The sequence below is a fragment of the Serratia sp. NFX21 genome, from assembly GCF_048517035.1.
In the GTDB taxonomy this organism is placed as follows: domain Bacteria; phylum Pseudomonadota; class Gammaproteobacteria; order Enterobacterales; family Enterobacteriaceae; genus Serratia; species Serratia quinivorans.
Genome location: NZ_CP183196.1, coordinates 2,460,698 through 2,685,650, shown reverse-complemented (window position 1 = coordinate 2,685,650; position 224,953 = coordinate 2,460,698). Strand labels below are relative to the sequence as shown.

Sequence of the window (224,953 nt, the reverse complement as noted above, 5' to 3'; positions counted from 1 at the left end):
CTTGCCCACCAGCAGCCCGGTCACCACCGCCGTCACCGTGCCGACCACCAAAGGCACGAACATGCGGATCATGCCCTGGATCAGGATCACCCGGTTCATGCCGAGAATGCTGCCGACCACCAGGCTGGCGATAACAAAATACAGCAGGTTGGCGTCTTTCATCAGCAGATGAACGGTACCCATCACGTTCGGCTGGAAGAAATTAAAATAGACCAGCACCGAAGGCACCATCAGGCACAGAATCGCCGGCCCACCGATATCACGCAGCACCGGAATACTTTTGCCCAAATGCGCCAATGCGAAGCCCAGCGTCATAATTACCGCCAGGCCACCAATCATATTCTTGGGTAAAAAATTGGCATAAGCCGACACGGTGACAATGGCACAAATGGTGATAAACAACGCCACCGGCACGGCACCGATATTCATTTGTCGGATTTGATTAATCAGCCCTGATGTATCAGGCGACAACGCCTGTTTATCACAGGCCATTTCTGCATTTATCTGTTTCATTGTTCACCCTGCTGACAAGTGTTCAGTATGGAGCGGATCATCCAACCATTTATGAAATAATTTAAACGGTTAAAAAGTTCACCATCATAAATACGGCTGGATATTTTATTATTTATATTTAATGAAAATAGTAGGCAGCCATGACGATATGATAAAAAATAAAAACACCAAACTAAATTCCGCCTTATTAATCCAATATTGTGAACTTCCACCGATGTTGGTTTTAATTAATTATCGTCAGCGTTTTGTAATTAAAATAATCAGGCTTGAATTCGCTGCTATGCTATAGATGGAAGTAAAAATCCGTGCGTTTATTAATGAGAACCGGAGCGGTAATTAGCTGAATCCGGTCAGCTGTACCCGAGCCTGCCCATGCACGCGGCACCGTGCAGAAAACAGGCAATAATATATGCCCCATGGCTTTCAGATTGTCGCCGACAGCGCGGCAGCCCGAAAGTCTGCAGGCATAGAACTAATAAGGAAGTAGGATATGTCTTCAATCGCGATTACCCCACAAACACTGGCCCGTTACGGCATCCATCAGGCTACCGAAATCGTCCATAACCCAAGCTACGAGCAACTGTTTACCGAGGAAACCCGTGCCGACCTGCCGGCACTGGAACGCGGTACGGTAACAACGCTGGGCGCGGTCAACGTCGATACTGGTGAATTCACCGGCCGTTCACCGAAAGATAAATACATCGTGCGTGACGACACCACGCGCGATACCGTCTGGTGGTCCGATAACGGCACCGGCAAAAACGACAACCAACCGCTATCGCCAGAAGTCTGGCAGCATCTGAAAACGCTGGTGGGTAACCAACTTTCCGGCAAGCGTCTGTTTGTGGTGGACGCCTTCTGCGGCGCCAATGCCGACACCCGCCTGAAGGTGCGTTTCATCACCGAGGTGGCCTGGCAGGCGCACTTTGTCAAAAACATGTTTATCCGCCCGACGGATGAAGAACTGCAGAATTTCGAACCGGACTTCGTGGTGATGAACGGAGCCAAGTGCACCAACCCGGACTGGCAACAGCAGGGGCTGCATTCAGAGAACTTCGTTGCCTTTAACCTGACCGAGCGTATCCAGCTGATCGGCGGCACCTGGTACGGCGGCGAAATGAAGAAGGGCCTGTTCTCAATCATGAACTACCTGCTGCCGTTGCAGGGTATCGCCTCAATGCACTGTTCGGCCAACGTCGGCGAACAGGGTGACGTGGCGGTGTTCTTTGGCCTGTCCGGTACCGGTAAAACCACCCTCTCCACCGATCCCAAGCGTCAGTTGATCGGCGATGACGAACACGGCTGGGATCATGACGGCGTGTTCAACTTTGAAGGCGGCTGCTACGCCAAGACCATCAAACTGTCGCCGCAGGCCGAACCTGAGATCTATCAGGCTATCCGTCGCAACGCACTGTTGGAAAACGTACAGGTGCTGGCCGATGGCAGCATTGATTTTGATGACGCCGGCAAGACTGAAAACACCCGCGTTTCCTACCCGATTGACCACATTGAAAACATCGTCAAGCCGGTGTCCAAGGCCGGTCATGCGAAGAAAATCATCTTCCTGACGGCGGATGCCTTCGGGGTATTGCCGCCGGTATCACGCCTGACGCCGGAACAGACTCAGTACCACTTCCTGTCTGGTTTTACCGCCAAGCTGGCCGGTACCGAGCGCGGCATCACCACGCCAACCCCAACCTTCTCCGCCTGTTTCGGCGCCGCGTTCCTGACGCTGCACCCGACGCAGTACGCCGAAGTGCTGGTGAAACGTATGGAAGCGGCCGGAGCGCAGGCCTATCTGGTGAATACCGGTTGGAACGGCAGCGGCAAGCGTATTTCCATTAAGGACACGCGCGGCATCATCGACGCCATTTTGAACGGGGAGATTGAACACGCCGAAACCTTCACCTTGCCGATCTTTGGCCTGGAAGTCCCGACCGCGCTGCCGGGAGTTGACCCTTCCATTCTCGACCCGCGTAAAACTTACGCGGACGAATCGCTGTGGCAAGAGAAAGCTCAGGATCTGGCGCAGCGCTTTATCGATAACTTTGCCAAATACACCGTGACACCGGCGGGTGAAAAACTGGTCAGCGCCGGCCCTAAACTCTAACTAGCCTGCAGGACGCGCCAATGCCCTGCAGACCATCAAACTGAATTTACCGCATTATTGATCTATACCTCCATTCTCAGGGTGCCCCATGGCACCCTGTTTTTTTATCCAAATAAACAAAACTCATACCTCGTTAATCATTTTCCGGCAGACACCGGCAGCCACAGTCCCTAACGTGGTAACTGAGTCGTCAGTCAGGAATCGCACAATTAGCTGTTTTTTATAAAATAAATGATATAAATATTCTGACAATGCCCACTGACGCTCATTCAATACGTTTCCGGCCTGCAACCAAAGTTTTAATCCGATCACATATTAATAAAAAAAACAGAGAGCGTACCCGATGAGCAACCGCAACATTGTCGACGTCAAAGCGTGGATAGACTCCCGCCCGATTTCCCGCTATCAGTGGCTGGTATTAATTCTGTGTTTCGTGATCATCATGTTTGATGGTTATGACGCCGCGGTGATGGGTTTTATCGCCCCCGCACTGATTGAAGACTGGGGTATTTCGCGCGCCGAAATGGGCCCGATCCTCGGTGCTGCGATGTTTGGCGTCGCTTTGGGAGCGCTGATCGCCGGCCCCTATTCCGATCGTTTTGGCCGCAAGAAGGTGCTGCTGCTGTCCATTCTGTGCTTTGCGTTGTTCAGCCTGCTGAGCACCTTCGCCCGCACCCCGCTGGAAATGGCCTTGCTGCGTTTTCTTACCGGCCTGGGCTTGGGCGCGGTGATGCCCAACTGTGTCACGCTGGTGTCAGAGTATATGCCCGAACGCCGCCGCGGCCTGATGATCACCCTGATGTACAGCGGCTTTAATATTGGTTCCGGTGCCGGCGGGTTTATCGCCGCCGCCATGTTGCCGCACTATGGCTGGAAGGCGGTGCTGTTCCTGGGCGGCATCATGCCGCTGCTGATGTTGCCGCTGCTGATTTGGATCCTGCCGGAATCGACGCTGTATATGGTGGTGCGCAACCATCACAAAGAAAAAATTGCCCAAATCCTGCGCCGCGCCGGTGGCGTGTTCAGCGCCGGTACCACCTTCATGCTGAAAACCCCGGTGATCCCAAAGAAAGCCCGCGTGCTGCAACTGTTCAGTAATGGTTACGCCAGGGGCACCCTGGTGCTGTGGCTGACCTATTTTATGGGGCTGTTCGTGATTTACCTGCTCAACGGCTGGCTGCCGACCATCGTGCGCGGCGCCGGTTTCTCACTGGAGCGCGCCGCGATAATCGCCGGTCTGTTCCAACTGGGCGGTACCCTGGGAGGCCTGCTGGTGGGTTACCTGATGGACCGCTTCGTCGCCAAACGGGTGATCGGACTGTTTTATCTGATGGGCATGTTCTGCCTGCTGTCACAGGGTATCTGGGGCTTTGGCCCGACGCTGTTGGCGGTGTTGGTCTTTGTTAGCGGCATGTGTATCAACGGGGCGCAGACCGGTCTGCAGGCATTCTCACCGGCATTCTACCCCACTGAAATGCGCGCGACCGGCGTCAGCTGGATGCACGGCATCGGCCGCAGCGGCGCCATTATCAGCTCGTCAATGGGTGGCGTATTGCTGGGTATTTTCCCCGGCGCCACCAGCATTTTTATCATTCTGGCGATCCCGGCGTTGCTGGCGGCGATCACTATCATTAATCATCAAAAGGCACATCCGGCAGAAATGGTTAAGGGCATCGACATCACCGATCTGCCCGCGTTGTCACGCACCATGAATAACCGGTAATTCTTATTAATACAGAGGTAGACGATGGCTAAGATCATTGGCGGATTGGCGGTGTCACACACCCCAACCATCGGTTTTGCAGTGGATCACAACAAGCAGAACGAAACGGCCTGGGCGCCCATTTTTGACGGTTTCGCCCCGATGCAGCAATGGCTGGAAGAGAAAAAGCCGGACGTGTTGCTGTATGTCTTCAACGACCACGTGACCTCGTTTTTCTTCGATCACTATTCCGCATTCGTGCTCGGCATTGACGACAGCTACGCGGTGGCCGACGAAGGTGGCGGCCCGCGTGATTTGCCGCCGATTCGCGGCCATGCGGCGCTGTCACAGCACATCGGTGCCAGCCTGATGGCCGACGAGTTTGATATGTCGTTCTTCCAGGATAAGCCGCTCGATCACGGGCTGTTCTCTCCGCTCTCCGCCCTGCTGCCGTGGCAGAACGGCTGGCCGATGCAGGTGGTGCCGCTGCAGGTCGGGGTGCTGCAGTTCCCGATCCCTTCGGCTCGCCGCTGCTACAAGCTCGGTCAGGCGCTGCGCCGGGCAATTGAAAGCTTCCCGGAAGACTTGCGCGTCGCGGTGGTGGCCACCGGCGGCGTCTCGCATCAGGTGCATGGCGAACGTTGCGGTTTCAATAACCCGCAGTGGGATGAACAGTTTATCGACCTGCTGGTTAACGATCCGGAGCGCCTGACTGAAATCACACTGGCGGAGTACGCCACCCTGGGTGGGCTGGAGGGCGCGGAGGTGATCATGTGGCTGATTATGCGCGGCGCCCTGTCGGCCAACGTCGAAAAACTGCATCAGGCCTATTACCTGCCGTCCATGACCGGTATCGCCACGCTGATCCTGGAAAACCAGGCGCGCGAGGCACCGGTAGATGTCCATCAGCGCCAGCGCGACAAAATCAACCTGCAACTGGCGGGGGTTGAGAAACTGCCGGGCACCTATCCCTTTACCCATGCGCGCAGCCTGAAAGCCATCCGTATCAACCGTTTCCTGCACAAACTGATCCAGCCGGCCTGGCGCGAACGCTTCAATAACGCCCAGCAGGCGCTGTTCGACGAAGCGCAGCTCACCACGGAGGAACAACAGCTGCTGCGCGAGCTGGACTGGCGCGGACTGATCCATTACGGCGTCAGTTTCTTCCTGTTGGAAAAGCTCGGAGCGGTGGTCGGGGTATCCAACCTGCATATCTACTCGGCGATGCGTGGCCAGACGCTGGATGAGTTCCAGCAAACCCGCAATCAGCAAGTGTTGTATTCCGTTGCGGGGAAAGCGCCAAAATGAATATTTTTGACCAGCCGAAAATAGACTGTCACCACCATATTTTCGACCCACAGCGCTTTCCCTACGTGGCGGACAGTGGTTACAACCCGGAAGGCCACGAACTGGCAACCCTGGAACATTATCGCGCGGTGATGCAGGCCTACGGCATTCGCCACTCGTTGATTGTCGGCCCGACGTCGGCTTACAACACCGATAACCGCTACCTGCTGGCGGCACTGGCCGGTGGCGAAGGCCGTCACAAAGGCATCGCCGTGGTGCCGCGTGATGTGGACAGCCAAACTCTTGCCGGATTGCAGTCACAGGGCGTGGTCGGCATCGCGCTGAATGTGGCGATGCTCGGCGTCGAACCTTTCTTGCAGTTGGATCGGCTAATGGGGCAACTGGCAGAACTGGAAATGTTTGCGCAAATCCAGGTGCAGGACGACCAGTTACCGGCGCTAATGCCGCTGCTGGCACGCACCCGCACCCGGCTGCTGTTCGACCATTCGGGTCGGCCGGACGTCAGCGCGGGTCTTCAGCAACCGGCGTTTCAGGCTTTGCTGTCGTTGGCACAGCGTGAGCACACCTACGTCAAGCTTTCCGGTCTGGCCAAGTTTTCACGCCAACAGTATCCGTTCCGCGACGGTCAGCCTTACCTGCTGGCGCTGCTGGCGGCCTACGGCGGTGAGAAATGCATGTGGGGATCGGACTGGCCTTTCCTGCGTGCCACCGAACGCATGGATATGGGCACGCTACTGATGCTGGCCGAACAGATGTTCCCCGACGCACCAACGCGTCGGCAAATTTTATGGCAGACGCCGCAGCGGCTGTTTGGTTTTAGCGAGTTATCGGAGTAAAGATGAAAACCATTTACGTGCTCAATGGCCCGAACCTGAACCTGTTAGGCACCCGCGAGCCTGAGACCTACGGCACAGATACGCTGGCGACCATCGAACAACTGTGTCGCAGCACCGCCGCCGAGCTGGAGTGCCGGCTGGAGTTTCGCCAGACCAACCATGAAGGTGAAATGATTGACTGGATCCAGCAAACGCGCGGCAAGGCCCATGCGCTGGTGATCAATCCGGCAGCCTGGACGCACACCTCGGTGGCAATACGTGACGCTGTCACGGCAGTAGCCTTGCCACTGTTCGAGGTGCATATCACCAACGTGCACAAGCGCGAACCGTTTCGCCATCACTCTTATCTGTCCGACGTGGCCAACGGCGTGATTTGCGGCTTTGGCATTCAGGGATACCGGTACGCGCTGATGCAGGCGGCACGGTTATAATCGCTACAGGTTAATCGCACAGACTTCCCGCAGGCAGGCGATCAGTGCCTGCGCCGCCGGAGAGTGCAGGCTGCCGGTGCGGCAACTCAGACCGATGGCGCGTCCGGTATTGGGCAGCGCTATCGGTAACTGAACCAGTTCACCGGAGGCCAGCTCATATTCCAACTGGTGGGCTGACACCGCCGCCAGCATGTCTGAATTCAGCAGCAAACCCCTCACCAATGCCAAATCGCCGGTTTCCACCACCGGATTGGGTACCGGAATATTCATCGCCAGGAAGCAATCGTCCAGCAAGCGCCGCGCCGGCGTGGCGGAGCGTGGTAAGACCCAGCGCGCCGCTCTCAGCTGTTCAGGCCTTAAGCCTGGTGTCGCCAGTGGGTGATCGCGGCGCGCCAGCAGCACCATATCCTCGGTAAACAGCGTTTCACTGTACACATCGGCGGCATAATCGCTGGCGCGCAGAGCACCAAAAATAAAATCGATATCCCCGGAACGCAGCTCGGTGGCCAGGGCGGCAAAGGCGCTTTCGTTGGTCACCACGCTGACGCCCGGATAGCGGGAGGTCAGTTGGATGATGGCCTGCGGCAACAGCCGGGTACGTCCCAACGGTAATGCCCCCACCCGCACTCGCCCCTCCAGCACCCCGCGGCGGGCAGCGATATCCGCGGGAATATGTTGCAGTTCATTCAGCGCACGGCGAACGTTAGCCTCGATTTCACGGCCGGCCAGCGACGGTACCATCCCCTGTGGGGTGCGCTCCAGCAACGGCACCCCGGCACCGTTTTCCAGCACCTTGAGCGCGGCACTGATCGCCGGCTGGCTTAGTCCGAGCAGCGTGGCGACTGTTTGCATATGCCGGGTTTCACACAGGCAGACGAAAATCTGCAGTCGTCGCACATTGAACAGGTACAAGGGTTCGGGATCGCCGCGCGTCTGCCCCCCCTTGCCCTGTAAGCGCTTTAGCAGCGCCGGTATCTGGTGCAATTCATCAATCGCCCGCCGGGCGCGCGGCAGCACGCATTTGCCAAAGTCGGTCAGCAGCATGCCGCTGGCATGGCGTTCAAACAAGGGTGCCGCCAGCTGCTGCTCCAAATCGCGGATTGAGCGGGTGACTGCTGACTGGGTTCGGAATAGCTCATCGGCTGCACGTGAGACGCTCCCCTGGGTCACCACCTGACTGAATGCCCTGATTTGCATCAGGTTTGTCAGCATATTCTCATCATAGTCCATCGCGTCATCTCCTTTTCCCGTGGCTGGCAATATAAATAAAACGCATACCTGCTGCAATCAAATGAATTATCCGTCCTCCGCCTGAGCTGACAGCATGAAGTCATTACACCGACCCAAGGAATCCGATGATGACGAATACAGCCTCAAACAAAACCGCCCTGGTAGTCAGCGCCCATTCCGCCGATTTTGTCTGGCGTGCCGGCGGCGCGATCGCCCTGCATACCCAGCTCGGCTATCAGGTCCACGTGGTTTGCCTGTCGTTTGGCGAGCGGGGAGAATCCGCCAAGCTGTGGCGTAAAGGCCAGATGACCGAGGACAAAGTGAAAGCCTCCCGGCGCGAGGAGGCCCACGCCGCCGCCGAGATCCTGGGCGCCAGCATCGAATTCTTTGATATGGGTGACTATCCGCTACGGGCCGATAAAGAGGCGCTGTTCCGCCTGGCCGACGTATTCCGAAAAGTACAGCCGCACTTTGTGCTGACCCATTCGCAAAAAGATCCGTACAACTACGATCACCCGCTGGCCAGCCACCTGACTCAGGAGGCCCGCATTATCGCCCAGGCAGAAGGCTATCGCCCAGGTGAAACCATCGTCGGTGCGCCGCCGGTGTACCTGTTCGAACCGCATCAGCCGGAACAGTGCGAATGGAAGCCGGACGTGCTGCTGGATATCACCGAAGTATGGGACAAAAAATACCAGGCGATCCAGTGTATGGCCGGTCAGGAACACCTGTGGGAATACTACACCCGCGTCGCCCAGCAGCGCGGCGTGCAGGCCAAACGCAACGTCGGCATCACCAGTAGCAAAAACATCGTTTACGGCGAAGGCTACCAAAGCATCTTCCCGCGCGTGACGGGAGAACTGGCATGAGCCTGATCGGTAAAAAAGGCGTGGTGATCCGCAATATCCCACGGGCAAACGCCAACACTCTGGATGCCCTGGCCGAATTTGGTGTAGCCACGGTGCATGAAGCGCAAGGCCGCAAAGGCCTGCTGGACCCGGCAATCCGCCCGATCCAACAGGACCACGGCATCGCCGGCAGCGCAGTGACGGTGTTGGTCGCACCCGGTGATAACTGGATGTTTCACGTGGCGGTTGAGCAGTGTCGGCCCGGCGACATTTTGGTGGTCGCCCCCACTTCCCCCTGCAGCGACGGCTACTTCGGCGATTTGCTGGCCACCTCACTGAAAGCACGCGGTGTGCGCGGCCTGATCGCCGACCTCGGCGTGCGTGATACTCGCACCCTGCGGGAAATGGGCTTTCCGGTCTGGTCACGGGCGGTGTATGCCCAGGGCACGGTGAAAGAGACGCTCGGTTCAGTCAACGTACCGCTGGTCTGCGCCGGGCAACTGATTTACCCCGGCGATGTGATGATCGCCGATGACGACGGCGTGGTGGTGGTGCGACAAACCGAGGCCGAACAGGTGCTGGCAGCCAGCCGTCAGCGTGCCGAACTGGAAGAGAGCAAGCGTCTGCGTATGGCCAACGGCGAACTGGGGCTGGATATCTACCAGATGCGCCCACGGCTGGCGGAAAAAGGCCTGAAATATTACGACTCACTGGATCTGCTGGAGGATTAACATGCGCCAACGCCGGATCCCCTGTTTACTGATGCGCGGCGGCACCTCCAAAGGGGCCTTCTTTCTCGCCGGGGATTTACCCGCCGACCCGAACCAACGCGATCGGGTGCTGCTGGCGGTGATGGGTTCCCCCGATCTGCGGCAGATTGACGGCCTCGGCGGCGCCGATCCGCTGACCAGCAAGGTGGCAATCGTCAGCCGTTCACCGCGTGACGACGCCGATGTCGACTACCTGTTCGCCCAGGTCAGCGTTGACCAACCGCAGGTGGACTACGGCCAGAACTGCGGCAATATCCTGGCGGCGGTGGCTCCGTTCGCCATTGAGCGCGGGTTGGTTAACCCCGGCCCAGTCTCGACCGAAGTCCGGATCTTTATGCAGAACACCGGCCAGATTGCCCTGGCGCGCATCGCCACCCCCAATGGAGAAGTGCAATACGACGGGGACCTGGCCATTGATGGAGTACCTGGCCGCGCAGCGGAAATCGTACTGACCTTCAGCGATATTGCCGGTTCCAGCTGCGGCTCGTTGCTGCCGACAGGCAATCCGCAGGACAGTTTTGACGGCGTGGCGGTGACCTGTATCGACAACGGTATGCCGGTGGTGTTGCTGCGTGCGGCGGAGGTCGGCCGCAGTGGCTATGAAACCCGCGAACAACTGGATGCCGATCAAGAACTGAAAGCCCGCCTGGAGAGCATCCGCCTGCAGGCCGGGCCAAAAATGAACCTCGGTGACGTCAGCCAACGTAGCGTGCCCAAAATGACCCTGATTGCCGAAGCGCGTCACGGTGGCACCCTCAGCAGCCGTACCTTCATTCCGCACCGCTGCCATGCCTCGATCGGCGTACTGGGCGCGGTCAGCGTCGCCACCGCCTGCCTGATCCCCGGTAGCGTCACCCAGGGGCTGGCCCAGATCGGCGACGGCGCGGAACTGCGTCTGAGCGTTGAACACCCCAGCGGCGAATTCAGCGTGTTGTTGCAGCGCGATCCAAACCACAGCGGCGCAGCCTCGCTGCTCGGTGCTGGTTTACTGCGCAGTGCCCGGCTGATTTTTAGCGGTGAAGTCTGTATTCCCGGCGCAGTATGGCCCCACTAATCAAGGAGATACCATGAGCTTAGCTCTCCCCTCGGTAGCGTTAATCGGCTTTGGCGAAGTCGGCGGCATTCTGGCGCAGGAGCTACGTGCGCAAAACATTACCGTCTGTGCCTTTGACCCACAGGCTTCGCTGGCAATGGCAGAGAAAGCGGCCGCCTGCGGCGCCCACTTCGCCTCTACGCTGGTGCAGGCGCTGGAAGGCGCAACGCTGGTGTTTTCCGCCGTCACCGCCGCCAATACGCTGGCGGTTGCACAACAGTGCGCACCGTTGCTGCGTCCGGGCCAAACCTTTCTCGACCTCAACTCTGCGGCCCCCAATACCAAGCGCGCCGCCGCCGAGGCAATCAGCGCCAGCGGCGCGGTCTACGTGGAAGTGGCGGTAATGGCGCCGGTGCCGCCCAAGCGCTTGAAAACGCCCCTGCTGCTGGGCGGTGAGGGTGCGGTGACGATCGCAGCGCAGCTCAATGCCCTGGGTTTCAACAGCCAGGTCTACAGCCCTCACATCGGGGAGGCCTCGGCCATCAAAATGTGCCGCAGCGTGATGATTAAGGGGCTGGAAGCCCTGACCGCCGAGTGCCTGCTCGCCGCCCAGCGTTACGGTGTCGAACAGCCGGTACTGGATTCCCTGCATGCCAGCTTCCCGTCACTGGGTTGGGACCAGCAGTTGCCCCACTACCTGATCAGCCGGATCGCGGAGCACGGCAAACGCCGGGCCGAGGAGATGCGTGAAGTGGTGCAAACGCTGCGAGACGTTGGCATTGAGCCACACCAAAGCCTGGCGACCGTCGCCAGTCAGCAGGGGCTGGTTGACGCCATGAGCGCCCAAAGGCTGGCCTATTCGGAACTGACGCCTTTCGTTTGGCAAACCGCATTGAGCAAAATTTATCCGGCCGGTGATTAACATCAAAAAAACCAAAATATTTCACACGCCGAACATTGTTAACAACCTGATAACGGCGTATTTTGTACCAAATGATTCATAGCAAGCTAACCATATATCTCTTCGCGGGCTACGCCGCCCCCTTTGCACTGGACAACACTGTGATGAAACGTCTCTCTGCCCCCCTCTGCGCCCTGGCCTTACTGGCATTAGCCAACACCGCCACGGCAGCCCAAGCTCCGCAACTCAATAACTCCCAGGCAAATCAGGTGATCGCCAGCGTGCAGTCAACGCTGAAAACGCAAAACAGCTTCGGCTGCGTGGCAGTGGTCGACAGCAGTGGCACGTTGCTGGCCTTCCAGCGTTTCGACGGTTCCCCGTTGGGTTGCGTCGATGCCTCCATCGGTAAAGCGCGGGCCTCCGCGCTGTATCGTGCACCCACGTTGAAATTTATGCAGCGCCTGCAAAACGGTGAAATCACCGTACTGAGCATTCCGCACGTGGTGGCGCTGGGCGGCGGTTATCCACTGACGCTGAACGGCGAAGTGGTTGGTGCTGTCGGTGTCAGCACGCCAAAACAGGAAATCGACAACCAGGCATCGCAAACCGCCGCCGGCGCGTTGAAATAACCGCGGCCTGATCTTCCCGTTCGAGGAACTCATCATGATTTCAATTTCACGCCGCCGGCTGGTGCTGGCTTCGGCGAGTCTGTGGGCGGTTGGCGTTGTCGGTCAAAACCTGCTGGGCCGCGCCGCATTTGCTCAGTCGCAACCTGGCACGATGCCGGACAACTTTCTGGCTATTTCGCGCCTGCTGACCGACATTCCACTACCGGATCCGCACCTGGCGCTACGCCTTTATGTCGCGTTGCAGCCCCTGTTCCCACAGCTTGAGCAGCAGGTTGACACGCTGGCTACTTTGATGGCGCAGCATACCGATCTGGCCGGCGAAGACTTTCATACGCTGATCCAACGCCAACCTGAACCCCTCGCTGCGCTGTACCAGTCACTCATCAGCGGCTGGTATCTCGGCGTGATCGGTGATCCTGCCAGGCCAATCTGTATCGCCTTTGAAAATATCGTCAGCTACCAACAGGTGCGCGACGCGTTGCTGCCGCCGAGTTATTGCCCCGGCGAACCCAATTTCTGGACTCATCCCCCGCGTAAGGAGACGGCGCATGTCTGATTCATTAAATGCCGATGTTGTGGTAATTGGCGCCGGTATCGCCGGTTCGTTGGCGGCATTGAAAATGGTGCAGGCCGGCGCTTCGGTGCTGATGCTGGAGTCCGGCCCGGAAATCAAACGCGATAAGGCAGTCGAATTGTTTCGCAACTCGCCGTTCAAAGGTGATTTCACCGAGCCCTTCCCGCCCGAACCCTGGGCACCGCAGCCGAAATTTATTCCGACGGACAACAACTATCTGATCCAGAAAGGCCCGGATCCGTACCGCGCCCAATATCTGCGCGGCGTTGGCGGCACCACCTGGCACTGGGCCGGACAGGCTTTTCGCCTGCTGCCAAACGACATGCGGATGAAAACCCTGTACGGCGTCGGCCGCGACTGGCCAATCGGTTATGAACAGTTGGAGCCTTATTATTGCGAGGCGGAGTACCAGATGGGGGTGTCCGGCGACAGCGAACTGGACTCGCCGCGCTCCCGCCCCTACCCGCTGCCCGGCATCCCTCTGCCTTACGGTTTTGAACGCCTTAAGCAACGCATAGCCGGGTTGGGTTACGAGGTAGGTATCGGCCCGCAGGCGCGTAACAGCGTGCCCTATGACGGCCGCCCGGCCTGCTGCGGCAATAACAACTGCATGCCGGTCTGCCCGATCGACGCGCAGTATCACGGCGGCATTTCGGCGAATAAAGCCCTGGCGGCCGGGGCGCGTATTATCGCCAATGCGGTCGTGCACCGCATCGAGGCCAATGACCAGGGACAGATCGTGGCGGTGCATTATCTCGACCGCAACAAGGTCAGCCACCGCGTCACCGGCAAACGCTTCGTGCTCACCGCCAACGGTATCGAAAGCCCAAAAATTCTGCTGATTTCCACCAGTGAACGCTACCCGAACGGCATCGCCAACGGCTCCGGTATGGTGGGCCGCAACCTGATGGATCACCCCGGTAGCTCGGTGGAATTCTACGCCGACGAGCCGGTCTGGTTCGGCCGCGGCCCGATGCGTCCCGGCAGCATCAACAACCTGCGCGACGGCGCCTTCCGGGCCGAACGTTCAGCGCTGCGCGTTGACGTGTCCAATACCTCGCCGGTGCGTTACCTCACCGAGAGGCTGATCCGCCAGGGTTACTACGGCAAAGCGCTGAACGACAAACTGGCATTCCAGTCCGAACGCTACGTGCAGCTGAAATGCCTGCTGGAAATGCTGCCGGAACCGGAAAACCGCGTCCAGCTGAGTCAAACCGAGAAGGACGCCTGGGGCATTCCCAAACTGGAGGTGTACTACAAATTCCCGGAGTATGTTCACCGCGGCTACGACCAGTCGATGCTCGACTTTCAGCGGATCGTCAAGCAGATGGGCGGCAGCGAAGCGATTTACAGCAAACGTGGCCTGTATGACAACAACCAACATATTACCGGCACCATGATCATGGGCCGTGACGGCAGCGACTCGGTAGTGGACGGCGACTGCCGCAGCCACGATCACCCTAATTTGTTTATCGCCGGTACCGGCGTGATGCCCTCGGCCTCAACCGTTAACTCCACCCTGACCGGCGTAGCGCTGGCGCTGCATATGGCCGATCGGGTGTTGGACAGCCTGAAAGGAGGCATGGCGTGAACAAAATCTTAACGGCCCTGCTGCCGCTGCTGGTCAGCGGCAATCTGTGGGCGCAATCCAATGGTGCTGACCTGATCAAGCGCGGCGAATATCTGGCGCGCGCCGCCGACTGTACCGCCTGCCATACCGCGCCGGGCGGACCGACGTTTGGCGGTGGCTATCCGGTGAATACCCCGTTCGGCGTGATTTATGGCACCAATATTTCCGCCGATAAACAGTTTGGTATCGGCAACTGGAGTGACGATGAATTCGTCGCGGCGGTGCGTGACGGCATCGGCAAAGACGGTGGCCAGCTGTACCCGGCAATGCCTTACGATGCCTTCACCAAAATGACCCGCGACGACGTGCTGGCGATCAAGGCTTATCTGCTGTCACTGCCAGCGGTAAAACAGGCCACGCCGAAAACCGATCTCTCCTTCCCGTTCAACCAGCGCTGGGGAATGCGTTTCTGGAAATGGTTCAACTTCGACCAGGGTGAGCTAAAGCCAGACCCAGCCCAGAGCGCCCAGTGGAATCAGGGCCGTTATCTGGTCGAAGCCCTGGCCCACTGCGGCACCTGCCATACCCCACGGAACCTCACCATGGGCATGGACAGCGACAAAGCCTTCGCCGGTGGCGATCTCGGAGCCTGGACCGCCTATAACATCACCCCGGACAAAAACGCCGGCATCGGCAACTGGTCGCAGCAGGAACTGGTCAGCTACCTGAAAACCGGCTATGCACCGGGCCGTGCGTCGGCGTCCGGCCCAATGGCCGAGGCGGTCGAACACAGTTTGCAGTACCTGCCGGAGACGGATCTGCAGGCGATGGCGGTTTATCTGCGCAGCGTACCGGCCATCGCCGATGCGCAACAAAGCAAGCCGCGTGATAGTTGGGGCACGGCGTCACAGGATTATCTCGACCGACGCGGTCGCAATAACAACCCACAGGACGGTGCCGCGCTGTTTAACGGCAACTGCGCTGCCTGTCATGGTGCGGATGGCGGCGGCATCGGGAAAGGGTTCCACGCCTATCCATCGTTGTTTAACCATGGCAGCACCGGCGCGGCCGCAGGGAATAACCTGGTTTCGGTGATCCTGGGCGGCGTACACCGCAACATGCAACAGGGGGAAATCCTGATGCCGTCATTCGCCAGCGAACTCAGCGACTCGCAGATTGCCCAGTTGAGCAACTACGTCAGCAAACAGTTTGGCAACCCGGCGGCGGCCAACGTCAGCGCCAAACAGGTGCAAAAACTGCGCGCTGACGCCGGACTGCCCCAGCCACCGGTGGTTTTACAGGGCAACAAACCCTGATTCCAACCCCACCAGGGTAATGACGTTCTTACCCTGGTGATCCCCCCTCACAGTTCCCGCTGAAAATAATTGATTGTTTTGCCATAAGAATTTAGAACGGAGTAACAATAATTCAAATACCGGGGAATGGGGATGAGTACACCAACGACAGTGATTGACGCACGTCAGTCGCGGCAGGCATTACTGGCCGGATCGGTCGGCAACTTTATCGAGTGGTATGAATTTGGCGTTTACGGTTTTCTCGCCACCGTGATCGCCGCCAACTTTTTCAGCCTGCAGGGCGAAAGCGAAATCACCAGCCTGATCCTCACCTACGCCGCCTTTGCACTGGCCTTTTTCTGTCGGCCGATCGGTGCGGTGATTTTCGGCCGCATCGGCGATCGCATTGGTCGCCGACCGACGCTGATTGCCGTATTGCTGCTGATGACGGTAGCCACGGCGCTGATCGGCGTGATGCCCACCTATGCCTCTATTGGCGTCGCCGCCCCGCTGCTGCTGACCCTGTTGCGCATGTTCCAGGGGCTGTTTGCCGGCGGTGAGTTCGGCGGCGCAGTGTCGCTGATGACCGAGTTCGCGCCCAAGGGCAAGCGCGGCCTGTTCGGTGCCTGGCAATCGCTGACCGTTGCGTTCGGGCTGCTGGCCGGTGCCGGGTTGGTGGCGCTGTTGGCCGCGTTATTGACGCCGGAACAGCTGCACGACTGGGGCTGGCGCATTCCCTTCCTGCTGGCACTGCCGATGGGCGCGGTAGCATTGTGGCTGCGGTTGAAACTGCAGGAAACGCCAACCTTTACCCAGGCACAGCAAACCCGTAGCTCTACGACGCAGCCACCAGCGGTAAAACTGAGCGGCGTAGCAAAAACCATTGCTCTGGGCATTGGCCGCATGATGGGCTGGTCCGCCGCCGGTTACACTTTTTTGGTCGTCATGCCCTCCTATCTGCAAACCTCGCTGCACGCCACCTTCCAGCAGGCACTGGTCGCCACGGTGCTGGCCAACATCGGCTTCGCGCTGACCATTTTGCCCGCCGGTATCCTTAGCGATAAGCTGGGACGCAAAACGGTGATGCTGACGGCTGTGGTGGCGGTTATCCTGTTTACCTTCCCGCTGCTGCACCTGTTGCAGGACCCGCAAAGTTCACTGCTGACCAAAGGCATCGCGGTGATGATTGCCGGTGCGGTGGTCGGCTTGCTGGCCGGCCCCGGCCCGGCGATGCTGGCAGAAATGTTCCCCACCCAGGTTCGTTATACCGGTTTGGGGCTGGCCTACTCGCTGTCCAATGCGGTGTTCTCAGGCTCCGCTGGGCTAATTATCACCGGGCTTATCAAGCAGACCGGCAACCTCGATATCCCGGCCTACTACGTGGTAGCCACCTCAGTGGTCAGCCTGTTCGCGCTGATGACCCTGCGCCGCGACGATCATCTGCGTTCACTTAACGAATCTTGATCCCTTTGGGGCGCCCAGCGCGCCCTGTTTCCCCTTCGGTGATTTCGATCACACTCGCAAAATGTTAACGTTAACTTTTGTGATTAACATCGCAATACCTTACTTTGATGGCTTTATCTGGTTTAAAGTTAACGTTAACAATAGTACCAATTTCATCCATCAGGGCATTCCACATGAACCGCGAAACAAAAAAATATTATGTGCTTCTCAGCGGCCTGTTGTTTTTCTTCTTCTTTACCTGGTCATCCAGCTTTTCACTGATCTCAATCTGGCTGAACCAGAAAATCGGCCTGAAAGGGACTGAAACCGGGCTGATCTTCGCGGCAATGTCGATCATGGCGTTGTGCGCCCAACCCTTGTACGGTTTTATTCAGGACAAGCTTGGGCTGCGTAAGCACCTGCTGCTGTTTGTCGGCGTGCTGCTGTTACTCACCGGCCCGTTCTTTATCTATGTCTACGCCCCGCTGCTGCAGAGCAACCTGGTGGTCGGCGCACTGGTGGGCGGCGTGTTTGTCAGCCTGGCGTTCAATGCCGGTATTGGCGCGCTGGAATCCTATACCGAACGAGTCAGCCGCATCGTCGGTTTCGAATTCGGCCGGGCGCGCATGTGGGGGTCATTGGGCTGGGCCAGCGCCACCTTCTTTGCCGGCTTTAACTACAATATCGACCCCAATATCAACTTCTGGATCGCTTCGGCCTCGGCGGCAGTGTTTCTGCTGTTGCTGTGGCAAGTGCGTGAGCTGAAACCCAACGCCATGGCCGGTCTGGAATACGGCAAGCCGGAAAACCTGAAGCTGCAGGACGCACTGGCCCTGCTGCGCCTGCCGGGGTTCTGGGCGCTGGTGGTGTTTGTGCTGGGCACCAGCATCTACGGCGTGTTTGACCAGCAGTTCCCGGTGTATTTCGCCTCGCAGTTCCCCACCCACGAAGAAGGCAACCGCATGTACGGTTTCCTTAATTCGCTGCAGGTGTTTCTGGAGGCCGGTGGCATGTTCCTGGCCCCGCTGCTGGTTAACCGCATTGGCATAAAGCAAAGCCTGTTGCTGGCCAGCAGCGTGATGGCGCTGCGCATGGTCGGTTCCGGCTTTGCCAGCGGCGCCCTGATGATTTCCGCCATGAAACTGCTGCACGCCGTAGAATTGCCAATCCTGCTGGTGGCGATGTTCAAGTACATCACCACCCGTTTCGACAGCCGCCTGTCCTCCACGCTGTACCTGGTGGGCTTCCAGTTTATCAGCCAAATCGTCGCCGGTTTTCTGGCACCGCTGGCCGGTTATGGTTACGACCGCATCGGCTTTGCCGACACCTATTTGCTGATGGGTTGCGCGGTGGCTGGAACCACGCTGATTTCTTGCTTCCTGCTGCGCGGCGAGACCGTCGCCAGTGCGCCTCAATTTCAATCCACGTTAAAATCAAGTGAGCCAACCCAATGAAAAATGCCTTAGCTCAAGCCGATCATGCGGTCGAAGCCCTGCGCGCTCAGCGTCAGGATCTCTACTACCCGCGCTTTCATCTGGCCCCGGCCGCCGGCTGGATCAACGATCCCAACGGCCTGGTGTGTATTAACGGCGTTTATCACGCTTTCTACCAGCACCACCCTTACGACCAGAACTGGGGGCCGATGCACTGGGGCCATGCCACCAGCCGGGATCTGGCGCACTGGCAGCACCAGCCGATCGCTCTGGCCCCCGGTGACGACTATGACAAGGACGGCTGTTTCTCCGGCTGCGCAGTAGATGATAACGGCGTACTGACGCTGCTCTATACCGGCCACGTCTGGCTGGGTAAAGCAGGCGATGACGATCAGGTGCGCGAGGTTCAGTGCCTGGCCACCAGCGAGGATGGGATCCATTTTGTTAAACACGGGCCGGTGCTGTTGCCGCCGGAAGGCATTCAACACTTTCGCGATCCGAAAGTCTGGCGCGCCGGTGACTGCTGGTGGATGGTGGTCGGAGCCAAAGAGAACGGGCTGGGACAGGCGCGCCTTTATCGCTCCAGCGACCTGCGCGACTGGCAGTTTGACCGCGTGCTGAGCGGAGCGCAAACGCTGAGTCAGGGCTTTATGTGGGAGTGCCCGGACTTCTTCCCGCTGGGCGAAAAACAGGTTCTGTTGTTTTCACCACAGGGGCTGGCGGCCCAGGGTTACCGGAATCGCAACCGCTTCCAGAGTGGCTATTTGCTCGGCCACTGGCAGCCGGGTGAGGATTTTGGCGTCACACAGCCCTTCTGTGAGCTGGACAGCGGGCACGATTTCTATGCGCCGCAAAGCTTCACCGCCGCCGATGGCCGTCGCATGCTGTTCGCCTGGATGGACATGTGGGAATCTCCGATGCCGAGTAAAGCGCACGGCTGGGCCGGCGCACTGACCCTGCCGCGTGAATTGACGCTGGCAACCGATGGTAATGTACTGATGAACCCGTCGCGGGAACTGACGGCGTTGCGCGGTCAGCAACATTCGTATGCTGCGGTCACATTGAGCAACCAACGGCAAGCTCTGGACGGCGAAGTGCAAGAATTGGCGCTGACGCTGAACCTGGCCAATAGCAATGCCGAGCGCTATGGCATCACTATCGGCAAAGCGGCAAGGCTGTACGTCGACAATCAGGCCCATCGCCTGGTGTTAGAGCGGTTTAGTGAGGAGCCAGGGCTGTGCGGTTGTCGCAGCGTTCCCCTACCGGAGGGGGACGAACTGTCGTTGCGAGTCTTTATTGATCGTTCATCGCTGGAGGTGTTCGTCAATCAGGGAGTGGCCTGTCTGACCAGCCGCATCTACCCGGCCGACGGTCAGCGCGGCGTTAGCCTGTTTGCCGAAGGCGGACAGGCGCAGTTTGCTGCATCACAGGGCTGGGAACTGGAAAGTATCTGGGACTGACCTTTTTTTACAGGCTATTGGGAATGTCCGCTATTAGGGAGAGCGTGCCGATGGGGTCGTAGCGGCTTGTCCGCCGACCAATTTGCCGGGAGCAAATTGGAACGACTTCCAGTCGGCCCGTAGGGTGGGACACATGGATGTGTCCCATAATGGCCCCTCGGTGCGCTAGGCCCGGGTATCTCAGCCTTAAAGGCAACTTAGAATCTGACAAGGCACATATAGCGCGCCCTGATTGATTAAAGTGATTCGCGCAGCAGCAGCGGGCAAGCCACTTTTCGCGTCTCTCGGTGATCCAGCTGATTAATCAGGTGCAGCGCCGCCTGGCGGCCCAATTCGTAGTGCGGCAGTTGTACCGTGGTCAGCGGCGGCAGGAACAGTTGACCAATGCCGACCATATTGTCATAGCCCAGCACCCCGACCTGCTGGGGGATTTTCCAGCCCTGTGCCAACAGCACCTGGTAGACCATAAACGCCACCCGATCGTTGCCGCACACCACCACATCGCAATCGCGCTGCCCCGGCGAGAAATGTCGTTGCAGCAGTTCCACGCTGTCGCGGTAGTGCTCGTCGCCGTCGGTCAGATCAAGATGATATTGCCGCAACTGCTCAACGTCGCCACCGGCCTCACGCCAGGCTCGCTCCAGCCCACGACGGCGCAACCCGGCCGCCAGGGTATTTTCCGGCAGGTGAATGCACAGCGGCGCACGATACCCTTTGGCGATCAGTGTACGCATGGCATCGTACTGCCCCTGCTCATCATCGGGGATGTAGCTGGCAACCGCATGTTCCGGGCAGACGCAATTGGCCAGCACCAGTTTTTTATCCAGCAATTTGGCAGGCAAACTCACCTGGCGCAGCCCCATGGTGGTGAAGATCACCCCGTCCGGCCGATGCGCCAGCAGCAAATCGATGGTGTGCTCCGCGCTGTCATCGGCGAACAGGTTGACGACAAAACTGTTCCAACCGTGTTCACGCGCGGTTTTTTCAATCGACAGGATCATGTCAACCGAGAAAGGGGTGGTCGCGGTATCCAGCGCCAGCACGCCGAGGGTTTGCACCCGGCTGCTGTCACCGCGAATACGCCGCGCCGCGAGATCGGGCACGTAATCGAGTTGGTCAATTGCCAGCTTAACGCGTTGGTAGGTGTCCGGCCGCAGCTTGTCTGGCTCGTTGATGGCGCGGGATACCGTCATTAACGATACCCCGGCAAGTTTGGCAACGTCTTTCAGCGAGGCCATGCGCCCTTCTCTGTGTCGGATAGAAAACCAGATGATCCCACAACTTAGCGCCGGACTCTAGCCCACTTTAGCCGGGTGTGATGTCGGCCCACAGAATAACGCTATCCTCCACCAGCGGCGTCAGTGAACCGGAGTGCTCACCTGCCGCCCACCAGCACCCTTCACGCACTGCCAAAGTGACACCGTCACCCAGCATCCAATTGCCCTGCAACACGTACAACACGCCCGCATGTTGCGCCGGTAACCTGGTTGCCGCTGTTACGCGCTGCACCCTGGCAGCCCAGCGCCCACGCCGGGTCATGATATTGAAATCCTGACTGCTGCCCCCCAGCAAGGTCGCCTGCAGTGCCACATCGCCAGAGAAAGAGAACGGCTCGCCGACCTGTGACAGGTGATGATCAATCTGCCCTTCGCTGAACAGGTGAACACCGTCACCTTCCAGCAGCGTGATAGAACGATCTATGCCGCTGAACGCCGAAAACGGGCCGTCCTGCGCGATGGTGGCGATACTGGCGCGCCAGTCAAAGTCCTGAGCCCCCGGCGGCCAGCAGGCAATCTCGCGGGTTTCTCCGCCGCCATTGCGCCACGGCGTGACCGGCAGTGCAGCAAAATCAAAACGCGTCAGGCTCATCATGCCTCCTGCAGGAAGGTTTTCAGCACCTGCAAGAACTCCGTGCTGCTCTGTTGCTGTAACGCGTGACGCCCCTGGTCGATCACCTGACGACCGCCGACAAAGACGTCGCGAATTTGTTCTTTACCCCCGGCAAACAACCAGCGATTCAGAATGGAGGTATCCGGTGCGGCGGCCAGGTAAGGATCGTCACCGTCCAGCACCAGCCAGTCGGCACGGTAGCCGCTTTGCAAACGACCGATCGGCGCGCCACAGGCCTGTGCCCCACCCTGCAGGGCCTGCTGGTAAAGCACGTCAGCCACCGCAGGCTGCTCCGGTGTGGTCAGGCGGTTGCGCCGCTGGTCACGCAGACGCTGGCCGTATTCAAACCAGCGCAGCTCCTCAACCACGTTGAGCGATACATGGCTGTCGGAACCAATGCCCCAACGGCCCTGATGTTGCAGATAGGCGTCACCGGGGAAAATACCGTCGCCCAGATTGGCTTCGGTGGTCAGGCACAGGCCCGCTACCGCCTTGCTGCGCGCCAACTGCTCGAGTTCGTCGCGATCAAGGTGGGTAGCGTGCACCAGACACCAGCGGCTATCCACCGGCAGATGTTCATACAGCCAGGCTACCGGACGACGACCGCTCCAGGCCAGGCAGTCGTTAACTTCTTTTTGCTGCTCGGCGATATGGATATGCACCGGCAGCGTGCTGTCCGACGCCGCCAGGATCTGCTGCATCTGGCCCAGTTCCACCGCACGCAGCGAGTGGAAACACAAGCCCTGGTTCTGCAGGGGCTGATCAGCCAATTGACGTGCGATCACCTGCTGCTGTTCCAGATAGCCGTCCGCATCCTGAATAAAACGTCTTTGCCCAGGCTGGGCGGGCTGGCCGCCAAACCCGGCGTAGCTGTACAGCACCGGCAACAGCGTCATACCGATCCCCGCCTGCGCTGCCGCCTGGCTGAGCCGACCGGTCATTTCGCCACGATCGGCATAAGGATTGCCGTCGGCACCATGATGCAGATAGTGGAACTCTGCCACCTGGGTGTATCCGCCTTTCAGCATTTCGATATACAGTTGGCGAGCAATGACCTCGACCTGCTCCGGCGTCAACCGTTGTACCAGGCGGTACATCAGATCGCGCCAGGTCCAGAAACTGTCCTGCGGATTGCCCGCCACCTCCGCCAACCCGGCCATCGCACGCTGAAAGGCGTGAGAATGAAGATTTGGCATACCCGGCACTACGTCGCCGTGCAGTCGGGTACAGCCCTCAGGATCGGCATCGGCAGTCACCTGGGTCAGGTGACCTTGCGCATTAACGTCCAACCGAACGTTATGCGCCCAGCCTTCAGGAAGCAGAGCGCGTGAGGCAAAATAAGCAGGCATGGCAGAATTCCACTGTTAGTGTAAAGACTAATAACGCGCGATAATCGCGCATCCGAAAAATGCACTGGCCCATCGCATTGCTGTGGCGAACCGGCCCTTAGTTGTATATACATATACATACGCCGACACCAACAGTAAACTGGTGTTATTATTTTTTTATTTGACGAGGTTAACGTCTTGGTTGATCAACAGACCGTGCTGCAACTGGCTGCTGCCATGAGCGATACCCCCGCCCCGATCTATCAACGGGTCAAGCAGGCGATCGTAAACCAAATCCGTGCCGGCCACTGGTTACCGCACCAACGCGTCCCCTCGGAAAGTGAACTGGTGGCCGAGCTTGGCGTCAGTCGCATGACCATCAACCGTGCGCTGCGCGAACTGACCACCGAAGGTTTCCTGATCCGCATGCAGGGCGTGGGGACCTTTGTCGCCGAAGCCAAAGCGCACACCGCCCTGCTGGAAGTGCATAACATCGCCGACGAAATCGCCGCCCGTGGCCACCGCCACAGCAGCAAGATCCTGCAGCTAAAGGCCCGTCCGGCCAGTGAAGAAGAAGCGCTGGCGCTAGGCATTCAACCCGGCCAGCAGCTGTTCTATTCGCAAATCGTGCATTATGAAAACGACCTGCCGGTGCAGGTGGAAGACCGCTGCGTCAATCCTCTGATCGCCCCCGACTACATGCTGCAGGATTTCGATCGCGTCACGCCTTATATCTACCTGACGCAGGCCGCCCCGCTGACCGCAGGCGAGCACATCGTGGAAGCCGTGGTGCCAACCCACCAGGAGCGCGAACTGCTGCAACTGGAGGACCACGAACCCGGCCTGCTGATCCATCGCCGCACCTGGTCCGGCAAAACCGTCGTGACCTCGGCGCGCCTGCTGTACCCCGGCAGCCGCTATCAACTGTTTGGCCGTTTCACCAGCGAAGTCTGAGCCCGGCGGGTGCTGCTTTGGCACCCGTCCTTCCACAACGATCACATCCCGATAACAAATTTTTATCCCGCCTCTTGTGACAACTCAATGAATGCGCTAGGTTGTTTTTAATTGTATATACAACCATGTGGGAGCCAAGGCTCCGGCGGAGAAAAGCCATGACTTCTGAGATTCACTGCGACAGCCTGTGGTACGGGGCCGATATCGTCACCATGCGCGACGGCAAGTATCACACCCTCAGCAACGGCGCGATCGCCACGCGTGACGGCAAAATTGTCTGGCTGGGCGAATATGACGCGCTGCCGGCGACGCTGACCGCAGATGAAAGGGTAAAATTCGACGGCGGCATCATCACGCCAGGCTTTATCGATTGCCACACCCACCTGGTATTCGGCGGCAACCGCAGCGCAGAGTTCGAACAGCGCCTGAACGGCGTGAGCTATGCCGAGATCGCCGCTCAGGGCGGCGGCATCATTTCCACGGTCAAGGCCACCCGCGATGCCGACGAAGAACGGTTACTGGAACAGGCTCTGTTCCGACTACGCCCTCTGCTGGCGGAAGGCGTGACCTGCGTCGAGATCAAATCCGGTTATGGACTGACGCCGGAAAGCGAACTGAAAATGCTGCGCGTGGCGCGTCGACTGGGCGAACTGCTGCCGGTAGAGGTGAAAACCACCTGCCTGGCGGCGCACGCCCTGCCGCCGGAATATGCCAACCGTGCCGACGACTATATCGATTTGGTGTGCAACACCATTATTCCTCAGGCCACCGCCGCCGGGCTGGCTGACGCGGTTGACGCCTTCTGTGAACATCTGGCGTTCTCACCGGCCCAGGTGGCACGGGTGTTTGCCGCCGCAGAAGCCGCCGGACTGCCGGTGAAACTGCATGCCGAACAGCTTTCCGCGCTGGGTGGCAGCGAATTGGCGGCGCAGCACCATGCGCTTTCCGCCGATCACCTTGAATATGCCACCGAACAGGATGCCCGGGCGATGGGCGACGCCGGTACCGTTGCGGTGCTGTTGCCGGGCGCTTACTACCTGCTGCGCGAAACCCAATGCCCTCCGGTTGATTTATTCCGTAAACACAACGTGGCGATGGCGATTGCCAGCGACGCCAACCCTGGTACCTCTCCGGCACTGTCGCTGCGCCTGATGATCAACATGGCCTGTACGCTGTTCCGTCTGACACCGGAAGAAGCTCTGGCAGGCGTAACGACCCACGCGGCGAAAGCGCTGGGCCTGCAGGCGAGCCACGGCACGCTGGAAACTGGCAAGGTGGCCGACTTTATACACTGGCCGCTGTCGCGACCGGCTGAACTGGCTTATTGGTTGGGTGGACAACTGCCCTGCACGGTGATTTTCCGAGGAGAAATACGTCAATGACCATTCGCGATCCTTTTGATTTCCACGCCGGCAGCCTGCCGCTGCTGATCAGCATTCCCCACGCCGGAACCCGGCTCACTCCGGCGGTTGAGGCCGGTTTGACCGAGGATGCACGACCGCTGCCCGACACTGACTGGCATATCCCTCAGTTATATGATTTTGCCCGTGCGATGGGTGCCAGCGTGCTGGTCGGCAATTACTCGCGCTTTGTCATTGACCTGAACCGCCCGGCGGACGATAAACCGCTGTATACCACCGCCACCACCGGCCTGTACCCTGACGTGCTGTTTGACGGCCGTCCGAGTTTTCTGCCGGGCAAGGCACCTTCTGATCAGGAACGGGCCGGCTATCTGCAGCAGATCTGGCAGCCGTATCACCAGCAGTTGCAAGACGAACTGGCGCGGTTAAAGGCTAAACACGGCTACGCGCTGCTGTTTGATGCGCACTCTATCGCCTCGGTGATCCCACGTTTATTCGACGGTAAACTGCCGGATCTCAATCTGGGTACCAACGGCGGCGAAAGTTGCGCCCCGGCGCTGAGCGACCTTCTGGTTGCCTGTTGTGAACAACAACAGCAATTCACCCACGTGCTTAACGGCCGCTTCAAGGGTGGGTATATCACTCGCGCTTATGGACAACCGCACCAGCAGCAGCATGCGATCCAACTGGAGTTGGCGCAGGTGAACTACATGTCCGAACAGTATCCCTTTGCCTTTGACCCACAGCGCGCCGCTTCCCTGCAACGCCTGCTGAAACAAATGATCGACAGCCTGCTGTCCTGGGGTGGCCAGCCGCGCTAACCCTTTTCGTCCCTGCTGCGGGGCCAGGTTATGGCCCCGCAGCCAGCACGCCCTCTGAACGGCATTTCTTAGCCGGCTAACTTTCTGGCGCACTTCTTGCTTCTCTCCCTCCACCGTTTCGATTTGCGTACTGCATCGCAGTTTTGATCGAAAATCTGCCTATCTGGTCGGAACAGCGCACAAAACAGCGGCACAGGGATTTCGCGGTACGCGACAATCTGGCGAAAAGCCCGCTGAGGCACAAATCAGGAACTCACTCTGGAGGCGATGTATGTCCGAAGTCCCACTAAACTGGCGCGCCGCACAGGCATGCGCCGAGCAGTTGCTGGCTGATTGGCAGCACGACGGCGAGCCCGGCGGTGCCATTACCCTGTTCGACGCCGCACAGGTCCAGGCGTGCGCCAGCGCCGGTCTGGCTGACCTGGCACAAGAAACCCCTTTTACCGCCGACAGCGTGGTGCGTTATGCGTCGGTGACCAAACATATTTTTGCCGCGCTGGCGCTAAACGCCACCGACAACGCCCTGAACCTGGATGACCGGCTTGGCGACTTGCTGCCGGAGCTGCAGGCCCCACTGGCGGACGTTACCGTCGGGCAGGCGCTGGACATGACCAGTGGGCTGCCTGACGTGCGTGAAACCCTCGGGCTGCTGGGCATCTCGGTACATACCCGCAGCGAAGCGCAACCGGTGATGCAGTTCCTTCAGGAGCTTGGCGGGCTGAACTATCCGGCCGGCAGCGAAATCACCTATACCAATACCGGCTATCGCCTGGTTGAGGCGGCGCTGCAAGCCAAGGGGTATGACTTTAACCATCTGGTGCAGCAACACATCGCCCAGCCGCTAAAAGTGCAGCTACGGGCGCCAGAGAGCTGGTTTGACGTGGTGCCAGGGCTAACCCCCGGTTACTGGCGTTCAAAACAGGGTTGGCAACTGGCCAGTGCCGGCCTGCATCTCTCCGCCTCCGGCAGTCTGACCGGCAGCGCCAATGCCCTCACCCGCTGGTTGCAAACGCTGCTGGCCGATCAGGGGCCGGGGCGCGGCGTGCTGGCGCAACTGAGCGCTCCGCGACACCTCAATCAGGGTCAACTCAGCGCTTACGGGTTGGGGCTGGCGCAAACCCCGCTCGGCAAACATCGTCTGCTGGGACACGGCGGCTCCCACGCCGGTTACAAAACCTACTTCCTGCTGGCACCCGATAGGCAAGTCGGTGTCGCACTGGTGGCTAACCGCGAGGACTGCGACAGTTTCGGCATGGCATTGCAGGTGATGGCCGCCTTACTGGGCGCAACACTACCGCAACGCAGCAGCGCCATTCCCGATGGCATTTACACCACGGTGGCCGATCCCTATTGGCTGGAAGTGAAGGACGGTAATGTCGCCTATATGGGGAGCGATGAACCGCTGTATCAGGCCGATGACGGCTACGCGGTCTCGCTTTCCGCCCATATGCCGATGCGGCTGAAATGGACCGGCGAAGCGGTTGAGGGAGAAGTCTGCCACGTGGAACGCCGTTTCCTGCCGGTCACGGCCAACCGCGAGTGTCTGAAACACGTGCAGGGTTTGTGGTATCACCCGCAATACCGCACCGCCTTTGAAATTTGCGGTGACCAGGTACACATTGGCGTTGGCCCCGCAGCGCAGTACGGCACTATCAGCTCACTGGGTCAGGGCCGCATGCTGGTCGAAAGCAGCGACGGCCCGTGGCAGAAGCGTTTTTGCCTGTACTTTCGTGGTTATAGCGTGAACTTGATTGCCAACCGCAGCCGGGTTCTGACCTTTCAGCGTAGCGGTGCCGGTGGCGATTAATCCTGCCGATCACCCCGGTTTGCCGGCCCGAATGGCCAGTAAGGCGGTAAACAGCCGCTGCTTGTCGGCCTCACTGAGGTTAGTCTGCGTTAGAGTATGAATGAAACTGTTACGGGCGGCTTCGGTCAGCGGAGCGGTTTTCAACTGCTGCGCCAGCCGCTGTAAAATGCGGCTGCTGAGTTCGGCAATTTGTGGCCGCACGCTATCCAGCGGGCGCGGCTGCCAGTCATTTTCCGGTTGTGCCAGCCAGTCGGCGCGGAAACGGTACTGAATTGCCTTGGCGGCATCCATTTGCGCCAGGATAAATGGCCGCACCGTCAGCGGATCCAATCCCAGGCGCTCTGCCTCTGCTTGCGCGCCAGCCAACACTTTAGATTCCTGCGCCAAATCCTCGATCGGCAAATGCTGCTGCGCCTTGTAACCGGCAACGTCCTTCATATAAGCCAGCCGCTGATTAACCAGTTCGCCGAGCGCTGCACCGCCGTCCGCCAGCGCTGAAAAACTGACCAGACAGCAGGCAATCAATAACGTCCTGAACATGACCATTCCTTATCTTCTCGAAAATAATCAGGAAAAGAGTTCACCACGTTCCCCTACCCCAGGCAAATAAAAAAGCCTCGCCGAAGCGAGGCTTTAAAACGGAGTGTGTAATCTTAGTTAAATACGCCGTTGATCACCGAGGCCACCAGGGCGGTACTCAGCGCCACCAGCACCAGATCGTCACCGGCAATACGCCATTCATAGCCCGGGTAGTAAGGCAGATCGCGCAACATGGATGACGGCACCATTTTCTTGGCGATGCCCGGAGGCAGCGGCTTGCCGCGCGCCAGGTTTTTTGCAATCCCCGGCGGCAATGAGCTGTAGCCGGTCAAACCATAGTTTCGTGCCAGTGAACGTGCACGATCGCGGGTAATACTGACGGAAACCAGCCCCTGGTCACTCTCGTTGCCTTTGGCTTTATTCCCATGATTGCCGTTATTACCATGATTACCGCTGTTGCCATGATTGCCACTGTTGCCATGACCGTTACCGTTACCGTTGCCCCCTTTATCGGCAAATGCCGGGGCGGATGACAGGCCCATCGAAACAATCAGCGCCAGCACTGTGAGAGTAGTACGACGTTTGCTCATGATTTCACTTCCTGCATGGGTTATTAACGTCACTATAAGCCTAATTCCCCACATAAAGCATGCGGAAAACTCTGAGAGTATGATCCCCTTTAGAGACCTGTGGCAGGCAATGTTGAGAAATATTATTCCAGCGCAAAACAATTCGATAAAACCGAATTTTAAGCCCAGATTTTTCTTGCAGCAAAATAAGTCTTGCCGTAGTTTGGCAGTGTCACAAAAAAGAGTTAGCTTGCTCTTTTTCGTCGCACCTCAAATCATTTATTATCATCCAGAATGATAATTCTGACGATTTCCCGCCGCTCAGTGCGGGATTCTTTTTACCAATAATTAGACATCAGATGCACCAATACAGTGCTTTTTGTTGAGATTTGGTTGCCAATACTTTAAATTCAGCGTCTGAGAAACCTTAACCTCCCGCGGTAGCCAGTTGGCGACGGGTGGGCGTTCAGGAGCAAAAGACATGCAAATGACCCTCATGGAATATATCACGCAGCACTTTAATGGCGATCTTCACCGCTACGCGCAATCCGAAGGCGTGAGCCGTGAACAAATCATCAGTTGGATTGATAATGAATGCCACGTAATCAAAGGACGATTATTTATGCCGGTGCGACATTTACCCGCTGAACAAGTGCAGTGATGACGAAAAAAAACCCCGCCAAAGCGGGGTTTTCTGTTTCTGATACCACGGAAAATCAGAAGTTATAACCGGCGACCAGGTAGTAGCCCCAGCCGGTGGATTTGATTGGGCCTTGTGGAGTACCGATATCCACGCCATCCTGCCACTGGCCGCCGTTATGGAAGTAACGGGCCACGAAGGAGTAGTGCCAGTGATCGTAGTTCAACGCCAGAATATGGCTGGAAGCGATCGAGTTACTGGTGCGTGCCTGACGTCCATTAACCGTGAAGTCGTCTTTGCCCAGATCGGAACCAAAGTCAAAGTTGGTAAAGCCGATGTAGCTCAGATTGCCGCCCCACACCTGGGTCAACGGCACAAAGTATTTCACCTTGAAACGGTAACCATCCCAGCTGTTTTCGTTGGCAGCCTGGTAGTTTTCCCACTGGTATTTGGCATAGATGTTCATCGACAGGCTCATCGGCAGGCCGGTTTCGATATCGGTGCCCAGACCCATGTACCAGGTGTTCTGACGGCCGTCGGTGTCGTGGCCTAGGTCATAGATGTAGTTGTTGGCGAAGTACCATTCTTTGAATGGACCAAAGCTCAGATCGGTGCCGGTCAGTTTGTCGATGGAGAAACGAGGTTCGATCTCCATAAACATCGGTGAGCCCTTGTCCCAGATACCACGGTCCGGGGTGTTACCAACGCCGAAGAATTTAGGCACATCGACGTAGCCATAGAAATCAAACCAATCTTTTTTAGCGAAGGCTTCGTACTCCAGGTAGACGTCGTTGTTCAACTGAGGTCCGAAACGGGTGTGGTAGCTGCCCACCACGTTAACGCTCTGGTGCCACCAATCCGAGACGTATTGGCTGTCTTTGCTATCAGCCATTGATGATGCACTGTAAGACGCTGCGAGCAGGATACCTGCTGCGAGAGCTATTTTTTTCATTTTATTACCACATGCTTAAAGGGCCATTTCCTGCCCGTTAGAAAAGATGACAATGAGTCTGACGACACCTGGCGTTGCCTCCGCTTACAAACTTCTTGGGCGACGCGCGCATTATAGAAATCACCGGGTGTAAGAATCTGTGATCCAGTTATGCATTTCGCGAATAGGTAATCGATTGCGTTCACATTTGTCAAATTATGTTTCATGAAAATTCACGTTCGCTGTGATTTTTGTCATGCACGGTGATTTTTAAAGCAGTTTCTGTGCCAATTGTGCGCAACACAAAAAGTTACCGGATCTTTTCGCAGAAATGAAAAAGCCGGTGTTTTTAGCACCGGCATTTCTTGGGAATGCTACTGAGGAAAACGGAGGATACGGCGGAACACTTGCCAGGATTCAGCTAATTGAAGGTATTGCCTTGGCGATATTTTCCTTACGGAATACCACCTCTTGCCCCGGCTGGATCTCCCACTCCCTGGGCGGGATATCCACCTTCGGCGCGGCGGCGATCACTGAGCCATAAATCAGTTTGTCTTCCCGGCGCAGAATGCTGACATCAAGCTGATATTCATGGCGCAGATTGGCGGTAGTCAGGCGCACGGTATCACCGCGCATATAACTTCCACCGTCAATCTCTGGCTGCTGAATGAATTGGATATCGTCTCTCATTTTTATGTTCCTTCATGTTTGTCTGCTAGTTAGATTCTAGTTCAACATTGGGCAACCGGCGGAGCATTTCCGTTAGTTTCCTCGGGTTGCCCGCCAACAAATTAACGATCCCAGAGTCACCATTACCACGCCCTGCCAGAAACTGGCGGTCAGTGCGGTATTCAATACCAGTGCGGCAAATACCGCCGACAGCACCGGGGTAAAATAGGATACCGTCGCCAACAGCGTCATATTGCCGTGCAGAATACCCACATTCCACGCCGCGTACCCCGCCCCCATCGCCATGCCGGCACAGAGTAACGTCAGGGTCACCGGCAGGGTGAACTGCATGCCGCTTTCGTGGCTAAAGGCGTATTTCACCCACAGCGCAACGGCGGTCAGGGTAATAAACAGCACCACGCCGTTATGGCCCTGGGCAATTCTCTTGGTCAGGTTGCAATATAACGCCCAAATTATCGCGCCGCCGAAGGCCAGCGAATAACTCAATGGATTGCTGCGTACGTTAGCCAGCATTTGCGCCGGCGACCAGCCGCCCTCACCGCTCATGATCCAACCGATACCGAACAATGACAGCAGTAATCCGGGCAGTAGCCACCACTTGGCCTTTTGTCCGTTAAACACCAGCGCCATCAGTACGGTGAAACAGGGCCAAAGGTAGTTGATCATCCCGACCTCGATGGCCTGCAGGCGGGTGTTGGCATAGCCCAGCGACAGCGACAGACAGATCTCATAGCTGACAAACAGCAGGCTGCCGAGGATCAGGTAGGCGCGCGGGAAATGGCGAAGATTGGGTAGCCGTAGCGCCAACAGCAGAAAAACTGCGCTGACGCTGTAGATCATCGCGGCACCGCCAATGGGCCCCAACCCTTCGCTGACGCTGCGGATCAGGCCAACCACGCTGCTCCACAGCAGGATCGCCAGCAGACCGAGCAAAGTGGCTTTATACGAAACGGGGAGTGAAGACATGGAGGTGATCCAATCGGTTATTTTTTATCAGTATTTTCACTCTACTGTCCGACGGACAAAAAAGAAAGGCGGGAAACCCCGCCTGACTCAGTTATTGCTGCGGTTGTCGTTCCAGCTGCGGTGGCGGCTGGCGGAAACGCCGGGTGAGATACGCCAGGTAACCAAAGCCCATAACCGCCCAGATCAGTCCCATGGTCAGCGAGCTTTTTTCCAGGTTTAACCACAACACGCCGACCGTTAAAGCCCCGACCAATGGCAGGAACAGATAGTTGAAGCGATCCTTCCAGCTCTTGTTACGCCCCTCGCGAATATAGAAATGACTGATCACCGACAGATTAACGAAGGTAAAAGCCACCAGCGCACCGAAGTTGATCAATGCGGTCGCCGTGACCAGATCGAAAGACAGCGCGGACAGTGCGACCAGCCCCACCAGCAACACGTTGAGTGATGGCGTGCGCCATTTCGGGTGGATATAGCCGAAATATTTTTCCGGGAACACGTTATCGCGCCCCATCACATACAACAGCCGTGAAACGCTGGCATGCGATGCCAGGCCCGAGGCCAGGGTGTTGATAAAGGTGACACACAGGAAAATCGACTGGAACAGCTTGCCGCCCACGTACAGCGCAATTTCCGGCAGTGCCGCATCCGGCTGATGGAACCGCTGAATCGAAGGGAAAAACAGTTGGATAAAGAATGACACGCTGATGAAGATCACCCCACCATACAGCGCGGTCAGAAAGATAGCGCGCGGGATCACCCTGGCGGCATCGGGCGTTTCTTCACATAGCGTGGTCACCGCATCAAAGCCGAGGAAAGAGAAACACAAGATGGTGGCGCCGGTGATGATCGGCAGTAAATGCGCATTTTCGCTGACGAAGGGTTGCAGGCTCCATACCGTCCCCAGTCCTTCACCGTTGTGCAGGCCACGTACCACCAGGAAGATAAACACCACAATGATTGCCACCTGGGCCAGTACGAACAGAGTATTGAAGTTGGCCACCAGATTGACGCTTTTCAGGTTGATGGCGGTAATGATAATCACAAAGCCCACCACCCATATCCACGGCGGCACTTCCGGGAATAACGCCGTCAGGTAAATTTTCGCCAACAGGGTATTGATCATCGGCAGGAACAGATAATCGAGCAGTGAAGACCAACCCACCAAAAAACCGACGTGCGGATTTATGGCTTTCTGCGCATAGGTGTAGGCTGAACCGGCGGTCGGGAACTGGCGCACCAGCTTGCCGTAGCTGATGGCGGTAAACAGCACGCCGGCCAGCGCCAGTAAATAGGAGGCCGGTACGTGACCGTCGGTAAGGCCGGAGACGATGCCGAAAGTGTCGAATACCGTCATTGGCGTCAGATAGGCCAGGCCCATCATCACCACTTGCCACAGCTTCAGGCTTTTACGCAGTTGCGGCTTTGCTGCCTCATTGATGTCAGTCACATTAGTCGTCATGGCTCTTCCCCTCGTTGTCCTCTGCTGGTAACCGTTTAACGTCATTCAGAGAGGCCGCGGGGAAACTGCTGCTCAGGCGGCGGGAAGTGCGGTTTAAAGACAATAAAACTCGGCCAGCGGCTGGCCCGTATTCACTGCGGCACAGGCAGATGCCTGCGCAGACGGATGAAACAGTTATGGCTGTCATGGTTATTTCCTCGCCGGCGTCCTGTACGCCAAAGTGGAAGCAATGCTTTACCGCAGCGCGCAGCATCGCAGGCCACAGGATAGCCGGCGGAATGCGCCATACGCGCGCGGTAGGATTGGCGTCGAGCGGGTCAGGCGTTTTTCAGCATCCACTCGATTTCGGTTTCGGTGATCAGGCGCTCAAACTGCACCAGCTCATCCGTTTTACAAGCCAGGTAAACATGGCTGAACCTTTCGCCCAGCAGGGCATTCAGTACCGGCTGATGCTCAAACTCATACAGCGCATCGCTTTGGCGGATCGGGAACGGTAGCCCCTCCTGCTCCAGCCCGTTGCCGGTCACCGGCTCTTGCAGCGGCAGGCTGGTTTCCAGGCCGTAGACAATGCCGGCCAGAATGGTCGCCATAACCAGATAAGGGTTGGCATCCGCACCGGCTACGCGATACTCCACGCGATGACTGTCGCGATCGCCGCAGGGAATGCGCAGCGCCACGGTGCGGTTGTTATGGCCCCAGGACGCCTGGGTCGGCACGTACATGCCCGGCTGGAAACGACGATAGGCGTTAACGTTCGGTGCCAGCAACGCAATAGAAGAAGGCATCAGGGCAATCATCCCGGCCAGCGCCTGTTTCAGCAGCGCGGAGTCTTCACCGTCGTCGTCTGCCAGTACGTTGTTGCCCTGCCGGTCCAGCATGCTGATATGCACGTGCATGCCGCTACCGGCGTGTTCTTCGTAGGGTTTGGCCATAAAGGTGGCCTGCATGTTGTGGTTTTCCGCCACCATGCGGATCAGGCGTTTTAATGCCAGCGCGTGGTCACAGGCCTGCAGGACGTTGTCGGTATGATGCAGATTGACTTCAAACTGGCCGGGTGAAGCCTCCGCCACCGCACCGTCTGCCGGCAGGCCCTGCATACGCGCCAATTCGTCAATCTCGCTCAGCACGTCGGCAAAGTGGTTAAGATTATCGACCGAGTACACCTGGCTTTGGGTATTGCGCTCCTGAGTGCCCGGCGCACACGGCGGCTGCAGATAGCCTTCCGAATCGCGCTGGCGATCGATGAGATAGAACTCCAACTCTACCGCTACTACGGGGGATAGCCCGCGCTGACGCAAACGCTGCCACACTCGGTTCAGCACATTGCGCGGTTCAACGTCAAAGGGAGTACCATCTTCATCGAGCATGGTGAGCAACACCTGGCCGATATATTGCGGATCCGCCGCCGACGGTGTCAGGGTGCCCAGCACCGGCACGCAGATATGATCCGGCTCACCCAGCTCCTGCCCCAGCCCGGCCTCCTCAACCACATTGCCGAGAATATCCATCGCAAACACCGACGCCGGGAAGTAACACCCCTTCTCCAGTTTGCTCAACCCAGCGACCGGAATACGTTTGCCGCGGAAGCTGCCGTTAAGGTCGGTCAGCAGAACGTCAACGTGCTGAGTTAATGGATAACGCTCCAGGTAGTTCTTCACTTCACGCTGGAACGCGCTACTTCGCTTTTCTTCATGATGCTGAACAAAGTTTTCCACTTCTACTATGTTGGTCTGCATGATTCACCCGCCATGTATGTTTTTGTCTGTGGTTCTCACACTTATTGCCATCGATGTTTTTTGACCATCTTGCTCAATATAATGTCCACCAATGAAACATAGATGCAACAAAATTGTTTTGCAAGTGTTACTTTGAGTTTGAATATTGCCCATTTGACTGCTAGATTTATAAAATATTGAACGAAAACGGCAGTGGAGAAGCTTATCGTTCATAATTTCGAACATACCAAGGGGACAGCATGGGCAATATATTTAACAGACCGGTGGTCGGCGTAGTGATGTGCAGGTATAGGTTAAACGGGCACCTCACTCAGACCTTGCAAGAAAAGTACCTAAATGCCGTAGTCGCTGCCGGAGGGCTGCCAATCGCCCTGCCACACGCGCTGGCTGAGCCGAAACTGCTGGAAGAATTGCTGGAGCACCTCGACGGTATTGTGCTGCCAGGCAGCCCCAGTAATGTGCAGCCGCACCTTTATGGTGAAAACGGCGATGAGCCTGACGCCGATCCTGGGCGAGATGAATTGAGCCTGGCGCTGATCCGCCACTCGCTCGACAGGCGCATTCCCCTTTTCGCCATTTGCCGCGGCATGCAAGAAATGGTGGTCGCCAGCCAGGGCACCCTGCACCGCCGGCTGTTTGAATTACCCGAACTGCTCGAGCACCGTGAAGATCACGACCTGCCGCTGGAACAACAATACGCCCCCGCCCACGAAGTCATCGTTCAGGAAGGTGGCCTGCTCTCGCAACTGATACCGGATTGCAACAGATTCTGGGTGAACTCACTGCATGGCCAGGGGGCAAAAACCCTTGGCCCCGGCGTACGTATTGAGGCCCACGCCGCCGATGGGTTGGTGGAGGCCATCAGCCTGCGCGACCAGCCTTTCGCGCTGGGTGTGCAATGGCACCCGGAATGGAACAGTGAGGAGTACGCTCTGTCACGCCTGCTGTTTGAGGGTTTCATTAGCGCCTGCCGGAACTATCAAAAGGAAAAACGCCCATGAGCGATGTCAGCTTGGCACCGGGAAAACGCCTGTCGCAAATCCGCCAGCAATTGGGATTGTCGCAGCGCCGCGCGGCCGAACTGTCTGGATTAACCCACAGCGCCATCAGCACCATCGAGCAGGACAAGGTCAGCCCGGCCATCAGTACCTTGCAAAAGCTGCTGACGGTGTATGGGCTGTCACTGTCGGCGTTTTTCGCCGAACCGGAAATACCGGATGAACCACAGATTGTGATCGATAGCCAGGATCTGATTGAGATTGGCAGCCAGGGGGTATCGATGAAGTTGATCCACAACGGCGACCCCAATCGCACCCTGGCGATGATGATCGAAACCTATGAACCGGGTACCACCACCGGCGAACGCATCAAGCATCAGGGGGAAGAGATTGGCACCCTGCTGGAAGGCGAAGTGGTTTTGCAGGTCAACGGGCAGGCCTATCACCTGTCGGCCGGGCAGAGCTACGCCATCAACACCGGCATTCCCCACAGTTTCAGCAACACGTCGGCGCGGATTTGCCGGATTATCAGCGCCCATACGCCGACGACATTCTGATCAACGGAGCAAGGTATGGACTTCCACCATTTGCAGTATTGGCAACACCGGGCGCAGGCCCTGAAAATTGAGAACCGACTGTTTATCAATGGCCGCTATCAGCAGGCCGCCGAAGGCCAAACCTTTGCCGTGGAGGATCCTGCCGGGCAACGTGAGTTGACCCAGGTTGCCCGGGGCACCAGCGTCGATATCGATCTGGCGGTCAGCGCAGCGCGTGAAGTATTTGAGCGCGGTGACTGGTCCAGGGCGGCTCCGGCACAACGCAAAACCACTTTGTTGCAGTTGGCGAACCTGATGGAACAGCATCAGGAGGAACTGGCGCTGCTGGAAACGCTGGATACCGGCAAACCGATCCGCCACAGCCTGCGCGATGACGTTCCGGGAGCCATCCGCTGCCTGCGCTGGTATGCCGAAGCGGTCGACAAGGTTTATGGCGAAATCGCCCCCACCGGCGGTGATGCGCTGGCGTTGATTGAACGCGAGCCTATCGGCGTGGTCGGCGCCATCGTGCCGTGGAACTTTCCGCTGTTATTAGCCTGTTGGAAACTCGGCCCGGCGCTGGCCACCGGCAACAGCGTGATCCTTAAACCCTCTGAAAAATCCCCGTTGACCGCCATCTATCTGGGCAAGCTGGCCCAACTGGCCGGATTGCCGGACGGCGTGCTGAATATTGTTCCAGGCTACGGTCACGATGCCGGCAAGGCATTGGCGCTGCACAACGACGTCGACGCCCTGACCTTCACCGGATCCACCCAGGTCGCCAAACAACTGATGATTTACGCCGGCCAATCCAATATGAAACGAGTCTGGCTGGAGGCCGGCGGCAAGAGCGCCAATATCATCTTTGCCGACTGCCCGGATCTGGACAAGGCCGCGCAGAGTGCCGCCGCCGGCATCTTCTATAATCAGGGACAGGTGTGCATTGCCGGCACCCGACTGTTGGTGGAAGAGAGTATTCAGCAAGAGTTCTTACAGGCGCTGCGACGACATGCGGCAGCCTTCACCCCAGGCGATCCACTCGATCCGGCGACGGTGATGGGCACGCTGATCGATCAGGGCCACTGCGAGAAAGTGGCCGACTACATCGAACAGGGCCTGAGCCAGGGTGCCGACCTGTTCCTCGACGGCCGCGAACACCCACAGAGCGGCCATGTCGGCTACCTCGGCCCGACCATTCTTACCCAGGTGGATAACACTATGAGCGTGGCGCGTGACGAGATTTTTGGCCCGGTATTGGCCGTCACCAGTTTTAGCGGTGAACAGCAGGCCATGCAGTTGGCCAACGACAGCGACTACGGTCTGGGCGCCGCCATCTGGACGCGTGACCTGTCCCGCGCCCACCGACTGGCACGCCAGTTAAAAGCCGGTACGGTGTTCGTCAATAACTACAATGACGGCGATATGACAGTGCCCTTCGGCGGCTACAAGCAAAGCGGCAACGGTCGCGACAAATCGCTGCACGCGCTGGAAAAATTCACCGAACTGAAAACCACCTGGATTTCGCTGGAATAAGGGCAAATATCATGACTGAACATGTAAAAAGCTATTATGCGGCCTCGGCCAACAGCCACGCGCCCTACCCGCAGTTGGATGACTCTATTGAATGCGACGTCTGCATCGTCGGCGGTGGCTATACCGGTCTGTCTTCCGCACTGTTTCTGGTAGAAGCCGGCTATAACGTGGTGCTGCTGGAATCTGCGCGCATCGGTTTCGGCGCCAGCGGCCGTAACGGCGGCCAATTGGTCAACTCTTACAGCCGCGATATTGACGTGATTGAACAACGCTATGGGGCAGAAAGCGCCCGCGTTCTCGGCAGTATGATGTTTGAGGGCGCAGAGATCATTCGCAGCCGTATCCAAAGGTACGCCATCGAATGTGACTATCGCCCCGGCGGCATCTTCGCCGCACTGAACAACCGGCAATACCATGCGTTGGTCGAGCAGAAACAGAACTGGGAACGCTACGGCAATACTCAACTTGAGCTGCTGGACGCCGGGCGTATCCGTCAAGAGGTCAATAGCGAGCGCTACGTCGGCGCGCTGCTGGATCATAGCGGTGGTCATATTCATCCATTGAATCTGGCACTCGGGGAAGCCGAAGCCATTCGCCTGCAGGGTGGGCGGATCTTCGAACAATCGGCCGTGACCAACATTCGCCACGGCGAACCGGCGATGGTCAGTACCGCTAATGGGCAGGTGAAGGCGCGTTATGTGATCGTGGCCGGTAACGCTTATCTGGGCGATAAGCTGGAGCCAAGACTGGCCAAATGCAGCATGCCGTGCGGCACACAGGTGGTTGCCACCGAGCCGCTGGCACCGGAAGTGGCGCAGTCGCTGATCCCACAAAATTACTGCGTCGAGGACTGCAACTATCTGCTGGATTATTACCGTATTACCGGTGATAACCGCCTGCTGTACGGCGGTGGTGTGGTGTACGGTGCCCGCGATCCGGACGATATCGACAATCTGATCCGCCCGAAACTGCTGAAAACCTTCCCACAGTTGAAAGGGGTAAATATCGACTACCGCTGGACCGGCAATTTCCTGCTGACGCTGTCGCGTATGCCACAGTTCGGCCGACTGGAAAACAACGTCTATTACATGCAGGGCTACAGCGGCCACGGCGTGACCTGTACCCATCTGGCGGGTAAATTGATTGCCGAGTTAATGCAAGGCGATGCGGAACGCTTCGATGCCTTTGCCAAACTGCCGCACCTGCCGTTCTTCGGTGGCCGCAACCTGCAAATCCCGTTTACCGCCATCGGCGCGGCCTACTACACACTGCGCGATCGGATCGGGGTGTAAAGCACGCAGGCCCGGCGTTTAGCCTTGCCGGGCCTGATGATTAACGCTTAAACAATCTTCGGTTGGCCGTCTGAGGCGGTCGCCCCACCGTCAACCGGGATATTGGCACCGTTGATAAAGCTGGCGTCGTCACTGGCCAGGAATGCCATCACCGCAGCCACTTCTTCCGGCTCTGCCGCTCGGCCCAAAGCAATGCGTTCGTTGAATTTGTCGCGGATCTCCTGCGGCCAGCCGTTGGTCATATTGGTTTTTACCAGGCTCGGGCACACCGAGTTCACCCGCACGCCATCACCACCGTGATCGAGCGCCATGGCACGCGTCAGGTTTACCACTGCCCCTTTGGCCGCGCAGTAATATGCCGCGCCCCAGTCGCCGCCCAGGCCAGAGACCGATGCGGTGTTAACGATGCAGCCTTTGGTTTTCAGCAGATACGGCATGGCAAACTTGGAACAGAACACCACGCCGTCAATATCGACCCCGGCGATGCGACGCCAGTCAGCTACGCTGGTTTCCAGCACGCTACCCGCAACGTGCACACCGGCATTGTTTAACAGCACGTCGATGCGGCCCAATTTCTCCGCGACTTCGTTCATCATTTTTTCAACCGCGACGTGGTCAGAAACGTCGACATGCACCGCCAGTGCCTTGCCTTTCGGCAGCGAGGCCGCCACTTTATCTACCGCTTCCTTTGCCCAGTCAGCCAGCACCACGGTTGCGCCCTCAGCGGAAAACCGGCGTGCTGCCGCTTCCCCCATCCCGTTGCCTGCCCCGGTGATGATGACCACTTTATTGTCGAAACGCATAAGAACTCCTCCATGTGAATGTATTTTTATAAATCATACAAATACTGATTGAGTCCGAGGATAAAACTCATGGGCGGAGAGGGACAGTCAAAACGTGCGGTTTACTAATCACAAAGAGGTATCTGGTGCAAATTCAATGCGCTAAGTCAGGCATTATCGGAATTAAGCCAAGTATTTGATAGGGTTAATAAAATTCATTTCAGTGACTATTCCCTCTGTGCATTATCACCTATCAATAAGTCCCGTACCGGTGCGATAACGCAGTTGGCGTGCACAAAAAACCATCGCCTTCACCTGCCTTTATCGTTCCTTAAATAGAACGATGCATCCTGAGTTAACCCTCTAGCGGAATTTTCCCCTGCCCCTACACTGTTTCCAAACACTGAGATTACATCTTGGTTAGGCAGCATTAATTGTTTTCAACGTCCCGATTACAGAGGAATAAAAGATGAGCACTCCAGCAAACTTTAATGGCCAGCGTCCTGTTATTGATGCTAATGACGCGGTCATGTTGTTGATTGACCACCAGAGTGGCCTGTTCCAAACCGTCGGCGATATGCCAATGACGGAACTGCGCGCTCGCGCTGGTGCCCTGGCCAGTATCGCTACGCTTAGCAAGTTGCCGGTCATTACCACTGCATCAGTACCGCAAGGTCCGAATGGCCCTTTGATCCCTGAGATCCACCAAAATGCCCCGCATGCGCAATATGTGGCGCGCAAAGGTGAGATCAACGCCTGGGATAACCCGGACTTTGTTGCAGCCGTTAAAGCGACCGGCCGCAAAACTCTGATTATCGCCGGTACCATCACCAGTGTTTGCATGGCCTTCCCGTCGATCAGCGCCGTTGCCGAAGGCTATAAAGTCTTTGCCGTTATCGACGCCTCGGGTACCTATTCGAAAATGGCGCAGGAAATTACCCTGGCGCGTGTGGTGCAGGCAGGTGTGGTACCGATCGATACCGCCGGCGTGGCCTCTGAACTTCAGGGCAGCTGGAATCGCGAGGATGCACAACAATGGGCCGAGGTTTACACCAAAATCTTCCCTGCGTATCAACTGCTGATTGAAAGCTACGTTAAAGCCCAGGACGTAGTGAAAAATAACGAAGTGCTGGATTCCCAGCGCGACTAACGCTCCTGCTCTGGCTGGTCTGCTTCCCCCTGGGCCAGCCCTGTTCACCTGAGCAATATGCATAAAAAAACCCCGGCTTTCGGCCAGGGTCATCAATGTTTGTCGGTCACTTTCCCGACTGTCATGTTATGGCGTAAGCGTCCGTCCAACACTCCAACCTTACGCAGCCTAAGCACAACTTTTTCACAACAGCAAAATAGACTCAATCGCGGCCGCTATTATTATTACGACGCCAATCTTTTTTGCTGTTGCCAATAACTATTGCTATTGGAATATTCTGAATATAAATATTTTAGATAAACTCCGGGTAATCCCGGAGTTTATTCAGGTAATTCTTTTATTTCTTAGCTGCTCCGGTTTACACCTTCTTCGCTATCGTAAGAAATAAAACACTACCTATAAATTATAAAACTACTACGTTGCCGGCAGAAGGACCCTTCTGACCGTTTTCGATAGTGAATTCAACGCGCTGACCTTCATCAAGCGTTTTGAAATCATTGCTCTGGATAGCGGAGAAGTGCACGAACACGTCTTTGCTGCCGTCTGCCGGGGAGATAAAGCCAAAACCTTTACCTGCATCAAACCATTTTACCAAACCAGTCATTTTAGTAGACATAGATATTTCCTTTATATTTTTGAGACGCCATAAGGCGATTGAGGTCTGTTTTTATTGGAAACTTACTTGGGCACTAGAGAAGGAAATTCGCGGAAGAAGAGGTATCTATGGGATATCACTAATACTGAGAACTGCTTTACTAAAACTGCTTTCATAAGGTCTGTACTACAAACCGATGACGCTATTTATACACGAGGTATTTATTTAAGCAAGGAATATTTATTATAATATTTATACACACCATTTATTATTCAACCACTGCTACCCCCTTAGCCGTGCCCCGTAAGGGCCTGACGGCCCCAGAGTGCTAAAAGGCTTAGCCAATAACCGCAATACCCAGCCGCTCCATTATCTGAAACACCTGATAGCTGTCCAGCTTCACGCCCTGCAGATCGGTGCTGCGCAGATCCAGCTCACCCAATTCCGAGTTGGTCAAATCACAATGGGTAAAGTTGGCGGCACGCCAATCAAACGACGCAAACTCGCCACCGGAAAGATCCGAACCGCTAAAAGTCGCTCCCAGGATCTGTGCACTGTTCCAGCGGTTTTCCCATAGCTCGCACTTCTCCAGTACCACTTTCGAAAAATTGGCGTAGCTCAGGTTGCTTTTGGTGATGTATGCGCTGCAAAACCAGGTGCGTGGGGTGATCATATTCATAAAGCTGGTGCCGCGAAAGTCTGCGCCCTGTGCCCGACACTCACGGATTTCAATACCTAACGCGCTGGCATTTCTGAAGTCCGCCATCGACAGGTCACAGTTTTTGAAGCTGGCATCTTTCAATAAGGCGCGGCTGAAATTACCGCCCTGTTGGCTCTCGCGGTCATAAAACTGACAGTCGATAAATTCGGTCCCCGTCAGGTCGGTGCCCGAAAAATCGCAGTTGATAAAGCTGCCGTTTTCAATTTTTTCGCCGGTAAACCGGTTACGAGCAATCTTTTCACCATCCAACTTCAGCGCCATCGCACCACACCTGTTTATTTATACAGTCAGTGAGGCATTATAAGCAGATCTGCTGGCCAGTGAAAAACGTTTTGCCCGGTTTTTCCGCTGCACAGCACAAAAAACACAGCGAGAGGATACTGGGGCTTAAACCTGCCGCACCTGAAGGCGATTCATGTTTACCCCGCCAGTCTGCGCCTGCAACACGCCCTGTTCAATTAACGCGTATAGCCGGAAATTCAAAAAGGTGTCGCCCACCGAATAGGGAGTATTCACCATGGCGTTTCCCACCACCCTGGAGCCCTGGGTATACTCGCTCGGGCAATGTTCCAGCAGCAGCGGATCGTAGTAATCCAACGCTTTCCCCTGCACTTCTCCCTGGGTAAAAATCCTCACGGGTGCAGTGTCCGCCAACAACCGCCGCCAGTCTTCAATGAGCGCCGCTTTATCTTCTTGAGTCAATTCACGCCGACGGATCCACAGCGGCTCCAACATTTCAGCCGGACACCAGTTGGTGCTCATCCGCCCGGTGTGTTCGGTGACGTTAACCACAAAGACCTGCCGCTCGCCGATCAGCGGCAACAGTGCGCGCAACATCAGTTGCTCATCGGGGTTATCGCCAATCCACAGAGTCACCTGACCGGTGACGGCGGCTAGCTGTATTTTCAGGCTTTCCATCGCCGTCAGGCGCTGTGAAGAAGTGTCCCACTCCGGCGCGTAAACCGATTGGTGCAGATCGCGAAACCAGCAGGATCTCGCCTGCTGTCCCTGATCATCATCCAGCGCACACAGAGGTCCGAATGACAAGGTATCGGTGAAATCCAGAACGTTTTCTCCCGGGTAGGCCAACCGCACGCAGCCCCCCGACAGTGCGATATGCACATCCTTCATCAATGCTCTCCTCCGTCTGTTCCCTAAAATAATCCTGAAGGAATTCTGCCAACATTTCTGCGCCGTCACTAGATAAAAAATCCGAATTTGCCTGCCCGAATGACACAAAAAAACTGCACCTTACTCAGTTGGTATCCAACTTTTTGGGTGCAGTTCACTTGGGCGGTTCAGACTACTGACAAAGCCCGTTGTTAGGGAGAGCGTGCCGAAGGGGTCGTAGCGGCTTGCCCGCCGGAGCGCCCCTCGGTGCGCTAGGCCCGGGTATCTCGGATTCAAAGACAACTTTGTTATCACACTCAACCGCCCTCGGGCGGTTAATTACCGCTGGCGGAATTTATTTCAGCGCTTCCTGGATCGCATCAGCCATCGGGCCAATGTGCTTTTCAGCGGCCTTCAACTGAAAATCTACACCGTTGCCGTCGTTGGTATCAGACAGCGTGGCCTTGATCAACTCCAGCGCCGCTTGCACCGCCACCAGTCTTTTATGTTGCTCATCCGTGATCGGTTTGGAGCTCATCGTGGTCGGATAGTATTGCTCTAACATCGTTCTCTCCTTGTGATTAGGCTAGTGGCCAACTTAACAGAATTTAAAGATATTTCTAATGGATCGAGCCACAGAATCCATATTCTCTGCGGTAATGTATTCCATGATCAAATCAACATGGTGAATAAGTGAACTATAATTGGCCGAACTGAGGTTTTCAGCAGGTAGTCGATTATGTCATTTCAAGGTAGCTGTCACTGCGGCGCCGTCACCTTCACGGTGAATGCCGAACTGCCCCATGAGGCTCTAAGTTGCAACTGTTCAATCTGCCGCCGTAAAGGCATGTTGCTGGCGTTTTTCCCGATCGGCAGCTTTGTGCTGAACAGCGGTGAAGGGCTACTTCGCGGTTATACCTTTAACAAACACATCATTCAGCACCAGTTCTGCCAGACCTGCGGTACAGAGGCTTTTGCCTACGGAAAAGGCCCGGACGGTGCCGTAATGTGCGCCGTCAATCTTCGCTGCGTGCCGGAATTGGCGCTAGATTCGTTGAAAATCCATCCGTTTGACGGCGCCAGCGCCTGAAAGGCCCAGACAGGAAACAGGCGTGAATCAGCGGAACTCCACCCAGCTGGCACCGGCATCGGCGGAGCGCACACAGTTTTCGACCCAACGCACCCCCATCGTCCCGGCAGCAACGTCGGGGTACCAAAAATCGGCCAGAAAATCCCGATCCCGCCGATCGGTAGCATCCATCGCCAGGGCAAAGCGTCGGTACAGATTTGACCAGGCTTCAAATAACCCCTCCGAATGACCACCACCAATCCGATCGTCCGCCAGGGCTATAGGATCCAGATAGGACATACCGCGTTCCAGAATGCGTACCGGTTCGCCCTGCACCTCAAATCGCAGTTGGTTCGGCTGCTCGTCCCACCACTCCAGGCTGGCCTTCTCACCGACAACTCGAACCTTCTGCCCGTGCATCGAACCACTGTTAACCGCAGAGCACCACAGGGAGCCAACGGCACCATTGTCATACTCCATCAGCACATAGGCATTGTCCTCCAGCGGTGCCCGCGTTTTGACAAAACTCTGGCGGCTGCACATCAGGCGTTTGACCTTTAGCTGCGGCACCATAGTTTCCGCCAGGAACAAAGGATGGGTAGCCAAATCACCCAATACGTAGCTGGGGCCGACAAAACGGGGATCCACCCGCCAGCGGGTGCTGGGGTTATCCAGCTCCACCGCCGCCGCATGGAACCCGTGCGCAAATTGCATGTTGATAATGCGGATCTCACCCAGCAGGCCGTCGGCGATCATCTGCCGGGCCTGAAGGATCAACTGGTGTCCGGCGTAGCCGTAGGTAACCCCGATAATTTTATGCTGTTTTTGGCTCAGTTCGACCAGCGCCTGCGCTTCTTCAACGGTGAAACACAGCGGTTTCTCGCACACGACATGCAGGCCGGCTGCCAGTGCCGCCTGGCAGATGGCAAAGTGGGTATTATTGGGGGTGGCAATGGAAACCGCCTCGATGCCATCCACTCTGGCAGCCTCTTCGCGAAATAGCGTAGCGTAATCCGGATAACAGCGCTCCGCTGCGATCCCCAGGCTCTGTCCAAAAAGACGCCCTCGCTGCGCGTCAATATCAAACGCCCCGGCCAACAGGGAGAAAGTGCCATCGCGCAGTGCCGCAGAACGATGAATATAACCAATCTGACTGGTTCCGCCGCCGCCAACCATCCCCCAGCGCAAGGATCGTTCCAAAGGTTTAATGCCGTTGATCATCACGTTTCTCCTGATTAAAAACCGAGGGTTCGTAAATAGTTGAGGCTTTCTGTTACATCACTCAGGCTGCCATGCGCATGACGGGGGTCGCGCTCCTGCTCAATGGTGATCCAACCCTGATAACCCCGCGTCATTAATAATTCTCGCACCGCCGGGTAATCGATCGCCCCCTTGCCCAATGGACACATCACTCCCTGCGCACAGGCAGTGAAGAAATCCAGCCCACTCGCCAACACCTGGTGGAATACCTGCGGGTTAACGTCCTTGAAGTGCAGGTAATCGATGCGCGCAAAATAGCGGTCAATCCAGGTGGCCGGGTCCATGCCTGAGTAATACAAATGGCCGGTGTCCAGGCACAGCCCGGCGATTTGGTGAGGAATTTGCTCGACCAGTTGCTCAATTTCATCGGCGAATTCGATACAACCACCGGCATGCGGATGCACTACCGGCCGCACGCCATATTCCTGCCAGGCAATTTTGCCAAGCGTCATGATATGGCCGATCATCCGCTGCCAGTCCGCCTGGGTAAGTCGCGGTGCCAGTAACGACTGCCCGGCAAATTTGGCTCGCTGAGGATTACCGAAATCAATAATCACCAGATATGGCGGTGAGAAATTACCAGCATTTATAGACTGCGCCCTGGCAGTCTGTGACAAATTTCGGCAAATGTTATGTGTCAGTTCAAGGAGATAGCTAAAATTTTGTTCGCTGACCAGATCGTCGAAAATGGTGCCGGCCACCAGCGACAGTCCGTGCCGCTGTAATTCGGCGCTCAGGATATCGGCATCGGTGGGCAGATAGCCCCAGGGCCCCAGCTCGATGCTGCGATAGCCGGCAGCGTTAGCCTCCTGCAGCACTTTGCTGTAAGGCGGAAGATGCGGGTTTTTAGGGTCATCCACACCCCAACTACAGGGCGCATTGGCAATCGGCAAACTCATCATTTTTATTCCGGGTCGAAGTCGAAGTGACCTCAGTATTAAATAAACGTTTCGAAATCAGCAATGATGAAACTTTCATTTTTTGATGGCGATCGCGTTAATTTTGATAGTTTAAATGATAGTTTTTTATCAAAACCAGACAGACCGAAGCTCTTGGGAGATTGGGAGATTTATAATGGAAAACGGCTCCACCAGAGGGAGCCGACTATCAGAGGTTTTCTTTGGTGATCAGATCAAAGCGGTTAATAGTGTGACTAAAACCGGAGGAGCCGCCACCGGTGGCGGCGACAAAAGTGCTGATGACTGACGCCGCAAACTCGGCAATACGATGTCTGAGCATCAGATCCAGCGTGCCGTCGATCAGCGCCATTTCGCCGCCTGCAACCGGGCCATGGCAAATCAGCATCACCTGATGCTGCCTGCCGCTTTCCCGCAGCGCAGCAATAATCCCTTCCACACCCCCGCAGGGTGCATACAGAGCCACCAGATTGGGATGCTGCTCCAGCAAGGTTTGAGTGACTTGTCTTGCGCTTTCGGCCTGTTCATGACTGCGTACCGGCTCAAGCACCCGCTGACCACTCAGGTGTTCGCGCAGGTAAGATCGAAAGCTGATTTCGCAGGTTTCCTGACACAGAAAACGGTTATCGCCGATAATGACCCCGACATCGCCCTGCCGATGGCACAAGCGCTCCACCGCCCAGCCGGCGGTACGACCTGCCTGCTGGTTATCCCAGCCGATATAACCGGCACGGCTGTGTACCGATAAATCAGACAGCAACGTGAATACCTTTACCCCCTGCCTGCTAGCCTCTTCCACCGCAAAACGGATCATCGGGTTATCCAGCGCCAGCACGCCGATCACATCCACACTTTGGCTTAACTGTGTGATGGCGGCAGCGGTGTCGCTGACCGCACTGATATCATGAAACATGAACTGTGGCGGGTGCTCAGCGTCGTAATAGGGTGCGGCCTGTTCCAGCAGGCTATCCGCCAATTGTGCGTAGAACGAATGTTCCTTGCGCAGCAGGATAAAGCCCATTTTAATCCGTGCGGCTGGTTGGCCCATCGTCTCAAACAGTTGATGCGATTTCTCTAGTGCGAAGCCTAATTTGTGCGCCGCCGCAATGACCCTGCGTGCCGTTTCAGGCCGTACTGTTGCGCGCTGGTTTATTACCCGATCAACCGTAGCGATACCAACATGTGCCTCTCTGGCAATGGCGGCCAGGGTGGTTTTCTTGCCTGCCATAATCGTCTCCCTCATGATTTTGATAAAAACTATCATGTCCCAGCCGCCCATAGAAATCAGGCTGCCGTTTTTGTGTGATCGGGCGCGTTAATGCGTAATACGCTCAGCAATAAGGCTCGAAATCCGTTCTGGTGTTAGCCGCTGCGGTACTGGGAAGTGCGCTGGCGTTGGCGCTGGTAGCCAAACCCAAAATCTAGCCAGCCCGTCGTGACTCATTACACCATGTATAAAATCAAATGACTCTGACCCCATTTTTCTCTTTATCCATAAGCATTATCGTTTCAGCCACGCAAATAATGACTATGCAGAGAACGGATAATGGACAGAGTAAAAACAGTAATTGTTACCGGCGCATCCAGCGGATTGGGCTTCGCTATTGCACGGGCTTACCTGGCGCGTGGCTACAATGTCGTGGGCAACGCACGCTCACTGGAACGTTTGCAGGCAGCTGCCAAGCAACTCGGTAATCCTGAGAACCTGCTGCTGGTTCCCGGTGATATCGCCCTGCCGGAAACCGCGACCCGCCTGTTCGAACAGGCAGAAGAAAACTTTGGTCAGGTCGATATTCTGATCAATAACGCGGGGATCTTCATGTCCAAACCGGTGGCAGAGTATTCGGAGGAAGATGTCGACGCGATGCTGGCGACCAATCTGAAAGGTTTCTTCTATCCCTCACAGGCCGCTGCCCGTCACATGGTGCCCAATGGCACTGGCCACATCGTCACCATCACTGCCGCCATCGCCATGCAGCCCATCAGCAAAGTCCCGGCCCTGCTGCCGATTATGGTCAAGGGCGGGCTGAACCAGGCCACCCGTGGGCTGGCGCTGGAACTGGCACCGCATAATGTGATGGTCAACGCCGTTGCTCCCGGCATCATTGCCACTCCACTGACCATGAGCAACCCGGATGAACAAAGCCTGGCGTTTATGAAACAGATGGCCCCGACCCAACGCATCGGTCAGCCGCAGGATATTGTCGATGCGGTGCTGTACCTGACTGACTCAAGCTTTGTCACCGGCACCCTCGTTGCCGTAGACGGCGGCACTACCGCCGGCGTCTGGTAATTAAGGAGAACCTGCACATGCCCTATGTCAATATTAAAGTCACCGATGAAGGCGTCACCGCCGAGCAGAAGCGCCAATTGATTGAAGGCGTCACCGAGTTACTGGAGCGCGTGCTGAACAAGCCACGATACGCCACCTCGGTAGTGATTGACGAAGTCGCTACCGATAACTGGGGCGTAGGCGGTGAAAGCGTCACGGCCCTGCGCAACAAAGAACGTAACTCGGGCCAGCGATAGCCTCCAACTCCCCTGGTCTGTTGTTAACCCGACGTTCATCCGCAAAGGGTGACGGGTTAGTCAGGCTGGGGGATTTTGTTGTAACAAGCCCGCATCTCCCACTCAAATACCCCCACTGAATAGATGATGACTAATAAGTTTCATTAATCGTTCATCTATAAAATCCACTACCTGTTACGCGTTTGTGATGATAGGGTTTAATCTTCAAGAAGTGTCAATGCCATTCAATACCGGCATTGGCGGAGAAATCTATCATCAGAGGGACGGGTATGATGTCTAAGGGTATTTCAAAGGGATTCTTTATTCTGATCCTTTTCATAGTTACCGCTGCTTTTCTGGACGTTTTGGGTCCCTATTATTCGTCCGTTCTGTGGGCGATCATCCTGGCGGTGATTTTCCACCCGGTGAAACAAAAACTTAAGCAGTATTTGGGCGAACGAAACGGCCTGGTGTCGCTTTTGACGGTCGCAGTGATCTGTCTGATCGTATTTACTCCCCTGGCGATTATTGCGTCTTCATTGGCGATTGAGCTTAACGTGGTCTACACCAAATTACAGGGTAATAACGCGCAATTCCCGGTGGTTCTGGCCGATACCCTGCGGGTGCTGCCTGGCTGGGCACGCCATTTCCTTACCGAGCATAACCTCGACAACGCAGCAGAAATACAAAAGAAACTTTCACAGGTGGCGCTGCAAGGTGGGCAATATCTTGCCGGTAGCGTGTTCCTGATCGGTAAAGGCACCTTCAACTTTGCCGTGGGTTTTGGCGTAATGCTCTATCTGCTGTTCTTCCTGCTGAAGGACGGCCCTTATCTGGTTAACCTGACGCTGCAGGCGCTGCCATTATCCGAGCACGTTAAACATCATCTGTTTGTGAAATTCGCCGCGGTTTCCCGCGCGACGGTGAAAGGCACGGTAGTGGTTGCCGCAGTGCAAGGTGCACTCGGCGGCCTGGCGTTTTACATCACCGGTATCGAAGGCAGCCTGCTGTGGGCCGCATTGATGGCGTTCCTGTCCATCATCCCCGCAGTGGGCTCCGCCATCATCTGGGTACCCGCTGCCATCTATTTCTTCGCCACCGGTATGTTGTGGAAAGGCCTGTTCCTGGTGGGCTTCTTCGTGGTGATCATCGGTTTGGTCGACAACATCCTTCGCCCGCTGCTGGTGGGTAAAGACACCAAGATGCCGGATTACCTGATCCTGATTTCAACCCTGGGCGGTATGGAGATTTACGGTATCAATGGTTTCGTCATCGGCCCACTTATCGCCGCCCTGTTCATCGCCTGCTGGAATATTCTTTCTGGTCGCGACAGTGCCGAAACCACCGATGAGATTGATGAGGACTTTATCGAGGAAGGCAAGAATCACCCTGATGCCACCAAGGCGGATTGAAACATTGCCCCTGTCGGGGTATCTGTAAAACGGCAGTAAACAACGGGAGCCCTACGGCTCCCGTTGTTGTTCAAATGCTTAAACACAATTACAGACGTTTAACGATAGTTATGTCATTCAGCCGCTTAGGGGCGAAATTCCAGTACGGAATCTTTAAAAGCACCGTAAACCGCTTGTGACGGCGGCTTGGGGAAACGGGTATTTGTGATTGCCTTTATAGCAGCCCGGCAAAGCGCAGGATCACCACTTTCAGAGCGGACAGCCAAAAGCATCCCATCCGGGGCAAACTTCATTCTGATAGTACATTGCTTGCCGGCATAAGCGTTGGCATCATAAAAATGGTTCTGAATCGCAGCGCGTACCTGCCCGGCATAGTGGCTGACCTCATCCCCTGCAGCGGGAGTTGCTTTGCCTTCAAGAGGAGCAAAAAGATCGTCGACACCCTCCGCAGACGGCCCAGCTTTAGCCACAGCGTTCGTCTTGGTACAGCCTGTCAGCCATAGTGAGACGATAATAAGCATTAATGCCGGCAGGTTTTTTTTAAACCCTAAATGAACTCTATTCATGATTCCCTTCTTTTAGAATAGTCACTGGAAAGAACAATAAAAAACGGGAACCATCAGGCTCCCGTTATCATTTAACGCTTAAACACGCTTACATGTGTTTAACGATAGCGTCGCCAAACTCTGAACATTTCAGCAGCTTAGCGCCTTCCATCAGGCGCTCGAAGTCATAGGTCACGGTCTTGGCAGCGATTGCGCCTTCGGTGCCTTTAACAATCAGGTCAGCCGCTTCGAACCAGCCCATGTGACGTAACATCATTTCTGCAGACAGGATGATGGAACCTGGGTTCACTTTATCCTGACCGGCATACTTAGGTGCGGTGCCGTGGGTCGCTTCGAACAGTGCGCAATCGGAACCGATGTTGGCACCCGGTGCGATACCGATACCGCCAACCTGTGCGGCCAGGGCGTCGGAGATGTAGTCACCGTTCAGGTTCATACAGGCAATGACGTCGTATTCAGCCGGACGCAGCAGGATTTGCTGCAGGAAGGCGTCGGCGATCACGTCTTTAACCACGATCTCTTTACCGGTGTTCGGGTTCTTGATTTTCAGCCATGGGCCGCCGTCGATCAGTTCGCCACCAAACTCTTCACGCGCCAGTTCGTAGCCCCAATCCTTGAAGGCACCTTCGGTGAACTTCATGATGTTGCCTTTGTGAACCAGGGTCACAGAGTCACGGTCGTTGGTGATTGCGTATTCGATCGCTGCACGAACCAGACGTTTGGTCCCTTCTTCAGAGCATGGCTTCACGCCGATACCGCATTGCTCTGGGAAGCGGATTTTCTTCACGCCCATTTCGTCGCGCAGGAACTTGATCACTTTGTCTGCTTCGGCAGAACCGGCTTTCCATTCGATACCCGCATAGATGTCTTCGGCGTTTTCGCGGAAGATCACCATGTCGGTCAGCTCTGGCTGTTTAACCGGGCTTGGAGTGCCCTGGTAGTAACGCACCGGACGCAGACACACGTACAGGTCCAGCTGCTGGCGCAGGGCCACGTTCAGGGAGCGAATACCGCCACCGACTGGGGTAGTCAGCGGGCCTTTAATGGCAACGCGGTAGTCACGGATCAGATCCAGGGTTTCTTCCGGCAGCCACACGTCTTTCCCGTAAACGTGAGTGGATTTTTCACCGGTGTAGATTTCCATCCAGGAGATTTTACGTTCGCCGTGGTAGGCTTTTTTTACTGCTGCATCAACCACGTGAATCATAGCAGGGGTAACGTCGACGCCAATGCCGTCGCCTTCGATAAACGGAATGATCGGGTTATTCGGAACAACCAGTTTACCCTGGGCATCGACCGTAATCTTTTTACCTTCTGCCGGAACAACTACTTTGCTTTCCATCAACCTCTCCTTCAAGCGCAATTTTTGTTAATGCTTTGTAAGATGCGTGTAGATACTACTGGAATTTTCTGTCCGCGCCAATCCGAAACGGATTCGGTTATAATGCGCCTATCATCCGTAATCTCAACTGTTATGAAAAAATTCCCTGTTAGAAATCACAAAGTTAAACGATTCAGCCAGCCTGCCTCCGCCAAACCCGCTGTCGCACAGGGGCCGCGTCGCGTGGTGTTATTCAATAAACCCTTCGATGTCCTGCCGCAATTTACCGATGAGGCCGGCCGCGCCACGCTGAAAGAATTCATTCCGTTTCCTGATGTTTACGCCGCCGGACGTCTGGATCGCGACAGCGAAGGATTATTGGTATTAACCAATGACGGCAAGCTGCAGGCGCAGCTCACGGAGCCAGGTAAACGTACCGGCAAAGTGTATTACGTGCAGGTAGAAGGCGCGCCGCAGGACAACGATTTAGTCTCTTTACGTAACGGGGTTACGCTCAAAGACGGCCCGACGCTGCCGGCCGGTGTGGAGTTGGTGGCCGAACCGCAGTGGCTATGGCCGCGAAATCCGCCGATCCGCGAGCGCAAGTCGATCCCCACCGCCTGGCTGAAAATCACCCTGTATGAGGGACGAAACCGCCAGGTGCGTCGCATGACTGCACATATCGGCTTCCCTACCCTGCGGCTGATTCGCTACAGTATGGGTAATATTTCATTGGGCGAACTGCAACCCGGTGAATGGAAATGCCTTGATTCGCTTTAATCCGCCCGTCAATCCGTCGCTGTAAGGGGCCGCCATGTTTAAACCGCACGTTACCGTTGCCTGCGTGGTTCACGCCGCCGGCAAGTTTTTAATCGTCGAAGAGACCATTAACAGCAAGGCACTCTGGAACCAGCCGGCCGGTCATCTTGAAGCCGACGAAACCCTGATTCAGGCCGCCGAACGCGAGCTGTGGGAAGAAACCGGCATTCGCGCCACGCCGCAGTCGTTCCTCAAACTGCACCAGTGGATCGCGCCGGACAACACGCCGTTCCTGCGCTTTTGCTTTGTCATCGAGCTGGAGCAGCAACTGCCGACCGAGCCGCACGACAGTGATATCGACCGCTGCCTATGGTTGAGCGCCGAAGATATTTTGCATGCGCCCAACCTGCGCTCCGCTCTGGTCGCCGAAAGCATTCGTTGTTACCAGCAGCCGGAACGCTACCCGCTGTCGCTGGTCAGCAGCTATGACTGGCCATTCTGAGATGAATAAGTGCCGTGCGCCGACGAGGGCAACGTGGTAAAATCCTGCGCTTGTTTTTTATCAGCACGGTTAGTGTTCAAGTTCGCGAGATCCCCATGTCAGACAACAGCCAGAAAAAAGTAATCGTCGGTATGTCCGGCGGCGTCGACTCTTCCGTTACTGCCTATCTGTTACAGCAACAGGGCTATCAGGTCGCTGGGCTGTTTATGAAGAACTGGGAAGAAGACGACGATGAAGAGTACTGCTCCGCAGCGACCGATCTGGCCGATGCACAAGCGGTATGCGACAAACTCGGCATCGAACTGCACACGGTGAATTTCGCGGCAGAGTACTGGGACAACGTGTTTGAACTGTTCCTGGAAGAGTACAAGGCCGGCCGCACGCCGAACCCGGACATCCTGTGCAATAAAGAAATCAAATTCAAAGCCTTCCTGGAATTCGCCGCAGAAGATCTGGGGGCGGACTTTATCGCCACCGGCCACTACGTGCGTCGCCAGGACGTGGACGGCAAAAGTCGTCTGCTGCGCGGTGTCGACGGCAACAAAGACCAGAGCTATTTCCTCTACACCCTGAGCCACGAGCAGGTTGCACAAAGCCTGTTCCCGGTCGGTGAGCTGGAAAAACCAGAGGTGCGCCGCATCGCTGAACAGCTGGAACTGGTTACCGCCAAGAAAAAAGATTCCACCGGTATCTGCTTTATCGGCGAACGCAAATTCCGCGATTTCCTCGGCCGTTATCTGCCGGCTCAGCCAGGGCCGATTGTCAGCGTCGACGGCCAGACCGTCGGTGAACACCAGGGCCTGATGTACCACACCCTGGGCCAGCGCAAAGGGCTGGGCATCGGCGGCATGAAAGACAGCAGTGAAGATCCATGGTACGTGGTGGACAAAGACGTCGCCAACAACGTGCTGGTGGTCGCGCAGGGGCATGAGCATCCGCGCCTGATGTCCGTCGGGCTGATCGCGCAGCAACTGCATTGGGTCGATCGCCTGCCGCTGAGCGGGCCATTCCGCTGTACGGTGAAAACCCGTTATCGCCAGCAGGATATTCCTTGCACCGTCACCCCGCTTGACGAACAACGCATTGAAGTGCGTTTCGACGAGCCGGTCGCCGCCGTCACCCCAGGTCAGTCAGCCGTGTTCTATCAGGATGAAATCTGCCTCGGCGGCGGCATTATCGAACAGCGTTTACAGGAGTAATCGTGGCGAAGAACTATTATGACATTACGCTGGCGATGGCCGGGATCAGCCAGACTGCGCGTCTGGTCCAGCAGTTGGCGCACGAAGGCCAATGCGATCGCGAAGCCTTTCATACCTCGCTAAGCAGCCTGCTGCAGATGGATCCCCCTTCCACGCTGGCGGTGTTCGGCGGTGAAGAACGCAATTTGAAAATGGGTCTTGAGACGCTGATGGGCGTGCTCAATGCCAACAATAAAGGCCTGGCCGCCGAGCTGACCCGCTACACCATCAGCCTGATGGTGCTGGAGCGCAAACTCAACGCCAACAAACAGGCGATGAACCAGCTTGGCGAACGTCTCGGCCAGCTTGAACGCCAACTGGCGCATTTTGATCTGGAATCAGACACCATTATCAGCGCGCTGGCCGGCATCTATGTCGACGTCGTCAGCCCACTCGGGCCGCGCATTCAGGTGACAGGTTCACCGGCTATCCTGCAGAACCCGCAGGTGCAGGCCAAGGTTCGCGCCGCACTGCTGGCGGGCATCCGTGCCGCCGTGCTGTGGCAACAGGTTGGCGGTAGCCGCCTGCAGTTAATGTTTTCCCGTAATCGTCTGTTTAAACAGGCGCAAAATATCGTTGCTCATTGTTAATAGATCCCAGGAGTTGCTACCGATGGAATTATCCTCACTGACCGCCGTTTCACCCGTTGATGGACGCTACGGTGATAAAGTCAGCGCACTGCGCACCATTTTCAGCGAGTACGGTCTGCTGAAATTCCGTGTGCAGGTTGAAGTACGTTGGCTGCAAAAACTGGCCGCCTGCGCAGAAATCAAGGAAGTTCCGGCTTTTGACGCCGACGCAAACGCTTTCCTCGACAAGATCGTCGCAGAGTTCAGCGAAGAAGACGCGCAGCGTATCAAGACTATCGAACGCACCACCAACCACGACGTGAAAGCGGTTGAGTATTTCCTGAAGGAAAAAGTGGAAGCGATCCCCGCCCTGCAGGCGGTGTCCGAGTTTATCCACTTTGCCTGTACCTCCGAAGACATCAACAACCTGTCGCACGCGCTGATGCTACAAACGGCACGTCAGGACGTGGTGCTGCCGTACTGGCGTAAAATCATCGATTCGATCAAGGGTCTGGCGCTGGAATACCGCGATATTCCGCTGCTGTCTCGTACCCATGGCCAACCGGCCACCCCGTCCACCGTCGGTAAAGAATTCGCCAACGTCGCCTACCGCATGGAGCGTCAGTTCCGTCAGCTAGATCGCGTGGAAATCATGGGCAAGATCAACGGCGCAGTCGGCAACTATAACGCCCACATCGTCGCTTACCCGGAAGTGGACTGGCATGTGTTCAGCGAAGAGTTTGTTACCTCGCTGGGCATTATCTGGAACCCGTACACCACTCAGATCGAACCGCACGACTATATCGCCGAGCTGTTTGACTGCGTTGCGCGTTTCAACACCATCCTGATCGACTTCGACCGTGATATCTGGGGCTACATCGCCCTGAATCACTTCAAGCAGAAGACCATCGCCGGTGAAATCGGTTCTTCTACCATGCCGCACAAGGTTAACCCAATCGACTTCGAAAACTCAGAAGGCAACCTGGGCCTGTCAAACGCGGTACTGGGCCACCTGGCCAGCAAACTGCCGGTTTCCCGCTGGCAGCGCGACCTGACAGACTCCACCGTGCTGCGCAACCTGGGCGTTGGCCTGGGTTATGCGTTGATCGCCTACCAGGCGACCATGAAAGGCATCAGCAAGCTGGAAGTGAACCAGGCACACCTGCTGGACGAACTGGATCACAACTGGGAAGTGTTGGCCGAGCCGATCCAAACCGTAATGCGCCGTTACGGCATCGAAAAGCCATACGAGAAACTGAAAGAGCTGACTCGCGGCAAGCGCGTGGATGCTGCCGGCATGCAGACGTTTATCGATAGCCTGGCGCTGCCGGAAGAAGAGAAAACTCGTCTGAAAGCCATGACCCCGGCTAATTACATTGGCCGCGCGGCGACCATGGTCGATGAATTGAAGTAATCGCTATACTGCTAAAACAAAGAGGCGGCCAAATGGCCGCCTCTTTGACATCTATCCCATCAACTCCTGCAGCCGTTGTTTCTGCTGCCCTTGCGCATTGAAGTTGTCAGGGTTCAGCCACTGCTCAAACCCCGCCTTGATGGTCGGCCAGCGGTCGGCAGTAATGGCAAACCAGTCGGTATCGCGACTGCGGCCCTTGGTGACCAGCGCATACCTGAAAGTGCCCTCATAATTGAAGCCAAATCTCGCCGCTGCCCGTCTGGAGGGGGCGTTATGGCTGTCGCACTTCCATTCACAGCGGCGATAACCCAAGTCCTCAAACAGGTGTCGCAACATCAGATAAATCGCCTCGGTGGCGCTCGAGTGCTGCTTCATCGCCGGTGACCAACTGACATGGCCAATCTCCGCCACGCCGTTAGCTTCATCGATGCGCATATAGGCAACCGTCCCGACCGGACTCTGGCTTACGCGGTCAAACACCGTCAGGTTCACCAACGTGGGGTTCGCCTGCAGGGTGTTCAGATGCTGCAACATGGCAGCAAGGCTTTCCGGCCGTTCTATCGATAAATAGGTCCAGTCGCGGCCATCGGGTGCCTGCTGGAAAGCACTGAACAACGCGGCATGGTCGCGCTGTGGCTCAAGCCGTTCCAGGCGACAAAAGCGCCCGTCAAGCGTCTCACCGCCGGGCCGTTTCACCGCCTGCCAATCGGCTAATGGCTCACCCACCGGCTGGCCGAATTGATTGATCACCATAAAGCCTCCGCAACCTGCAGTTAACGTTCGTAAATAATAAACGAAGTTCTTTTGCCTATTTTATCGTACAGCGAACGGGCCGGAGAATTATATTCCTGCGTCGCCCAATAAACCCGATCGCAGCCCCTTTCATCTGCCAACCGATAAGCCTGATCAAATAATTTTTCAGACACTTTCTTGCCGCGCGCCGCGGGTGAAACATAGAGATCTTCAATATAACAATAACCGACAGAACTCCAGGTTGAAGGGTGGAATATAAGATTCATCAATCCCAACAACTTGCCGTCTTTATCTTCCGCCACCAGGCCATAAACCTGCGATTCTTCACATAAACGTTCGAAGGTATGGTCGGTAACCTGCGCCGAAATATCCGCCCGATAAAAATGAAGATATCCCTGCCAAAGCTCCAACCATTGTGACTTATCATCGGTTTGTATTCTGCGTACTACTACTTCACTGTTTACTGGATGCATGTTGCCTCACCGGTTTTTCTAAGAAAAAGTAACGTAATACCAACAGGATACACCGGTCAACGCAGCCTGAACACAGACCAATTAATAACAACGAGCAGACCAATTTTAGCGACCTGACTGCCTTTAGCCTGGCACCGGTAACGAATCAAAAATGCAGGATAACTTTTTGATAAATTTTACAATCTCGTCGGGTGTATAGGCAGCAAAGCCAAATACCAACGCCCCTTCACTTGGCGAATGGGTATAAAAATCAATCAGCCCGTAGACCCTCATGTCCTGCGCTGCGGCAGCCTGAATCAACCGCCGCTCGGTAGCCGCGTCCTTCAATGGGCAAACCAATTGCAGCCCGCCCTGCGGTAACCGTGGTTGAGTCCAGGCGGCAAGATACTGATGCACCGCCGCATGCAAAATCTCCAGCCGGGCCTGATATATCTTGCGCATACTCCTTAAATGTTCGGCATAGAAATCTTCATTGATAAATTTAAATAACGTCATTTGCGGCAGGGCCGAAGTATATCCATCCTGGAATTGTTTGGCGGCCACCATGGGTTTAATTAGCTGTGGCGGAACAATAAGAAAACCAATGCGCAATCCTGGAAAAAGGCTTTTGCTGAAAGTACCGATATATAAAGTTCGCTGATATTGATCCAGCCCCTGCAGCGCTGCGGTAGTCAGGCCGTTATAATTGAATTCGGAATCGTAATCATCTTCAAGGATCCAGGCCTTTTCACGCTGCGCCCATGCCAACAGTTTTAATCTTCGTTCAATACTGAGTGAATGCCCCAGCGGATAATGGTGGGACGGCGTAATATAAACGCCCCGTCCGCCCTCTTCGGTGTTTATTAACGCATCAACATCCATACCGCAGGGATCCACCCCTATCGGCTGGGCGATTAATCCCGCCGACTGAACCAGCTTTTTCGCGCCCTGATAGCCGGGTTCTTCCACAAAAACCCGGTCGCCGGGATTAAACAGCACCTGAGTACACAGCGAGAGCGCCTGCTGGGAACTGGTCACCACAATCACCTGTTCCGTGCCGGCTTTAACCCCTCTTTCGCGCCGCAGATACTCGATGATTTCCTCTCTCAACTCCACCAGTCCCTGAGGATCGGCGTAACCCAGCAGGTATTCCGCCCCCTGTCGCACCGCCTGTCTTTCCAGTTGCAGCCAGCTGTCGATGGGGAACAAGCGCAAATCGGGCAATGAGGGGGTCAATGAGCCGCTGCGGCGGGTATGCGGAGCATGGGCGGCAATCAGCAAGGAACGGCCATGCGCACTCAACTCCCGCTCCACCAGCAAGGCCTGGTCGGTGCTGTCAGTGGCCAGCAGTTCACGACCGATCAGAGTATCTTGCTGGTAGCTGACAAAGCTACCGCGCCCAACGGCACGGGCAATATAGCCCTCCGCTTCCAGTTGGGCATAGGTCTGTTCGACGGTATCACGTGAAACCGCCAATCGAGCCGCCAGAACCCGGCTGGGCGGCAGCTTTGCCAGGTAGCTCAGTTCGCCCGCCGTCACCTGCTGTTTGATTGTCAGATGCAGCGCAGCCTTACGCGTCATTCCTTGTCGTAAATGCTGAATAAAGCTTGCCTGTATCGCATCTGGAGAAACGTCCTGCTGGCTGTCACCGCTGTGTTTCATGCTATTCCTGCTCAGAGATCTTCCGTACCGCTGGAGGATAAACCAGCGCTGGAGATGTTGAATAATTGATCTAAATCAATCTAGTTGTGAACAAAATGTTTTGAAACAGATCATCCATTGTTTCATTCAGAGCGCCAGCCCTAAACTAATACAACCATACCAGTAGCTTGCTACTAATGTGGTTATCTACTTTTAATTACCCATCCCCGCCTGTTTGCCGCTGCTGGATAGCAGCGGTGTAGGTCTGTATTGCCTGCGCGGGCATTTATTGTGAAGCATGTTCAAGGTGGAATTATGTCACAACAGCACAACCCTACGCCGCCCCGGCGTAACTTTCTCAAAAAGACCCTGGCGTTAATCCCGCTGGCCGCCGCCGGCAGCAGCATTCTGGCACTGGATGCCAAGGCCGCCCCCGCTGCCGGTGTAGCGGATCACTATGTTCCGGTCTATTTCAACGCCGACGAATGGCGTTTTCTGCTGGCGGCCTGCGATCGGTTGATCCCTACTGACGATAACGGCCCCGGCGCGGTCGATCAGGGCGTACCGGTATTTATCGATCGTCAAATGGAAGCCCCTTACGGCCACGGCGGCTTGTGGTATATGCATCCGCCGTTCGTTCCCTCCCCGCCGCAACTGGGTTATCAGTCCAAGCTGACGCCGCGCGAAACCTATCGAATCGGCATTCGCGAAATCAATGCGCACTGTCAGCAACAGTTTCAAAAGACGTTTGCCGATCTCGAACACGCTGAGCAGGAACAACTGCTGGCGGCGCTGGAGCACGGCCAGTTGGATTCTGAAGACTTGCCCGGCAAGGCATTTTTTGACCAGTTACTCACCAACACCACGGAGGGCTATCTGGCCGATCCGCTGCATGGCGGCAACCAGACGCTGGCGTCATGGAAAATGATCGGTTTCCCCGGCGCGCGTGCGGATTACACCGACTGGGTCAATCGTCCCAATCAGCCTTATCCCCTCGGCCCGGTCAGTATCTCAAGCAAAAGGAATGCATAAATGAGCGCAATTAAAAAGCCACCGGTAGACGTGGTCATCGTCGGATTTGGCTGGACCGGCGCCATCATGGGGATGGAGTTGACCGAAAGCGGTTTGAGCGTGTTGGCGCTGGAGCGTGGCGAGCAACGCGATACCTACCCGGACTTTGCCTATCCGCGCATCGCCGACGAACTGACCTACGGCATTCGCATGAAACTGATGCAGGCAATGGCCAACGAAACGGTCACCGTGCGTCACACTCCGGCGGATTTCGCCGTGCCCTACCGCCAACTAGGCTCATTTTTGCCGGGTAACGGCGTTGGCGGTGCCGGCGTACACTGGAATGGCATGCATTGGCGCGCTTTGCCCTCCGACTTAAAGTTGCACACCACCCTCAACGAAAAATACGGAGCCAAATGGATCCCGGAAGGCATGACGCTGCAGGACTATCCGTTGAGTTATCAGGAGCTGGAACCTTACTTCGACAAGTTCGAAAAGGTCTGCGGCACCGCGGGTAAAGCCGGCAATCTTCGCGGGCAAATCATCAAGGGCGGCAACCCGTTCGAAGGGCCACGCAACAGCGAATACCCCACTCCGGCGCTGAAACGGCTCTATTCCGGTTCGCTGTTTGCCCCCGCGGCGGAATCACTGGGTTATCACCCCTTCAGCGTGCCCGCCGCCAACTGCTCCGAGCCTTACACCAATCCCTATGGCGTACAGCTCGGCCCCTGCAACTACTGCGGTTACTGCGAACGTTTTGGCTGCTTTATGTATTCCAAGGCCTCGCCGCAGAGCACCATCCTGCCGGTGCTGACCCAACGTAAAAACTTTGAGCTACGTACCCGATCGCAGGTGATCAAAGTGAATCTGGACAGCACGGGCAAGAAAGCCACCGGCGTCACCTACATCAACGCTCAGGGGCAAGAGGTGGAGCAACCGGCCGATCTGGTGATCCTCAGCGCCTTCCAGCTACATAACGTCCGCCTGCTGCTGCTGTCCGGCATTGGCAAACCTTATAACCCGGTGACCGGCGAAGGCGTGGTCGGCAAGAATTACGCCTATCAGATGAACAGCAATATTTCGCTGTTCTACGACAAGGATATCCACTTCAATCCCTTTATCGGTGCCGGGGCCGCCGGTACGGTGATCGACGATCTGAACGGTGAGAATTTCGATCATGCCGATTTGGGCTTTATCGGCGGCGCCTATATCTCCGCCACCCGCACCGGCGGCCGACCGCTGCAGCAGATGATGCTGCCGGCGGGCACCCCAACCTGGGGCAGCGGCTGGAAACAAGGCATCAAAGATAACTATCTGCACAGCATGAGCATCAACTCCGAAGGCTCGGTGATGCCGTACCGCGATTGCTATCTGGATTTGGATCCTACTTACAAGGACGGTTACGGCCTGCCGCTGTTGCGCATGACTTTTGACTGGAAGGACAACGAGATCAAAATGACCCAGCACATCACCGGCAAAATGGTGGATATTGCCAAAGTGATGAAACCCAAGCAGATGTCGGTATCGGTGATGAAAGCCGGCGATCATTACGACGTGCGGCCTTACCAGTCGACCCATACCACTGGCGGGGCCATTACCGGCGATAATCCGGCCACCAGCGTGGTGAATAAATACCTGCAATGCTGGGACGTGCCAAACGTGTTTGTCACCGGTGCCTGTGCCTTCCCACAGAATCTGGCCTATAACCCCACCGGCATCGTTGGCGCATTGGCCTACTACTCGGCAGAGGCGATCCGCACCCAGTATTTGAAAAATCCCGGTCCCCTGGTTCAGGCCTGAGAGCATAAGGAGCTTCACATGAAAGGACTTACCCCCTCGCTGCTGGCGCTGTTGATGCTGGGTGCCACCACGGTGCAGGCGAACGACGATCCGCAACTGGCGGCCCGGCTGCAACACGGGGAATACCTGGCGCGCGCCGGTGACTGCGCCGCCTGCCATACCGGCCCCGGCGGCCAGCCCTTTTCCGGCGGTCTGAAAATGACCACCCCGGTCGGCGCTATCTATTCCACCAACATCACGCCGGACAAACAAACCGGCATTGGTGAATACAGTCTGCAGGAATTCAGTGACGCATTACGCAAAGGCGTTGCTCGCGACGGCACCCGGCTCTACCCCGCGATGCCCTATCCTTCGTTCGCCAAAATCAGTGATGGAGACATACGCGACCTCTACCTGTATTTCACCCGACAGGTTAAACCCGTGGTTCAGCAAAATAAGGACAGCGATATCCCCTGGCCGCTGAGTATCCGCTGGCCGCTGGCCCTGTGGAATCTGGCGTTTAGGGAGGACGGTGCCTATCGGCCGGACGTGACAAAAAGCCTCGACTGGAATCGCGGCGCCTATCTGGTTCAGGGGCTGGGCCACTGCGGCTCCTGCCACACGCCGCGCGGTATCGGCTTTCAGGAAAAAGCGCTCAGCCAGAGCGACGACGCCTATCTGAGTGGTGGCACGCTGGAAGGCTGGCATGCTGCCAACCTGCGGGCGGACGCCGTGAGCGGCCTCGGCCGCTGGAGCGCGGAAGATATTACCCGTTTCCTGAAGACCGGCCATAATCGGCGATTTGCCGCTTTCGGCTCAATGATTGACGTGGTACAAGATAGCACTCAGCACCTGAGCGACGCCGATTTACGCGCCATCGCCGGTTATCTGCAATCATTGCCGACCGTCAATAAGGAAAAGCCGCTGGAGCTGGATGGAGGCACGGGCAAAATGCTGCTAAACGGTAACGTCAGTCAGCCGGGTGCCCAGACCTATCTGGATAACTGCGCCGCCTGCCACCGCAGCGACGGTCAGGGATATCGCGATACCTTCCCGCAGTTGGCGCTCAACCCGGCGCTGTTAAGCGACGATCCGTCCTCGCTAATCAGCATTATCCTCAAGGGTTCCCGCACGCCGGTGACCGTCGGCGCACCAACCGGGCTGACCATGCCGGACTTTGGCTGGCGCCTGGACGATGAGCAAATTGCTCAGCTCGCGACCTTTATTCGCCACAGTTGGGGCAATGATGCATCGGCGGTGACCGCCGCTCAGGTGCAGGATATCCGCAAAAGCAGCGTCACCAAACCAGAGCATCCTTAAAATCTGCCAGGGGCCCAGCCGATTGGGCTCCTGTCTTTTTCTCACAGCCCTTCTCGTTTAAGTTTGGTTTAACTTCTCATGGGCATTGTTTATCCAACGTTTATTGGACGTTGCCGATAATGACCACTCACCAAAAATCGATAGCGCTTATTTCCTGCCAAGGCTCTGCGTCCCTTGCGGTAAATGCCGGTTATACCTACCATAACGTCAATATCACGATCAGATGGCCAAGGTTGTTGCACGCTATCCCTCACACGCTGCCGAGCGTGTTACCTTTACAGCGTGGGTGACAGGATGTTCACCCGCAGATTTACAGGAGTCCGCCATGCGAGTACTGGTTGTTGAAGATAATGGTTTACTGCGCCACCACCTCTCCGTACAGATGCGTGAAATGGGTCATCAGGTTGATGCAGCAGAAGATGCCAAGGAAGCCGATTATTTCCTGCAGGAACATGCGCCGGACATCGCGATTGTCGATCTCGGCCTGCCGGGTGAAGACGGCCTGAGCCTGATCCGCCGCTGGCGCGCACACCAAATGAAATTACCGATCCTGGTGCTGACCGCCCGTGAAAGCTGGCAAGACAAGGTAGCGGTGCTGGAAGCCGGTGCCGATGACTACGTCACCAAGCCGTTTCATTTGGAAGAAGTGATTGCCCGCATGCAGGCGTTGATGCGCCGTAACAGCGGCCTGGCTTCCCAGGTGATCGTCTTGCCGCCGTTCCAGATCGACCTTTCGCGCCGTGAGCTGAGCGTCAACGAACAGCAAATCAAACTGACCGCGTTTGAATACACCATTATCGAAACCTTAATCCGCAACGCCGGTAAAGTGGTCAGTAAAGACTCGCTGATGTTGCAGCTGTATCCGGATGCCGAGCTGCGTGAAAGCCACACCATCGACGTACTGATGGGCCGTTTGCGTAAAAAGGTGCAGGCCGAATACCCACAGGAAGTGATCACCACGGTTCGTGGCCAGGGCTATCGTTTTGATGCGAAGTGAACATGATGTTCAACAAAAATAAAAAGCCTTTTTCCCTACGAGCCCGCTTTTTGATGGCTACCGCCGGGGTGATCCTGGCGCTGTCGCTGTCCTATGGTCTGGTCGCGGTCGTGGGTTATATCGTCAGCTTCGACAAAACCGCCTTCCGCCTGCTGCGCGGTGAAAGCAACCTGTTCTTCAGCCTGGCCCAGTGGAAAGACAACAAGCTCACCATCGCCATTCCGCCCGATATCGATCTCAACTTCCCTACCCTGGTGTTTATTTACGACGATAAGGGCAAGCTGCTGTGGAGCCAGCGCCAGGTACCGGAACTGGAAAAACGGATCAACAAAGAGTGGCTGGAAGAGTCCGGTTTCTACGAAATTGACACCGATACCCGCATCAGTAGCGAAGTTCTGGGGAACAACCCCAAGGCGCAAGATCAACTCAAAGACTATGACGACAACGACCAGAATGCGCTGACCCACTCCGTGGCGGTCAACACCTACGCGGCGACCGCAAGATTGCCGGCGCTAAGCATCGTGGTGGTCGACACTATCCCGCAAGAACTTCAGCGTTCAGACGTCGTCTGGGAATGGTTCAGCTATGTGTTGCTGGCTAACCTGCTGTTGGTGGTGCCCCTGCTGTGGCTGGCGGCCTATTGGAGCCTGCGACCGATCCAGGCGTTGGTGAATCAGGTCGGCGAACTGGAAAACGGTGAGCGAGATCAGCTCGATGAGAACCCCCCCAGCGAACTGCGCGGGCTGGTACGCAATCTGAATATTCTGGTTCGCAACGAACGCCAGCGCTATACCAAATACCGCACCACGCTTTCCGATCTGACCCACAGTCTGAAAACCCCGCTGGCGGTACTGCAAACCACATTGCGCTCACTGCGCACCGGCAAGCAAACCACCATTGAGGAAGTCGAGCCGATCATGCTGGATCAGATCGGACGTATCTCTCAGCAAATTGGCTACTACCTGCACCGCGCCAGCATCAACTCCGGGCAAACGGTGCTGACACGCGAGATCCATTCGGTACCGGCCCTGCTGGACAGCCTGACGGTGGCGCTGAACAAGGTATATCAGCGCAAAGGCGTGGTGATCACGCTGGATATCTCGCCGGAAGTGACCTTTATGGGTGAAAAAAACGACTTTATGGAAGTGATGGGCAACGTACTTGAAAATGCCTGTAAGTACTGCCTGGAATTCGTTGAAATCACCTCCCTCCACTCCGATAAATATCTCACCATCGTCATCGATGACGACGGCCCGGGTATTCCGGAAAGCAAACGCGAGTTGATTTTCCAGCGCGGCCAGCGGGTAGACACTTTGCGCCCCGGTCAGGGCTTGGGATTATCGGTAGCGGCGGAGATTATTGAGCAGTACGACGGCTCCATTACCATCAGTGACAGCCCGCTGGGCGGCGCACGTATGCAGGTCACTTTCGCTCGTCAGCACGACTCCCACCATAACGAGTAAATTCTGTTGCTCAGGCCCCGATCCACGGGGCCAAACTTCCGTTATAATCGCACTCAGGCTCACTCCTCTATCCTGGAATAGAACATGGATTATCAATTAGATCTGGACTGGAACGATTTTTTGCAACGTTATTGGCAAAAGCGTCCGGTGATTCTGAAGCGTGGCTTCAAAAACTTTATCGATCCGATCTCCCCGGATGAGCTGGCTGGGCTGGCGATGGAAAACGAAGTGGACAGCCGTTTGGTTAGCCACCAGGACGGCCGCTGGCAGGTCGCTCACGGCCCATTTGAGAGCTTTGACCACCTGAGCGAGAACAACTGGTCGCTGCTGGTGCAGGCAGTCGACCACTGGCATGAGCCTTCCAGCGCGCTGATGCGCCCGTTCCGCCAACTGCCGGACTGGCGGATGGACGATCTGATGATTTCGTTCTCGGTGCCGGGCGGCGGTGTTGGCCCGCATTTCGATCAGTACGACGTGTTTATCATTCAGGGTACCGGTCGCCGTCGCTGGCGCGTGGGCGAAAAAGTGCCGATGAAGCAGCATTGCCCGCACCCGGACCTGCTGCAGGTTGAACCTTTCGACGCCATTATCGATGAAGAAATGGAACCGGGCGATATTCTGTATATTCCGCCGGGCTTCCCGCATGAAGGCTACGCGCTGGAAAACGCGCTGAACTACTCGGTGGGCTTCCGCGCACCGAATGGTCGTGAACTGATTAGCGGCTTTGCCGACCACGTGCTGGCACGCGAACTGGGCAGCAAACGTTACAGCGATCCTGATATTCAACTGCGTGAGCATCCAGCGCAAGTGCTGCCGCAGGAAGTCGACGCCCTGCGCCAGATGATGCTGGATCTGGTTGAGCAACCGGAACACTTCCAACAGTGGTTCGGCGAGTTTATCTCCCAGACGCGCCACGAGCTGGATGCCGCGCCGCCGGAGCCGCCTTACCAGGCAGGCGAAATCTACGAACTGCTACAGCAGGGCGAGCCATTACAACGTCTGGGTGGCCTGCGCGTACTGCGCGTTGGTGATCAGTGCTTTGTGAACGGCGAACTGATGGATACCGAGCATCTGCAGGCTGTCGATGCCATGTGCCAGAACTTCAGCGTTAATGCCGCCCAGTTGGGTGACGCGGTGGACGATCCGTCGTTCCTGGCGCTGCTGACCGCACTGATCAATAACGGCTACTGGTACTTTAAAGACTGAAGCTGAAGTCATTCTGATAAGGCCACCCGCCCCCAGGCGAGTGGCTTTTTTTTATGCTCGCAGCGCCTGTGTCAGGTAAGCATCAAGCTCCTCGTCCGGCATGCCCGCCTGTCTGGCTGCCGCACAAATCTGCTGCCAGGTATTGGCATCTATCGGGATCCCCTGTTGCAAGCGTTGTTCGCGATTCGCCTCTTCCCACTCCCCCGGCACCTCAATCGGCCGACCGTCACTTGGCGGAGAGGCTTTCACCCAGTCAATAAACGCCTCAGCCTCACTTTGCATCTCAGGTGCCGCAAAGGCCTCAGGGTTGAGGATAATGGTGGTCATACAGTTGAAAATGGCGTCGCTGTTGGATTTCAGCGTAGCACTATGGGTAGTTCTCCCGCCCGACAGTGCACCGCCGAGGATCTCGCACAGGGCGGCCAGCGCATAACCTTTATGCGCACCAAAGGGCAGCAGCGAACCAAATGGCTGCTCGTGCATCACCTTGGGTTCGTCTGTGGGTTGTCCATGCTGGTCAATCAGATAGCCCGGCGCGACGGTCAGACCTTTGTTGTAGGCCACGCGGGTTTTACCAAAAGCGATGCCGCTGGTGGCGAAATCCAGCAGCAGCGGCTTTTTACCGGGACGGGGGAAAATAACGCAGAAGGGGTTGGTACCAAAGCGACGATCGCTGCCGCCAAAGGGTGCCACCATAGGGTCGCCCACGACATTGACGAAGTGAATGGAGATAAAACCGGCGCGTGCACACTGTTCAGCCCAGTGGCCAATACGGCCGATGTGATGCGAATTGTTTAATGCCACCGCCGCCAGCCCCAGTTGCCTGGCTCGTTCGATGCCTTTATCCATCGCCTCACTGGCGACCACCTGGCCGAAACCCTGACCACCGTCAATCGTCAGGACCGCACCGGCGTCGCGTACCACCTGGGCATGAACGTTAAGCTGTAAATGCCCCTGCGCCAGCGACGCCATATAGCTCGGGATCATGCCGACGCCGTGGGAGTCGTGGCCGGCCAGATTGGCCTGAACCAGATGTTCGGCCACTAGCCCGGCCTCTCGCTCGGTACTGCCGGCATGGCGCCAAATCGCCTGCACAAACTGCTCAAGACATTGGCGATCGATACGGTGTTCAGTGCTCATGATACGGCTCCTGGTGCGGAAAATATGTTCTACACTAGGAGCAAATCATTGTTACGGCAAGCAATTATAATAATCGCAATCTGGGCTATTTGGCGCGCTCTGCCGTCAGCGCAGCGATGCGCATAATCACGGCCACTGCTTGCTCCATCCCTTCAAGGGAAACAAACTCATGCTTGCAATGATAGTTATAACCGCCGGTAAACAGATTCGGACAAGGCAGACCGCGAAACGATAACTGAGCGCCGTCGGTGCCGCCGCGAATCGGCTTCATCACTGGTTCAATATCGCAATCGCGCATGGCCTGTTGCGCCAACGCAATCACATGGGGATGTTCTGCCACCTGTTCGCGCATGTTGTAGTAGCTGTCTTCAATCGTCACTTCGATATAACAATCCCGCGGCAGACCTTTGCCCACCTGCTTGGCCACCTCAAACATCCGGCGCTTGCGGGCCTCGAAACCCTCACGCTCGAAATCACGCAGAATATAGTGCATTTCGGCGCGCTCAACGCTGCCCTTGAGGCTGCTGAGATGATAAAAACCCTGATAATCGGCGGTGGTTTCCGGGGTTTCATCCGCCGGTAACGCCTGCTGAATACGGGTTGCCAGTGACAGGGCATTCACCATCACCCCTTTAGCGCTCCCAGGGTGAACATTATTGCCGACAATTTTCACCGTCACCGACGCCGCATTGAAGTTCTCGCATTCCAACTCACCGACACCACCGCCATCTACGGTATAGGCCCACTCGGCGTTGAATTGTGCAACGTCAAAAAATCGTGCGCCCTTGCCCACTTCCTCGTCCGGCGTAAAAGCCACGCGAATATCGCCGTGGGGGATATTGCGTTGCTGCAACCGCACCATGGCGGTCAGAATTTCGGCAATGCCTGCCTTGTCATCGGCACCGAGCAGCGTTTTGCCGTCGGTAGTTATTAACGTCTGCCCCAGCATCTGGTGCAGGATCGGGAACATCACCGGCGATAACACCTCATCGCCAATGCCCAATGCAATATCGCCACCGCGGTAACTTTCGACGATCTGCGGGTTAACGTGTTTGCCGGTAAAATCCGGTGAGGTATCCAGGTGAGAAATAAACCCGATGGCCGGTACGGACCAGGCAACATTGCCCGGTAAAGTACCCATCACGCAGCCATGCTCGCTGAGCGACACCCGTTCAAACCCCAGTTCAATCATTTCTTGCTGCAACGCGCGCGCCAGCTTCATTTGCCCGTCGGTACTCGGCACATGTTTGACGTTCGCTTTGGATTGCGTGTCGAATGAGACGTAGTTAAAAAATCGATCTAGTAGTTTATCCATGGTATCCGCCCTCAGAATATCGCGTTTCATTATGCGGAACCGATCAGGATCAAATATTGCGACAGGTCATTTTTAGCCAGATTTAACGGAAATCATTAAACCTTGTGATGATTTCCTTCATTGACCAGGCCGCTACGGCAGAAGTTATCGCCAGCCACGGCTTCTGATGTGTGATCCTCTTCACGAAGGGCACCGGTTGTCAGCCACTGACCACCAGTGCCTATTTCCGCTGACTAATTGCATCACCGGATCTTTCCTCCTATAACTTAGCCAAGGCAGAGTTTGCCTCTTTCTCTTTCGCCATCCCAGGGAGCTTTATCGTCAACGTCGTTATCCATTAAAATATAAAAAAGGAACTGACATGAAAGGTATTATCGATAATATCTTAAGCAAGCTGCAACTTTTTTCCAAAGCTATGATGGGGCCGATATTCTTCTTGCCGGTTATTGGTTTAATCCTGGCATTAAGTTCTATTCTTACCAACGCCACACTGGTAAATGAAAATTCCGGGATTTTCCATGTGGGGAAAATGCTCGGCGATACCTTCTGGCCATTATTTGGTAATCTCGGTTTAATATTCTGTATCGGTATTACCTATGGACTAGCCAGGGATAAAAAGAGCGAGGCCGCATTGGTGGCGGTAATGTGCTTTATCATGTTCCTAGGCGCCAACTCGTCTTATCTGCAGCTTAGTGGCCACGTAGCGCAAAAAATCAACGGCGAATTTTACGGCACCGGGCAAACCGAACTGCTGGGTTTCACCGTGGTGGATATGGGCATATTCCTCGGTCTGATCCTCGGCATCACTATCGCCTGGGTACATAACCGTCTGTGTAACGTCGAACTGAACGGCGTGTTATCGGTTTATGGCGGCTCCAAACTGGTACTGATCGCCATGACGCCGGTGATTGTGCTGTATGCCATCGCCTTCAGCTATCTGTGGCCGGCTATCTCGCACGGTCTGATCTCGCTGACCGGCTTTATGAAAAGCTCCGGTTCGCTTGGCGTATTCGTTTACGGTTTCTTCGAGAAATTCCTTATTCCCACCGGGCTGCATCACTTTATCTGGTCCCCGTTCCAGCTCACCAGCATCGGCGGTTCGATCGTGCAGGATGGCCACACCGTTTCTGGCTCACAGGCGATTTTCCTGGCCTATATGCGCGACCCGAGTATTTCGCCGCTGATGAATGAAGCACTGCGTTTCTCGCAGCAGGGTATGGTGACCATCTTTGGCCTGTCAGGCGCAGCGCTGGCCTTTTACCACACCGCCAAACCGGAAAAGAAAATGCTGGCCAAGGCGATCCTGATCCCGGCCATCACCACCTCGATTCTGGTGGGCATCACCGAACCAATCGAGTTCACCTTCCTGTTTATTTCGCCGCTGCTGTGGGTGATCCATGCGGTGCTGACTGCGCTGTCGCAGGTTGCCTGCAATCTGTTCGAAGTGCGGCCCTGGGGAGCCAGCGGCCTGATTGAGTTCCTGGTGTATAACCTGCCGTTGCCGGTGGCCCTCACTCGCTGGCCGCTATATGTCGTGATTGGCCTGATTCAGTTCGCCGTCTATTACCTGGTATTCAAAACGCTGGTGCTGAAGCTTAATTTAAAAACGCCGGGCCGCGAGGATGACGACGAGGTCAAACTTTATTCAAAACAGGAGTATCAAAATAGTAAAAGCACGCCTAATGAATTGAGTGGAATAATTATTCGCGCGCTTGGCGGTAAAGACAACATTATTTCCGTCGACAACTGTTTCACCCGGCTCAGGGTTGAATTAAAAGACATGCAATTGGTAGATGAAGCGGCATTAAAAAGTACCGGTGCCAAAGGCGTGGTGAAAAATAGGCGTGAGGTTCAGGTTATTTATGGTGTCACCGTTGGCAAGGTCAAAAACCAGGTCGAGAAGTATTTAGCAGCACTCTGACATTTATTAATTTGGGAGATATTAAATGAAATTAACCGTTCTGGGCGGCGGCGGCGTGCGTTCGCCGTTCCTGGCCAAATCTATCGCCTACAACGCCCACCGTATCGGCGTCACTGAAGTGGTGTTTATGGACACCGATCAACATAAACTGGCCATCTACGGTGCCATCGCTCAGGGGGTATTCCAGCGTATTCGCAGCGATATCGCCTTCAACCTGACCAGCGATGCGCATCAGGCACTGAGCGGTGCAGACTATATCATCACCACCCTGCGTATCGGCGGCGAAGAGGGGCGTATTGATGATGAACGCATCGCGCTCAACCATCAGGTTCTGGGGCAGGAAACCACCGGTGCCGGCGGCTTCGCCATGGCAATGCGTTCAATCCCGGCGATTATCGATTACTGCCGACTGATCGAACAGCTGTCGTCACCCGACGCAGTGCTATTCAACTTCACTAACCCTTCCGGCATGGTGACCGAAGCTATCATCAAGTCAGGCTTTAAACGCCAGGTGTACGGTATCTGCGATGCGCCCAGCGAGTTTATCCGCGAACTGGCCGAGCTGTTGGGCTGCCGCGAGAGTGAATTGAGTATCGACTGCTTTGGCCTGAACCACCTGTCCTGGTTCCGCAATGCCAGGGTCAACGGTGAGCCGGTAACCGAACGGCTGCTGGCGGACCCGCGCCTGTACCGCGACACCTGCATGAAATACTTCTCGCCAGAGCTGGTCGAACTCTCCGATAACCTGATGCTCAACGAGTATCTGTATTACTACTACTATCGCGAGCAAGCGATCGCCGCTATCGTCAGCGCCGGTGAAACCCGCGGCGAGCAAATTGCGCAGATCAACCGGCAGATGCTGGCAGACCTGGCCAAGCTGGACATCCCGAACCAGCTGGATCAGGCCTTCAGCCTCTACTTCAGTCATTATCTGACGCGCGAAAACTCGTATATGCAGCGCGAGTCCAGCCAGGGCAAAGTGAAAGAGCGCGCCATGCTGACGCTGCAACAGTTTATCGAACAGCCGGACAGCGGTGGCTACGCCGGGGTGGCGATCGATATTCTGGAGGCAGTGAACAGCGGCCAACAAAAACGCGTGGTGGTGTCGATGCAAAACAACGACACGCTGGACTTCCTGCATCCTGAGGACGTGATCGAAATCAGCTGTGAACTGAGCAGTGCGGGCATTCACCCGGTGAAAATGCGCGATATTCCCGATACGCAAAAAAACCTGATCGCTCGAGTGAAAGAGTACGAACGGTTGGCAGTAGAGGCGATTCTTGAAGGTAACCGTAAAAAAGCCATCAAAGCCTTGATGGTGCACCCGCTAGTGAATTCTTACTCGCTGGCGAAAACGCTGGTGGAGGAGTATCTGCAGGCCCATCGGCAATATGCCGAACACTGGCGTTAATCCCGGCGGCGCGGCCTCAGCGGCTGCGCCGTTCAAACCAGGCCTTGATCAGGTTTTCAAACCCCAGCAGACAGTGACCAAAGAACGGGTTGGGGTAATAGATATCGTGGTCATACTTCTGCCGATCTTCATAGATAAAACTCATATCGGCCTGCTGCGCCAGCGGGCTGTCACCGTCGCCACAAAACGCCGCCAGCCGGATATCGTTACGCTTCACCGCCTCGCTCCAGTTCAATGCCGAACCACTATTGCCCGATTTTGAAATCACGATCACCATATTGAAACGAAAACGCGTCTCCCGATCGAGAATATCGAAGTCAGGCCACAGCGACAGATAGCTGTCGATGCCCAGAGTCATAAACTTGTTGTACATGTACTGCGCCACCAGCTGCGAGAAACCGCTGCCGTGGATCAGAATTTTCCCCTCGTCGAGCAGATCGAGGAACTGCGCCTGCTGCTGCACGCTAACCGCCACGGGTGCCGATTTTTCAGCCAGATAGGCTGGCGCCATGGCCAGGTTGAATTTGATAAAATACACCAGCTCCAGATAGCCGCGAAATCCCAGTTTTTTGGCCAGCCGCACCACCGTTGACGGCGAGCTATAACAACGGGCGGAAAGCGCACGAATGCCCTCGTCGATGCAGGCATCGGGGTTATCGAGAATACAGTTGAGAATAGCCAGATCCGTTTTACTCAGATCCGCCTGGCTGAATACCTGTTTGAAGTTCACCGTCACCCCGTTGGCGCTATTATGACTAAAGAACGTGGGTACTTTCTGGATGGTCAGCCCGTGGAACGGCGGGTGTAACCCCAGGGTGCAAAAACTTGCCCCCTGGGGTCAAACTTATGGCTGGTCCGCTCGTGCTACCTTGCCGACCAGAAATTTATGCACAAACCGTGGCACCACTGCGCTGGCCTGGCCATAGTGTTTTTCATCAAACTGGCTCTCCACCTGGCTGGGTTCCAGATTCAGCTCCATGGTATGCGCCCCGCCCAACCGGGCCTCATGCACAAAACCGGCGGCCGGGTAAACGTGGCCTGAGGTGCCGATAGCCACGAAAAAGTCGGCCTTGGCCAGCGCCTGATAAATTTCATCCATGCCCAGCGGCATTTCGCCGAACCATACTATGTGTGGCCGCAACGGTGCCGGGAACTGGCAGCAATGGCAGCGATCGTCGACGCTGAGATCTTCTGGCCAGTCAAACACCTGCCCGGAACTAGTGCAGCGCACTTTCAGCAGTTCGCCGTGCATATGCAACACTCGGGTGCTACCGGCACGTTCGTGCAGATTATCGATATTCTGCGTCACCAGCAGGAAGTTATCCCCCAGCCAGGCTTCGAGATCTGCCAGGGCACGGTGTGCGGCATTAGGCGCAATCTCCGGCGACTGCAGCTGGCGGCGACGCTCATTGTAAAACGTCTGAACCAGCTGCGGATCGCGCTGGTAACCTTCCGGTGTGGCAACGTCTTCTACCCGGTGCTCTTCCCACAGCCCGTCGGCAGCGCGGAAGGTGCGAATACCCGACTCGGCCGAGATCCCGGCCCCGGTCAACACCACGACAAACGGCTTTTTCAGCTCGGCCGCCGCCATGGTGTCGCGATGAAATATCCGCGAACGAAAGCGCTGATGCAGCACATGCTTACTCTTGCGAAACTGACACAGCCGATGGCGAGTGTGCATTAACTCTCTCCTTACTTTTCCCTGTTGACCAAATTGAGGAACGCAGCTCCGCGGACCCCACCGGCATCGCCGTAGCGCGCCTTTTCAATCCGTGGCAACTTGGCCACCCGCAACAGATGCGCCGGCAAACGCTGCGGTAATTCCTGGTAGATCGCTTCAAAGTTCGACAAACCGCCACCAATCACCACCAGATGAGGGTCGATGATGGTCAGCAGATTACCCAGACATATCGCCAGCACGTCCATAAAACGTTCGACGTGAGCCACGGCCTGCGGCTCCCCCGACTGATAATGCGCAATGATCTGCTGCGCAGGCAAGTGCTGCTGGTAAAAGTGGGCGTACATCCACTCAAAACCGCGGCCGGAAATGTAATTTTCGATGCAACCCTGATGACCGCAACCACAAGGAACGCGAGGAATATCACGCCCCAGCACCTCAAGGGCATCTACCGGCAGGCGGAAGTGGCCGAATTCACCGGCGATATAATTACGCCCGGAGACCACCTTGCCATCGACGATTAGCCCGCCGCCAACCCCGGTGCCGAGAATGATGCCCAACACCGTCGGATAGTGACGGAATTCTTCGTCCCAGGCTTCCGACAGTGCAAAGCAGTTGGCGTCATTATCAATGCGTACTTCGCGGCCAATCAGTTCGGCCAGGTCATGCGGCAGCTTCTGCCCCATCGCCGCCGGCACGTTGGCGGTGAACACCGTGCCGTCGTCATCGTTGGGCAGACCCGGAATGCCAATGCCGACCATGCCCTTCTGGCCGCAAAACGCATCCGCTTCAAAGGTCAGGTCGCGCAACGTCGCCAGCAGTTGCTGATAATCTTCACGCGGCGTCGGCACTCTTTTTTGCCAAATGCGCTGCAGGTCTGCGTCGAATACGCCCAGCTCAATCTTGGTGCCGCCCATATCGAAACCGTAGTACATAACCCACCCTCAGGCTAAAAAAATGGGGCGGCATCTCTGCCTCCCCTGATTTTGATTATTGTCCGCTCAACACTCGCGCCGGATCGATACGGCTGGCACGCCTGGCCGGATACCAGCTAGCCAACAGGCTGAGTACCAGCGCGGTCACCAATACAATCACCACGTCCAGCCAGTGCAGCTCGGAAGGCAGGAAGTCGATGAAGTAAATATCTCCCGACAGGAATGAGTGCCCCATCAGTTTTTCCAACCCTTTGATGATATTGGTCAGCTGCAGCGAGGCGATCACCCCGACCACCACGCCACTGACGCTACCCACCAGCCCGGCCAACAGGCCGTACCAAATAAATATGGCGCGGATAAACCCGTCTTTGGCGCCCAGGGTGCGCAGCACGGCGATATCGCCGCTCTTGTCTTTCACCGCCATCACCAGAGTAGAAACGATATTAAAGCAGGCAACGCCGATCACCAGCACCATCGCCAGATACATGATGGCGCGGATCATCTGGATATCGCGGTACATATAGCCGTAGGTGCCAATCCAACTCTTGATGTAAACGTAGGAGTTGGTGACTTCACCGGCGTCACGCACCAGTTTGTTGGCGGCAAACACGTCGTTCACCTTGATGGCTATGCCGGTCACGCTGTCGCCCATATCCAGATACTGCTGGGCATCAGCCAACGGCACCATCGCCAGGCTGTGATCAAGTTGGCCGCTGAGCTGCAAAATTCCGGTCACGTGCAGACGAATGCGTTTGGGTTGTAACAGCTTCATTTGCGGATCGCTGTTGGGGATCATCACCGTCACATAACTGCCCTGCTTGACGCCAAGGGCGTCGGCGACCCCCTTGCCGAGGATCACCTGTTGCTCACCGCTTTTGAAATTGGCCCAGGCATCGCCCTGCACGTATTTCGGCAGCGCACTGAGCTGGTTTTCCTGCTGAGGATCAACGCCTTTGACACCGACCGCACGCAGCTGCGCGCCATTTTCCATCAGGCCGGTAAAGTTGATATAGGGGGCGGCGGCGAGGATGCCCGGCACCTTCTCCACCCGTTGCAGAATCGACGACCAGTCTTTGAACGGCTGTTTCACCGGTTCGATTTCACCGTGCGGCACCACCGCCAGAATGCGGTTTTTCAGTTCGCGCTCAAAACCGTTCATGGCACTCAGGCCGACGATCAGCACCGCCACGCCCAGCGCAATACCGATAGTTGAAATCACCGAAATCAGTGACACCATACCGCCACGCTTGCGTCCACGGCTGAAACGCAGGGCCGTCAGAAAGGAAAGTGACGCGCCTGCCATTACTCAGCCCCCAACAGGGTCAACTGGGCCTGCAGATGGCCGTCAGCCATTTCCAGCTGGCGACTGAGGCGCTTGGCCAACTGCAGATCATGGGTCACCACCAGGAACGCGGTGCCCTGGCGCACGTTCAGTTCACCGAGCAGATCAAAGATGCTGTCGGCGGTGCGTTTATCCAGGTTGCCGGTGGGCTCATCCGCCAATACCAACGACGGATTATTGACCAGTGCGCGGGCTATCGCCACGCGCTGACGTTCACCGCCGGACAGCTCTGAAGGCCGGTGCTTGCTGCGTTTTTCCAGCCCGACCGCGGTCAGCATTTCCAGCGCCTTTTCCTGCGCCTGCGCCGGTTTCATGCCGCCAATCAACAATGGCATGGCGGCGTTCTCCAGGGCGGTAAAGTCCGGCAACAGGTGGTGGAACTGGTAGATAAAACCAAGCTGGCGGTTGCGCAGTTCGGCCTTGGCCGCCGAGGACAACGTATTCAGCGACTGCCCCTTGTAGACAACCTCGCCGGAGGTCGGTGAATCCAGCCCGCCCAACAGGTGCAGCAGAGTACTTTTACCGGAGCCAGAGCTGCCGACAATCGCCATCATCTCGCCCGGCTGCATGGCAAAACTGACATTACGCAGTACGTCGGTATGCAGGTTGCCTTCCTGATAAGTCTTGCACAGGTTGTCGCACTGCAACAAAAGATGGTTACTCATAACGTAAAGCCTCAGCGGGTTGTACGGCGGCAGCGCGCCATGAAGGGTAAAGCGTGGACAACAGGGAAACCGCCATCGCCGCTACGGCAATGACCGTCACCTGCAGCGGATCCACCGCCACCGGCAGCGATGCGCCGTCAATCAATGCGCCGAGGATCGGCATCAGGTTATTAAGATTGCTGGCCAGTAACACCCCGAGCAGCGTGCCGAGCAGCGAACCGATAATACCGGCGCTGGCACCCTGTACCATAAACACCGACATCACCTGTCGACGCGTCAGGCCCTGGGTCTGCAAAATAGCCACTTCGCCCTGCTTTTCCATTACCAGCAGGCCAAGGGAAGTAATAATGTTAAATGCCGCCACCGCCACGATCAGGCTAAGCAACAGCCCCATCATGTTCTTCTCCATACGCACCGCCTGGAACAGCTCGCCCTTGCGTTCGCGCCAGTCTTTCCATTCGGTACCCTGCGGCAATTTCTGTTGGCTGAGGGTATCCACCGTCAGCGGCTGCTGCAGGAACAGGCGCCAACCGGTGATATTGCCGGCCGGATAGCGCAACAGGCGCGAAGCGTCCTGCTGATTGACCAGCATCTGGGTACCGTCGACTTCACTATTGGCGTGGAAGGTGCCAACCACGGTAAACAGACGCTGGATCGGAATGCGGCCCATCGGCGTGAACTGGCTGGCGCTCGGCACCATCACCCGCAGCGGATCGCCACGTTTAACGCCAAGTTGCCCGGCTAACTGTTCGCCGATGATGATGTTGTATTGGCCCGGCTGCAGCTGTTGCTGTTTGACGTTCACCAAAAACGGCGTCAGCGGATCGGCTTCGTCCGGGTTCACCCCCAGCATCACCCCCACCGCCACGCTGCGGGCGCTTTGAAGCACCACGTCACCGGTAGTCAAGGGCGCCACGCGGCTGACGCCCTGCAGGCTCTGCACCGCCGATGCCGGGATCTGTTGAGGATTGACTGACCCCTGGGGACTGGTAATCAACGCCTGCGGCATCAGGCCGAGGATGTTGTTCTCCAGATCCTTTTCAAAACCGTTCATCACCGACAAGACGGTAACCAACGCCATCACCCCCAGCGTAATGCCGATGGTGGAAAGCCAGGACACAAACCGCCCGAAGCGGTCTGAAGCTCGCCCGCGCATGTAGCGCAGGCCAATGAATAACGCGACAGGTTGATACATGAAATCCGTTTTGTTGCCGTAGCTTAAGCGAAAGTGATCAAGGATAATAAAGGCTATACCCCGTTTAGGGAACCACCCTGACGCCTTTTATTCCGCCGATCGCGCTAACGGCAGCACGTCACCCGGCGTCACGCTTTAACAGGTTGTAAACCGACACCCGCGAAATACCCAAGGCTTCCGCCGCCATGGTGGCTGCCCCGCGCAGTTGCAGATAGCCCTGCTGCTTTAACAGTTGGAGCGCCTGAAAACGTTGCTCGGAAGAGAGCGCACGCGGAGCGGTGGCATGCGAAGCCGCAAAGTTGTTGATCACCGAGGCGATGTCCGACAGCGAGCGCACACCCTCGGCAACCGGCTGCGGCGTGCTCTGCACCACCGCGGTTAACTGCTGCAAAATAGCGGTGGCACTGTTGAAAATCGAAACGTCCAGATTAAGACAAATCGCTGCCACAAAAACGCCCTGACTGTTGCGCAGGCCTATTGAAGTGCTCTTGGCCGGGCGGCCGTCCGGGAAGGCATTGGCATAGTTTTGCACCACGTCTGGAAAATCCGGCGAGGCAATACGTTCCAGCCCCATTTCGCTGGCGGCGTCACCAATGTTGCGGTTAGACAGATTATTGGCGATGGCGACGATAGCATTCTCCGGCTGGGTCAGATCGTGCAGCACCACTTCACAACTGGGGGCAAACATCACGCCCAGCGCCTGGACAATTTTTTCCGCTTCGCGCAGTAACAGCGCATTTTCCTGTCTGAGATCGCTCATTAACTTAACCATTTGACAATAACTTAACAAAGAGTAAATTAAAATTTCCGGGTAATCAATCAACCTTTCATCAGCGCGAGGTCGCCATGAGTTCAACGCCCCACTGTATCACCGCCGCCGATATCTCTACTGCCGCAGAAATCCTGGCCGGACATGCCATCCGCACGCCGGTCATGACCTCGCAGCAGGCCGATCGCCTCACCGGCGCACAACTTTTCTTTAAATGCGAGAATTTCCAGCGCGTCGGCGCCTTCAAGTTTCGCGGCGCATACAATTCGATTGCTCAATTGAGTGATGCACAGCGCAAGGCTGGGGTGATTGCCTTCTCCTCCGGCAACCACGCGCAGGCCATGGCGTTAGCGGCCCGGGAATTAGGGGTTAGCGTAACCATAGTGATGCCGCACGACGCCCCTGCGGCCAAACTGGCGGCAACGCGCGGTTACGGCGCCAAGGTGGTGATTTATCAGCGCCACAGCGAAGACCGCGCCGCCATTACTCAGCGACTGGCGGCCGAACAGGGCCTGACCATAATCCCTCCCTATGATTACCCGCAGGTGATCGCCGGTCAGGGCACGGCCACCAAAGAACTGATTGAGGAAGTCGGTCCTTTGGATGTGTTGCTGGTCTGCACCGGCGGCGGTGGCTTGCTGGCCGGCAGCGCGGTCGCAGCGCACCACTGGTCACCGGGCTGTAGGGTATTTGGCGTGGAGCCACAGGCGGGCAACGACGTACAGCAGGCATTCCGCAGCGGTCATCCGGTACAGATCCCGGTACCGAAGACCATCGCCGACGGCGCACAGACTCAGCAGGTGGGCGCGTTGACCTTCCCAATCATTCAGCAGTACGTCGAGGATATCCTGACGGTCAGCGACCAACAGCTGTGTCGGCAAATGCGCTTCTTTATGGAGCGAATGAAAATGGTGGTCGAACCGACCGGTTGCCTGGCCGCAGCGGCGGCGATGAATTCGCTGCTCGATTTGCGCGGCAAAAAGGTCGGGGTGATCGTCAGCGGTGGCAACGTTGACGTCGATAAAATCGCCGACTATCTCGCCATGGCGGCGCAAGAATAACGCCATCAGGTGGTTAAACATACGCCAATAGACCGCCGCATCGCGCTTTTACCTGTGTCAGTTTACTGCCCAGTGGGCTAGTATTAGCGGGTAAAGGCGCAGCGTGATTTGTGCCAGGGCGAAATTTAACACATTGATTAAAGATACCTTCATGAGCATCTCCGATAACCGTAACCGTTCTGCTTCTTCTTCGTCCTCCCGTTATTCCCTGCCTGAGCGCGCGGGCGATTTGCGCCAGTTGGGGCAACTGACCGGCTCGGCCTGTGCCGTGGAATGCGCCGAGATTGTCGAACGTCACAACGGGCCGGTGATGCTGATCGCCCCGGACATGCAAAATGCCCTGCGTCTGCGCGACGAAATTCAGCAGTTTACCGATCAAATGGTCACCACGCTGTCCGACTGGGAAACCCTGCCCTACGACAGCTTCTCGCCGCATCAGGAAATCATCTCCGCCCGTCTGTCGAGCCTGTACCATCTGCCGACCATGGTGCGCGGCGTGATCATTCTGCCGGTCAATACTCTGATGCAGCGCGTTTGCCCGCACGAATTCCTGCACGGCCACGCGCTGGTGATGAAAAAAGGCCAGCGTCTGTCGCGCGACAAACTGCGCGCTCAACTTGAGCAGGCCGGCTACCGCAGCGTTGATCAGGTGATGGAGCATGGTGAGTTTGCCACCCGCGGTGCACTGCTTGATCTGTTCCCTATGGGCAGCGAAGAACCTTACCGCATCGATTTCTTCGATGACGAGATCGACAGCCTTCGCACCTTTGATGTCGACAACCAGCGCACGCTCAGCGAAGTCGATGCCATCAACCTGCTGCCGGCCCATGAATTTCCAACCGACAAAAATGCCATCGAGCTGTTCCGCAGCCAGTGGCGTGAGCAGTTTGAGGTACGCCGCGACGCCGAACATATTTATCAGCAGGTCAGCAAAGGCACCTGGCCGGCCGGTATCGAATACTGGCAGCCGCTATTCTTCAGCCAGCCACTGCCTTCGTTGTTCAGTTATCTGCCGGACAACACGCTAATCGTCAATACCGGTAATCTGGAGAGCGCCGCCGAACGCTTCTGGCAAGACGTCAACCAACGCTATGAGAGCCGCCGCGTCGATCCTATGCGGCCGCTGTTGGCCCCGGACAGCCTGTGGTTACGGGTTGATGCGCTGTTTGGTGAACTGAAAGCCTGGCCGCGCATGGCGCTGAAAACCGAAGAGCTGCCTGCCAAAGCCGGTAACACCAATCTGGATTACCGCACACTGCCGGATCTGGCGGTACAAGCCCAGCAGAAAGCGCCACTGGACAGCCTGCGTCACTTTATTGAAAGCTTCGACGGCAGCATTATTTTCTCGGTCGAAAGTGAGGGACGCCGCGAAACGCTGCAGGATCTGCTCGGCCGCATCAAGCTCCGTCCTTCACTGATCCAGCACCTCGATCAGGCCGAGGCGGCGGGCCGTTACATGATGGTCGGCGCCTCCGAACGCGGTTTCCTCGACGGCATGCGCAACCGGGCCTTGGTTTGCGAAAGCGATCTGCTCGGTGAACGCGTCAGTCGCCGTCGGCAAGACAATCGTCGCACCATCAATACCGATGTTCTGATCCGCAATCTGGCAGAATTGCACCCCGGCCAACCGGTGGTGCATCTGGAACACGGCGTTGGCCGCTACGTTGGCCTGACTACGCTGGAAGCCGGGGGCATCAAGGCCGAATACCTGATCCTGTCCTACGCCGGTGAAGATAAACTCTACGTGCCGGTCTCGTCGTTGCATCTGATCAGCCGTTACGCCGGCGGAGCGGACGAAAATGCGCCGCTGCACAAACTGGGCGGTGATGCCTGGTCGCGCGCACGGCAAAAAGCCGCCGAGCGGGTGCGCGACGTGGCGGCAGAACTGCTGGATATTTACGCCCAGCGCGCCGCCAAAACCGGCTTTGCCTTTAAACATGACCGCGAACAGTATCAGCTGTTCTGCCAGGCCTTCCCGTTTGAGACCACCCCGGACCAGGAGCAGGCGATTAACGCCGTGCTGAGCGACATGTGCCAGCCACTGGCCATGGACCGCCTGGTGTGTGGTGACGTTGGCTTCGGCAAAACCGAAGTGGCAATGCGCGCCGCCTTCCTGGCGGTGGAAAACGGCAAACAGGTTGCGGTACTGGTGCCAACCACCCTGCTGGCACAGCAGCATTTCGACAACTTCCGCGATCGCTTCGCCACCTGGCCGATCCGCATTGAGATGATGTCGCGCTTCCGCAGTGCCAAGGAACAGCAACAGGTGATGGACGATGCCGTCGACGGCAAAGTAGATATCATCATCGGCACCCACAAACTGTTGCAGAGCGATCTGCGCTGGAAAGATCTGGGGCTGCTGATCGTCGATGAAGAACACCGATTCGGTGTGCGCCACAAAGAACGCATCAAGGCGATGCGTGCCGATGTGGATATCCTGACGCTGACCGCCACGCCGATCCCGCGTACTCTGAATATGGCCATGAGCGGCATGCGCGACCTGTCGATTATTGCCACCCCACCGGCCCGCCGTCTGGCGGTAAAAACCTTTGTACGCGAGTACGACAGCCTGGTGGTACGTGAGGCGATCCTGCGTGAAGTTCTGCGCGGCGGACAGGTTTACTACCTGTATAACGACGTTGAAAACATCGAAAAAGCCGCAGCAAAACTGGCGGAATTAGTGCCGGAAGCGCGTATTGCCATCGGCCACGGCCAAATGCGTGAACGCGATCTGGAACGGGTGATGAATGACTTCCATCACCAGCGCTTTAACGTACTGGTATGCACCACCATTATCGAAACCGGCATCGACATTCCCAGCGCCAATACCATTATCATCGAGCGTGCCGATCGCTTCGGGCTGGCGCAGCTGCACCAGCTACGTGGCCGCGTCGGACGTTCGCACCATCAGGCCTACGCCTATCTGCTGACGCCGCCCCCGAAAGCCATGAGCACCGACGCCCATAAACGCCTGGAAGCCATAGCATCACTGGAAGACCTGGGTGCCGGCTTTGCCCTGGCCACCCACGATCTGGAGATCCGCGGCGCAGGCGAACTGCTCGGTGAAGACCAGAGCGGCCAGATGACCACCGTGGGGTTCTCGCTGTATATGGAACTGCTGGAAAGCGCAGTGGACGCACTTAAAAACGGACGCGAGCCTTCTCTGGAAGATCTCACCAGCAACCAGACCGAAGTGGAGCTGCGCATGCCGGCCCTGCTGCCGGACGATTACATTCCGGACGTCAATACTCGCCTGTCGTTCTATAAACGCATCGCCAGCGCGAAAAACGACGGTGAACTCGAAGAGTTGAAGGTGGAGCTGATTGACCGCTTTGGCCTGCTACCGGATCCGGCGCGCAACCTGCTGCAAAGCGCGGCGCTGCGTCAACATGCGCAGTTACTTGGCATTAAGCGCATCGAAGGTAATGAACGCGGTGGGTTCATTGAGTTTGGCGAAAAAAACAAGGTCGACCCAGGCTATTTAATTGGGCTGTTGCAAAGCAATCCGCAGATCTATCGCCTGGACGGGCCGAGCAAGCTGAAATTTATGCTGGATCTGACCGATCGCCAGAAACGCCTGAAATTTACCGAAGAGCTGTTGACCGCATTCCGCGAACATACGCTGGCCGCCTGAGCCAATAACCCCTTCTGATCCGTCAGGAGGGGTTATTGCTGCCGAAAGCCGGCCCCCAGAGGCGAAAACGGCATCAGCCGGCTGCAGACCACCTGGTTTTTCCCGCCACGCTTGGCCTCATACAGGGCTTCGTCCGTCACCTCTATCGCTTTATCTACCGCCATACCGGGCAAGTACAGTGAGGCACCGATAGAAACGGTGATTTGTGTCTCGTTGCCTTCATCGAGCAAAAATATCGTTGTCTCCACGCTGCGACGAATGCGTTCCGCTACCCCGCCGATAATCTTCGGATCATAGCTGGCGGTGATCACCATAAACTCCTCACCGCCATAGCGACCGACAAAATCTTCGCTACGCACGCTGTTTTGCAACAACTGTCCCATTTGGGTCAGCAACAGATCTCCGGCCAAATGACCGTAGGTGTCGTTGATACGCTTGAAATTATCCAGATCGAGGATCATCAACCCGCAAGGACGCCGTTCCGCCTGTTGCAGCATCAACCGGTAATCGACGCTGGCGCGGTTACTTATGTGGGTCAGGCTGTCGGTGGTGGCTTTATCACGCATCGAGAAATAGGCATGGATATGCCGCTCTTTGAAGTTCAGCGCATGGTAGCAAATCGCCAGACACAGGGCAGCGATGACTTGATACAGCAACACATCCAGCCACAGCGTCCACATATCGACCCAAAACCAAACCACCGCGATACGGTATAACGCAATCACACCGATAGTCAGGTAGAACACCCTATTCGACTTTCTCAGCCAGACCCGCGACAACAGCAACGGAATGATGATCGAACCGATAAACAAGTTATCGACGGTGAAGCCGCCGCTCAAAGCCAACGACGTCAGGTAGCACACCAACCCACTGAGTGCACCACCATAGAAGGTCACCAATATCATCGGGATCATGGCGAAGCTGTAATGCAAGTTGCCAGCCAGCTCCAACCGGTTCTGATTCAGAAACAGCGTCGTCAGCCCGGCCAGCAGGCCGAAAAGCCCGCGTTTCCAGGCTTCTGACTGATAGGAAAAGGGGGCGTTTTTGCTGAGGGCAAAATAGCTGACTGACAGTGTTGCATAGGTAATGCAGGCGTCACTAAACAGGGAGGGGATTGACGCAACGTAAGTCATAAATATTCGCTATGCTCCGCGGAGATTACAGGGTGATTAAGCAATAAATTTTGAGCACCAATCCCTGTCTCATCCATTCCGGCATGGAACATATTACTCGGATTAATAATAGACTAGCAGTTCTATGTTATTTCCAAGGTATCTATCCCACCTGCCCGGTTCAGGATAGTCTGTCAGTCACCTTGAGAGGAGCGACAGCTATGAATATCGATGATGATTTGCAAGCGCTGACCAAACAGGAAGCGACGTTGACCTTCAGTCACTTTGACCATAATACCGCCTGGGAACTGGGATCGGCATTGAAATCCGCTGCAGAACGCGGCCGCCTGTCCATCGCCATCGAAATCCAGCTTGCGGGGCAAACGCTGTTTTATTATGCCATGCCCGGCACCACGCCCGACATTGCGGACTGGGTACGACGTAAACGCAACGTGGTGAATCACTTCCACAAAAGTTCTTACGCTATCGGCCTGCGTCTGCAGCAACGCCAATCGACGCTGGAAGAGCGCTATGGACTCAGCGTACGCGACTACTCGGCGCACGGCGGTGCCTTTCCGATTAATTTAGCCGGGCTCGGCTGCATCGGCACCATCAGCATTTCCGGCTCGCCGCAGCTGGAGGATCATAATCTGCTGGTCAGCACCCTGGCTCACTTTCTCGGCTTATCCCTGCCGGCAGTGCATTAAGCGATAAAACTCACGCTATTCTCTTTAGGCTGGCCGCCAGAGTCGCGACCAGCCTGCCGTCTGATATTTATCGCCGTTTTGAAAGATTCTACTTTCATTTTCCCGCGGCGCATTGATGTATGTCTAGGAAACAGCGCCACAACTGGCGTATGGTGTCTGTCAGCTATTCGAGACGGACCGCAACCGGCCCGCCATTCCGTTCTCTTTTATAGACTTGGTTTACACCCCAGATGAAAACGCATGAAATTAACGGCATTCGGCCGTTTAGCGCACTGATTGATGCCTGTTGGCGAGACCCCTATTCCCTGCAACGTTTGCTAAAAGACGCCATCGCCGGCGTCACCGTCGGCATTATCGCCATTCCCCTGGCGATGGCACTGGCGATTGCCAGCGGCGTTCCTCCTCAATATGGGTTGTACACGTCGGCGGTCGCCGGGATTGTGATCGCCATTAGCGGCGGCTCGCGCTACAGCGTTTCCGGGCCTACCGCCGCCTTCGTGGTGATCTTGTATCCGGTTTCACAGCAGTTCGGCCTCTCTGGCCTGTTGATCGCCACCCTGCTTTCCGGGCTGTTTTTGGTGCTCATGGGGTTGGCACGTTTCGGTCGACTGATTGAATATATTCCCCTTTCGGTGACGCTGGGCTTTACCTCCGGTATTGCCATTACCATCGCCACCATGCAGGTGAAGGACTTCTTCGGTCTGCAACTGACGGAGGTGCCGGAACATTATGTGGGTAAGGTCTACGCCCTGCTGCAGGCGCTGCCCACGCTGGATATCGGCGATACGCTGATCGGCGCAGTGACCCTGTTGATCCTGATATTTTGGCCGAAACTTGGCCTGAGGGTGCCGGGCCATTTACCGGCGTTGCTGGCAGGCACGGCGGTGATGGGCATTCTGGCGCTGTTTGACCACCCGGTGGCAACCATCGGCTCTCGTTTCAGCTACCTGCTGGCCGACGGTACGCAGGGCCAGGGCATTCCGCCCATTTTGCCGCAGTTGATGCTGCCGTGGGATCTGCCGGCCGGGGACGGCAAGCCGATGGCGCTGAGCTGGCAGACAATTTCCGCCCTGCTACCGGCGGCATTCTCCATGGCCATGCTGGGCGCCATTGAATCCCTGCTGTGTGCCGTGGTGTTGGACGGCATGACCGGCAAGAAACACAACTCCAATACCGAGCTTATCGGCCAGGGAGCGGGCAATATTATCGCTCCGTTCTTTGGCGGCATTACCGCCACTGCCGCCATTGCGCGTTCCGCAGCCAACGTGCGCGCCGGGGCCACTTCGCCCGTGTCCGCCATTATCCATGCGTTGCTGGTGCTGTTGGCGCTGCTGGTGCTGGCACCGTGGCTGTCCTGGCTGCCGCTGGCGGCAATGGCGTCGCTGCTGCTGATGGTCGCCTGGAATATGAGTGAGGCCCATAAGGTGGTTTATTTGCTGCGGCGGGCACCGAAGGACGACATTCTGGTGATGCTGCTGTGCCTGTCGCTGACGGTGCTGTTTGATATGGTGATCGCCATTACCGTAGGCATAGTGCTGGCTTCGCTGCTGTTTATGCGTCGCATTGCACGCATGACACGCTTGAGCGAACTGAGCGCCGAAAACGGCCGTCTGGTGCTGCGAGTGAATGGTCCATTATTTTTCGCCGCCGCCGAACGCATTTTTAACGAGTTGCTGGTACGCAGTGAAAGTTATGACGTGATTGTCTTGCAGTGGGATGCGGTACCGGTGCTGGACGCCGGTGGCCTGGATGCCCTGCAGCGCTTTATCGAAGCCCTGCCACCAGGCAAGCAACTGGCGATAACCGATATGCCGTTCCAGCCGTTGAAAACGCTGGCGCGAGCGCGGGTACAGCCGATTGAGGGGAAACTGCATTTCTACGCAACGCTACCCGAAGCCTTGGCCGAGCTAGACGCCTAAAAACCTAAAGCCCGACAAGTCGGGCTTTAAGTTGCTGACAAACCCGTATAAAGGTTGAATCGGTAGGGGTCGAACATGTTCGACCCGATTTAACTCGTTGATTATGCTATAGGGCGCAGCATGCAGCGCCCCTACCACTAAGCAACAGAGCTCTTTATCAACCGTCTGAGAGTTTGCTTATCGTACTTAGTTGCTGGTATCGAGCTCTGGGAAACTCTTCACCAGATCGTCGATGGCTTTCATCTGCACCAGGAACGGCTCCAGTTTGTCCAGCGGCAACGCGGACGGGCCATCACACTTGGCGCTGTTCGGCTCTGGGTGCGCTTCAATAAACAGCCCAGCCAGGCCAACCGCCATACCGGCACGCGCCAGTTCGGCAACCTGCGCACGACGACCGCCGGATGCGGCACCAAACGGGTCACGGGTCTGCAGGGCGTGGGTCACGTCGAAGATCACCGGATGACCACCAGTGGCATTTTTCATCACGTTGATACCCAGCATGTCGACCACCAGATTATCGTAACCAAAGTTGCTGCCGCGATCGCACAAGATCACCTGATCGTTACCGCCTTCCTTGAACTTGTCGACGATATTGCCCATTTGGCCCGGGCTGACGAACTGAGGTTTCTTGACGTTGATCACCGCACCGGTTTTCGCCATCGCTTCTACCAGATCGGTTTGGCGTGCCAGGAATGCCGGCAGCTGGATCACGTCAACCACTTCGGACACCGGCTGCGCCTGTGAAGCTTCATGCACGTCGGTGATAGTTTTCACGCCGAAGGTCTTTTTGATTTCTTCGAAGATCTTCATCCCTTCTTCCAGGCCTGGACCACGGTAAGAGTGGATGGAAGAACGGTTGGCTTTATCAAAAGAAGCTTTAAAAACGTAAGGGATGCCCAGTTTTTGCGTCACGGTGACGTAGTGTTCGCAAATGCGCATCGCCAGATCGCGTGATTCCAGCACGTTCATACCGCCAAACAGCACAAACGGCAGATCGTTCGCTACGTTGATGTCACCAATGCTAACCACTTTCTGTTTCATGCTTTCGCCTTTGTTGATGTTAAATCAAATGAATTAATGCAGCGTGACCTGTTTCGGTTCAATCGAGTGGATCTGTACTTTGATCACTTCGCTGACCGGATCTTCAGGACACTGTTCGACAAAATAATTGAGATCGGAAATAGCAATATGGTTGCATTCCAACTGGGCGTAAATCAGCCCACGGTCGCGGATTTCGTACGGGTCATCCGGATCGAAACACAGCACCGTTTCGCTGGCGCGCAACGCCATTTCCATCTGTTGTTCTTCCATCAGGGCGGCTTTCAGCGTATCGAGCATCTTACGCACCACCATGACGTTTTCTGACTCATCGAGATCATCGTCTTCCAACTCGGCGCCCAGACCCAGGTTGCCCTTGATCCACACTTCCAGTTGATGCTCGTTTAGCGTCTCGCCGTTCAACGGATTGATCAGCCACATCTCTTCATCCAGCCAGTCTGCCCGCAGGATCAGTTGAGTGGGGAAAATCACCGGCAACAGCGGTAAATCCAGATGCGCAGCGATGTGCAGGAAAATGGTGCCAAGGGAAACCGGCGTGCCCTGCCGCCCTTCCAGCACCTTGTCGAGCCAAATCGCGTCGGACAGACGATACACGCCGCCGGCGCCGCCAAAACCCCAGGTTTTGAAGAACAGTTCAATGAGTGCGTCCAGTTGCTGTTCCTGGCTGAGATCCTTTGGCATCGCCGCACGTGCGTCGTCGACCAGCTGTTGCAGCTTGCGTTCGACTTCGGCGGTAGGGAAATCACGCCGCACGGACTGCGAAACCAGGATCACGCCCGCGCTCAGCAGCGCGGTGTTAAATTCAAAATCAGCAATGCTACTCATAAGTATCCCATCAGAAAGGGTATTTTCGTCGTGGCAAGTTTAATTATCAGGTACAGACAGCCCAACGCCAGCACAAACGCCAGGGTGCGCAGGTTCTTACTTTTGGTCTTCTTGCCCAATGCGACGTAGCCAAGCAGGATATAGATAATAACGCCAAACAGCTTCTCGGTCAGCCACGAGTCCATACCCAGCAGCGGATAAAGCTTGAACATCACCACCAACGCGATACCACTGACGAACAACACCGTATCATTTATGTGCGGCGTTATCTTCACCCAGCGCTTGTTCATCATTGCCGAGTCTCGCCATTTCCAGAAAAATCGCAACACAAACAAGATAATACTGATGGTGACTGTCAACAGGTGCAGATGTTTTAACGCTGAGTAGACTGCCATATTGCTTCCTTTTGTTTATTCGCCGTGTGCTTTGTTTTTGTTAGTTCTCAGTTACTGCTGCGGCCATTGGCCAAAAGTCACGCGATCGTTATCACCGTAGTCACGGCGGGTAGCGATCGAAATAAAACCGGCGGCCTGCAGCAATGCGCGCACGCTCTCGCCCTGTTGCCAACCGTGCTCCAGCAGCAGCCAGCCCTGTGGCTGCAGATACTGCGGTGCCTGCTGCACAATAGCGGATAAATCCGCCAACCCGTGCTGCTGCGCGACCAGTGCGCTGCTGGGTTCGAAACGTACGTCGCCCTGCGCCAGGTGCGGATCGGCGGCGTCGATATACGGAGGATTACTGGCGATCAGGGCGAAAGTTTGGCCGGCCAGAGGCGCAAACCAACTGCCCTGAAGAAATTGTGCGTTGCCGATCGCCAGCTTCTGCGCATTATGCTGCGCCAGCGCTACGGCCTCAGGCTGTAAATCAACGCCGGTCACCCTGCAGTCCTGGCGTTCGCTGGCCAGCGCCAACGCAATGGCACCGGTGCCGGTGCCAAGATCGAGGATGTTGCAAGAGGATGACGGCAGGCGCTCCAGCGCCAGTTCCACCAGGCATTCGGTGTCCGGACGTGGGATCAGGGTGGCCGGCGAGACCGATAGCGGCAGCGACCAAAACTCGCGTTCTCCAATCAGATAAGCCACCGGCTCGCCACGTTCGCGGCGCACCAGCAGCCTTTCCAACTGTTCTTGTTGTTGTTGCGTCAGCAAAGTTTCGCCAAATGCCATCAGAAAGGTTCTGGCCCGGCCGGTCACGAAACCCAGCAGGATTTCCGCGTCACGCCGGGCACTGTCACTCTGCGTCAACCGGGCAGCCGCGGCTTTCAGCCAGGATTGATAATCCATTACTCTGGCTCAGCGGACAGCGCGGCGAGCTGGTCGGCCTGATATTCCTGCACAATAGGTTGGATCAGCATGTCCAGCTTGCCCTCCATCACCTCGTCCAGACGGTACAATGTCAGGTTGATGCGGTGGTCGGTCACGCGCCCCTGCGGGAAGTTGTAGGTGCGGTTGCGATCGGAACGGTCGCCGGTGCCCAACAGATTACGACGGGTTGATGCCTCGGCCTGCTGGCGCTTGGCCATTTCGGCAGCGCGGATACGCGCCCCCAGCACTGACATCGCCTTGGCTTTGTTTTTGTGCTGTGAACGTTCGTCCTGACACTCCACCACAATACCGGTTGGCAAGTGGGTAATACGGATAGCCGAGTCGGTGGTGTTAACGTGCTGGCCACCGGCACCGGAGGAACGGAAGGTATCAATTTTCAGATCGCCGGCATTGATCTCCGGCAGCTCGGCTTCCGGCACCGCCGGCATCACCGCCACGGTACAGGCGGAGGTATGAATACGCCCCTGCGACTCGGTTTCCGGCACGCGCTGCACGCGGTGGCCACCAGACTCAAACTTCAGTTGGCCGAAAACGCCGTCGCCAGACACCTTGGCAATCACTTCTTTATAGCCGCCGTGCTCGCCTTCGTTGGCACTCATGATCTCGACGCGCCAGCGACGCGTTTCGGCATAGCGGCTGTACATACGGAACAGATCGCCGGCGAAAATCGCCGCTTCGTCACCGCCGGTACCGGCACGCACTTCCAGGAAGCAATCGCGCTCATCATCCGGATCTTTCGGCAACAGCAGCACTTGTAATTGCTGCTCCAGCTCTTCCGTTGCCGCCTTGGCGTCTTTCAACTCTTCCTGCGCCATTTCGCGCATTTCCGGGTCATCCAGCATCATTTCTGCCGTGGCCAGATCGTCTTGCACCTTACGCCATTCAAGGAAACAGCGGCTGACATCGGTCAACTGTGCGTATTCGCGCGACAGCGCGCGGAACCGATCCTGCTCGGCAATAACGCCGGCATCGCCGAGCAGCGCCTGCACTTCTTCATGGCGCTCTTGTAACGCTTCCAGTTTGGCAACAATAGAAGGCTTCATGCGTGGTATTAAACCCTGTTAATAAAGAGAAAACTAATGCTGATCCAGCCCGAGGCTGTCGCGTAATAATTGCAACCGCTCCACGTCGCCATCGCCGGCGGCCTGTTGGAGGGATTTGGTAGGGGCATGAATAAGACGGTTGGTCAGCCGGTGGGCCAGCTCGTGGATAACCTGCTCCACGTCCGCGCCCTGCGCAATGGCGGCCAGGGCTTTGGCTTCCATTTCCGCACGGATCTGATCGGCCTGCGAACGGTAGTCGCGGATGGTTTCCACTGCGCCCTGCGAGCGCAACCAGGCCATAAAGTTGATGCTTTCCTGCTGGACGATAGACTCAGCCTGCACCGCCGCGGCCTTGCGCTGCGCCAGGTTGCTCTGAATAATGGCGTGCAGATCGTCCACGCTATATAAATAGGCGTTAGCCAGCTTGCCCACTTCCGGTTCGATATCGCGCGGTACGGCAATATCCACCAGCAGCATTGGCTGGTTGCGGCGCGCTTTCAGCGCTCGCTCCACCATCCCTTTACCGATGATCGGCAGTGGGCTGGCGGTAGAACTGATAATAATGTCGGCGTCCGCCAGGCGTTCGTCGATTTCCGGCAAGGTGATCACTTCTGCGCCGACTTCGTCCGCCAGCAACTGGGCGCGCTCGCGGGTACGGTTGGCAATAATCATATGCCGTACTTTATGCTCGCGCAGATGACGCGCTACCAGTTCAATGGTTTCACCGGCCCCCACCAACAGGACGTTCAGTTCGGCAAGGGATTCGAATATCTGGCGTGCCAGGGTACAGGCGGCAAAGGCCACGGATACCGCACTGGCGCCGATTTCGGTTTCGGTACGTACGCGTTTGGCGACGGAGAAGGATTTTTGGAACAGGCGCTCAAGCTCACCAGACAGTGACTGCCCGCGTTGGGACTCGGCAAAGGCTTTCTTCACCTGCCCAAGAATTTGCGGTTCGCCCAGCACCAGTGAATCCAACCCGCTGGCCACGCGCATCAGGTGGCTAACGGCTTCGTTGCCGTGGTGCCAGTACAGGCTTTTACTCACATCTTCCGGGCGCAGGTGGTGGTACTCACACAGCCAGGAGACCAGCTGTTCGTGAATATGTTCCTGTTGCTCCACGCTAAGATACAGTTCGGTGCGGTTGCAGGTAGACAACACGACACCGCCCTGCACCAACGGTTGTTGGAGCAAGCTGGTTAGCGCCTGTTCGATAGACTCTGGGGAGAAGGTCACCCTTTCACGCAGAGAAACCGGAGCGGTTTTGTGATTTATACCTAACGCCAGCAGGGTCATTGCTTCGAGTAATACTTCTTTTGGTACGGGTTCTCGTTGAACGGCATTCTACTTGATGCGCGGGATCAATAAAAGGCACAACCGCATCTTCCGTCCAATCGCTGAAATAGACAGCATCAATGAGTGATCAGTAATAAATACAGCAAGATAAAGAATAATTTGACGACATAACATACTGAATTTTAGTGCAGTATGCGATATTCCGCACAGTATTGAGTAAAACTGACCAACCTGAGCATGGGGATAGCGATCAAATAACCGGCGTTTACCAGCCCAAAGTGCCGCAACGAAAGGTCGGATCCAAAATGAAGGAAACCTGTTGGCAAAAAACATGCTTCGCCTGCAGGTAAAAAAATGCCGAACCCGCAAAACATAACAGCGAAATAACGATTCGAACTGCAAGCTTCATAATCTTCGGATCTCCCCACCGCGATAGACTCTGGCGATATTACAGAACGCTACATCAACTAAACGCCAACGGCAGCAACACCCGGCCCCAGAGATATTCTTGCGTCCAGAGCGCAGGTTGGAACGATTGTGTTAATCTTATCAGCGAAGACCGCACCTGGCCCCGTGCCCGAGAGCGGTGACAAAGCCGGGAAGTTTCAACGCGATGCAGCAAAAAATTGACGAGCCGGCGTTGCCCCGCTAGCGTAAATGCTGATACCAAGGTCTCGCTGTGCGTGCCCGCAAGGACAAAAGGACAAGAGAAAGTTATGCCAATCCGCAAAGTTAGTTTGCTCCGCCTGATCCCGCTGGCCAGCCTGGTGCTGGCCGCCTGTACTACCACCAAGCCGACCGGCCCGGCCACCAGCCCGACGTCGCCGCAGTGGCGTGCCCACGAACAAGCGGTGCAACAGCTGAGTCAGTATCAGACCCGTGGTTCTTTCGCCTACCTGTCAGATCAGAAAAAAGTCTACGCCCGCTTCTTCTGGCAACAGTATTCCCCAGACCGTTATCGCCTGCTGCTGACCAACCCGCTTGGCAGTACCGAGCTTGACCTCAACGTACAGAAAAACGTAGTGCAGTTGACGGATAACCAGGGGAAACGCTATGTCAGCGACAATGCCGAAGAGATGATCCGCAAGCTGACCGGCATGGCCATTCCGCTGGACAACCTGCGCCAGTGGATGCTCGGCCTGCCGGGTGAGGCCAGCGACTTCAAGCTCGATGACCAATATCGCCTGAACTCGCTGACCTACCAACAAGGTAGCCAGACCTGGACCGTGGATTACCAGGACTACAACAACAGCCTCAAACCACAGTTGCCAAGCCGTCTGGAACTGAAACAGGGTGACCAGCGCATCAAACTGAAAATGGACGATTGGACGCTTAAATGATTCGTCAATGGCCATCGCCCGCTAAACTCAATTTGTTTTTGTACATTACCGGCCAACGTGAAGACGGCTACCACCTGCTGCAGACGCTGTTCCAGTTTCTGGATTACGGCGACACGCTGACCATCGACGTGCGCCAGGATGACGCCATTCACCTGCTGACCCCGGTGGCCGGCGTGTCGGATGAGCAAAACCTGATCGTCCGCGCCGCCCGTTTGCTGCAACAGCATTGCGATCGTCATGGGCTAAACACCGCCCCGCGCGGTGCCGACATCAGCATCGAAAAACGTCTGCCGATGGGTGGCGGACTGGGCGGCGGTTCCTCCAATGCCGCCACGGTGTTAGTGGCGCTCAATGATCTGTGGTGCTGCGGCTTGAGCGACGAGCAGTTGGCAGAGCTGGGGCTGGCCCTTGGTGCCGATGTTCCGGTGTTCGTTCGCGGCCATGCCGCCTTTGCCGAAGGTATTGGCGAACGTTTGCAACCTGCCAATCCGCAGGAAAAGTGGTATCTGGTGGCCCATCCGGGTGTCAGCATCCCGACTCCGGTTATTTTTGGCGATGCCGATTTAAAAAGAGACACCCCGGTTCGCCCATTAAATGTGCTGTTACAGGCAACTTACGCAAATGATTGCGAACCAATAGCAAGAAAACGTTTTCGCGAGGTTGAACAGCTTGTTTCTTGGCTGTTAGAATACGCGCCGTCACGCCTGACTGGCACAGGTGCTTGTGTGTTTGCTGAATTCGACACAGAAACCGCCGCCCGTCAGGTGTTAAATCAAGCCCCGGAGTGGATACGTGGTTTTGTAGCGCGTGGCGTTAACGTCTCTCCACTACATCGCATTCGTTCCGGGCAGATTGAACCGTAGTTCTCGTTTCGCTGCGCAGAGTCGCTCACACCTGGCCCTGTCATCCCTGCGCCGCTGCGGTTTCAAATTTTTTTTTACACACCCGTATGATATTGCGCCGGCGTCGCTAACTGCCCCTTAGCGAGGCCGAATGACAATATCTTCTCTGGACGCATGCCTGAGGTTCTTCTCGTGCCTGATATGAAGCTTTTTGCTGGTAACGCCACCCCGGAACTAGCACAACGTATTGCCAACCGTTTGTACACCAGCCTTGGTGACGCCGCAGTAGGTCGTTTTAGCGACGGCGAAGTGAGCGTGCAAATCAACGAAAATGTACGCGGCGGTGATATTTTCATCATCCAGTCCACCTGTGCCCCTACCAACGATAACCTGATGGAACTGGTTGTTATGGTAGATGCTCTGCGTCGCGCCTCCGCAGGTCGTATTACTGCTGTTATCCCTTATTTCGGCTATGCCCGCCAGGATCGCCGCGTGCGTTCTGCTCGTGTGCCAATCACCGCCAAAGTTGTCGCCGACTTCCTCTCCAGCGTTGGGGTTGACCGCGTACTGACGGTGGATCTGCACGCTGAACAGATCCAGGGCTTCTTCGATGTTCCTGTAGATAACGTGTTCGGTAGCCCGATCCTGCTCGAAGACATGCTGCAACAGAATCTGGAGAACCCAATCGTGGTTTCCCCGGACATCGGTGGCGTAGTGCGCGCCCGCGCTATCGCCAAACTGCTGAACGATACCGATATGGCTATCATCGATAAACGCCGCCCACGTGCGAACGTTTCCCAGGTGATGCACATCATTGGTGACGTGGCAGGCCGTGACTGCGTGCTGGTTGACGACATGATCGACACCGGCGGTACCTTGTGTAAAGCAGCTGAAGCGTTGAAAGAACGCGGTGCCAAGCGCGTATTTGCCTACGCGACCCACCCGATCTTCTCCGGTAATGCTGTGGAAAACATCCGCAACTCGGTGATTGATGAAGTGATCGTCTGCGACACCATTCCGTTGTCTGCAGAAATCAAGGCACTGAAAAACGTGCGTACTCTGACACTGTCCGGCATGCTGGCTGAAGCCATCCGTCGTATCAGCAATGAAGAGTCAATTTCTGCGATGTTCGAGCATTAATCAGAATTCTTTTCGGTGCGGCCCCCTGCCGTACCGGATCGATTGATTGCCCGATAGCAGAAAAAGAAAAACCCGTTGGTGCATCAGCAACAACGGGTTTTCTACGGGTAGTCAAACATGACCTTAGGCCTTAATGCGCGGCAGATCTCCTTTGCCGTAACGCGGGTTCCCTTTTATTTTTTTAATCAATGTGACGAACGATGATTGTCGTTTCGGCAGCGTTTATCAAAATGTTTTATCCACCAGTAACGATCCGCCACCTGCTCACGCCCGCCGATACGCGCACCAACCAGCCATAACAGCGCGCCGACGAAGATACTCATGATTGCGCCATGGGCGAAAAACTGCGGCAAATTGAACTGCGATACTTCAGCAAGAATGTTGTATCCAACGCCGAAGATCATGACTACCAGCCCCAGCCCCATAAAAAAGTTGCCCATTTTGTTCACGTTTCTACGTTTCATATGCCACCTCCATAGTGCCATTTGCCAACCAGGGTAACTCAGTAAATGGTTAACCCACTTTGATAAGTTAAGTATAGGCCCTGTTCCGGCAAGGGGATTGCGTAGGCGATCACAAATGGTAAAGAAAGCATGACAAATCTTTACTTAAAGCAAGTAATTAGTTAACAAATTGAATGATTATGCTAATGAATTACTCCCCATTCTGAGGATATCCGCTGACTAACGCCACGCACAGCATCAGGATTTTGTCATTCGCGGCGCAGGCAGGTAGACTAATGCCCTTTCCATTATCTCGATCATAGCGAATCTCCCCGTGAGCAGTATTAAATTGATAGTCGGCCTGGCGAATCCGGGCGCTGAGTATGCCCAGACGCGACACAACGCCGGCGCCTGGTACGTCGATTTACTGGCCCAGCGCCATAACCAGCAGTTGAAGGAAGAGAGCAAATTCTACGGCTACACCGCCCGCCTGAATTTGGCCGGTAATGACGTGCGCCTGCTGGTGCCTACCACCTTTATGAACCTCAGTGGCAAAGCCGTACTGGCGATGGCCAATTTCTACCGTATTGAGCCGGACGAAATTCTGGTCGCGCACGACGAGCTGGATATTCCGCCGGGTGTTGCAAAAATCAAACTGGGTGGCGGCAACGGTGGGCACAACGGGCTGAAGGATATTCAGAGCAAGTTCGGCAATAACCCGAACTTCTATCGCTTGCGCATCGGCATTGGCCATCCGGGCGATAAAAACAAGGTGGTGGGTTTCGTGCTCGGCAAGCCACCGGCCAGCGAGCAAAAAATGATTGATGAAGCGATTGATGAAGCCGCACGTTGCACGGAAATTCTGCTGACCGACGGCCTGGAAAAAACCGTTCGTCGCCTGCACAGCTTCAAAGCGCAGGCCTGATAGTGATTGCAGCGGGCATCACGCCCGCTGCCGATCCGCTTAGGTTCGCAGCTTGAAGGTTTCCTCACCGACGTTGGCATCGTCGGTCTGATAGCCTTCTTCCGCCACATAATATTGCGGATCGTCCAGTTCATGGCTGCAAAACGGTCCGGCCTGCTTTAACAGACGTACGCAGTCGCCGCTCAGGTGGCGTAACCGAATGGTTTTTCCCGCCGCCAGATAACGTGCCGTCAGCTTATCAATCGCTTCTACTCCGCTGGAATCCATCACCCGGGTACCGGCAAAATCCAGCACCACGTTTTGAGGATCGTTTTTCGGTTCAAACAGCTCGGCAAAGGCCGTGGTAGAACCAAAGAACAGCGGCCCGTCCAGTTGATACACCGCAACATCCCCCTCCACCTGATGCTGACGCACGCGAATGCGCGCCTGCTGCCAGGCAAACACCAGCGCCGAGATAATCACCCCGCTGATCACCGCCATCGCCAGATCGGTAAAGATGGTGATCACCGTGACCAGCAGCATCACCAGCGCATCGGCCTTCGGCATCCGCCGCAAGCGGCGCAGCGAACTCCACTCAAAGGTGTTGTAACACACCACCAGCATCACCCCTGCCAGTGCTGCCACCGGCAGCAGGCCGATGTAACCTGACAGGCTGACCACAAACAGGATCAACAGTATCGCGCCGACGACGCCGGAAATACGTCCGCGCCCACCCGAGGTGAAGTTGATAATCGACTGGCCAATCATCGCGCAGCCGGCAAAACAACCAAACAGGCCGCAAATGGCATTGCCCGCGCCCTGAGCGATGCTCTCGCGGTTGCCATTGCCCTTTTTGCCGCCCATTTCGTCAAGCACCGTCATGGTCAGCAACGACTCAATCAACCCCACCAAAGCGATCACTACCGCATACGGCAGCACCACTTTCAGCATTTCCAGGCTGAACGGGGCCATCGGCAGGCTGAAATGCGGCAAGGCGCCGGAGATATCGGCCAGATCGCCGACCCGTAAGGTATGCAGGTTAAACCCGATGGCCAGGGCCGAAACCACAATCAGGGCCGCCAACGAGGCCGGGATCACCCGGGTCAGTCGCGGGAACAGCACCACCACCCCGATCGCCAGCGCCACCAGCCCGTACATCAGCAGCCCCTGCCCGGCAATCATATGCAGCTGCGCCAGCATGATGACGATCGCCAAACCATTCACAAAACCGTGGATCGCCGGCAGCGGCACCAGACGAATAAATTTACCCAGCCGGAAAACGCCAATCAGGATTTGGATCACCCCGGCAAAAATCGTCGCCCATAACACATAGGCCATGCCGTGTTGCGCCGCCAGGCTCATCAGCACCACCACGATCGAACCGGCCGCGCCCGACACCATGCCCGGCTTGCCGCCAAACAGGGCGGTCACCAGACCGATAATAAAAGCCGTGTGTAGCCCAACGATCGGGGAAAGTCCGGCGACCAAAGAAAAGCCGACCGCTTCGGGGATCATGGAAACGGCCACCACAAAGCCCGCCAGCACCTCGTTCTTGACGGTCGACAGCCTGAAATTGTTCAGGTTAAACATGGATTATTCACTTCTGACAGATAAAAAACCTTCCCGCAGGACGAGAAACACAGCCGCATGGCGCGGCAAACCTCAGGAGGGGGGCAACTCAGGGTGGACTGGGCAAGAAGTACATCCGGCGCGTTTCCTGTAGGTTAATCAGAAGTGTCAGTATGTGTAAATGTGATCCAAATCTCAATCAAAAACCGGTTTTGTGGCTGCATTTGCCCGCAGCACACAGCCAGATCGAGAAAAACGGCCATTACGTGTATAATGGCGCCATTATTTCGTCCTTTATGCAGTGGGTTAAACCTAACCGGCTGATAGTTAAGATATTTAAGGTGATAACAACATGGGATTCAAATGCGGTATCGTCGGCCTGCCTAACGTAGGCAAATCCACCCTGTTCAACGCGTTGACCAAAGCGGGTATCGAAGCAGCCAACTTCCCGTTCTGCACCATTGAACCTAATACCGGTGTGGTGCCGATGCCCGATTCGCGTCTGGACCAGTTGGCCGAGATCGTCAAACCCCAACGCATCCTGCCAACCACCATGGAATTCGTCGACATCGCCGGCCTGGTGAAAGGCGCGTCTAAAGGCGAAGGCCTGGGCAACCAGTTCCTGACCAACATCCGTGAAACCGAAGCTATCGGCCACGTAGTGCGCTGCTTCGAGAACGACAACATCATCCACGTAAACAACAAGGTTGACCCGGCTGACGACATCGAAGTCATCAACACCGAGCTGGCACTGTCGGATCTGGACACCTGCGAACGCGCTATCCACCGCGTACAGAAGAAAGCCAAAGGCGGCGATAAAGACGCAAAAGCCGAGCTGGCCGCACTGGAAAAATGCCTGCCACAGCTGGAAAACGCCGGCATGCTGCGTGCGCTTGATCTGTCCGATGAAGACCGTGCAGCCATCCGCTACCTGAGTTTCCTGACGCTGAAGCCAACCATGTACATCGCCAACGTCAACGAAGACGGCTATGAGAACAACCCGTACCTGGACAAAGTGCGCGAAATCGCTGCGGCCGAAGGTTCGGTCGTGGTTGCCGTGTGCGCCGCGGTTGAATCCGACATCGCCGAGCTGGAAGACGAAGACCGCGCCGAGTTTATGGCCGAGCTGGGTCTGGAAGAGCCTGGTCTGAACCGCGTGATCCGCGCCGGTTACGAGCTGCTGAACCTGCAGACTTACTTCACTGCTGGCGTAAAAGAAGTTCGCGCCTGGACCATCCCGGTTGGCGCTACCGCACCGCAGGCAGCCGGCAAGATCCACACCGACTTCGAGAAAGGCTTTATCCGCGCGCAGACCATCGCTTTTGAAGACTTCATCACCTACAAGGGTGAGCAAGGCGCTAAAGAAGCTGGCAAAATGCGTTCAGAAGGTAAGGACTACATCGTCAAAGACGGCGACGTGATGAACTTCTTGTTCAACGTCTAAACCTCGGTTTCTGAACCAGACTCCAAAATCCACGCCTTGGCGTGGATTTTTGTTTTAACGCGTGTTGTTGATTTTGCTCCACCCCAGGACAATAATTTACAGCCTATAGATAAGGAGCCTTCAATGGTCACTACACACGTTTTTATCGCAACCAGTCTGGATGGTTATATCGCGCGGCAAGATGGCGACATCGAGTGGCTTTTGCAACGCGATGACCCGACCGAAGACCATGGTTTCGACGCCTTTATCGCTGATAAAGACATAATCGTGATGGGGCGAGGGACTTATGAAAAAGTTCTCGGCTTTGACTCCTGGCCTTATGACCTTCCTGTTGTGGTGCTGTCCAAACAGCTGGCCAATGAGCCGGTTCCCCTGCCCCTGAAGGGTAAATTACAATTCTCCGACCTCGCGCCAAAGCACCTGATTGCACAATTGGATGAACAGAATATCCATCGGGTCTATCTCGATGGCGGGCAATTGATACAGTCTTTCCTGCGTGAAAACCTGGTCACCGATATGGTGATCACCACGGTGCCAGTGCTACTGGGTTCAGGAAGAGCGTTATTCGGTGATCTGCCCCAAGATGCTGATTTCAAATTACTGTCCAGCCAAAGCTTCCCTTCGGGCCTGGTACAATCCCACTATCTGTTGTCCCAATAAATCACCAGCGTGGACGCCCGGCCCACAACGCGGGATGATATTCCTAACTCTACGCTGAGCCTGTCGGATGAAATGACGATATTTTATCACCGTCCCCGCAGCACCTTATCCACCAGCCCCCACTCCACCGCTTCGTCGGCACTCATAAAATGGTCGCGGTCGAGTGCACGCTCAACCTCTTCATAGCTGCGTCCACAATGTTTGGCATATAGCGTGATGACGCTGTGCTTGGTGCGTTTCATCTCTTCGGCGTGGATCAGAATATCCGACGCCTGGCCCTGAAAGCCGCCCAGCGGCTGATGCACATGCAAACTGGCATTGGGCAGCACCATGCGATGCCCCGCCTCCCCGGCCATCAACAGGAAGGAACCCATCGAACGCGCAGTACCCATACACAGGGTATGCACCGGTGCATTGATGTAATTCATGGTGTCATAGATGGCGAAACCGCTGGTGATCACCCCGCCCGGTGAATTGATATACAGATGGATCGGTTTCTCCGGATTTTCGGCCTCCAGAAACAGCAACTGGGCGCACAGCATTTCGGCAATCTGATCGTTGACCTCTCCATTCAGGAAAACGATGCGGTCACGCAGCAATCTCGAATAAATGTCGAAAGAACGTTCCCCCTGGCTGGTCTGTTCAACCACCATAGGGACGAGCAGCATCGATTCACGCATGGGTGAACTCCTGTTTCAGATGTGGAATGGGAAAGGTTGGCCTTCAGGCGGCGCGCATCAGGTGCCGTCCGCTGTCGTTCGCCGCCGTCAATCGGGCATCGTCCAGCCGGTGGATAACGCGCAACAGGCTGCCGCCAGCGGCGGTGGGCAAAATTTGCAAGGTCACTGTGCTTTCAAGGAACGGCGGCTGATCATCGCGCATCCGGTAACTGATCTCTGCGCCCGGCGTCACCGCAATAGGTTCTGCATCGGCCAATACGCGGGTTGGCAACCATTGTTCGCGCAATGCCGGGATGCCAATCGCCCGCCAGACTTTTTCGGGCGGCGCATCGAGTGAATATTCCAGCACTAGCGGCTGCGGGTTAGCGTCGGTCTGGTTCATTGATCCATGTCCTTTAGCAAAATATTCAGCTTATCAATACGCTCCGGCCAGAAGGCACGGTACTTGTCCAGCCATTGAGCAATCAATGCCAGGCCCTGCGGGTCCACCTGATAATTAACGAAACGCCCTTGTCGCTCCTCGCACACCAGGCCCGCCTGCCGCAACACTGCCAGATGCTGGGACATGGCCGATTGGCTGATCGGCATACCTTCACGCAGCGCACTGGCATTCATGCCGCCAGCCGCCAGTTTCTCGAAGATGGTGCGACGGGTGGGATCCGCCAGTGCCTTGAAGATGTCATTTTCATTCATGACTAAACATTAGTCGTCACTTATCTAATGCGCAAGTTTATCGGGGTAATGAGAATGGCGCTTATCCGAGCCGCCATTAAAACCCCTCAGCGAGCGCCGAGGGGCGAGTTTTATCGATAGTGGATTACAAGGTGGTGCAGCGCAGATCGCCGGCGAGGTTCTTTTTGCCATCCTGCGCTTCCAGCTCGATTCTGGCCAACGGCGTGTCCTCGTCATAACGGGCCTGAGCATCCAGGGTCTTCGAGTATCGGTTGTACTTCCACCAGGCATAACCGAGGAAGATTACCAGCCCGCCAACGTTATAAAACACAATAGTCATAATGCTGGCGCCGGTCGGGAAGGTTGAGGCGACAAAACCCACGGCAAAAATAACGATCAGCGTGCTGACAATGGCGATGCCCTGCAGCCGGGAACCCATCTTGAAGTCGCGCTGTACGCGGTCGTACTTCAAACGCAGGTTCAGGTAGGCCAGCATAATGAACAGCGGCGGCAGCATCGATGCGGCGGCGGTCATATTAATCAGCGTATTCATTAAATCCTGCACGCTGTCAGAGCCCAGCGTCGGGATCAGCATCAGTGGGATGACGATAAAGAACTGCAACCAGGCCGCGCGGGTCGGCACGCCATGCTTGTTCAGGCGGATGGTTTTCTCGCCAAAGATGCCTTTGGGGATCTCGGTGAAGAAGATTTTTACCGGGGCAGCAGTCCACATCAGCAATGAGCCAAACATGGCGGTAAAGGAGATCAGGCCGACGAAACGGTTCATCAGCACCGCCGGCAGGCCAAAGTGCGCCGACAGCCCTTCAAATACCTGAACCGTACCGCCGGTAAAGTGCAGGTCGGCGCGGCTCACGAACACGTTAAGCAGCAGGGATGACACCGAGTACAGCACGCCGATCACCAGTCCGGAAAGGATGATCACTTTCACAAACGAGCGGCTGCCGCCCTTCACGTCATTGACATACACCGCCACCGATTCGGCCCCGCCCGCCGCCTGGAAAATCCATGCGGTGATACCGAGGAAGGCCCAGTTAAAGTTAGGGGTGATGGCTTCCACCGTGATCGGGTTCGCCGGTTCGATGCCGCCAATCACCGCCGCACCGGCCAGGATGATGTAGGAGAACGTCAGCAACAGCATCAACGAAGAGGTGACCGAGGTCATCGGCCCCAACAGCTTGGCGCCGCTGTTGGAGATATAGGTCGAGAACGCGAACAGGAAGATACTGATGATCGCGGTGGTTAACGGCGTGAAGACGTAGTCATAGCCCAAAAACGCGTAAGAGGCGTAAGCGATAACCCTCGGCAACAGCGCGGTGAAGAAGAACAGGTTCACAAACCAATAGGTATAGGCGGTCATAAACGCCCAACGCCCGCCCAGGGCGCTTTTTACCCAGGCATACACCCCGGCTTCTGAGTTTTTGTTTAGCGAAACGAACTCGGCAATGATCAGGCAGAACGGAATAAAATAGATGATGGTCGCCACCAGGAACACCGGGGCGGAGGCAATGCCAAGCTGAATATTATTGTTTATTACATTATTAAAGCTGAACACTGCCGCGAACGTCATCGCCAGCAGGCCGAACTTGCCGATAGTATTTCTATTCGACACAGCCATAGACACTCTCCGAAATATTGTAGGGTACTTAATCGGTTTATTTCCCCTGGTCTTTCAAGCTGCAGCCTTGCCGGCGGCAACCTGAAAGCAATGGGGCTTATTTTTAATTAGGAGTTCGGCTATTTATTAAGGAAATAGCTGTCTTCTACCGTCACTTTTAAAATGACTTTTTTTACCTGGTGACTTTCTTTAAAACGATAGGCCTGGTGATTCTCAAAGATAACGACATTCCCTTGCCCCACCCGGTGTGGCTCGCCCTGCCCGCTGAAAAACTCGCGGTCGGTTTCATCCTGATAGGCCACCACCGAAGTCAGCTCGCACTTATCGGCAATCTCGATGGTTTCCTGGCCGGCAAGGTAATAGTGCAGATCAAAATAGCGGCGATTCCCCTCCAGCCAGCCATGTTGTTGGCCCGGGCCGGACGCCAACCGGTAAACCAGCGAGTCGCCAACCGAATAAAAGACATCGGGCTCGATGCGTTCAATATTATTGATGGCCTCCATGCAGCGTTGCCATTTTTTCCCGGCGCGGTAAATAAGCTGAAACTCCGCTAATGATTCGACAATAATCATAAGTTCGCCTCTTCTGACTGAGCGTTATTAATGGCCGGTGAAAAACGATAGCCGGCAAGCGTAGCCGCCTCGGTTTCCTGCCGGTTAAACGGCACCAGCGTAAAGCCGTAGTTAAACGACGACAGATAAACCCGATAGGAATCCAGCACCTCCGATCCCCAGGAGTTGGAGCCCAGCCCCAGAATTTGATCGTCGAGGTTTAACGTCAGGTAGTCGCTTTCTTCCAGTTCATTAATATGCTGAGCCTGATGCAGCATCTCGGCGCTGTAGGGCCACAGGCTGAAATTGATCGGCCGCCGTGGCTGGATAAAGATGCCGTGGCCATTGGCGTCTTGCAGACTCAGCCAGCGTACCTCTTGGCGATTGCCGTTATCCTGCGGGAACGGATAGTGCTCAAACAGCTCGCCAACCCGCTGCTGATAGTGGCCGATCAGGTTAGCCTGGCAGCTGTCCTGATAGTTTTCCCCCGGTCCACGGCCGTAGTATTCCACCTGCTCAAAGCGGCGGCTGAGGCCGAAATCCAGGCCAATCTTCGGGATCACCTGCTGGAAATCGCCGTAAGGCTCGCCCGACAGATCCAGGCTGACATGGCCCTGCGCAGAGATCTGCCAGCGGTAACGGCAACGCATGCCAAAATCAAATACCGGCGGGGCAATCAGGGTGCGGACTTCAATCACCACGTCATCCCCCTGCCGTTCCCAGTGCAGGCTACGGAAATGCTGCTGCATGATCTGCAGATGGTTCGGCAGCCAAATGCCTTCATACTCCTGCTTGTGGTTGTCGATCACCGGCTTGAAGAAGGTCAGGTGCGGTGCGCGGCCCACCACCTCCTCTCCTGCCACTTTCCACGACTGCAGTTCGCCACTCAGGCGCGAGAAGGTCAGGCTGAAGTTCTCGCCACTGACAATAATTTGATGGTTTTCGTCAGCGCATTGCAGCGCAGAAACAGGGATGGACTCCGGTGGGCTAACTAACGCGGTGGCAGGCTGCAACAGATGTTGATACTGCCCCAGCAGATCTCCGCTTTCGCTGTAACGGGTGGCGCTGTCTTTATACACTTCGACGTCGATGAAGGTTTCTTCCGCGCCCAGCGCCAATGCAGGCAAATGGACCTCTTCTGATTCCCCCGGCTGCAGGTGCGGCAGCTTAATCTCATAGCCGGTCAGTTGCCGCCCGCCGGCCTTAACGCTGACCTTCAGCGTAATATCGGCCAGCGAGCTGAACCAATAGCGGTTTTTGACCCGTAATACCGACGTTTTCTCGCCCACGCCGCTCACCTCGACCGGACACAGCACCTGTTTATATTCACGCAGGCCGGGACCAGGACGTTGATCCGGATAGATCAGGCCATCCATGCAGAAGTTATAGTTATTCGGGTAATCGCCGTAATCGCCGCCGTACTGATAACGTTCCCGCCCCTGCTGGTCATGGCTGAGCAAACCGTGATCGCACCATTCCCAGATGTAATGTCCCTGCAGGCTGGCATGGCGGTTAAACACCGACTGATATTCGAACAGTCCGCCCGGCCCATTGCCCATAGCATGAGCGTATTCACACAGGATCCGGGGTTTGGGGTGAGGATACTCACCGAACGCATTCATCATCGCCACGCGGGAATACATGGTACTGATCACATCGACCACTTCCGCATCCCGGTCTTCTTCATAATGCACCAGTCGGGTGGCATCGAGCGCCTTACAGCGTTTGGCCATGGCGCGAATGTTGCAGCCATAGCCAGACTCGTTGCCCAGTGACCAGATAATGATTGAAGGATGGTTTTTCTGCGCCTTCACATGGCGCTCAATGCGTTCTACGTAGGCATTTTCCCAACGTGGATCGTCGGTAATGCGGCTGATATCGCCAACGTTGGCAAACCCGTGGCTTTCCAGATCGGTTTCCGCCATCACAAACAGGCCGTAGATATCGCACAGCTCGTAAAAACGCGGATCGTTCGGATAATGGGCGGTGCGCACCGAGTTGATGTTGTGCTGTTTCATCAGCACGATGTCGCGCTCAACCCGCGCCATATCAACCGCCCGACCTTTGCGATGATCGTGGTCATGGCGGTTAACGCCGTGCAGTTTCAGGTAGCGCCCGTTAATGTGGAATAGCCCATCGCGCACGCTGATTTCACGGAAACCCACCCGCTGCGGCACTACCGATAACACATAGCCATCGCCGTCGCGCAGGCTGAGCAGCAGTTGATACAGATAGGGATCTTCCGCATTCCACTGCCTGGGCTGGCTGACCGGAATTTCAAACCGGCAGGTGGCACCCGCCCCAATGCTCAGTTCGTTCGCCCACTGCTCACCGACGCAGGCTTCACCGTCAAAGAGCTGCGCCTGCAGACGATAACCGCCAGCCACGCCTTGCCCCAGATGCTGCAACTCGACGTCTATCGCCAGCAGCGCATCGCAATACTGATCGTCAAAGGTGGTAACCACAGTGAGATCATGAATATGCGTGCGTTGCTGACCGATCAGATAAACATCGCGGAAAATACCGGCCATCCACCACATGTCCTGATCTTCGATATAGGTAGAATCGGCCCATTGCAGCACGCGAACGGACAGCAGGTTGTCCCCCGCTTGCAGATAGTCGCTGAGATCAAACTCGGCTGACAGACGGCTGCCTTTACTAAAACCGACGTAGTGACCATTGAGGTAAACCTCAAAATAGGTCTCCACGCCGTCAAATTTGATGATGACCTGCTGATCCAGCCACTCGTTATCGAGAGTAAAAAGGCGCTGATAGGCCCCGGCAGGATTATTGGTTGGCACATAAGGCACGTCGATCGGGAATGGGTAACCTTCGTCGGTATACTGCAGTTGACCATGCCCTTCCATCTGCCACATGCCCGGCACGGTGATTTCGCCCCATTCCGCCATCGGCTGGCGGTAAAACGCCTCCGGCACCAGGTCCGGGTGTTCGAAGTAGCGAAACTGCCAACGCCCGCTCAGCAACTGGAAGCCCAAACTTGCGTTGCGATCAAAACTCAATGCCTGCCTGGCATCCGCATAGCTGAAGAAACTCGCCCGCGCCGGCAAGCGATTCTCCGACTGCTTTTCTATGTTTTCCCAATTGTTCACGTCACGTCTCCCGACAGCTTTCAATGGGAGAACGATAGTAAATATTTAGTAAAATTCACAGAACATATTTACCCAATGCCGACGGGATCACAAAAAATATTAAATATCTTTTTTAATCATGACGTTAATTTTTACTCTGGCGGGCCTCCCTGTGCAGTCGCCATCGGCGTGCCGCACAGGGAAGATTAATCAGGCTAGCGTGGTGTCGCGCAACTGAAGCGAGCTGGGAACAAAGATCGATAAAGGAATGGTTCGCTCATCGCGAATGCGCTCCATCAACAGGTTGACGGCCTGAGCGCCCAGGGTTTCTGATGGAATGCGAACCGTTGATAAGGCAGGGAAAATAAACCGGGCGGTGGGAATATCGTTCACACTGATCAACGCAATCTGCCCAGGGACCTGGATGCCCTTTTCATGTAGTGCACGCAGGACGCCGATGGCAATAGAGTCGGTCGCCACCAATAGCGCCGGCGGATAATCGCTGGTGTCCTCCAGCATTCGTTTGGCGCACTGGTAACCCGCCTGACTGCTGAAATCACCGATGTAAATATCCTGGGGCTGCACCACGTTTTTCAACCGGCCATACTCGACAAATGCCTGCTCGCGCTGATCGGCAAAGGCCGGATCGTCACGCCCGCCGATAAACCCAATACGTGAATAACCGCGCCCGATGAAATAGTCGATTACCTTCTGGCTGATCTTGTACAAATCAACGTTGACGCAGTCGAACTGCGGGTCTTCAACCACACCGTCAAGGAACACCACCGGCACTTTCTGTTGGCCAAGTTGCTCGTGCAACACCGGCTGAGGGCGACCGATAACCAGCAGGCCATCAGCCGCAGGCAGCGCTTTTTCACCGTTGAAGTCGTAACAGGCCACCAGCGAAATACCCAACTTTTCACATTGAGTTTCAATGCCATAGCGCATCGCCAGATAGTAAGGATCGTTAATCTCGATGCCCTGCTTATAGGTGAACAACGCGGCAAACGTCAGCCGATGCCCGCTGTGACGTTTTGAAGGCTGAACCTTGTATTCGAGACGCTCTGCGGCTTCCAGAATTTTTTGTCGGGTTTGCGCTTTCACGCTCAGAGTGGGGTCGTCATTCAGCACTCGCGAAACGGTAGCAACAGACACGTTCGCAGCTTCTGCGATTTCCTTCAGTGTGGCCATAGAGTCTCAATGGATAGACAAAACGCTAGCTTACCGGGACGGCTCAGCAAGGTATACGCCCTGATGCCCCATCCCCCCTTTTTATCCGCCAGAAGCATCCTTATCGCGCCCCGCGCGGCGCTTGCAGACGGTTCGCAATGCTTAATAGCGAAGATACCGATTTCACCCTTTGTGATCAAGTTAACGATTTACTGATGTTACGGTATTTTTTACTAAATATTTTACTAATATAACTGCCGCTTTACCGTCCTGTTTAAGACGGTTTTTTACCTCCTCCCAGGGAAAAGGGGCCGACCTACATGCGGTTAATGGAATGAATTGGCAGGTGTCACACCGTGCCGAACGTCCACTAACCAAAAACAGATACGTGTCCAAATGAAAATAATAGCCAATAATAGATTTTTACCCGTTTTACTCCTGATTTTACCCCTGGAACTGCCGGCGCAAGAGTCCGTGGTGCCGGCGGAACATAACGAGCTGCCGCCCCCCAAACTGACAACCACCGCCGCTACCGCCCTGCGCTTTTACGGTGAGCTGGGCATCGGTGGCAGCGTCTATCTCAACGGTGAACACCAACACAAATACAGTGACGGTACCTATATCGAAGGCGGGCTGGAGATCAAACACGGCCATTGGTTCGGCCTGATCTACGGCGAAGGCTGGACGGTGCAGGCGGATCATCAGGGCAATGCCTGGGTGCCAGACCACAGTTGGGGTGGATTTGAAGGCGGCATCAACCGTTTTTACGGCGGCTATCGCACCGACGATGGCACCGAAATGATGCTTAGCGTACGCAACGACTCTTCGCTGGACGATTTGCAATGGTGGGCCGACTTTACCCCGGAATATGGCTATGTGATCCCCAACACCCGGGATCTCTCCTACGCGGCCAAACTGCAGAATCTGACCGGAAAATTCCGTTACAGCGTCACCGCCGCACCGGAAAGCCGCATCGACGAAAGTAAGGCGTTACTGCACTTCGGTAAATATGACCGCTACTCGGACAAATATACCTACCGTGCCATGGTCAACGGCTATACCCAATACGATCTGCAGGAAGAACTGACGTTATTAAACGGCCTGGAAATTACCGACGGCATGGGGCAACTGTACCTGCTGGGGCTAAAAGGTAAAAACCTGGCCGGCCGCGTCTGGCACCACACCGGCAAGGGCGATGGCAGCCACCCGGGCACCGAGTCGGGCCTGATGTTAAGCGCCATGGTTGAAGCCACCAAAGGGCTGTATTTCTCGACCGCCTACAGCTACGCCCGCCACCGGCTGGACAATGCGCCGGACACCGCCACGTCTTACGCGCAGGCCGGTATCTGGTACGAGTATGGCGGCGGAAAATTCGCCACCGCGCTGGACAGTAAATTCTATATGACCAACGACAGCACCGACGCCAGCAACTCGGTGTTTCTGATGCAGTATTTCTATTGGTAACCGACAGGGCAATCCTAATGAATATGATTAATAAACTGCCGCCTTTGGCCATAGCTATCACGCTGGCAATATCAGGCTGCTCTTCTCACCCGGCGAATGAGAACGCCTTGCGGGCAGCGGCCTATAAAAACGTCATCAATCGCAGCGGCGCGCCACACTACATGCTCGACTACGATTTTGATGAACACCAGCGTTTTAACCCGTTCTTTGATCTGGGGGCCTGGCATGGCCACTTGCTGCCGGACGGCCCGGAAGGTATCGGCGGTTTCCCCGGCCCGGCGCTGCTTACCGAAGAATACATCAACTTTATGGCCGATAACTTCGATCGGCTGAGCCTGTATAAAAATGGGGAGAAAGTAAACTTCAGCATGACGGCCTACAGCATCCCGGGGGCGCTTGTCCAACAACTCAGCGCGCCGGGGATCCAGGTCAATCTGACGCTGCGTTTCGCTACCGCACGCACCTCGCTGCTGGAAACCCAAATCATCACCGATACGCCGCTGGAGCTGGTGTGGGACGGCGCACTGCTGGAAAAATACTACGCCAAACAGCAGAAGCCGCAGTCACCTGAGACCATCGAGCAGGCATTTCCGGGCTACACGCGGCACATTCTGCCGACGGCGGACGGCCTGCGGGTCACCTTTGGCAAAGTGCGAGCCTCTTCGCAACTGATGACCTCCGGCCAGTCTGAATATCAGATTCATAAATCACTGCCGCAGCAAACGACGGTGAACGGCCATCAGTTTATCGCCAAAGCCAATATCAAAGGCACCACCACCCTCTACACCACCTACTCTCACCTGCTCTCCGCCGCTGAGGTACAGCAGGAACAGGGCAAGATTGCCGCTATCCTCGCCAACCCGCAGCAGTATATGAATGCTTCCGCACAACGCTGGGAAAACTATCTCAGCAAGGGGCTTACCAACCCGCATGCCACTCAAGCGCAGGAGCGCGTGGCGGTCAAAGCGATAGAAACGTTGAATGGCAACTGGCGCGGCGCAGCCGGGGCGATGAAGTTTGATTCGGTGACGCCTTCGGTGACCGGGCGCTGGTTCTCCGGCAACCAGACCTGGCCCTGGGATACCTGGAAACAGGCCTACGCCATGGCGCATTTTAATCCTGACGTCGCCAAGGATAATATCCGTGCGGTGTTCGCCTTCCAAATCCAGCCGGATGACCCACTGCGCCCATGGGATGCCGGCTTTATCCCGGATCTGATCGCCTATAACCCCAGCCCGGAACGCGGCGGCGATGGCAGCAACTGGAATGAGCGCAATACCAAACCCAGTCTGGCGGCCTGGGCGGTAATGGAGGTGTATAACACCACCGGCGATAGACAGTGGCTGGCCGAGATGTATCCGAAGCTGGTCGCCTACCACAACTGGTGGCTGCATAACCGCGACCATAACGGCAACGGCGTGCCGGAATATGGCGCGACGCGGGATAAGGCGCACAATACGCCAGATGGTCGGATGCTGTTCACCGTTAAGCGCGGGCAGCAGGAGAAAACGCTCGCCGGACTGAACAACTATGACCGGGTTGTTCGCTCCGGGCACTATGACAACATCGAAATCCCGGCCCAGGTTGCCGCCTCCTGGGAGTCTGGACGTGACGATGCCGCTGCCTTTGGTTTTATCGACCCGGATCAGCTGGCCCGCTACCTGGCACAAGGTGGAAAACGGCAGGACTGGCAGGTAAAATTTGCGGAAAACCGTGCGGCAGACGGCACTCTGCTCGGCTATTCCTTACTGCAGGAGTCGGTGGATCAAGCCAGCTACATGTACAGCGACAACAAATACCTGGCCAAAATGGCCGATATTCTGGGCCACCGCGCCGATGCCGCCGCCTTCCGCAGCAAGGCCGACAAGCTGGCGGATTACATCAATAGCTGCATGTTCGATCCGTCCAGTGGCTTCTTCTACGACATTCGCATTGAAGATAAACCCCTGCCCAATGGCTGTGCCGGCAAACCCATTGTCGAACGCGGCAAAGGTCCGGAAGGCTGGTCCCCCTTATTTAATGGCGCAGCCAGCCAGCAACATGCCGATGCGGTGGTGAAGGTGATGAAGGACTCGCGTGAGTTCAATACCTACGTCCCACTAGGTACGGCGGCACTCACCAACCCGGCGTTTGGCGCAGATATTTACTGGCGTGGACGAGTCTGGGTAGATCAACTGTATTTTGGGCTAAAGGGTATGGAAAGCTATGGCTACCGTGCCGACGCCGTCGCCATGGCACAGGCCTTTTTCAACCACGCCGATGGACTGATCACCGATGGGCCAATCCGCGAAAACTATAATCCGCTGACCGGTATGCAACAGGGCGCACCGAATTTCTCCTGGAGCGCAGCTCACCTCTACATGCTGTATAACGACTTTTTCACCCGATAAACTCGCCGTTACCCTGCCAGAACGCTCAACTGGCAGGGGTTTCGCTCGGGCTAGGATTTAATCGGGACCACCAGTACGTCAACGTTCAACTGGTTGATCGCATGCTGAGTAGAGGAAAACAGCTTGTTCCACAGATCGTGGTGGTGGCCGAAGATCACCAGATCGATGCTTTTATCCACCACCGCATTTTGCAATTGCTCGGTGAAATCACCGCGCCCAATAATCACCTCGTAGATCGGGTAATTCACGTTTTGGGTCAACGGCTCCAGCTCTTTTTTGATCTTGTCTTCAAAAGATCCACCGTCGTAACTCTTCTCAGAGAAACCAATCGCGGCATGATAGGTATCGTAGTAAATATCCACGTAAATCAGGGAAAGTTTAGCCTGCAGCGCAGCGGCCAAGCGCGCGCCTTTTTCCACCAGCCGTTTGCCGTCATCACTCAGGTCGGTGGCGATAACAATATGTTGATAACACATAGCGCCTCCTGTCATTGATTCAGTAGAGACCCCAGCTTCTGCGCTAACATCAGAGTTATAGCATTATGATTAATTTTAGTTCAGAAACGCGACGTTCGGGCGGGGATATCAGGCTGAAATAGCCCCGTTGCCGGGGCCTGATAAGAAGACATTGAATGAAAGCGTTATTCCTTATTCTGGCCGGTAAGGGGTATAGACCCCGCTCAGACTTTCGAGGAAGGCGACAATATCATCGACGTCCTGCTGAGGCAGCTCGCTACCCACCTGATAACGCAACATCAGTTTTACCGCCTGATCCAGCGTAGCGACGTCGCCACGATGAAAATAAGGCGCGGTCTGAGCGACATTGCGCAAGCCTGGCACCTTCTGACGTAACCGGTCACGCACAGCACTGGTGACGTTCATACGCCCAATATCTGCTGTGGTGATCTCGCCAAAATTAAAATCACGCTTCAGCCCCAAAGGCTCAAAAGAGCGGCCGCCTAATATGATCCCTGCATGGCAGGTGGCGCATTTGTTGTCTTTAAATAATTGATAGCCGCGTTTTTGCTGCATCGTCATGGCATTCTCATCACCGCGCAACCAGTTATCGAAGGGGGCATTCGGGGTGATTAAGGTTTTTTCAAATTCGGCGATGGCATCGGTAATATTTTCGCCGCTGAGCCCTTGTGGATAGACCGCAGCAAAGTCGCGAGTCAGCAGCGGATCCTTGTCGAGCTTATTGATAATTTCATCCCAGGATTTGGAGGCCATTTCTATCGGGTTTAATGGTGGCCCACCGGCCTGTGCCTGTAGCGACGGCGCACGGCCATCCCAGAATTGTTCGCTATTGAACACCGAGTTAAACACCGTTGGCGCGTTAATCGGCCCCACCGCGCCACCTACCCCGACTGAGGTTTTTCTTCCGTCGACCCCGCCGGTATTCAACGAGTGACAGTGAGCGCAGGAAAGAGTGTTATCTCCAGACAGGCGGGGATCGTGAAAAAGCCGAAATCCCAATGTCACCTTCTGCCCATCAACCGGCAATGTTTTGGGGATCGGTTGAACCGGCTCATTACGATGGGGCTGTGCAGTATCTGCACTGGCGTAATAGCGCGCGCGTTGCTGCGCTATCCAGGCGAGAATAATTTCCCGTTCATCGGGATTGATCTGCCCAGCCCAGTGCAAAGCCACATAGCGGGCGGGTGGCATGGTTTCGTGCTGCATTACCCACTCAATTTTATTCAGGTCGCTTTGTGCCTGCGGCCTATCTTTAATCAGGGCGCTGCGCACAGGCTCCAGGTTGAAGGAGGAGTAACCCAGGCGAATATCGTATTCCATCAACTGTTTGGCGATGGGGAAAGAGGCATAGAACGGTAGCGAAGCGGACGGGGTATGGCAGTAGTCGCAGCCCTTTTCCCTCAGCAACCCCAGCACCTGGTTATTCTGTTGCACTGCGGAACGCAGTATCGAGCTATTCTCCATTCGCTGGGTATCGAGATGCCAGACATAGCCGGCCAAACCGAAATAAACCAACGCAACAGCTGCAATGGAAATCGCCGCAATACGGGTGACTTTTTTCATTTCACTTTCCTTATGAAACATTGCCGACCAAATAATCGTCGTCAAACAAGACTAAACAGAGGGTAAATAATAATCTTGACGATAATCAATAATTCCCACAGCCATTACCTATAGCTGTAATAGCATTGACCTATCAATTAGGCGTTGCAAACTTTCAGGTAAATCACCGATTAGATTAAATCAGCAAGAATTAACCCTTCAGATATTCACTGAATTAATGAGTATTTAAATTATTATTAAAAATTAAAACGAGCAGCAGAAGATAAAAATGCTATTTGAATGGCAAGATTACTGCAGGCAGCGCTCGCGTGCAATGACGAACGCTGCCGGGGTTTTAACGCACGCGTTGCACTTCAAACCAAACGTTGCACACCGACAGGATCAGCGTGTTGGCGTCTTTTTGCAGCACATTATCTCCAGGTACGCCGTCGGTGCCCTGATCGGTAATGCCTTTGATCTGCGTATCGGCATGCTGGATCATCACGCGTTCTACCGCCGGCGTGCTGATGCCCAGCATCGGGAAGTCGATATAAGAGCTGCTGCCGGAATTGTCTTCGACAAACTCCTGCGCCTCTACCGTGCTGAGAGTGGCACCTTCATTTTTCAACTCAGTGCCATTCCAGCTGAAACCGTCGGCCTTGTAACTGATTTTTCCACCGATCAGGCTTTTGGCCTGTTGTTCGTCCCAGCAACCGACGGTTTGCGTCGGCAAGATCTTGCTGACATGCCAGTTGCCCAGCAGCGTTTTAGGGATAGGTTCCACCACCGCATCCGCCGCCTGCACCTGAGTTGCAGATACACAAGTCAAAACCACCAATGGCAGCAGCGCCTTGCGCCAGATGTTAAATTGCATTTTATTTTCCTTTGACTATTCGCGCCCCTGTCGGGCTTGCCGTCATCATAATAAGCGGGTGGAACCTGCGTCAAAACAAACTGATTATCAGGGCACATATCGCCTGAGCGACCGCCCTTCTTTAACCCACTTTCGGCACCGTCGCCCAGTCTGATTCTGCTCATAGCAAATCGCTATTAATCATAGTGAATCAGTATTTTATTTTAGTCGGACGATTATCTACAGTCACTGCCACTCTTCAGCCTGCAATAACCAGCAGGCTATTTTGACAAGGACTCTGGGAAAATGACATTTACACTAAAAAAACTCGTCACAACGCTGGCAGTAACCGGCACCCTGCTGCTGACCGCCTGCGGGCCGACCGCGCAAGACGCTCACCACATCAAGGTCGGCATCAGTGCCGGTATCGATCAGTCGCTGTGGGCGGTGGTGCAAAAGGTTGCCAAACAGAAGTACGATCTGGATGTGGAAGTGGTGACATTCACGGATTACGTGTTGCCCAACGAAGCACTGAATAACGGCGATCTGGATATCAATGCCTTCCAGCACAAACCTTATCTGGAAAAACAGATCCAGGAACGCGGTTACAAGCTGGTTGCGGTGGGCAATACCTTTGTTTATCCGATTGCCGGTTACTCGAAAAAGATCTCTTCCCTCAGTCAACTGGCCGATGGCGCACAGGTCGCGGTGCCGAATGACCCAACCAACCTGGGTCGTTCACTGCTGCTGTTGCAAAAACAGGGGCTGATCGGGCTGAAGGATGGGGTCGGGCTGCTGCCTACTTCACTGGATATCGTCAGCAACCCAAAGAAATTGAAAATTGTTGAGATTGAAGCGCCACAGTTGCCGCGCGCGCTGGATGACAAACAAATCGCACTGGCGATTATCAACACCAACTACTCCAGCCAAATTGGGCTGACACCGGGCAAAGACGGGCTGTTTGTCGAGGATAAAAACTCGCCATACGTCAATATTTTCGCCAGTCGGGTGGATAACCAAAACAACGAAAACGTAAAAAACCTGGTCAAGGCCTACCAGACCGATGAGGTCGCCGCCAGCGCCGCCGAAATCTACAAGGGCGACGCGGTTAAAGGCTGGTAATTTGCACTTCCCCCCGTGGCGAACGTCGCGGGGTTCCCCCTCTTCTTGCCTCGTTATTTTGTTCACTTTTCACCCACCGAGATCACAAATCAAACAATGCACGCTAGGTGAAAAAAGCTGCAATGTTGTATACAAGTTTGCGTAAATGTTTTCTATTTGTTTCAAAAACCTCGGATGGAAATAATGAAAAATAGAAAAATCAAACTGTTACTCACTGCGGGGGCGATGGTCGCCGTGGCCGCACTGGCGGTAGCCAGCAAAGTGGAAAATGCCGACAAAACCTTCCTTTCGGTGGCCACGGCCTCTACCGGCGGAACCTACTACCCGATGGGCGTCGGGCTGGCCAACGTCTGGAGTAACCGGCTGAAACAAGACGGCATCCAGGTCAGCGGGCAATCCTCCGCCGGATCGATCGAAAATATCGACCTGCTGCAAAAGAACGAGGCTCAGTTGGCGATCCTGCAAAGCCTGATCGCCGTCGAAGCCTATGAAGGAGTCCGAAATTTCGAAGGCCGTGCCTACAGCCACCTGCGTTCAGTCTCCATGTTGTGGCCCAACGTAGAACACTTTGTGATGCTGGAAAACAAGGTGAAAGACGGCACGCTGAACGATATCGCCGGCACCCGCTTCTCGGTAGGCCCCCAGGCCAGCGGTACCGAACAATCGACGTTGATCATTTTGCAAGGGGTTAACCTGAGCAAGAAATCACTGACGGCGGAATACCTGGGTTACGGCGATACCGTGTCGGCCATGCGCGACGGACGACTCGACGGGGGTGCCTTGCCCGCCGGAGTCCCCGCAGCCGCGGTAACCGATATGTATGCCAGCGGCGTGCCTTCACGCATTCTCAACGTCACCGATGAACAACTGGCCAGCATCAACGCCATCGCCAATTCCTGGTTCCGCTTTGATATCAAAGCCGATACCTATCCACGGCAAAGCAAAGCAGTAGCCACCATCGCCCAGCCGAATATTCTGGTGGCGCTGAATGGGCTGGATGAAAAGTTGGTGTATGACCTGACTAAAACCCTGTTTGAAAACCTGCCGGAAGTGCATCAGGTGCATAGCGCTGCCAAATACATTTCGCTGGAGAACGCATTGAAAGGGGTTTCGGTGCCGCTGCATATCGGAGCCTACAAGTATTATCTGGAGGCCGGAGTCAGCGTGCCCGACTATCTGATCCCCCCAGAAGCGGCGACGCTGACCGCCAATCGCTAAGGAGGCCGTATGAACACCAACAACCTGTCACCACAAGATGCCGGCGAACTGGATAAGGAAGCGGGTGCCGGTAGCAGACCGCTAAGCGGTATCTATTTGCAATTGGCCACCGTGCTGGCGATCGCAATTTCCGTCTATGCCATTTACGCCAACGCACTATCGAACACCCAGGAGTTCTACCGCAATACCACCTTCCTCAGTGGCATTTTGATCCTGGGTTTTATTTTGTTCCCGTTTTCACGTCGCTACGCCACCAGCAAGTTCAACCGCTGGGACTACCTGTTTATCATCCTGACGCTGGTCAGCTACGGCTATTTCTACGCCAGTTATCTGGATTTGCACGTGGTACGCAAGAGCATTCCCAATACCACCGACTACGTGATGGCGGTAATTGGCATCGGCGTGCTGTTTGAGGCCGCACGCCGCACCACCGGCTATTTCATTCCCGGGCTGGCGACCTTCGCGATAGTTTATGCCCTGTTCGGACAATACTTTATGGGCATTTTCGGCCATGGCGGCTTTTCGTTTGAGCGCCTGCTATACCGGCTGTTTATGACCAGCGAAGGAATTTTCGGTATCACCCTGTCCACCGCGTCTACCGCCATCGTGGTATTTATCCTGTTTGGCGCGTTTCTCAGCGTCAGCGGTGCCACCGCGCTGTTTAACGATCTGGCGCTGGCGATCGCCGGTCGTCGTCGCGGTGGCCCGGCACAGGTCGCGGTGATCTCTTCGGCATTAACCGGTTCCCTGAGCGGCAGCGCAGTGGCCAACGTCGCCACCACCGGTACCTTCACCATACCGCTGATGAAAAGCATCGGCCTGTCGCCACGCTTTGCCGGTGCGGTCGAAGCCACCGCCTCTACCGGCGGGATGATCATGCCACCGATTATGGGCGCGGCGGCCTTTATCATGGCCGGCTTCCTCGGTATTTCTTACACCACCATCGTAATAGCCGCCATCATCCCGGCACTGCTGTACTACGCGGCGCTGATTATTGCCATCGATCTGGAGGCCAAAAAGCAGGGTCTGAAAGGCATCAGCAAAGAAAACATCCCCAAAGTGAAGGCGGTGCTGAAAGCGCGTGGGTTGCTGTTGCTGCCGCTGATCATTGTTATCGGTACCCTGCTGATGGGTAAAACACCGATCTACGCCGGGTTCCTCGGCATTATTTCGATCATCGTCGCCAGTTGGTTAGCCCCAGATACTTCGGTGCGCATGACGCCGAAGAAAATCGCCGAGGCACTGAATGAAGCCGCACGCGGTTCCATCCAGGTGACGGTGGCCTGCGCCGCCATCGGAGTGATTATCTGCGTAGTCACCATGACCGGTATCGGCTCGACGCTGGCATTCAATATTGTCGCCATGACCAACAACACCCTGTGGATAATCCTGCTGGTGGTGATGCTGGTTTGTATCGTGCTGAGCATGGGTCTGCCTTCAACCGCCCTGTACATTGTGGTGGCGGTTACCGTTTCGCCTATCCTGATCAAGGCCGGCGTGATGCCGTTGGCGGCACACTTCTTTGTGTTCTGGTTTGGGGCCCTGTCCAACATCACCCCGCCGGTCGCGCTAGCCAGTTACACCGCCGCCAGCATTGCCCGCGCCGATCCGATGCAAACTTCCTGGGACGCGGTAAGGCTGGCGCTGCCGGGCTTTATCATCCCGTTTATTCTGGTCTACAACCCAATGCTGTTGATGCAGGGTGACGATCTCAACGCGCTGTCGGTGATCCATATGGTGATCAGCGCGCTGGTAGGGATTTATGCACTGTCGATCGCCAGCGCCAATTTCTGGATGATGAAAACCCACTGGCTGGAACGGATATTGTTCACCATAGCGGCTATCCTGTTGATTAAACCGGGCCTGCTGACCGATCTGGGCGGCGCGGCACTGATTATCACCGCAGCATCGGTACATCTGTTGCGATTCAGACGAAGCACTGCGCAGGGAGCACTGAATGGTCAATAAAGTCACGCGCCAGAAGGCCTCACATCAGGTACTGGCGCAGTTAAAAGCAGGCATCAGCGACGGCACCTTCCCGGTCGGGGAAAAGTTGCCGTCGGAAAATACGCTGGCGGAGGCATTCGGCGTCAGCCGGGTGCCGGTGCGCGAGGCCCTGGGCATACTTGAAGTCAGCGGGATTATCTCTTCGCGTCAGGGAGGCGGCCACCGGGTTGAACAACACTCGTTGCTAAGCCAATACCAGCCGCTGGTGATGGAAATTGCCGACCCCGACGAAGTAGAGGCACTGCTGGAAATGCGTGAGGTGATTGAACAACAGGCAGCACGCATGGCCGCCGAACGCCATACCGACGAGGATTTGCTGGCGATTGAGCAAGCATTTAATGATTTCGAACGCTGTACCCTCGACGACGGCTTGATTGGGCACCGACAGGATTACCTGTTCCACCGGGCCATCATGCAGGCCTCGCACAACCCGTTTTTCGTCCAGATCCTGGATAACATGCACGAGCTGTATCTGGGTGTGCTGGTGTATTCACTCAGCAGGAATCTGGGGCGGCAGGCCGAGCGTCAACGGGTGATCGACGAACATCAACGGGTGTTTCTGGCCATCAAGGCTCGCGACCCGCAGGCAGCCACTGCGGCTATGCAGAATCATCTCAGCAACGTACGCGGTAAATTGCGCCGCCTGGATAATGAGGAGTTAGGGTAACCATGCGAGACGTGATCATTATCGGTGCCGGTCTGGTCGGGCTGGGTGTCGCCAATGCGTTACAGGAGGCCAACCCCGCGCTGAACATTCTGATACTGGAAAAAGAGAGCGGCCCGGCGGCGCACCAAAGCGGTCATAACAGCAACGTGGTCCATTCCGGCATTTACTATACTCCAGGCAGCCTGAAGGCACAGTTGGCGAAACTGGGTAACCAAAGCATGTTCGCCTTCTGCCGCGAGCACGACCTCTATCATGACCAGTGCGGTAAGGTGATCGTCGCCACCCAGTTGAAGGAACTGACCCTGCTGGAAAATATCTATCAGCGCGGACTGCAAAATGGGCTGGCCGTCAGCCGGCTGTCTCAGGCGCAGCTTAGGGAGCGCGAACCCCACGTCAACGGACTTGAGGCTCTGCTGGTGCCGGACGCCGGTATCGTCAATTACAGCCAGGTAGCGGCAAAACTGGCGGAGATTATTGAGCAACGCGGTGGCGAGATCCACTATGGTCAACAGGTCGAAGGCATCAACGAAAGCAATGACGACGTCAGCGTTCGCACGCAGCACACAGAGTACCAGGCTAAATGGCTGGTTAACTGCGCCGGGCTGTTCAGTGACCGTATCGCCGCCCTGGCCGGTTACCAGACCGGCATGAAGATCGTGCCGTTCCGTGGGGAATATTTCGTGCTGAACGACGAGAAAAACTATCTGGTTAATCACCTGATCTACCCGGTGCCCAACCCGGACTTTCCGTTCCTCGGTGTGCATTTTACTCGCATGTACAACGGCAAGCGCGACGTAGGCCCGAATGCGGTACTGGCATTCAAACGCGAAGGTTACCGCAAATGTGACTTCAGCCTGCGGGATCTGGGTGAGGTGCTTGGTTATCGCGGGTTCTGGAAAATTGCCGGCAACTATCTGGGGGAAGGGTTAGCAGAAGTGCGGCGTTCCCTCTCGCGTCAGCGCTTTACCGAAAATGCACGCCGGTTGATCCCTGAACTGCAACCGGAAGATATACAGCCCGGCCCAGCCGGCGTTCGTGCTCAGGCGCTGACCGCCGACGGCAAACTGGTGGATGACTTTCATTTTGTGAAAGGCCGCCGCTCGCTGCATGTTTGCAATGCGCCCTCCCCGGCGGCAACCGCCTCGCTGGAGATCGGCCGTGAGATCGTGCGTCAGCATCTTTCTTCACTTTAAGTTCAAAGGCCCGTCGTAACGGGCCATGGATGGCTATTTCGCCGCGTACTTTTGCATATTGGCCGGGGTCACCAGTTCAAACGGGATCCAGTAATAAGGATCCAGCTTTTCGCCTTTGATCATACGCTGCGCGACATCGACCGAGGCTTTGCCCTGACCAACGGCATCCTGAAATACCGTCACCTGCATCTTGCCGGAAGATAACGCCTTCAGGCCGTCCGGCGTGGCGTCGATACCGCCAACCAGCACCTTGCTGCCCTGCTTACCGGCCTGCTGCAACGCCATGATCGCACCAATCGCCATCTCGTCATTATTGGCGGCGACGATATCAATAGACTCGCCGTTGGTGATCCAGTTCAGCATCAGATCCATACCCTCGCTGCGCGAATAGTTGGCGCTCTGCTTTTGCACCACCTTCATTTTCGGGTACTTCGCCACCACCTGCTCAACATCCTTGGTGCGTTGCAGTGCACCGGCGTCGGTAAGGTTGCCGATCATCACCGCCACGTTGCCCTGATAGTTGGCCAGCCGCGCCAGCTCTTCCATTTGCAAGGTGCCGGATTGCTTCTCGTCGGAGCCAACAAACACCACGCCGGCAGGCAGTTTGCTGTCGCCCGGCGTACGATTCACGTACACCAGCGGAATGCCCGCTTTGGTCACCATTTTGGTGATGGCTGGCGTACCCGCCGAATTGACCGGATCGACAATAATCGCGTCCACCCCGGCGCTGATAAAGTTCTGCACCTGATCGGCCTGGCGACCTACGTCACCGCGTGCGTCTTCGAACTGCACGCTGATTCCGCGCGCCTTGGCCTCTTTGTCGATTGAATGACGAATAATGGTCAGGAAGTTCTGGTCAAAATAGGCCATCGACACGCCGATGGTTTCCGCCAACACTGAGGTGGAGCAGCCGAGCGCCGCCACCAGTACGATTCTTTTTAAGTATTTCATGGTGATTCCCCTGAGATAAAAAAAACCGCCGGGCAAAGTGCACCGGCGGAGATTTACGGCAATCAGTGTTTTTTACGGTTACGGCGCATGTCGATAGACACGGCGGCGACGATAATCACGCCTTTGATAATGTCCTGAATATAGGAGTCTACGCCGATAAAGGTGAAGCCGCTTTTAATCAGCCCGAGGATCACCGCGCCAATCAATGTGCCGGTAATGCGCCCAACGCCGCCCATCAGGCTGCTGCCGCCGATCACCGCCGCGGCGATGGCATCCAGCTCGTAAGACATCCCCATGCTCGACTGGCCGCTGCTGACGCGCGCCGCCAATACCACACCTGCCAGCCCTGCCAGGCCACCGGCGATGGTATAGACCGTCACCAGGTATTTATTGACGTTGATGCCGGAGACTCTGGCCGACGTCATGTTGCCGCCGATGGCGTAGATGTACTTACCGTAACGGGTGTGTTTCAACGCAATGTGGAAGATCACCGCAATCACCAGGAAGATGATCACCGGCATCGCGCCCTGGCCGATAGAGGTAAAGCCGTCGGACAGGAAGCTGACCGGGTTACCCTGGGTGTAATACTGCGCCAGGCCACGCGCCGAAACCATCATGCCCAGAGTTGCGATAAACGGTGGGATGCCGGTGCGGGTAATCAGGAAGCCGTTGATGAAACCGCAGATAATGCCCACCCCGATCCCCGCGCCGATCGGGATCGCCGCCGGCAGGTCGAGCAACGCCGGGTACATCGGTGAAATACTGTCCGAGGTTTGCGCCAGGCTGGCCGCCACCACAGCCGTCAGGGCTATCAGCGAGCCGGAGGAAAGATCGATGCCGGTGGTGATGATGACCTGGGTCACCCCCACCGCGATGATGCCGATAATCGCCACCTGCAGCACAATCAGCAGCAGGCGGTTAGGGTTCATCAGGAAGGACTGGTCGCGGATGTACCAGCCAAGAATTTCAAACACCAACGCGATGCCGATCATCACGATAAAGATGCCGGTGTCTTTCGGCATTTTGCCACTCAGGCCAGCGAACAGCGGCGCTTTACCCGCAAGCGGCTTCTCGATTTTTACATTACTCATGGGGATTCACCTTTGCGTTATTCAGAGGCCAGCGCCAGGATTTTTTCCTGATCCGCTTCTTCTTTATCCAAAATGCCGGTAATACGGCCGCCGTGCATCACCATCACCCGGTCGCTCATGCCGAGGATCTCCGGTAATTCCGATGACACCAAAATAATGGCGACGCCACGGTTCGCCAGTTCGCTGATCAGACGATAGATTTCCGCCTTCGCGCCCACGTCGATGCCGCGAGTTGGCTCATCGAGGATCAATATTTTCGGTTGGGCCAGCAGCCAACGGGCAATCAGCACCTTCTGCTGATTGCCACCGCTCAGGTTATTGATGATTTGATCCATGGTCGGGGTTTTGATGTTGAGCTTTTTGATCTGCTCCATGCAGTCCTTGGCCATTTGCACATGACTGACAAAGCCGTTCTTGCCGATGTACTCCGACAGGTTGACGATGCTCATGTTCTCGACCACCGACAACACCAGGAACAGCCCGGACTTCTTGCGGTCTTCGGTGAGAAACGCCAACCCGAGTTCAATCGCTCGCGAGGGTGAATCGACCTTCGCCGCCTTGCCCTCAATGAAAATGCTGCCGCCGTCCGCCGGGTACATGCCGAACAGGCTTTCCATCACCTCGCTGCGACCGGCCCCCACCAGCCCGGCGACGCCGAGGATCTCGCCGCGCTTGACGCTGAACGAGATATCGTGGAACCAGTCGGCACGTCGCAACCCTTCGACACGCAGCACTTCTTCGCCGATATTGTTGTTGAATTTGGGGAACATCTGGGTCAGTTCACGCCCCACCATCATGGTGATCAGCGACTGTTTGGTTAGGTTTTCGGTTTTATCGCAGGCGATAAAGGTGCCGTCACGGAAGATGCTCACCTCATCGGTAATGGCGAAAATCTCGTCCATCTTGTGGCTGATATAAATAATGCCTTTGCCCTGGTCACGCAGTTCGCGAATGATGGCGAACAGATGCACCACCTCGCCTTCGGTCAGCGCCGAGGTGGGTTCGTCCATGATCAGCACGTCCGCGTTGTAGGAAACCGCCTTGGCGATCTCCACCATTTGCTGATTAGCGATGCTCAGTTCACCGACCAACGTCTCCGGCTTGAGCTTGATGTTCAGCCGCGCCAGCAGCTCACGGGTTTTCTTGTTCAGTTGATCATGATTCACAAAGCCCAGCTTTGCCGGCTCACGCCCCAGCCAAATGTTTTCCGCCACCGTCATATAAGGCACCAGGTTGAGTTCCTGGTGAATCATGGAAATCCCCGAATGCAGCGCCTGCAGCGTGTCGCTGAAGGTCACCGGTTGGCCTTTTATTTTTATGGTGCCTTCATCGGGGTGATAAATACCGATTAAACATTTCATCAGCGTGGATTTACCCGCGCCGTTTTCCCCCATTAATGCGTGTACGCTGCCTGGTTTGATTTTAATTGAGACTTTATCCAGCGCCTTCACGCCGGGAAACTGCTTACTGATGCCTTCAGCCTCAAGAACATAAGGATACATACTGATAACCTCCGCCGTTCGTCAATGCATCCCTGCCGGGTATATACGGCAGGGATATAACCGCGCTGCCTTAACGCTTATTTTCTGTTCTTGTCGGCAAATTCTTGATAGTTGGCCTTGGTGATCAGCTGATACGGGATCAGTACGTTGCTTTCCACCTTCTCGCCTTTCACCAGTTGAATGGCCGTTTGCACCGCGCCTTCACCCTGTCCTTTGGCATCCTGGAATACGCTCAGCGCCAGATCGCCCTTCTTGATGTATTCCAGTGCGTCCGGAGTGCCATCAACGCCGGCCACCAATACGCCACTTTTCTTCGCCTGTTTCAGCGCCAGGATCGCGCCAATCGCCATTTCGTCGTTGTTGGAGGCGATGGCATCAATCTGCTGACCGGTCAACGCCCAGTCGGTAGTAATGTCGACGGCTTCTTTACGGCCCCACTTGGCGGTTTGCTTGTCGAGGATTTTGATGCCGGGATACTTGGCCGCCACTTCTTCCACACCACGGGTGCGGTCGCGGGTCGCTTCATTGGACAGTTCGCCCATCAGGATCATCACGTTGCCCTTGCCGTTCATCAGCTTGGCCAACTCTTCCATCTGCAGCTTGCCGGCCAGTTTGGAGTCTGAGCCTACGTAGGCCATGCCCGCAGGCAGCGTGACCTCAGGGCGGCGGTTGACGAACACCAGCGGGATCTTGGCGCTTTCCGCCAGTTTGATCATCGGCTTCACGCCCTGGGTATCGACCGGGTTGAGGATGATGGCGTCGACGCCCTGGCTGACAAAGTTCTCAATCTGTTGGATCTGCTGGGCGATATCCCCTTTTGCATCTTCAAATTGACCGCTGACGTTGCCGTCCTGTTTCATTTTGCTCTGCATTGACTGGCGCAGGATGGTGAGGAAATTGTCATCGAAATAAGCCATTGAAACGCCGATTTTGATGTCTTTGGCCAATACGCTGGCCGGCAACATGCACATCAATACCGAGGTGACGATCAGTTTCTTCAGCTTCATGTTCTGTACCCTTAATAGTTAGAGTGAAGAGGCCTGTTGATTTGACAGCTAATGAAAAATATTTTTTACATTCAAACAACAATCCGGTCGGTGTTATCCCTTTGATACGGCAGATTTATCGCTTTTATTCCGTATTCAGGCGGTGTGAAAAACTTTGTTCAATGTCTCAAATAAGATTAAAAACAACGCTTTAAAATAAACAACCTATCGAGTCATTGAAGTCACAAAGTCATTATCAAATGTTTATTTCATAATTGAGATTATTGAAACTTTTTAACTCAAACAAGCGAAACATGCGTTTTGGAATGGCCAAGTAACAAAAACATGACACGGATCTAACAAATGACGCAAAAACCACCATCGCGTTCGTGGCATAAGTGCGTTCGGCAAACAAAATGCTCCCGCCTGATGAAAAATGGCGCCGCACGTTCTCAGTAAATGTGCGAGCGAGCACGCAGTTTGTGGATCCGCGGTTTCATCCCCGGCGCTAGTCGACAATACTGAATGGACGTGTATTTTCAGGAGGATCAGACATGCAGCTCAGCAGTAAGGTACGGATGAACCGGCTGTTTAATAACGGCAAATGCCTCGACGTGGCGATTGATCACGGCATCGCCAATGAGCCGGATTTTTTAATCGGTCTGGAAGACATTGAACGGGTGATGGACAGCCTGATCGTTGCCCGCCCCGATGCCATTCAGGTCAACTACGGTCAGGCGGATTTACTGCAACGCTCGGCACAACGCGATAAGCCGGCGCTGGTGATGCGCACCGACGTCGGCAATGCTTATAACGCCGCACGTCACCGTGAAATGTGGGCAGTGCTGCATAATCCAGAAGCGCCCATCCTCGCCGCACTGCAGATGGATGCGGCGGCGGTGGTGGTTAATCTGTATCTGATCCCCGATGAACCGGGCATTTTCCGCCAGTGCGTGGAGAATATTGGTCGTCTGCGTCATGCCTGCGACCGCTACGCCATGCCGCTGATGATCGAACCACTGGTGATGGCGCCGGCCGGCCAGGGCGCGGCCTACGGTTCGCTCGGTGACGTAGAAAAAATGGTGCCGTTAGTCCGGTTGGCGCGTGAACTGGGTGCCGACATCATCAAGGCCGACCCGACGGAGCGAGTAGAGGACTTCCACCGCATTGTGGAAGCGGCGCGCTGCCCAACGCTGGTGCGTGGCGGCGGTAAAGGCGAACTGGGCGCGGTACTGGAAAAATCCGCCGCCCTGATGGCGCAAGGGGCGTCCGGTATGGTCTATGGCCGCAATGTCTATCAACACAGCAACCCATCAAAAGTGGTCAGCGCGCTAATGGCTATCATTCATCAGGGTGCCAGCGGCCAGCAAGGACTGGAAATCTACCATCAGCCCTGATCCCCGCTTTTGTAATTAAAATAATCCCTCCCCCGGCGGCAGCATGTTATAACCTGCTGCCGGTCGCGGCCCCGCGCTCCAATCCCCGCTATTATCCTGACAGGCCCATTCGGAGAATCGCCATGCCAAAACAACGGATACCGCTTAAGCTCAGCACCACGCTCACGCTGATGGTGTCTGCCATCATCGCTTCGGTGCTATTGGTGGTATATGCGCTGTTTTTTGTGCAGATGAATCACCAGGGACAAGATCAGCAACGCCAAAAAGCGATGGCGATTGCCGAAACGCTGGCGCTATCGAGTAATGTTATTGAGGGGTTGCAGCGTGAAGATCACAGTGGCGCGGTGCAGCGCTTTGCCGAGCAGGTGCGCCAGCGGAATGAATTACTGTTTGTCGTCGTGGTGGACATGAAAGGTATCCGCTACTCGCACCCCAAACCCTGGTTAATCGGTCAGCATTTTATCGGGGACGATTTGGAACCGGCGCTACGCGGCGAAACCAACAGCGCCATTAATCGCGGCGCATTAGCCCCTTCGCTGCGGGTTTTTGCCCCGGTTTACGACAGCGAACGGCGGCAGATTGGCGTGGTCGCTCTCGGTATTGCGCTCGACACCGTTCAGCGCGTGGTGGGCGAAAGCCGCTGGATCATCTACTGGACACTGGCCTTCGCCGCGCTGGTCGGCACGCTCGGCATTTTCTTCCTGGTGAAGGCCCTGAAACGCATTATGCTCGGCTTTGAACCCTACGAAATCTCTAATCTGTTCGAGCAACGCAACGCCATGCTGCAATCGATTAAAGAAGGCGTCATTGCGGTCGATAACCAGTCACGCATCACCATTGTCAACGACGAAGCCAAACGTCTGTTGCGCCAAAATGGGCCTTTCGAAAACCTGCTGTTGGAATCCGCCAGCAAATACTGGCCGACGCAGCTGCATCTGGCGGAGGTGCTGGAAAGCGGTCAACCGCTGCGTGACCAACAGATCAGCTTTAACGGCAGCGAACTGCTGACCAATACCGTGCCGGTAATCGTTAAGGGCCAGGTGATTGGTGCTATCGCCACCTTCCGCGATAAAACCGAAATCAGCCAGTTGGTGCAACGCCTGAGCGGCATGGCGCACTATGCCGACGCATTGCGCGTCCAGTCACATGAGTTTATGAACAAGCTGCATGTGATCCTCGGTATGCTGCACATGAAGGCCTACCAGCAGTTGGAAAACTACATCATCAATACCGCCAGCACCTATCAGGAAGAGATCGGTGCGCTGCTGAGGAAAATCCAGTCGCCAGAGGTGGCGGGCTTCTTTATCGGCAAGATCAATCGCGCCCATGAAGCCGGTATTGAGCTGACCATTGACGAAACCAGCCTGCTACCAGAAACCGACGATGCGGAAACTACCCATGTGCTGATCAGCGTGCTGGGCAATTTGATTGAAAATGCCATTGACGCTATCGATGGCGTAGAGGGACACGAGATCAACCTGAGCTTTCATCACAATGAGAATCACTTACACTGTATAGTCAGCGATGACGGCCCCGGTATCGATCCGGCTCTCGGCGCACGTATCTTTGAACAGGGAGTTTCAACCAAAGGGCCGGGGCGCGGTATTGGGCTGGCGTTGATCCGCAGCAGCCTGGAAAAACTGGGCGGCAGCATTGATTTCGAATCTGAACCGGGTGAGCTAACCCAATTTTTTGTACATATCCCCTATCAGGCCAAGGGCTGAACCATGATTAACGTATTGATTATCGACGACGACCCGATGGTGGCGGAGTTAAACAAATACTACCTGAGCCAGGTGAGCGGCTTTCACTGCCTGGCGACGGTCGCCACCCTGGCACAGGCACGCGCACTGCTGGCCGACGCCGAAGTCAGTATCGATCTGGTGCTGCTGGATATCTATATGCAGCAGGAAAACGGACTGGACTTGCTGCCCGGCCTGCGCGAATTGGGTGAAAAAACCGACGTCATCATTATCTCTTCCGCCAGCGACGTGGATACGGTGCAACGCGCCCTGCATTACGGCGTGGTGGATTACCTGATCAAACCTTTCCAGTTTGGGCGTTTCAAAGAGGCGTTGAATAACTATCAGCAACAGTCGCAAATTCTGGCGCAGCGCGAATTCTCGCAGGGGGATGTGGACAGCCTGTTACGTCGCCAACCCGCCAGCACCGAAGGAAAAAAACTGCCGAAGGGGCTGACCAGCATCACGCTGAGTACGGTGTGTGAATGGATTGAGCAACAGCACGACGGGGAGTTTTCGACCGACAATCTGGCGAACGCCATCGGCATTTCGCGCGTTTCCTGCCGAAAATATCTGATTTATTTGGCGGAAAGCGGCATTTTGGGCACCCGTATTCTCTACGGCACCACCGGCAGACCGGTCTATCTTTATCAGTTGAAGCAGGACGCGCTTGCCCTGCTGAAAGAGTATTGCCGCTAGCCGATATCCCCCGGAGCAGACCGGGGGAGTCGCCGAGCATTATTTCGTTTTACGGATCAGACCAAAATCACGCAGTGCGACATACGGGTTCCAATATTCGCGGGCGCTGGCTATCTGCCCCTCATTGATGGTCACAATGGCGATAAACTGCTGATTATAATCGCCGCCGCTTTGTCTAATTTTACCGTCGCTGGTGTATTCAAATACATATACGCCTGGCTCAGCCGTCACGACTTTTTTCCAGCCTTTCCAGTCAGCGTATTTCAGATTACCCAGATATTCACTCATACCGGTAAAGTAGCGGGTCATGTTTTCACGCCCTTTGGAAGCCGTGGCAAAGAAGCCGAAGTCTTCTACCGGCGCATAAGGCAGTTCAAACACCCCCTGCGGCGTAAAGTATTTGGCCACGTTGGCCGGTTTTTCCGACCAGCCGTTCAGGCTGCGCCAGTAAAATTCAGCGACGTCGTTAACGCTGTATCCCGGTTGCAGGTAATACAGCCCCTGCTTTTCGATAATATGATCGTTGGCCTGCGCGGACGCAGCCGCGCCCATCAGCCCCAGCAGGGCCGCTGAAAAGAGTCGTTTCATGTTATTGACCTTATTGAGGGTTACATACGAATAACGGCTTTAATGGTTTCACCGGATTGTGAGTCCGCCATCGCCTGGTTGATCTCATTCATGGCATAAAAACGGATAAGGCGATCGATCGGGAACCGCCCTTGCTGGAACAGCTGCGCCAGCATCGGGATAAACATCACCGGTGCCGCATCGCCCATGATCGAACCCTGCACCGTGCGTCCGCGGATAAAGTGCATAATGTCGAGCGGCAAAGATTCGCCCTCCGGCACCACGCCGGTCAGTACGCATTTGCCATTTTCCGCCAACACCCGCACTGCATCGGCCATGACGCCCGCGTTCCCAGCGGCTTCAACGCTGTAGTCCGCACCGCGTCCCTCGGTCAGTTGATTAAGCACTTCATCCACATTCGCCGTTTTCGGGTTGATCACCTCTGTAGCGCCCAACTCTTTGGCTAACGCCAGACGGTTCTCTTTGATATCCACCGCGACGATGTGGCCGCAACCCACCACCCGGGCTGCCATCACCGCCGCCAGACCCACCGCGCCAAGACCAAAGACCACCAGCGTAGAACCCGCATGCGGCCGCAGAGTGTTCATCACGGCACCCGCGCCGGTCATCAGTCCGCAGGCCAATGGGCCAAGGTATTCCAACGGGATCGCCTTATCGACAGGCACAATGCTGCTGACATTGACCACGGCATACTGCGCAAAAGAGGACTGACCGAAGAAATGGCTGTGCACATCGCCATTTTCATCATGCAGGCTGACCGAACCGTCGGTGCGCTGCGCCAGCCAGTTCAATGGCACATGTTGACGGCAATAGGTCGGCATGCCGATGCTACACTTGTCGCAGACGCCGCATGAGGCCAGCGACAGCACCACATGATCGCCGGGCGCCACCTTACTGACCCCGGCCCCGACCCGCACTACGATCCCGGCGCCTTCATGGCCGAGCACCACCGGCGCAGGCATCGATATAACGCCTTTGTGCGCGGCGATGTCGGTATGGCACAGGCCGGTCGCGACCAGTTTTACCAACACCTCATCGGCGCGGGGTTCTCCAAGCTGTAACTGTTTGAGGGAGAATCCCTCCGTCGCTTTTTCACTGACTGCTGCTGTTATTTCCATGTCATCTCCCACTGGCCCTGGTGCCGTTGTTTCGATGTGGGCAGTATAAGATGGGTTATTGGGTGTAAAAAGATGTCATACTCTGACTCACTGTTCTCAAATTAAGGACAATATGAATGCAGAAAGGCATCTTGAAGGACCTGAATGACCTCTATTATTTTGCCCAGGTCGCCCAATACGGCGGGTTCTCCGCCGCCAGCCGGGCGCTGGATATACCGAAATCCAAACTGAGCGCCCGCGTGCTGGCGCTGGAGAATCGTCTTGGCGTGTTGCTGTTTCAGCGCACTACCCGACGGGTCAAGCTAACGGAGACCGGTTCTTTGTTGCTGCGCCATGCGCAGGCGGCAATCAATGAGGCCGAGATCGCCCAGGAGCTGATCGACCAAAGCCGGGCTGAACCTTCCGGCCTGGTGCGCGTAAGCTGCCCGAAACTGGCCGCCGATGTCCTGCTTTCCCCCTGTCTGCCGGCTTTTATGGCCGCCAACCCCGGTATTCAGGTGCAGCTGCTGGCGAACGATAACCGCTTTGACCCGGTGACCGACAAGATTGATGTGGCCCTACGTCTGCGCCAGCGCAAAGATATGAGTGAAGGCATGATTGCCCGTGAGCTGGGCCAAAGCGTGCGCATCCTGGTCGCCTCGCCGCAGTATCTGGCGCAGCACCCGTCGCTGACCGATCCGCAACAATTGAGCGAGCATGCGCTGTTAACCCTGGTCGACGTCAGCGAACAGCAAACCTGGGATCTGGAAGGCCCCGATGGGGAAAAACGCGCGGTGCGTGTGCGCCCGCGGCTGATGTGCAGCGAATGGGGGATCCTCCGCGGTGCGCTTTATCAGCACCTGGGTATTGCGCTGCTGCCGGATATCACCTGCCATCAGGCATTGATGCAGGGTGAGCTGGTGCGTGTGTTGCCACAATGGGCCTGTGCGCCACTGATCATGCATGCCGTGTTCCCTACACGACGCGGAATGCTGCCTTCGGTTCGTGCACTGGTGGATTTTTTGGCAATACAGGTACCGCCACTGCTGCTGAAAGGCGCGGTTAAATAGCACTTCAACACCAGAATTTCTCTCCGCGTCAGGCCTCAACGATGATGTTTAAAGTCCGGGGAATTCATCCCCCGCCCCGGAGAGTGGCAAAGTTTGCCAGGCTGTTGTTTGTTTTTGCCACAGCGGTATTCGCCATACTGAGTTTTAAGCTGCTGCCGGTTCGCCTGCTCGGCGGCGGCACGCTGCCGTTCCAATTCAAGCGCCTTCTCATTGGCCGACGCCACGCCCTCGGCACTCCATACTTTATGTTTTAACCCGCTGCGCTTTTGCTGATACTCCTCAGAGATTTTGTTATCCAGCGGCTGTGCGGCATGGTATTGCCAGTCAACCGACGCCTGTAATGAGAAGCAAGACCACTGCGCCACGCAGGCAAGAAAAATCCGTTTCACTGATAGACTCCCGATATTAAATTCACCTGTTGACTCAAAAAACTATCTTCTGGCTATGGCACTCTTTCCGACTAAAAACAGCGGCACAGGTGTTGCCCGACATTCACGCGGTAACATGGCGGACTCCAGCGTTTTGCGTTCAAGGCGTATCGCGGCAAGCCGCGCCTGTTCCGAACGTAGTTGCTCTACGTACCACAGATGTTGCAACAGCCCGTTAAACCGTAACCGATAATCCACAGCGCTTTCCCCCGCCTCGAAGCCGGCACGCTGAGCGTGCTTGTCGACAAACGAATAGCAACAAGAAGACGCCAACAGGGCGAGTGCCGCTGTCATCAAAGAGGTCAATTTCAAAAGCAAAAACTCCATTAGTGCCAGAGGTCAGCAACCGTTGATAAGCAGCGGTTGTTCTTCGCGCGGCAATGCCGATGGATGCGGTTCACTCGCGGCGGCAGCCTTGCCCCTCTGCCCTTTGCAGGCTTTACGCTGGGCCAGCGTATTGTCTTCGCTTTGCGTCGATAACAGAGGCCGCTGCTTCTCATTGCCCATCTCGTCCCACAAGCCATGAGCCACCTCTTTCAGTTTTTTGCGAAACAGCACCGAAGAGACGCCTTCATACTCCCGCTCATAACGCGTGGCGGAGGCCTGATGACACCAGGGCAACAATAAAAATATGAAAATGACGGGGATGCCTTTTTCCACAATAAACTCCTGTAATAAGGCCCATAATGGCGCTCACTCCCATTAAATAAAGAAATATATTCAGTGCCGTCAAAACAAACAATGCGAGGAAATAAAAACATTACCCAACAAACAATAAACCCTAATTAAACGAGTGCCATTGGGCTTATAATTCGCAGTCAAAATATATTTAGTGAATTAACGATCCCACAATTTTGACCAGTCGATGGTTCCGCCGATACTCGGCCCACTCTCGTTCAGTACTGCAGAAGCTGACTCTCCGGCGCTGATGCGCTGCCTTTGCTCGCGGGTAGCGGGCTTTGGCTTCTCCCAGCCGGCCCCTGAAGACGACAAACCGGGTTGAATATGGCTGCAACCACTCAGCATAATTAATAGTGCCGGGATCCATTGGCGTAATTTCATATATCCTCCTTTAAAATAAACGTTATCGTTAACCGCAGTAAATAAAAAATTACTTTTTTTAGTTTAATAACCCGTATTGAACCACGGGCAAAGCAAGGGCAACCTCATTTAATATAAATAAGGCCGCTAATAATTTAACGTAAAATAAACCTATCCAGGGTGTCGGTTATAAATATCAATTCGTATATTGACGATATGGCGTGCGGGGCACGCCACCGGGTTAGCCTTCGTTATCCGGTTGCCAGGCCAGAAGATCGCCAGGCTGACAGTCGAGGATCCGGCAGATTTTGTCTAACGTTTCCAGTCTGACGCCCTTCACCTTGCCGTTCTTCAGCAGGGACAGATTTTGCTCGGTGATCCCCACCTGTTCCGCCAGCTCCTTCGAACGCATCTTCCTTTTGGCCAACATGACATCAAGACTTACTATTATCGCCACTCTATTCTCACACGAAAGAAAGCTGTTCTTCATTCAGCCGCAACGCTTCCAGAAATACCCGGCTAAACACCAGGATTGCGCAGCCTACGATCAGCGAGCGTACCGACTCGCTGTTGACGCCATAATAAATTATTAGCAGCATTTTTTCATTGGCCGTCAGTATCATCACTTGCAACATCCCGGCCAGCGAGGGGAAGAGCACGTCGACAATCAGCAGGATGCCGATGATCTGCAACAGCAGCATATTGTTGCGGTGCCACACGTTGCCGCGATAGAACTGGTAAAACAGCCCGGCGCCGCACAGCAGTGCGCTGTAATAAGGCACATAGGCGAACATATCCAACAACAGGGTTGCCACCAGAGCCCAGCGCTGCTTCGGAACGGCATAGGCGTTCAGTTCCGGGTAATAGTCGCGGTAGGACGCCACGATGCTGTTGAATGCCTCGCCCTGCACCCAACCCTGGACAATCATAAACATCTCCACGCCGGTGCTGACAATCAGCATCGTCATGATCAACAAACACAAGCAACGTACATAAAGCGGAAGGTGGATCCGTGGCACTGCGCCCATAACGAGTTCATCCATAAAAACAGCAATAAGTTATCGTAAAACGATAATTTATTGCTGTCAACGATCAACTGGACTGATGAGCTGTTGGGTGACAGGCGTAAAAAAGGCCGGAAGCCCGGCCCTTTTTCAATGCTCGACGGATTTAGACCAGCTCAACCACATCAAACTTAACTTCACCGCTGAGGTCGGCTTCGTAATCAACACCTTGCAGACCAAAACCGAACAGACGCAGGAACTCGGCTTTATAGCCCAGGTAATCGGTCAGTTCGTTGATGTTGTTATCGTTGATCTGTGCCCAGATTTCACGGCAGGTGTTCTGCACGTCGTCGCGCAGTTCCCAGTCGTCCAGACGCAGACGGTGCTTCTCATCGGTATCCGGTGCAGTGCCACTGTACAGCTTGGTGGCGAACAGACGTTGGATCTGCTCGATACAGCCTTCGTGGATCCCCTGCGCTTTCATGATTTTGAAGACGATGGAGATATACAGTGGCATTACCGGGATAGCGGAGGAAGCCTGAGTCACCACCGACTTCAGCACCGCAACGTAAGCCGCGCCGCCTTTGGCCTTCAGTTTCTGATCGATGGCCAGAGCCGCGCGATCCAAATCTTCTTTGGCCTTGCCCAGTGTACCGTGCCAGTAGATTGGCCAGGTCAGATCGGTACCGATGTAGGAGTAAGCCACTGCCTGCACGTTGTCCGCCAGCACGCCGGCTTCTTCCAGTGCGTCCATCCACAGCTGCCAGTCCTGGCCGCCCATCACCTTGACGGTATCAGCAATTTCTTGCTCGTTGGCCGGTTCAACCACGGCTTCAACCAGCACGTCTTTGTTGGTATCGAGCGCCACGGATTTGTACGGTTCGCCGATAGGTTTCAGCGCGGAGCGCACTACTTCACCGGTTTCCGGCATTTTACGCACTGGCGAAGCCAGCGAGTAAACCACCATGTCGATCTGGCCCAGATCCTGTTTAATCAGGTCGATAACCGTTTGGCGGCATTCGTTGGAGAACGCATCGCCGTTAACGCTTTTCGCGTACAGGCCTTCTTCTTTAGCTGCCTTGTCAAAACCAGCAGAGTTGTACCAGCCGGCAGAACCGGTTTTGGCTTCGCTGCCCGGCTTTTCAAAAAATACGCCGATGGTGGCTGCACCGCTGCCGAATGCGGCATTGATACGTGACGCCAGGCCGTAACCGGTGGAAGCACCGATCACCAGCACTTTTTTCGGGCCGTTCTTCAGTTCGCCACGTGACTTGACGTAGGCAATTTGCTCACGGACATTGGCTTCACAACCTGCCGGATGAGCGGTAGTGCAGATAAAACCACGAATTTTAGGTTTGATAATCATAGTAATTTTTTCTTGGTAGCTAAAAACCGAAGGACAATATACCTGATTTTCACAATATACTTAAGCTGGGTGCGTGGCAGAATCGCAACAAGTACAGTGAACAGACCAGTTGTGCCAGTGAAAATCTTGTTACTGCGACAGGAACATGGGGATAGAAGCGAGAAACCCAGGGGAAGTTTTCAAGGCCAGGCGGTTGTGCGCCCAGCCCGATAAAACCACTCAGGCTTTATTCTTTTCCAACTGCTCAATCAGCGTATAACGCAGTGAAGAAGCGTCGGCCGGCGGGTTTTCCACCTGCGTCACCTGCACTTTCAGGCGGTAGTTGTAGCCCGGTTCAAAAGTAAAACCTTCAATCCCGGTATAGAACAATCCCCACGGCTCTTGCGCGGAATGACGCACCTGCATGCACTTCATTGGGGCAACGCCCGTACAATTTACCAGCGCGCTGTTCACCAGCAACACTTCCGTATGGTTTCCGTCTTTATTCACGGGCTGACTCACTGTCGTTCCCTCCTGGCTGCAGCCGGCCAGACCGGCCAGGGCAACAAATAACAACGCTTTGATTTTCAATGTAATGCACCATTAAGTCTTTAGGTCTGGTGATAGTAACAAAGCTACGGCTGCTGGGGCCAGCGGCGTGTTCCGAATTTGGGGTAAATGGACCTGCCAGCAGAAACAATCAAGGCAATAAAGTACAAAATCGGACCCGCTATTGATTGCTCAAGCGGCTCGTTAAGACAAAAATAATGGCAAGCATTACCGTACACTCAACGCCGATTAATGCTGGCGGGTCATAGTGAACACTCCATGTAGCGAACTTTTACTCTCACCATGCCCCGTCAGCATTATCACCAAGATGCTGGGAGACCATCATATTAACTGAAACCTCAAACAATAATTTGATTGCTAATTTTTTTATTAAACCAAAGCAAACTCGGTGTTAATTCACCATTTGCTAACCACAACTTCTGGGTCTAAGTTTATGAAACCAATAATCCTAAAGGGGTTTTCCATGCGTTTACTTTCTTGCCTTTTCATCGCGAGTTCGATGGCTTTATTGTCGGGCTGTGCCAGCCAGCCGCAAGTGACCAGTGATTATGACCACAGCGCCAACTTCAGCCAATACCACACCTACGGTTTTGCTCCAGAGGCTGCAGGGCAATATCAAACCCTGACGGGTAAATACATTCAGACCGCGATTAAACAGCAGATGGAACAGCGCGGTTATAAGCCAAGCGCGACACCAGATCTGTTGGTCTACAGCAGCGCAATGAAACAAAATAAAGTGCAAGTGAACGATTCACCCGCACCGGTTGGCCGCTGGGGCTATGCCGGCTGGGGGGGTTATAATCAAACCGTTTGGAGCTATACCGAAGGCACCCTGACGGTCGACCTGGTGGACAGCAAGAAGAAACAGCTGGTTTGGCGCGGAACCGCCAGTAATACGCTGAATTCAGATGGTACGCCGGCCAGCCAAACCCAAATTCAACAGGCGGTGACCGCGCTGTTTGCCACCTACTCTTTCCAGGCTGGCCCTGCCAGTCGCTGATTGCTTTGCATTGACCAGAGCGGCAGCCCTATTTCGGTAAATAGGGCTTAATGCGGCTTATAAATTCAGGATCTTTACCCATAAAAAGCGCTGTGCTCTCTGGTCGTCTTGCCAGCACATGGATTTACTTCATTCCGCTACTGCTGTTATTTTGAAAAATGCTTCAAGACTGCGCTTTTGAGTTCCACCTTCAGTGAAGTTATCGGGTGAAAGCCAACCTGATAGAGCCCTGTCTACCTTTGGCCATTCTATATCGATAACAGATAACCAGTCCGTATCGCGGTTACGTTGTTTACGAGTCATCGCCTGACGAAAACGCCCTTCAAACGAGAATCCCAGCCTTTCAGCAGCCTTTCTGGATGCCACATTCAGTGAATCACAACGCCATGCAACCCGACGGTAGCCCAAAGAAAAGCTATTTTTAAGCAGCAGGTGAATGGCCTCTGTACCCATGGTGGTTCGTTGCATCAACGGTGACCAGGTAACATGGCCTATTTCTAGTGCGCCGTTAACTGGATCAATGCAGCTATAGCAGACCACACCAACCGGGCGGCCACTTTTCATCTCCGTCACGGCCCAGGCAACCAGACTACTGTCGTTAATTTTATTTTTAATCCAAAGCATCATTTCTTGCAGACAGGCAGGTTTCTCTGCACCAAGCCAGGTCCAGTCTCGATCATCTGTTGCTAATGAAAATGCATCGAAAAGCGCTTCGCAATGACCGATTTCAAGCGGCGAAAGTTTGCAGTGCTGCCCGTTTAACTCGCCCAATTGCGGAAAGGATGCGGGCTGCCATTCAGGCAAGGGAAAGCCTACAGGTTGACCATATTTATTCGTATTCAACGAGCATTCACCTTCAGCAAAAGTCTGTTATGACCAGCATACAGGACGCCGTACAAACCCAACAATAGACTTAAATAAAAGGGGAAGAGAATGCGTGATGCAGTGAGCGGTCGAATATCGAGGTTCTATTTCATCTAATAAATACTTTAAAATCAAACACACAAAAAAAGACCGAATACGATTCCTATATTCGGTCTAGGGAAATGGCTCTTGGGAGAGAGCCGTGCGCTAAAAGTTGGCATTTTGTGCAAGGCTTGTTCAGCCGTGCACTTTAAGAGTAGCCTACCGCGCTATTTTTGCCAGCCAGCCACACGGCAAGTGATAGTTTCGCAATGAAATTAATTCAGCGCAATTTCCATCACCGGTTAACCCCAAACTAAGTCATTGTGTGATAAGCGATTAGTTCGCGCAGAGCTTCTCGGCGCGTTCGCGGTACGGCTCAACACTCATCTTATGACCGGGATTGGCGGCGTCATCGAGCAAGATCACCTCCAGCGGCTGGGCGCGCTGCTGCCCTGCTTTCACCTGCGCCTCTGCGGCTTCGTTGAGCGGGTACTGCATCAGCGTGCTGTTGTTGAGCACGAACAGTGCACCGCCGCTGCGGCATTGCAGCGTCACTTCTTCTTTGGTAAACGCCCACTGTTTGCCGTATTCCAGCTTGGTGATGTTCACCAGTTGATCTGCCGCCAGCGCACCGGTCGCGGTTGCCAGCAGCGTTATGCCAAGTAATGCCGATTTCATGTTGTGGCCTTAAGGTTGCTATTTGATTCAATTTTCCCGCAGTTTGGGGGCATCCGGCAAGCCACAATGTTACACCGGCGCATAAGTTGCAAATAAACTGACCAGCAGCAACACGCCCGCGCCCAACCCCACTTCTATCCAGCAGGCCAGCACCAGCCCGCGCTGTGCCAACTGCGGCATGCTGCTCATCGCCGGGACGATGGCGTAACGGTTGGCCAACGCCACCATCACCATCAGCGCCACCAGTGCGGTTTTGAACAGCAGCAGGCGCTGGTAAGGTGAATCGACATCCAGCGGCCAACGGCCGAGAATAATCAAACTGTTGATCACACCGGTCAACATCACCAGTGCAACCGCCAGGTGGCCCCAACGCGAGAAGCGTATCAGCGTGGTGACCGCATCGCTGCGGCTTTGCGGTTGAGCCAGATAACGCAGGCAAACCAGCAACGGCAACAGGCTGCCAAACCAGTAACCGGCGGCCAACAAGTGCAGTGCGTGGTTAAAACGATGCGCTACGCCGAGCGCTCCATCATGCATTGCTGCATGGCCGATGAATGCCATGCTGACCAGCAACAGTGTGGAAAGTAATGCCAAAAGCTGCGTGCGGCGCGGTTCTGCCAGCCACAGGCTCAGCAACGCCAATAATGAAATGCCCAGGTGCCAGCGCCAGACCTCACCGAAGGTGGTGCCCAGTACCGCCCACCACACGTCCAGCCGCCAGGTATCGGTCCAGCCGTCGCCCATCTGCCCGGCCTGAATAGCCAGCAGCGCCACGGCAGAAAGCCCGGCAAGCCAGGTGCAAGAGACCAACAAAGGACGCACATCACGGGTGAGATACGGGGAAAGGCGCTGCGGCGACAATAAGGCGGTGAACAGGCTGGTGCCAAACATCAGCATCACCGCCGCAAAGTGCACAAAGCGACACAGGACAAACAGGGTCGCCAGACTCATAAGTTAGTTTACGGTGAAGCTGTACTGGCCTTTGGTTTTATGACCGTCGACCGAAACCACATGCCAGCTGACGTTATATTTTCCTGCTGCCAGGTCGCCCTCAATTGGCAGATTGACCTGGGTGTTGTTGTTCGCATCGAGCTGCAACTTGCCGGTTTTCACTTCGGCGTTGTCTGGCCCGGTGATTTTAATGCCGCTAAAGTTAGGCTCGATGCCTTCGGAGAAGTTAAGCGTCAGCACTTTCGGTGCCGGACTAACGCTGGCATCTGCCGCCGGCGTCTCAACTTTCAAATGAGCATGCGCCAGCGCCTGCTGTGAGGACAGCCCGACAAACAGTACGAAAATAGTGGAAAGCAGGCGATAAGAAGAACGAATTTTACCAATCACAGTGATATCCCTTAAAGCAATAATCGAGGGTGATAAGGATTAAGGCCAACCGCCAGGGCGATGTATCAGCAGCCCAACCCACCGCAGATGATTGCGCCACGGGTAAACAGAAGAAGGGATTAACCAGTAACCCACTGTTTTAACTCTCTACCATCCCTGTAGCGTATCGGGTCAAATGATAACGAGTGTCATTATGCAAGTCGAGCAGAACGCTGATATTTTGCGATCTGGTAGCACATATCGCTGCATAACCGCGATAAACTCAGGGCAATAAAAAACCGCGCACCAGGCAAGGCCGGTACGCGGTTTTTTAACAAAGGTAATTAGACCTGGCCGTTAGCGCTTTCGCCGGCCGCACCCATTTTCTTCAGATCTTTATCAATGAAGAACAGGGCATTACCGCTGTTACCCACCAGCGCCAGTTTATCCAGCACGGACTTGAACAGCTTCTCTTCTTCGTGCTGCTCGGCAACGTACCACTGCAGGAAGTTGAAGGTCGAGTAATCGTGGGCGGTCATTGCCGCATGCGCCAGTTCGTTGATCTGACGGGTAATCAGTTGCTCATGTTCGTAAGTCTGTTGGAACACATCCGCCAGGGAGGCAAACTCAACCGGCGGTGCAGCGATGCTGCCCAGCAGCGGCAAGGAACCGGTATCGCTCAGGTATTCGAACAGGCGTTGCATGTGCTGCATCTCTTCCTGAGAATGCTCTTTAAGGAATGAGGCGGCCCCTTCAAAGCCTTTATCGCTACACCATGCGCTCATTTGCAGGTACAGGTTGGCAGAGTAAAACTCCAGGTTCAGTTGCTCATTCAGCTTTTTGGTCATTTCAGGCGTCAGCATAATCATTCCTTTATTTTGCAGGTTTCAACTTAATTTTTCCGCATTATGCCTTGATGAAAACAAAATAAACACACCTGATTTACATCATTGATGATTTAATTTTTAAAACATTAACTATCAATGAGTTATTAAAAACACCAATTATTCATTTAAATAATTATGATAACTATTTTCATCTATATATTTAATCAAAAAGCGAATCATTCTTATTTATGATAATAAATAGATTACATTGCCGTCAGTGTAATAAATAACCCTTCATACCACCTGTCATTCTTTGTACTTAACTCCCCTTCTGCGCTTCAGGCTTGCCAAGCGCCGCCGGGTGCATTACCTTCTGCGCTGATCCAATGCGGTAACTGTAAGGAGAATACGGTGGGTTACAATCTGGCAGAGCTTTCCAAAGAAGAGATGGACAAAGTGAACGTTGATCTCGCGGCTTCCGGCGTGGCATTCAAAGAACGCTACAATATGCCGGTGATCCCGGAAATGGTTGAGCGTGAACAGCCGGCGCACCTGCGTGATTATTTCCGCGAACGCGTAGCGCATTACCGCGTCGAATCACACAAGTTTTCACGCCTGCCGTACGAGCCGAAGTCCAAATAGTAAAAAGCCCGCCGAGATGGCGGGCTTCATGTCACTTGGCGGCAAACCTGTCGGTGGCCAGCATCAGCTGATGCAGGATACCCGGTTCGTCAAACGAGTGTCCGGCCCCCTCGACGATATGCAGTTCCGCCTCCGGCCAGGCCTTGGCCAGATCCCAGGCGTTTTGCACCTGGCAAGCCATATCGTAGCGACCATGGATAATCACCGCCGGAATATGGCGGATCAGCGGGACATTGCGCAGCAGCTGATCGTCGCTCTCCAGGAAGCCCAGATGAGTGAAATAGTGGTTTTCTATGCGGGCGAACGCCAACGCAAAGTCATCTTCACCAAAAGATGCCGACTCGCTGCTTGGCAGCAAGGTCACCGTCTCCCCTTCCCACACGCTCCACAGCTTCGCTGCCTCAAGCTGCACCTGCAGATCCGGTGAGGTCAGGCGCTGGCGATAAGACGCAATCACATCCTTACGCTCTTCCTCTGACAGAATCGACAACACGCGCTCCCATTTCTCCGGGAAGAAACGTGACGCACCGTCCTGATAGTACCAATGCAGTTCCTGCTTACGCAGTGTGAAGATACCGCGCAGCACCATTTCGCTAACGCGCTGCGGGTGGGTCTGTGCGTAGGCCAAGGCTAGCGTCGAGCCCCAGGAGCCGCCAAACACCAACCACTGATCGACACCGGCCATTTCGCGCAGCCGTTCAATGTCCTGCACCAGATGCCAGGTGGTGTTGTTGTCCAGACTGGCGTGCGGTTTGGAACGGCCGCAGCCACGCTGATCGAACAGCAACACCTTATAACGCTGCGGATCGAACAGTTGGCGATGATAAGGGGAAATGCCACCGCCCGGCCCGCCGTGAATAAAGACTGCCGGCTTACCCTGTGGGTTGCCGCTCAGCTCCCAGTAGATCCGGTGGCCATCTCCAGTGTCCAGCCAACCGCTGTCGTATGCTGCTAACGGCGGGTATAAACCTCTTAATTGTTCCATGGCGCTTCCGTCTCTGAGTGGGTCATACCCTCATAAAAGCCGAAGCCACTCATTTGGTCAACGGTAAAACCTGAAAACTCCTACCCTCCCCAACAAGTTAGGGTGCGTTTGCTTAAAATGAATACGAACTGACGGCAAAATACCGGCTGGCCACGCGTAGCCAGCCGCGAACTTAACCCCGTTTACGCAGATGTGGCTCACGCATTTCCTGAGCGGTTTTGGCTTCAATGCTTAGCTCCGCCGTCGGCCGCAGCAACAGGCGCGCCAGCCCGATAGGCTCGCCGCTTTCACGACAATAGCCGTATTCACCGTTATGTAATCGCGTCAGCGCCGCGCTGATTTTCGGCAGCAGGCGGCTTTCACGATCCAACTGGCGGAAAAGCAATCGCAAGTCTTCCTCGCGGGCGGCTTTGTCCGCTTCGTCGCCGGACACCTCGCCGCCGTCGATATCTCTCTTCAGCGCTTCAATGTGCTGCAACAGTTTTTGTTGCTCGTCCTGCAAGCGCTGGCGGAAAAACGCCCGCTGCGCCGGGTTCATGTAATCAGACTCCGGCATGGCCAGGAGCTGCTGTTGGTTTAGTAAGGTCACAACGTTCATAGCGCTCTCCGGTTATCATTTAATTGTTATATTATAACATATCATAATAATTAAACAGCCATGCATAAGAAAACAAAATTGCACCTATAAACAATCGATTAACAAAACTACTCGCTTTCCTGCTTGCATCCGACAGGCGTAAGGGGGTTAATGGCTGAGCAACCCACCCAACCATAGGTAACTGAGAGGCCATCATGAGTAAGGGAATGGATAGCAAAAAAAATGCGAAGAAGAAGCCGTTGAAAACCCCTGCAGAAAAACGTGCAGGCAAGCGCGCTAAGAAAGGCCAAACGACCGGCGAGTAAGCGAACTTCTAACCGTAATTAAACCCGCCAAGGCGGGTTTTTTGTTGCCTGAAATAACGCTCCACCTTTCAGCGGTTGGCAGGAGCCAGGCTGCCGGTTAAGCTAAACCTGTGCAGCCACTCTGAGGAAATCATGAATTTACGCGTAATAGACACTGAAACCTGCGGACTGGAAGGCGGCGTGGTAGAGGTGGCCTCTGTTGATCTGATCGACGGACAGATCGCCAACCCAATGAGCGATTTAATCAGCCCCGACCGCCCAATTGGCATTGAGGCTATGGCCATTCACCATATCACCGAGCAGATGGTCGAAGGGAAACCGCGCATCGCGGTAGCGATTGGTCGCTATCAGGGCAGTCCCTACTATGTCGCGCACAATGCGGCATTCGATCGCGGCGTGTTACCAGAAATGCACGGCGCCTGGATCTGTACCATGAAACTGGCGCGCAACCTGTACCCGGACATCAAATACGGCAACCAATATCTGCGCTATGCGCTGAATCTCGATGTTCAATTGCCGCAGGACACCACGCTTTACCCACATCGGGCGTTATACGACTGCTACGTCACCGCCGCGCTATTGCAACGCATCATCAAGGATTCAGGTTGGACGCCAGAACAGATGGCGCAAATTACTGACCAGCCAGTACTGCTGAAGAAGTTTAAGTTCGGTAAGTATCGTGGACAGGAAATTGATCGCGTCGCGCAGGAAGATCCCGGCTATTTACGCTGGATGCTGAAATCTATCGAAGACCTCAGTCCGGACATGAAGCACACGCTGAAATACTATCTGATTGGTTGAAAAAAGCGGGCAGCGCCAGCCGCCCGCCTGAAGGTTACTCCGCCAGCGCCAGAATAAAGGCGTACTCCAGCGCGATATCTTCATAAGCTTTGAAACGCCCGGACTTGCCGCCGTGGCCGGAATCCATATCGGTATACAGCAACAGCTGGCGATCGTCGGTCTTCAGCTCACGCAGTTTGGCCACCCACTTGGCCGGCTCCCAATACTGTACCTGAGAGTCATGCAAACCGGTGGTGACCAGCATATGCGGGTAATCCTGCGCCTTAACCTGATCGTACGGGCTGTATTGCAAAATGTAGTCGTAGTAGGCCTGCTCGTTCGGGTTGCCCCATTCGTCGTACTCGCCGGTCGTCAGCGGGATGGACTCGTCGAGCATGGTGGTGACCACATCAACAAAAGGCACCTGCGCCACAATGCCGTTGAACAACCTGGGTGCCTGGTTAATCACCGCGCCCATCAAGAGGCCACCGGCGCTGCCACCCATGGCAAATACCCGTTTGGCGTCACCGTAACCCTGGGCGATCAACGCCTCGGTCACGTCGATGAAATCGTTGAAGGTGTTTTGCTTTTTGAACAGTTTGCCGTCTTCATACCACAGTTGCCCCAGCTCACCGCCGCCGCGAATGTGCGCCAGCACAAACACAAAACCGCGATCCAACAGGCTTAAGCGGCTGGCGCTGAAGGCCGGATCCATGCTGCTGCCGTAAGAGCCGTAGCCATACACCATCAGCGGGTTGGTGCCGCGCGTAAATTTATCGTGGCGGTAGACCAGCGAAACCGGGACTTCAACGCCATCACGAGCCTTCACCCATACCCGCTCGCTGCGGTAATTTTCCGGAGTGAAGTTTTTCACTTCCTGCTGTTTGAGCATCACGCGCTCACCGCTGTCGAGATTAAGCTCATACAGCGTGGTCGGCGTGGTCATCGAAGAATAGCCATAGCGCAGCAGCTCGGTTTCCGGTTCCGGGTTGTACGCCAGCCAGGTGGTGTAGGTGGGATCGTCGAAGGCAATGCGCTTCACTTCGCCGCTCTGCCAGTGGATCTGTCGCAGTTGGGTCAGACCTTCGCTGCGCTCTTCCACCACCAGCCAGTCACGGAACAGGCTAAAGCCCTCCAGCATCACTTCGATGCGCGGAGCGATCAGCGTCTGCCACTGCGCTTCATCCGCCTGATCACTTTGATACAGGCCGAAGTTCTTGCCGTCCTTGTTGGAACGGATATAGAAATGCTGGTGATAGTGATCGATACCGTATTCATGATCCTTACGACGCGGCACAAACATCTGCGGCTTGCTGTCGGCGCGATCGGCGTCCAGCAGCAGGATTTCCGAGGTGGTGGTGCTGCTCAGATGGATCAGAATAAAACGATCGGAGGTGGTCTTTTCCAACCCGACGTAGAAGGTGTCATCCTTTTCTTCGTAGATCAGCTCATCGAGCTGCGGATCGGTGCCCACCACGTGGCGATAGACCTGATAAGGCAGCAACGTTTTGGCGTGTTTGCGTACGTAATACACGGTGGCCGAGTCGTTGGCCCATTCAAAGCTGCCGGAGGTGTTTTCCAGCACTTCGTCGGTCCAGCTATCGTCGCTGAGGTTTTTGAAACGAATGTCGTACTGGCGACGAGAGAGAAAATCTTCCGCAACCGCCAGTTTTTGGTTATCGGGACTGACTTCCAGCCCGCCGAGGGTATAAAACTCACGCTGCTCGGCACGTTGATTGCCGTCGATCAGGATATCCCAATGCTCGCTCTCGGCCTGCGGCTGACGGACGTAAATCGCGTATTCATTGCCCGGTTCAAAGCGGGTCTGATAGCGATAGCCGTGCCGGACGTAAGGCACCGAATGTTCCTGCTGAGGAATACGCGCCACCATCTCTTCATACAGAGTTTCGCGCAGCGCCTGTTGCGGTTTCAGTACCGCGTCGGTAAAGGCATTTTCCGCCTGCAGATAGTCCAGCACCTGCGGGTCTGCGCGCTCGTCGTCGCGCAGCCAATAATAGTCATCTACCCGCGTGTCGCCGTGGGTAGTAATGGGATAAGGTCGTTTTTCTGCCTTAGGGGGTGTCATCATTGCTAAATCATCCGCTTACCTTGATTAAGGCAAGAGTGACACGATTCCCCCCGGCTTGCCAAGCGGCGCTATGCCAGCTCGCGTTTTTTCTCGTTGACGTCGTTTTCGATGCCCTGCTTAACGTCCGCCGGGATCTTCAACGACTGCGCCAGCGCGTCAAGATAACCACGCTCCATAAAGTGATCGACGTCGATCACCATGCAGCTCAGGTAATAAACTTCCAACGCTTCGTCTTCATTCTTCACGCTCTGGGCGATCAGATCCGGGTTCAGCGGTTGGTCGATGGCCTCCTGCACCCATTTTTGCGCTTCCTCACCCACCTGCAGCTGTTCCAGGCTGTGATCGATAGCGCGTTTTTCTTCCGCATCGATATGACCATCGCTCTTGGCGGCAAACACCAGCGCCTGCACCAGCCGTTTGGCGCGCAAATCTACCGGCGTGGTTTGCAGACCGAACTGCGGTTCATCCTGATGGGTTTCTTTCACGCGCTGCTTGTACTTATTCCACAACACCGCGCCCACCGCCGCGCTGCCGCCGATAATCAACGCGTTCTTGCCGAATTTGCCTACCAATTTGCGTGATGACTTGTTCGCCAGCAAGACGCCCACCAGGCCACCCAGTGCGGTCGGGGCCAGCAGTTTGCCGATGCCTTCCGACCCGCCGATTGAACCGGCCTTTTGCCCAATCATGGATTGGATCTGCTGCATCCAGTTATTTTTCATACTTAACCCTTTGCCTAAGGAAACGAGGCGCGCAGGCACAAATTGGCCAAACCGCCGGTGAACCGTCAGATTAGGGGATTATTTGTCAATTTACGTATGGGGGATGAAAACCTGTGTAGCGGGGAAAGTGGCCGGCTCCGCCGTTAGGCGTAAACCGGCCGGCAAGGCATTAAGGCTGTTGGCCCTCTTCGCCCGGCTGTTCTTCGTCTTGTTCGTACTCCGCCAGTTCGTCACGCATCGCCTGAATTGACTCGCGAGCCAGTAGCGACAACGTACGGTAAAAACCGGTGGTGGCATGAGCTTCCACTTTGCCGAGGAAACGGCCGCACCAGGGCAGCAGATAGTCGTCAAACAAGGCGATCTGCGCCTGCGTTTCGTCTTCCTGCGCCTGATCTTCCAGCCATGAGGCGGCCAGCAGCAGTGAACCGAAGTGATCGGCCGGCGCTTCGCTTAATGGCATGCCCCGCTGTTGCAGGAAAGTACGCACTTCCGCTTCCGTCGCCCCTTCAACATAGGCAGAGCGGAATGGTGACACGCTGCACTCGCTGCCGACAAACATCGCGTTGAAATCACTGGAGAGCTGGTTGACATCACAACCCTGCTGCAGCCGAACCAACAGTTCGTCCTGCTCCAGCGGCCAGTGTTGCTTCAGTTTGCCTTCTTTGATCAACGTAAACAGCGGCACCAGCAACGGATCTTGCGGCTGACGATAAAACAGCGTGCCCAGCACGCGGCAAACAACAGAAAACTCATTCATGGTAATGCCTTATACAATACGGAAAAATTTGCCGGGACGATGTCACAAATCGGCCAGTTCCGCAATCGCCGGCTTGCCGCGCCGTTCGAGAAAGTCCAGCAGGCGCCGTGGGCTAACGTTAAGGATGCGTTCCTGCGGGAACTCCACTTCGGCAATAATGCGTTCGCAGTGTTCAAAGCCGCCGAGCGAGAAGGCAATGTGGGAATCCGAGCCCAACGCCAGCCAGCCGCCGGCATCACGCACTGCAGCAGCGATCGCACGGCAGTTGTCTTCACTGCCCTTGCGCGAGTGGGTGAACGACGAGTTGTTCAGCTCCAGCGCCACTTCATACCTGGCCGCCGCAGCGGCAACCGCGGCAATATCAATCGGGTATCTTGGGTTACCTGGGTGGCTGATAATGTGCACGTCCCCCTGCGCCATAGCAGCAATCATCGCTTCGGTATTGGCCGCCTTGTCCTGTGGCGCAAACACCGGCTCGTGGAAACCGGCAATAATCACGTCGATTTTATCCAGCATCGGACCGGTGCAGTCGATATCGCCTTGCCGATTTTTGATGTTGGCCTCGATGCCGCGCAGGATGCCCACGCCGTCCACCAGGCGCGGCCACACGTGCATGTTCATAAAGTGCCAATAATGCGGCGCATCGGCCATATCCGGGCCATGGTCGGTGATGGCGAAAAGTTTGATGCCCTTTTGACGGGCTTCTACGATGTAATCATGCAGCGTGCTGTAGGCGTGGGTGCTGGCGACGGTGTGCATATGTAAATCAACGGGGTACATTGCTTCTCCTTCTGAGCGGCCTGCCAGAATGCGGCGGCAGGCGCGGTTTGTTATTTATCGAGTTTAGCAGGTGCATCACCGGAAGGTCAGTAACCGAGCAGCACATCTACCACTCCGGCCGGTGTTTGTCCGGCCTCAAGCGCGAGAATGTTCGCCGCTATCTGATCCATCGCCGCTTGCGGCAAGGTGATGGCAGCAATATGCGGGGTAATGGTGACACGCGGATGACGCCAGAACGGATGCGCCTGCGGCAGCGGCTCGGTGACGAACACATCCAGCGTGGCGGCGGCAAGTTGGCCTTGCTCCAGCGCCTGCAACAGATCGTCCTCAACCAAATGCGCACCCCGTGCCAGGTTGATCAGATAAGCCCCCGGCGCCAAATGCGCGAACAGTTGCTGATTGAGGATCCCGGCGGTTTCCGGCGTATTGGGCAGCAGATTGATCAGCAATTGCACACCATCGAGAAACGCGGCGCGCTGTTCGGCCCCGGCAAAGCTCTGCACGCCGTCGATTTGTTTGGGGCTACGGCTCCAGCAACGCACGTTAAAACCAAACGCCGTCAGCTTCTGCGCCACGCTTTTGCCCAACACCCCGGCACCGAGAATGCCAATAGTGAAGTTATCCTGCTGATGGGGATCGAGCGGCCGCCACTCTTGCTGCTGTTGCAACAGTTGGTATTCATCAAAACGGCGGAAATAGCGCAGTACGTAGCTCAGGGCATATTCCTGCATCTGTTGCGCCATGCCGGTATCTTCAAGGCGCAGCAACGGCACACCTGCCGGCAGGGTACCGGGGTAAGCACGTTCTTGCTCCAGGATGGCATCGACGCCGGCACCGAGGGCAAACACGCCTTTCAACCGACCACGGTTAGCCAACATCTCATGGGGTGGCCGCCACACCAACGCGTAATCTGCCGGACGATCATCGCCCGGTTGCCAGGCACGAACCTGCGCTTGCGGCAGGCGCTGTGACAGGCCTGCCAGCCATTCCTCGGCATTAAAGAAAGGGTGGTAAAAAATGATGTTCATCTTCGCGACTCCGTCTGTTTTTATCTATTTCCATCCAGACTTCCGCGATTCGTCGGCAGATGCAAGCGTTAAAGCCCAAAACGAAAACAGCCCCGACCAGTGGGGCTGTGTTCATACGGCGGGCTCTCAGGCTGCGACCGGGGTGTCGTGCCTGATTAGGCGGCGCAGCAGCGGGATCAAAATCAGCATCACCACGCCGACACCTGCGGCTCCCCAGCCCAGTACGCTAAACACCTCGCTGTAACCGGGGTTGGTCAACACCGGGGTACTGCCGCTGTTTTCCGGCATCAGGCCCGAGACGTAGCCCGCCAATACCGAAGCGACGCCGGTGACCATCATCCAGCAGCCCATCATCACCCCCTGATAGCGCGGGGGAGCCAGTTTGCCGATCATCGCGTAGCCGATCGGGGAAATCATCAGTTCACCGATGCTCTGCAGCACATAACTGATGGCAATCCATTTAAACGCCACCAGCCCGTCACCGCCGGCCAGGCTGATACCCAACGGCAAGACCAGCATACCCAGCCCGATACAAAACAGCGAACCGGAAAACTGCATGGGAATGTCGATTTTGCAGCCACGGGCGCGCAGGCGATTGAACCACCAGGCCATCAGCGGCCCACCGACCACGATCACCAACGTATTGATGTTCTGGATCCATTGCGGTGCCACCTGAATGCCGTAGACATTCAAATTGATGTTGTGCTCGGAGAACAGCATCAGCCCCATTGGCGCCAACTGATACAGCGACCAAAACACCAGTGACCCCAATGCCAGGATCAGATAAGCGGTCATCCGGCGACGTTCATCACGCGGATGATGACGTAACGTGACCACGCACAGCATCAGGAAAATCAGCACGCCGAGGCCAATGACGAAGTGACCGCTAAACTCGGCGTGGGTCAGCATCACGCGGATAATAGGCACCAACACCACCAATACCGCTAACCCGACCAGCATGCGCCAGCGATATTCTCCACGGCTGGCGTCATGCAATGGTGTGTTGAGATCGGCCAGAATGCGCCAACGGCTGACGGCAACGATAATTGCCGCCGCATTGCCCAGAGTGGCGAACAGGAACAACGCGCGGTAGTTTTCGGTCAGTTGGAAATAGCCGGCGACGGTAAAACCGACAAAGAACCCCAGGTTCATCCCGGCATAGTTCCACAGGAAGGCAGATTCACGCCGATCGTCGTCCGGCTTAAAACGCTGGGTCAACATCATATTAATGCAGGTGACGTTCAGCCCACTGCCGGTCAGGAACATCGCCAGGCCCCAGTAAAGTCCCCAGACACCCGCCACGGCGATCAACGCGCAGCCAATCACCTGCAGCACCATACCCAGTACGAACAGGTTGCGGTTGCTGAGGAAGCGCCCACCCAGATAGCCGCCGAACATATGCAAGCCGTAGTTGAACGCCCCGAATACGCCCATCATGGCGTTAGCGTTCGTTTCGCTGAAGCCCAAACGCTTGGTGGCGTACAGTACCAACGTGGAGTACAGCACGGCAAAACCCAGCGTGGCGAAGATTTGGATAAAGAACAGTGCCCCGGCTCCCGGGGGGATGGCATGGCGTTGTGGCGCCGTCGGTGTGGAATCTGACGAAGTCAAAGTGAACCTCTGCTGCATTATTATTTGATAGATCAATCCCTGTCTGCTTATCGCCGGGTCGTTGCCCGGCAACCTGCGCGGCGGTGTGATAATCCTTGCCAAAACCCCGCGCCAGCACCTTTCCATTTAGCGACACATATGACTAATAATCCAGTATTAATGCATATAACAGCACTATGGACTTCACTGTTGCTGATATATTGAGCTAACGCATACTGAAGCGCTCAAATATTAGCCTGCTATATAATTTTACGCCATGTCTCCCCCCTCAATTGATGCGACATGCCGGCCGATCGCTCGGGAAATCAGCAAATTGCTGCAAGTTTAGCTAAACGGTCATGGTTATGTCACAAGAGGGTTGACGCTGGGATCAGATTCTCCTACATTAGCGCCCGTCGACAGCGCAATGCGTTAGCGATGAAGTAAAACGGTGAGGTGTCTGAGTGGCTGAAGGAGCACGCCTGGAAAGTGTGTATACGCGTAAGTGTATCGAGGGTTCGAACCCCTCTCTCACCGCCATATTCCACGAGAAAGCCTGAACGCAAGTTCAGGCTTTTTTGTTGTCTGCGAGACAGGGAATTCTGGTGCCGCCCCTCGCCCCTGCCGTTCGCCGCAGTTTTCAGCAAAGCGAACACGGCTTAAGCGGACGCACCGAAACGCCGAAATTCTGCTTGACCGGATCGCCCTCTCTCCCTATAGTAGCGCCCCGTTGCACCAGTGAGTACGCAACGGAAAAATACGGTGAGGTGTCTGAGTGGCTGAAGGAGCACGCCTGGAAAGTGTGTATACGCGTAAGTGTATCGAGGGTTCGAACCCCTCCCTCACCGCCATATTTAAAGAGAAAGTCTGGATTAACCTCCAGACTTTTTTTTTGCATATCATACCGACCGGGAGGGTGAGCGCAGCGAATCAAGTCCTCCCTCACCGCCATATTTTACGAGAAAGCCTGAACGCAAGTTCAGGCTTTTTTGTTGTCGGCAATCCGCCTCAATGCGTGTGGCCAGCCGCCATGGATGGCTGCATCACGCCACGGCGCCAGTCGCCCGGGGTTTGACCATAGTGGCGTTTAAAACTGCGATTGAAGGACTGCTGCGAGTCAAAGCCGAGTGAGATCGCCACGCTGACGATCGGTTCGCCGCTGTTGGCCAGGCGCTCCGCCGAGACCCTCAGCTTCTGCATGCGAATATACTCTCCCAGCGCGTAACCGGTCTGGCGTTTGAACATTCGCTGCAGGTGCCACTTGGAATACCCCGCCCGGCCCGCGACGGTGTTGATATCCAGCTTCTCTTCCAGATTGTTATCAATCCACTCAATCAAATCAGTAATAAAACCCGTGCTGTTCATGCTGACGCTCCCATGACTTGGCAGGTAGATCCGCTGCCCGATGCCATTACGTTGCAGCAGTTTCGCATTAAATGCAATTTTTATTATTGCATTTAACAGAGAGGCACTTCTATAATCCAGCCAATTAATGTAACCGATATTGATACATTAATGTGACAACAATGTGTTTCAAAACCTAACCGTTGCGCCGATGACCGGTGCAACCGCTCTGCCGCCGGTCACAGGCCAGGGAAGTTACCCGGATAACAGGGCCGGGTGTATCGCCAGATCGTGCTTACTACTGGAAAGAAAAATAATGCCAAGCCAGCCAAACTCATTGTTCCATTCACGCCGTCGCCAAAGCGGCATCGGTATCAGCACTCGCCTCTCTGCCGTCGCGTTGCTGGTCGCTCTGCTGGCCGGGTGTGACAACAGCGTCGCTCACAATGCGGCCCCCCCGCCACCGGCCGTCAGCACCACCGACGTGGTGATAAAACCCATCAGCCAATGGGATGCTTTTAACGGTCGCATCGAGGCGGTGCAAAGCGTCCAGCTACGGCCTCGGGTTTCCGGCTATATCGATAAAGTGAATTACACCGAAGGCGATGAAGTGAAAAAAGGTCAGGTGCTGTTCACCATCGACGATCGTACCTACCGCGCCGCTCGTGAGCAGGCACAGGCCGAACTGGTGCGGGCACGCAATCAGGCAGCGCTGGCCCGCAGCGAATCCGGCCGTACCGAGAAACTGATCGGCAGCCAGGCAATTTCGACCGAGGTGTGGGAACAACGCCGCTCCTCCGCCGCACAGGCACAGAGCAACGTATTGGCGGCTCAGGCCCAATTCGACCTGGCGCAACTGAACCTCGACTTTACCCGAGTGATTGCGCCGATTGACGGGCGCGCCAGCCGCGCGATGATCACCGCCGGCAACCTGGTGACTACCGGCGACAGTGCCAGCGTACTCACCACGCTGGTGTCGCTCGACAAGGTTTACGTCTATTTCGACGTCGATGAAGCCACTTTTCTGCGTTACCAAAACGATGGGCGACGCACGACAAAACTGCCGGTGAAAGTCGGACTGGTCGGCGAAGACGGCTATCCGCATCAGGGCATCGTTGATTTTACCGACAACCAGCTGAATGCCGGTACCGGCACTATTCGCATGCGCGCCCTGCTGGAAAACGCTGAGCGCCGCTTCACTCCAGGGCTATTCGCCCGGGTGCAGATGCCCGGTAGCGCCGAGTTCAATGCCATGTTAATCAACGATAAATCGGTAATGACCGATCAGGATCGCAAGTTTGTTTATATCGTCGATAAGGACGGCAAGGCGCAACGACGCGATATCGAAGTGGGCCGGGTGGCCGGTGGGCTACGTATTGTACAGAAGGGGCTGTCTGCCGGTGACCGGGTGATCGTCGACGGCATGCAAAAAGTGTTTATGCCGGGTATGCCGGTCGCTGCCAAAAACGTGGCGATCAACGCCGACGCTTCCGCGCTTAACTAAGCCCCAGTAAAGGATCCTGATCCATGGACTTTTCCCGTTTTTTCATCGACCGGCCGATATTTGCCGCGGTACTGTCGATTCTGATTTTTGTCGGCGGTGTTATTGCCATCCCGCTGCTGCCGATCAGCGAATATCCGGACGTGGTACCGCCCAGCGTGCAGGTACGTGCTCAATACCCCGGCGCTAACCCGAAAGAGATCGCCGAGACGGTGGCAACGCCGCTGGAAGAGGCGATCAACGGCGTCGAAAACATGATGTACATGAAGTCGGTGGCCGGTTCTGACGGCGTGCTGGTCACCACCGTCACCTTCCGCCCAGGAACAGACCCCGATCAGGCACAGGTGCAGGTACAAAACCGCGTGGCGCAGGCCGAAGCACGCCTGCCTGAGGATGTGCGGCGGCAAGGGGTGACGACCCAGAAGCAATCCCCGGCCCTGACGCTGGTGGTCCATCTGGTCTCCCCTTCCGGCAAATACGATTCGCTCTACCTGCGCAACTACGCCACTTTGAAGGTCAAGGATGAGCTGGCTCGCCTGCCCGGTATCGGCCAGGTACAGATTTTCGGTGCCGGTGAGTACGCCATGCGTATTTGGCTCGATCCGAACAAGGTTGCCTCTCGCGGGCTGACGGCCTCTGACGTGGTCTCTGCCATGCAGGAGCAGAACGTGCAGGTTTCTGCCGGCCAACTGGGTGCGGAACCGATGCCGACCCGCAGTGATTATCTGCTGTCGATCAATGCGCAGGGCCGTCTGCAGACCGAGGAAGAGTTCGGCAATATTATCCTCAAGAGCGGCGACAACGGCGAAGTCGTTCGCCTGCGCGACGTCGCACGCATTGAAATGGGCTCCGGCAGCTACGCGCTGCGTGCCCAGCTCAATAACAAAGACGCGGTGGGGATTGGTATCTTCCAGGCTCCGGGGGCCAATGCTATCGAGCTGTCCAACGCGGTGCGGGCCAAAATGGCCGAGCTGTCGACCCGCTTTCCGGACGGCATGAGCTGGCAAGCCCCGTACGACCCGACGGTATTCGTGCGCGATTCGATCAGCTCGGTGGTGGATACCCTGCTCGAAGCGGTGCTGCTGGTGGTTCTGGTGGTGATCCTGTTTCTGCAAACCTGGCGTGCGTCGATCATCCCGCTGCTGGCGGTCCCCATCTCCATCGTCGGTACCTTTGCAGCGCTCTATTTGTTGGGCTTTTCGCTCAACACCCTGAGCCTGTTCGGACTGGTGCTGGCCATCGGTATCGTGGTCGATGATGCCATTGTGGTGGTGGAAAACGTCGAGCGTAATATCGAGGAAGGTCTGTCACCGCTGGCGGCGGCGCACCAGGCAATGCGTGAAGTGTCCGGCCCGATTATCGCCATCGCCGTCGTGCTGTGCGCAGTGTTCGTGCCGATGGCGTTTCTGTCCGGGGTCACCGGCCAGTTTTATAAGCAGTTCGCCGTGACTATCGCCATTTCGACCGTGATCTCGGCTATCAACTCGCTGACCCTGTCACCGGCGTTGGCGGCGCTGCTGCTGAAGCCGCACGGTGCACCGAAAGACATGCCATCACGCCTGATTGATCGGTTGTTTGGTTGGCTGTTCCGTCCATTTAACCGCTTCTTTGCCAGCAGCTCACAACGTTATCAACGTGGGGTTTCCCGGGCGCTGGGCAAACGCGGCGCGGTATTTGTGGTGTATGTGCTGCTGCTGTGCGCCGCCGGGGTGATGTTTAAAACCGTGCCCGGTGGCTTCATTCCGACTCAGGACAAGCTTTATTTGATTGGCGGCGTGAAAATGCCGGAGGGCGCGTCGCTGGAACGTACCGACGCGGTGATCCGCAAGATGAGCGCCATCGGCCTGAGCGTCGACGGGGTGACGGATGCGGTTTCCTTCCCCGGGCTGAATGCATTGCAATTTACCAATACGCCCAACACCGGCACCGTGTTCTTTGCGCTGGAGTCATTAAGCACCCGCACCCGCAGTGCGGCGCAAATTAATGCCGAGATTAACGCCAAGATCTCGCAGATCCAGGAAGGGTTTGCGTTCTCGATTATGCCGCCACCGATCCTCGGTATCGGCCAGGGTTCCGGTTACTCCCTGTATATTCAGGATCGTGCCGGTCTGGGCTATGGCGCGTTGCAAACCGCAATCAACACCATGTCGGGCGCTATCATGCAAACTCCGGGTATGGGCTTCCCGATCTCGTCTTATCAGGCCAACGTACCGCAGCTGGACGCGAAAATTGACCGCGACAAGGCCAAGGCGCAAGGGGTACCGCTCAACGCGCTGTTCAGCACCTTGCAGACCTATCTCGGTTCGTCTTATATCAATGACTTCAACCGCTATGGCCGCACCTGGAAGGTGATGGCGCAGGCCGACGGTCAATTCCGCGACAGCGTGGAGGACATCGCCAACCTGCGCACCCGTAACGATAAGGGGGAAATGGTGCCGATTGGCAGCATGGTCAGCATCAGCACCACCTACGGCCCGGATCCGGTGATCCGTTACAACGGTTTCCCGGCGGCAGACCTGATTGGTGATGCCGATCCGCGTGTGCTGTCATCGTCACAGGCCATGAGTGAACTGACGGTCATGGCCAGCAAGCTGTTGCCGAACGGCATGAACATTCAGTGGACCGATCTGAGCTATCAGCAGTCCACCCAGGGCAATGCGGCCATTATTGTCTTCCCGGTGGCGGTGCTGCTGGCCTTCCTGGCGCTGGCAGCCTTGTACGAAAGCTGGACGCTGCCATTGGCGGTGATCCTGATCGTGCCGATGACCATGCTGTCGGCACTGTTCGGGGTCTGGCTGACCGGCGGTGACAACAACGTGTTCGTGCAGGTGGGGCTGGTGGTATTGATGGGCCTGGCCTGTAAGAACGCCATTTTGATCGTCGAGTTCGCCCGTGAACTGGAGCTACAGGGCAAAAGCATTATGGAAGCGGCACTGGAAGCCTGTCGTCTGCGACTGCGGCCGATTGTAATGACCTCCATCGCCTTTATCGCCGGGACTATTCCGTTGATCCTCGGGCACGGTGCCGGTGCCGAAGTGCGCGGCGTCACCGGCATCACGGTATTTTCCGGCATGCTGGGCGTCACACTGTTTGGGCTGTTCCTGACCCCAGTGTTCTACGTCACGCTGCGCCGTATGGTGACACGCAAAACGCGGCAACCAGTGGCGGAATAATTCGCCCACTATAGCCACAAAAAAGCCCGGTTTTTTTTAAACCGGGCTTTTCTTTGTCTTATGCTTTATACCGCATCTACCGCAGACTATTTTTCTGCTGTCTCTTCGTCTTTCACGTCTTGCATTGCATATGCCGCGCAGGCACGCTTATCGCCCCGCTCCAGCTCGGCCAGGGAATCCGCCACCGTGTAGCCCGCCAGCACGTTCAGCGATGCCTCTTCCGCTTCGTTCACCACCGACTTGAAATACCAGCAGGCGTTGGCACTGACCAGACAACGCGCCGGCCCTTCCGGTCGGGCGGCCCAAATGCGTTTATCTTCAATAACGGACAGATAGATATCTCGCAGGGTGATCTGCTCCGCCGGGCGGCCCAGGTGAATCGAGCCGTTACGGCCCAGGGTCGAAACGATGATGCCATTTTTGGTCAAGGGCACCATCAGCTTGCGGATAAAACTGGGGTTGGCTTCCAGACCGGCGGCAAGCACCGCGCTGGTCGAACGCACGCCCAGCTTCTCAGCCACGGCCACGCTAAGTACCATTTGCATTGCAGTCGGAAAGCGAAAATCTAACATGTTTTTATCTCTGTCTCCGGGAGACCAAATACCTGGACTGGGCCGGTGCGAGATGACGCCATCACACCCACTCAACTGCACAATAATATAACAAACACTGTTGCACTATTGAAGGTATGCCCGGATAAATCGCACGGATACATTAGGTCGGAAATCACGTCAGAACTGGCCTGGGGATAAAACGGTGGGGATTAAGAATACAGAAACCCGCGTCAATATTAATGCCGCTCGCTTAACTGCGTTAAACGATCAGAACTAACACTGTCCGCGGGTTTAATTCTTGTCTGTTGATTAGGCTTTATTCAGCACCAGTTGGCCGCTTTTATCCAGCGGGATCTGGGTGCCGGGATCGTGATCCATGCGGATCTTGCCCTGCTGAGTGCCAATCTTGTAGGTCACGTCGTAACCCAGCATTTTCTGTGATTTGTCGTAGACCGTTCTGCATCGCTGCTGCGTGCTGGTGGTGCTGTCGTTATTCTGCATCGCACCCTGCACCTGGTTACCGGCGTAACCGCCGCCCAAGGCACCCACCACCGTCGCCACATCACGACCACGACCACCACCGAACTGATGACCAATAACGCCACCGGCTACTGCACCCAGAACCGAACCGGCAATGCGGTTCTCATCCTGCACTGGCGCACGATGAGTGACGGTTACATTGCGGCATTCCTGACGCGGTGTTTTGATGGTTTCTTTGATCGGCGTTGCGGCAAGAACCTGCGCGTATTGCGGACCGGAAGAAAAAACATCAAGACTGGCCACCGCAGCAATACCCAGAGCTGCTGCAATACCAATACCCACACCGGCTAACATTGACTTGTTCACAGGAAATCCTCCTGAAAGTGTTACCACGCATTTGTACCGGGGATTTTACCGACATTGCACCGCGCTTATTATTTTGCGCATTGGCGGCACGTGGTATTCCGGTTTACGGCGTGCGCGACGCGCCGTCTGTAAACAAGATAAAGTCTGCACAATGTTCCAGAACCTCGCAATAAGACAATGTGACCAAAGATGCTGGAAATCGCCCTTACCCCCAGTGTTTAGGAGGAATCTTAAGATTTTTACCCATAATCACGGGACATTGTGCTGAACAATCAGCCCGAAACTGCCCTATCGCACGGGGACCGGCATAAAAAAACCCACGCGGGCGAACCGGCGTGGGTGGGTCGTTCTCAGGAGACTATCAGTGCATTTTCAACCGTGGGCGGATCACCCGGTTGATGCCGCCGACCAGCATCATCAGGCCGGTTTTGATATAGCCGTGTAAAGCGACCTGGTGCATACGGTACAGCGAGATATAGACGAAGCGCGCAATGCGGCCTTCAACCATCATCGAACCGCGCATCAGGTTGCCCATCAGGCTGCCAACGGTGCTGAAACGGGACAGAGACACCAGCGAACCGTGGTCTTTATACACGTACGGCTTCAGCGTCTGGCCGTTCATCAGCGCCAGAATGTTGGTAAAGCAGCGGGATGCCATCTGGTGTGCCGACTGGGCGCGAGGTGGCACAAAGCCACCGCCCTCTTTCGGACAGGAGGCACAGTCACCGATAGCGAAGATATTCGGATCGCGCGTGGTCTGCAGCGTGGGTTCCACCACCAGCTGATTAATGCGGTTGGTTTCCAGCCCGGCGATGTCCTTCATAAAGTCCGGCGCCTTGATACCGGCCGCCCACACCATCAAATCGGCATCGATAAATTCGCCGCCCTTGGTGTTCAGGCCGTTGGCATCCGCACTGGTGACCATGGTGTTGGTCAGCACGCGCACGCCCAGTTTATTCAGTTCCTGATGCGCGGCAGCGGAAATACGCGGCGGCAGTGCAGGCAGAATACGCTCGCCCGCTTCGACCAGGGTCACGTTCAGCGCGCTGTTGTCCAGGCCTTCAAAACCATAGCTGTGCAGTTGCTTCACCGCGTTATGCAGCTCTGCAGACAGTTCCACACCGGTGGCACCACCGCCGACGATGGCGATATTCACCCGCTCTTTTTGCCCTGGCTGTGCCGAGAACTTGAGGAACAGGTTCAGCATTTCGTTGTGGAAACGACGCGCCTGGTGGGGGTTGTCCAGGAAGATACAGTGATCTTTCACGCCGGCAGTACCGAAATCGTTCGAGGTGCTACCCAGCGCCATCACCAGGATGTCGTAAGGCAGTTCGCGTGCTGGAACCAGTTCAGCACCGTGCTCGTCGCAGATTTGCGCCAACTGCAGGGTTTGCGTTTCGCGATTAATGTTGGTCAGCGAACCCAGCTGGAAGTTGAAAGAGTGATTGCGTGCATGTGCCAGGTAGCTCAGCGCGTCGACGCCGTCATCAAGGGAGCCGGTTGCTACTTCATGCAGCAAAGGTTTCCACAGATGGCTGTGATTGCGGTCCACCAGCGTGATTTCTGCTTTGTGCTTACGACCGAGTTTATGGCCCAGGCTGGTCGCCAGTTCCAGACCACCGGCACCACCGCCGACAATGACGATTTTTTTCTTTGGCGTTGTCAAAATAACCCCCTAAATGTGAACCAATTGTTACCTAAGGGTAAAGAAATAATATCCTTAGAATACATAGGGTTCGCTTAAAATAAACCTGCTATCTGAAGTCAGAATAGCATGTGGGGTTATTTGGTCATACCAAAATTGATGTACATCAAACTTTTTTGGTTAAAGCCTGGACGAAGCGAAATTTTGAGGATTGTGATTCAAATAGTTAGCGCGAGATCACAGTTTTAAATTTTGTCCCTCAACGGGAAAAACGGGGCTTTCAGGCAAAGAAATACCGCAATTCTTGTCTGTTCAGAACAATCATTGCGGCGCTTTCAGGGGTTATGAAACTGTTAAGGCAGGGTCTTGAACGCCTTGATACGTTGCAGATGTGGCGACAGGTTTTTAAACTTGTGGGTCTGCTGTTCATCCCAGACAATTTCATAGTATTTGTGCAACAGTTCAGCACTGAGCTGGCTGTCCAGCACCTCGTCGTGGCGGGAAAGCACCACCAGACAGCGATCGCGGTTTTTCTCACGGAAGTCCTCCACGCACTTGGTGGCGATATCGCGATACTCTTCCGGCCGGTCGATTTTGCCTTGCATATGTTGTTCAGGAGACAAATTGGGGTTGAAGATCACCTGGCGGATACCGCACAGAAAGCCGATACGTTCTGCCCAAAAACCCCCGAGGCCCACTCCGCAGATCAGCGAATGTTTGTCGCCTCCCTGCTGAACCGCCTTGTCCACTTCTTTCAACAAATGCTGCATGTCATGGCGTGGGTGCAAGGTGCTGTAACTGATAAAGCGTACGTCAGGATCGATAAACTGTAGCTGTAATACCTTTTCATGATTGCCGGGACTGGTGGAATCAAAGCCATGTAAATAGATAATCATCTGGATCCTCGCAACAAACGGAGGGCCGCGCCGCAGCCCTCATCATTTACGCCGCACTACGACGTCCTGGGTTCACCCGGCATTACGCTGTTTGTGCTCTTCCCAGCGTTCGCTGAGCGCATTCAATTCTTTATGCGCCTGTTGCCAGCGCGCAGAATCACGCAGCTCCTGACGGGTGAACTGACCGCGATGATATAACCGCTTCACCCGCTCTGCTTTGACCGGGGACAGGTTATCCAGCACGCTGACCGCCCCTGCGCGGTTATTACACACCAGGATCATGTCACAACCGGCATCCAGTGCTGCCTGGCCGCGCTCGGCATAACTGCCCATAATCGCCGCCCCTTCCATCGACAGATCGTCCGAGAAGATAACGCCATCAAAGCCCAATTCCTGACGCAGGATCTGTTTTAGCCAGTAAGGCGAGCCGCTGGCGGGACGTGGGTCTGCTTCAGTATAGATGACGTGCGCCGGCATCACGGCGTCGAGCAGCTGACGGTTAATCAATTCACGGAAGATCGCCATATCATGTTCGCGGATCTCAGCGAGCGGACGCGGATCGCGCGGGGTTTCTTTGTGCGAGTCCGCACTGACGGCACCGTGGCCAGGGAAATGCTTGCCGGTGGTTTTCATCCCGGCGCTGTGCATGCCCAGAATAAAGCGCTCGGCCATCACCAGCGCCTGCTGCGGATCGCTGTGGAACGAGCGCTCGCCAATCGCCGCACTGACGTGGCCAATATCCAGTACCGGGGCAAAACTGATATCGATATCCTGCGCAATCATTTCCGCCGCCATCAACCAGCCCGCCTCCTGTGCCAGACGCCCGCCCTCATGCACTTCGTTTAATGCGGCGAATGACTGCGCTGCCGGCAGACGGGTGAAACCCTCGCGGAAGCGCTGCACACGGCCACCTTCCTGATCCACCGCCACCACCAGCCTATCGTGAGAAGCCTCGCGGATTTGGCGTACCAGCTCGCGCAACTGTTGCGCATCGTGGAAATTGCGGGTGAACAAGATCAGGCCGCCCACCATCGGGTGTTTCAGGATCTCACGTTCTTCTGCGTCCAGCTCATAGCTGGCGACATCTAACATTACTGGGCCCACGGCCACCTCACTTCACTATTTATTCAGAACATGGGGATGTTAAACAAAAACGCCGGTGCAACACTGCGCCCCAGCGCAAAAATTCAGGATCGCCGGTTTGTTGCCAGCGCACTTCAAACCATAACAGCATCAGATAATCTACCCACGGCAACCAACGCTGCACCTGTGCGCTCAGCAAGGGTAAATTTGAGTAGCCGATGCGAGCATAATGCCGCAAAAATCGCAGTTGTTCGGCTGGCGGCCAGGCATTGCCGCGAAACAGTGCGGCGATGTCCAGCGCGATATCTCCGTCGGCCGCATACTCCCAGTCAATCAGCCGCAAGCCTTGGCCCTGTGCAATCAGATTGCCCGGATGAATATCCATATGCAGGGGAGCCAGTTTTAACGGCGTTGGGGGCCGACGACGCAGAAAACGCTGATGCAGCTTTAGCCAGGCGGGTGTCAGGCGTCGGGGATCCAGCTGCTGCCAGTAACGAGTAAACTGCCGATGCAGGCTCAGCGGGTAACCACTGGGCGACCGTTGATGCAAACCGGCCATCAACTCAGCCAGATTGCCGTCCTTATTCAAGCGGGTAAAAGTCGCCTCAGTGACAACGTCACCAGTGAGCCATTGCAATATAATCCACTGATTATTCTGCGCTAAAACCTGCGGCCCAATGTCCTTACCGACACGACACAGCACCCGCGCCTCACGCCGGCGACTGACACCCAACGCGCTTTTCTCTGCGCTTTGCTGGCGAGCCAATAGCTGCACGCCCTCACCTTCAATCCGCCAGCTTTCACCGGTCAGTCCCTGCACCGGGCTGAAACGACAACCGGCGGTTTTCACCGCCGGCAGTTCGTGCTCAATCAGTCTTCGCAGTGCGGCTTCAGTGTGTAACGGCGCCATTGCCTGACCAGACGATTTCACCGCTTTGCACCAGCATCAATTGCATATCCAGCGTAGGTGACTTCACATCACCACTGACGTCGCTGTACAGCACATACTGCGCGCTAACGATACGCGCCAGACCAATCGCCTTGCTGCGTGAACCCAGGCTGTCATCCGCCGACAGGCCCAGCGTCTGTTTGGCGGTGGCCAACTGCGCTTCCGGCACGATGGAGAAGGTTTGATTTGAAGCCAAAGCCTTGTGCAGTGCGGAAGTCGCTTTCGCAGTCTGCAATGCACCGTTGGTGTTGTTCTTCACGCTGTCGAGCAGCAACACGCTGCCCGGATTAACGCCATCGGCTTTCAGCATCTGATTCACCAGCGGCTGCACGCTGCTCAGCCAATCGAGCTGCTGGATCTTTGGCGGTTGCGGCACCGGTTCGGTCACCGGCGGCTGTGGTTCTTCGACCACCGGCGGCGTCACCGGCTCAACGGTTACCGGCGGTTGTGGTTGTTCCGGCTCCGGCGGGCGCGACAGACAACCGGTTAACACCAACGCGGCCAGCGCGACAAATAGATACTTTTTCATTAATCCCTCTCTCAATGAACCAAGAGTTTACAAGAATAGATACAGGCGCACGCGCTTGGCATCGAGGTTGCCATTGAGCGAGTAAATGGTGGCGTCTGAATTTGGCGCAATAGTGATGGTGCGCGGCGCTTCAAAAGGCCGTATATCCAGCCCCTGATCGTCATACCAGTAGAAGCGATAGTGCACCGTGACCGGCGTTGGTTGACTGTTGCTGAGTTCCGAAGTCGCCATCACCCGCCCGGAAGCATTCGAAATCGACGGATTGTCTGCCAGAATGCCCGCGGTCAGCACCGGCGAATCCATCACTACCGTCTGGCGGTCATTAACCGCAATGCCACGCGGGCTGCTACAGCCCATCAGTATGATGGCGGGTAACGTCAGCGCCATCAGACAACGCAGGGGTTTGCTATAGCGCATTATTTTCCTCGATTAGCGTGACAGCAGCGGCCCCAGGGAGCGGCCACCGACCAAATGCATATGAATATGATAGACCTCCTGGCCGCCATGGCGATTGCAATTGATAATCAGACGGTAGCCGTCTTCGGCGACGCCTTCCTGCTCGGCAATCCTGGCGGCGGCGGTGATCATGCGGCCCAGAGCGGCCTCGTGCTCAACAGTAACGTCGTTGATGGTGGGGATCAGCACATTGGGTACGATCAGAATATGGGTCGGGGCCTGAGGTGAAATATCACGGAAAGCGGTGACCAGTTCGTCCTGGTAGACCACATCAGCAGGGATTTCGCGGCGGATAATTTTACTGAAAATCGTTTCTTCGGCCATCTGGCGTTCCTTGTAGAGGAAAAAAAGCTGTACGCAGTATGAGTGACAAATTCTACTGCTTTCAACCTGATTGCGCACTTTCCGCGTTGAGTGATGCAGAATCAGACAACCGGTCAGGGAAATCGCGCCGCGGTCAGCGTTGCCCGGTGGCATTCATCTGATTTTTTTCACTTTGGTTATTCACTAATGTTGCTTTACTTGCCTGTTGCCGCCGCCAATAGTAACCCTATGATTAAAAACGGATAGGTAACAACATGCGATGCAAAACCCTGGTACTGAGCGCGCTGCTGCTGTGCGGCCACGTAGCGGCTGAAACCAAAAGCATTATTGACCTGCAGGCTAATCAGCAACATTTGCGTGCAGCGAAAAACCCGGCCGCGGTGGCACTGATCCCGGCGAATTACCCTTTTGCCGTGCCGGGCAAGCTGACCGTAGCGGTGGCGTCTGAAAACTCCCCGCCGCTGGCGCTGTTTGCCGAAGACAATAAAACGCTGATTGGCAGCGACCCGGATATTGCACAACTGGTGGCGGACAGCCTGGGGCTGGAACTGAATCTGGTGCCCACCTCCTGGGAGGACTGGCCGCTCGGGATCAGTTCGGGCAAGTACGATGCCGCCATTTTCAATATTGCCGTCACCAAACTGCGCAAGACCAAGTTTGATTTTGCCACCTACCGCGTGGATACGCTGGGGTTTTATGTGAAATCCACCAGCAAAATCACCTCAATCAACCAACCTGCGGACATTGCCGGGCTGCGGGTTATTGTCGGCTCGGGGACTAATCAGGAAAATATCCTGCTTGGCTGGGATAAACAGAACCGCGCCAACGGCCTGGCGCCGGTGCAACCGATTTATGTCACCGACGATGCCGCCGCCAACCTGAGCATTCAGTCTGGACGCGTCGACGCCTTCTTCGGCCCCCACTCTACCGGCGCCTACAAGGCGGCACTGACCGGCAAAACCAAAATGGTCGGCATTGGCCCGAACGTGGCCTATGTGGCGGTGACCACCAAAAAAGATAACGGTCTGGTTGCGGCCATCAATGCCGCCATCAATGGGGTGATCGCCAGCGGCGAGTACGGCCAGGTGCTGGACCGTTGGGGCGAGCGCGATGAGAAGGTCCCACGCTCTACCATCAACCCGCCGGGCATTGGCGACTAAGCTTCTATCAACTGGGGTGCGTGTGTGCGCATCCAGTTGGCCAACGAGTCGAGCGTCGGGCGCAGCGTTTTGCCCAGCGGCGTAATCTGGTATTCAACACGCGGCGGGACTTCCGGGAACACCTGTCGCGTGACCAGGCCGCGCTGTTCAAACTGCCGCAGTTGGCGTGTCAGCTCTTTCTGGGCGATCGGTGCCACGGCACGCTGCAACTCGCTGAAACGCACCGGGCTGTCGATCAATATCAGTCGGTAAAGGATCGGGATCGCCCATTTCCCCGCCACCAGATTCACAAAACCCACCATTGGGCAAGGTTCGCCCGCGGCCGGTAACACCGCTAAATTTTTTTCCGCTGTCGAACGCCCTGCATCGGTCATTTCATCCCACCTTGTCCCTTAGTATCCAAAAGGTGCCTACTATGCAAAAGGTACTATAGCGCAAATAATGCCTGCATCGACAACAAACGGGAGTGGGCTATGTCACGACTTAAAGGTAAATATGCGTTGATCACCGGCGGCACCAGCGGTATTGGTCTGGAAACTGCGCGTCAGTTTATTGCCGAAGGTGCCACCGTGGCGATCACCGGTCGCAGCCAAAGTGGCCTCGACGAGGCGGGGGCAGCTCTGGGCAAGGTTCTGTTGTTGCGCAGCGATGCCGGGGATATTGCTGATCAGCGTAGTTTGGCACAGCAGTTGGCCAGCCATTGGCCGCGCCTCGATGTGTTGTACATCAACGCCGGCGACGTCACCCACCACCCGTTGCAGGAATGGGATGAGCAGAGCTATCAGCGGCTGATGGATATCAATCTCAAGGGGCCGTTCTTTCTGATCCAGTCATTGTTGCCACTGTTGGCCAATCCGGCGTCGATTATTTTGTGTGGCTCGGTCAGCGCACATATTGGCCTGCCGTTAAGCAACGTTTACGCCGCCAGCAAAGCCGGCCTGCTGTCGCTGGCCAGAACGCTGTCTGGTGAATTGCATCCGCGCGGGATCCGGGTTAACGGCCTCAGCCCCGGCCCGACAGAAACCCCGGCGCTGGGCAAGCTCGGGTTGAAGGATGCCGATGAGCAAGCACTGCGCGACGAGATCCGCGCCCTGGTGCCGATCGGCCGCATGGGCACGGCGCTGGAATTAGCCAAGGCGGCGGTGTTTTTGGCGTCTGACGAGTCCGCCTTTATGGTCGGCAGTGAGTTGTTGATCGACGGCGGCGTGGGGAATTTGTAGCAGTGATGGTTTGGACGTCAAGCCGTGACAGCAACGACTGCACGGCTTGTCAGTTAACCCAGACCGGGGATAGCAACGCCGAAAGTCTGCAGCAGCAACACCATATTGAGCAGGATAATAATCACCGTTCCGATGATTGACACCAGGCTGGTCAGGCGACTGTTGACAAATTCGCCCATAATGTCGCGACGGCGGGTGAACATCACCAGAGCAATCATCGGCGCCGGCAGCGCCAGGCTCAGCACCACCTGGCTGTAAACCAGTGCATCCGTGGCATTAACCCCTAACGCGACCACGATGAACGCCGGGATCATGGTCACCATGCGGCGTACCCATACCGGAATGCGGAAACCGACAAAGCCCTGCATGATCATCTGGCCCGCCATGGTGCCCACCACCGAGCTGGAAATCCCGGAGGCAATCAGCGACATCAGGAAGATACCGGCGGCGGCGGCACCAAACAGTGGCGTCAGCGTATGATAAGCGGTACCAATCTCAGCCACATCGCTATTACCGGCATGGAAGGCGCTGGAGGCCATAATCACCATGGCGATATTCACCATCCCGGCGATAGATAGCGCAATCACCACTTCAATATTGGAAAAACGCAGCAGTTTACGGCGCTCGCCGCTGTCACTGGCCGGCGCACGGTGCTGGGTCAGCCCCGAGTGCAGGAAGATGGCGTGCGGCATCACGGTGGCACCAATGATACCGACGGCAATGGTCAGCGCCTGTGCATCCGGCAACTGCGGCGTGACCATGCCCATACCCGCTGCCGCCCAATCGACCGGCACGATAAACATCTCGACCAGATAACACAGGGCAATCACCGCGACCAAGCCGCCGATCATCAGTTCTACCGGACGGAAACCTTTCTTCTCCACCATCAGCAAGGCATAGGTGATCACCGCCGTCACCCCCATGCCTGGCAGCAGCGGCATATTGAACAGTAACGCCAGCGCTATCGCACCGCCGAGAAACTCAGCCAGATCGGTAGCCATTGCCGCCACCTCACTGAGCAACCACATGCCAATGACCACCGGACGAGAAAATTGATCGCGACACATTTCCGCCAGATTGCGGTTGGTGACGATACCCAGCTTGGCCGACAGCGCCTGAAACAGCATGGCGATCAGGTTAGCCATCACCACCACCCATAACAGGCTGTAGCCGTATTTCGAACCGGCCTGAATATTGGTGGCGAAATTACCGGGGTCCATATAAGCAATAGAGGCAATCACTGCAGGGCCGGCGAACAGTAGCGGCGTGAATGCACCACGCTTACGCCCGGCAAGCGCGTTACCAATTGCCGTATTGGTTCGTTCGGTTAACGATGTGGTGGTTGCCGCATCACGCATGATTTACCCTCAATCTTTTTCTGGTTATTTTTCACCCAACACTCACAGCAATGTAGCATCGGCTACACTTTATGCAAAATGGAAGATTAACTGCCTTTGTGTACAAATATTTCTTATTGTCATCGAATACGCCAGCCGAATTGATAATGCGTCGTCTTTGGACTAACGTATGGCGGAACTGCATTAACCTGCAACTTACTGGTTTATCGTTTAAAGGACGTCTCAGACTATGGCAACAAGCGCACCAGACGACGCAGAACGCCCCGTGGTGGCTGAAATGCCGGACGAGGCTGAACATGCCCTGCGCTTCACCCGCGCTCGTGAGGCGCAATCCAATGCGCTGATCGAGGACTATGTTGAGCTGATTGCCGACCTGCTGGTTACCACCCGCGAAGCCAGAACCACGGATATCGCCAAACGTTTTGGCGTATCGCACCCTACCGCGATCAAAAACATCGCCCGGTTGAAAAGTGCTGGTCTGGTGGAGTCACGCCCTTACCGGGGAGTTTTTCTGACCGAAGAAGGTGAACAACTGGCGCAGAAGGTACGGCGTCGCCACCGGATTGTGGTTGATCTGCTGGTTTGCCTCGGCGTGCCGAATGAAACGGCAGAGCTGGACAGCGAAGGGATTGAACATCACATTTCTAGCGACACCCTGGCGGTGTTTGAACAGTATTTGCAGCGTCATAAATCGACCAGGAATTCCTGATGAATTTAAATTGGGTAAAAACACCAGTATAAAATTAGCAACCAATTTATAGTTTTTTCAACCAGTTACTACTGAGCCATTGTTCTATGTCTCGCAATCTTTTCTCATCTTTTCGTCACGGTATAATCTTTTTTGTTTCTGTCCTTTTATTGAAAATATTTTATGGTCAATAACAACCAGAAAGTAACCGTCAACCCTGTATTGTAGTTTTAAGCAAGCCCTATCACGCCATGCCGCCACTCTTGCTGCTCGTTTATTATCGTATTTGTGGCCTGTTTTGCTGGATTTGGATAGGGCTATTTCAGAAATAGATTATCTTTAGCAGCACTTATCATTCTTTTTTGTCCACAACAGTTTCTATTCTTTCAGACCCAATAGCTCACACTCGACCAGCAGCCCTAGAGCAGCGTTTACTCCCCCAATAACGCGTTAACAATAGGATGGTTATGAGTACAAGCCTACATTCCAGATTATTGTGCGCCTCCATGTCTAATCATTCTATCTGTGGATCGCCCACTATCCACACGTGAGCTCCTACCTTAATTTATAATTTCGTTGTTGCAGAGCAACCAACCTCAACCTTCGCTTTCAACGAGACATTGGGTTACATATAAATCGCCTAATAAAAACCACAAAAAATTTATGTTAACTGTCATTTCTTCTACTCGGTATGTGCTTTGCTGCAAATAGTACAACCGATGGCACTATACTATTTTATTTTTTTACACCACACTTACACATATGATTTCAGCTAATATATTAACTGTCCACACCAACAGGAGAAAAAAAATCAAGACACATTGGAAAACGGGAAAAAAGACAAAATAGCTATAATATATCATTAATAGATTCAATAAGACACTGAGAGGTTAATATGCAACCAGAGGGTTATATAAGTTCCGGCCAAGACGATTTTTTATATATGACACTGCCATTCACTCTTCCCGATGGTGCCATATGCAATAAAATATATGTTACTGAGGATAAAAAAATTACTGAAGCCCATACTCAAGATGGAGGGCACTATATCGCAACCCCTTTAGGATTAAGACGTTCTGACAATACATCAACGATAGAAGGGATGATACATTACGATAGTAGTGTTGCGATTACATGTGGCATAACGACAACGAGAGTCTCTGTCAATAAAGATCCCGATATATGTTACATAATTCCCATTTGGGGACAAAGTCTCGCCCAAGGGTGGAGCGATCAAAGAAATGATACGTTGATAGCAACTGAGCCTCTTTACCCTGAAAGTTGTTGGATGTTTAAATCAGATCGAGGTGAGGGAAAGGAAAATCCAAATAGACCTGATTATTCTGTTATGGAGTTAGAATCGCTGCGAGAAACGATTAATGGAGGCTGGCAAGAAACAGCCGCAAGTAGTACCTCAGCTCATCTCGTACATGAAATTGAAGAAAAAACAGGACACCGTGTCCGAACAATTTCGTATGTAGCTGCCGAAGGCGGTAAAGCTTACATGGACCTAACTAAAGGAACTAGCTCATGGCGTAGATTGATACAAGGATTGCTAGATGCGCGTGACATTTGTGTGCGGAAAGGCTGGAAGCCTATATTACTTGCGATCGATGTCATGGCGGGGGAATCGGACTCAGAGTATGAAAAAGTACCTAACATGAGTGTTGAACGCTACAAACGTCAGTTGCAACAATTTGATCTAAATATTCAAGCAGAGGCACATCGTATATTTAAACAAACAAGTCCTGTATCTATTATTACATCACAAATAAGATACACTCCGATAACACGTGATTTATGGGATCAACCTGTACGACAAGCACAATATGAATCCGATGGCGTAGGAAATATTAGATTAAGTGGGCCGTTATATAGCCTACCATCAGCAGACCCTATACATATAAATTCCCTGGGGCAGAATCGACGTGGTCAAATGGTCGCAAGAACGATTATTTGGGAATGTTTTGCTACTGGATGGCGTGGAATTAAATGTGTTGAACACATATGGGTTTCAGAGAAGGTATTGCAACTAGTTCATGAGGTCCCATGCCCACCACTAATACTAGACACTTCCAATGAAACAATTAAAACAGAAGGTTTAGGGCCAGGCTTAGGGTATATTTTTGATGATTACACCCCCACTCCACCTGAAATCATTAAGGTTACTATAGTCTCGGATACAACTGTTGAAATTGAATTATCCAGCATACCTGCAGGAACATCATGTCGTATAGGATGCGGAATAAAACGAAATGATGATAATACAACTAATCAAGATGGGCCAATTCAAGGGGCACGGAGCGTATTGCGTGACAGTGCCGCACACGTCTCACTTTACGAGAATATAACTCATGCCAATTGGTGCCCATCCTATACTATGCAAGTTAATCGTTGAGGAGATATAAATGTTAGTATATAGAAGTCAATATGAGCCATCGAACAATTACCTCCCTGTTTATGACATAACTTCATCGGAAGAAAATATCTTACGTTTATCTCCATCAACATGGATGGATTCAACTAAAGGGGTAAATTCTAGTGATGGTATTAATGTGACGTCCATTGATGATCGCACAGGGGGTTTTACTTGGCTTCCGCTGAAAGCGGGTTATATGCCACGATTAATAACGTCAAGTAATGGATATAAAATCATTAATTTTGGGTTAGGAAGAGGCCCTTCAATTCCTGGCGCCTTATTTGCAGACAATAATTATGAGATTTTCCCTGCCGATGGGGTTTTTTCTCTTGCCATGGTATATCGTATTCCGTTACGCCAGCAGAATGGTTATGATGGCAGCGGTGGAAATATCATTGGTAATAATGATACAAACCCCAATATTTTCCGGCTACGATTTCGAGACGATGGTTACAGAGGAAGTACACTTTACTTACACCATGGTGTAACATCCCCCATCACACAGAACAATTATCCCATTAACACTTCCTTTACTGATGATGGCGTTTGGCATACCTTATTCATCGAGGTTACAACAGAGTATCATTTAATTGAAATAGATGGTTTACTTAAACAAAGACGCTTGGTTTCACCAATAAAATTCAATACTTCCGCCTCCAGAAAGTTAATTATAGGCGGCGCAGGAAACCCGCTTAGCAATGGTTTTTTTGGTGATATTGCTATGTTAATAGTAATACCAAGAACCATTACAAGTGAAGATAAGTTGTCAATTAACGTACAAATGAACAATACAAAACTAGCCATAGAACAGAGCTAACTTTCTCCCTAATATAAAGTAATGCTGTTAGAAGTAATGAGGGAAGAGGTCTGCATACAATTAATGTTGTTACACAATGACAAACCAAAGAGGCACCATCAGAATGGTTTATTAAAATAAATTTGGATTTTATTTTAAAGCTGGGAGGCAGAAGAATATTAATAAATGGAGTAATATCAGTAAAACGCCACCTCCTAAAGAGGTGGCGTTTTATACGATGTGTTCCAAAAAAAATCATATCCGAGTTAAGCCTGTAATGGCTCCATTTGTTGTCCGAGCGCTTGATTCTTCTTATCCTGATACATCATGTATTACCTGATAATGTCTTCATTCACTCCAACCATATCGACAGTTGAGGCGGGAATATCACTATCCGATGAACATGATCAGGCTGAATATTTAACTCAATAACTTCACAATTTATTAATGTGGTATAGAACATAAATCGTTCGACTTAAAGATTCGTGTTTTTTAGACACTTTTTTTGCCTCATGTGGAGTGCCTAGTTCAGGTAGACACTCACTATCTCCACGATGGGGCCTTTCGTTCGTATCAGATCTGCCCCACCGAGGTGACTGTAGCGCCGGGTACGATTGTAAAACGCCTCACTATATTCGAAGATATCTGCCCGGGTCATGTCCCGAGTTTTATATTTTTGCTCTCTGCTACGTTTCTTTTTTAAAGAAATGAAGAACGATTCTGTCACTGCATTATCCAGCAGCTACCTCAACGGCCCATCCTCGGTGCCATTTTTTTGGAACGGCAGAGTCGCTGCCGTACTGGGTCGTATCAAGTGAACATTGTAACATCACTGGAGAAAGGTGCTATATAGAGAGACTTGAAAGTTGAGTAACCATGTAGTACCGATGAATACACCTAGATGCCAAAGGGTTAATCAGCAACAAACAAAGGTTCAACAACGGTCAGTTCAAAGGATGGAAAGTAATCACGTTTCGTGCGTTTACCATCTTGGTTTATCACATTTTCCTCAGTACGTGAGTAAAATGCATCAACACTATTTATGGACGGGTCAGACCAATAAAAAAGGGAGGCTATCGCCGCCATTTCAGCACTAATAAAAACAAGCGGTTACAGTAATATCAGTGAGTTAGATGTCTGTAACTGCGTGCTTAAAATGGGCATGGCGTGGACGTTTTGGTCAATTTGTGGATCATGCCCTTAGCTGTATTAGCTCAGACTTAAACAGACGTTGCCAAGGGCATAGAATGTGAATCCGTAGAGAGCAGGGCTGGATCTTCTCACCCCTTCAAATCAGAATGGTATCGTATTTTACATAGTTTAATTAAATACCTAAGCGATATCGCTCTTCATCCGATAGTGGATTTTTTATTGCATCTTTATACGCGGCCTCACATTTTAGCCAAAATTCATTATGGGATGTACGTAACTCAGCTCCAATAACTGCATCAAATCTAACCCAAAAAATATATCTTACAGCCCCCAAACTTAACGTGCTTTTGAAACATGTTGGGTTGTATGCTTCGGGATCAAAGGGGACGACAAGTCCTCCATGTCTTGCATAACCATGTTCTCCGTATAAATCTCGATAAGTCTGATAGATTGGATCTACGTCAATTTGTAGAAAGACAATGTTCCTATTCGTCTTCCCTATAGCAAATTCACAAGCTTCTAATGGGCGGGGACCACATGACTCTGCAACATGGCAACATAAAATTTTGGAAAAATATCTAAACACATTGAGATAAGCTTCTGAGCCCAAATCATACTGTGGTGCATTAAACACCTCACTAGGATCCCTGCCTTCTGATAAAAGCGAAGAAACGATAGTATGAAATCGATCAAACTCCTGATCTGCAGGCTGTGTCCGAGAGCCATTGCATAAAGCACACATTCGAGCCGAAAAATGAAATGCCTTAGACTTAGGACCTTGTGCCGTACGAAAAATGCCGCCATCATCGAAATTACCAATAACCATAGCGTTGGCACCAAAAATTTTTCTCAACGCTGAAGCTTTTATTTTGTGTTCTCCGGTAAGGGAGTTACTAGACCCACATAAACAACAGCCTTCGGTCTGATACGACTTGAAGAATGTTCCCATTAAAATCACCAAATGAGTAAGAAATTCTGTAGAGGCGGAGAGTTAGCCAACAAATTCTAGTTTTTCTCTCGCAACATGTTCCCGCCATTCAGTGGAATCGAATTCCCAACTTGGCGCTGACATGTCACCCTCATCGCCTTCATTAACGAATGTTACCAAGAAAAAAATTTCATCCCCTTCTTCATCATCGTCATCCTCTACCACGTTTACATCAACAACAACCAAACGTTCTCCACCCGGAATTGTGGATACATACAAACCTTCTTTAGGTATCAGGCATGGGCAACGCTCTCCTTTACGTTTACAAGTGGGTTAAATCTCACCGCGTCTTCCAGGTAATCCGGCGCAAAGTGTGCATAAACCATTGTTTGTAAAATACTTGAGTGTCCTAAAATTCGTTGCAGTGCCAGAATGTTGCCACCGTTCATCATGAAGTGACTGGCAAAGGTATGGCGCAGAACATGAACGGCCTGCCCTGCTGGCAAGCCAGGAGCAACCTCTTTGATACGCGTCCTCACATAGGGATAATTGAGATCGGTAAATAACGGCCCAGCCTTGATACCAGCGGTGATCTCTTTGCAAAGTTCAATTGAGATCGGAACAGTTCTATTTTTGCTGTTCTTGGTGTTGAGGTAAGTCGCCTTACTGCCGATCACTTCTTCCCGCCGAAGTTTGACCACTTCCCCCCAGCGTGCTCCCGTTGCCAGGCAAAGCTTTACGGCTTTTAGGTGGTCGCCTTCCAACTGGCCTAACAGTTGCTGAATTTCGTCATGGGTCAGAAAACCCATTTCCTGATCCGGCAGCTTAATTTTTTTCATCTCTTTGAGCGGGTGCTCTCCGTGATAAAGCCCCAGCTCAATGAGAACGGAATACACGCCGCCAAGCTTTTCCTGATCGAGATTAACGGTCTTTGCCTTTCTTCCTTCCGCGAGGCGGAGTACACGATAATCGGAAAAGAAAGGCCGGGTGATCTGGCAAGCCTTCGGGTTGCCCATTTTGGCCGCCATCACCTGCAATTTATGCTCTATCTTCACGCCATCTTTTAGGTTCTGGCCGTGATGCTTAAACCAAAGGTCTATCAATTCCGTTAAGGGCCGTTGGTCGGCTGGTTTATCTACCCAATCTTTATTATTTTGCGTCGCAATAACCCAACGTTCATATTGTTGCGCCTCGGACTTAGTTTTAAATTTCTTGCGAACACGCTTACCCGTCCGACCCTGGGGACGCACGTCAACCATATAGCCTTCAGCGCCGAGCGATTTAATACTCATCCCAAAGATTCCTTTCGAAACAAATGCCGCCTTTACCCCAAAAATTCTTTATACGATAGGCAATTAACCAGCCTTCTGGCCTCTTCGGAAGTTGGATGTGCTTTCTGACCCATCAGGGGAGAGAGTAGGTGAAATCTGTCCGATCTCCGGCGCGACATCCCCTGTCATCAACCACATTGCATATTTTTTGAACCGCTGATGCTGAGTGATCATTAAGAGAAATTCACTTCCAACACTCTTGATGCGATCTGTTTCGTACCGCTTCAAATTGCCAGCCGGAACCCCTGTTAATACGGAAAATTCTTCACGGCTTAACCCCTCGGCCTCACGGATCTCACGAATTTTTGAACCTATGTTGGTTGACATGGTAATTATTTGTACCCATAATTCAGTGAATGGTACGTATATGTACCCTGCACAATAGAAAACTGCGTGATCTTAAAGGGTATCACTATGAACAAAAACCGACAAAAAAAGGTGATTGGGGTAAGGGAAAACCAACTACCGGCTGATTATCCATTTGGTGACCTGTTAGAAGAGTCGATCTCCGACTACGCCCTGCGCATCGGCAAAAACAAGCAAACCATCCGAACTCAGGCGGACACTGGTGCCCTGCCAATCTTACAAGCGCGACCAGGCGCAAAGCGGCGGGTAAATCTTTACGCCATCTACCTGAATGCCAAACGTCACGCGGAGAAGTTTGTCGCGCATATGGGCTCTTGAGGAGGTCGCTCATGACGGAGATTCAGCCGCGTGCCCTAATCCAGCTCTCGAAGCACACGTTCGTTTACCGCGGGTTCACTATCCATAAGTGCCCGCGCCATAGCGAAACGAACCGCACGGCCTACCAGCTGATGAGCAACGGGGATTATTTCGGTCGTGATTTCGCACTGGCGGAAGCCATGCGCACAGTAGACAACATGGTCAAAGCTCGGGGAAGAAAATGAAACAGCCTTACAAGATCCTCATTGAGGAGCTCCTGCAGCACTACCACACCAAAACGGCCAACTTGCAGATGGCGACCGCCACCGCACCAGAGGTTCGCCAGGTATCATTGAACGATTACGCTTTCCGCCTGTGCATCGGTCTGACCGGTCTGTTGAGCACCGCAGAAGCCGCTGGCGATGGCCCTGCAGCCGCAGTTATCGATCGCCTGATCATGCGCTGCAACAACGGCGATATTCCGCAACCTGGATTATCTGCATGAGCCGGGTAAACCCGGCCTATCTGAGAGCGCATCCCTTCCATTAACGGTGGGTGATTGGCGTCACGGGGTGTGCTCTCAAATGGGAAAAGATTTAACGCGGTATGCCGCCAGCAAGAGCAGAAACGAGACGTTCAACAATGGAGAGTTTTTCATGGTGCTTCTTTTTACCAAGCGAAATCATAGCTCGATTTCTTGCCGGGTTAAAAAGGCTGGAGAGAGAATTACTGTCAAACTCTTCGAGCATATTAACGCGTGCGTTCATCTCATCAACACTGAGGTTATGCATTTCGTTAATAAGCGAAAGATATCGCTTAGCCTGCTGACGCGCGGCTTCGGATTTCTTTCCATGCTGAAAGGCAACTCGAATGCCACTAATAATTGCGACTATAGCGCCAAACAACTGACTGAGCCCGCTGTTAGCAAAAATACCAGCGCCAAGAATAAGCATCACAGCATTAGCCGTAAGATCAATTCTGCGGTTAATGGTTGCTGTCATCACCTCCAGCCAATAGCCGTACCAAATGCGGAAACGCAAAGTATATTCAGTCGGTTGTTTTGCCATAAAGATTTACTCCTCGTCATCATCCTCCGGTGGCTCAGGTTTATGCAACACGTGGAAGTCATCGGATTTATCGCGAGATTGCGAATTGTCGTTGTCGCCCATAGAGGCTCCTTCTTGTGGTGGGTGGTTGTCATGCCCATGTTCCTGCCAGAACGAGGTGGGCATGGCGAAGATACCACAACGCGGCCGGGCGCGTAATCCCGGAGCATTCAGGGCAATCAAGCACATTCGGTCGCGCCCTAATAAATGAATGGGTTGCAATAGAGCGGATAGATTGTCCTAACCATGGGCCGGCATGGATAAAATCCGGCACATATTTCAGTAAGTATTTATGAGTGCTTACTGAAATATATAAATCACCCGTAATAAAAAATGCTGCCTCTCAGGTGGCGGGTTTCTTACACCCTGAATTTAGGAGGGGGTTATGCAAGACGACGATTTACACGCCGCGTTTATCGAGGCCCGCCGCTCTGAGCGGTTGCAGTTGCTTGAACTATTGGAAAGCAAACTTGATCGCTTGGCTGCTGATAAGACCCAGCGAGATCAGATTTTTTCCACGCTGAAAGACTGGATCAGTGTTCGCCGGTCTGTCGGTGCGCCAGAAGCGAGGAAGCCGTAATGATGGCGTTCTTTCTTACCCTTGCCGCCATCTGGGCGGTTATCGCGTTTGGTCTGGTCGGTTGGTTTGCCTACCGCTACTGCAAGTTCTGCCGTGCATTCAATCGGCAATGCTTGCAGCCAGAACAACGTAATTACGATTAATCACATTAAAGATGAAATTATGAGCGACAAAAACAATACCATTCTCGGTCTGCAGGCTGTCATTGGTTATATTAACGCAACTACGCCTAACGAGTGGATGACCTCAGAGTTAATTCAGGCCATCAGCTTTATTGAAAATACCGCGCAGCATGAAGAATATAAGGCTGCCTGGTTAAATATCGTTAATACCCTCCACTGCATAGATCCAAACTGGCAGGAAAATACCCAGGGCGAGAGCGAGTGGGAAAAGGCAGCGGCATTTATTAGCCAACTGAATCAGGAGTTAAAAAAGGCTACTGACACCATCAACAGCTTGAAGCACACATATGTCGGCGTAGACTTCGCAGCATCAGTCAGTAGCAACATAGACCGTCAGATTTTGGAAGATGGCTTGTTTAAAGCCGGTCAACATACCCTCAACATTTTCTCCCCGTCCCCACGTTCCAAGGCAGTGTATTTCCGCGACCTGCTGCGTAGCGTTGCCATCACTCAGATCAAAGAAGAGTTAGCCGCAGCAGAAAAGAAGCACTCCACCTGGCCGACGGATACCGTTCACGCTACCGCCATTCTCAACGAAGAAGCCGGTGAACTGACCCAGGCCGCGATCGATTACCACTACCACAACGGCTCACTTGAAAAGGTACGCCGCGAGGCCGCCCAGGTCGGCGCAATGGCAATTCGTGTGCTGATCAACCTGCCCTACGCCGAACGCCCAGCATCATCTGAAAAGAAAGTCACCGGAGCCCCACGGTAATGGCTGACCAAATCGATATTGCGCAGGAACAGGTTGAACTGACCCTCGCAGCCCAAATCGCCAACGCCCGCCCGCAGCAATGCGGGCCTTCTGCATTCATCTGTGAAGCCTGCGACGCGCCTATACCTGAAGCGCGCCGCGCCGCCATCCATGGCGTAATGCGCTGCGTTACCTGCCAGGAAATTCACGAAGCCAAATCACGGCATATCAAGAGGTAAACCATGAACAGACCGGCCCTAAAATGGCTCGGCAGCAAAGCCGGCATCATCGACACACTGCGCCAGCACCTACCGGAAGGTAAGCGACTGGTTGAGCCGTTCGTCGGCTCCGGAGCTGTTTTCCTCAATACCGATTACGACAGCTATCTGCTGTGCGATATCAACAGCGATCTGATCAACTTCCATAACGTCGCCAAAACCCTGCCTGATCAGCTTATCCGTGAAGCGCGCAATCTCTTTAATGCGCAAGCTGACGAGGTAGGTTATTACGCTGTACGGGCTGATTTTAACCTGCGCTGTGACAGTAACTTCCTGTACCGGGCGGCGCAGTTCCTGTACCTGAACCGTCACGGCTTTAACGGTGTTTGTCGCTATAACCTGAGCGGCGATTTCAATGTGCCGTTCGGTCATCGTAAAGCGCCCTATTTCCCCGAAGAAGAAATTCACGCATTCGCCGAGAAGGCGCAGGCAAAGAAAGCCATTTTCCTGTGCTGCACTTTCCAAGAGGCGATCAGGATCGCTGCACCAGGTGATGTGATTTATTGCGATCCGCCTTACATCCCGGCAACAGCAACCGCCAATTTCACTAGTTACCACACTGACGGTTTCACCAATGACCAGCAGCGGAAGCTAGCGTGCATGCTGCGCATTGCCGCCCGTCGTGGGCGCCACGTTGTGGCATCTAACAGCGAAACCGCCGCAGCGCTGGAGCTGTACTCCGATTTCGATATCACCACAACCACCGCCCGCCGTTCCGTCAGCGCTAACGCAGCTGGTCGAGCACGCGCCGGCGAGATCATCGCAACCATGAGGGCAACAGCATGAAACGCTGGAGTGAAAATGAAGACAAGACACTGAAAAACAGTGCCAAAAACCTTGCTGTAAAACAGATTGCTCACTTACTCGGCCGGACTCCAAAAGCGGTTAGCAACCGTGCCAACCTCATCGGCGTCGGCCTGAAAAAAAGTGGTGACGCGTATCACGGCCGCAAGTATTCAGAAGCGGATATTGAGCTGGCGCGCAGACTGCATGAATCGGGCATGAAATTGAGGTTGATAGCTGAAAAACTAGAGATCCCAGTAGCCTCACTTAAAAATTATTTTTACTAACGCGGCGTCGGGAAATGAGCAAATCTGATAAAGGTCGTCGCCCCCCATCCCCGCCGCTACCCTATCCGGGCAGCGGCGCTGTTGCTTCTGATCTTCCCTTCATCTGGAGCGCACTGCGCCCAGCAATAAACCCGCGTCAGGAAGAAACCGTCATAGCACCGGAGCCGCGATCACTGGCTGGCATTATCTCGCTGTACGCCAGTGACCGTCGTCACCTGACTGAGCAGGAAGAAGCTTTATCAGAGGCAGTCTGGCGCAAGTATTTCAATACCGAAGAACGTGACCCTGAACTGCGCGACTTCATGCAGGATAAACGCCTAAGCCAGGTCAAACTGGCAAAGGAAATGCAACGTCTGGATCTGACGCTGACCGCTCAGGCTGATCTGAACGCGCAACCAAAATTTATCCGCCAGCCGCTGCAACAGCGAGTTGACTACCTACGCCGAGAACACGGCGACGATCGGGCCAATGCGTTTTTGCGTGATATTGTCAAAAGCGAATTGGCACGGTTGGAGGCAGTACGTAACCGCCAACAAACTATTGGTTATAGGTATATGGCCCGCCATGAAGGCATGGATTCCCTGCTTGATTTGCCGGAGCTACTGCAGGATGACGTTAAAGGGCTGGCCGTGAAGGTCGCCACCCATATGGATATGCGATTCGTTGAGCTGTATGCCGAGATCGTCATTGATGAAGACAATGTTCTGCAGGGCGATTTATTGCATCTCTATCGGCTGGTTGCTAACGAAGCGGCCAGGCTTTCTGTACAGCCGCCGGCATATCATGCCTTGCTGCATGAAGGCACCCGGCGGGCAGAAATCCCCTACCATTTGATCCCCGGCGCGCTGGCCCGTCTGCGGTGCGCTAATTGGTGGTATCGCAAATTATGGCGCCTGCGCTGTGAATGGCGTGAAGCCCAGCTGCGCGCTGTTTGCCTGGTACACAAGCACGCTTCCGTTTACATCAGCCAGGATGCTCTGGTGCACAAACGCGAGCAGCGACGCAAAGCAATCGAATTTTTCAAGGCGCATGAACTGGTCAATGAAGATGGCGTCACCCTATCCATGGAAGACGTGATCACCGCCAGCAACAGCAATCCAAAGCACCGCCGCAACGAGATGATGGCGTGCGCCAAAGGGTTGGAGCAGTTGGCCGAAATACGCGGTGATTGTGCTGTTTTCTATACGATCACGTGCCCATCGAAGTATCACGCTACCCTATCGAGTGGCATGCCCAATCCGAAGTGGAATCACACCACCCCGCGAGAGACCAGTGATTACCTGGTAAATCTTTTTGCCAGTATCCGCAAGGCGCTGCACCGTCAGGGTTTACGCTGGTATGGCCTTCGCGTGGCCGAACCACACCACGACGGCACAGTTCACTGGCACCTGTTGTGCTTCATGCGCAAAAAAGACCGTAAAGCGATCACCACCCTCATGCGAAATTTCGCAATTCGCACAGACCGTGCCGAATTGGGGCCAGGCATGGGTAAAAACATCAAACCGCGCTTTGACGTTGAGTTAATCACAAAAAGCAAAGGCAGCCCGACCAGCTATATAGCCAAATACGTCAGCAAGAATATCGACGGGCGCGGGCTGAAAGATACCGTCAGCAAAGAAACGGGTAAATCCCTCAAGGATACGGTGGAGAACGTCACTGCCTGGGCATCGCTTCACCGCGTGCAGCAGTTCCGCTTCTTTGGCATTCCTTCCCGCCAGGCTTACCGAGAATTGCGGTTGCTTGCCGGGCTGATGTCCCGCAAGGGCGTGAACGGACGCAAGACCCCGCGCATCAACGACAAAGCCGTTGATGATGTGTTATCTGCTGCCGATGCTGGTTGCTTCGCCACGTACATCAGCAAACAAGGTGGTGTACTGATCCCGCGCAAGTACCACGTTGTCCGCACTGCTTACACCTCCTCAGAAACACCGAATGATTACGGCGATCACGGCACGCAAATTTATGGCGTCTGGTCGCCACGCCTGGGCACTGACTCCCGTATCTGTACCCATGTTGGCAATTGGAAAATGGTGCGAAAGACCGACAGCAACGCCACGAATTCGGCGACCGACGCAACCGGCGGCGATCGCTTCGGGGTTGACGTCGGCCGTCAGGGCAGCCCTACCGCCCCTTGGACTCGTGGCAATAACTGTCCCCCTGAACAAGATATGAACAGTTTAGGAGCTGGAATGGCCACACATGAAGAGACGAAAGCTACCAATTTTGAAAGGTTGGGATACAGGGAACGGCACGAGTTACTGAAACGGTTGATAAATCCGGGCCAGAAAACACTACGCGATAGGCCTAAAAACCGGCAGCTCACTCTAGGAGAACGCGCACTATCGCCACAACATAACAAGCAGCTCGAAAAGCTGGACGATTACGCTTACACACTTGGGATCGATATCAGCCGGGCAGCGTTACGGCGCTTAGTTATGGGACAGACGATCAATATTGACGGCAAGCGCTACCGTGCCGGTCAGGATGGTGTGCTGTATCTGGTGAAAAATGCGAATGAGAAAGCATCCAGTGAGCTAATTTCTAGATTTCAGGAAGCACTCCAAAAACTCTAGCTCTACGGGAAAACCATTTGACACTATTGTTTTAGTCAGCATAGGTAAGTTGTGGTGATAATTATCACCTTAATAATTACAATCATACATCATATAAAAAAACATAGACATTGACATTGACATTGTTAATTTTCAAACTTCCATTTATTTATCTTTTCTGCCAGTATATGAATGTGACATGTGTCATCTATATTAACACTGAGATAAAAAATGGAAATTGAAAGATTCGCTATAATATGTAAAAAAACATTAGACCAACATTTTAAAAAAGTAAAACATGCTGATGAACATGGGTACTTGGTTTCACAAGATGGTAGTAATGGTGATATTTTTTACCCGACCACTATTTTATGCGCAAAAACTGATGAGGTATTTTCGGTTGAATTAGTTGGGGCCTCAAAGACACTAAAGCCATTAAAAATAAAGAAATACTCCAATTTAAGCTTTGAGAAACTAATAAGTTATTATGATAAGGTTGAAAACTCCAACTCTAAGTTTGTGTTTTCAGGTGGGAAAAATAGTCTAAGCCATATTTTTTTAGCAAACAACAATGAATATATAGATGAAAACCAAGAAAGATTTCCAATTACAAAGAAATTTGCAACAAAAATATTTGGCGATGATAATGTACAAAATACATTTTCTTTTGACGTTGACTTCTTAACATTAAGCTTAACAAATATGGTGATAGTTACATGTAAAAACAACACATTTAGAGCACGATATATATATGAAATGTTAATATTTAAAAATAAAATAGAGGAAGATGAACTGCAACAACTACTGTTTGAACACTTAGAATTCTCAAAAAAAGGGAGCTTGATTGTTGGCATCCAAAAAATAAAAACAACTTCCGATCTCAAGGATATACAAGTATCATATCTACACAACATGATACTAAGAAATGAAATACATGAAACTACAATTGGTGATTATCTCAATGAAAACATAGATATTATATTAAGCACGCTTGGATATACCAATGCAATATATGAACCAACTTTGTATTGGATAGATAAAACACCCGACAATACAGACAGCTCAATCAATCCAGATTTTCTTCTACAAAGAAAAGATGGCTTTTACGACATATGCGATTTAAAAAAAGGATTAGTCAACAAAAGGAATCTAACAAAAGGAGAACGTCGCAGAAGAAGGTTTATTGATGCAGTGAATGAAGGGATAGCCCAACTCGATAATTACGCCGAATACTTTACGTTTGAAGAAAACGCAGAATATGCTTTAGAAAAATATGGAATAAAAACCAAAAACCCATTGAAAGTACTAATGGTTGGGAATCTAGAAAATACTGTAGATGAAGAAGTGAAACAAGCATTGCGCGGCAGATCCGACCTCTTAGTCATAGATTATGACTCAGTAATATCCATGTTTTTAGCGAATATTACCAACGAAGCAATATCAAATTAATCCAATAATACCGCGCAAAAAACTGCACAATATTGCACAATAATTCGCTCCCCTCTTTTGCTAACCTGCACCAGTACTGGTGCAGGTTAGACACCATTTGATAAGTGCACAATAAAGAGGGTGTAAGGCGCGCAGGCGAGGCGGGGGAGTAAGCGCGCGCGTTGGGTCATGGGAAGGGGGTCATGTGCTTCATGAGCGGGCTGCTGTGAGGCGCGCACCGTGATGGTGCGTAGATTCGTGACAAGCACGCCAGAGGACCGCATAGCGCGGCTGGCGACGGGAAAAGGATTGATGCTGTGAATGCCAGCGTTAGATCGGGTGGGATGAGGTCGAGTAGTGGAGAGATGGCCGCCATAAACAGCGGCGACCATACTGCAGCAGTGGGGGTTAGTCGACGTTCAGCAATGCATAAGGGTTGAAGCGGATCACTTCCTCCCCCATCCAGTCGTTTACGTGCTTCATGGCTTCCATGATCGGTGTCAGCTCATTGATGGCGAACACTCTGGCCGCCTTCTCCACGTCGCCAAACGTGCCGTTACCTTCCGGCATGGCACCCATCAGCTGCGGTGGGACGCGGTGGGCGGCGAGGATATCGTCACGCGTCGCAGACTTCACGCCCAGGAATTCATCCTTGGCTGAGATCTGGCTGAACGGCAGGATCTGCACCGAGTCCTTGCCGCCGTTTGGCGCATGCAACAGGATGTTTTTGAATGCCCCACCGCGCCGCGTGTCGGTCAGCGTCTTCTTCAACTTGTCCAGGCTTTCCTGATCGGCAATGGCGCTGTTGACGTAGACGATGCAGCCGGCATGGCTGCCGTTGTCGTAGTACAGCTTACGGAACGTGTCGGCCGAGTGTGACAGGTTGGCGGATAGTAGGCCGGCGAAATACTCCGGCATACCGTAAATCTCCTGGTGAATGTCCGGGTTGATAACATGGCAGACCGCGCCAGTCGGGAATTGGTAATCATCAAGCCCCGCCTGGATAAACCAGTAGGTATCCAGGTCGGAGCCGCGCCGGGTGTACTTCGCCAGCGTGTGATGCAGTGCCAGCGGCCCACCGAGCACATTACGGCGCAACTCCAGATAGGCATTGCCGAACACCACCCAATCCATGGCAAAGGCAGAGAACGCCTGCCGCGATAGCAGTCTATGCGGGATGAAGCAACCGGCCAGAACGTTACGTTTGAAGATCAGCGCCGACTGGTGCCAACTGGCGTGACCGAACTGGCGAGCCAATCCGTACCAGCTGATCGGTGTGTCATAGTAGCGACCGTTGTCGGCGCAATACATCGAGTCCAGCAGATCATAGGACGACGATACCGGCCAGGGGCCGCCAAACGAAAAGGTACTCAGGCCAGGGAGTTTTTGAAGCTCGGCCGCCAGATCTGTTTGCGTCTCTGCTACCGGCTGTTGGCGCGACCGCTGAAATTTTCTTTTGCTCACGTTAATACTCCATAACCGTCATGTTGCCGCCGCCATCTTGTCCCAGCGGCTCGTTAATGATTGCCAGCATGGTCGCCCAGGCCAGGTCGCCATGGCTCACGCCACGGCTGCGGTCGGTGTCATAGGTGATCATCCCGCCGGGCGTAACCACCTTGCGCACCGCGCTAAATGCCGTGATCAAATCACGCTCTCCCCGGTCGAACTCCCAGCGACCACCGCGAACGATCTGCTGCATCTTCAGTACCAGCATGCGCTTGCTGGCCGGGTTGAACTGGTAACAAACTGCCGCGGGAAACTTCTTCTTAACCAACTGCCACACCGCCTCACCAACCCCCTGCCCATCAATGCCGATGTGCTGCACGTTGTAGCGCGATAGCATGCCGATGATCAGATCGGCCTGAGCCTCGAATTCCATCCCCCGGACGCGTTGTGTCTCGATGGTGCGGAATTTACCGCCGGCGACCAGCGGCACGGCGTTGACCGAAATCGCCCCGCTGTCGCCCTTCCCGCTGGCGCCGTTGGGGTCGTAGCCAATCCAGACCGGACGATCGGCCATGGGACGAGAAGCGTAGGGTTTCCAGTCCGGCCAGTCGTCATAACCATCTGCGCCGCAGGTCAGCAACATGTTGTAGTCAAAGGCCGATTCACCGTTGCGGATAAACTGGCAGCCGTACAGGTTGTCGTACTCTTCCGGGCTGTTTTCATCGCGGATTTCATCGATATCCGTCAAATCCCAGCCGTGATCGATGGCATCCTGCAGCGTGACGATCTGGCGCCAGATTTTATCCGGGCACATCAGGCCACTGTTCAGGGTCTTCCAGGACGTGTCGAACTCTACGCGGTTGCTGCTGGTGCGGCCTTTGTTGAAGGCTTCCCCCGTCCAGAACGGGTACGCCTCATGGCTTTCGGCTGACGGAGTAGAAAAGTAGGTACGCGTCAGCCCTTTCAACGTCGCCATGGCGCCGGCTACCTTCTTCAGGTTGGCAAACTGGCCTACCCAAAAGAACTCATCAAAGAACAGATTGCCGGTGTACGACTGCGCTGTCGCCGCGGACGTGCCGAGAAAATGCAGCTCGGCACCGTTGAACAACTGGATCATATCGCCGCCCTTCAGTTCGACGTCGACTTCCGCCGCAGCAGAGCGGATGAAGCTGCGAAACTGGTACGCCTGCCGGCGGCTGGCTGACAGAAATATCTGGTTGAGCTGGTGCTTGTACTTCACATCATCGGAAAGAGCGCGCACCAGCGCTTCACGGGCAAAGTACCAGGTTGCCCCCACCTGCCGGCTTTTGAGCACCATGCGGTTGCGGTGATGGTGATTGTCATACCAGCCATGCTGATGCCAGTGCAGCGAGCCCAGAATGTTTTCACGCAGTTGCGCAATCTGTGCCTCGGAGAAGAAGTTTTGTTTCTTGCGCACCTTCTTTTTCGGTTGCGTGGCTGGCGTGCCGTTGTCCAGCTTCTTCAACTGGCGCGTCAGCAGGTCAATTTCCTTGAAGTCACCGCCGCTCTTTTTGTCCTTGCCGGTCAGTTGCACCAGTCGCGCATCGATTGAGGTGGTGACGCGTTGGATCGGCGGCGTTTCGTCCCATTCGTCGCGCTTCTTCCACGCATAGACGGTGTTCTGATTGATGCCCATCAGACGTGCGATTTCTGCCGGCGGGTAACCCTGCCAGTAAAGCTGCCTTGCCCGATGCCGGGTAAATGTTTCCTGAACCGTCATAGTCTCCCCCATGTTCTGCCGGGGAGGTTAACCCGCGCACGTGGGGGCTTTCTTGCGGTGCTGGCTGTCAGCGTTCTGCGACAACAACAACGCGTTGAGAGGGGGCCGGGCGCCCTGCCATCATCACCGGGAACTCAGAAACCGAGCGAGTAAACGAACATGGCAGGCACAGCAAAACCACGTAAGAAATTCCGCGTTATGACCTCCGGCGTCACCGTCGACGGACGTAAGGTCACCCGCGAACAGATCCATGCAATGGCGGCATCTTATAACCCGTCGCTCTATGGCGCCCGCGTCAATATCGAGCACTACCTTTCGCCCTTCCCAGGCAGCGATTTTTGCGCCATGGGGGATGTTGCGGCACTTTCTGCCGAAGACATTTCCGAAGGCCCGTTAGCGGGTGAGGCTTCCTTGTTCGCGGAGATCGAACCAACGGCACGTATGAAGGCCATGACCGACGACGGGAAGAAGATTTTCTCTAGTGTCGAAATTCACCCTCAGTTTCCCACGACCAACGGCCCCTATCTGGTTGGCCTGGCGATGACCGACACGCCTGCCAGCCTGGGAACGGACAAACTGAAATTTGCCGCCGAGAAACGCGGTGAGGTCATGCGCTTCAGCGCTGCTGATGCCGAAACGACAATGTTTACTAACGCATTCGAGGCGGAGCTGGTGCAGGCAGACCAGGAGCGCTCCACCTCCGGCAGCGAGTGGTTTTCTCGCGTCATGGGCATCCTCGGCAAGGGTAAGAAAACCGACGACGAGCGTTTCAGCCAGGTGCATCAGGCGGTTGAGGTAGTGGCGCAATCCCAGGCCGATCTGTCCGACCAATTCAGCAACGCCGAGCAAGCAGCAGCCAGCAACAAGCAGGCCATAGAGAAGCTGACCTCTGACCTTGCTGCAATGCAGCAGAAGGTTGAAGGCACGGACGGCAACTACAGCCGACGCCCGCCAGCCAGTGGTGGCAACAACGTGCAGTTGGCTGACTACTGAGCCAACGACTGATATTCACAACGAGAGAAATAGAGCATGGAAAATATTACCCGCGAGCTGTTTGATCAGTATGTTGCCCGGCAGGCCCAGCTAAACCGCGTATCACCAGCAGCCGTCGCCGCAAAGTTTGCTGTTGATCCAACGGTACAGCAAAAACTGGAAGCCGCAGCGCAGGAAAGTGATTCCTTCCTGAGCAAAATTAATATGTTCGGCGTCACCCAGCAAATCGGCCAGAAAGTGCTAATCGGCAGCAAAGGCCCACTGGCTGGGGTGAACAACAGCACCTCCGCACGCCGTAATCCTGTCGCCAACGACAAGATGGAGCCGTTCAACTACATGTGCCGCAAGGTCAACTATGACTACGGTATCAGTTACGAGCAGTTGGACGCCTGGGCACATCAGCCGAACTTCCAGCCGCTGATCAGCTCGGCGATGGCTCGCCAAATGTCACTTGACCGCATCATGATTGGCTTCAATGGCACCAGTTATGTCGACCCGTCAGACCGCGCAGCCAACCCGCTGTTACAGGATTGCGGTATCGGATTCCTTGAAAAGATCCGCAAGGAAGCGCCGCACCGCGTGATTTCCGACATCACCGTAACCTCACGTGATGACGACAACAAAATCATTACCAAAGGCACCTACGGCAACGTGTCTGCCGCGGTCTATGACGCCAAAAATAGCCTGATGGATGAATGGCACAAGCGTAATCCGGATAACGTGGTGATCCTGGCCGGTGACCTGCTGACAACCAGCAACTTCCCGGCAATCAACGCAATGAGCCAGACCAACCCGAACACCGAAATGCTGGCCGGCCAGTTGATCGTGGCGCAAGAGCGTGTCGGGAACATGCCGACCTTTATCGCGCCGTTCTTCCCGGTTAACGGCATCCTGATCACTCCGTTTAAAAACCTGTCGATCTACTACCAGCGCGGTGGCCTACGTCGCACCATCAAGGAAGAACCGGAGTACAACCGCGTCGCGACCTACCAGTCATCGAACGACGATTTCGTCATTGAGGACTACGGTAACGTGGCCTTTATCGACGGCATCACCTTCGCGCAGCCTGCTAGCGGCGGTTAATCACCCGGGCGGGCACCTGCCCGCCCCTCTTCGGGGACAGGATAATGCTGACACCGGCACAAAAACATTTTCAACGCGTTATGGCGGAACGCCACGGCAGAACCGAAGAACATACGGATGCTGCCCGCACCGCGCACGAACAAATTCTTCACCGTCTGCGTATGGATCAGAGTGCACTGAAAAAAGTGCAGTCTGACCAGGCGAAAGCGGCGATGAAAAAACACTTACTGCCGCACTACGAAGGCTGGATCGACGGCACCCTTGAGGGTGACAGCGGCCGCCAGGATGAAGTGATCGTCACCCTCATGATTTGGGCCATTGATACGGCTGATTATCCGCTTGCTGTACGCATTGGCCGCTATGTCATCGCGCACGACCTCGCAATGCCTGACCGTTTCCGCCGTACTGCGGCCACCGCACTGGTAGAAGAGCTTTGCGATCCCATTCTGGTGCAGGTGAAAGCTGACGACACTACCGATATTTCCCCTTACCTGTCAGTGCTGGATGACCTTGCACAGATTGTCTACGGCAAGGATATGCCGGATCAGGTGCTTGCCAAGCTGTTCAAGGTCCGCGGTTTCGCACTGCGTAGCGGCACCGAAGCCGACCAGGCTACCGCGCTGGGCTTACTGCGCCAGGCGATTAAGTTGGACGCCGGCGCCGGTGTGAAAAAAGAGATCGAACGCCTGGCGCGATTGGTTAAAAAAGCCAGTCTGGCGACCGCCGGCGAAGGGGAAATCAATGCTGAAGGTACTGACACAGCTGGCACTGATGCTAATGCAGCAGCAGGCGATGGTAATACCAGCTCCGAGCCAGATGCCGACGCTGCAGCATCGTCAGAAACGACCGCGGTGGCCACGAAACCCAGCAGACAACGCCGCGCCCCGAGCAAAGCGCCAGCTAAGAAGACGACCCGCAAGGCGCCGGTAAAGAAAACCAAGACGCCAACCACTAAATAAAACGACTTGCGCCCCGTGCGCTGGCGGCGCGGGCGGAGATCTGCCGTGCCTGGCACGTGCTTTTCTCCACTCGCTCACCGCCACCTTTTGAGGAGATTGGGCCATGAGCCTTGTTGCCGGGCGTACCGTCACCCCCGCCGCTGACGATGTGCCAGATACCAATGATAACGGCGAGAAGGTCACCGCCGGCCCTTTCTGGCCGGAGATAGCACTTAGCGCCGTACGCATGGAAATGCGCATCAACGGCGCGGTGACCACCACTCGATTGAAGCACGCCGTGATTGAGGGCGTGGCCCATGTGATCGACCAGTTGACCCGCTGGCAAGCCGTCCAGCTAAAAGCCGGTTATGTCTCACTGGCGGCCGTCCCATCCGGTGAAATCAATGGCGAAAGCGTCAAGGTATTCCGTTATCGCCGCGCAGTGTACAGCCTCACCCGCGCGTACCTGATTGAAAATTACCGCGACGTCGACACCACCGGCGACGCCGGCGAGAAACACGCCACCGGACTTACCCTGCAGGCTGCTGACCTGTGGCGCGATGCTCGCTGGGCTATCGCCGATATTCGCGGCGAAGTACGCAATTACGCGGAGGCATTCTAGTGAAAGTCCGAGCCATGCAGGGCGACACGCTGGATTTGCTGTGCCAGCGCCATTACGGCACCACGCAGGGCGTCACCGAAGCCGTACTCGCCGCCAATCCGGGGATTGCCGAACAGATATTTTTGACCGCCGGCCAGGTAGTCGAGCTGCCGGAGATCGACCGGTCAACCCAACAGGAGACAGTGCAGCTATGGACGTAATCGACCGCCTTTGGAGCTGGATGATCTACTCCTACTCCACCGTGCTGATGGGCATCGGCATGATGACACAGCGCGAATGGCTGGCGACCGGCGGGCTGGTAATCGGCTTGATCGCCGCGGCGCTGGGCGAAATCCACCGCCGCCGGGTTGCGCGCAGCCAGGCGACCACCAACGCCCTGCTGGCGCAGCTGGTTGACGCGGTGCGCAGCGATGCCGAGAACCGGCAGGATGTGAAAGCGCTGATCAGCGAGCTGAAAGGGGGCCACCGGTGAGAAGAAAAAGTGTTATCGCCTGCAGTGTGGCCGCCATTGTGGCGCTGGCCGGTGCCCTGTGGCCCGAGAAGGTGCGCACCAGCCATGCGGCACAGTTAAAAATGGCGAAGTACGAGGACTGTCGCAAGACACCCTACTACTGCCCCGCTGGGGTGCTGACCATCGGCATGGGCTCAACGACCCGCGTCGAAGTTCGGGAATACTCGGAAACAGAGATCGCCGAGCGCTGGGTAAACGACCTGGTACGCGCGGAAAAGTGTATCAACAGCAACTTTAACGGCGCTGCCGCTCCGCAATTCGTGTTTGAAGCGCTGACCGACGTCAGTTTCAACGTTGGCTGCACCGGGATCAGTTGGTTCACCGATCGCCAGGGGAAAAAACAACGCACCACGCTGTGGAAGTACGCACAGGGCACGAACTGGCCCGGTGTATGCGACCGGCTGACCGATTTTGTGAATTCCGGCGGCAAGCGCCTTCAGGGGCTGGTGAATCGCCGCGAAGAGTTTCGAGCCTGGTGCTTGTCCGACCCCGAACTAAAGGCCGCCAAATGAAGACGGTAGCGGTATTAATTCTGCTGTTTCTGACGTCGTTGGCCGGTCTGGGCTGGCAAAAGCATCAGCGGGAGTTGGCAGAGCTTGGCCGGGTCGATGCAGAGCGCGCCCTTAATCAAACCGGTGATGTACTGGCCGAGGTTCGCGCCCTGCGCGCGGACGTCAGTGATATCGAAGCGACCATGAAGACGCTGAGCGAGAAGCGAGGCGCAACCGGAGAGCAACGACGTGAAACCATCAAGACCGCGCTGGCCGGCGAGAAATGCGCCACTACTCTTGTGCCTGCTGCTGTCGCTGGCAGCCTGCAAAAGCGCGCCGCCGAAGTCCGCGCCGCAGATTATTCAGGAGCCTTTGCCGGCAAGCCGGACAGCAAACACTGATGTACCTGCAACACCGTCACCCATGACTTACGGCAGCCTCGCGCCGTGGTCTGATGCGCTGTTGGATGCACTGGACAGCTGCAACGCCGATAAGGCCGCCATACGTGAACTGGAATTGAGGCGCATCGCCCGGGGGATCAAGTGAAAAAAGCCGAATTGTTACGTGACGCGCTGATTGCCAGTAACCAATGGTGCAAAGCCAACCCTGAACAATTCACCGTGTGGGTAGAGAAAGGTCACATCGAGATCCAGGCCACCGGAGAAAGCAGTTTCATGTACCTGTATCCCATTCAGGTGCTGGCGATGGACTTCCCCGGCCAGTTAGATGACCTCATGCTGCCGCTGCTGGCTTGGGTGTGGGAAAACCAACCCGACCTGCTGCTGAACCCGGACAGCAACAAAAAAATTGAATTCGACGCCGATATCGTGAGCGACGACAGCGCCGATATTCTGCTGAAAGTACCGGTATGGGAGCGCGTCATGGTGACCATCGAGAACGGCAAGCCCGTTGCACAACACCTGGCTGAAGGTAAGCCCCGCTTCGGTGGCGGCGATTGGCAAATGGTCTTTAACCCAGAGCAAGGCGGGGAGCTGCTGCCATGACGGATGCCGCGTTGTTTCACCAGTTGGATCAGGTGTTCGCCGACATTCTCGGCGGCATGTCACCCGCCGGCCGCCTGCGCACCGCGCGCGAAGTTAGCCGGATGCTGCGCCAAAGCCAGTCACGCCGTATCGCACGACAGGAAAACCCGGACGGATCGAAATTCGAGAAGCGTCGCCGCAAGGTGCTGCGCTCGCAGGCCGGGATCGGCTTCATCTGGAACGGAGAAACCCGCCGACTCAGAAACTGGCGGGCCACCAAAGGCAGCCGGGGGCGCATGTTAACCGGTTTCGATGAGGAGCGCGGCGCCATTCGATCCTTCTATCGTGAGGATATCGAACGTTATCTCGATATCAACTTTATGCAGACCCGCAAGGACACCACCAAGGCCGACCCGATGTTTAGGCGCCTGCGTACCGCCCGGTTCCTGAAGGCGCGTGCCGATGCCAGCGGAGCAACCGTGGGATATACCGGCGTTGCCGCCCGTATTGCCCGCACGCACCAGCGCGGTCTGCGTGACCGGGTGAACAAATCCGGCGCGGTAGCAACCTATCCGCAACGTCAACTGCTGGGGATAACCAAGGCTGACCGCATGGCGATCGCCCGTTCGGTCATTGACTCGCTGGGGGTGAAATAGTGGGTATCGCCGAGTTAATCCGACTGCTGGAAAACGTGATCCGCGTTGGCGTGGTCACTGAGATCGACGAGAACGCCTGGCGGGTGCGAGTTTCCAGTGGTGAGTTGGATACTACTTGGTTGCGGTGGAACGCACAGCGCGCTGGAGCTTTCAATATCTGGGTACCTCCCTCCATCGGCGAGCAAGTCTGGCTAGTGTGCATTGGCGGCAACCCGGAGACGGCCATCATCGGCGGCAGCCTGTATAGCAACGAGCACCCCGCCCCCGGCAGCTCCGGTAACGAGATGGTGATCACCGCCCCGGATGGCGCACATTTTCGTTATGACGCGGACGCCGGTGCGCTGGAGGTCAGCGGCATCAAGTCGGCCAAGGTATCAGCAGAGGTAAAAATCATCCTCGATTCGCCTGTCGTCGAATGCACTGAGCTGCTGAAAACCAAAAAGTTTGACGTTACCGAAGGTGGCGAGATGCGCGGCAGTTTCAACCACAACGGCGGCACCTTCACCTCTAACGGCGTGCAGGTCGACGATCACAGCCATGGCGCCGTTGAGCGTGGCGGCAGTTGGACGGAGGGCACCCAATGACCGAGAAATATCGCGGTATGAACGCCGCCGGCACGGGTACGCTGACCGATGAGGATCACGTCTGGCAGTCAGCGAATGACATATTGCTGACCCCCATCGGCTCACGCGTGATGCGCCGTAACTATGGCTCACTGGTGCCAGACCTGCTCGACGCCCCGCAGAACGATGTCACCCGCCTGCAGTTGATGAGCGCGACCGTAATCGCACTGGCAGCCTGGGAGCCGCGCCTTGCGTTGAACACGGTCAACGTCAGCTATTCGCCGACAGGCGCCGTCACCGCAGAAATGTCCGGCCTGCTGACAGAGAGCATGGAAAAGAGCACCGGCACGGTCACGCTAAGGAGTATCAACGATGCCAACGATTGACCTGTCACAGCTGCCATCGCCTGAAATTATCGAGAAACTCGATTTCGAGACGATCCTCATCGACGTGAAGGCGGTCATGGTTGCCGTCTTCCCTGATGACCAGCAAGCCTCGGTCGCCGCGGCCCTGTCTCTGGAGTCAGAACCCTTGAACGTGATCGCGCAGGCAATGGCCTACCGTGAATTGCTGTTGCGCCGCCGCATCAACGAGGGCGCCGCCGCCTGCATGCTAAGCCATGCAGCAGGTACGGATCTGGACAATCTGGCCGCGAACCTGGACACCAAGCGCCTGACGATCACCCCGGAAACGGACACAGCCGACGCGCAGATGGAGAGTGACGAGGCGCTGCGCCTGCGTGCGCAATCAGCATTCGAGGGGATGAGCGTAGCCGGGCCGTCAGCGGCATATGAATATTTTGCCCGCAGCGCCAGCGGTAAAGTCGCTGATGCCAGGGCAACCAGCCCGGCACCGGCGGAAGTGGTGATCGCCATTTTGTCGACCGAGGGTGACGGCACGGCTTCGCCGAAGTTGCTGGCCGCCGTGACGACCGCCGTCAACGATGAAGAAGTGCGGCCGCTGGGTGACCGCGTGACGGTACGCAGTGCAGATATTGTCGATTATTCGATTGATGCCGAGCTGTTTTTGTACCCGGGCCCAGAGTCAGAACCCATCATTAACGCGGCTATGGCGTCGCTGCAGACATTTCTGGCTGATAACGACAAGAAGATTGGCCGGGATGTTGCGCGTTCGGCGATCTCCGCTTCGCTGCATGTTCAAGGGGTACAGCGAGTGGTATTGCACTTGCCGGCTGCTGACCTGCAGATCTCCGACATACAGGCAGCGCGCAACATCAACTATGCCGTAGAGAACGGTGGAACCGATGAATAACACCCTGCTCCCGCCATCGTCCGGCGACTGGATGCGCCACACCGAAACCGTCACCGCGCGGTTATCGGCGATCACGGTGGCCCTGCGCACATTGTGGACGCCAACAGTGTGCCCGGTAGAGTTACTGCCGTATCTGGCTTGGGCGCTGTCGGTCGACAGATGGGATAAGAACTGGCCGGCTGAGAAAAAGATAGCGGCGATCCAGCAATCCTATTGGCAGCACCGCCGCAAAGGCACCCGCGCCGCCGTGCGGCGGGTGATTGAGAGCATGGGTTTCTCGGCCACCTTCGCCGAATGGTTCGATACCGGCGACCAGCCGGGCACGTTCCGGCTTGAAGTTGACGTTAATGATGTAGGACTTACCGAAAAAACATTGGCGGAGCTCAACCGGTTAATCAGTGACGCCAAACCAGTCAGTCGCCATATTGCACAATTGGACATTACGACGAGGAGTGAGGGAATTATCCATTTCGCCGCATCAGTCTATGACGGTGGCGTAATTACGGTTTACCCGCAGGGGTATAACCCGGATGAAAGTATTAAATACAACGCATTGCCAGATTACAGCGGAAACTATAGATATACCGGGGAATAACATGAGCAAATTAACCGAACAAGTACAATGGGAAGAAGACATTTATCAGATCCAAAGAAAGGATGAAGTCTCCGGTGGTCGCGATGGCATTGCCAATATCCAGGCTGGACAGCTTGCCAACCGAACGCAATTCCTGAAAGGGCTTGTCGAATCACTGTCTGACGCTGAAAACCTGACCTTTGTAAAAACAGACGCTGATCCGGACGGAACAATCGCGGGCATGGAGGGATCTAAACCGGGTCAGTTTTTCCGTGTCGCACAAGGAATCGATAACCCTACGTCATTTATTTATTACCGGAATGCCGGTGATATCGCCGAACCTGCAGCAACCTATCCGAGCACGCAGGCGTTATTGCAGATCATGGCAAAAATGGTATGGGAAGATGACATTCTCAATGCTTTCCTATGGGAGGATACCAGCGGGCATTCAGCGGTAAGAATTAAAAGAACCGGAGAGTTTCAGGCGGCATTCTCGCGTCTATTTAAGGCTGTGCTTGATGATGTTGATATCAGACGACTTCATCTTATGGCAGATACGGATGGCATAATTTTCCGTATTCGCGATAAAAAAGGTCGCGATTGCCTTCTCGTAACGAAGGATGGGCGGGTTTTATTCCGCCCAAATCTGAAAGTTTTTAACGGCAATGCACTGGTTAGCGATAGCGTAGGCAGCATTAAGCTTGGTGACGGCTTGGTCGCGACCAAAACAAAGACCGGAGTAAAAATTAGCGCTACCGGTGCAGGTGGCTCCGGTGGGCCGCTCGGCAAACTCGCGTCACAGTACATCGGCGGCAAACTCAATGACCCTCGCGGGTGGAATGATCGGACGCTGGTCCTCACTGCGGCCCAGGCTGGCAGCCCGTCAGTATTCGGGTTTTGGATCATCAGCACCGAGCGCATTGCCAATCCCATCAACAACGCGAAGCTCTACGCCTATTGGTCTACAGACCACGGCTCAGCGGGGGGCATCTTTATGGCGACTGCCGATGATCCCATGGGGCCATGGGTTAGCCAGGGGCGGATTTATCTGGACCCGTCGTCCGAACAAACAGAAACCCCGGCTGTGCGCTGGTGCGAATTTAGACAGCATTTTGTTATGTATTACCATGTCCAGTCGGCCAAATATGGCCCTAACGACAGTATTGCGGCGAAAGGAATTCAATCAACACTCTGCGCCTATAGCGACGACGCGGTTAATTGGACGAAAGACCCAAATTTCATTCTGGACAAATTTAATCAGAACGTCGGCGACGGGCACTCCGGGTATTTCTACCCCTGCGACACCCCGGATGGACTCATTGCGCGTAGTGCGCTGGGTGGTACGGGGTATGGACTAACAACGATTTGGCGGCATCGCGGCGGGCCGCTGGGTGGCATCAATATTAACGGCCACATCACAAATAACTGGTATTGCGATTACCGCGATGTGGGCAGCAATTATGAAGCGACGTTTGGCACGCAATATCAGGGTTTAAGAACCATTCCTTTCGGACTGTTCGGGTTTACTGTGAATGGCGTGAGAATGGCTGTCGGTCAGCTATGGAATCGCCGAAGCGCAACCGAGGCGGCGACAGTATCAATCGTCGCAGGTCCTGTCACAGCTGACTATAAGCGATTCATCGGCCTGCCAACGGTCATTTGGACACCCCAGGAAAGTTGGGAGTCCATGGACGTGCGTATGAGTAACTACTATGTCGATGATAAATACGTCTATGTATTTTTATCCATGGGTGTAAATGTCGCATCAGGGGCAGGCGCTAACGTTATTGGAGGGTTCCGACATGCTATTTGATTCTTATGGTCGCGGTGAAACTTACGGGAAAGATAAGCATGAGTTTATCTGGGATGTGGCGTTATCTCCTGCCGTACCTGATTTTCTGGAAATCGTCGGGGAGCATACGATTGAATTTTTGGATACCTCCGTATCTAAGGGAATTTGCAGAATAACAGTGCCAAGCGACGATTCGGTCGTTTCTATTCGCACGAAAAAATCAGTGAAAACGGATTTATTTTCCGAGATTGGCTTCTATGTATTTTCCATGACCAGCCAGGCCAGCCAACAGACCCAAAATATTTATATTGGCGATGAGAACGGCGGCGCCGGTATGTATCGAAAATCGACAACGGTGCCGGAACACTTCGCGAAAGTGTTTCCCTCCGGCGATGAGCGACAGCTTGATTATGTATGGTCGCTCAATGATGGGAACTATGCGACCAAGCCTAAGAATTTGGGAATCACGGTCCGGCCTGAAGACAAAGCCGTCTATTTTACCCAGGGCGATCATATGAATGGCGATCCTGGAATTTGGTATGACCGTGGAAACTGGCAGGACGGGTTATATCGGCCCTCCCTGCAGTTAAGTACGAGCAGTACGCAGACGCAGCAACGCTCCGTCTCATTTTCGAAAATCCTTTTCAGACTCTGTTACTGGTGATCACGATGCCTTCAGCAACTAAATTTTTATATGACGATGATTTTAAATACTGGATATCCCCGCCCAGCGATTTCGGCCAAATGTTCGAAGCTGGGCAAAAGGGATTTGCATTTGATTTCACGACACCCGCCGGGCTGTATCAGGATGATGCCATGACAACGGCTGTGGCCGCATCAGGGCAACCTATCGCCGTTGGGGTAGACTTGTCAGGAAACCAGGCAAACTTTTTAAGTCTGTCTGGTCAGCGCGTCTTGTATCAATATTTCAATGTGGCCGATGTTTATGGCGCCTATGGCGACGGCAGCGTCAGAAAAGGCCGCTGCGCGTTGGGCGGGTTCCTGAATACGCCAGCGATTACCCTCATGTTAACCGGCCTGCTGAGTGCAGACTCAACCACTACAGGCCCGCTATTTCGTATCCAAGACGCTACGACATTTGAATCATTTATTAGCCTAAACGCGGATGGCCTGAAGGTTCGCCGTGTGGCGGGTGAAGCTGAAGCGGCAAGCGCCCCCATCGCCGCGCGCGGTGAGCGTTTCCTGTTAACGGTGCGAATCAACTTTGCTGCTGGCGTGATGGAGGTCAGGAAGAATGGCAAATTCGTTGAGAACATATCACTGACGTCACAAGGACTGGCGTCCGTCCAAAACTCAGCCGCTAGCTTTTTCGGGACCTTTAATGCAGGAACTTTCGCCCGGGGTTTCATTCACGAGATCGCTCTTGTCAACGAGTGGCTGCCAAACGAACTTGTTATCGATTACGAAAACAAGATGAAAAACGATGCGGCAATGAACGTGTAAAAAGGGGTGCAGCGTGAGCGGTAGAAAATACATCGTCCTGACAACCGACTACGGCAATGAACGGCTGGCAGCAGCCGCCGTAAGCGGCACGCCTGTCAATATTTCGTCAATGGCCGTCGGCGACGGTGGCGGTACGCTGCCAGTGCCATCGCCATCACAGGTGGGGTTAATCAACGAGAAATACCGGGGGCAGCTCAATAAGTTGTCCATCGCTGACGATGCCGCCAACGTTATAGAAGCCGAAATGATCATGCCGCCGCAGATCGGCGGCTATTGGTTGCGCGAAGTCGCGCTCTTTGACGATGAGGGGAAATGCGTTGCAGCCGGTAACATGCCGGAAACCTATAAGCCGCTGCTGGCAGAAGGTTCAGGCCGCTATCAGGTTATTCGCATGCAAATGCAGGTCAGCAGCACAGCAGACGTTGAGATGCTGATCGACCCATCGGTGGTGCTCGCCACCACGGAGAGCGTAAAGGCCGCAGAGGATGCTGCAAAAGATTATGCGGATGAACAGCTTGGCGAGCATGAGCAATCACGTAACCACCCAGACGCCACGCTAGAGGCCAAAGGCTTTACTCAATTGAGCAGCGCCACGGACAGCGATAGCGAAGAACTCGCAGCCACACCCGCGGCGATCAAAGCGGCAATCAAAGAAGCGGTCGCAGAAGCGGTAAGTCAGGCATGGGAGTTGGATAACCCGGTCGGCACCTCCCGACTGTTCAACCAAAACCTAAACCCCAACAAACGCTGGCCGTGGTCAACATGGGAGTATGCCGGCGAACACCTGACGATCAGAACGGCGAAGGCGGACGGTTCTGACGTGGGAACGCAAGGTGGCAGCGACACTGTGACCATCGGGCGGAACAATCTGCCGGCGGAAAGCCTGGGGGTGGAGGGCTTCACAGATGAAATGGACTTTGGCGTCATGCGTACAGAACTAGGCGGGGCACACGATCATGACGGGGGGATGGGCGCACCAGGCGACGCATGGGACGGCGACTACATTGTGGGTTCGGATAATGATAGCCATCGCACCCGCAACAAAACATCACGGGCAAGCGACCACGATCACACGTTCGTCATCCCAACCCACAACCACAAGCTGCAAGGCAAAACTGATAATTTGGGCCAAGGCCAGGCGATCACCATCGTCGAAAAGCACAAGCTGCAAATGCTGTGGCATCGCGTAGCCTAACCCATCAACAACAAAGCCCCTCTCGGGGCTTTTTCTTTTCCTGCAGTACAGCCGGCGGCATCTATGTCACCAGGTGCCGGGCACCATCATTTCACCCGAACAGACCGCTGACCGAATTCGATACTGAGTTAATCGCCTTGGTCGCACTGGTACGCAGCTCGCCTAGCACGTCGCTGGCAGAGGTCGTTTGCAGCTTCTCCCTGAAATCGCTGTCGACTCGGCTCAGGCTGATAGTGAATTCAATTTTTTTCGCATTCCCATAGCGGTCAAACTCCGACTTCCCCCGCTCCAGTCGCGTCATGACATACATGCCATAGATCCGGCCGTCGCCCTCAATCAGCGGCCAGGGACGTCCGGCATAGCCGATAGTCTCCAGCGTATACAGCGATACGCCACCGCCAGTGACTTCAGGGTACAAAACACCATCAAGCGTGATGTTTTCTTCTCCCGATCCAATGTACTGCCAGGAAGCTGACTGGTTAATGCGCTCGTTCTTTACGTGGCGCCACTCCTGTGAATGGCGTAACTGCTGATACGGGAGCGTGCGCAGCGTAAAAACAAACATCCCGAATACCATCATCATGATTGTGACCTCCGTTAATCTCGATCGCGGAATGACCCGCGGTTACCTCTGGCTGTGCTGGCCATGGCATCACGCACGGCATTACGCACCATCCGTTCCAGCTCCTGATCCGAACGCTTGCCCACATCGTTAAAATTCAACTGGAAGATGGGCGCCCCGCCACCAGGTGCAGATACCGGCGACATAGCGGCCGGCTGCGTTGCAGACGGAACCGAGAGCACACCACTACCAGCCGCAGCAACACGCGGTACAGGCTGCGGCATGACGCGCGCCTCTTGGTACGCGCCACGCAGCGCCAGCGCGCGAGGGAGGTTTTTAAAGATGATATCCCCCGGACCAATACGTTTAGTGACGGCTTTGGTATTGTCCGCGGTGGCCTTGGTACTGCCGGCAATCTCACTCAGCCGGCGCTGCGTGCCGGTGTCGCCGGTAAGCACCGGCGGCGGCGTACCACCCAGCTTAGAATCGACAGTAGCCGACCCCGTTGGCAGTCCGGGGCCTGCCCAATTCCACCCCTTCTTAACCATTTTTTTCTGCTGCGGGTCCCATTCCCACATGGCCGGCTGGTTACGCAGTTCTTCAGCCTTGCGCCGTGCCAGTTCGATGCCATCCGGGATCAGGCCCATTTTCTCCAGCAACCAGCCCACACCATCCATCAGTTTTGACAGTGGGTACAGCAGCACCTGCAACGCGGTACCAAACACGCGACCAAACGTTTCACCGGCGCTGGCGCACTTATCCAGCGTCTCTTTGCTGGTCTGCATCGGTGACAGCAGTTTGGTAAACCAGTCCCACACACGACCAATGGCGTCGCCAATCACGCCGAAAATTGGAGCAATGCGGGCAAACGCATCACGCAGAGGCGCCAGCGCCTGCATAACACCGGCACCGAAGCCGACAAAGAACGCCTTAATCGGCTCCCAATAGCGCCAGATAAGCACGCCGGCCGCGACAAAGGCCGCACCAATCAGCCCGATCGGGCTTAGCAGAAAAGACAATGCCGCAGCCAGCGCCGAGATAGCACCGGTTATGACGCCCCACAGCGTAGACAGCCCCGTCAGCCGTAACGCCAGCCCGACCACCCCACGCACCAACGAGCCCAGGGCAGCCGATGGCGACATGAAAACGCCCATCAACATTCCGCGCAACGGCACCAGCGAACTAAACAGCCCACGGAAACCGCCAGACAGTGACGCCAATATGCGCGACCAGCCGCTCACCCTCGCCATGGCATTGCCACCTACGCCAACAAAACCACGCAACGCGGCAATGGTTCCCACCACCCCGCGCCCACCCGTCAGCAAAGTAAAGCCCAGCCGCAGCTTAGCCAGGGGCCCAATCAACAAGCCGGTGGCGAGGCTGGCGATCCCCAGCGACGCAACCAAGGCAGTGAGAGCGCCAGCAACTAACAGAATTGATTGCGCTAAACGCGGGTTTAATTTCACCCACTCACTCGCAGTATTAATCGTCTCACTCAATCCTTGCGTCAGCTTGCGCAGAGGCCCGTCGGCGGTTTCCTCTACCTGAATACGGAAACCTTCCCACGCTGAGTCCAGTTCTTTCAGGTCACCACCGAGGTTATCAGCCATCACCTTGGCGGCTTTCAATGCTTCCCCCTGAGCCTTCTTCAAATCACTCAGCAGCTTCTGCAATTCGCCACTGCCGGCAGACAGTACCAGCGACTGGAATGCCTTTGCGGCCTCCTCACCGGCAATATCCTTGAAAAAATACAACTGATCGGTGTCGCCGTATTTCTTAATCTTTTTGTAGAGGTCGGAAAGAACAACTTCGGCCGGGCGCATCTTGCCGGTGGCATCGGCCACGGTAACGCCCAGTTCTTTCAGCGCCGCTTTAGCTTTCCCTGTTGGCGCCGCCAGGCGGGAGAACGTAGTTTGCAAACCTGTACCGGCGATACTTCCCCGCAAGCCAACGTTAGCCATCACGCCAATCATCGCCGTCGTTTGTTCAACGCTGACGCCAAGGTTAGACAACCCCGTACCGGCGTACTTCATCGCCTCACCGATGTTCTGCAGGTCGGTGTTGGTACGGGTGAATGCCCCCGTCAACACGTCGCTGACGCGATCCATTTCCTTCGGGTCGAGACGGAACTGAGACAGGATGTTTGAGCTGATATCTGCGGATTCGCCGAGATCCATGCCGCCGGCCAGCGCCATATTGAGCACGCCAGGCAGTGCGGCCTGGATCGCCTGTGGCGTAAAGCCGGCCATTGCAAGGAATGCCTGTCCGCTGGCGGCGTCGCGGGTGGTGAAGGCGGTTTCGGCACCGAGTTTTTTCGCTTGGGCGCGTAGGTCACCCAACTGTGAAGAGTTTTTATCAAGCCGTGTCAGCGCCTGAACGCGCGACATTTCGGCATCGAACCCAACGGCAGGAGCCAGGAAGCGGCCGCCGGCGTACCCAGCCGCTGCGGCGCCTACAGCCATTCCCATGCCAGAACCGCGCAGTTTGCCGGCGGTGTCTTTGGCACGGGTGTAACCGGCTTGCGCCTGGGTGACCGCAGCCAATTGGCGCCGTTCCCGCTCCAGTTGCTGGTTATATTGTGCCGTTCGCCGGATGGCACTTTGCACCGCGCCGCTGCCGGCCGACAGATTGACGCCATGCTGCCGCACAGCCTGGGAGGCTTCGCGCAGTTTTGCGGTCTGTAGGCTATAAGTTTGCGTCAATCGTGAGAGTTTGCCGCGCAGGGTTTCCAGGTGCACCGCTTGGGCGTCGGTCAGTTGCCCCCCCTCACGCACAACTTGATTCAGCCCGTTAAATTCACGTTTCGCACGGTTAATCTTCTGTGCCGTGTCATTGGCCTGCGTGCGTAACCGGTCGAAGCTGGCAGCCTGTTTATCCAGGTCTTTGACGGCGCTTTGGGTTTTCTTGAGAGAGTCAGAAAGGCCGCTAACAGCTTTGCTAGCGGCTTTAACCGGGCGGGTGAGTTTGTCGATCGCGCTGAACGCGACGCGAATACTAAGATCCATGATCGTCCTCTTCGTCTTCATCGTCATGGTTGCCGCTACGGATGGCGGCGCGCTGGCGCCAGGCCATCAGCTCGCGCAGCTCCATGCCGTACATCTCGGAGGGCGGCCAGTGGAAAACAACAGCAATATCAGCAATGAGTTCCTCAACGCTGATAAAAAGGGGCTGCCTTACTTGCTCCCCGTCTCCGCTGAGTTCGGTACGGACGGCGCCGCTTTGGTCAAAAAAGGCGTCAGCTCTTCGATGAACGAAACAAAATCGCCGGTATCCAGCGTGGAAATTTCCAGTGAGGTCAATGCAGGTGAAGTCACCCGGGTGAGCAGCGTAGAAATCGCGTCATAATCGAAGTTGAGCACGTCGACCAGGCGCAGGCCACGCAGTGAGCCCGCCTGCTTGATGGTATCAGTGATGGTGACGCTGCTGATTTCATTACTGCCGCGCTTAATTGGGGTAGTGAGAGTAACTGCCATTGTAAAATTCTCCAGGCGGTAACCAGTACCGCCGTAAACATGAGTTGAGGGTTAAAACAGCGCGATCAGCTGCCCATACCAAGCGCTGAAGTGATGCGGTCCGGGTACAGATTTTTCCCGTTGCGCTTATAGATAAAGTTCAGCAGGTCAATTTCCAGCAGCGCCTTGTCATCCACCGACAGCTTGTAATAGGTGTTTTTGATGGCATAGGTATGGTTGGTGTCGTCGCCCTGCTTGGCTTCACCCGGGTCGATTTCGGTGATACGGCCGCGCATCTCGACTTCCATCAGCGAACTGGTGCCGCCGCTGTAGATTTCGCCCACAAAGCGCAAGCGCATTTCGTCAATATCGCCGCCGTACTTCAGGATCAGTTCCTCAACAACACCACCGACCACCATGGAAGCATCCAGGGCGCCGCCATCCAGGCCGAGATCAACCGCGACCGCCCCCAGCATCCCGCCGCCCTGATAATCTTCAGTTTTGCGGGTGATCTTTGGCAAGGTGACGCTGGGAACTTTGCCGATGTGATTGGCGCCATCGATAAACACCGTAAACAGCCGAAGTTTCTTAGGGATAGCCACTTATGCCCCTCCCAGCGACGCAAAGGCCGCTTCGTAATATTGATCGGTGAAGGTCTGGATCATGGTCAAATCTTCCAGCGGCGGCACCGGGCTGTAGTTGTAACGCACCACCGCCTTACCCTGACGAATGCCCGTTTTTGGGTTATCCACGATATCGAACCAGCACGCGGCGCCAATCAGTTTGCCGGCGGTGACCAATCCTTGCAGCTTGGCGTCAATACCGCTGACCACATCTTTGACGTTGGCCGGCGTTAGCGGGGTATCCACCGTGGTGAACTGCGCTTCCGCAATAGTGTCAGCCAGGATCTGCGCGGTACGGGTGTACACCTCAAAAATGTAATTTTCCGTGTCCGTGGTGCGGTTGCCCCAGAATCGGAAGCCGTCACGCTTAATCAGCGTGGTGACCTCGTTGGCATTCAACTCGTTGGCGTCTGAGTCTTCCGCCTGCAGCGCCCAAAACACATCTTTGGAAATGCCGAGCACATTACTGACTGCCACGTTGGAAAGCGATTTATGCCAGCCCTGTTCGTTGTCGATCTTCGCCCTGAGCCCCAGCGCATAGGCTACGGACGGAAACTCTTCGTTTTCGCCGGACTGCTGGTTATAGGCAATGAAGTTCGGCCAGAGCAGCATGCCTTCACGCTCAGCGAACTGCTCGCGATAAGCTTTTGCCTCGACGATCGTCTCGCAGCTGTCGCAATAGCTGTAAGAGAATGCCCGCAGCTGCTTGGCGATCACACGCAGTTGAGCGGTGACCTCCTGAGTGTCATACATCGGCACGCCGAGAATGCGCGGGCGGTAGCCCACTTTCTGCTCAGCGGTCAACAACGCGAACATGCCGGTATAGCAGCCGTCCGCCTGGGAGCCACCGATAATCAGCTGGGATTGCGTCGGCGCGCCTTCGCCGGTGCCAGCCGCAGCCACGCGCACCACGATCACCCGGGTGCTGACCTGGTCGGAAATGGCCTTCAGTGATTTGTACAGGGAGCCGGTTTTGCCCGCCTTGCCGAGTACGCTGATAACCCGCGTAATCAAAACCGGAGTGTTTAAGGGGAAAGTGGTAGCGTCAGCATCGTCCGCCACCGCAACTAGACCGATGACCGTTGAGTCAACGTCGTTGATCGCGGTTTGCAGGTCGGTGTTCTCCTTGACGCGCGCCCCGTGGAAAAAATTGTCGGTCATACTGTACCGCCATCATGCTTGTGAGTTCATGGTGATATTCGCCGAAAAATACTCGCTCGACACGCAGCGCCGGTTGTCATGCATCAGCGACAACAACGCGCGGTTTTCCCCATCGCGCGCGCATGAAACCATCGGCGCCAGAGGGGTGAACCATGGCACTGATGACAGACTCGATCGACAAGGCAAAATGGCTACTGGATAAAGGAACGGGCGCGATTAAGGATTACCAGGCGGAACTGTCCCGTGTGCCGGCATTCGGCGTATTGCTGGGCGGCAAGGCGTTGGCCGTATTGGATGAACGGATAATGTCACTGGAGATGACAGACAACCGCGGCTTTGAGGCAGATGAATTAACGATCACCGTGGATGACAGCGACGGTCAGCTACAACTGCCGCCCCGGGGTGCAGAACTCTCCGCATCGTTGGGCTGGCGCGGTGAGGCGCTTGTCTACAAAGGCGTTTTCATTGTTGACGAAGTGGCGCACTCCGGACCGCCGGACACAATGACGATCACCGCTCGCAGTGCAGATTTTCGCGATGAGTTTAACGTAAAGCGTGAGGTGTCCTGGCACGACGTTACCGTTGAGCGAGTTGTGTCCGCCATTGCCCGGCGCTACAGCCTGAAGGCTATTATTTCCGAACAGCTGATGGGGCTGGAGATAGACCACGCCGACCAGACGCAAGAAAGTGATATGTCCTTCCTGACGCGCATGGCTGAAATGCTGGGTGCCATCGCCACAGTGAAGAACGGCAGCCTGCTGTTTATCCTGCCCGGCGGCGGCGTCAGCGCATCAGGTGAAGCACTACCCTCGTTCGCCATCACCCGCAGTAGCGGCGATCGACATTCTTTCCGTATCGCAGACCGAGACGCTTATACGGGGGTGCGTGCTTATTGGCTGGATCTGGAGTTTGGGAAGAAGAAAAAAGTCACGGTAAAAAAGCGCAAATCTGAGAAAAAGAAAGTGGAACGCAGCAGCAACCGGGAAGGTGATTATCTTGACGGTGAAGACGGTAATGTTTATGTGCTGCGCAAAACCTACAATAACGAAATGGCCGCGAAACGCGCCGCCGCTGCAAAGTGGCAACAGCTAAAACGCGGCGCTGCTGAGTTTACCCTCACGTTGGCTTATGGCCGCGCCGATTTATACCCGGAAATGCACGGCACCGTTACCGGATTTAAAACGGATATCGATAAGCAGGACTGGATTATAGCCAGGGCAAGCCATTCTATTGATGGAAACGGCTTTACCACCCGGCTTGAATTTGAGGCAAAAATACCCGAATGGATTGCAGAAAGTGGATAGTGACGGCCATAATGTCAGGGAGTTCAACTCCCGCCATGGGAGGCCATCATGTTTGTTTGCCCGATCTGCGGTGCCGTCGCTCGCACGCGTACCAGTCGCCGTCTCAGTGAAATGACGATACGGCAATATCATCAGTGTCAGAATTTCGAATGTAGCATCACATTCACAACGCTAAACAGCGTTGAAAAATTGGTAACCAAGCGCAGTCAGTGCGAAGTGTTGCCCCCCGACTTTATCCCGCAAGACGCCTTCCCAACTTCCCACTATGGGCGCGACCAGCTCAACCTGTCGTTGTGAATACGGCCCCGCCACCGCGCGGGGTTTTTTAATGCCTATTTTCACACTGTTAGAGACATCAACATTAGAACCGCGGCCTTAATGTGGTCACATAAAATAAAAAACACTTATAAATCAATATAAAAACCAATAAAAAAGGGAGGCTATCGCCTCCCTCAAAACTCCCCTGCCTGAATTAATGATTACGGATGTATTCGTCCATATCCGTTTTCAGGTTGTCAGATTTGGTACCAAAGATAGCCTGAACGCCCGAGCCTGCGACAACGACGCCGGCAGCACCCAGTTTTTTCAGGCCAGCCTGGTCAACCTTGCTCACGTCCGCCACGCTAACGCGCAGACGGGTGATGCAGGCATCCAGGTTGGTGATGTTGTCTTTACCGCCAAAGGCCTGTACCAGCGCCGCAGACATTTCAGAACCGCCCTGAGTAACCTGCTCAGAGGCTGTGTCTTCACGCCCTGGGGTTTTCAGATCCAGCTTGGCAATCAGCACGCGGAAGATGGTGTAGTACACCAGACCGTAGATGATACCGACGATTGGGAACAGCCAGATTTTGCTGCTGTTGCCGCTCAGGACGATAAAGTCGATCAGACCGTGTGAGAAGCTGGTGCCGTCACGCATCCCCAACAGGATACAGATCGGGAACGCCAGGCCAGCCAGAATGGCATGGATTGCGTACAGGATCGGCGCAACGAACATGAAGGAGAACTCGATCGGTTCGGTGATACCGGTCAGGAACGAAGTCAGCGCAGCGGAGATCATGATACCGCCGACTTTAGCGCGGTTTTCCGGCTTGGCTGAGTGCCAGATGGCAATCGCAGCAGCAGGCAGACCGTACATTTTGAACAGGAAGCCACCGGACAGTTTACCCGCAGTTGGGTCACCCGCCATATAACGTGGAATATCGCCGTGGAACACCTGACCTGCTGCGTTGGTGTATTCACCAATCTGCATTTGGAACGGCACGTTCCAGATATGGTGCAGACCGAACGGCACCAGCGCACGTTCAACCACGCCGTAGATACCAAACGCCACTACCGGGTTCTGATAAGCCGCCCACTGGGAGAAGGTCTGGATAGCCGTACCGATTGGAGGCCAGATAAAGGAAAGCACTACGCCCAGAACGATTGCCGCCAGGCCGGAGATAATTGGCACAAAGCGCTTACCGGCAAAGAAGCCCAGATATTCCGGCAACTGAATGCGGAAGAAACGGTTAAACATATAGGCAGCGATGGAGCCGGAGATAATCCCCCCGAGTACGCCGGTATCCGCCAGGTGTTTGGCCGCAATTTCTTCAGCCGGCAGGTGCAGCACCAGCGGTGCAACCACCGCCATGGTTTTCACCATGATGCCGTAAGCCACTACCGCAGCTAACGCGGAGACACCGTCGTTATTGGTGAAGCCCAGGGCAACACCGATGGCAAAAATCAGCGGCATGTTGGCGAAAACGGAACCGCCGGCTTCCGCCATCACGTGTGAGACTACCGCGGGTAGCCAGCTAAAGTTGGCGGAACCGACGCCCAGCAGGATACCTGCGATAGGCAATACGGATACCGGCAGCATTAGCGACTTACCTACTTTTTGCAGGTTTGCAAATGCGTTCTTGAACATAGTTGAGTGTGCTCCTGAGTAATAGTGCTTTGCTACTTTTCGCGATTCTTCGCGTTGCAAGGGGGGGAGAAAAACCCCTGCAATTCAGGGTGTCTGAGCACCCCTTGAATTATTACGCAGAGTAAAATAAATAGGCTGCGCAATGTTTGATGACAGTCACGTTTCGATGAACAAAACCGGGTATTTTTCTTACATCGCCCATTTTTTGTTAAAAATGAGCAATAAACGCCCGCACCTCGCCCGAAAAACGGGTGGGAACATTACCCGTTTCGGCGATTAATTACGAGCTTAAAAAGAATTCAGATTTCGTTAACCACAGCTATAGCCTAGGCCAAAGATTAGAGTTCGATGTGAAATAAGCGTGAAAAGTTGGCGGTGGTGGCTTCAGCCAGCGTTTCCAGGCTCACGCCCTTCAATACCGCCATGTATTCAGCCACATCGCGCACATAGGCAGGTTGGTTTTCTTTGCCGCGATGCGGCACCGGAGCCAGATACGGCGAGTCGGTTTCCACCAGAATACGATCCAGTGGCACATAGCGCGCCACTTCACGCAGTTGCTCTGCATTGCGGAAGGTCAGGATGCCTGAGAAAGAAATGTAGAACCCCAGATCCAGCAACGCCTCTGCGGTAGCGCAATCTTCGGTGAAGCAGTGCAATACTCCGCCACAGTCCTGGGCATTTTCTTCACGCAGAATAGCCAGTGTGTCTTCCCGTGCATCTCGGGTATGCACGATCACCGGCTTGTTCAGATCTCGGCCGATATGAATATGTTCACGGAACGACGCTTGCTGCAGCTCAAGATTGTCTTTCTGATAGAAGTAGTCCAGCCCGGTTTCACCCAGTGCCACCACCTGCTCTGCTGCCGCCAAACGGCGCAGCTCAGCGTAGTCGTAGCCCCCCTCCAGATTGAGCGGATGCACCCCGCAGGAGAAGGCCACGTCATCGCGTTGGCCAATCAATTGCGTCATCGCCTGATAGCCCGGCAAAGTGGTGGCCACCGCCAGCACGTAACCGACATCGCGCGCCTTGGCCTTCGCCAAGGCATCATCCACATTTTGATGCAGAGTTTGGTAATCCAGGCCGTCGAGGTGACAATGAGAATCTACTAACAACATAATATTTAACTCTTTTACAGCGAATGAGGGTGGGAATAGCCGGTAGCGCCGAGCAACTGCTCCCAGCCAAGTAACTGTTCGGTCAGCAGCAGTTCGCGGTTAACGCCGACGACGCTAAGCAACTGATGGCGACAATGCAGCCATTGCTGCACGGCTTGCTGCAGCGACGTGCTGCTCAGGCGGCTGGCCAGCTGGTGCACCAGCGGTTGCTGATCCTGGTTCAGAACAAAGCCGGCAGCACCCTGCTGCCACTTCATGGCGTCCATCAACAACGAACATAGCCAGTGTAGCCGCTCAGCGACGTCTTCGTGATTCAATACCGGCAGCAGCGACAACATGTCGTGCTGCGGCAAAGCGGCACTCAGGGCCGCGCACAGCGCGCTACGTTGTTGCCAACGTTCCGGCTGGAGCAATTGCTCTGCGGCCAAGGGTGCGCCGTCATGCAAGCGCAAGGCGGTCAGGAGATCGATCTGATTACCCGGCGTCTGCCGATTCAGCCATTGCAGACTGAGCTGTTCGTCCGGACTGGCGAGATGCCAGTACAAACAACGGCTGCGCAGCGTCGCCAGCAGGCGTGAAGGCTCACGACAGCTCAGCAGGAAATAGGTTTTTTCCGGCGGTTCTTCCAGCGTTTTCAACAGGGCATTGGCGGCAGCCTCGGTCAGCAACTCCGCCTGCGGTAGCCAGATCACCTTGGCACCGCCCTGCTGCGCATGAGAATAAAGGATCTCAATCAGTTGGCGGATGGGTTCCACCCCCAGGCTGCTTTTGCCTTTTTCCGGCGTCAGCACGTGATAATCCGGGTGATTTCCTGCCAGCATCAACCGACAGCTATGGCATTCACCGCAGCTTTTCTCACCGTTGCGACGTTGGCAGATCAGCCACCGACTCAGGCCATAGGCCAGCGCATCCTCACCATGGCCGGCAGCGGCATGCAATAACAGTGCGTGATGACCGCGCCCGGTAGCATATTGCCCGACCAACTGGCGGTAAGGGGTATTCAGCCACGGGTACCAGTTCATTACGCGCCTTCCTGCTGCTGTAACCATTGGCTGACGCAACGACGAATCGCCGCCGTCACCTGATCAAGCGATTGAGAAGCATCCACGGTGATGATGGACGCATCTTGCGCCGCCAACTCCTGATAACGTGCGCGGGTACGTTCAAAGAATGGCAATGCTTCCTGTTCGATACGATCCAGTTCGCCCCGTGCTCGGGCACGCTGCAGACCCACTATCGGCGGCAAATCCAGATAAAGCGTCAGATCGGGACGAAACTCCCCTAATACCGTGTCACGCAGCGAGGCCATAAGTTGTTGATCCACACCCCGACCGCCGCCCTGGTAGGCTTGAGAAGATAGATCGTGCCGATCGCCAACCACCCAGGCACCGCGCGCCAAAGCCGGTTTGATCACCGTTTCCACCAACTGTACACGGGCCGCATACAGCATCAGAACCTCGGCCTTGATGGTCGGCAGTTCGCCCTCCACGCCGCGTTTGAACAGGTCGCGCAGTTTTTCTGCCAACGGCGTGCCGCCGGGTTCACGGGTAAAGGCAATGTCGTTGATGCCATGTTCGCGCAGTACGTCGACTACGGTATCGCGTGCGGTCGTTTTGCCCGCACCTTCAAGCCCTTCGATAACCACGAATTTACTTTTCATTCTTTTCCTTTAACGCCTGGCGATAGGCGCGCACCGCCTGATTATGGCTGGCCAGGTTGGTGGTAAATTGATGCCCGCCCTTACCGTCGGCAACAAAGTACAAATAAGGCGTCTTGGCCGGATTGGCAGCGGCTTCCAGCGAAGCCTGGCTCGGCATGGCAATCGGCGTTGGCGGCAAACCGTTGATCACGTAGGTGTTGTACGGCGTCGGCGTTTCCAAATCCTTGCGTGTAATGTTGCCATTATACGCCTCGCCCATGCCGTAGATCACCGTCGGGTCGGTCTGCAAACGCATGCCAATACGCAGGCGATTAATGAATACCGAGGCCACTTTGGTACGTTCCTCCGGGACCGCAGTCTCTTTCTCAATGATTGAGGCCATGGTCAGCAACTCTTCCGGCGTTTTGTACGGCAAACTGGCCTCACGGCCCTGCCAGGCGCTCTCCAATGCTTTAATCATGCGCAGGTGGGCACGCTTCAACAGCGCCATATCGCTCATGCCTGCGGTATACAGATAGGTATCCGGGTACAGGCGCCCTTCCGGATTGGTGCCTTCTGGCAAGCCTAGCGCCTTGGCAATTTCCGCCTCGCTTTTACCGGCCAGGGTATGTTTGAGGTATTTTGACTGTTGCAGCACCAGCAGCCAGTCCCGCAGGCGGGAACCTTCAATAAAGCGTGCGCTGAATTGGGCTTCTTTACCGCTGGCCAACAGTTTAAGCATTTGACGCACCGTCATACCCGGCGTAAAGCGATAGGTTCCAGCCTTAAACTCGGCCAATTCCGGCTCCAGGCGCAGCAACCAAGGGAACCACTGGCCATTGCGGATCAGTTTGTCCCGCACCAGCAGCCCCTCCAGGGCTACACGACCGGTCCCTGCCGGCAGTTTGAAAATGGCTTCCTGCTGGATCGCCAGTGGCGTATCCGCGAAGCGTTCAACCTTCTGGTAGCCCCAAAACAGCAGGCCCAATACCAGAACAACAATAATAGAAACGAACTTCAGCTTTCTTTTCTTCATCAATCAGCCATCGTTAACAGTGTGGGCGCAAAAAATCATAAAGTTGGCGCGAAGGGTAACACCATGATTGCGCAGTATTGACCGGCAGCAACGGCATTAACGCATTGCTCACCAGCACTTCTTCGGCATCGGCCAGCGTCTCCAGCGGCTCACTGACGCAGTGCAGCGAGTATTCGCTGCCCGCCAGCAGCTCAATAACCCGGCGACGCATCAGCCCAGCCACGCCTGCCTGGCTCAAATCTGGCGTAAATACCGCTTTCCCCTTACGCCAGAACAAATTAGCCGCACAGCATTCCACCAGCATACCGGCAGTGTCAAGCACCAGCGCCTCGTCGGCGGTTGTCTGGTCAAGATGCGTGCGGATCAACACCTGCTCCAAACGATTCAAATGCTTTAGCCCAGCCAACAGGGGATTGCGTCCCAGCGCTACCGGGCTGAGCGTCAGGCTGATGCCCTGCTCTCGCCATGGCAAATAGTGCATGGGATAGGTGCTACGAGAGACTATGCGTGTGGGAGCCTCACACCCTTGCGGGCTGTACCCCCTGCCACCGCTGCCGCGTGTCAGTATCGCTTTGACCACGCCCAATGGGATAGATTCTGCTGCGCGCACCATTTCATCTTCCAAAGCGTTCCAGTCGCAGGACGGCAGCATCAGCCGTTGCGCTGCCAACTGCAGCCGCTCGATATGCCAGGGCAGCAGGTCTATTTTCCCCTCAATCACCCGGGCGGTAGTGAAACAGCCGTCACCAAACTGCAAACCGCGATCGCTTGGCGCTAGCGCATCGTGCTGATGTCCATTAATCCAGTACATAGACTCCCCCTGACCGCGTTGGTATGACTACAGAATAACAGGCGCGGGTGCCGTTAGCAGCAGCTTGCCGTTTGGCCACAGTGTCGACAAGCAGAGCTTTCCGAGTAGCGGGTCAGCGCCATAAAAAAAGCCCGGTTTAAAAAACCGGGCTTTTTTACCGTCTGCCAGCAGAGGCATTACACCTTGCGGAAGATCAGTGAACCATTGGTGCCGCCGAAACCGAAGGAGTTACACAGCGTGTACTGCATATCACTCACCTGGCGAGCTTCATGCGGAACAAAGTCCAAATCGCAACCTTCATCCGGATTATCCAGGTTGATGGTTGGCGGAACGGCCTGGTCACGCAATGCCAATACGGTGAAGATCGACTCGATCGCACCTGCGGCACCCAACAGGTGGCCGGTCATCGATTTGGTCGAGCTGACCATCACGCGCTGTGCATCGCTGCCAAATACCGACTTCACCGCCTGCGTTTCGGCTTTGTCACCGGCCGGCGTTGAAGTGCCATGCGCATTGATATAACCAATTTGTGACGTAGTCACACCAGCATCAAGCAACGCATTTTCCATCGCCAGCGCTGCGCCCGCACCATTCTCAGGGGGTGACGTCATGTGATAAGCATCGCTGCTCATCCCAAAACCGACGACTTCAGCATAAATCTTGGCGCCGCGTTTTTTGGCGTGTTCGTACTCTTCCAGCACCATCATGCCGGCACCGTCACCCAGCACAAAACCGTCACGGTCTTTGTCCCATGGGCGGCTGGCCGCTTGAGGATCTTCGTTACGGGTCGACAACGCGCGTGCTGCGCCGAAGCCGCCGACACCCAACGGAGTACTGGCTTTCTCTGCCCCACCGGCCAGCATGACGTCGGCATCATTGTAAGCAATGATACGCGCAGCATGGCCAATGTTATGCACACCTGAAGTACAGGCGGTGGCGATCGAAATGCTCGGGCCACGCATGCCGTACATGATGGTCAGGTGGCCTGCAATCATGTTTACGATGGTTGACGGCACAAAGAACGGACTGATTTTCCGTGGGCCACCGTTAACCAGTGAACTGTGGTTCTCTTCAATCAAACCCAGGCCGCCGATGCCGGAGCCGATAGCGGCACCAATGCGGCTGGCGTTAGCCTCGGTGATATCCAATTGCGCATCCTGCATGGCTTGCATGCCGGCAGCGATACCGTATTGGATGAAGGCGTCCATCTTGCGCGCATCTTTGCGTGAGATGAAATCCTCTGAATTAAAATTCTTTACCAGGCCAGCAAACTTGGTCGCATAGGCTGCGGTATCGAAATGGTCGATCAGGCTGATGCCACTCTGACCGGCAAGAAGAGCTGTCCATGTGGACTCTACCGTATTGCCGACAGGAGACAACATGCCCAGTCCGGTCACAACTACTCGACGCTTAGACACGTTTGTCCTCCAAGGAGGGAAAATATGACACTAGGGATAGAAAAAACTTAGGCGGTCGAGTGACCGCCTAGATATGTTCTCTTACTGCTGGCTGGCGTTGATGAAATCAATAGCTGCCTGAACAGTAGTGATTTTCTCAGCTTCTTCGTCTGGAATCTCTGTGTCGAACTCTTCTTCCAGAGCCATTACCAGCTCAACGGTGTCAAGAGAATCAGCACCCAGATCTTCAACGAAAGAAGCGTTATTTAAAACTTCTTCCTGTTTAACACCCAACTGCTCAACAATGATTTTCTTAACGCGTTCTTCGATAGTGCTCATACTCTTAAATTTCCTATCAAAACTCGCTTTCGCGATGGTTTTCGTAGTGTATAAAATGTTGAAAAAGATGCAACTAAATCCCGGCTGGTCAAACCACGATTTTACGCTATTCTGCGGTTTTTACCCCAAATAACGCAAATAGTTTTCGCATTTTTTAAATCATGTACATGCCGCCATTGACATGCAACGTTTCACCGGTGATGTAGCCAGCCTCATCAGAGGCTAAAAATGCAACAGCGCTGGCGATTTCTTTAGCATCCCCCAGCCGATTGGCTGGAACTGATGACAAAATGCCTGCACGCTGATCATCTGTCAACGCCCGTGTCATGTCCGTCTCAATAAAGCCAGGTGCCACGACGTTGACCGTAATGCCACGCGAAGCAACTTCGCGTGCCAAAGACTTGCTAAAACCAATCAGACCGGCTTTAGCCGCCGCGTAATTAGCCTGCCCTGCGTTCCCCATGGTACCAACTACGGAACCGATGGTGATGATACGGCCAAACCGCTTTTTCATCATAGCTCGCATTACCGCTTTTGACAGACGGAATACGGAAGTCAGATTGGTGTTCAGGATATCCTGCCACTCGTCGTCCTTCATACGCATCAGGAGGTTATCACGCGTAATACCGGCATTATTCACTAAAATGTCGATTTCGCCAAATTCAGCACGAATAGATGCCAGAACGCTGTCGATAGATTGAGCATCGACCACATTCAACGCAAACCCTTTGCCGCTTGCACCCAGGTAGCTGCTGATAGCCTCAGCGCCGCTTTCACTGGTGGCGGTGCCGATGACTTTGGCGCCACGTGCCACAAACGTTTCTGCAATAGCCCGGCCAATACCCCGGCTGGCGCCGGTGACCAGAACAACTTTACCTTCGAAGCTCATTGTTTTCCTCTTTATTGTTCAAGCGCCGCTGTCAGGCTGGCTGCGTCATTAACCGCCGCCGCCGTCAGGGTGTCAACAATACGTTTAGTCAGACCGGTCAGAACTTTACCCGGACCAACCTCTAGCAGCAAGGTAACGCCCTGTGCTGCCATAAACTCTACGCTTTCGGTCCAACGTACCGGGCTGTACAACTGGCGCACCAGTGCACTGCGGATCGCTTCTGGATCGGTTTCGGTGCTCACGTCGACGTTATTCACCACCGGGACCTGCGGTGCGTTGAAGGTAATCTCCTGCAACGCCACAGCCAGCTTGTCTGCGGCCGGTTTCATCAGTGCGCAGTGCGAAGGCACGCTCACCGGCAACGGCAACGCACGCTTGGCGCCAGCGGCTTTACAGGCCGCACCAGCACGTTCAACCGCTTCTTTATTCCCTGCGATCACCACCTGGCCCGGTGAGTTAAAGTTCACCGGTGAAACAACCTGCCCCTGGGCAGACTCTTCACAAGCCTTGGCGATGGCGGCGTTGTCCAGGCCGATAATGGCGGACATCGCGCCTGTGCCTTCCGGCACCGCTTCCTGCATCAGTTTGCCGCGCAGCTCAACCAGACGGATTGCCGCCTGGAAATCCAGCACGCCCGCACACACCAGCGCCGAGTATTCACCCAGGCTATGGCCAGCCATAATGGCCGGCGTTTTTCCGCCCTGCTGCTGCCAGACGCGGAAAATGGCTACGGAAGCGGCCAGCAATACCGGCTGCGTCTGCCAGGTTTTATTCAGTTCTTCCGCCGGCCCTTGCTGCACCAGCTGCCACAGGTCGTAACCCAGGACGGAAGAGGCTTCGCTGAAGGTCGCTTCAACGATCGGATATTGAGTGGCCAAATCGGCCAGCATGCCCAGAGTCTGTGAACCCTGGCCTGGAAAAACAAAAGCAAATTGCGTCATTTTTTCTTCCTGTTATATCAGAAACGAACCAGCGCCGAGCCCCAGGTAAAGCCGCCGCCAAAGGCTTCCAGCAGCACCAGTTGGCCGCGTTGGATCCGCCCATCACGCACCGCTTCGTCGAGCGCTGCAGGGACCGAGGCGGCAGAGGTGTTACCGTGACGATCGAGCGTCACTACCACTTTATCCATCCCCATACCCAATTTTTTCGCCGTCGCGCTGATAATACGCAAATTGGCCTGGTGCGGCACCAGCCAGTCCAGCGCGCTGCGATCCAGATTATTGGCCTGCAGCGTTTCATCAACGATGTGAGCCAGTTCGGTAACCGCAACCTTGAAGACTTCATTACCCGCCATGGTGACATAGGCCGGCTTGTCCTGATCCTGACGATCCTTGAACGGCAAGGTCAACAAACCGCCGTAGCTGCCGTCGGCGTGCAGATGGGTCGACAAAATGCCCGGCTCTTCAGAAGCCCCCAACAGCACCGCGCCTGCGCCATCACCAAACAGAATGATAGTGCCGCGATCTTCCGGATCCAGCGTGCGTGACAACACGTCTGCGCCGATCACCAGAGCATGCTTCACCGCGCCGTTTTTAACATACTGATCGGCGACGCTCAACGCATAGGTGAAACCGGCACAGGCCGCAGCCAGATCGAATGCCGCACAGTCTTTGATGCCCAGCATCTGCTGCACCTGGCAGGCAGAACTTGGAAATGCGTGGGTCGAGGTGGTGGTAGCCACAACGATCAGCCCGATGTCTTCTTTAGCCACACCTGCCATTTCCAGCGCTTTTTCAGCAGCATGGAAACCCATCGTCGCAACTGTTTCATCAGCGGCGGCAATACGGCGTTCACGGATACCCGTACGTGAGACGATCCACTCGTCAGAGGTATCCACCATTTTTTCAAGGTCAGCGTTGGTGCGCACTTGTACGGGTAAATAACTCCCCGTACCGAGAATCTTTGTATACATGTACGATCAGTCACTCTTAGGTAATACAGCTTCAAGGCGCGCAGCAATCCTGTCAGGGACTTGCCGCTGCACCGCCTGCACAGCCTGTTCGATTGCCACTGCAAACGCGTGTGGGTTTGCAGCGCCGTGGCTCTTGATTACGGTGCTGCGCAATCCTAACAGACATGCGCCATTATACTGGTCGGGGTTCAGGTGGCCGAACCGCTTTACCACCCGTTTTTGCAGCCAACGGCCCAACAATTTTAACCACCACGCCTGCTTGCCACCGTCTCCGGATGATTTCAGCAGCGATAAAAATACTCTTACCACCCCTTCCATGGTCTTCAGGGTGACGTTACCCACAAAGCCGTCGCAGACCAACACATCGGTTTTACCGGTGAGAAGATCGTTGCCTTCCAGGTAACCAATATAGTTGATTGCCGGAGTATTTTTTAGCACGGCGGCCGCTTCGCGGATATTATCCAGGCCTTTGGTTTCTTCTTCACCAATATTCAGCAGCGCCACGCGAGGTTGCGCAATCCCCACCACCTCTTCGGCCATAACCGCGCCCATCACCGCGAACTGCACCAGCATGGTACTGTCGCATTCGACGTTGGCGCCCAGATCCAGCACCACAGTTTTACCACCCAACTGATTCGGGATCACCGTCATCAGCGCCGGCCGTTCAATACCGTCCAGCGGCTTGATCAGCATTTTCGCCAACCCCATCAACGCACCGGTATTACCTGCGCTGACACAACCTTGCGCATCGCCGTTTTTAGTCAGTTCCAGCGCAATGCGCATGGAAGAACCGCGGCTGGCGCGTATCGCTTGTGAGGGTTTGGCGTCGCCGGCTATCACAGATTCAGCGGGCACAACTTGCAAACGTTCCAGAAGAACCGGATCGGCTTTGGCAAGTAAGGGAGAGAGGGTGTCGGGATTGCCGACCAGCAGAAGATGAAGCTGTAAATTAGAGGCCAGTGCCTGCAATGAAGCAGGCACTGTGACGCAGGGACCGAAGTCCCCGCCCATTGCATCTAACGCCAGGGTTAGACGAGTCAAGGTATCGCTACTTAGCCGATAACCTTGCGACCGCGGTAGAAACCGTCGGCAGTGATATGGTGACGCAGGTGAGTCTCGCCAGATGCTTTATCAACAGACAAAGTGGCGGTGGTCAGAGCATCGTGTGAACGACGCATGCCACGCTTGGAACGGGTTGGTTTATTTTGTTGTACGGCCATGGACCTTACTCCTTGATTACTTACGCTTTAAACTGGCTAATACGGCAAATGGATTTGGTTTCTCCGCCTCTTCAGGCAGTTTGCCAAACACCATATCCGCTTCGGACACTTCACAGTGTTCAGATTCATGTACCGGGACGACAGGCAGTGAAAGAATAATTTCGTCTTCAATCATTGCCAGCAGATCGACTTCGCCAAACTCATCGACTTCGATCGGCTCGTACGCTCCCGGTAATGCCTCAGCCTGCTCATCATTGACGACCGGGCTAAAACAATATGTTGTGTGAACATGATGTTCAAACGGAACTCCACAGCGTTGGCACATCAGCATTACCTGGACGTCCGCATGCCCTGTTATCACCGCGAGGCGCTGGTTATCAATATCAAAGGATAACGAGACCTCAACATCACTGTCCACACTGACCACAGAGGCGGCGACACGTGTAACCTGCTCAGGCGCATAGGAACCAACATAGTCCAGGCGTTTCTGAGCGGTACGTACCGCATCAATGGTCAAGGGTAATTTTACCTTTTGCATAGGGCGCGCATATTAACTTTGTAACGACTTAGAGTCAAAGAAAAAGGCCGTAAAACGGCACCTTTCACCAATATTCGCTTCCTCAGCGGCGGACAGTTTAAAATGCCTACTCTATTTACGCTACGGTTTACGAAAAAAATTATGCAAAGACTCCTGCTTGCCTCCACCTCGACCTACCGCAAGATGCTATTGGAAAAACTGCATCTGCCTTTTATTTGTGATGCTCCCCAGGTCGATGAAGCCCCACTGGCCGGGGAAAGCGCCGAAGCGCTGGTGCTGCGATTGGCAACGGCAAAAGCCCAGGCATTGGCCGCCGCCTACCCCGACCACCTGATTATCGGCTCCGATCAGGTCTGCGTGATCGACGGTAAAATCACCGGAAAACCACACACCGCAGAAAATGCCCGCGCGCAATTACGCCAGGCCAGCGGCCAAAGGGTCACCTTTTATACCGGCCTGGCGTTATACAACAGCCATAGCCAACACCTGCAGGTGCTTTGCGAACCCTTCCACGTGCACTTCCGTGCGCTGAGTGACGCTGAAATCGCCGCCTATATCCGCCTTGAGCAACCGCTCAACTGCGCAGGCAGCTTTAAAAGTGAAGGTTTGGGCATCGCGCTGTTCGACAAACTGGAGGGACGGGATCCGAATGCGTTGATCGGCCTGCCGCTGATCGCACTGCTGGAGATGCTGCGGGCTGAAGGCATCAACCCGCTGGGATAAATAGGGTTTACTGCTGTTTGGACTGCTTGCGCAATACCTGCAGGCAGTGGCGCAATTCTGCGTCCATCGGGGCTTCGATACGCATGGTTTCGCCGGTGCCCGGATGTTCAAAACGCAATGCCGCTGCATGCAGGAACAAACGTTTAAGCCCGGTCCCCGCCAATTGGCGATCGAACTCACGATCGCCATAACGATCGTCAAAGGCTATTGGATGCCCGGCGTGCAGCGCGTGAACGCGGATCTGGTGAGTACGCCCGGTGATCGGGCTGGCCTTGACCAGCGTCGCATGCTCAAAACGCTCTTCCACCTTAAAGCGAGTTTCCGACGGCTTGCCTTCGCTGCTGACACGCACGATGCGTTCACCGCTCTGCAGAATGTTTTTCAGCAACGGTGCCTGCACCGCTTTGCAATGCGACTGCCACTCACCGCGCACCAGTGCCAAATAATCCTTCTGCATCCCTTTCAAGCGCAGTTGCTCATGCAAGGAGCGCAGCGCAGAACGC

229 protein-coding genes, 2 tRNA genes and 1 pseudogene (2 of these 232 cut by a window edge) are annotated in these 224,953 nt (G+C 55.1%); 109 read left to right on the top strand and 123 right to left on the bottom strand.

The annotated features are described in order from the left end of the window. Positions 1-513, bottom strand: partial view of a 2-hydroxycarboxylate transporter family protein gene (locus ACNT1W_RS12740; RefSeq protein WP_419245663.1) — the start only. It extends 831 nt beyond the left edge of the window; only the first 513 of its 1,344 coding nucleotides appear in the window; the start codon lies at positions 511-513; its stop codon lies beyond the left edge, outside the window. 490 nt (positions 514-1,003) lie between these two features. On the opposite strand from ACNT1W_RS12740, the gene pckA reads away from it, so the two are divergent. The 5 genes from pckA to aroQ all read left to right on the top strand — a co-directional run bounded on the left by pckA (position 1,004) and on the right by aroQ (position 6,900). Further along, the gene (pckA, locus tag ACNT1W_RS12735) at positions 1,004-2,623 is read left to right on the top strand and encodes a phosphoenolpyruvate carboxykinase (ATP) (RefSeq protein ID WP_012006520.1); all 1,620 of its coding nucleotides are present in this window, start codon (positions 1,004-1,006) and stop codon (positions 2,621-2,623) included. Between the two features lie 343 nt (positions 2,624-2,966). Continuing rightward, positions 2,967-4,346, top strand: a complete 1,380-nt coding sequence (locus tag ACNT1W_RS12730; protein ID WP_261098630.1) for an MFS transporter — start codon at positions 2,967-2,969, stop codon at positions 4,344-4,346. A gap of 24 nt (positions 4,347-4,370) precedes the next feature. Beyond that, positions 4,371-5,633, top strand: coding sequence for a gallate dioxygenase (locus ACNT1W_RS12725; RefSeq protein WP_419245662.1), 1,263 nt, complete (start codon positions 4,371-4,373; stop codon positions 5,631-5,633). After that, positions 5,630-6,469, top strand: coding sequence for an amidohydrolase family protein (locus ACNT1W_RS12720; RefSeq protein ID WP_012006517.1), 840 nt, complete (start codon positions 5,630-5,632; stop codon positions 6,467-6,469). The genes ACNT1W_RS12725 and ACNT1W_RS12720 overlap by 4 nt, the downstream gene beginning before the upstream one ends. A gap of 2 nt (positions 6,470-6,471) precedes the next feature. Further along, positions 6,472-6,900 (top strand): type II 3-dehydroquinate dehydratase, encoded by a 429-nt coding sequence (gene aroQ / locus ACNT1W_RS12715; protein WP_012006516.1) that lies wholly within the window; start codon positions 6,472-6,474, stop codon positions 6,898-6,900. A gap of 3 nt (positions 6,901-6,903) precedes the next feature. Here the strand turns inward: aroQ and ACNT1W_RS12710 are convergent, their stop codons facing one another. Next, on the bottom strand, positions 6,904-8,130 hold the full coding sequence (locus ACNT1W_RS12710; protein WP_261412903.1) for a LysR family transcriptional regulator: 1,227 nt from the start codon (positions 8,128-8,130) through the stop codon (positions 6,904-6,906). 128 nt (positions 8,131-8,258) lie between these two features. Here ACNT1W_RS12710 and galB point away from each other — a divergent pair, with 128 nt between their 5' ends. From galB to ACNT1W_RS12655, 11 genes are all read left to right on the top strand, one after another. Next, a complete protein-coding gene (gene galB, locus ACNT1W_RS12705) occupies positions 8,259-8,999 on the top strand; it encodes a 4-oxalmesaconate hydratase (protein ID WP_017892595.1) in 741 nt (246 codons plus the stop codon). Beyond that, positions 8,996-9,709 (top strand): 4-carboxy-4-hydroxy-2-oxoadipate aldolase/oxaloacetate decarboxylase, encoded by a 714-nt coding sequence (locus tag ACNT1W_RS12700; RefSeq protein ID WP_012006513.1) that lies wholly within the window; start codon positions 8,996-8,998, stop codon positions 9,707-9,709. The genes galB and ACNT1W_RS12700 overlap by 4 nt, the downstream gene beginning before the upstream one ends. A gap of 1 nt (position 9,710) precedes the next feature. Continuing rightward, positions 9,711-10,802 carry a 4-oxalomesaconate tautomerase gene (locus ACNT1W_RS12695; protein WP_112363156.1) on the top strand — a complete coding sequence of 364 codons (1,092 nt, stop codon included), beginning with the start codon at positions 9,711-9,713 and terminating at the stop codon, positions 10,800-10,802. Positions 10,803-10,815: 13 nt separating this feature from the next. Beyond that, a complete protein-coding gene (locus ACNT1W_RS12690) occupies positions 10,816-11,703 on the top strand; it encodes a DUF1932 domain-containing protein (protein WP_419245661.1) in 888 nt (295 codons plus the stop codon). A 143-nt stretch (positions 11,704-11,846) separates the two neighbouring features. Further along, positions 11,847-12,311 carry a GlcG/HbpS family heme-binding protein gene (locus ACNT1W_RS12685; RefSeq protein ID WP_261099095.1) on the top strand — a complete coding sequence of 155 codons (465 nt, stop codon included), beginning with the start codon at positions 11,847-11,849 and terminating at the stop codon, positions 12,309-12,311. A 34-nt stretch (positions 12,312-12,345) separates the two neighbouring features. After that, positions 12,346-12,867: a sugar dehydrogenase complex small subunit gene (locus tag ACNT1W_RS12680; protein WP_419245660.1), complete on the top strand. Its 522-nt coding sequence runs from the start codon at positions 12,346-12,348 to the stop codon at positions 12,865-12,867. After that, positions 12,860-14,476, top strand: coding sequence for a GMC family oxidoreductase (locus tag ACNT1W_RS12675; RefSeq protein ID WP_419245659.1), 1,617 nt, complete (start codon positions 12,860-12,862; stop codon positions 14,474-14,476). Before ACNT1W_RS12680 ends, ACNT1W_RS12675 begins: the two co-directional genes overlap by 8 nt. 17 nt (positions 14,477-14,493) lie before the next feature. Beyond that, complete coding sequence (locus ACNT1W_RS12670) at positions 14,494-15,771, top strand: cytochrome c (RefSeq protein ID WP_419246869.1); 1,278 nt, start codon at positions 14,494-14,496, stop codon at positions 15,769-15,771. Between the two features lie 132 nt (positions 15,772-15,903). Then, entirely contained in the window at positions 15,904-17,214 is a 1,311-nt protein-coding gene (locus tag ACNT1W_RS12665) for an MFS transporter (protein WP_012006506.1), read from the top strand. 173 nt (positions 17,215-17,387) lie between these two features. Beyond that, positions 17,388-18,647, top strand: a complete 1,260-nt coding sequence (locus tag ACNT1W_RS12660; RefSeq protein ID WP_012006505.1) for an MFS transporter — start codon at positions 17,388-17,390, stop codon at positions 18,645-18,647. After that, a complete protein-coding gene (locus ACNT1W_RS12655; RefSeq protein ID WP_329906039.1) occupies positions 18,644-20,086 on the top strand; it encodes a glycoside hydrolase family 32 protein in 1,443 nt (480 codons plus the stop codon). Before ACNT1W_RS12660 ends, ACNT1W_RS12655 begins: the two co-directional genes overlap by 4 nt. Positions 20,087-20,322: 236 nt before the next feature. Here ACNT1W_RS12655 and ACNT1W_RS12650 read toward each other — a convergent pair whose 3' ends face one another. The 3 genes from ACNT1W_RS12650 to ACNT1W_RS12640 all read right to left on the bottom strand — a co-directional run bounded on the left by ACNT1W_RS12650 (position 20,323) and on the right by ACNT1W_RS12640 (position 23,325). After that, positions 20,323-21,324, bottom strand: a complete 1,002-nt coding sequence (locus tag ACNT1W_RS12650) for a LacI family DNA-binding transcriptional regulator (protein WP_115184820.1) — start codon at positions 21,322-21,324, stop codon at positions 20,323-20,325. Between the two features lie 67 nt (positions 21,325-21,391). Next, positions 21,392-21,955 (bottom strand): HutD family protein, encoded by a 564-nt coding sequence (locus ACNT1W_RS12645; protein ID WP_419245658.1) that lies wholly within the window; start codon positions 21,953-21,955, stop codon positions 21,392-21,394. Beyond that, positions 21,955-23,325, bottom strand: coding sequence for a formimidoylglutamate deiminase (locus ACNT1W_RS12640; protein WP_419245657.1), 1,371 nt, complete (start codon positions 23,323-23,325; stop codon positions 21,955-21,957). Before ACNT1W_RS12640 ends, ACNT1W_RS12645 begins: the two co-directional genes overlap by 1 nt. A gap of 177 nt (positions 23,326-23,502) precedes the next feature. Between ACNT1W_RS12640 and hutC the strand changes: the two genes are divergently transcribed. From hutC to ACNT1W_RS12620, 4 genes are all read left to right on the top strand, one after another. Next, a complete protein-coding gene (gene hutC / locus ACNT1W_RS12635; RefSeq protein WP_012006500.1) occupies positions 23,503-24,258 on the top strand; it encodes a histidine utilization repressor in 756 nt (251 codons plus the stop codon). A gap of 158 nt (positions 24,259-24,416) precedes the next feature. After that, the gene (gene hutI / locus ACNT1W_RS12630) at positions 24,417-25,640 is read left to right on the top strand and encodes an imidazolonepropionase (RefSeq protein WP_419245656.1); all 1,224 of its coding nucleotides are present in this window, start codon (positions 24,417-24,419) and stop codon (positions 25,638-25,640) included. Further along, positions 25,637-26,440 (top strand): N-formylglutamate deformylase, encoded by an 804-nt coding sequence (hutG, locus tag ACNT1W_RS12625; protein WP_261423063.1) that lies wholly within the window; start codon positions 25,637-25,639, stop codon positions 26,438-26,440. The genes hutI and hutG overlap by 4 nt, the downstream gene beginning before the upstream one ends. A 271-nt stretch (positions 26,441-26,711) precedes the next feature. Then, a complete protein-coding gene (locus tag ACNT1W_RS12620) occupies positions 26,712-28,247 on the top strand; it encodes a serine hydrolase domain-containing protein (protein ID WP_112363749.1) in 1,536 nt (511 codons plus the stop codon). A 9-nt stretch (positions 28,248-28,256) separates the two neighbouring features. On the opposite strand, the gene ACNT1W_RS12615 is transcribed toward ACNT1W_RS12620, so the two are convergent. Beyond that, positions 28,257-28,787: a chorismate mutase gene (locus ACNT1W_RS12615; protein ID WP_419245655.1), complete on the bottom strand. Its 531-nt coding sequence runs from the start codon at positions 28,785-28,787 to the stop codon at positions 28,257-28,259. Between the two features lie 113 nt (positions 28,788-28,900). Then, on the bottom strand, positions 28,901-29,377 hold the full coding sequence (locus tag ACNT1W_RS12610; RefSeq protein WP_012006495.1) for an anti-virulence regulator CigR family protein: 477 nt from the start codon (positions 29,375-29,377) through the stop codon (positions 28,901-28,903). A 460-nt stretch (positions 29,378-29,837) separates the two neighbouring features. Between ACNT1W_RS12610 and ACNT1W_RS12605 the strand changes: the two genes are divergently transcribed. After that, positions 29,838-30,017 carry a hypothetical protein gene (locus tag ACNT1W_RS12605; RefSeq protein ID WP_041418544.1) on the top strand — a complete coding sequence of 60 codons (180 nt, stop codon included), beginning with the start codon at positions 29,838-29,840 and terminating at the stop codon, positions 30,015-30,017. 55 nt (positions 30,018-30,072) lie between these two features. Here ACNT1W_RS12605 and ACNT1W_RS12600 read toward each other — a convergent pair whose 3' ends face one another. From ACNT1W_RS12600 to ACNT1W_RS12580, 5 genes are all read right to left on the bottom strand, one after another. Then, positions 30,073-30,948, bottom strand: coding sequence for a nucleoside-specific channel-forming protein Tsx (locus ACNT1W_RS12600; RefSeq protein ID WP_218218074.1), 876 nt, complete (start codon positions 30,946-30,948; stop codon positions 30,073-30,075). 396 nt (positions 30,949-31,344) lie between these two features. Further along, the gene (locus ACNT1W_RS12595; RefSeq protein ID WP_012006493.1) at positions 31,345-31,617 is read right to left on the bottom strand and encodes a hypothetical protein; all 273 of its coding nucleotides are present in this window, start codon (positions 31,615-31,617) and stop codon (positions 31,345-31,347) included. Positions 31,618-31,689: 72 nt separating this feature from the next. Continuing rightward, positions 31,690-32,583: an aromatic amino acid DMT transporter YddG gene (gene yddG / locus ACNT1W_RS12590; protein WP_012006492.1), complete on the bottom strand. Its 894-nt coding sequence runs from the start codon at positions 32,581-32,583 to the stop codon at positions 31,690-31,692. 91 nt (positions 32,584-32,674) lie between these two features. Continuing rightward, the gene (locus ACNT1W_RS12585; RefSeq protein WP_012006491.1) at positions 32,675-34,045 is read right to left on the bottom strand and encodes an APC family permease; all 1,371 of its coding nucleotides are present in this window, start codon (positions 34,043-34,045) and stop codon (positions 32,675-32,677) included. A gap of 317 nt (positions 34,046-34,362) precedes the next feature. After that, positions 34,363-35,781, bottom strand: coding sequence for a glutamine synthetase family protein (locus ACNT1W_RS12580; RefSeq protein ID WP_259188901.1), 1,419 nt, complete (start codon positions 35,779-35,781; stop codon positions 34,363-34,365). Positions 35,782-36,020: 239 nt separating this feature from the next. On the opposite strand from ACNT1W_RS12580, the gene puuD reads away from it, so the two are divergent. The 4 genes from puuD to ACNT1W_RS12560 are packed head-to-tail and all read left to right on the top strand — an operon-like array spanning position 36,021 to position 40,140. Further along, complete coding sequence (gene puuD / locus ACNT1W_RS12575) at positions 36,021-36,782, top strand: gamma-glutamyl-gamma-aminobutyrate hydrolase (RefSeq protein ID WP_012006489.1); 762 nt, start codon at positions 36,021-36,023, stop codon at positions 36,780-36,782. Beyond that, complete coding sequence (puuR, locus tag ACNT1W_RS12570; RefSeq protein ID WP_012006488.1) at positions 36,779-37,336, top strand: HTH-type transcriptional regulator PuuR; 558 nt, start codon at positions 36,779-36,781, stop codon at positions 37,334-37,336. Before puuD ends, puuR begins: the two co-directional genes overlap by 4 nt. Before the next feature lie 15 nt (positions 37,337-37,351). Beyond that, positions 37,352-38,848: an aldehyde dehydrogenase PuuC gene (gene puuC / locus ACNT1W_RS12565; protein WP_112363753.1), complete on the top strand. Its 1,497-nt coding sequence runs from the start codon at positions 37,352-37,354 to the stop codon at positions 38,846-38,848. An 11-nt stretch (positions 38,849-38,859) separates the two neighbouring features. Then, positions 38,860-40,140: an NAD(P)/FAD-dependent oxidoreductase gene (locus tag ACNT1W_RS12560; RefSeq protein WP_419245654.1), complete on the top strand. Its 1,281-nt coding sequence runs from the start codon at positions 38,860-38,862 to the stop codon at positions 40,138-40,140. Between the two features lie 47 nt (positions 40,141-40,187). Here the strand turns inward: ACNT1W_RS12560 and ACNT1W_RS12555 are convergent, their stop codons facing one another. After that, positions 40,188-40,943 (bottom strand): SDR family NAD(P)-dependent oxidoreductase, encoded by a 756-nt coding sequence (locus ACNT1W_RS12555; RefSeq protein ID WP_261098643.1) that lies wholly within the window; start codon positions 40,941-40,943, stop codon positions 40,188-40,190. Between the two features lie 448 nt (positions 40,944-41,391). Here ACNT1W_RS12555 and ACNT1W_RS12550 point away from each other — a divergent pair, with 448 nt between their 5' ends. Beyond that, a complete protein-coding gene (locus ACNT1W_RS12550) occupies positions 41,392-42,072 on the top strand; it encodes a hydrolase (RefSeq protein ID WP_012006484.1) in 681 nt (226 codons plus the stop codon). Between the two features lie 403 nt (positions 42,073-42,475). Here the strand turns inward: ACNT1W_RS12550 and cspA are convergent, their stop codons facing one another. The 4 genes from cspA to ACNT1W_RS12530 form a co-directional block, all read right to left on the bottom strand. Beyond that, positions 42,476-42,688, bottom strand: coding sequence for an RNA chaperone/antiterminator CspA (gene cspA, locus ACNT1W_RS12545; RefSeq protein WP_012006483.1), 213 nt, complete (start codon positions 42,686-42,688; stop codon positions 42,476-42,478). A 316-nt stretch (positions 42,689-43,004) separates the two neighbouring features. Beyond that, positions 43,005-43,649 (bottom strand): Qnr family pentapeptide repeat protein, encoded by a 645-nt coding sequence (locus ACNT1W_RS12540; protein ID WP_419245653.1) that lies wholly within the window; start codon positions 43,647-43,649, stop codon positions 43,005-43,007. Positions 43,650-43,775: 126 nt separating this feature from the next. Next, positions 43,776-44,519, bottom strand: a complete 744-nt coding sequence (locus ACNT1W_RS12535) for a DUF3658 domain-containing protein (RefSeq protein ID WP_115184831.1) — start codon at positions 44,517-44,519, stop codon at positions 43,776-43,778. A gap of 334 nt (positions 44,520-44,853) precedes the next feature. Continuing rightward, positions 44,854-45,063, bottom strand: a complete 210-nt coding sequence (locus tag ACNT1W_RS12530) for a hypothetical protein (protein WP_012006479.1) — start codon at positions 45,061-45,063, stop codon at positions 44,854-44,856. Between the two features lie 174 nt (positions 45,064-45,237). Between ACNT1W_RS12530 and ACNT1W_RS12525 the strand changes: the two genes are divergently transcribed. After that, positions 45,238-45,588, top strand: coding sequence for a GFA family protein (locus ACNT1W_RS12525; protein WP_012006478.1), 351 nt, complete (start codon positions 45,238-45,240; stop codon positions 45,586-45,588). Positions 45,589-45,615: 27 nt separating this feature from the next. Here the strand turns inward: ACNT1W_RS12525 and ACNT1W_RS12520 are convergent, their stop codons facing one another. From ACNT1W_RS12520 to ACNT1W_RS12510, 3 genes are all read right to left on the bottom strand, one after another. Further along, positions 45,616-46,788 (bottom strand): Gfo/Idh/MocA family protein, encoded by a 1,173-nt coding sequence (locus ACNT1W_RS12520; RefSeq protein WP_012006477.1) that lies wholly within the window; start codon positions 46,786-46,788, stop codon positions 45,616-45,618. A 14-nt stretch (positions 46,789-46,802) separates the two neighbouring features. After that, the gene (locus tag ACNT1W_RS12515) at positions 46,803-47,726 is read right to left on the bottom strand and encodes a TIM barrel protein (protein WP_419246868.1); all 924 of its coding nucleotides are present in this window, start codon (positions 47,724-47,726) and stop codon (positions 46,803-46,805) included. A 208-nt stretch (positions 47,727-47,934) separates the two neighbouring features. Then, positions 47,935-48,972 (bottom strand): LacI family DNA-binding transcriptional regulator, encoded by a 1,038-nt coding sequence (locus tag ACNT1W_RS12510; protein WP_419245652.1) that lies wholly within the window; start codon positions 48,970-48,972, stop codon positions 47,935-47,937. A gap of 318 nt (positions 48,973-49,290) precedes the next feature. On the opposite strand from ACNT1W_RS12510, the gene ACNT1W_RS12505 reads away from it, so the two are divergent. The 3 genes from ACNT1W_RS12505 (at position 49,291) to ACNT1W_RS12495 (ending at position 51,664) form a co-directional block, all read left to right on the top strand. Then, a complete protein-coding gene (locus tag ACNT1W_RS12505) occupies positions 49,291-50,037 on the top strand; it encodes an SDR family NAD(P)-dependent oxidoreductase (protein WP_419245651.1) in 747 nt (248 codons plus the stop codon). A 17-nt stretch (positions 50,038-50,054) separates the two neighbouring features. Beyond that, on the top strand, positions 50,055-50,273 hold the full coding sequence (locus tag ACNT1W_RS12500; protein ID WP_017892562.1) for a tautomerase family protein: 219 nt from the start codon (positions 50,055-50,057) through the stop codon (positions 50,271-50,273). 269 nt (positions 50,274-50,542) lie between these two features. Next, the gene (locus ACNT1W_RS12495) at positions 50,543-51,664 is read left to right on the top strand and encodes an AI-2E family transporter (protein WP_012006472.1); all 1,122 of its coding nucleotides are present in this window, start codon (positions 50,543-50,545) and stop codon (positions 51,662-51,664) included. A 125-nt stretch (positions 51,665-51,789) separates the two neighbouring features. Here the strand turns inward: ACNT1W_RS12495 and tolA are convergent, their stop codons facing one another. Next, on the bottom strand, positions 51,790-52,230 hold the full coding sequence (gene tolA / locus ACNT1W_RS12490) for a cell envelope integrity protein TolA (protein WP_261129282.1): 441 nt from the start codon (positions 52,228-52,230) through the stop codon (positions 51,790-51,792). An 88-nt stretch (positions 52,231-52,318) separates the two neighbouring features. Then, entirely contained in the window at positions 52,319-53,572 is a 1,254-nt protein-coding gene (icd, locus tag ACNT1W_RS12485) for an NADP-dependent isocitrate dehydrogenase (protein WP_112362581.1), read from the bottom strand. 132 nt (positions 53,573-53,704) lie between these two features. Here icd and rluE point away from each other — a divergent pair, with 132 nt between their 5' ends. The 5 genes from rluE to purB all read left to right on the top strand — a co-directional run bounded on the left by rluE (position 53,705) and on the right by purB (position 58,033). Continuing rightward, the gene (rluE, locus tag ACNT1W_RS12480; RefSeq protein WP_041418534.1) at positions 53,705-54,331 is read left to right on the top strand and encodes a 23S rRNA pseudouridine(2457) synthase RluE; all 627 of its coding nucleotides are present in this window, start codon (positions 53,705-53,707) and stop codon (positions 54,329-54,331) included. Between the two features lie 34 nt (positions 54,332-54,365). After that, positions 54,366-54,812: an NUDIX hydrolase gene (locus tag ACNT1W_RS12475; protein ID WP_012006447.1), complete on the top strand. Its 447-nt coding sequence runs from the start codon at positions 54,366-54,368 to the stop codon at positions 54,810-54,812. Between the two features lie 95 nt (positions 54,813-54,907). Next, complete coding sequence (gene mnmA / locus ACNT1W_RS12470; RefSeq protein ID WP_017892507.1) at positions 54,908-56,011, top strand: tRNA 2-thiouridine(34) synthase MnmA; 1,104 nt, start codon at positions 54,908-54,910, stop codon at positions 56,009-56,011. Positions 56,012-56,013: 2 nt separating this feature from the next. Then, positions 56,014-56,640, top strand: coding sequence for a high frequency lysogenization protein HflD (gene hflD, locus ACNT1W_RS12465; protein WP_012006445.1), 627 nt, complete (start codon positions 56,014-56,016; stop codon positions 56,638-56,640). A 22-nt stretch (positions 56,641-56,662) separates the two neighbouring features. Beyond that, the gene (gene purB / locus ACNT1W_RS12460) at positions 56,663-58,033 is read left to right on the top strand and encodes an adenylosuccinate lyase (protein WP_419245650.1); all 1,371 of its coding nucleotides are present in this window, start codon (positions 56,663-56,665) and stop codon (positions 58,031-58,033) included. Positions 58,034-58,084: 51 nt separating this feature from the next. Here the strand turns inward: purB and ACNT1W_RS12455 are convergent, their stop codons facing one another. From ACNT1W_RS12455 to ACNT1W_RS12445, 3 genes are all read right to left on the bottom strand, one after another. After that, the gene (locus ACNT1W_RS12455; protein WP_419245649.1) at positions 58,085-58,786 is read right to left on the bottom strand and encodes a GNAT family N-acetyltransferase; all 702 of its coding nucleotides are present in this window, start codon (positions 58,784-58,786) and stop codon (positions 58,085-58,087) included. 20 nt (positions 58,787-58,806) lie between these two features. Next, positions 58,807-59,259, bottom strand: coding sequence for a GNAT family N-acetyltransferase (locus tag ACNT1W_RS12450; RefSeq protein ID WP_012006442.1), 453 nt, complete (start codon positions 59,257-59,259; stop codon positions 58,807-58,809). Between the two features lie 123 nt (positions 59,260-59,382). Next, positions 59,383-60,900, bottom strand: a complete 1,518-nt coding sequence (locus ACNT1W_RS12445) for a PLP-dependent aminotransferase family protein (RefSeq protein ID WP_419245648.1) — start codon at positions 60,898-60,900, stop codon at positions 59,383-59,385. A 294-nt stretch (positions 60,901-61,194) separates the two neighbouring features. On the opposite strand from ACNT1W_RS12445, the gene ACNT1W_RS12440 reads away from it, so the two are divergent. The 6 genes from ACNT1W_RS12440 (at position 61,195) to ACNT1W_RS12415 (ending at position 68,655) form a co-directional block, all read left to right on the top strand. After that, positions 61,195-61,911, top strand: coding sequence for a gluconate 2-dehydrogenase subunit 3 family protein (locus tag ACNT1W_RS12440; RefSeq protein WP_375189717.1), 717 nt, complete (start codon positions 61,195-61,197; stop codon positions 61,909-61,911). Continuing rightward, a complete protein-coding gene (locus ACNT1W_RS12435) occupies positions 61,912-63,690 on the top strand; it encodes a GMC family oxidoreductase (protein WP_419245647.1) in 1,779 nt (592 codons plus the stop codon). It begins immediately after the preceding gene. Positions 63,691-63,708: 18 nt separating this feature from the next. Next, on the top strand, positions 63,709-64,989 hold the full coding sequence (locus tag ACNT1W_RS12430) for a c-type cytochrome (RefSeq protein ID WP_419246848.1): 1,281 nt from the start codon (positions 63,709-63,711) through the stop codon (positions 64,987-64,989). A gap of 325 nt (positions 64,990-65,314) precedes the next feature. Continuing rightward, complete coding sequence (gene phoP, locus ACNT1W_RS12425; RefSeq protein WP_012006437.1) at positions 65,315-65,986, top strand: two-component system response regulator PhoP; 672 nt, start codon at positions 65,315-65,317, stop codon at positions 65,984-65,986. 5 nt (positions 65,987-65,991) lie between these two features. Further along, the gene (gene phoQ / locus ACNT1W_RS12420; protein WP_026142322.1) at positions 65,992-67,449 is read left to right on the top strand and encodes a two-component system sensor histidine kinase PhoQ; all 1,458 of its coding nucleotides are present in this window, start codon (positions 65,992-65,994) and stop codon (positions 67,447-67,449) included. 84 nt (positions 67,450-67,533) lie between these two features. Beyond that, the gene (locus ACNT1W_RS12415; protein WP_112362589.1) at positions 67,534-68,655 is read left to right on the top strand and encodes a cupin domain-containing protein; all 1,122 of its coding nucleotides are present in this window, start codon (positions 67,534-67,536) and stop codon (positions 68,653-68,655) included. A gap of 51 nt (positions 68,656-68,706) precedes the next feature. Here ACNT1W_RS12415 and ACNT1W_RS12410 read toward each other — a convergent pair whose 3' ends face one another. Together ACNT1W_RS12410 and pepT are read right to left on the bottom strand one after the other, a co-directional pair. Beyond that, positions 68,707-69,795, bottom strand: coding sequence for a malate/lactate/ureidoglycolate dehydrogenase (locus ACNT1W_RS12410; RefSeq protein ID WP_261423009.1), 1,089 nt, complete (start codon positions 69,793-69,795; stop codon positions 68,707-68,709). Positions 69,796-69,880: 85 nt separating this feature from the next. Continuing rightward, positions 69,881-71,110, bottom strand: coding sequence for a peptidase T (pepT, locus tag ACNT1W_RS12405; protein ID WP_012006433.1), 1,230 nt, complete (start codon positions 71,108-71,110; stop codon positions 69,881-69,883). Positions 71,111-71,471: 361 nt separating this feature from the next. Between pepT and ACNT1W_RS12400 the strand changes: the two genes are divergently transcribed. Together ACNT1W_RS12400 and ACNT1W_RS12395 are read left to right on the top strand one after the other, a co-directional pair. Then, complete coding sequence (locus ACNT1W_RS12400; protein WP_017892497.1) at positions 71,472-73,031, top strand: PTS transporter subunit EIIC; 1,560 nt, start codon at positions 71,472-71,474, stop codon at positions 73,029-73,031. Positions 73,032-73,056: 25 nt separating this feature from the next. Then, positions 73,057-74,442 (top strand): glycoside hydrolase, encoded by a 1,386-nt coding sequence (locus tag ACNT1W_RS12395; protein ID WP_419246847.1) that lies wholly within the window; start codon positions 73,057-73,059, stop codon positions 74,440-74,442. A gap of 16 nt (positions 74,443-74,458) precedes the next feature. Here the strand turns inward: ACNT1W_RS12395 and ACNT1W_RS12390 are convergent, their stop codons facing one another. The 7 genes from ACNT1W_RS12390 to ACNT1W_RS12360 all read right to left on the bottom strand — a co-directional run bounded on the left by ACNT1W_RS12390 (position 74,459) and on the right by ACNT1W_RS12360 (position 81,017). Next, on the bottom strand, positions 74,459-75,172 hold the full coding sequence (locus ACNT1W_RS12390; protein ID WP_017892496.1) for a MurR/RpiR family transcriptional regulator: 714 nt from the start codon (positions 75,170-75,172) through the stop codon (positions 74,459-74,461). Between the two features lie 114 nt (positions 75,173-75,286). Further along, entirely contained in the window at positions 75,287-76,123 is an 837-nt protein-coding gene (gene cobB / locus ACNT1W_RS12385; protein WP_012006429.1) for a Sir2 family NAD+-dependent deacetylase, read from the bottom strand. 11 nt (positions 76,124-76,134) lie between these two features. Next, positions 76,135-77,055 carry an N-acetylglucosamine kinase gene (gene nagK / locus ACNT1W_RS12380; RefSeq protein ID WP_112362595.1) on the bottom strand — a complete coding sequence of 307 codons (921 nt, stop codon included), beginning with the start codon at positions 77,053-77,055 and terminating at the stop codon, positions 76,135-76,137. A gap of 55 nt (positions 77,056-77,110) precedes the next feature. Continuing rightward, positions 77,111-78,358, bottom strand: coding sequence for a lipoprotein-releasing ABC transporter permease subunit LolE (gene lolE, locus ACNT1W_RS12375; RefSeq protein WP_012006427.1), 1,248 nt, complete (start codon positions 78,356-78,358; stop codon positions 77,111-77,113). Beyond that, on the bottom strand, positions 78,358-79,062 hold the full coding sequence (gene lolD, locus ACNT1W_RS12370; protein WP_012006426.1) for a lipoprotein-releasing ABC transporter ATP-binding protein LolD: 705 nt from the start codon (positions 79,060-79,062) through the stop codon (positions 78,358-78,360). Before lolD ends, lolE begins: the two co-directional genes overlap by 1 nt. Beyond that, positions 79,055-80,257, bottom strand: coding sequence for a lipoprotein-releasing ABC transporter permease subunit LolC (lolC, locus tag ACNT1W_RS12365; RefSeq protein WP_012006425.1), 1,203 nt, complete (start codon positions 80,255-80,257; stop codon positions 79,055-79,057). The genes lolD and lolC overlap by 8 nt, the downstream gene beginning before the upstream one ends. A gap of 118 nt (positions 80,258-80,375) precedes the next feature. Then, complete coding sequence (locus ACNT1W_RS12360) at positions 80,376-81,017, bottom strand: helix-turn-helix transcriptional regulator (RefSeq protein ID WP_026142320.1); 642 nt, start codon at positions 81,015-81,017, stop codon at positions 80,376-80,378. An 86-nt stretch (positions 81,018-81,103) separates the two neighbouring features. Here ACNT1W_RS12360 and ACNT1W_RS12355 point away from each other — a divergent pair, with 86 nt between their 5' ends. Together ACNT1W_RS12355 and mfd are read left to right on the top strand one after the other, a co-directional pair. Further along, positions 81,104-82,087 (top strand): threo-3-hydroxy-L-aspartate ammonia-lyase, encoded by a 984-nt coding sequence (locus ACNT1W_RS12355; protein ID WP_012006423.1) that lies wholly within the window; start codon positions 81,104-81,106, stop codon positions 82,085-82,087. A 151-nt stretch (positions 82,088-82,238) separates the two neighbouring features. Next, positions 82,239-85,721 (top strand): transcription-repair coupling factor, encoded by a 3,483-nt coding sequence (gene mfd, locus ACNT1W_RS12350; protein WP_126501597.1) that lies wholly within the window; start codon positions 82,239-82,241, stop codon positions 85,719-85,721. 32 nt (positions 85,722-85,753) lie between these two features. On the opposite strand, the gene ACNT1W_RS12345 is transcribed toward mfd, so the two are convergent. Next, a complete protein-coding gene (locus tag ACNT1W_RS12345; protein WP_419246846.1) occupies positions 85,754-86,854 on the bottom strand; it encodes a GGDEF domain-containing protein in 1,101 nt (366 codons plus the stop codon). Positions 86,855-87,054: 200 nt separating this feature from the next. On the opposite strand from ACNT1W_RS12345, the gene ACNT1W_RS12340 reads away from it, so the two are divergent. Beyond that, positions 87,055-87,540 (top strand): heme-degrading domain-containing protein, encoded by a 486-nt coding sequence (locus ACNT1W_RS12340; protein WP_115184855.1) that lies wholly within the window; start codon positions 87,055-87,057, stop codon positions 87,538-87,540. A 230-nt stretch (positions 87,541-87,770) separates the two neighbouring features. Continuing rightward, positions 87,771-89,459, top strand: coding sequence for a C4-dicarboxylic acid transporter DauA (gene dauA / locus ACNT1W_RS12335; RefSeq protein WP_012006419.1), 1,689 nt, complete (start codon positions 87,771-87,773; stop codon positions 89,457-89,459). Positions 89,460-89,645: 186 nt separating this feature from the next. On the opposite strand, the gene kdsA is transcribed toward dauA, so the two are convergent. From kdsA to hemA, 6 genes are read right to left on the bottom strand one after another with little or no spacing between them, the layout of a single operon-like run. Continuing rightward, positions 89,646-90,500, bottom strand: coding sequence for a 3-deoxy-8-phosphooctulonate synthase (gene kdsA / locus ACNT1W_RS12330; RefSeq protein ID WP_012006418.1), 855 nt, complete (start codon positions 90,498-90,500; stop codon positions 89,646-89,648). Positions 90,501-90,533: 33 nt separating this feature from the next. Then, complete coding sequence (gene sirB1, locus ACNT1W_RS12325; RefSeq protein WP_112363272.1) at positions 90,534-91,343, bottom strand: invasion regulator SirB1; 810 nt, start codon at positions 91,341-91,343, stop codon at positions 90,534-90,536. Next, on the bottom strand, positions 91,340-91,738 hold the full coding sequence (locus ACNT1W_RS12320; protein WP_017892489.1) for a SirB2 family protein: 399 nt from the start codon (positions 91,736-91,738) through the stop codon (positions 91,340-91,342). The genes sirB1 and ACNT1W_RS12320 overlap by 4 nt, the downstream gene beginning before the upstream one ends. A 51-nt stretch (positions 91,739-91,789) precedes the next feature. Continuing rightward, entirely contained in the window at positions 91,790-92,626 is an 837-nt protein-coding gene (gene prmC, locus ACNT1W_RS12315; RefSeq protein WP_017892488.1) for a peptide chain release factor N(5)-glutamine methyltransferase, read from the bottom strand. Continuing rightward, the gene (gene prfA / locus ACNT1W_RS12310; RefSeq protein ID WP_012006414.1) at positions 92,626-93,711 is read right to left on the bottom strand and encodes a peptide chain release factor 1; all 1,086 of its coding nucleotides are present in this window, start codon (positions 93,709-93,711) and stop codon (positions 92,626-92,628) included. Before prfA ends, prmC begins: the two co-directional genes overlap by 1 nt. Before the next feature lie 33 nt (positions 93,712-93,744). Beyond that, positions 93,745-95,007, bottom strand: coding sequence for a glutamyl-tRNA reductase (gene hemA / locus ACNT1W_RS12305; protein ID WP_419246845.1), 1,263 nt, complete (start codon positions 95,005-95,007; stop codon positions 93,745-93,747). A gap of 716 nt (positions 95,008-95,723) precedes the next feature. Between hemA and lolB the strand changes: the two genes are divergently transcribed. From lolB to prs, 3 genes are all read left to right on the top strand, one after another. Next, complete coding sequence (gene lolB / locus ACNT1W_RS12300; protein WP_012006412.1) at positions 95,724-96,347, top strand: lipoprotein insertase outer membrane protein LolB; 624 nt, start codon at positions 95,724-95,726, stop codon at positions 96,345-96,347. Beyond that, positions 96,344-97,210 carry a 4-(cytidine 5'-diphospho)-2-C-methyl-D-erythritol kinase gene (ispE, locus tag ACNT1W_RS12295; protein ID WP_419246844.1) on the top strand — a complete coding sequence of 289 codons (867 nt, stop codon included), beginning with the start codon at positions 96,344-96,346 and terminating at the stop codon, positions 97,208-97,210. The genes lolB and ispE overlap by 4 nt, the downstream gene beginning before the upstream one ends. A 171-nt stretch (positions 97,211-97,381) precedes the next feature. After that, positions 97,382-98,329 carry a ribose-phosphate diphosphokinase gene (gene prs / locus ACNT1W_RS12290; RefSeq protein ID WP_012006410.1) on the top strand — a complete coding sequence of 316 codons (948 nt, stop codon included), beginning with the start codon at positions 97,382-97,384 and terminating at the stop codon, positions 98,327-98,329. A gap of 185 nt (positions 98,330-98,514) precedes the next feature. Here prs and ychH read toward each other — a convergent pair whose 3' ends face one another. Then, positions 98,515-98,793: a stress-induced protein YchH gene (gene ychH / locus ACNT1W_RS12285; protein WP_012006409.1), complete on the bottom strand. Its 279-nt coding sequence runs from the start codon at positions 98,791-98,793 to the stop codon at positions 98,515-98,517. A 313-nt stretch (positions 98,794-99,106) separates the two neighbouring features. Here ychH and pth point away from each other — a divergent pair, with 313 nt between their 5' ends. Then, positions 99,107-99,697, top strand: coding sequence for an aminoacyl-tRNA hydrolase (gene pth / locus ACNT1W_RS12280; protein WP_012006408.1), 591 nt, complete (start codon positions 99,107-99,109; stop codon positions 99,695-99,697). Between the two features lie 39 nt (positions 99,698-99,736). Here pth and ACNT1W_RS12275 read toward each other — a convergent pair whose 3' ends face one another. Further along, complete coding sequence (locus ACNT1W_RS12275) at positions 99,737-101,266, bottom strand: SulP family inorganic anion transporter (RefSeq protein ID WP_012006407.1); 1,530 nt, start codon at positions 101,264-101,266, stop codon at positions 99,737-99,739. A 331-nt stretch (positions 101,267-101,597) separates the two neighbouring features. Between ACNT1W_RS12275 and ychF the strand changes: the two genes are divergently transcribed. Beyond that, a complete protein-coding gene (gene ychF / locus ACNT1W_RS12270; protein ID WP_012006406.1) occupies positions 101,598-102,689 on the top strand; it encodes a redox-regulated ATPase YchF in 1,092 nt (363 codons plus the stop codon). A 123-nt stretch (positions 102,690-102,812) separates the two neighbouring features. Next, positions 102,813-103,349 (top strand): dihydrofolate reductase family protein, encoded by a 537-nt coding sequence (locus tag ACNT1W_RS12265; RefSeq protein WP_419246843.1) that lies wholly within the window; start codon positions 102,813-102,815, stop codon positions 103,347-103,349. 86 nt (positions 103,350-103,435) lie between these two features. Here ACNT1W_RS12265 and ACNT1W_RS12260 read toward each other — a convergent pair whose 3' ends face one another. From ACNT1W_RS12260 to ebgR, 7 genes are all read right to left on the bottom strand, one after another. Further along, positions 103,436-104,029 carry an ATP-dependent Clp protease proteolytic subunit gene (locus tag ACNT1W_RS12260; RefSeq protein WP_261276993.1) on the bottom strand — a complete coding sequence of 198 codons (594 nt, stop codon included), beginning with the start codon at positions 104,027-104,029 and terminating at the stop codon, positions 103,436-103,438. A 43-nt stretch (positions 104,030-104,072) separates the two neighbouring features. Further along, positions 104,073-104,411 carry an SRPBCC family protein gene (locus ACNT1W_RS12255; protein WP_115182606.1) on the bottom strand — a complete coding sequence of 113 codons (339 nt, stop codon included), beginning with the start codon at positions 104,409-104,411 and terminating at the stop codon, positions 104,073-104,075. Next, entirely contained in the window at positions 104,408-104,722 is a 315-nt protein-coding gene (locus ACNT1W_RS12250; protein WP_012006400.1) for an ArsR/SmtB family transcription factor, read from the bottom strand. Before ACNT1W_RS12250 ends, ACNT1W_RS12255 begins: the two co-directional genes overlap by 4 nt. A gap of 124 nt (positions 104,723-104,846) precedes the next feature. Beyond that, positions 104,847-106,337, bottom strand: a complete 1,491-nt coding sequence (locus tag ACNT1W_RS12245) for an amino acid permease (RefSeq protein ID WP_012006399.1) — start codon at positions 106,335-106,337, stop codon at positions 104,847-104,849. A gap of 119 nt (positions 106,338-106,456) precedes the next feature. After that, positions 106,457-106,909 carry a beta-galactosidase subunit beta gene (locus ACNT1W_RS12240; RefSeq protein ID WP_017892475.1) on the bottom strand — a complete coding sequence of 151 codons (453 nt, stop codon included), beginning with the start codon at positions 106,907-106,909 and terminating at the stop codon, positions 106,457-106,459. Continuing rightward, positions 106,906-109,998 carry a beta-galactosidase subunit alpha gene (gene ebgA, locus ACNT1W_RS12235; protein WP_419246842.1) on the bottom strand — a complete coding sequence of 1,031 codons (3,093 nt, stop codon included), beginning with the start codon at positions 109,996-109,998 and terminating at the stop codon, positions 106,906-106,908. The genes ACNT1W_RS12240 and ebgA overlap by 4 nt, the downstream gene beginning before the upstream one ends. 189 nt (positions 109,999-110,187) lie before the next feature. Continuing rightward, positions 110,188-111,168, bottom strand: a complete 981-nt coding sequence (ebgR, locus tag ACNT1W_RS12230; RefSeq protein WP_012006396.1) for a transcriptional regulator EbgR — start codon at positions 111,166-111,168, stop codon at positions 110,188-110,190. Positions 111,169-111,543: 375 nt separating this feature from the next. Here ebgR and ygjJ point away from each other — a divergent pair, with 375 nt between their 5' ends. Together ygjJ and ygjK are read left to right on the top strand one after the other, a co-directional pair. Continuing rightward, a complete protein-coding gene (gene ygjJ / locus ACNT1W_RS12225) occupies positions 111,544-112,611 on the top strand; it encodes a protein YgjJ (protein ID WP_329906102.1) in 1,068 nt (355 codons plus the stop codon). 17 nt (positions 112,612-112,628) lie between these two features. Then, the gene (gene ygjK / locus ACNT1W_RS12220) at positions 112,629-115,001 is read left to right on the top strand and encodes an alpha-glucosidase (RefSeq protein WP_419246841.1); all 2,373 of its coding nucleotides are present in this window, start codon (positions 112,629-112,631) and stop codon (positions 114,999-115,001) included. 50 nt (positions 115,002-115,051) lie between these two features. Here the strand turns inward: ygjK and ACNT1W_RS12215 are convergent, their stop codons facing one another. The 3 genes from ACNT1W_RS12215 to ACNT1W_RS12205 all read right to left on the bottom strand — a co-directional run bounded on the left by ACNT1W_RS12215 (position 115,052) and on the right by ACNT1W_RS12205 (position 117,893). After that, positions 115,052-115,477, bottom strand: coding sequence for a universal stress protein (locus ACNT1W_RS12215; protein ID WP_115182609.1), 426 nt, complete (start codon positions 115,475-115,477; stop codon positions 115,052-115,054). A gap of 171 nt (positions 115,478-115,648) precedes the next feature. Then, positions 115,649-117,040, bottom strand: coding sequence for a cytochrome-c peroxidase (locus ACNT1W_RS12210; RefSeq protein WP_419246840.1), 1,392 nt, complete (start codon positions 117,038-117,040; stop codon positions 115,649-115,651). 334 nt (positions 117,041-117,374) lie between these two features. After that, complete coding sequence (locus tag ACNT1W_RS12205; RefSeq protein ID WP_012006391.1) at positions 117,375-117,893, bottom strand: hypothetical protein; 519 nt, start codon at positions 117,891-117,893, stop codon at positions 117,375-117,377. Between the two features lie 285 nt (positions 117,894-118,178). On the opposite strand from ACNT1W_RS12205, the gene ACNT1W_RS12200 reads away from it, so the two are divergent. The 5 genes from ACNT1W_RS12200 to lhgO all read left to right on the top strand — a co-directional run bounded on the left by ACNT1W_RS12200 (position 118,179) and on the right by lhgO (position 124,079). Then, entirely contained in the window at positions 118,179-118,994 is an 816-nt protein-coding gene (locus ACNT1W_RS12200; protein ID WP_419246839.1) for a MetQ/NlpA family lipoprotein, read from the top strand. Positions 118,995-119,177: 183 nt separating this feature from the next. Then, positions 119,178-120,212 (top strand): TAXI family TRAP transporter solute-binding subunit, encoded by a 1,035-nt coding sequence (locus ACNT1W_RS12195; RefSeq protein WP_419246838.1) that lies wholly within the window; start codon positions 119,178-119,180, stop codon positions 120,210-120,212. Positions 120,213-120,221: 9 nt separating this feature from the next. Next, complete coding sequence (locus tag ACNT1W_RS12190) at positions 120,222-122,180, top strand: TRAP transporter permease (protein ID WP_419246837.1); 1,959 nt, start codon at positions 120,222-120,224, stop codon at positions 122,178-122,180. Next, positions 122,170-122,886: a FadR/GntR family transcriptional regulator gene (locus tag ACNT1W_RS12185; RefSeq protein ID WP_017892465.1), complete on the top strand. Its 717-nt coding sequence runs from the start codon at positions 122,170-122,172 to the stop codon at positions 122,884-122,886. The genes ACNT1W_RS12190 and ACNT1W_RS12185 overlap by 11 nt, the downstream gene beginning before the upstream one ends. A gap of 2 nt (positions 122,887-122,888) precedes the next feature. Beyond that, positions 122,889-124,079 (top strand): L-2-hydroxyglutarate oxidase, encoded by a 1,191-nt coding sequence (lhgO, locus tag ACNT1W_RS12180; protein WP_261129352.1) that lies wholly within the window; start codon positions 122,889-122,891, stop codon positions 124,077-124,079. A gap of 33 nt (positions 124,080-124,112) precedes the next feature. On the opposite strand, the gene ACNT1W_RS12175 is transcribed toward lhgO, so the two are convergent. From ACNT1W_RS12175 to ACNT1W_RS12160, 4 genes are all read right to left on the bottom strand, one after another. Then, positions 124,113-125,030: a sugar ABC transporter substrate-binding protein gene (locus ACNT1W_RS12175; RefSeq protein ID WP_012006388.1), complete on the bottom strand. Its 918-nt coding sequence runs from the start codon at positions 125,028-125,030 to the stop codon at positions 124,113-124,115. Between the two features lie 62 nt (positions 125,031-125,092). Then, complete coding sequence (locus ACNT1W_RS12170) at positions 125,093-126,121, bottom strand: ABC transporter permease (RefSeq protein ID WP_012006387.1); 1,029 nt, start codon at positions 126,119-126,121, stop codon at positions 125,093-125,095. 17 nt (positions 126,122-126,138) lie between these two features. Beyond that, positions 126,139-127,623 carry a sugar ABC transporter ATP-binding protein gene (locus ACNT1W_RS12165; protein WP_012006386.1) on the bottom strand — a complete coding sequence of 495 codons (1,485 nt, stop codon included), beginning with the start codon at positions 127,621-127,623 and terminating at the stop codon, positions 126,139-126,141. A 77-nt stretch (positions 127,624-127,700) separates the two neighbouring features. Then, entirely contained in the window at positions 127,701-128,630 is a 930-nt protein-coding gene (locus ACNT1W_RS12160; RefSeq protein WP_012006385.1) for a sugar ABC transporter substrate-binding protein, read from the bottom strand. Between the two features lie 533 nt (positions 128,631-129,163). Here ACNT1W_RS12160 and ACNT1W_RS12155 point away from each other — a divergent pair. From ACNT1W_RS12155 to dcuR, 3 genes are all read left to right on the top strand, one after another. Then, positions 129,164-130,006 carry a class I fructose-bisphosphate aldolase gene (locus ACNT1W_RS12155; RefSeq protein ID WP_012006384.1) on the top strand — a complete coding sequence of 281 codons (843 nt, stop codon included), beginning with the start codon at positions 129,164-129,166 and terminating at the stop codon, positions 130,004-130,006. 122 nt (positions 130,007-130,128) lie between these two features. Further along, positions 130,129-131,730, top strand: coding sequence for a sensor histidine kinase (locus ACNT1W_RS12150; RefSeq protein ID WP_261129359.1), 1,602 nt, complete (start codon positions 130,129-130,131; stop codon positions 131,728-131,730). Positions 131,731-131,733: 3 nt separating this feature from the next. Continuing rightward, the gene (gene dcuR / locus ACNT1W_RS12145; protein ID WP_112363295.1) at positions 131,734-132,447 is read left to right on the top strand and encodes a two-component system response regulator DcuR; all 714 of its coding nucleotides are present in this window, start codon (positions 131,734-131,736) and stop codon (positions 132,445-132,447) included. Between the two features lie 39 nt (positions 132,448-132,486). Here dcuR and ACNT1W_RS12140 read toward each other — a convergent pair whose 3' ends face one another. Both ACNT1W_RS12140 and ACNT1W_RS12135 read right to left on the bottom strand, forming a co-directional pair. After that, entirely contained in the window at positions 132,487-133,035 is a 549-nt protein-coding gene (locus ACNT1W_RS12140; protein WP_012006381.1) for a nuclear transport factor 2 family protein, read from the bottom strand. Positions 133,036-133,055: 20 nt separating this feature from the next. After that, a complete protein-coding gene (locus ACNT1W_RS12135) occupies positions 133,056-134,153 on the bottom strand; it encodes an NAD(P)-dependent alcohol dehydrogenase (protein WP_261408075.1) in 1,098 nt (365 codons plus the stop codon). 116 nt (positions 134,154-134,269) lie between these two features. Between ACNT1W_RS12135 and ACNT1W_RS12130 the strand changes: the two genes are divergently transcribed. Next, complete coding sequence (locus ACNT1W_RS12130; protein ID WP_112363298.1) at positions 134,270-135,202, top strand: LysR family transcriptional regulator; 933 nt, start codon at positions 134,270-134,272, stop codon at positions 135,200-135,202. A gap of 35 nt (positions 135,203-135,237) precedes the next feature. Here ACNT1W_RS12130 and ACNT1W_RS12125 read toward each other — a convergent pair whose 3' ends face one another. From ACNT1W_RS12125 to ACNT1W_RS12090, 8 genes are all read right to left on the bottom strand, one after another. Beyond that, positions 135,238-135,591 (bottom strand): hypothetical protein, encoded by a 354-nt coding sequence (locus ACNT1W_RS12125; protein WP_012006378.1) that lies wholly within the window; start codon positions 135,589-135,591, stop codon positions 135,238-135,240. Positions 135,592-135,633: 42 nt separating this feature from the next. Continuing rightward, a complete protein-coding gene (locus tag ACNT1W_RS12120) occupies positions 135,634-135,942 on the bottom strand; it encodes a hypothetical protein (RefSeq protein WP_223272851.1) in 309 nt (102 codons plus the stop codon). A gap of 27 nt (positions 135,943-135,969) precedes the next feature. Beyond that, entirely contained in the window at positions 135,970-136,290 is a 321-nt protein-coding gene (locus ACNT1W_RS12115) for a hypothetical protein (RefSeq protein WP_012006376.1), read from the bottom strand. Positions 136,291-136,467: 177 nt separating this feature from the next. Then, the gene (locus ACNT1W_RS12110) at positions 136,468-136,692 is read right to left on the bottom strand and encodes a hypothetical protein (RefSeq protein ID WP_041418531.1); all 225 of its coding nucleotides are present in this window, start codon (positions 136,690-136,692) and stop codon (positions 136,468-136,470) included. Between the two features lie 220 nt (positions 136,693-136,912). Next, positions 136,913-137,128 carry a helix-turn-helix domain-containing protein gene (locus tag ACNT1W_RS12105; protein ID WP_026142313.1) on the bottom strand — a complete coding sequence of 72 codons (216 nt, stop codon included), beginning with the start codon at positions 137,126-137,128 and terminating at the stop codon, positions 136,913-136,915. 7 nt (positions 137,129-137,135) lie between these two features. Further along, positions 137,136-137,699: a DUF2975 domain-containing protein gene (locus ACNT1W_RS12100; RefSeq protein ID WP_017892454.1), complete on the bottom strand. Its 564-nt coding sequence runs from the start codon at positions 137,697-137,699 to the stop codon at positions 137,136-137,138. Between the two features lie 142 nt (positions 137,700-137,841). Continuing rightward, the gene (fabV, locus tag ACNT1W_RS12095) at positions 137,842-139,041 is read right to left on the bottom strand and encodes an enoyl-ACP reductase FabV (protein ID WP_012006373.1); all 1,200 of its coding nucleotides are present in this window, start codon (positions 139,039-139,041) and stop codon (positions 137,842-137,844) included. Between the two features lie 219 nt (positions 139,042-139,260). After that, positions 139,261-139,611: a DUF4377 domain-containing protein gene (locus ACNT1W_RS12090; protein WP_115182617.1), complete on the bottom strand. Its 351-nt coding sequence runs from the start codon at positions 139,609-139,611 to the stop codon at positions 139,261-139,263. Between the two features lie 478 nt (positions 139,612-140,089). Between ACNT1W_RS12090 and ACNT1W_RS12085 the strand changes: the two genes are divergently transcribed. Beyond that, on the top strand, positions 140,090-140,590 hold the full coding sequence (locus tag ACNT1W_RS12085) for a DUF4136 domain-containing protein (protein WP_259188772.1): 501 nt from the start codon (positions 140,090-140,092) through the stop codon (positions 140,588-140,590). A gap of 129 nt (positions 140,591-140,719) precedes the next feature. On the opposite strand, the gene ACNT1W_RS12080 is transcribed toward ACNT1W_RS12085, so the two are convergent. From ACNT1W_RS12080 to ftnA, 5 genes are all read right to left on the bottom strand, one after another. Next, entirely contained in the window at positions 140,720-141,433 is a 714-nt protein-coding gene (locus ACNT1W_RS12080; RefSeq protein ID WP_012006370.1) for a GNAT family N-acetyltransferase, read from the bottom strand. A 399-nt stretch (positions 141,434-141,832) separates the two neighbouring features. Continuing rightward, positions 141,833-142,174 (bottom strand): YebY family protein, encoded by a 342-nt coding sequence (locus ACNT1W_RS12075; RefSeq protein ID WP_012006369.1) that lies wholly within the window; start codon positions 142,172-142,174, stop codon positions 141,833-141,835. Between the two features lie 69 nt (positions 142,175-142,243). Continuing rightward, positions 142,244-143,125: a copper homeostasis membrane protein CopD gene (copD, locus tag ACNT1W_RS12070; RefSeq protein WP_419246836.1), complete on the bottom strand. Its 882-nt coding sequence runs from the start codon at positions 143,123-143,125 to the stop codon at positions 142,244-142,246. 3 nt (positions 143,126-143,128) lie between these two features. After that, positions 143,129-143,512, bottom strand: coding sequence for a CopC domain-containing protein YobA (gene yobA, locus ACNT1W_RS12065; RefSeq protein ID WP_012006367.1), 384 nt, complete (start codon positions 143,510-143,512; stop codon positions 143,129-143,131). Between the two features lie 323 nt (positions 143,513-143,835). After that, complete coding sequence (gene ftnA, locus ACNT1W_RS12060; RefSeq protein ID WP_012006366.1) at positions 143,836-144,354, bottom strand: non-heme ferritin; 519 nt, start codon at positions 144,352-144,354, stop codon at positions 143,836-143,838. Positions 144,355-144,729: 375 nt separating this feature from the next. Here ftnA and ACNT1W_RS12055 point away from each other — a divergent pair, with 375 nt between their 5' ends. Continuing rightward, complete coding sequence (locus ACNT1W_RS12055) at positions 144,730-144,960, top strand: DNA polymerase III subunit theta (RefSeq protein ID WP_012006365.1); 231 nt, start codon at positions 144,730-144,732, stop codon at positions 144,958-144,960. 31 nt (positions 144,961-144,991) lie between these two features. Here ACNT1W_RS12055 and pip read toward each other — a convergent pair whose 3' ends face one another. Together pip and dksA are read right to left on the bottom strand one after the other, a co-directional pair. Next, positions 144,992-145,945, bottom strand: a complete 954-nt coding sequence (gene pip / locus ACNT1W_RS12050; RefSeq protein WP_012006364.1) for a prolyl aminopeptidase — start codon at positions 145,943-145,945, stop codon at positions 144,992-144,994. Positions 145,946-146,117: 172 nt separating this feature from the next. Beyond that, positions 146,118-146,543: an RNA polymerase-binding protein DksA gene (dksA, locus tag ACNT1W_RS12045; RefSeq protein ID WP_012006363.1), complete on the bottom strand. Its 426-nt coding sequence runs from the start codon at positions 146,541-146,543 to the stop codon at positions 146,118-146,120. 437 nt (positions 146,544-146,980) lie between these two features. Between dksA and exoX the strand changes: the two genes are divergently transcribed. Then, entirely contained in the window at positions 146,981-147,649 is a 669-nt protein-coding gene (gene exoX / locus ACNT1W_RS12040; RefSeq protein WP_012006362.1) for an exodeoxyribonuclease X, read from the top strand. Positions 147,650-147,683: 34 nt separating this feature from the next. On the opposite strand, the gene ACNT1W_RS12035 is transcribed toward exoX, so the two are convergent. The 6 genes from ACNT1W_RS12035 to ACNT1W_RS12010 form a co-directional block, all read right to left on the bottom strand. Then, positions 147,684-149,717: a S9 family peptidase gene (locus ACNT1W_RS12035; protein ID WP_012006361.1), complete on the bottom strand. Its 2,034-nt coding sequence runs from the start codon at positions 149,715-149,717 to the stop codon at positions 147,684-147,686. A gap of 68 nt (positions 149,718-149,785) precedes the next feature. Further along, entirely contained in the window at positions 149,786-150,439 is a 654-nt protein-coding gene (locus ACNT1W_RS12030) for a tellurite resistance TerB family protein (protein ID WP_012006360.1), read from the bottom strand. A 169-nt stretch (positions 150,440-150,608) separates the two neighbouring features. Next, complete coding sequence (locus tag ACNT1W_RS12025) at positions 150,609-151,196, bottom strand: TorD/DmsD family molecular chaperone (protein WP_012006359.1); 588 nt, start codon at positions 151,194-151,196, stop codon at positions 150,609-150,611. A gap of 42 nt (positions 151,197-151,238) precedes the next feature. After that, on the bottom strand, positions 151,239-151,976 hold the full coding sequence (locus ACNT1W_RS12020) for a phosphatase (RefSeq protein ID WP_012006358.1): 738 nt from the start codon (positions 151,974-151,976) through the stop codon (positions 151,239-151,241). Positions 151,977-152,062: 86 nt separating this feature from the next. After that, entirely contained in the window at positions 152,063-153,004 is a 942-nt protein-coding gene (ghrA, locus tag ACNT1W_RS12015; RefSeq protein ID WP_012006357.1) for a glyoxylate/hydroxypyruvate reductase GhrA, read from the bottom strand. 126 nt (positions 153,005-153,130) lie between these two features. After that, entirely contained in the window at positions 153,131-154,633 is a 1,503-nt protein-coding gene (locus ACNT1W_RS12010) for a peptide MFS transporter (protein ID WP_115182663.1), read from the bottom strand. Positions 154,634-155,044: 411 nt separating this feature from the next. Between ACNT1W_RS12010 and ACNT1W_RS12005 the strand changes: the two genes are divergently transcribed. Both ACNT1W_RS12005 and ACNT1W_RS12000 read left to right on the top strand, forming a co-directional pair. Beyond that, positions 155,045-155,134: transfer RNA gene (locus ACNT1W_RS12005), tRNA-Ser, on the top strand. 221 nt (positions 155,135-155,355) lie between these two features. Further along, a tRNA-Ser gene (locus tag ACNT1W_RS12000) sits at positions 155,356-155,445 on the top strand. 157 nt (positions 155,446-155,602) lie between these two features. Here the strand turns inward: ACNT1W_RS12000 and ACNT1W_RS11995 are convergent. Further along, positions 155,603-155,959, bottom strand: a complete 357-nt coding sequence (locus tag ACNT1W_RS11995; RefSeq protein WP_012006355.1) for a helix-turn-helix domain-containing protein — start codon at positions 155,957-155,959, stop codon at positions 155,603-155,605. Between the two features lie 295 nt (positions 155,960-156,254). On the opposite strand from ACNT1W_RS11995, the gene ACNT1W_RS11990 reads away from it, so the two are divergent. After that, the gene (locus tag ACNT1W_RS11990; protein WP_261136211.1) at positions 156,255-157,442 is read left to right on the top strand and encodes an efflux RND transporter periplasmic adaptor subunit; all 1,188 of its coding nucleotides are present in this window, start codon (positions 156,255-156,257) and stop codon (positions 157,440-157,442) included. A gap of 23 nt (positions 157,443-157,465) precedes the next feature. Continuing rightward, on the top strand, positions 157,466-160,612 hold the full coding sequence (sdeB, locus tag ACNT1W_RS11985; protein WP_012006353.1) for a multidrug efflux RND transporter permease subunit SdeB: 3,147 nt from the start codon (positions 157,466-157,468) through the stop codon (positions 160,610-160,612). A gap of 86 nt (positions 160,613-160,698) precedes the next feature. Here the strand turns inward: sdeB and ACNT1W_RS11980 are convergent, their stop codons facing one another. The 9 genes from ACNT1W_RS11980 to hinT all read right to left on the bottom strand — a co-directional run bounded on the left by ACNT1W_RS11980 (position 160,699) and on the right by hinT (position 167,894). Further along, positions 160,699-161,184 (bottom strand): RrF2 family transcriptional regulator, encoded by a 486-nt coding sequence (locus tag ACNT1W_RS11980; RefSeq protein WP_012006352.1) that lies wholly within the window; start codon positions 161,182-161,184, stop codon positions 160,699-160,701. 291 nt (positions 161,185-161,475) lie between these two features. Continuing rightward, positions 161,476-162,012, bottom strand: coding sequence for a glycine zipper 2TM domain-containing protein (locus ACNT1W_RS11975; protein WP_012006351.1), 537 nt, complete (start codon positions 162,010-162,012; stop codon positions 161,476-161,478). A gap of 361 nt (positions 162,013-162,373) precedes the next feature. Beyond that, positions 162,374-163,678, bottom strand: coding sequence for an NAD(P)/FAD-dependent oxidoreductase (locus ACNT1W_RS11970; RefSeq protein WP_012006350.1), 1,305 nt, complete (start codon positions 163,676-163,678; stop codon positions 162,374-162,376). A gap of 332 nt (positions 163,679-164,010) precedes the next feature. Continuing rightward, a complete protein-coding gene (gene ycfP / locus ACNT1W_RS11965; protein ID WP_012006349.1) occupies positions 164,011-164,553 on the bottom strand; it encodes an alpha/beta hydrolase YcfP in 543 nt (180 codons plus the stop codon). A gap of 72 nt (positions 164,554-164,625) precedes the next feature. Continuing rightward, positions 164,626-165,645 (bottom strand): beta-N-acetylhexosaminidase, encoded by a 1,020-nt coding sequence (gene nagZ / locus ACNT1W_RS11960; RefSeq protein ID WP_419246835.1) that lies wholly within the window; start codon positions 165,643-165,645, stop codon positions 164,626-164,628. 31 nt (positions 165,646-165,676) lie between these two features. Continuing rightward, on the bottom strand, positions 165,677-166,546 hold the full coding sequence (locus ACNT1W_RS11955) for a phosphotransferase (RefSeq protein ID WP_261098729.1): 870 nt from the start codon (positions 166,544-166,546) through the stop codon (positions 165,677-165,679). Next, the gene (lpoB, locus tag ACNT1W_RS11950; protein ID WP_115182669.1) at positions 166,527-167,114 is read right to left on the bottom strand and encodes a penicillin-binding protein activator LpoB; all 588 of its coding nucleotides are present in this window, start codon (positions 167,112-167,114) and stop codon (positions 166,527-166,529) included. Before lpoB ends, ACNT1W_RS11955 begins: the two co-directional genes overlap by 20 nt. 27 nt (positions 167,115-167,141) lie before the next feature. Beyond that, positions 167,142-167,531 (bottom strand): YcfL family protein, encoded by a 390-nt coding sequence (locus ACNT1W_RS11945; RefSeq protein WP_012006345.1) that lies wholly within the window; start codon positions 167,529-167,531, stop codon positions 167,142-167,144. A gap of 12 nt (positions 167,532-167,543) precedes the next feature. Further along, positions 167,544-167,894 carry a purine nucleoside phosphoramidase gene (gene hinT / locus ACNT1W_RS11940; protein ID WP_012006344.1) on the bottom strand — a complete coding sequence of 117 codons (351 nt, stop codon included), beginning with the start codon at positions 167,892-167,894 and terminating at the stop codon, positions 167,544-167,546. Between the two features lie 254 nt (positions 167,895-168,148). Between hinT and ACNT1W_RS11935 the strand changes: the two genes are divergently transcribed. Then, positions 168,149-169,054 (top strand): ABC transporter substrate-binding protein, encoded by a 906-nt coding sequence (locus ACNT1W_RS11935; RefSeq protein WP_112362383.1) that lies wholly within the window; start codon positions 168,149-168,151, stop codon positions 169,052-169,054. Here the strand turns inward: ACNT1W_RS11935 and ACNT1W_RS11930 are convergent. Then, a complete protein-coding gene (locus ACNT1W_RS11930) occupies positions 169,051-169,428 on the bottom strand; it encodes a winged helix-turn-helix transcriptional regulator (RefSeq protein WP_012006342.1) in 378 nt (125 codons plus the stop codon). The two genes, ACNT1W_RS11935 and ACNT1W_RS11930, sit on opposite strands and share 4 nt — an antisense overlap. Positions 169,429-169,527: 99 nt before the next feature. On the opposite strand from ACNT1W_RS11930, the gene ACNT1W_RS11925 reads away from it, so the two are divergent. Further along, positions 169,528-170,274 (top strand): SDR family oxidoreductase, encoded by a 747-nt coding sequence (locus ACNT1W_RS11925; protein ID WP_012006341.1) that lies wholly within the window; start codon positions 169,528-169,530, stop codon positions 170,272-170,274. A 53-nt stretch (positions 170,275-170,327) separates the two neighbouring features. On the opposite strand, the gene ACNT1W_RS11920 is transcribed toward ACNT1W_RS11925, so the two are convergent. Continuing rightward, the gene (locus tag ACNT1W_RS11920) at positions 170,328-171,632 is read right to left on the bottom strand and encodes an Nramp family divalent metal transporter (RefSeq protein WP_259188629.1); all 1,305 of its coding nucleotides are present in this window, start codon (positions 171,630-171,632) and stop codon (positions 170,328-170,330) included. A 229-nt stretch (positions 171,633-171,861) separates the two neighbouring features. On the opposite strand from ACNT1W_RS11920, the gene mntR reads away from it, so the two are divergent. The 3 genes from mntR (at position 171,862) to ACNT1W_RS11905 (ending at position 175,556) form a co-directional block, all read left to right on the top strand. Then, positions 171,862-172,341, top strand: a complete 480-nt coding sequence (gene mntR, locus ACNT1W_RS11915) for a manganese-binding transcriptional regulator MntR (RefSeq protein ID WP_261129409.1) — start codon at positions 171,862-171,864, stop codon at positions 172,339-172,341. Positions 172,342-173,215: 874 nt separating this feature from the next. Next, complete coding sequence (locus ACNT1W_RS11910; protein ID WP_419246834.1) at positions 173,216-174,718, top strand: hypothetical protein; 1,503 nt, start codon at positions 173,216-173,218, stop codon at positions 174,716-174,718. A gap of 10 nt (positions 174,719-174,728) precedes the next feature. Beyond that, positions 174,729-175,556 (top strand): hypothetical protein, encoded by an 828-nt coding sequence (locus tag ACNT1W_RS11905; RefSeq protein WP_261129412.1) that lies wholly within the window; start codon positions 174,729-174,731, stop codon positions 175,554-175,556. Positions 175,557-175,887: 331 nt separating this feature from the next. Here ACNT1W_RS11905 and ACNT1W_RS11900 read toward each other — a convergent pair whose 3' ends face one another. The 6 genes and pseudogenes from ACNT1W_RS11900 to ACNT1W_RS11875 form a co-directional block, all read right to left on the bottom strand. Beyond that, on the bottom strand, positions 175,888-175,998 hold the full coding sequence (locus tag ACNT1W_RS11900) for a transposase (protein WP_390903589.1): 111 nt from the start codon (positions 175,996-175,998) through the stop codon (positions 175,888-175,890). A gap of 60 nt (positions 175,999-176,058) precedes the next feature. Next, a pseudogene (locus tag ACNT1W_RS11895) lies at positions 176,059-176,330 on the bottom strand (IS3 family transposase); the annotation flags it as partial. A 529-nt stretch (positions 176,331-176,859) separates the two neighbouring features. Next, a complete protein-coding gene (locus ACNT1W_RS11890; protein WP_419246833.1) occupies positions 176,860-177,636 on the bottom strand; it encodes a hypothetical protein in 777 nt (258 codons plus the stop codon). A 42-nt stretch (positions 177,637-177,678) separates the two neighbouring features. Beyond that, complete coding sequence (locus ACNT1W_RS11885; protein ID WP_419246832.1) at positions 177,679-177,861, bottom strand: hypothetical protein; 183 nt, start codon at positions 177,859-177,861, stop codon at positions 177,679-177,681. A gap of 47 nt (positions 177,862-177,908) precedes the next feature. Next, complete coding sequence (locus ACNT1W_RS11880; RefSeq protein WP_419246831.1) at positions 177,909-178,907, bottom strand: tyrosine-type recombinase/integrase; 999 nt, start codon at positions 178,905-178,907, stop codon at positions 177,909-177,911. A 63-nt stretch (positions 178,908-178,970) separates the two neighbouring features. Next, positions 178,971-179,273, bottom strand: coding sequence for a helix-turn-helix domain-containing protein (locus ACNT1W_RS11875; protein WP_419246830.1), 303 nt, complete (start codon positions 179,271-179,273; stop codon positions 178,971-178,973). Positions 179,274-179,360: 87 nt separating this feature from the next. On the opposite strand from ACNT1W_RS11875, the gene ACNT1W_RS11870 reads away from it, so the two are divergent. The 3 genes from ACNT1W_RS11870 to ACNT1W_RS11860 are packed head-to-tail and all read left to right on the top strand — an operon-like array spanning position 179,361 to position 180,114. Next, positions 179,361-179,630, top strand: coding sequence for a DNA-binding protein (locus tag ACNT1W_RS11870; protein ID WP_419246829.1), 270 nt, complete (start codon positions 179,361-179,363; stop codon positions 179,628-179,630). A gap of 11 nt (positions 179,631-179,641) precedes the next feature. Next, positions 179,642-179,854 (top strand): DUF4761 family protein, encoded by a 213-nt coding sequence (locus ACNT1W_RS11865; RefSeq protein WP_164098142.1) that lies wholly within the window; start codon positions 179,642-179,644, stop codon positions 179,852-179,854. Continuing rightward, positions 179,851-180,114, top strand: coding sequence for a hypothetical protein (locus tag ACNT1W_RS11860; protein WP_048233408.1), 264 nt, complete (start codon positions 179,851-179,853; stop codon positions 180,112-180,114). The genes ACNT1W_RS11865 and ACNT1W_RS11860 overlap by 4 nt, the downstream gene beginning before the upstream one ends. Before the next feature lie 91 nt (positions 180,115-180,205). Here the strand turns inward: ACNT1W_RS11860 and ACNT1W_RS11855 are convergent, their stop codons facing one another. Continuing rightward, positions 180,206-180,676: a hypothetical protein gene (locus ACNT1W_RS11855; RefSeq protein ID WP_419246828.1), complete on the bottom strand. Its 471-nt coding sequence runs from the start codon at positions 180,674-180,676 to the stop codon at positions 180,206-180,208. A 6-nt stretch (positions 180,677-180,682) separates the two neighbouring features. Further along, positions 180,683-180,904 carry a hypothetical protein gene (locus ACNT1W_RS11850; protein ID WP_419246827.1) on the bottom strand — a complete coding sequence of 74 codons (222 nt, stop codon included), beginning with the start codon at positions 180,902-180,904 and terminating at the stop codon, positions 180,683-180,685. Between the two features lie 196 nt (positions 180,905-181,100). Between ACNT1W_RS11850 and ACNT1W_RS11845 the strand changes: the two genes are divergently transcribed. The 8 genes from ACNT1W_RS11845 (at position 181,101) to ACNT1W_RS11810 (ending at position 187,520) form a co-directional block, all read left to right on the top strand. Then, a complete protein-coding gene (locus ACNT1W_RS11845; protein ID WP_419246826.1) occupies positions 181,101-181,295 on the top strand; it encodes a hypothetical protein in 195 nt (64 codons plus the stop codon). Next, positions 181,295-181,438: a hypothetical protein gene (locus tag ACNT1W_RS11840; RefSeq protein ID WP_269934812.1), complete on the top strand. Its 144-nt coding sequence runs from the start codon at positions 181,295-181,297 to the stop codon at positions 181,436-181,438. The genes ACNT1W_RS11845 and ACNT1W_RS11840 overlap by 1 nt, the downstream gene beginning before the upstream one ends. A 19-nt stretch (positions 181,439-181,457) precedes the next feature. Further along, a complete protein-coding gene (locus ACNT1W_RS11835) occupies positions 181,458-182,192 on the top strand; it encodes a hypothetical protein (RefSeq protein ID WP_419246825.1) in 735 nt (244 codons plus the stop codon). Continuing rightward, positions 182,192-182,410, top strand: coding sequence for a TraR/DksA family transcriptional regulator (locus tag ACNT1W_RS11830; RefSeq protein ID WP_419246824.1), 219 nt, complete (start codon positions 182,192-182,194; stop codon positions 182,408-182,410). Before ACNT1W_RS11835 ends, ACNT1W_RS11830 begins: the two co-directional genes overlap by 1 nt. Positions 182,411-182,413: 3 nt before the next feature. After that, a complete protein-coding gene (locus ACNT1W_RS11825) occupies positions 182,414-183,235 on the top strand; it encodes a Dam family site-specific DNA-(adenine-N6)-methyltransferase (protein ID WP_419246823.1) in 822 nt (273 codons plus the stop codon). Next, entirely contained in the window at positions 183,232-183,519 is a 288-nt protein-coding gene (locus ACNT1W_RS11820; RefSeq protein WP_419246822.1) for a DNA-binding protein, read from the top strand. Before ACNT1W_RS11825 ends, ACNT1W_RS11820 begins: the two co-directional genes overlap by 4 nt. Positions 183,520-183,533: 14 nt before the next feature. Next, positions 183,534-186,092, top strand: coding sequence for a replication endonuclease (locus ACNT1W_RS11815; protein WP_419246821.1), 2,559 nt, complete (start codon positions 183,534-183,536; stop codon positions 186,090-186,092). Positions 186,093-186,302: 210 nt separating this feature from the next. Further along, positions 186,303-187,520 carry a hypothetical protein gene (locus ACNT1W_RS11810; protein WP_419246820.1) on the top strand — a complete coding sequence of 406 codons (1,218 nt, stop codon included), beginning with the start codon at positions 186,303-186,305 and terminating at the stop codon, positions 187,518-187,520. Positions 187,521-187,907: 387 nt separating this feature from the next. Here the strand turns inward: ACNT1W_RS11810 and ACNT1W_RS11805 are convergent, their stop codons facing one another. Continuing rightward, positions 187,908-188,963 (bottom strand): phage portal protein, encoded by a 1,056-nt coding sequence (locus ACNT1W_RS11805; protein WP_419246819.1) that lies wholly within the window; start codon positions 188,961-188,963, stop codon positions 187,908-187,910. 1 nt (position 188,964) lies between these two features. Continuing rightward, positions 188,965-190,686 (bottom strand): terminase large subunit domain-containing protein, encoded by a 1,722-nt coding sequence (locus ACNT1W_RS11800; RefSeq protein WP_419246818.1) that lies wholly within the window; start codon positions 190,684-190,686, stop codon positions 188,965-188,967. A 159-nt stretch (positions 190,687-190,845) separates the two neighbouring features. Here ACNT1W_RS11800 and ACNT1W_RS11795 point away from each other — a divergent pair, with 159 nt between their 5' ends. From ACNT1W_RS11795 to ACNT1W_RS11705, 19 genes are all read left to right on the top strand, one after another. Continuing rightward, positions 190,846-191,679: a GPO family capsid scaffolding protein gene (locus tag ACNT1W_RS11795; RefSeq protein WP_419246817.1), complete on the top strand. Its 834-nt coding sequence runs from the start codon at positions 190,846-190,848 to the stop codon at positions 191,677-191,679. Positions 191,680-191,715: 36 nt separating this feature from the next. Further along, the gene (locus tag ACNT1W_RS11790; RefSeq protein ID WP_419246816.1) at positions 191,716-192,762 is read left to right on the top strand and encodes a phage major capsid protein, P2 family; all 1,047 of its coding nucleotides are present in this window, start codon (positions 191,716-191,718) and stop codon (positions 192,760-192,762) included. A 44-nt stretch (positions 192,763-192,806) separates the two neighbouring features. Continuing rightward, positions 192,807-193,721: a phage terminase small subunit gene (gene gpM, locus ACNT1W_RS11785; RefSeq protein ID WP_419246815.1), complete on the top strand. Its 915-nt coding sequence runs from the start codon at positions 192,807-192,809 to the stop codon at positions 193,719-193,721. Positions 193,722-193,824: 103 nt separating this feature from the next. Next, a complete protein-coding gene (locus ACNT1W_RS11780; protein WP_419246814.1) occupies positions 193,825-194,322 on the top strand; it encodes a head completion/stabilization protein in 498 nt (165 codons plus the stop codon). Further along, complete coding sequence (locus ACNT1W_RS11775; RefSeq protein ID WP_122078918.1) at positions 194,322-194,522, top strand: tail protein X; 201 nt, start codon at positions 194,322-194,324, stop codon at positions 194,520-194,522. The genes ACNT1W_RS11780 and ACNT1W_RS11775 overlap by 1 nt, the downstream gene beginning before the upstream one ends. A gap of 20 nt (positions 194,523-194,542) precedes the next feature. Then, complete coding sequence (locus ACNT1W_RS11770; protein WP_258369513.1) at positions 194,543-194,794, top strand: hypothetical protein; 252 nt, start codon at positions 194,543-194,545, stop codon at positions 194,792-194,794. Beyond that, positions 194,791-195,345, top strand: a complete 555-nt coding sequence (locus ACNT1W_RS11765; protein ID WP_419246813.1) for a lysozyme — start codon at positions 194,791-194,793, stop codon at positions 195,343-195,345. Before ACNT1W_RS11770 ends, ACNT1W_RS11765 begins: the two co-directional genes overlap by 4 nt. After that, positions 195,342-195,725 (top strand): DUF2570 domain-containing protein, encoded by a 384-nt coding sequence (locus ACNT1W_RS11760; protein ID WP_419246812.1) that lies wholly within the window; start codon positions 195,342-195,344, stop codon positions 195,723-195,725. The genes ACNT1W_RS11765 and ACNT1W_RS11760 overlap by 4 nt, the downstream gene beginning before the upstream one ends. Next, complete coding sequence (locus tag ACNT1W_RS11755; RefSeq protein ID WP_419246811.1) at positions 195,622-195,870, top strand: peptidase; 249 nt, start codon at positions 195,622-195,624, stop codon at positions 195,868-195,870. The genes ACNT1W_RS11760 and ACNT1W_RS11755 overlap by 104 nt, the downstream gene beginning before the upstream one ends. Continuing rightward, positions 195,867-196,328 (top strand): phage tail protein, encoded by a 462-nt coding sequence (locus tag ACNT1W_RS11750; RefSeq protein ID WP_419246810.1) that lies wholly within the window; start codon positions 195,867-195,869, stop codon positions 196,326-196,328. The genes ACNT1W_RS11755 and ACNT1W_RS11750 overlap by 4 nt, the downstream gene beginning before the upstream one ends. After that, on the top strand, positions 196,325-196,963 hold the full coding sequence (locus tag ACNT1W_RS11745) for a phage virion morphogenesis protein (RefSeq protein ID WP_419246809.1): 639 nt from the start codon (positions 196,325-196,327) through the stop codon (positions 196,961-196,963). The genes ACNT1W_RS11750 and ACNT1W_RS11745 overlap by 4 nt, the downstream gene beginning before the upstream one ends. Further along, the gene (locus tag ACNT1W_RS11740; protein WP_419246808.1) at positions 196,963-197,547 is read left to right on the top strand and encodes a phage baseplate assembly protein V; all 585 of its coding nucleotides are present in this window, start codon (positions 196,963-196,965) and stop codon (positions 197,545-197,547) included. The genes ACNT1W_RS11745 and ACNT1W_RS11740 overlap by 1 nt, the downstream gene beginning before the upstream one ends. Continuing rightward, complete coding sequence (locus tag ACNT1W_RS11735; RefSeq protein ID WP_419246807.1) at positions 197,544-197,912, top strand: GPW/gp25 family protein; 369 nt, start codon at positions 197,544-197,546, stop codon at positions 197,910-197,912. The genes ACNT1W_RS11740 and ACNT1W_RS11735 overlap by 4 nt, the downstream gene beginning before the upstream one ends. Beyond that, positions 197,899-198,798 carry a baseplate assembly protein gene (locus ACNT1W_RS11730; protein ID WP_419246806.1) on the top strand — a complete coding sequence of 300 codons (900 nt, stop codon included), beginning with the start codon at positions 197,899-197,901 and terminating at the stop codon, positions 198,796-198,798. The genes ACNT1W_RS11735 and ACNT1W_RS11730 overlap by 14 nt, the downstream gene beginning before the upstream one ends. Then, positions 198,791-199,393, top strand: coding sequence for a phage tail protein I (locus ACNT1W_RS11725; RefSeq protein WP_419246805.1), 603 nt, complete (start codon positions 198,791-198,793; stop codon positions 199,391-199,393). The genes ACNT1W_RS11730 and ACNT1W_RS11725 overlap by 8 nt, the downstream gene beginning before the upstream one ends. Position 199,394: 1 nt before the next feature. After that, positions 199,395-201,185 (top strand): hypothetical protein, encoded by a 1,791-nt coding sequence (locus ACNT1W_RS11720; protein ID WP_419246804.1) that lies wholly within the window; start codon positions 199,395-199,397, stop codon positions 201,183-201,185. After that, the gene (locus ACNT1W_RS11715) at positions 201,175-201,828 is read left to right on the top strand and encodes a hypothetical protein (RefSeq protein WP_419246803.1); all 654 of its coding nucleotides are present in this window, start codon (positions 201,175-201,177) and stop codon (positions 201,826-201,828) included. The genes ACNT1W_RS11720 and ACNT1W_RS11715 overlap by 11 nt, the downstream gene beginning before the upstream one ends. A gap of 5 nt (positions 201,829-201,833) precedes the next feature. Then, positions 201,834-202,628 carry a hypothetical protein gene (locus ACNT1W_RS11710; protein ID WP_419246802.1) on the top strand — a complete coding sequence of 265 codons (795 nt, stop codon included), beginning with the start codon at positions 201,834-201,836 and terminating at the stop codon, positions 202,626-202,628. 13 nt (positions 202,629-202,641) lie between these two features. After that, positions 202,642-203,823, top strand: a complete 1,182-nt coding sequence (locus tag ACNT1W_RS11705; RefSeq protein WP_419246801.1) for a phage tail protein — start codon at positions 202,642-202,644, stop codon at positions 203,821-203,823. Between the two features lie 91 nt (positions 203,824-203,914). Here the strand turns inward: ACNT1W_RS11705 and ACNT1W_RS11700 are convergent, their stop codons facing one another. From ACNT1W_RS11700 to ACNT1W_RS11675, 6 genes are all read right to left on the bottom strand, one after another. Further along, positions 203,915-204,406 carry a phage tail protein gene (locus ACNT1W_RS11700; RefSeq protein WP_419246800.1) on the bottom strand — a complete coding sequence of 164 codons (492 nt, stop codon included), beginning with the start codon at positions 204,404-204,406 and terminating at the stop codon, positions 203,915-203,917. 14 nt (positions 204,407-204,420) lie between these two features. Beyond that, positions 204,421-207,390, bottom strand: coding sequence for a phage tail tape measure protein (locus ACNT1W_RS11695; protein WP_419246799.1), 2,970 nt, complete (start codon positions 207,388-207,390; stop codon positions 204,421-204,423). After that, positions 207,380-207,517 (bottom strand): GpE family phage tail protein, encoded by a 138-nt coding sequence (locus ACNT1W_RS11690; protein WP_255417493.1) that lies wholly within the window; start codon positions 207,515-207,517, stop codon positions 207,380-207,382. Before ACNT1W_RS11690 ends, ACNT1W_RS11695 begins: the two co-directional genes overlap by 11 nt. Positions 207,518-207,558: 41 nt before the next feature. Next, positions 207,559-207,858: a phage tail assembly protein gene (locus tag ACNT1W_RS11685; protein ID WP_419246798.1), complete on the bottom strand. Its 300-nt coding sequence runs from the start codon at positions 207,856-207,858 to the stop codon at positions 207,559-207,561. A 65-nt stretch (positions 207,859-207,923) separates the two neighbouring features. Beyond that, positions 207,924-208,439 (bottom strand): phage major tail tube protein, encoded by a 516-nt coding sequence (locus tag ACNT1W_RS11680; protein ID WP_419246797.1) that lies wholly within the window; start codon positions 208,437-208,439, stop codon positions 207,924-207,926. Further along, entirely contained in the window at positions 208,440-209,621 is a 1,182-nt protein-coding gene (locus tag ACNT1W_RS11675) for a phage tail sheath subtilisin-like domain-containing protein (RefSeq protein ID WP_419246796.1), read from the bottom strand. A 152-nt stretch (positions 209,622-209,773) separates the two neighbouring features. Here ACNT1W_RS11675 and ACNT1W_RS11670 point away from each other — a divergent pair, with 152 nt between their 5' ends. Both ACNT1W_RS11670 and ACNT1W_RS11665 read left to right on the top strand, forming a co-directional pair. Further along, positions 209,774-210,925 (top strand): phage late control D family protein, encoded by a 1,152-nt coding sequence (locus tag ACNT1W_RS11670; RefSeq protein WP_419246795.1) that lies wholly within the window; start codon positions 209,774-209,776, stop codon positions 210,923-210,925. A 48-nt stretch (positions 210,926-210,973) separates the two neighbouring features. Further along, entirely contained in the window at positions 210,974-211,222 is a 249-nt protein-coding gene (locus tag ACNT1W_RS11665) for an ogr/Delta-like zinc finger family protein (RefSeq protein ID WP_142815512.1), read from the top strand. 175 nt (positions 211,223-211,397) lie between these two features. On the opposite strand, the gene ptsG is transcribed toward ACNT1W_RS11665, so the two are convergent. From ptsG to yceD, 14 genes are all read right to left on the bottom strand, one after another. After that, positions 211,398-212,831, bottom strand: a complete 1,434-nt coding sequence (gene ptsG, locus ACNT1W_RS11660) for a PTS glucose transporter subunit IIBC (protein ID WP_012006338.1) — start codon at positions 212,829-212,831, stop codon at positions 211,398-211,400. 338 nt (positions 212,832-213,169) lie between these two features. Then, positions 213,170-213,946 carry a metal-dependent hydrolase gene (locus ACNT1W_RS11655; protein WP_419246794.1) on the bottom strand — a complete coding sequence of 259 codons (777 nt, stop codon included), beginning with the start codon at positions 213,944-213,946 and terminating at the stop codon, positions 213,170-213,172. Positions 213,947-213,960: 14 nt separating this feature from the next. Further along, entirely contained in the window at positions 213,961-214,968 is a 1,008-nt protein-coding gene (holB, locus tag ACNT1W_RS11650; RefSeq protein WP_017892427.1) for a DNA polymerase III subunit delta', read from the bottom strand. Next, positions 214,968-215,606: a dTMP kinase gene (gene tmk, locus ACNT1W_RS11645; protein WP_112363269.1), complete on the bottom strand. Its 639-nt coding sequence runs from the start codon at positions 215,604-215,606 to the stop codon at positions 214,968-214,970. The genes holB and tmk overlap by 1 nt, the downstream gene beginning before the upstream one ends. Then, a complete protein-coding gene (gene mltG / locus ACNT1W_RS11640; protein WP_017892425.1) occupies positions 215,596-216,621 on the bottom strand; it encodes an endolytic transglycosylase MltG in 1,026 nt (341 codons plus the stop codon). The genes tmk and mltG overlap by 11 nt, the downstream gene beginning before the upstream one ends. A gap of 13 nt (positions 216,622-216,634) precedes the next feature. Then, positions 216,635-217,432: an aminodeoxychorismate lyase gene (gene pabC / locus ACNT1W_RS11635; protein WP_261098731.1), complete on the bottom strand. Its 798-nt coding sequence runs from the start codon at positions 217,430-217,432 to the stop codon at positions 216,635-216,637. Positions 217,433-217,608: 176 nt separating this feature from the next. Then, the gene (gene fabF / locus ACNT1W_RS11630; RefSeq protein WP_012006332.1) at positions 217,609-218,850 is read right to left on the bottom strand and encodes a beta-ketoacyl-ACP synthase II; all 1,242 of its coding nucleotides are present in this window, start codon (positions 218,848-218,850) and stop codon (positions 217,609-217,611) included. Between the two features lie 81 nt (positions 218,851-218,931). Continuing rightward, positions 218,932-219,168, bottom strand: a complete 237-nt coding sequence (gene acpP / locus ACNT1W_RS11625; RefSeq protein WP_004719003.1) for an acyl carrier protein — start codon at positions 219,166-219,168, stop codon at positions 218,932-218,934. 154 nt (positions 219,169-219,322) lie between these two features. After that, on the bottom strand, positions 219,323-220,057 hold the full coding sequence (fabG, locus tag ACNT1W_RS11620) for a 3-oxoacyl-ACP reductase FabG (RefSeq protein ID WP_012006331.1): 735 nt from the start codon (positions 220,055-220,057) through the stop codon (positions 219,323-219,325). Positions 220,058-220,068: 11 nt separating this feature from the next. Continuing rightward, positions 220,069-220,998 carry an ACP S-malonyltransferase gene (gene fabD / locus ACNT1W_RS11615; RefSeq protein ID WP_419246793.1) on the bottom strand — a complete coding sequence of 310 codons (930 nt, stop codon included), beginning with the start codon at positions 220,996-220,998 and terminating at the stop codon, positions 220,069-220,071. Positions 220,999-221,015: 17 nt separating this feature from the next. Beyond that, positions 221,016-221,969 carry a beta-ketoacyl-ACP synthase III gene (locus ACNT1W_RS11610; RefSeq protein WP_012006329.1) on the bottom strand — a complete coding sequence of 318 codons (954 nt, stop codon included), beginning with the start codon at positions 221,967-221,969 and terminating at the stop codon, positions 221,016-221,018. Between the two features lie 6 nt (positions 221,970-221,975). Beyond that, positions 221,976-223,010, bottom strand: coding sequence for a phosphate acyltransferase PlsX (gene plsX, locus ACNT1W_RS11605; RefSeq protein WP_012006328.1), 1,035 nt, complete (start codon positions 223,008-223,010; stop codon positions 221,976-221,978). An 11-nt stretch (positions 223,011-223,021) separates the two neighbouring features. Then, the gene (gene rpmF / locus ACNT1W_RS11600) at positions 223,022-223,189 is read right to left on the bottom strand and encodes a 50S ribosomal protein L32 (RefSeq protein WP_012006327.1); all 168 of its coding nucleotides are present in this window, start codon (positions 223,187-223,189) and stop codon (positions 223,022-223,024) included. Positions 223,190-223,205: 16 nt separating this feature from the next. Then, complete coding sequence (gene yceD / locus ACNT1W_RS11595; RefSeq protein ID WP_012006326.1) at positions 223,206-223,727, bottom strand: 23S rRNA accumulation protein YceD; 522 nt, start codon at positions 223,725-223,727, stop codon at positions 223,206-223,208. A gap of 141 nt (positions 223,728-223,868) precedes the next feature. On the opposite strand from yceD, the gene ACNT1W_RS11590 reads away from it, so the two are divergent. Then, positions 223,869-224,450 carry a Maf family protein gene (locus ACNT1W_RS11590; protein WP_156779286.1) on the top strand — a complete coding sequence of 194 codons (582 nt, stop codon included), beginning with the start codon at positions 223,869-223,871 and terminating at the stop codon, positions 224,448-224,450. Between the two features lie 7 nt (positions 224,451-224,457). Here ACNT1W_RS11590 and rluC read toward each other — a convergent pair whose 3' ends face one another. Further along, a protein-coding gene (gene rluC / locus ACNT1W_RS11585; protein ID WP_012006324.1) for a 23S rRNA pseudouridine(955/2504/2580) synthase RluC crosses the window boundary here: on the bottom strand, positions 224,458-224,953 show its 3' portion. It continues 467 nt past the right edge of the window; only the last 496 of its 963 coding nucleotides appear in the window; the start codon falls outside the window, past its right edge; it ends in the stop codon at positions 224,458-224,460.

What these genes read in the sequence shown, in the direction of transcription:
- pckA (WP_012006520.1), top strand. Translation starts at nt 1,004, where the DNA reads ATGTCTTCAATCGCGATTACCCCACAAACACTGGCCCGTTACGGCATC.
- ACNT1W_RS12730 (WP_261098630.1), top strand. Translation starts at nt 2,967, where the DNA reads ATGAGCAACCGCAACATTGTCGACGTCAAAGCGTGGATAGACTCCCGC.
- ACNT1W_RS12725 (WP_419245662.1), top strand. Translation starts at nt 4,371, where the DNA reads ATGGCTAAGATCATTGGCGGATTGGCGGTGTCACACACCCCAACCATC.
- ACNT1W_RS12720 (WP_012006517.1), top strand. Translation starts at nt 5,630, where the DNA reads ATGAATATTTTTGACCAGCCGAAAATAGACTGTCACCACCATATTTTC.
- aroQ (WP_012006516.1), top strand. Translation starts at nt 6,472, where the DNA reads ATGAAAACCATTTACGTGCTCAATGGCCCGAACCTGAACCTGTTAGGC.
- ACNT1W_RS12710 (WP_261412903.1), bottom strand. Translation starts at nt 8,130, where the DNA reads ATGGACTATGATGAGAATATGCTGACAAACCTGATGCAAATCAGGGCA.
- galB (WP_017892595.1), top strand. Translation starts at nt 8,259, where the DNA reads ATGACGAATACAGCCTCAAACAAAACCGCCCTGGTAGTCAGCGCCCAT.
- ACNT1W_RS12700 (WP_012006513.1), top strand. Translation starts at nt 8,996, where the DNA reads ATGAGCCTGATCGGTAAAAAAGGCGTGGTGATCCGCAATATCCCACGG.
- ACNT1W_RS12695 (WP_112363156.1), top strand. Translation starts at nt 9,711, where the DNA reads ATGCGCCAACGCCGGATCCCCTGTTTACTGATGCGCGGCGGCACCTCC.
- ACNT1W_RS12690 (WP_419245661.1), top strand. Translation starts at nt 10,816, where the DNA reads ATGAGCTTAGCTCTCCCCTCGGTAGCGTTAATCGGCTTTGGCGAAGTC.
- ACNT1W_RS12685 (WP_261099095.1), top strand. Translation starts at nt 11,847, where the DNA reads ATGAAACGTCTCTCTGCCCCCCTCTGCGCCCTGGCCTTACTGGCATTA.
- ACNT1W_RS12680 (WP_419245660.1), top strand. Translation starts at nt 12,346, where the DNA reads ATGATTTCAATTTCACGCCGCCGGCTGGTGCTGGCTTCGGCGAGTCTG.
- ACNT1W_RS12675 (WP_419245659.1), top strand. Translation starts at nt 12,860, where the DNA reads ATGTCTGATTCATTAAATGCCGATGTTGTGGTAATTGGCGCCGGTATC.
- ACNT1W_RS12665 (WP_012006506.1), top strand. Translation starts at nt 15,904, where the DNA reads ATGAGTACACCAACGACAGTGATTGACGCACGTCAGTCGCGGCAGGCA.
- ACNT1W_RS12660 (WP_012006505.1), top strand. Translation starts at nt 17,388, where the DNA reads ATGAACCGCGAAACAAAAAAATATTATGTGCTTCTCAGCGGCCTGTTG.
- ACNT1W_RS12655 (WP_329906039.1), top strand. Translation starts at nt 18,644, where the DNA reads ATGAAAAATGCCTTAGCTCAAGCCGATCATGCGGTCGAAGCCCTGCGC.
- ACNT1W_RS12650 (WP_115184820.1), bottom strand. Translation starts at nt 21,324, where the DNA reads ATGGCCTCGCTGAAAGACGTTGCCAAACTTGCCGGGGTATCGTTAATG.
- ACNT1W_RS12645 (WP_419245658.1), bottom strand. Translation starts at nt 21,955, where the DNA reads ATGAGCCTGACGCGTTTTGATTTTGCTGCACTGCCGGTCACGCCGTGG.
- ACNT1W_RS12640 (WP_419245657.1), bottom strand. Translation starts at nt 23,325, where the DNA reads ATGCCTGCTTATTTTGCCTCACGCGCTCTGCTTCCTGAAGGCTGGGCG.
- hutI (WP_419245656.1), top strand. Translation starts at nt 24,417, where the DNA reads ATGACTTCTGAGATTCACTGCGACAGCCTGTGGTACGGGGCCGATATC.
- hutG (WP_261423063.1), top strand. Translation starts at nt 25,637, where the DNA reads ATGACCATTCGCGATCCTTTTGATTTCCACGCCGGCAGCCTGCCGCTG.
- ACNT1W_RS12620 (WP_112363749.1), top strand. Translation starts at nt 26,712, where the DNA reads ATGTCCGAAGTCCCACTAAACTGGCGCGCCGCACAGGCATGCGCCGAG.
- ACNT1W_RS12615 (WP_419245655.1), bottom strand. Translation starts at nt 28,787, where the DNA reads ATGTTCAGGACGTTATTGATTGCCTGCTGTCTGGTCAGTTTTTCAGCG.
- ACNT1W_RS12610 (WP_012006495.1), bottom strand. Translation starts at nt 29,377, where the DNA reads ATGAGCAAACGTCGTACTACTCTCACAGTGCTGGCGCTGATTGTTTCG.
- ACNT1W_RS12605 (WP_041418544.1), top strand. Translation starts at nt 29,838, where the DNA reads ATGCAAATGACCCTCATGGAATATATCACGCAGCACTTTAATGGCGAT.
- ACNT1W_RS12600 (WP_218218074.1), bottom strand. Translation starts at nt 30,948, where the DNA reads ATGAAAAAAATAGCTCTCGCAGCAGGTATCCTGCTCGCAGCGTCTTAC.
- ACNT1W_RS12595 (WP_012006493.1), bottom strand. Translation starts at nt 31,617, where the DNA reads ATGAGAGACGATATCCAATTCATTCAGCAGCCAGAGATTGACGGTGGA.
- yddG (WP_012006492.1), bottom strand. Translation starts at nt 32,583, where the DNA reads ATGTCTTCACTCCCCGTTTCGTATAAAGCCACTTTGCTCGGTCTGCTG.
- ACNT1W_RS12585 (WP_012006491.1), bottom strand. Translation starts at nt 34,045, where the DNA reads ATGACGACTAATGTGACTGACATCAATGAGGCAGCAAAGCCGCAACTG.
- ACNT1W_RS12580 (WP_259188901.1), bottom strand. Translation starts at nt 35,781, where the DNA reads ATGCAGACCAACATAGTAGAAGTGGAAAACTTTGTTCAGCATCATGAA.
- puuD (WP_012006489.1), top strand. Translation starts at nt 36,021, where the DNA reads ATGGGCAATATATTTAACAGACCGGTGGTCGGCGTAGTGATGTGCAGG.
- puuR (WP_012006488.1), top strand. Translation starts at nt 36,779, where the DNA reads ATGAGCGATGTCAGCTTGGCACCGGGAAAACGCCTGTCGCAAATCCGC.
- puuC (WP_112363753.1), top strand. Translation starts at nt 37,352, where the DNA reads ATGGACTTCCACCATTTGCAGTATTGGCAACACCGGGCGCAGGCCCTG.
- ACNT1W_RS12560 (WP_419245654.1), top strand. Translation starts at nt 38,860, where the DNA reads ATGACTGAACATGTAAAAAGCTATTATGCGGCCTCGGCCAACAGCCAC.
- ACNT1W_RS12555 (WP_261098643.1), bottom strand. Translation starts at nt 40,943, where the DNA reads ATGCGTTTCGACAATAAAGTGGTCATCATCACCGGGGCAGGCAACGGG.
- ACNT1W_RS12550 (WP_012006484.1), top strand. Translation starts at nt 41,392, where the DNA reads ATGAGCACTCCAGCAAACTTTAATGGCCAGCGTCCTGTTATTGATGCT.
- cspA (WP_012006483.1), bottom strand. Translation starts at nt 42,688, where the DNA reads ATGTCTACTAAAATGACTGGTTTGGTAAAATGGTTTGATGCAGGTAAA.
- ACNT1W_RS12540 (WP_419245653.1), bottom strand. Translation starts at nt 43,649, where the DNA reads ATGGCGCTGAAGTTGGATGGTGAAAAGATTGCTCGTAACCGGTTTACC.
- ACNT1W_RS12535 (WP_115184831.1), bottom strand. Translation starts at nt 44,519, where the DNA reads ATGAAGGATGTGCATATCGCACTGTCGGGGGGCTGCGTGCGGTTGGCC.
- ACNT1W_RS12530 (WP_012006479.1), bottom strand. Translation starts at nt 45,063, where the DNA reads ATGTTAGAGCAATACTATCCGACCACGATGAGCTCCAAACCGATCACG.
- ACNT1W_RS12525 (WP_012006478.1), top strand. Translation starts at nt 45,238, where the DNA reads ATGTCATTTCAAGGTAGCTGTCACTGCGGCGCCGTCACCTTCACGGTG.
- ACNT1W_RS12520 (WP_012006477.1), bottom strand. Translation starts at nt 46,788, where the DNA reads ATGATCAACGGCATTAAACCTTTGGAACGATCCTTGCGCTGGGGGATG.
- ACNT1W_RS12515 (WP_419246868.1), bottom strand. Translation starts at nt 47,726, where the DNA reads ATGAGTTTGCCGATTGCCAATGCGCCCTGTAGTTGGGGTGTGGATGAC.
- ACNT1W_RS12510 (WP_419245652.1), bottom strand. Translation starts at nt 48,972, where the DNA reads ATGGCAGGCAAGAAAACCACCCTGGCCGCCATTGCCAGAGAGGCACAT.
- ACNT1W_RS12505 (WP_419245651.1), top strand. Translation starts at nt 49,291, where the DNA reads ATGGACAGAGTAAAAACAGTAATTGTTACCGGCGCATCCAGCGGATTG.
- ACNT1W_RS12500 (WP_017892562.1), top strand. Translation starts at nt 50,055, where the DNA reads ATGCCCTATGTCAATATTAAAGTCACCGATGAAGGCGTCACCGCCGAG.
- ACNT1W_RS12495 (WP_012006472.1), top strand. Translation starts at nt 50,543, where the DNA reads ATGATGTCTAAGGGTATTTCAAAGGGATTCTTTATTCTGATCCTTTTC.
- tolA (WP_261129282.1), bottom strand. Translation starts at nt 52,230, where the DNA reads ATGAATAGAGTTCATTTAGGGTTTAAAAAAAACCTGCCGGCATTAATG.
- icd (WP_112362581.1), bottom strand. Translation starts at nt 53,572, where the DNA reads ATGGAAAGCAAAGTAGTTGTTCCGGCAGAAGGTAAAAAGATTACGGTC.
- rluE (WP_041418534.1), top strand. Translation starts at nt 53,705, where the DNA reads ATGAAAAAATTCCCTGTTAGAAATCACAAAGTTAAACGATTCAGCCAG.
- ACNT1W_RS12475 (WP_012006447.1), top strand. Translation starts at nt 54,366, where the DNA reads ATGTTTAAACCGCACGTTACCGTTGCCTGCGTGGTTCACGCCGCCGGC.
- mnmA (WP_017892507.1), top strand. Translation starts at nt 54,908, where the DNA reads ATGTCAGACAACAGCCAGAAAAAAGTAATCGTCGGTATGTCCGGCGGC.
- purB (WP_419245650.1), top strand. Translation starts at nt 56,663, where the DNA reads ATGGAATTATCCTCACTGACCGCCGTTTCACCCGTTGATGGACGCTAC.
- ACNT1W_RS12455 (WP_419245649.1), bottom strand. Translation starts at nt 58,786, where the DNA reads ATGGTGATCAATCAATTCGGCCAGCCGGTGGGTGAGCCATTAGCCGAT.
- ACNT1W_RS12450 (WP_012006442.1), bottom strand. Translation starts at nt 59,259, where the DNA reads ATGCATCCAGTAAACAGTGAAGTAGTAGTACGCAGAATACAAACCGAT.
- ACNT1W_RS12445 (WP_419245648.1), bottom strand. Translation starts at nt 60,900, where the DNA reads ATGAAACACAGCGGTGACAGCCAGCAGGACGTTTCTCCAGATGCGATA.
- ACNT1W_RS12440 (WP_375189717.1), top strand. Translation starts at nt 61,195, where the DNA reads ATGTCACAACAGCACAACCCTACGCCGCCCCGGCGTAACTTTCTCAAA.
- ACNT1W_RS12435 (WP_419245647.1), top strand. Translation starts at nt 61,912, where the DNA reads ATGAGCGCAATTAAAAAGCCACCGGTAGACGTGGTCATCGTCGGATTT.
- ACNT1W_RS12430 (WP_419246848.1), top strand. Translation starts at nt 63,709, where the DNA reads ATGAAAGGACTTACCCCCTCGCTGCTGGCGCTGTTGATGCTGGGTGCC.
- phoP (WP_012006437.1), top strand. Translation starts at nt 65,315, where the DNA reads ATGCGAGTACTGGTTGTTGAAGATAATGGTTTACTGCGCCACCACCTC.
- phoQ (WP_026142322.1), top strand. Translation starts at nt 65,992, where the DNA reads ATGTTCAACAAAAATAAAAAGCCTTTTTCCCTACGAGCCCGCTTTTTG.
- ACNT1W_RS12415 (WP_112362589.1), top strand. Translation starts at nt 67,534, where the DNA reads ATGGATTATCAATTAGATCTGGACTGGAACGATTTTTTGCAACGTTAT.
- ACNT1W_RS12410 (WP_261423009.1), bottom strand. Translation starts at nt 69,795, where the DNA reads ATGAGCACTGAACACCGTATCGATCGCCAATGTCTTGAGCAGTTTGTG.
- pepT (WP_012006433.1), bottom strand. Translation starts at nt 71,110, where the DNA reads ATGGATAAACTACTAGATCGATTTTTTAACTACGTCTCATTCGACACG.
- ACNT1W_RS12400 (WP_017892497.1), top strand. Translation starts at nt 71,472, where the DNA reads ATGAAAGGTATTATCGATAATATCTTAAGCAAGCTGCAACTTTTTTCC.
- ACNT1W_RS12395 (WP_419246847.1), top strand. Translation starts at nt 73,057, where the DNA reads ATGAAATTAACCGTTCTGGGCGGCGGCGGCGTGCGTTCGCCGTTCCTG.
- cobB (WP_012006429.1), bottom strand. Translation starts at nt 76,123, where the DNA reads ATGCACACTCGCCATCGGCTGTGTCAGTTTCGCAAGAGTAAGCATGTG.
- nagK (WP_112362595.1), bottom strand. Translation starts at nt 77,055, where the DNA reads ATGTACTACGGTTTCGATATGGGCGGCACCAAGATTGAGCTGGGCGTA.
- lolE (WP_012006427.1), bottom strand. Translation starts at nt 78,358, where the DNA reads ATGGCAGGCGCGTCACTTTCCTTTCTGACGGCCCTGCGTTTCAGCCGT.
- lolD (WP_012006426.1), bottom strand. Translation starts at nt 79,062, where the DNA reads ATGAGTAACCATCTTTTGTTGCAGTGCGACAACCTGTGCAAGACTTAT.
- lolC (WP_012006425.1), bottom strand. Translation starts at nt 80,257, where the DNA reads ATGTATCAACCTGTCGCGTTATTCATTGGCCTGCGCTACATGCGCGGG.
- ACNT1W_RS12360 (WP_026142320.1), bottom strand. Translation starts at nt 81,017, where the DNA reads ATGAGCGATCTCAGACAGGAAAATGCGCTGTTACTGCGCGAAGCGGAA.
- ACNT1W_RS12355 (WP_012006423.1), top strand. Translation starts at nt 81,104, where the DNA reads ATGAGTTCAACGCCCCACTGTATCACCGCCGCCGATATCTCTACTGCC.
- mfd (WP_126501597.1), top strand. Translation starts at nt 82,239, where the DNA reads ATGAGCATCTCCGATAACCGTAACCGTTCTGCTTCTTCTTCGTCCTCC.
- ACNT1W_RS12345 (WP_419246846.1), bottom strand. Translation starts at nt 86,854, where the DNA reads ATGACTTACGTTGCGTCAATCCCCTCCCTGTTTAGTGACGCCTGCATT.
- ACNT1W_RS12340 (WP_115184855.1), top strand. Translation starts at nt 87,055, where the DNA reads ATGAATATCGATGATGATTTGCAAGCGCTGACCAAACAGGAAGCGACG.
- dauA (WP_012006419.1), top strand. Translation starts at nt 87,771, where the DNA reads ATGAAAACGCATGAAATTAACGGCATTCGGCCGTTTAGCGCACTGATT.
- kdsA (WP_012006418.1), bottom strand. Translation starts at nt 90,500, where the DNA reads ATGAAACAGAAAGTGGTTAGCATTGGTGACATCAACGTAGCGAACGAT.
- sirB1 (WP_112363272.1), bottom strand. Translation starts at nt 91,343, where the DNA reads ATGAGTAGCATTGCTGATTTTGAATTTAACACCGCGCTGCTGAGCGCG.
- ACNT1W_RS12320 (WP_017892489.1), bottom strand. Translation starts at nt 91,738, where the DNA reads ATGGCAGTCTACTCAGCGTTAAAACATCTGCACCTGTTGACAGTCACC.
- prmC (WP_017892488.1), bottom strand. Translation starts at nt 92,626, where the DNA reads ATGGATTATCAATCCTGGCTGAAAGCCGCGGCTGCCCGGTTGACGCAG.
- prfA (WP_012006414.1), bottom strand. Translation starts at nt 93,711, where the DNA reads ATGAAGCCTTCTATTGTTGCCAAACTGGAAGCGTTACAAGAGCGCCAT.
- hemA (WP_419246845.1), bottom strand. Translation starts at nt 95,007, where the DNA reads ATGACCCTGCTGGCGTTAGGTATAAATCACAAAACCGCTCCGGTTTCT.
- lolB (WP_012006412.1), top strand. Translation starts at nt 95,724, where the DNA reads ATGCCAATCCGCAAAGTTAGTTTGCTCCGCCTGATCCCGCTGGCCAGC.
- ispE (WP_419246844.1), top strand. Translation starts at nt 96,344, where the DNA reads ATGATTCGTCAATGGCCATCGCCCGCTAAACTCAATTTGTTTTTGTAC.
- ychH (WP_012006409.1), bottom strand. Translation starts at nt 98,793, where the DNA reads ATGAAACGTAGAAACGTGAACAAAATGGGCAACTTTTTTATGGGGCTG.
- ACNT1W_RS12275 (WP_012006407.1), bottom strand. Translation starts at nt 101,266, where the DNA reads ATGTTTAACCTGAACAATTTCAGGCTGTCGACCGTCAAGAACGAGGTG.
- ychF (WP_012006406.1), top strand. Translation starts at nt 101,598, where the DNA reads ATGGGATTCAAATGCGGTATCGTCGGCCTGCCTAACGTAGGCAAATCC.
- ACNT1W_RS12265 (WP_419246843.1), top strand. Translation starts at nt 102,813, where the DNA reads ATGGTCACTACACACGTTTTTATCGCAACCAGTCTGGATGGTTATATC.
- ACNT1W_RS12260 (WP_261276993.1), bottom strand. Translation starts at nt 104,029, where the DNA reads ATGCGTGAATCGATGCTGCTCGTCCCTATGGTGGTTGAACAGACCAGC.
- ACNT1W_RS12255 (WP_115182606.1), bottom strand. Translation starts at nt 104,411, where the DNA reads ATGAACCAGACCGACGCTAACCCGCAGCCGCTAGTGCTGGAATATTCA.
- ACNT1W_RS12250 (WP_012006400.1), bottom strand. Translation starts at nt 104,722, where the DNA reads ATGAATGAAAATGACATCTTCAAGGCACTGGCGGATCCCACCCGTCGC.
- ACNT1W_RS12245 (WP_012006399.1), bottom strand. Translation starts at nt 106,337, where the DNA reads ATGGCTGTGTCGAATAGAAATACTATCGGCAAGTTCGGCCTGCTGGCG.
- ACNT1W_RS12240 (WP_017892475.1), bottom strand. Translation starts at nt 106,909, where the DNA reads ATGATTATTGTCGAATCATTAGCGGAGTTTCAGCTTATTTACCGCGCC.
- ebgR (WP_012006396.1), bottom strand. Translation starts at nt 111,168, where the DNA reads ATGGCCACACTGAAGGAAATCGCAGAAGCTGCGAACGTGTCTGTTGCT.
- ygjJ (WP_329906102.1), top strand. Translation starts at nt 111,544, where the DNA reads ATGAAAATAATAGCCAATAATAGATTTTTACCCGTTTTACTCCTGATT.
- ygjK (WP_419246841.1), top strand. Translation starts at nt 112,629, where the DNA reads ATGAATATGATTAATAAACTGCCGCCTTTGGCCATAGCTATCACGCTG.
- ACNT1W_RS12215 (WP_115182609.1), bottom strand. Translation starts at nt 115,477, where the DNA reads ATGTGTTATCAACATATTGTTATCGCCACCGACCTGAGTGATGACGGC.
- ACNT1W_RS12210 (WP_419246840.1), bottom strand. Translation starts at nt 117,040, where the DNA reads ATGAAAAAAGTCACCCGTATTGCGGCGATTTCCATTGCAGCTGTTGCG.
- ACNT1W_RS12205 (WP_012006391.1), bottom strand. Translation starts at nt 117,893, where the DNA reads ATGCAATTTAACATCTGGCGCAAGGCGCTGCTGCCATTGGTGGTTTTG.
- ACNT1W_RS12200 (WP_419246839.1), top strand. Translation starts at nt 118,179, where the DNA reads ATGACATTTACACTAAAAAAACTCGTCACAACGCTGGCAGTAACCGGC.
- ACNT1W_RS12195 (WP_419246838.1), top strand. Translation starts at nt 119,178, where the DNA reads ATGAAAAATAGAAAAATCAAACTGTTACTCACTGCGGGGGCGATGGTC.
- ACNT1W_RS12190 (WP_419246837.1), top strand. Translation starts at nt 120,222, where the DNA reads ATGAACACCAACAACCTGTCACCACAAGATGCCGGCGAACTGGATAAG.
- ACNT1W_RS12185 (WP_017892465.1), top strand. Translation starts at nt 122,170, where the DNA reads ATGGTCAATAAAGTCACGCGCCAGAAGGCCTCACATCAGGTACTGGCG.
- lhgO (WP_261129352.1), top strand. Translation starts at nt 122,889, where the DNA reads ATGCGAGACGTGATCATTATCGGTGCCGGTCTGGTCGGGCTGGGTGTC.
- ACNT1W_RS12175 (WP_012006388.1), bottom strand. Translation starts at nt 125,030, where the DNA reads ATGAAATACTTAAAAAGAATCGTACTGGTGGCGGCGCTCGGCTGCTCC.
- ACNT1W_RS12170 (WP_012006387.1), bottom strand. Translation starts at nt 126,121, where the DNA reads ATGAGTAATGTAAAAATCGAGAAGCCGCTTGCGGGTAAAGCGCCGCTG.
- ACNT1W_RS12165 (WP_012006386.1), bottom strand. Translation starts at nt 127,623, where the DNA reads ATGTATCCTTATGTTCTTGAGGCTGAAGGCATCAGTAAGCAGTTTCCC.
- ACNT1W_RS12160 (WP_012006385.1), bottom strand. Translation starts at nt 128,630, where the DNA reads ATGAAGCTGAAGAAACTGATCGTCACCTCGGTATTGATGTGCATGTTG.
- ACNT1W_RS12155 (WP_012006384.1), top strand. Translation starts at nt 129,164, where the DNA reads ATGCAGCTCAGCAGTAAGGTACGGATGAACCGGCTGTTTAATAACGGC.
- ACNT1W_RS12150 (WP_261129359.1), top strand. Translation starts at nt 130,129, where the DNA reads ATGCCAAAACAACGGATACCGCTTAAGCTCAGCACCACGCTCACGCTG.
- dcuR (WP_112363295.1), top strand. Translation starts at nt 131,734, where the DNA reads ATGATTAACGTATTGATTATCGACGACGACCCGATGGTGGCGGAGTTA.
- ACNT1W_RS12140 (WP_012006381.1), bottom strand. Translation starts at nt 133,035, where the DNA reads ATGAAACGACTCTTTTCAGCGGCCCTGCTGGGGCTGATGGGCGCGGCT.
- ACNT1W_RS12135 (WP_261408075.1), bottom strand. Translation starts at nt 134,153, where the DNA reads ATGGAAATAACAGCAGCAGTCAGTGAAAAAGCGACGGAGGGATTCTCC.
- ACNT1W_RS12130 (WP_112363298.1), top strand. Translation starts at nt 134,270, where the DNA reads ATGCAGAAAGGCATCTTGAAGGACCTGAATGACCTCTATTATTTTGCC.
- ACNT1W_RS12110 (WP_041418531.1), bottom strand. Translation starts at nt 136,692, where the DNA reads ATGAAATTACGCCAATGGATCCCGGCACTATTAATTATGCTGAGTGGT.
- ACNT1W_RS12100 (WP_017892454.1), bottom strand. Translation starts at nt 137,699, where the DNA reads ATGGGCGCAGTGCCACGGATCCACCTTCCGCTTTATGTACGTTGCTTG.
- fabV (WP_012006373.1), bottom strand. Translation starts at nt 139,041, where the DNA reads ATGATTATCAAACCTAAAATTCGTGGTTTTATCTGCACTACCGCTCAT.
- ACNT1W_RS12085 (WP_259188772.1), top strand. Translation starts at nt 140,090, where the DNA reads ATGGCTTTATTGTCGGGCTGTGCCAGCCAGCCGCAAGTGACCAGTGAT.
- ACNT1W_RS12075 (WP_012006369.1), bottom strand. Translation starts at nt 142,174, where the DNA reads ATGAAATCGGCATTACTTGGCATAACGCTGCTGGCAACCGCGACCGGT.
- copD (WP_419246836.1), bottom strand. Translation starts at nt 143,125, where the DNA reads ATGAGTCTGGCGACCCTGTTTGTCCTGTGTCGCTTTGTGCACTTTGCG.
- ftnA (WP_012006366.1), bottom strand. Translation starts at nt 144,354, where the DNA reads ATGCTGACGCCTGAAATGACCAAAAAGCTGAATGAGCAACTGAACCTG.
- pip (WP_012006364.1), bottom strand. Translation starts at nt 145,945, where the DNA reads ATGGAACAATTAAGAGGTTTATACCCGCCGTTAGCAGCATACGACAGC.
- dksA (WP_012006363.1), bottom strand. Translation starts at nt 146,543, where the DNA reads ATGAACGTTGTGACCTTACTAAACCAACAGCAGCTCCTGGCCATGCCG.
- exoX (WP_012006362.1), top strand. Translation starts at nt 146,981, where the DNA reads ATGAATTTACGCGTAATAGACACTGAAACCTGCGGACTGGAAGGCGGC.
- ACNT1W_RS12035 (WP_012006361.1), bottom strand. Translation starts at nt 149,717, where the DNA reads ATGATGACACCCCCTAAGGCAGAAAAACGACCTTATCCCATTACTACC.
- ACNT1W_RS12030 (WP_012006360.1), bottom strand. Translation starts at nt 150,439, where the DNA reads ATGAAAAATAACTGGATGCAGCAGATCCAATCCATGATTGGGCAAAAG.
- ACNT1W_RS12025 (WP_012006359.1), bottom strand. Translation starts at nt 151,196, where the DNA reads ATGAATGAGTTTTCTGTTGTTTGCCGCGTGCTGGGCACGCTGTTTTAT.
- ACNT1W_RS12020 (WP_012006358.1), bottom strand. Translation starts at nt 151,976, where the DNA reads ATGTACCCCGTTGATTTACATATGCACACCGTCGCCAGCACCCACGCC.
- ghrA (WP_012006357.1), bottom strand. Translation starts at nt 153,004, where the DNA reads ATGAACATCATTTTTTACCACCCTTTCTTTAATGCCGAGGAATGGCTG.
- ACNT1W_RS12010 (WP_115182663.1), bottom strand. Translation starts at nt 154,633, where the DNA reads ATGCAGCAGAGGTTCACTTTGACTTCGTCAGATTCCACACCGACGGCG.
- ACNT1W_RS11995 (WP_012006355.1), bottom strand. Translation starts at nt 155,959, where the DNA reads ATGAACAGCACGGGTTTTATTACTGATTTGATTGAGTGGATTGATAAC.
- ACNT1W_RS11990 (WP_261136211.1), top strand. Translation starts at nt 156,255, where the DNA reads ATGCCAAGCCAGCCAAACTCATTGTTCCATTCACGCCGTCGCCAAAGC.
- sdeB (WP_012006353.1), top strand. Translation starts at nt 157,466, where the DNA reads ATGGACTTTTCCCGTTTTTTCATCGACCGGCCGATATTTGCCGCGGTA.
- ACNT1W_RS11980 (WP_012006352.1), bottom strand. Translation starts at nt 161,184, where the DNA reads ATGTTAGATTTTCGCTTTCCGACTGCAATGCAAATGGTACTTAGCGTG.
- ycfP (WP_012006349.1), bottom strand. Translation starts at nt 164,553, where the DNA reads ATGATTATCTATTTACATGGCTTTGATTCCACCAGTCCCGGCAATCAT.
- nagZ (WP_419246835.1), bottom strand. Translation starts at nt 165,645, where the DNA reads ATGTTAGATGTCGCCAGCTATGAGCTGGACGCAGAAGAACGTGAGATC.
- ACNT1W_RS11955 (WP_261098729.1), bottom strand. Translation starts at nt 166,546, where the DNA reads ATGGCGCCGTTACACACTGAAGCCGCACTGCGAAGACTGATTGAGCAC.
- lpoB (WP_115182669.1), bottom strand. Translation starts at nt 167,114, where the DNA reads ATGAAAAAGTATCTATTTGTCGCGCTGGCCGCGTTGGTGTTAACCGGT.
- ACNT1W_RS11945 (WP_012006345.1), bottom strand. Translation starts at nt 167,531, where the DNA reads ATGCGCTATAGCAAACCCCTGCGTTGTCTGATGGCGCTGACGTTACCC.
- hinT (WP_012006344.1), bottom strand. Translation starts at nt 167,894, where the DNA reads ATGGCCGAAGAAACGATTTTCAGTAAAATTATCCGCCGCGAAATCCCT.
- ACNT1W_RS11935 (WP_112362383.1), top strand. Translation starts at nt 168,149, where the DNA reads ATGCGATGCAAAACCCTGGTACTGAGCGCGCTGCTGCTGTGCGGCCAC.
- ACNT1W_RS11930 (WP_012006342.1), bottom strand. Translation starts at nt 169,428, where the DNA reads ATGACCGATGCAGGGCGTTCGACAGCGGAAAAAAATTTAGCGGTGTTA.
- ACNT1W_RS11925 (WP_012006341.1), top strand. Translation starts at nt 169,528, where the DNA reads ATGTCACGACTTAAAGGTAAATATGCGTTGATCACCGGCGGCACCAGC.
- ACNT1W_RS11920 (WP_259188629.1), bottom strand. Translation starts at nt 171,632, where the DNA reads ATGCGTGATGCGGCAACCACCACATCGTTAACCGAACGAACCAATACG.
- mntR (WP_261129409.1), top strand. Translation starts at nt 171,862, where the DNA reads ATGGCAACAAGCGCACCAGACGACGCAGAACGCCCCGTGGTGGCTGAA.
- ACNT1W_RS11910 (WP_419246834.1), top strand. Translation starts at nt 173,216, where the DNA reads ATGCAACCAGAGGGTTATATAAGTTCCGGCCAAGACGATTTTTTATAT.
- ACNT1W_RS11905 (WP_261129412.1), top strand. Translation starts at nt 174,729, where the DNA reads ATGTTAGTATATAGAAGTCAATATGAGCCATCGAACAATTACCTCCCT.
- ACNT1W_RS11900 (WP_390903589.1), bottom strand. Translation starts at nt 175,998, where the DNA reads ATGTTCTATACCACATTAATAAATTGTGAAGTTATTGAGTTAAATATT.
- ACNT1W_RS11890 (WP_419246833.1), bottom strand. Translation starts at nt 177,636, where the DNA reads ATGGGAACATTCTTCAAGTCGTATCAGACCGAAGGCTGTTGTTTATGT.
- ACNT1W_RS11880 (WP_419246831.1), bottom strand. Translation starts at nt 178,907, where the DNA reads ATGAGTATTAAATCGCTCGGCGCTGAAGGCTATATGGTTGACGTGCGT.
- ACNT1W_RS11875 (WP_419246830.1), bottom strand. Translation starts at nt 179,273, where the DNA reads ATGTCAACCAACATAGGTTCAAAAATTCGTGAGATCCGTGAGGCCGAG.
- ACNT1W_RS11870 (WP_419246829.1), top strand. Translation starts at nt 179,361, where the DNA reads ATGAACAAAAACCGACAAAAAAAGGTGATTGGGGTAAGGGAAAACCAA.
- ACNT1W_RS11865 (WP_164098142.1), top strand. Translation starts at nt 179,642, where the DNA reads ATGACGGAGATTCAGCCGCGTGCCCTAATCCAGCTCTCGAAGCACACG.
- ACNT1W_RS11860 (WP_048233408.1), top strand. Translation starts at nt 179,851, where the DNA reads ATGAAACAGCCTTACAAGATCCTCATTGAGGAGCTCCTGCAGCACTAC.
- ACNT1W_RS11855 (WP_419246828.1), bottom strand. Translation starts at nt 180,676, where the DNA reads ATGGCAAAACAACCGACTGAATATACTTTGCGTTTCCGCATTTGGTAC.
- ACNT1W_RS11850 (WP_419246827.1), bottom strand. Translation starts at nt 180,904, where the DNA reads ATGTGCTTGATTGCCCTGAATGCTCCGGGATTACGCGCCCGGCCGCGT.
- ACNT1W_RS11845 (WP_419246826.1), top strand. Translation starts at nt 181,101, where the DNA reads ATGCAAGACGACGATTTACACGCCGCGTTTATCGAGGCCCGCCGCTCT.
- ACNT1W_RS11840 (WP_269934812.1), top strand. Translation starts at nt 181,295, where the DNA reads ATGATGGCGTTCTTTCTTACCCTTGCCGCCATCTGGGCGGTTATCGCG.
- ACNT1W_RS11835 (WP_419246825.1), top strand. Translation starts at nt 181,458, where the DNA reads ATGAGCGACAAAAACAATACCATTCTCGGTCTGCAGGCTGTCATTGGT.
- ACNT1W_RS11830 (WP_419246824.1), top strand. Translation starts at nt 182,192, where the DNA reads ATGGCTGACCAAATCGATATTGCGCAGGAACAGGTTGAACTGACCCTC.
- ACNT1W_RS11825 (WP_419246823.1), top strand. Translation starts at nt 182,414, where the DNA reads ATGAACAGACCGGCCCTAAAATGGCTCGGCAGCAAAGCCGGCATCATC.
- ACNT1W_RS11820 (WP_419246822.1), top strand. Translation starts at nt 183,232, where the DNA reads ATGAAACGCTGGAGTGAAAATGAAGACAAGACACTGAAAAACAGTGCC.
- ACNT1W_RS11815 (WP_419246821.1), top strand. Translation starts at nt 183,534, where the DNA reads ATGAGCAAATCTGATAAAGGTCGTCGCCCCCCATCCCCGCCGCTACCC.
- ACNT1W_RS11810 (WP_419246820.1), top strand. Translation starts at nt 186,303, where the DNA reads ATGGAAATTGAAAGATTCGCTATAATATGTAAAAAAACATTAGACCAA.
- ACNT1W_RS11800 (WP_419246818.1), bottom strand. Translation starts at nt 190,686, where the DNA reads ATGACGGTTCAGGAAACATTTACCCGGCATCGGGCAAGGCAGCTTTAC.
- ACNT1W_RS11795 (WP_419246817.1), top strand. Translation starts at nt 190,846, where the DNA reads ATGGCAGGCACAGCAAAACCACGTAAGAAATTCCGCGTTATGACCTCC.
- ACNT1W_RS11790 (WP_419246816.1), top strand. Translation starts at nt 191,716, where the DNA reads ATGGAAAATATTACCCGCGAGCTGTTTGATCAGTATGTTGCCCGGCAG.
- gpM (WP_419246815.1), top strand. Translation starts at nt 192,807, where the DNA reads ATGCTGACACCGGCACAAAAACATTTTCAACGCGTTATGGCGGAACGC.
- ACNT1W_RS11780 (WP_419246814.1), top strand. Translation starts at nt 193,825, where the DNA reads ATGAGCCTTGTTGCCGGGCGTACCGTCACCCCCGCCGCTGACGATGTG.
- ACNT1W_RS11770 (WP_258369513.1), top strand. Translation starts at nt 194,543, where the DNA reads ATGATCTACTCCTACTCCACCGTGCTGATGGGCATCGGCATGATGACA.
- ACNT1W_RS11760 (WP_419246812.1), top strand. Translation starts at nt 195,342, where the DNA reads ATGAAGACGGTAGCGGTATTAATTCTGCTGTTTCTGACGTCGTTGGCC.
- ACNT1W_RS11745 (WP_419246809.1), top strand. Translation starts at nt 196,325, where the DNA reads ATGACGGATGCCGCGTTGTTTCACCAGTTGGATCAGGTGTTCGCCGAC.
- ACNT1W_RS11735 (WP_419246807.1), top strand. Translation starts at nt 197,544, where the DNA reads ATGACCGAGAAATATCGCGGTATGAACGCCGCCGGCACGGGTACGCTG.
- ACNT1W_RS11730 (WP_419246806.1), top strand. Translation starts at nt 197,899, where the DNA reads ATGCCAACGATTGACCTGTCACAGCTGCCATCGCCTGAAATTATCGAG.
- ACNT1W_RS11725 (WP_419246805.1), top strand. Translation starts at nt 198,791, where the DNA reads ATGAATAACACCCTGCTCCCGCCATCGTCCGGCGACTGGATGCGCCAC.
- ACNT1W_RS11720 (WP_419246804.1), top strand. Translation starts at nt 199,395, where the DNA reads ATGAGCAAATTAACCGAACAAGTACAATGGGAAGAAGACATTTATCAG.
- ACNT1W_RS11715 (WP_419246803.1), top strand. Translation starts at nt 201,175, where the DNA reads ATGCTATTTGATTCTTATGGTCGCGGTGAAACTTACGGGAAAGATAAG.
- ACNT1W_RS11710 (WP_419246802.1), top strand. Translation starts at nt 201,834, where the DNA reads ATGCCTTCAGCAACTAAATTTTTATATGACGATGATTTTAAATACTGG.
- ACNT1W_RS11700 (WP_419246800.1), bottom strand. Translation starts at nt 204,406, where the DNA reads ATGATGATGGTATTCGGGATGTTTGTTTTTACGCTGCGCACGCTCCCG.
- ACNT1W_RS11695 (WP_419246799.1), bottom strand. Translation starts at nt 207,390, where the DNA reads ATGGATCTTAGTATTCGCGTCGCGTTCAGCGCGATCGACAAACTCACC.
- ACNT1W_RS11685 (WP_419246798.1), bottom strand. Translation starts at nt 207,858, where the DNA reads ATGGCAGTTACTCTCACTACCCCAATTAAGCGCGGCAGTAATGAAATC.
- ACNT1W_RS11675 (WP_419246796.1), bottom strand. Translation starts at nt 209,621, where the DNA reads ATGACCGACAATTTTTTCCACGGGGCGCGCGTCAAGGAGAACACCGAC.
- ACNT1W_RS11670 (WP_419246795.1), top strand. Translation starts at nt 209,774, where the DNA reads ATGGCACTGATGACAGACTCGATCGACAAGGCAAAATGGCTACTGGAT.
- ACNT1W_RS11665 (WP_142815512.1), top strand. Translation starts at nt 210,974, where the DNA reads ATGTTTGTTTGCCCGATCTGCGGTGCCGTCGCTCGCACGCGTACCAGT.
- ptsG (WP_012006338.1), bottom strand. Translation starts at nt 212,831, where the DNA reads ATGTTCAAGAACGCATTTGCAAACCTGCAAAAAGTAGGTAAGTCGCTA.
- ACNT1W_RS11655 (WP_419246794.1), bottom strand. Translation starts at nt 213,946, where the DNA reads ATGTTGTTAGTAGATTCTCATTGTCACCTCGACGGCCTGGATTACCAA.
- holB (WP_017892427.1), bottom strand. Translation starts at nt 214,968, where the DNA reads ATGAACTGGTACCCGTGGCTGAATACCCCTTACCGCCAGTTGGTCGGG.
- tmk (WP_112363269.1), bottom strand. Translation starts at nt 215,606, where the DNA reads ATGAAAAGTAAATTCGTGGTTATCGAAGGGCTTGAAGGTGCGGGCAAA.
- mltG (WP_017892425.1), bottom strand. Translation starts at nt 216,621, where the DNA reads ATGAAGAAAAGAAAGCTGAAGTTCGTTTCTATTATTGTTGTTCTGGTA.
- pabC (WP_261098731.1), bottom strand. Translation starts at nt 217,432, where the DNA reads ATGTACTGGATTAATGGACATCAGCACGATGCGCTAGCGCCAAGCGAT.
- acpP (WP_004719003.1), bottom strand. Translation starts at nt 219,168, where the DNA reads ATGAGCACTATCGAAGAACGCGTTAAGAAAATCATTGTTGAGCAGTTG.
- fabG (WP_012006331.1), bottom strand. Translation starts at nt 220,057, where the DNA reads ATGAGCTTCGAAGGTAAAGTTGTTCTGGTCACCGGCGCCAGCCGGGGT.
- fabD (WP_419246793.1), bottom strand. Translation starts at nt 220,998, where the DNA reads ATGACGCAATTTGCTTTTGTTTTTCCAGGCCAGGGTTCACAGACTCTG.
- ACNT1W_RS11610 (WP_012006329.1), bottom strand. Translation starts at nt 221,969, where the DNA reads ATGTATACAAAGATTCTCGGTACGGGGAGTTATTTACCCGTACAAGTG.
- rpmF (WP_012006327.1), bottom strand. Translation starts at nt 223,189, where the DNA reads ATGGCCGTACAACAAAATAAACCAACCCGTTCCAAGCGTGGCATGCGT.
- yceD (WP_012006326.1), bottom strand. Translation starts at nt 223,727, where the DNA reads ATGCAAAAGGTAAAATTACCCTTGACCATTGATGCGGTACGTACCGCT.
- ACNT1W_RS11590 (WP_156779286.1), top strand. Translation starts at nt 223,869, where the DNA reads ATGCAAAGACTCCTGCTTGCCTCCACCTCGACCTACCGCAAGATGCTA.